Genomic DNA, 227,185 nt, shown 5'->3' on the forward strand with positions numbered 1-227,185 from the left:
GCGGGTCCTTGTCTTCGGGGCTGTATTGCTTGGCGTCGGTCTCGATCTCCTTGATGATGCGACGGCGCATCATGGTGTCGGACTTCAGCAGCACGTCGAGGTCGGCCTGCTCTTCGCGCAGGTCCTTGAGTTCCTTCTCGATCCGGATGGCTTCGAGCCTGGCCAGCTGACGCAGGCGGATTTCGAGGATGTCCTCGGCCTGGCGATCGCTCAGTCCAAAACGCTCCATCAGCGCAGGCTTCGGCTCGTCGCTTTCGCGGATGATGCGGATCACCTCGTCGATGTTCAGCAGCACCAGCATCCGGCCTTCGAGGATATGGATGCGGTCTTCCACCTTGCCCAGGCGATAGCGCGTGCGCCGCGTGACGGTGGCGAAGCGGAAGTCGATCCACTCGCGCAGGATGTCGCGCAGGCCCTTCTGGCGCGGACGGCCATCCGTGCCGATCATCACGAGGTTGACCGGCGCGCCCGACTCCAGGCTCGTGTGCGCGAGCAGCGTCTGGATGAATTCCTGCTGCTCGATGTTCTTGCTCTTGGGCTCGAACACGAGCCGCACCGGCGCATCCTTGCCCGATTCGTCGCGCACGGCGTCCAGCACGGCCAGCACCGAGGCCTTGAGCTGCTGCTGTTCCGGGGTCAGCGCCTTCTTGCCGGCCTTGACCTTCGGGTTGGTCAGCTCCTCGATTTCCTCCAGCACCTTCTGCGCCGACGTGGCGGGCGGCAGTTCGGTCACCACGAGCTGCCACTGGCCGCGCGCCATTTCCTCGATAGTCCAGCGCGCGCGCACCTTGAGGCTGCCGCGGCCGCTCTCGTAGATCTGGGCGATATCGGCTGCCGGCGAGATGATCTGCCCGCCGCCGGGATAGTCCGGGCCCGGCATCAGCGCGAGCAGTTCGGCCAGCGTGATGTTCGGGTTGCGGATCATCGCCACCGTGGCGCCGGCCACTTCGCGCAGGTTGTGCGGCGGTACTTCGGTCGCCATGCCCACGGCAATGCCCGACGCGCCGTTGAGCAGCACGAACGGCATGCGCGCGGGCAGCAGCTTCGGCTCTTCCATCGAGCCGTCGTAGTTGGCGATGAAGTCGACCGTACCCTGGTCGATCTCGTCGAGCAGCAGGCGTGAGATCGGGGTGAGGCGCGCTTCGGTGTAACGCATTGCCGCCGCACCGTCGCCGTCGCGCGAGCCGAAGTTGCCCTGGCCGTCAATCAGCGGATAGCGCAGCGAAAAGTCCTGTGCCAGGCGGACCAGCGCGTCATACGCCGACTGGTCACCGTGCGGGTGGTACTTGCCGAGCACGTCGCCGACCACGCGCGCGGACTTGACCGGCTTGGCGTCGGCGCGCAGGCCCATCTCGTGCATGGCGAACAGGATGCGCCGCTGCACGGGCTTCTGGCCATCCGCGACCTCGGGCAACGCGCGGCCCTTGACCACGCTGACGGCGTAGTCGAGATAAGCCCGCTCGGCGTAGCGCGCCAGCGTCAGCGAATCCGCGGGCTCTTCGGGTTGAAACGTGATGTCTTGTTGTTCCATGGATTGGCAAGAAGACGGCGCGCCATGATGTGAAGCCGGCGCGCCGGGTGGCTTGTTATTCGGGTATCTCGGTCAGGGCATGTTGCGCCGTCCGCCGATCACCATCTTTACGCGTGAAGGCCCGCCAACTGCCGCGCTGGTGCGGGTCACGACCGCACCGCCGCCGGGCTTGTAGAGCCGGTAGAACTGCAGCACGGTGCTCACGTATTGCTGCGTCTCCGGGTACGGCGGAATCCGGTTGTTGTAGCGCTGCACCGCGCCCTCGCCCGCGTTGTAGGCGGCCAGTACCAGTTCGATGTTGTCGGGGAACAGTTCCATCAGCCAGCGCAGATAGCGCACGCCGGCAGAGATATTGGTACGCGGATCGGCCAGTTTTTCCTCGACGCTGCGGCGCGCATCGCCGCTCACGCCGAAACGCGCGCCGGTATCGGGAATCACCTGCATCAGCCCGATGGCGCCCTTGGGCGATACGGCCGATGGATTGAAGCCGGACTCCACGGCCATCACGGCCTTGACCAGCGCCGGGTCGACATCCTGCTTGTCCGCGATCTGCCGGATCATCGGCTCGACCTTGGCGATATTCGGGTGGTTGACGACGTAGCGGTACAGCTTGTGCTGCTCAAGGTCGCTCTTTGGCGCGGCGCTCGACTCGCGCGAAGTATCGAAGCTGCCGCCTTCCCGCATGAAAAGCTTGTAGCGCTCGTCGAGCTTGCGGTCTGCAAAGTGAGCAATGCCATCGGCATCGACGAAGCCGTAGAGTTCGGCATGCGCCGCCGGCGCGCAGGCGAGACCAGCCACCATCAGCGCGGCTGCGGCCGCCTGTTGCCATGGTTTGCGGGTCGGTCTCGTTCTCATCTTGCGTTGCGGCTTGCGGGCGAGGACGTCGAAGCGCGCATTATCCCCCAATGTCGGACGGCGTACAGACTGGCGCTCAGATGTCCGCCTCGACTTCGTTGCCCTTCTCCTCGAGCCAGCTGCGGCGCTGGGCGGCTTCGCCCTTGCCCATGAGCATGTTCATCATCTCGACGGTCTGCGGCAGGTCGTATTCGCCGAGCGCCACGGGCAGCAGGCGGCGCGTATCCGGGTTCATGGTGGTTTCCCAGAGCTGTTCGGCGCTCATTTCGCCAAGGCCCTTGAAACGGGAAATCTGCCAGCTGCCTTCCTTGACGCCGTCCTTGATCAGCTTGTCCTGGATGGCTTCGAGCTCACCTTCGTCGAGCGCATACAGCTTCTGCGCGGGCTTCTTGCCGCGCGCAGGTGCGTCGACGCGGAACAGCGGCGGGCGCGCCACGCAGACATTGCCAGCCTCGATCAGCTTCGGGAAGTGGCGGAAGAACAGCGTCAGCAGCAGCACCTGGATGTGCGCGCCATCCACGTCCGCGTCCGACAGGATGCAGATCTTGCCGTAGCGCAGGTTGGACAGGTCGGGCTCATCGTTCGCGCCGTGCGGGTCCACGCCGATCGCCACGGCGATGTCGTGCACCTCGTTGTTGGCGAACAGGCGGTCGCGCTCGGTCTCCCAGGTGTTGAGCACCTTGCCGCGCAGCGGCAGGATGGCCTGGAATTCCTTGTCGCGGCCCATCTTGGCCGAGCCGCCGGCCGAGTCGCCCTCGACCAGGAACAGTTCGTTGCGCGTGACGTCGGTCGATTCGCAGTCGGTCAGCTTGCCCGGCAGCACGGCGACGCCGGAGCCCTTCTTCTTCTCGACCTTCTGCGCGGCGCGCGTGCGTGCCTGCGCCTGGCGGATCACGAGTTCGGCCAGCTTCTTGCCGTACTCAACGTGATGGTTCAGCCACAGTTCCAGCGCCGGACGACTGAACGTCGACACCAGTCGCACCGCGTCGCGGCTGTTCAGGCGCTCCTTGATCTGGCCCTGGAATTGCGGGTCCAGCACCTTGGCCGACAGCACGAACGAGGCGCGCGCGAACACGTCCTCACTCATCAGCTTGACGCCCTTGGGCTGCAGCGCGTGCATCTCGATAAAGCTTTTGACTGCCTGGAACAGGCCTTCGCGCAGGCCGGACTCGTGCGTGCCGCCGGCCGGGGTCGGGATCAGGTTGACGTAGGACTCCCGCACGGGCGCGCCCTCTTCGGTCCAGGCCACCACCCAGGAAGCGCCTTCGCCGTCGGCGAAGCCTTCTTCGCCGGGGTTTGCGTCCGGATCGGCGAAGTGCTCGCCTTCGAACATCGGGATCACAAGCTCAGCGCCGCTGCCTTGCGCCAGCGCCTCGACCAGATAGCCCTTCAGACCCTGGTCGTACTGCCACGTCTGGGTTTCGCCAGACTTCTCGATCACCAGCGTGACCTTCACGCCCGGCAGCAGCACCGCCTTGCTGCGCAGCAGGCGTTGCAGTTCGGCCTGCGGAATCGCGGCCGAATCGAAATACTTGGCGTCCGGCCACACCTGGACGCGCGTGCCGTTCTTCTTCTCGCCGCGCTCGAGCTTGCGCGAGGTCAGCGGCGCGGTCACGTCGCCGCCCGAGAAGGTCAGCGTGGACATCATGCCGTCGCGCCAGACCGACACATCAAGCTGCGTCGACAGCGCATTGGTCACCGACACGCCCACGCCGTGCAGGCCGCCCGAAAACGCGTACGCTCCGCCCTTGCCCTTGTCGAACTTGCCGCCCGCGTGCAGCCGCGTGAAGACGATCTCGACTACCGGCACGCCCTCTTCCGGGTGGATGCCGACCGGGATACCGCGGCCGTCGTCCTCCACGCTGACGCTGCCGTCGCGGTGCAGCGTGACCAGGATCTCGGAACCGAAGCCGCCCAGCGCCTCGTCGGACGCGTTGTCGATCACCTCCTGCACGATATGCAGGGGGTTGTCGGTGCGGGTGTACATGCCGGGACGCTGCTTGACCGGCTCCAGGCCCTTCAGGACCCGGATGGAAGATTCGCTGTACTGACTGGTTTTGCTCGCCATGGAGTCGCTACGAAAGTGGAGATCCCGGCCACTGCGGCGCGCATTCGTGGCTGCGCCGGGGTGCCGGGCACTGCATTGTAATGGAAGCCCGGACCGGCAATCGTGGCAAAAAGGCAGCGGCGTCAGCGCCCTTCCTTGCGGGCCGTCCGGAGCGCCTCCGGATTACCATGCCGCCCGTCCGGACTTGCGGGCAGCACCCGACGCCTTCCGGCGAGCCGGAGTAAACTCGCGCAAACCCGCTCCGGCTCCCCTATGCCGCGCCCGGGCAACACAACAAGAACACGACAGCGGCACTCCTCCGCCCGCAGCGAGCCCGATATGCAGAACCGACAACTCTCCCTGACCACCGTGCTTGTGTGCGGCGGCCTGCTCGTCACCCTTTCCATGGGTATCCGGCATGGCTTCGGCCTGTTCAACCTTCCAATCACCCAGGCCCACGGCTGGAACCGCGAGACCTTCGCCTTCGCGCTGGCGCTGCAAAACCTGATGTGGGGCGCGAGCCAGCCGTTTGCGGGTGCGCTTGCCGACAAGTTCGGCGCGCTGCGCATCATGCTTATTGGCGTGGTGCTGTACGTCGGCGGCCTCGTAGTCATGGCGCTGTCGACGAGCGGCACGGCCTTTGCGACCGGTGCGGGCGTCATGATCGGTATTGCGCAGTCGGGCACCACGTACAGCATCGTCTACGGCGTGATCGGACGCATTGCCAGCCCCGACAAGCGCGTCTGGGCCATGGGCATTGCCGCCGCGGCGGGCTCGTTCGGGCAATTCCTGATGATCCCGGCCGAGCAGACGCTGATCTCGGGCATGGGCTGGCAGAACGCGCTGTTCGTAATGGCGCTGATGGCCTGCGTCATGCTGCCGTTGGCGTTCACGCTGCGGGAACCGAAGATGACTGCGCACGACGGCGGGCATCACCAGACCATTGGCCAGGCTGTGCGCGAGGCGTTCGGCAACCGCAATTTCCAACTGCTGACGTTGGGCTACTTCGTGTGCGGCTTCCAGGTCGTGTTCATCGGCGTGCACCTGGCGCCGTACCTGAAGGACAAGGGCCTGACCGATCCGAAGATCGCCACCGTGGCGCTCGCGCTGATCGGCCTGTTCAATGTGTTCGGCACCTACACCGCCGGCGCCATGGGGCAACGCATGCCCAAGCGCTACCTGCTGTCGGCGATCTACCTGACACGCTCGGTGGTGATCGCGGGCTACCTGCTGCTGCCGCTGACGGCCGCCAGCACCTGGGTGTTCGCGGCGATGATCGGTTTCCTGTGGCTGTCGACCGTGCCCCTGACCAACGGCATCATCGCCCAGGTGTTCGGCGTGAAATACCTGTCGATGCTGTCGGGCGTGGTGTTCTTCTCGCACCAGATCGGCAGCTTCCTGGGCGCGTGGCTAGGCGGCTATCTGTATGACCGCACGGGCGGCTACACCACGGTGTGGATGATCGCGATGGCACTGGGCGTGATGGCAGCGCTGGTCAACCTGCCGATCCGCGAGCAGGCGGTCGCGCGACCGCAGCCGGCCGCGGCATGACGACCATTGCCCGCCAACGCCTGCTGCGCGCCGCCGGCCTGCTTGGGCTGGCGGCAGCGCTGGTGCTTGGGTTTATCGGGTATCTGCGGCCGTCGTTTATGGTGGACCTGACGAATATGGTGCTGGCGTGGTGTGGTTAGCCCGCCTCGCCCTTCGTCTTCGCCTCCAGCACTTCCCAGCGCTCCAGCGCCTCCAGCAGTTCCATCTCGATCTCGTCGTGCCGGGTCGCCAGTTCGGCGGCCTTGGCCGCATCGCTGACATAGAGCGAACCGTCCTCAAGCTGCGCGGCGATCGTCTTCTGTTCCGTTTCCAGCGAAGCGATCCGCTCCGGCAGCCCGTCCAGTTCACGCTGTTCCTTGTATGACAGCTTGACGGTACGGTTGGCGCCGCGCGCGTCGCGCGAATCCTTGGTCTTGGCAGCCTCGGCCGCCTTCTGCTCGGTCTTTCGCGCCGCCTGCAGCGCCGCGCTGCGCTCGGACTGCGCAACCCAGTCGGAATAGCCGCCGACCGATTCGCGCCACAAGCCGTCGCCTTCGGCGGCAATCGTCGAGGTCACCACGTTGTCGAGGAACGCCCGGTCGTGCGAGACCAGGAACACGGTGCCGCTGTAGTCCTGCAGCAGCTCTTCGAGCAGTTCCAGCGTGTCGATGTCGAGGTCGTTGGTCGGCTCGTCCAGCACCAGCACATTGGCCGGGCGCGCGAACAGGCGTGCCAGCAGCAGTCGGTTGCGCTCGCCGCCGGACAGCGACTTGACCGGCGAGCGCGCGCGCTCGGGCGCGAACAGGAAATCGCCGAGATAGCTCATCACGTGCTTGCGCTGGCCGTTGACCTCGACCCAGTCGCTGCCCGGGCTGATGGTGTCGGCCAGCGATTTCTCGAGGTCGAGCTGCGTGCGCATCTGGTCGAAGTACGCGACCTGCAGGTTGCTGCCATTGCGCACGGTGCCGCTGTCGGGCGCCAGTTCGCCGAGGATCAGGCGCAGCAGCGTGGTCTTGCCGGCGCCGTTGGGGCCGATCAGGCCGACCTTGTCGCCGCGCATGATGGTGCCGGTAAAGTCGCGCACCACGACCTTGTCGCCGTAGGATTTGTTCACGTCGATCAGCTCGGCCACGATCTTGCCGGAGCGGTCGGCCTGGGACACCTCCAGCTTGACGTTGCCCTGTGCCTCACGCCGCGCCGCGCGCTCGGAGCGCATCGCCACGAGCCGCTGGATACGCGCCACGCTGCGCGTGCGGCGTGCCTCGACGCCCTTGCGGATCCACACTTCTTCCTGCGCGAGCAGCTTGTCGAACTTGGCCTGCTCCACCTGCTCGGCGGCCAGCAGTTCTTCCTTGCGGGCCTGGTAGGCCGCAAAGTTGCCCGGGAAAGACAGCAGGCGGCCGCGGTCGAGTTCAACGATACGGGTCGCCACGCGGTCCAGGAACGCGCGGTCGTGGGTGATCAGCAGCACGCTGCCGCGGAAACCGAGCAACAGGTCTTCGAGCCAGCGGATCGCTTCCACGTCGAGGTGGTTGGTCGGCTCGTCCAGCAGCAGGATGTCCGGTTCCGCGACCAGACCCTGAGCAAGCGCCACGCGCTTCTGCAAGCCCCCGGACAGCGCATCGACGGGCGTATGCGGATCGAGCCCCAGCCGGGCCAGCGTGGTTTCCACGCGGGTGCGCAGATGCCAGGCGCCGGCGGCATCGAGCTCCGACTGCAGCCGGTGCAGTTCGGCCAGCGCGGCTTCGTCATGGCTGTCGGCCAGCCGCTCGGCGGCGGCCTCGTAACGCATCAGCAGGTCATGCGCCTGGCCCATGCCCTGCGACACGGCATCGAACACGGTGATGCCCGGATCGAATTGCGGCTCTTGCGGCACGTAGGCCGAGGTCACGCCCGACTGGCGCGCAATCAGGCCGTCATCCGGCGCCGCCAGCCCCGCCACGATCTTCAGCAGCGAGGATTTGCCCGAGCCGTTGCGGCCAATCAGGCCGACACGCTCGCCGGCTTCCAGCGAAAAATCGGTGTGGTCGAGCAAGGCCACGTGCCCGAAAGCAAGCTGGGCATCGTTAATGGAAAACAGGGCCATGGGAGGAATGGGGCAGCGGAATTGCGGAATTGCGGAATCGGAATGGGTCGCCGGCGCCTGCGTGCACGGCGGCGACAAGGCGAAGCAGGCCGCATTGTAGACCACAGGTATGGGCAGCCGCTCCGCCGAGAGCGCGATGTACCGCCGACGCAAAAGAAAGGGCCCGCATAGCGGGCCCAAGAGTCTCTCCTCGGTGCCCTGCTCGCAAGGCACCGAGAAAGCATAACAACGGCATGCCGGTCACTCCAGTTCGGAAATATCCGTAAGGGAAAGCCCCCGTCAACTGGCCTACTGGCGCTCCGTTGCATGCGTCGCACGCCTTCACTTCAGAGAATTTGTCTGCAACCGGGCGCACATGGAACAATAGTCCGCGCAGCAGTACTGCTTCAGGGCGACAAGCCTGCCGGCAGAGCGCCTGCACGGGGTACAGCGCGATAACGACATATCAGAGCCGCAAGGAACCAGACTTAGCGGCCGCCTTTGCTTTTCGTTCCATTTGACGGGGGTTTCCATGATCGAAACGGGTCTGCCGCGCCGGGTTTCATGCCCGAACGCTGTGCTTGTCTTGTCCTCCCTTTCCTGCGCTGCCATGCTGGCCACCGGCGCAGCTTCCGCCGGCGCTGCCACCGCGCCGGTCCTGAATCACATCCAGCAAACCGGCGTTATCCGCATTGCGCACCGCGAAAGCTCGGTACCGTTCTCGTTCGTGGCCGACGGCAAGCCGGTCGGCTATGCCGTCGACCTGTGCCTGAAGATCGCCGATGCGGTACGCACCTCGCTGCACCTGCCCGGCCTGCGCGTCGAGTGGGTCCCGGTCACGCCGGCCAACCGCATTCCCGCTATCGTCGAGGGCAAGGCGGACCTGGAATGCGGCTCGACCACCAACAACCGGGAACGGCGCGAGCAGGTGGCCTTCACAATCCCGCACTACATTGCCGGCAGCCGCATGATCGTGAAGACCGATTCCGGCATCAGCAAGTGGGCGGATCTGCGCGGCAAGACGGTCGTCTCCACGTCAGGCACCACGCCGCTGGCCATGCTGCGCAAGATGGACGAAGGCAAGGTCATGCAGTGGCGGCTGGTCGAGGCCAAGGATCACGCCCAGGCCTTTGCCATGGTGGAAGCCGGCAAGGCCGATGCCTTCGTGATGGACGACGTGCTGCTGTACGGCCTGCGCGCGAACGCCAGCCGACCGGGCGATTTCAAGGTCACCGGCGAAATGCTGACCATCGAGCCGTACGCCATCATGCTTTCCAAAAGCGACCCGGAGTTCAAGAAGCTCGTCGACAAGACGCTGATCGCCGCAGTCTACGACCAGGAAACGCCGAGGCTCTACAAGAAGTGGTTCCAGGCACCGATTCCGCCGCACGGCATCACGCTCGACATTCCGATGAGCTACCTGCTGCGCGATTCCTTCAAGTTCCCGAGCGACAAAGTGGCGGACTGAGGCTGCGGATTCGGCAGCGAAGCAGCCAGGGACAACGGGCGGCAGCACTCATGCGAAGATGTCGGCCGTGCCGCTCAGGTCTCCTTCCCGTCTCCTTCCTGCCTCATGCCTGCCACCTCCCTGAAGCTGTCCGATCTTTCCGTTTCCGCGCTCGTCGCGGGCCTGATTGCCACGCTGACCGGCTACACCAGCTCTCTCGTGCTGATGATCCAGGCCGGGCAGGCTGCGCACCTGAGCAGTGCGCAGATCTCGTCCTGGCTGTGGGCGCTGTCGATCGGCATGGGCGTGACCACGATCGGCCTGTCGCTGACCATGCGCGTGCCCGTGGTGGTGGCATGGTCCACGCCCGGCGCCGCACTGCTGATCGCGAGCCTGCCGGGCGTGCCCTATGCGGAAGCGATCGGTGCCTTCCTGATGGCGGCGCTGCTGATGACCGCCGCCGGGCTGACCGGCTGGTTCGACAAGCTGATGCGGGCGCTGCCGGCGAGCATTGCATCGGCGCTGCTTGCCGGCATCCTGTTCCGGATCAGCGTGGATGTGTTCGTACAGGCGCAGGACCAGACGCTGCTGATGCTGGCGATGTTCGCCGCCTATCTCGCTGGCCGGCGCTGGTGGCCACGCTACGCGGTGCCCGGTGTGCTGCTGGTTGGCGTGGCACTGGCCGGCACGCTGGGCCAGTTGCACTTTGAAGGATTCCACCTGGCGGTGGCGGTACCGGTCTGGACTACGCCGGCATTCTCGTTCCAGGCCTTTGTCAGCATCGCCATTCCGTTGTTCATCGTGGCGCTGGCCTCGCAGAACATTCCCGGCCTGGCGGTACTGCGCGCGGACGGCTACCACGTGCCGGCATCGCCGCTGATTACCGTCACGGGCTTCGCCTCGGCCGTGCTGGCGCCGTTCGGCTCGCACGGCATCAACCTGGCCGCCATCACGGCCGCCATCTGCACCGGGCCGCAGGCCGACGCCGACCCGGCACGGCGCTACACCGCTGCCGTGGTCTGCGGCGTGGGATATCTGTTGGCCGGCATCCTCGCGGCCAGCATTGCCGCGCTGTTCGCGGCCTTCCCCAAAGCCGTGGTGGTGGCGCTGGCTGCGTTCGCGCTGCTCGGATCGATCGCCAATGGACTGACCGTGGCCATGCAGACGCCGGACGAGCGTGAAGCCGCGCTGATCACTTTCATGATCACCGCGTCCGGCATGACGCTGGCCGGCGTGGGCTCGGCCTTCTGGGGCGTGGTGGGCGGCATGCTGACGCTGCTGGTGCTGCGCCGCAAGGCCGCCTGACGACCCCTGACCGGTCAGCGGCTAATGGACTAGAGCAGCAGGAAGCCGATATCGCGAGACCGGACCTCTTCGAGCGCTACGCCCTTGCGGCGCTGGAACAGCACGTGCTGGAGCACGCGGTCGCGGTGCTCGCAGAATGTGGCGGTGTCGAAGCGCAGCGCCGCGGTGCCGTAGTGCTCAGCCAGCAGCTTGTAGACGCGATGGCGCACCAGCAGCATCTCGTTCTCGGTCTGCAGCCGGCCCATCTCGGCCGCATGCTCCTCCTCGAGCTGGCGCATGCTGACCACCACGCGCGCGTGCATGCCCCGGTAGCGGTCGGCTTCCGCGTGGGCCTTGCGCAATTCTTCGCGCAGCGCCCGGACTTCCTGCATCAGCTTGAGATTGCTTTGCACGCCGCGGTGGATGCGGCTCGCCTCCTCCAGCGCGTAATCCGCCGCCGCGATCGTGTTTTGCCAGACGCCCGATTCGTCAGCCTCCGCGGCTGCCATGCGTGTGGCGGGCCAGACGGTAGCTCCGTCAATGCCTTGATTGCTCATACTGCTCCCCCAAAAGCCGGAAAGAAAAACGCCCGCCGCCGTACGTTATTGTGGATTGCCGGCCTGGTCGGGTACTGCCGAAACTGCCTTGGCAGTGGGCCAATGTATCGCACACCGCACACTATCATTCAAGACTGCCACGCCACTTTGCACAACCACCGCAAGGGAGGGCATAACGTTTCACCAAAGCGCCGCTTACGCTACATTGCCGCCTGCCGTCTGTCCTTCCACCCCTTCGCCATCGCGTTTCGCCTATGAACGGATACCTGCTCCTTGCCCTGGCCATCGTTGCCGAGGTCATCGCCACCAGCAGCCTCAAGGCCGCCGAGAACTTCACGCGCCTGGTGCCCAGCATCCTCGTGGTAGCGGGCTATGCCTGCGCCTTCTATCTGCTCATGCTGGTCATGAAGACCGTACCAGTGGGCGTCGCTTATGCCATCTGGAGCGGCGCGGGCATCGTCCTGGTCACGCTGATCGCCATGGTGTTGTACCGCCAGGTACCCGACCTCGCCGCCTGCGCCGGCATTGGCCTGATCATCGCCGGTGTGGCGGTGATCCAGCTATTCTCGAAAACCAGCGGGCATTGACAACGGTGCGGCCTAGAATGGATGTGGTTCCTGCCACGGGAGACCGCCATGCTTACCGCCCTGCTCCTCGCCGCAATCATCGTCGCGCTGTACATCCTGGCTGTTCGCGCCGAGTTTTTCCATAAATCGCCGTTCTATCCGGAGCATGAACATCCGGTGCAGTACTGGTGGAACCGGTTGGTGCATCACAAGAAATAGCTGGCGAATCTGACGCGGTGGCAAACAGCCATCGCGTCGAGCGGTGCCGCACGGCTTGTACAGGCAACCGCCGATCGGGACCTTTCCGCAGCCGCTTGTCGCCGGGCGCGCTGCGTCTGGCGCTTGCGCGCCTCCACCCCTTCCTCTTTCCCCCAAAACGCCTCCGGCGGGAGGATTTTGATATACTCCGGCCCGTCTTCAGGATTACCGCTGCCCCGCGGAACGACGGTCCTGACAGCTCTGTCCCTCGCCGTAGTTCAATGGATAGAACGAGCGCCTCCTAAGCGCTAGATACAGGTTCGATTCCTGTCGGCGGGACCATCTACTTCCATCTTCCCGCCCCCGATTCAGTGCATCACCGCCGCCGGCACTCGCCTGTTACCGGTGACCGCCCCTGCGAAGCGAGTCGCGCGCGACGCGGCTCATGGCGCCCGGCCCTGACGCCGGCATGGCGGCCTCTGGCTGCGGCGACGGCGGGCTGGCCGTTGCGGTGGCTCTGGCGGCCGCTATAGACGGCGCAATCTGCTCTGACGATCAGTCCGGACATGGCTGGCTCCTTCGTGTTCTGAATGGAAAACGTTTCAGGCGGTCCGCAGGCTGACCTGCAGGAAACTGGCGCAGAGCCGTAGCATCGTCTGCAGCGCGGCGCGCGGATGGCGCAGGCAGGCTTCCACCTGCTCGCTGCGGCTTTCGCCGGACAGGCACCATGAGCAGAAGTGCTCGCAGTTGTTGGAGAACAGGCAGTAGCGGTTCTCGCCCAGACGCGACCGCGCACGCGACACCGCATCGAGGCCGACAAAGCGGGCACACGGTTCCAGGCGGATGGCGACGGCACGGCCCGCGGCAAATGCCGCCAGGCTGATTTCCTCGACCGGCCCGGTCTGCAGCGCGCGGGCGAAGCCGGCATAGTGGATCACGCGGCCGTGGCCGGCATAGATGCCGTGATGCACATAGCCCTGGCGTCCCGTCACCAAATGGGCGCCCAGCGGCAAGTCGGCGTCATGGCTCGCGCCGTCGCGGCGTTCGTCTTGTTGTGCGGGCTGGTGTGGCATGGCTGTCTCGGGTGTCTGGTGGCGGCAGTCATTGCTGCGTGGTTGCCAGACCTCTGCATGCGCCATGCCAGGACATCGATTTCCCTGCCAGGACCAGCGTTTACGGGAAAGCGGCGCTGTCGGATCTGGGGAAACTGTTGCCGAATGACCAACGTCATCACCGACATTCTGTTGGTTAGCCACCACCATTGCGCCGTTCCACCGTCGCTCGGATCGACACCCATGAGCCGGCGCCAACTTGCAGATAACACCCGCCACTGCGAACTTCCCGGGTCGACGCGTCCCTGACGAGCGGCAGGACCACGGTGATCAACTTTTACGAGACGAAGAACAACTTCTATGCTGGTCAGATGAACAACGCGTTCCAGACATGGAATCCGGAAACGACCCGATTTCACGCGGAAGGAGGGTATCTTGACTGGCGTGACGCAATTCCGCTGGGCTTCGGCAGCCTGCACCGACGTTGGGCGCGTACGCGAGCGCAATGAGGACGCTTGCCTGGATCTGCCGGACCTCGGGATCTGGGTCGTGGCCGATGGCATGGGGGGCCATGCCGTCGGCGATTTCGCGAGCCAGGCCGTCACGCAAGCGCTGGCGGCGCTTCCGCCCCGGTCAACGCTGGAAGAACGGCTCGCCGACGTCGGCGCCGCGCTGCAGGACGTCAACCGCGCGCTGATTGCCGAAGCCGCACGCCTGCAGGTACGGTGCGTAGGCACCACCGTCGTGGCGCTGGCCAACGGCGACCGCCGTTGCGGCTACCTGTGGGCCGGCGACAGCCGTCTCTACCGGCTGCGCGCCGGGCACTTGCAGCGCCTGACCCGAGACCACAGCCAGGTGGAACGGCTGCTGGCACGCGGCCTCATCACCGCCGAAGAAGCGCGACATCATCCAGCGCACAACACCATCACTCGTGCCGTTGGCGCAGCCGATACGTTATTGCCCGAGCAACTGTTCGTCGATGTCGCCGACGGCGACGTGTTCCTGCTTTGCAGCGATGGGCTGAGCAACGAGGTCGAGGACGACACCATCGCATCCGTGCTTGCCGCAGGGGGCGACCTGAACGCCATTGCACAGACACTGGTAAAGACAGCGCTGGACCACGGCGGGCACGACAACGTCACCGTGGTGGTGGTGCGGGCAGAAGACCCGTATGGGTCAGATATGACGCTGGTAAATCCGGAAGTCGAGGGGTAAAACCACACCAAAGGCAGCTACCTCTATCCCGCCTCCGCCTCCAACCTCGGCAACTGCGGCAAATCCGTCGCCACCTCCGCGATCATCCTCCGCATCCACATCACATCCGGGGCCGCATGGCACCGCTCATGCCAGAGCTGGTAGAACCGCATGCGCGGGAACGTCACCGGAGACGGCACCATCCGGATCGGCAAATACTGCGCATAGTGCGCAGCAAACTGGCGGCCGGTGGTGAACACCATATCGGTTTTCATCAGCACATACGGCACCAGCCCAAAGTACGGCAGCGTCACCTGGATATTGCGCTTGTACCCCTGCTCGGCGAGCGCCTGATCGATCATGCTGCGTTGCATCGAAGCATAGGGCGCAGGTGCCAGATGAGGCATCTCCAGGTAGTGCTTCAGCGTCAGGCCTTTGCGCGCCAGCGGATGCTGGGCACCGAGCATGCAAACCACCTCGTCATCAAATAACGGCGAGATATGCAGATGCTCGGGCGGCGACAGCCAGTTGCCAATGACGATGTCGAGCTGCCCCTGCTCCAGGTCCTCCAGAAAGTCGCTCGACGACGTCATAGGATGTACGAACAGCTTGGCGCCGGGCGCCAGCCGGCGCACGCGCTCGACGATGTTTGGCAGGAAGAAGGCATCCAGGTAATCCGGGGCGCCAAGGTGAAACGTCCGCGTGGTCGTGGCCGGATCGAACTGCTGCGGAGGACGCGCGATACGGTCCATCGCCGCCAGGCTCTGCTCGGCCAGCTCCAGCAATTCCCGCCCCCGTTCGGTTGGCACCATGCCGCTTTTGCCCCGCACCAAGATGGCGTCGCCGGTGATCTCGCGCAGGCGCTTTAGCGTATTGCTGATGGCCGGCTGCGACTGGCCCAGGCGCACAGCCGTGCGCGTCACGCTCTGCTCGGTCAGCAGGGTGTGGAGCACCCGCAGCAAATAGGTATCGAGATGGTCGCGTCCGTGCATGGCAATAGGGGCCCTGCCGGCGTGCGGCCGGGAGGCTGGCGTGGGGGAAGGGAACGGCGCATAGTGTATGTCACGCAACCCGCCATTGGTCAATCCGCCGTGATAAGGGGACAGCGGAACCCCATGGACGGGCATTCTGATGGGGCATATCACCTGGGCCGAATATTGCATGAAACGCGCCGGTGCTATGTTTCCGCCATCACAGAACGAGATGAAGACCATGGAGACGCAAACCATCCGCTTTTTCCACCGCGGCCAGGTCAGGGAAGTATCCGACGCCCCCGTTACCAGGACCGTGCTGCAGTACCTGCGAGAGGACGCGCGCTGCACCGGCACCAAGGAAGGCTGCGCTGAAGGCGACTGCGGCGCCTGCACCGTCGTGATCGGCGAGCTGCAGGACGGCGGCGATGTCGAATTCAAGGCCGTCAATGCCTGTATCCAGTTCCTGCCCACGCTCGACGGCAAGGCGCTGATCACCGTCGAGGATCTGCGCCAGGCCGACGGCGCCCTGCACCCAGTGCAGGAAGCCTTGGTCGAGTGCCACGGTTCGCAATGCGGCTTCTGCACGCCCGGCTTCGTCATGTCGCTGTGGGCGCTGTACCAGCAGCACACCCCGGGCGGCGAAGCGCCGACGCGCCAGACCATCTGCGACGCGCTGACCGGCAACCTGTGCCGCTGCACTGGCTACCGCCCGATCATCGACGCCGGCGAGCGCATGATGGCCCTGCCTGCGCCGCACGCGAGCAAGCTCAACCCGAAGCAGATCGCCGACACGCTGCGCAATCTCAAGCGCGGCGAGACCTTCCGCTACAGCGCGAAGGGCCAGAACTTCTTCGCGCCACGCACCGCGGCCGAGTTCGGCGCAATCAAGGCGGCCGAGCCCGGCATCCGCATCCTTGCCGGCAGCACGGACGTGGGCCTGTGGGTCACCAAGCAGTTCCGCGAACTCGGCAACCTGCTCTATATCGGCCAGGTCGAAGACCTTCAATCGATCGAAGAGCGCGACGGCATGATCGAGATCGGCGCCGGCGTGACGCTCGAGAAGGCCTACGCTGCGCTGACCGCCGCGCACCCCGAACTCGAAGAGATGTGGAAGCGCTTCGCCTCGCTGCCGATCCGCAATGCGGGCACGCTTGGCGGCAATATCGCCAACGGCTCGCCGATCGGCGATTCGATGCCGGCGCTGATCGCGCTCGGCGCCGAAGTGGTACTCCAGCTCGGCGCGACGCGCCGTACGCTGCCGCTCGAAGACCTGTACCTTGCGTACCAGAAGACGGCCATGGTGGAAGGCGAGTTCGTCGCAGCGCTGCGCGTACCCGTCAAGGGCCCGCAGCACTTCAGGACCTACAAGCTGTCCAAACGCTTTGACGAGGATATTTCGGCCGTGTGCGCGGCATTCGCGATCACAGTGGAGAACGACGTGATCACGCAGGCACGCGTCGCGTTCGGCGGCATGGCCGCCACACCGAAGCGCGGCGCGGCCACCGAAGCTGCATTGATCGGCCAGCCGTGGAACGAAGCCACCGTGCGCGCCGGCATGGCCGCGCTGTCGCAGGATTACACACCGCTGTCCGATATGCGTTCGACCGCCTCGTACCGCACCCGCGGGGCGGCCAACCTGCTGTACCGCTTCTGGCTGGAGACGCGCGCCGATGCGCTGCCCGCATCCGCTGTCAACGTCCGCGCGCCTGGCGCTGGCGCCACTGCAACCGTCACGGCCTGAGGAGAGATCGGCATGAACAAGCAAACCGAACCGTTCCTGCTCGACGCCAGCGTGGCCGACGAGGCCGTGCCCCAGGTCGGCATCTCGCGTCCGCATGAATCGGCGCACCTGCACGTGGCAGGCACCGCCACCTATACCGACGATATTCCCGAGCTCGCCGGCACGCTGCACGCGGCGCTCGGCATGAGCAGCCGCGCCCATGCGCGCATCAAATCCATCTCGCTCGACAAGGTGCGCACCGCGCCCGGCGTGGTGGACGTGCTGACCGTGGATGACATTCCCGGCGTCAACGACTGCGGCCCGATCATCCACGACGACCCGATCCTGGTGCGCGACGTGGTGCAGTTTATCGGCCAGCCGATCTTCGTGGTGGTTGCCACGTCGCATGACGCGGCACGCCGCGCTGCCCGCCTGGGCGTGATTGAATACGAAGACCTGCCACCGGTACTCTCGCCGGAGGCCGCGCACGAGGCCGGCAGCTACGTGCTGCCGCCGATGCACCTGACCCGGGGCGAGCCGCAACAGCATCTGGCAGCCGCCGCGCACCGCGATGCGGGCAAGATCCGCCTCGGCGGACAGGAGCAGTTCTATCTGGAAGGCCAGATCGCCTACGCCGCGCCGCGCGAAAACGACGGCATGCACGTGTGGTGCTCGACCCAGCACCCGACCGAGATGCAGCACGCCGTGGCCCATATGCTCGGCTGGCACGCGCACCAGGTGCTGGTGGAATGCCGCCGCATGGGCGGCGGCTTCGGCGGCAAGGAATCGCAGTCGGCCATGTTCGCGTGCTGCGCATCGCTGGCGGCATGGAAGCTCATGTGCCCGGTCAAGCTGCGTCCGGACCGCGACGACGACATGATGATCACCGGCAAGCGCCACGACTTCGTGTTCGATTTCGACGTCGGTCATGACACTGATGGCCGCATCGAAGGCGTGCAGATCGAGATGGTGTCGCGCGCCGGCTTCTCGGCCGACCTGTCGGGCCCGGTGATGACGCGCGCGATCTGCCACTTCGACAATGCCTACTGGCTGCCGAACGTGCAGATCGACGGCTACTGCGGCAAGACGAATACGCAGAGCAATACCGCATTCCGCGGCTTCGGCGGCCCGCAGGGCGCGTTCGCGATCGAGTACATCCTCGACAACGTGGCACGCAATGTCGGCAAGGATTCGCTCGATGTGCGCCGCGCCAACTTCTATGGCAAGACCGAGCGCAACGTCACGCCGTATGGCCAGACCGTGGAAGACAATGTCATCCACGAACTGATCGACGAACTCGTGGCCACCAGCGAATACCGTGGGCGCCGCGAGGCCACGCGTGCGTTCAATGCGACGAGCCCAATCCTCAAGAAGGGCATCGCGATCACGCCGGTGAAGTTCGGCATCTCGTTCAACGTGGCGCACTACAACCAGGCCGGCGCGCTCGTGCACGTGTACAACGACGGCTCGGTGCTGGTGAATCACGGCGGCACCGAAATGGGCCAGGGCCTGAACACCAAGGTTGCGATGGTGGTGGCGCACGAGCTCGGTATCCGCATGGAACGCGTACGCGTGACCGCAACGGATACCAGCAAGGTGGCCAACACCTCGGCGACTGCGGCATCGACCGGCGCTGACCTGAACGGCAAGGCCGCGCAGGACGCCGCGCGCCAGATTCGCGAGCGCCTGGCCGAGTTTGCCGCGCGCAAGGCCGGCGTGACGCCTGACAGCGTGCGCTTCAACGACGATCTCGTGATCGCCGGCGAGCTGCGCGTGCCATTCGGCGAACTGGCCCGCGAAGCGTACCTGGCACGCGTGCAGCTCTGGTCGGACGGCTTCTACACGACGCCGAAGCTGCATTGGGACCAGAAGAAGCTGCAGGGCCGCCCGTTCTACTACTTTGCCTACGGTGCGGCGTGCTCCGAGGTGCTGGTCGACACGCTGACCGGCGAATGGAAGCTGCTGCGCGCCGACGCGCTGCACGATGCAGGCAAGTCGCTGAACCCGGCCATCGATATCGGCCAGGTCGAAGGCGCCTTCATCCAGGGCATGGGCTGGCTGACGACCGAGGAACTGTGGTGGAACAAGGACGGCAAGCTGATGACGCATGCGCCGTCCACCTACAAGATCCCGACGATCAACGACTGCCCTGAAGACTTCAACGTGCGCCTGTTCCAGAACCGGAACGTGGAAGACAGCATCCACCGCTCCAAGGCTGTGGGCGAACCGCCGCTGCTGCTGCCGTTCTCGGTGTTCTTCGCGATCCGCGACGCGATCGCGGCCGTGGCTGACTACCAGGTCAACCCGCCGCTGCGCGCGCCGGCTACCAGCGAAGCCATCCTGGACGCGGTGGAAGCAGTACGCGCGACATGCGCGGCGAGCGCGGTCGGCGAAACCGCCGCACAGCCGGCCTGACGCGCGCGCCTGCCGGGCCTGCCGGACTTTCCCCCCTGTTCCGCTCTTGGCGGATCAGGGGCCGGCCGCCCGCGCAGGTGCGCGCCACCCCCGGCGCAAACAGCAAGACAGACAACGAGACCGGCAACAGCCGGCCTAACTGACCAAAGGCCCGACATGCAGGATGCACCGCTCAAACCCTTCCGCTTCGCCGACGCCGCGCGCATGGTGCGCACGGGCGTGCCGGTGGCGATGGTCACCATCGTCGAAGTCAAGGGCTCCGCGCCACGCGAGGCAGGTATCCGCATGCTGGTCAGCGCCAACGATCTGGTCGGCACCATTGGCGGCGGGCATCTCGAATGGCGCGGCATGGATATCGCGCGCGCCATGCTGAACGAGGGCAAGGAACAGCGCCGCATCGAGCGCATTCCATTGGGCCCGGCGCTGGGACAGTGCTGCGGCGGCGTGGTGCAACTGGCGTTTGAAGTGCTCGGGCCGGACGATCTGCACTGGCTGGATGCCGTGGAGGCCGCTTTTGCCGCGGGCAAGTCGCTGGAACGCACGGTGCCGGTTCGCGGTGCCGTCACCGCGACGGAAAGCCGTGCGGTGATCGCGTCGGTCACGCTGGAAGCGGATGGCGCCTGGACCGACACGCTGGTTCCCGACGACATGCATGTGGTGCTGTTCGGCGCGGGCCACGTCGGCCATGCGCTGGTCAAGGTGCTGGCCAATCTGCCCTGCCGTGTGCACTGGGTCGACGAACGCGACACGCTGTTCCCGGCCGGACTGCCCGATAACGTCGAGCCCGAGGCCAGCGATACGCCGGAAGCCGTGGTAGCGCAGGCGCCCGCAGGCAGCTATTTTCTCGTCATGACGCACAGCCACGCGCTCGACCAGACCTTGTGCGAGGAGATCTTCCGGCGCACGGACTTTGCGTATTTCGGCCTGATCGGCTCCAAGACCAAGCGCGCGCGCTTCGAACACCGGCTGGCGGACCACGGCGTCGACCCGGCCCGGTTTCCGGAAATGACTTGCCCGATGGGGGTATCAGGGATCACAGACAAGGCACCGGCTATGATTGCGGTAGCCATCGTCGCCCAGTTGCTGCAGGTCCGCGACCAGCGCCTCGCCGCGCTGCACGCGAGCCACGGGGAGACGGTGCATCCGTAACCACAAGACCGAGGCCCCACATGACCATCGATGCCGCGCTGGCGGACAAGATCCGCCGTACTCCCAAGGCAGAACTGCACGTGCATATCGAAGGCACGCTCGAACCCGAGCTGATCTTCCGGCTGGCCCAGCGCAACCACGTGAACCTGCCCTACCCCAGCGTCGAGGCTCTGCGCGCGGCCTATGCGTTCACCGACCTGCAGTCGTTCCTGGACATCTACTACGCCGGTGCCAGTGTGCTGCTGACCGAAGAGGATTTCTTCGACATGACCATGGACTACGTCAAGCGCGCCGTCGCCGACAATGTCCGCCATGCCGAGATCTTCTTCGATCCGCAGACCCATACGGCTCGCGGCGTGCCAATCGGCACCGTGATCGACGGCATTTCCGATGCACTGGCCCAGGCGCGCACCGAATATGATTTCTCGAGCAGCCTGATCCTCTGCTTCCTGCGCCATTTGTCGGAAGAAGACGCGTTCGCCACGCTGGAAGCCGCGCTGCCGTACCGGGACCGCTTTGTCGGCGTCGGGCTGGATTCGTCGGAGAAGGGCAACCCGCCCGAAAAGTTTGCACGCGTATTCACTCGTGCCCGCGAACTCGGCCTGCACCTGGTGGCCCATGCCGGCGAGGAAGGCCCCGCCCAGTACGTCACCGATGCGCTGGACATCCTCAAGGTCGAACGTATCGATCACGGCGTACGTTCGATCGACGATGCCGCGCTGATCGAGCGCCTGGCGCGCGAACGCGTGGCGCTGACCGTGTGCCCGCTTTCGAACCAGAAGCTCAAGGTGCATCCGGACCTGAGCGAGCATCCGCTCAAGCGCATGCTCGATGCCGGCGTTGCGATCACGCTGCATTCGGACGACCCGGCCTACTTCGGCGGCTACATGAACGCCAACTGGGAAGCCACGTTCGCAGCGCTGCCGCTCGACGCCGCCGATGCGCACAAGCTGGCGCGCAATAGTTTTGAAGCGGCCTTCCTGCCCCCGATGCAGAAGGCCGAGTTCCTGGCGGAGGTCGACCACTTCTGGTCGGCCACGCCGACGTCCCCGCCTGCCACGGCCCCCGCGGCCTGAGCGGCACATACCAATGGCCTGGCCCAGCGCGTGCGCGCCGGCCTGGCCCGAGAGACAGACCATGACGACCACTCCTCCGACTCCGTCCATTACTCGCGCGATCCGCGGCCGCGTGCTGCATTTCCTGCACGACCCGCAGTTCCATGAGGACGCCTATCAGTATTGGGAGGATGGTCTGCTGCTCGTCACCGCTGGCCGCATCGTCGCGGCCGGCGACTACACGTCGCTCGCGTCGCGCATTCCGGCCGATGCCGAGGTGATCGACCACCGCGGCAAGCTGATCGTGCCGGGCTTTATCGACACGCACGTGCACTACCCGCAGACCGACATCATCGCGTCGCCGTCGCCGGGCCTGCTGCACTGGCTGGACACCTACACCTTCCCCGAGGAACGTCGCTTCGCCGAGCCTGAATACGCGCGCGCGGTCGCCGGCTTCTTCACCGACGAACTGCTGCGCAACGGCACCACCAGCGCGGTGGTCTGGAGCACGGTGCACAAGGCTTCAGCCGACGCACTGTTTGCCGAGAGCGAACAGCGCAACCTGCGCATGATCACCGGCAAGGTGATGATGGACCGCAACTGTCCCGAGTTCCTGCGCGATACCGCTGAAACCGGCGCGCGCGATTCCGCCGACCTGCTGTCGCGCTGGCATAACAAGGGCCGCCTCGCCTACGCCATCACGCCGCGCTTCGCGCCGACGTCGACCGAAGCGCAGCTCGCCGCCTGCGGCGAACTGGCCAAGGCCTATCCGGACGCGTTCATCCAGACCCACGTCGCAGAGAACCGCGACGAAGTGAAATGGGTGGCCGAACTGTTCCCGGACGCGCGGAGCTACCTGGACGTCTACGACCGCTACGGCCTGCTGCGCCCCGGCGCGTTCTACGGCCATGCGATCTACCTGGACCAGGACGACCGCCGCCGCCTGGCCGACAGCGGCGCCGCCGTCGCGCACTGCCCGACGTCGAACCTGTTCCTCGGCAGCGGCTTCTACGACTTCCACCAGTCGGACGCCAACCGCCTGAATGTGACGCTGGCGACCGACGTCGGCGGCGGCACCTCGTTCTCGATGTTCCGCACCATGAACGCCGCGCACAAGGTCGCGCGCATGGGCGGCTACCACCTGACCGCGCTGCGCATGTTTTACCTGGCCACGCGCGCGGCCGCCGAAGCGCTGGGCTGGTCCAACCGCATCGGCAGCTTCAGCGAGGGCTGCGAGGCCGACTTCATCGTGCTGGATCCGCAGGCCACGCCGCTGATCGCGCGTCGCAGCGGCCGCTCGGAGACGCTCGAAGAGCAATTGTTCGCATTCGCCATGCTCGGCGATGACCGGGTCATCGACAGTGTCTATGTGATGGGCGAGGCGGTACAGGTACCGATCGTGTGACGCCCTCCATACCTGTGCCCGCCACTCGTGCGGCCGGGATCGGTTAATACCCGGGAGCGCTCCGGCGCGGCTTGACGGTGGTCAAGACTCGTAACGGCAAAGCCCTCTAACCTTTGCGGTTCCGTTGCAGGCCTTGCGAGGCCGACCCGCAACGCCAGCAACCTGAAGGTTTCCATGACCACCACCGCTGCCACGCATCCCGAGGTACCGCTGCACGCACCGGCGCCTGCCAACCAGCCGTTTCCCGAACCGATTTCCCCAGACCAGCCGCTGCCATCCCGCAAGATCATCCGCGGCTGGCTGATTCCGCTAGGCCAGCGCAGCACGCCGCGCGCGCTGGCGCTGTTCGCCTTCGACTACCTGCTGTTCGCGGCCACGCTGGCGGGCGTCGTGCTGGCCCCGCACTGGGCCGCCAAGGTGGGCCTCGGCGTAGTGGCGGGCCTGATCATCGCGCGCCTGTTCATCATCGGCCACGACGCCTGCCACCAGAGCCTGACGCCGCGCCGCGGCCTGAACAAATGGCTGGGCCGGCTGACGTTCCTGCCGTCGCTGACGCCCTACAGCCTGTGGGAAGTCGGCCACAACGTGGTCCACCACGGCTACACCAACCTGAAGGGCTTCGACTTCGTCTGGGCGCCGTATTCGCTCGAAGAGTTCCAGGCGCTGCCGCGCTGGCGCCGCGTGATGGAGCGCATCTACCGCACCGGCTTCGGTCCAGGCCTGTACTACCTGGTCGAGATCTGGTGGTGCAAGCTGTTCTTCCCGAACAAGCGCCAGATGGCCACGCGCCGTCCGATCTTCATGGCCGATTGCACGCTGGTGGCCACGTTCGGCGCCGCGTGGATCGGTGCGCTGATCTGGGCCGCTTTTGCCACCGGGCAATCGGCATGGATGATGGTCGGCGCCGGCTTCGTGCTGCCTTTCCTGGTCTGGAACGTGACCGTCGGCTTCGTGCTGTACGTGCACCACACCCACACCAGCGTGGCGTGGTACGACACCAAGTCGATGTGGGCCAAGGCCCAGCCGTTCGTCTCGACGACCGTGCACCTGCGTTTCCGCCATGGCATCGGCGCCGCGCTGCATCACATCATGGAACACACCGCACACCACGTGGACATGAGCGTGCCGCTGTACCGCCTGAAGCGCGCGCAGGCGCTGCTCGAACATGCGCTGCCGGGCCGCATCATCATCGAGAATTTCTCGTGGCGCTGGTACTTCGACACCGCACGCCGTTGCAAGCTGTACGACTTCAAGGCCCTGTGCTGGACCGACTTCCGCGGTCGCCAGACCAGCGAACAATCGCCCGTCCCGGCCTGACACGGCACATTTTCCCGGGCGGTGGACGCTCCCCGCCCGCGCCGCTATAATCGCGGCTTCCATTGGGGAGTAGCCGCCCTGCTCTCACCGCGCCGCGCAATGCGGCAACCGGCAGACAGGGGCGTACGTCAACAGACTTGACCGCTTGCGGTTATGGCGTGCGCAGCTCCGGACCCGGCTGGCCATCAGGCCTAGCCCGATCCAAGGCCTGGCGAGACCGATGACCATACCTTTCTGGCCGGGCCGGGAAAGGTGTGCGTCATTGGCATCTCGCGATGCATGCGGCCCGGGTTACTCACACAACAACATGGAAGCCTTCCTCGTCTCCACAGGCATCGTCGCGCTCGCTGAAATGGGCGACAAGACGCAGTTGCTCTCGCTCGTCCTGGCCGCGCGCTATCGCAAGCCTCTGCCCATCATCCTTGGCATCCTGATCGCCACGATCGTCAACCACGGCTTTGCCGGTGCGCTCGGCGGCTGGATCACCCATGTGCTCGGCGAATCGCTGCTGCGCTGGATCCTGGGCCTGGGCTTTATCGCCATGGCCGCGTGGATGCTGATTCCCGACAAGTTCGACGACGCCGAAGAAGCCAAGCCTGTCAAGGGCGCGCTCGGCATCCTGGCCACCACCATCGTCGCGTTCTTCTTTGCCGAGATGGGCGACAAGACGCAGATCGCCACGGTGGCGCTTGCTGCACGCTTCAACGGCGCCGTGCTAGCCGTCGTGGCAGGCACGACCTTCGGCATGATGCTGGCCAATGCCCCGGCCGTGCTGCTCGGCGACAAGTTCGCCAACAAGATGCCGATCGCGCTGGTGCACAAGATTGCCGCCGGCATTTTCCTGGTGCTCGGCGTACTGGCGCTGCTCAATATCGGCGGCTGACGGCTGCCCCCATCCGGCAATCCGGGACGCGAGACCCGGGTTGCCGACGACAACCGCGCGATCACCGGCCTGGCCGGCTGCACGCTGCGCCGGGTGTGGGATAATCGCGAGTTCTGCCCAGGGCGCAGCTCAAGAGGTTGTTCGCACGGGCGCATGAGGGGCCCCTATTCCCGTGGCCCCGCATCCTTTCCGCGATACTGATTTCACAACCCCACAATGCCCGCATACCGTTCCAAGACCTCCACCGCCGGCCGCAACATGGCTGGGGCCCGCTCGCTGTGGCGCGCCACCGGCATGAAAGACGACGATTTCAACAAGCCGATCATCGCGGTGGTGAACTCGTTCACCCAGTTCGTGCCCGGCCACGTCCACCTGAAGGACCTGGGCCAGCTCGTCGCGCGCGAGATCGAAGCCGCTGGCGGCGTGGCCAAGGAATTCAACACGATTGCGGTCGATGACGGCATCGCCATGGGCCACGACGGCATGCTGTATTCGCTGCCGAGCCGCGACATCATCGCCGACTCGGTCGAGTACATGGTCAACGCGCACTGCGCCGACGCCATGGTGTGCATCTCGAACTGCGACAAGATCACCCCGGGCATGCTGATGGCCGCGATGCGCCTGAACATCCCCGTGATCTTCGTGTCGGGCGGCCCGATGGAAGCCGGCAAGACCCGTCTGGCCAACCCGGTCACCAAGGCCGTCGAATTCAAGAAGCTCGACCTGGTTGACGCCATGGTGATCGCGGCCGACCCGACCTATTCCGACGCCGACGTGGCCGAAGTCGAGCGCTCCGCCTGCCCGACCTGCGGTTCGTGCTCGGGCATGTTCACGGCCAACTCGATGAACTGCCTGACCGAGGCCCTGGGCCTGTCGCTGCCCGGCAATGGCACCGTGGTTGCCACGCACGCAGACCGCGAGCAGCTGTTCAAGCGCGCGGGCAGCCGTATCGTCGAACTGGCCCGCCAGTACTACGAGCAGGAAGACGCGCGCGTGCTGCCGCGTTCGGTCGGCTTCAAGGCGTTCGAGAACGCGATGACGCTGGACATCGCCATGGGCGGTTCCACGAATACCATCCTGCACCTGCTGGCAATCGCGCAGGAAGCGGGCATCGATTTCTCCATGAATGACATCGACCGCCTGTCGCGCGTCGTGCCACAGCTGTGCAAGGTGGCGCCCAACACCAACAAGTACCACATCGAAGACGTGCACCGCGCGGGCGGCATCATGGCCATCCTGGGCGAGCTCGAGCGTGCCGGCAAGCTGCATACCGACGTGCCGACCGTACATGCCCCGTCGCTCGGCGACGCGCTGAATCAGTGGGACATCGTCCGCACGAAGGACGAGGCCGTCCGTCATTTCTACATGGCTGGCCCGGCCGGCATCCCGACGCAGGTGGCGTTCAGCCAGAACACGCGCTGGCCGAGCCTAGACCTGGACCGCGCCGAGGGCTGCATCCGCTCGTACGAGCACGCCTTCTCCAAGGAAGGTGGCCTGGCAGTGCTGCGCGGCAATATCGCGCTGGACGGCTGCGTGGTGAAGACTGCCGGCGTGGACGAAAGCATCCTGGTGTTCGAGGGCTCGGCACACGTTACCGAGTCGCAGGACGAGGCTGTCGAGAACGTTCTTAACGACAAGGTCAAGGCCGGCGACGTCGTGATCGTGCGCTACGAAGGTCCCAAGGGCGGCCCCGGCATGCAGGAAATGCTCTACCCGACGAGCTACATCAAGTCGAAGGGCCTGGGCAAGGCTTGCGCGCTACTCACGGATGGCCGCTTCTCGGGCGGCACGTCCGGGCTGTCGATCGGCCACTGCTCGCCGGAAGCAGCCGCCGGCGGCGCCATCGGCCTCGTGCGCGACGGCGACAAGATCCGCATCGACATTCCGAACCGGACGATCGATGTGCTCGTGTCGGACGAAGAACTGGCGCGCCGCCGCGAAGAGCAAAACGCCAAGGGCTGGAAGCCGGCGAAGGCACGTCCGCGTAAAGTGTCGGCCGCACTGAAGGCGTATGCCAAGCTCGTCATGTCGGCGGACAAGGGCGCAGTGCGCGATCTGTCGTTGCTGGACGATTGATATCGCGGCGGGCTTCGTGCCCGGCTGCGAACAAAGGCCGCTCTTCGGAGCGGCTTTTTTTTGTTTGTTGAGCCCGCGAGAACTTAAAAAAAACGGAGCCGAAGCCCCGTCCAAACCCTCGCCGGCCCGGTACAAACGACTGCCAACTGCACAGCCTCCGGACCGTCGATCACCGATGCTCGGTTTTCACGGACCGGCTCGCCAGCGAGCGGGTCCGAGTACTACAACATTCAGTTAGTCGTCTTGGCGCCGCCTTCAAACCACTGGCCCAACAAGGCACGTTCATCGTCCGTGATCTGCGTGACGTTACCCAGCGGCATAGCCTTCTGCTGCACGGCCTGCTGGTAGATCAGCTGGGCGTGGGACTTGATGTCGTCCGCAGTGTCCAGCTTGATGCCCTTGGCAGCCGTCGGCATCATCTTCGGTTGCGCAGCGTGGCACTGCACGCAACGGGCGTTCACCACTTCCTGCACCTTGGCGAAGCTGACGGCGGCGGAGGCCTCGCCTTCGGCCTTGGCGACCGTGGGGCGCGGCTGCGGTGCGATCAGCACGGCGACCACACCCAGCGCGGTGACGCCGGCTGCCGGCCACAGCACATTGATCTTGCCCTTGTGCTTCAGGATGAAGAACTGGCGGATCAGCACGCCGGCTAGCATGATCAGGATCAGCACCAGCCAGTTGTTCTTGGCGGCGTAGGTCATGCTGTAGTGGTTCGACAGCATGGCGAACAGCACCGGCAGCGTGAAGTAGGTGTTGTGAACGCTGCGCTGCTTGCCGCGCTTGCCGTGGATCGGGTCCACCGGCTGGCCGGCCTTCAGGGCGGCCACGACCTTGCGCTGGCCCGGGATGATCCACACCAGCACGTTGGCGCTCATGATCGTCGCCACCATCGCGCCGGTCAGCAGGAATGCCGCGCGGCCCGAGAAGATGTGGCAGGCAACGAACGCCGCGGCCATGATGTAGACCGCCACCAGAATGCCGACGAGACGGTCGTTCTTGCCGAACAGGCGGCAGATGCTGTCATAGACGATCCAGCCGATCAGCAGGTACGAAACCGCGAAGCCGACTGCCGCGCCGGGCGACATATCGAACACATTCTTGTCGATCAGGAACGTGCTGGCGTTGAACAGGTACAGCACCACGAGCAGCGCGAAGCCGCTCATCCAGGTCGAATACGACTCCCAGTAGAACCAGTGCAGGTTCTCGGGAAGTGACTTCGGCGCGGTCAGGTACTTCTGCGGGTTGTAGAAGCCGCCGCCGTGCACCGCCCACAACTCGCCATCCACGCCCTTGTCCTTCAGGTCGGGGGCGATGGGCTTGGTCAGGCTGTTGTCCAGCCAGACGAAATAGAACGAGGAACCGATCCATGCAATGGCGGTGATGACGTGCACCCACCGCAACAGCATATTGGCCCAGTCGAGGATATAGCCTTCCATGTCTTGTCTCCTGTTTCCCTAGACCACGAATTCAGCTGCCGCGGTAGGTCGAGTACGACCAGGGCGAAACCAGGAGCGGCACGTGGTAGTGCGCGTCGGTGTTTGCAATGCCGAAACGCAGCGGCACGACGTCGAGGAAGGCCGGTTCCGGCAGCTTCACGCCTTGCGCGCGGAAGTAGTCGCCGGCGGCGAATTCCAGCTCGTACACGCCGGCAACCAGGTCGGCGCCTTCCAGCAGGGGTTGGTCGCAGCGGCCGTCGTGGTTGGTGACCACGGTTTTCAGCGTTTCGCGGCGATTGTCGACAATTTTATGGAGAGTAATCGACATGCCCTGGCCCGGGGTGCCGGCAGCGGTGTCGAGAACGTGGGTGGTCAAGCGTCCCATCGTATTTGTCCTTTTGCGATTGGGTTGTGAGGGGCGCCGCTGCCTTCACTAGCACCATATCTGGGAATGGTGCCCGCTCGGTACGTCATGTAACGCATCCCGGCGCTGGGTTGGTGCGTGGCGACAATGCGCCTGCACCCACCCGGTTGACAACTGGGGGATAACCCTTAGTTGTCGAAAACCTGATTCGGTTTTGTTGACAATATTGAAGGCGTAACCAAATAATTGTCAACAATTTTTAGATCACCGCTTGCTGATAGCCCGCATTTCCGGCGCGACAGACGGTGGTCCCGCAGGGGCCGCAGCCCGCTGTTTCCGTCCTACCGCTTGGTGCCAAGATGTCCAAGAGCCTGAAGCTGATTGCCGGTGTCGCCGATGCCGCGCTGACCGAACAGAAGTCCGACAAAAGCGAGCGCCCCGCTCGCAAGGGCTCGGTCGAAGATCGCATGTATCACGAGATCTATGACGCGATCATGGAGCACCGGCTGCCCCCGCGCACCAAGCTCACCGAGCATTCGCTTTGCGAAATCTATGCCACCGCGCGGCACACGGTACGCAAGGTGCTGTCGCACCTGGCTGCCGACGGCATGGTGGACCTGGAACCGAATCGCGGCGCGTTCATTGCCAGCCCGTCCACCGATGAGGCGCACGACATGTTCGAACTGCGCCAGATGCTGGAACGCGCGGTGCTCGACAAGCTCGCCGCCATGCCTGACGTCAAGACCGTGATCGCCCCGCTGCGCAAGATGGTGGCCAGCGAACGCAAGGCCTTTCTCACGCATGACCGACCCACGTGGATCCGCCTCTCGGCCGAATTCCACACCGCGCTGGCCGAGTTGTCCGGCAACGCGCTGCTCGTGAACATGATGCGCCGGCTGGTCTCGCGCACGACGCTGATGATCGCCAGCGTGGAAGCCCCCGGCAACAACGCGTGCTCGTTCGACGAACACGAGGAAATCCTCGACGCCCTCGAACAGGGCGACGCCGCACTGGCGCAGTCGCGCATGGCGCACCATCTTGGCGCGTGCGCCGACCGCGTACAGCCCGACGATCCGGGCGCCTTCGATCTTCGCAGCGTGCTGGGCCGCTCCACCTAGCACGGTGTTCCCGCCGGCATCACACCGAACGAGGCCTGGCTGCACTGCCCATGACAGCGTCCTGAAGGATGCGGCGGCGGTGCTGTCCCAAAAGGAGGCCACGGATGCCAGTGTTCCCATCAAACCAAAGGAGAGGAGACGCACCAATGACTTCCGCAAGCACCACGGTCCCCACGGACCTGACTAACGAGCGTCTGCCTTCCGGGCGTCTGCTCGCGCTCGGGCTGCAGCACGTGCTGGTGATGTATGCCGGCACCGTGGCGGTCCCCCTGATCGTCGGTGGCGCCCTGAAGCTGCCCAAGGACCAGCTGGCTTTCCTGATCAACGCCGACCTGTTCGCCGCGGGCCTCGCCACGCTGATCCAGGCCTTCGGCTTCTGGAAGTTCGGCATCCGCATGCCCGTGATGATGGGCGTGACCTTTGCCTCGGTGGCGCCGATGATCGCCATCGGCACCGACCCGAACGTCGGCCTGCTCGGCATCTACGGCGCGGTGATCGCGTCAGGAGTGTTCGGCATCCTGGTTGCACCGATGATGGGCCGCATGCTCGGGCTGTTTCCGCCCGTGGTGACGGGCACGGTGATCACGCTGATCGGCGTGTCGCTGATGCGCGTGGGCATCAACTGGGCAGCCGGCGGCCAGCCCACCACCCGCGCCGTGATCGACGGCGTGGTGAAGGAAGTGCCCAATCTCGCCTACGGTGACCTGGCCAACCTTGGCATCGCCGGGCTCACGCTCGCGGTCATCCTGCTGCTGACCAAGTATGGCCGCGGCCTGGTGGCCAACTGCGCGGTGCTGCTCGGCATCATCGCCGGCACGTTCGTGGCCATGGCCATGGGCAAGGTGTCGTTCGAAGGCCTGAATGAAGCGAGCTTCGTCGCCGTCATCACCCCGCTGCACTTCGGCATCCCGACCTTTGAACTCAGCGCGATCCTGTCGATGTGCATCGTCATGCTGATCACGCTGGTGGAATCCACCGGCATGTTCCTGGCCCTGTCGGACATCACCGGCAAGAAGCTGAGCAATGAAGACCTGACCCGTGGCCTGCGCGCGGACGGCCTGGGCACGGTAATCGGCGGTCTGTTCAACACCTTCCCCTACACCTCGTTCTCGCAGAACGTGGGCCTGGTGACCGTGACCGGCGTGCGCTCGCGCTACGTGGCGGCAGCCGGCGGCATCATCCTGATCGCGTTCGGCCTGTTCCCGAAGATGGCCCACGTGGTCGCCTCGGTGCCGCAGTTTGTGCTCGGCGGTGCCGGCATCGTGATGTTCGGCATGGTCGCCGCCACGGGCATCCGCATCCTCGGCAGCTGCGATTTCAACCGCAACCGCCACAACCTGTTCATCGTCGCCATCTCGATCGGCTTCGGCATGATCCCGACGCTGGCGCCGACGTTCTTCCAATACCTGCCGAAGTGGACGGTCCCGTTCACCCACAGCGGGATCGTGCTCGGCACCATCGTGGCCGTGGCGCTGAACCTCTTCTACAACGGCATCCAGTCGCGCGAAGAGGCCATGCGCAACGCCGCCGCGAACACGCACGGCACGGAGTAACCGCGGTTCCCGGCAGCCTCCTCGCAAGACGGCGCTGCCGGTGCCCTGAAGCAGAAACGAACCATGACAGACAAGAACTATCCACGCGATCTCATCGGCTACGGTGCCCGGCCGCCGCACGCACGCTGGCCCGGCGGCGCGCGCGTTGCACTGCAGTTCGTCCTCAACTACGAAGAAGGCGGCGAGAACTGCGTCCTGCATGGCGATGCCGCGTCCGAGCAGTTCCTCTCCGAAATCGTCGGCGCGGCGGCTTATCCCGACCGCCACATGAGCATGGAGGGCATCTACGAATACGGCTCGCGCGCGGGCGTCTGGCGCATCCTGCGCGAGTTCGAGAAGCGCGGCCTGCCGCTGACCATCTTCGGCGTGTCGATGGCGCTGCAGCGCCATCCGGAACTCACGCGCGCGTTTGTCGAGCTGGGCCATGAGATTGCCTGCCACGGCTGGCGCTGGATCCACTACCAGAACATCGACGAAGCCACCGAGCGCGAGCACATGCGCATCGGCATGGACATCATCAAGGAGTTGACCGGCTCGATGCCGCTCGGCTGGTACACGGGCCGCGACAGTCCCAACACGCGCCGCCTTGTGGTCGAGCACGGCGGCTTGCTGTACGACTCGGACTACTACGGCGATGACCTGCCCTTCTGGACCGAGGTCGAAGTCACCGGCGGCGGGAAGAAGCCCCACCTGGTGGTGCCTTACACGCTTGATTCCAACGACATGCGCTTTGCCACGCCGCAAGGCTTCAACACGGGCGAGCAGTTCTTCCAGTACCTGAAGGACGCGTTCGACGTGCTGTACGAAGAAGGCGACCCCAGCGGCCTGGACCAGCCCAAGATGCTGTCGATCGGCATGCATTGCCGCCTGCTCGGCCGGCCGGGGCGCTTCCGTGCGCTGCAGCGCTTCCTCGACTACGTGCAGGGCCACGACAAGGTATGGATCAGCCGCCGCGTCGATATCGCCCGCCACTGGATCGAGACCCATCCCTACACTCCGCGCAACAAAGCATGAGCCAGACCTACACCATCGCCCAACTCAACGCCATGCCCACTGCCGAATTCGTGCAGGTGCTGGGTGGCCTGTATGAACACTCGCCGTGGTTCGCGGAAACTGCCGCGGCAAAGCGCCCGTTCGCGAACGTGGCGGAACTGGCTGACGCGCTGCGTGCCGCAGTCGATGCGGCCGGTACCGAAGCGCAGGTCAAGCTCGTGCGCGCTCACCCGGAGCTTGCCGGCAAGGCCGCCGTGCGCGGCGAACTGACCGCCGAATCCACGCGCGAGCAGAGCGGAGCGGGGCTGAACCTGTGCACGCCTGAAGAGTTCGACCGACTGCAGTCGCTCAATGCCGACTACAACCAGAAGTTCGGCTTCCCGTTCATCCTGGCCGTACGTGGCTACGACCGCGCCGGCATCATCAACGAGTTCGCACGCCGCATCGACAACACCCCGGAGACGGAGTTGCAAACTTGCATCAACCAGATCCATCGCATTGCACAGTTCCGGCTTGACGACTTAGTATCCGGCTGAGCCAAAAAAGCGGCACCTGTATAACAAAAACGCTGTACCCGATGCTACCGGCACCCCGGCCCACAATCGATCAGAATGCGGGCCCGTCAACCGAGCCCTGACCAGGTGGCACGAACAGAAGCGCAAAGAACAGAACAAGAACCCGACAGGGACCCAGTACACAACGTTCCAAGCAGGATCAAACCACGGAGGTCTAAAAATGCAGAAGCAGTACAAGCCGGCACTGAAGCTGGCAGCCGTAGCAGCTACCCTTCTTTCCGGCGCGGCCATGGCACAGTCGAGCGTGACGCTCTACGGCCAGGCCGATATGTTTGTTGGCGGCTTCAAGGACGTGGGCGGTGCGGACCGCGCATGGGTGGCCAACTCGGGCGGCATGCAGACGTCGTACTGGGGCATCAAGGGCACGGAAGACCTGGGCAGCGGCAACAAGGCCATCTTCGACCTGAACGGCTTCTTCCGCACCGACAGCGGCAGCATGGGCCGCTTCAACGGCGACTCGATGTTCAGCCGCAACGCCTATGTCGGCCTGCAGAACGACAAGTACGGTACCGTCAAGCTGGGCCGCAACACCACGCCCTACTTCATCTCGACCATCCTGTTCAACCCGCTGGTCGACTCGTACGTGTTCTCGCCGACCATCTTCCACACCTACCTGGTGTCGGCAGTGCCGGGCAAGCTCAATGACCCGGGCATCATCGGCGATTCGGGCTGGAACAACTCGGTGCTGTACAGCACGCCGAACTTCGGCGGCCTCACCGCGAACGTGATCTATTCCTTCGGGGAGCAGCCGGGCAAGACCAGCGAGAACAAGTGGGGCGGCAACCTGATGTATTTCAACGGCCCGTTCGCAGCAACGCTGGCCTACCAGCAGGTCAAGTTCAACATCCAGCCTGTCGGCGACCTCGGCGTGCCGACCGGCTTCGATCGCCAGGACGCCGTCCAGGGCGGCATCACGTACGACTTCCAGGTCGTCAAGCTGTTCGCGCAAGCGCAGTACATCAAGACCCGCATCAACGGCGCCGGCAACGGCGGCGACCTGAAGCACACCAACGGCCAGATTGGCGCGTCGGTTCCGGTTGGTGCAGGCAACGTGCTGGTCTCGTACTCGTATGACAAGACCAAGAACGACGTGACCGACTTCAAGCGCAACACGGCCGCCATCGCCTACGACTACAACCTGTCCAAGCGTACCGACGTCTACGCCGCGTACTACTACGACAAGCGCAACGACGCCGAGCACGGTGATACGTTTGGCGTCGGTATGCGTCACAAGTTCTGACGCACTGTAACTGTAGATCGCGGGAATACCGCATGCAGCCCTGAGCCCGCCCCTTGGCGGGCTTTTTTGTTGCCGCGCCGGGATCACATCTGGCACGGTCTTGCCGCCCGTATGTTGCGGCGCCGCATAATCTGCCACGCCACCTGCGGATCGGCGGACATCAATCCATAGGCTGATTCAATTGGAACACGGCCGGCACGGTGCCTAGATTGGTTCTCCGGACTACGAAAACCACAGCGAGACAGGTGACTCATGCGGCGAAATGCGAAGACCCGTTCCGAACTGATGGCCATCCTGAACCAGTGCCTGGATAACAACCCCGAGTGTGGGGAATGTGAGCTTCACGCGGTGCGAATGCATCAGCCGGACCATACCGGCTGCAACTGGAGCGCTGAAGTGAATTTCCCGCAGGAGTATGTCGAGCACCTGGATACTCAGCTTGCGGCCGCCCGGTCGATCATCGTGGTCATGCGCGAGCAGTACAACGTGCTGCAATAACAACCGGGTGTGGCGCACCTTTGATGCGCCACAGCAAGAAAATAAGGCCGGGTCATTGACCCGGCCTTTTTCATGCCTGTGTGACGCCGCGCTTACTGCTGCACGCTGGCGTTGGCGTTGGCCTCAGCCACCGCGACTGCCGTCATATTGACGATACGGCGCGTCGTGGCCTGCGGGTTCAGGATGTGCACCGGCTTGGCCGCGCCGAGCAGGATCGGGCCCACCGTCACGCCCTGCCCGCCCGTCATCTTGAGCAGGTTGAACGCGATATTGGCAGCGTCCAGCGTCGGCATCACCAGCAGGTTCGCGCTGCCGGCCAGCTTGGTCGACGGCAGGAAGTGGCGCCGCACGTCCTCGTCGAGCGCGGCGTCGCCCTGCATCTCGCCTTCCACCTCGAGATGCGGCGCCACCTTGGCCAGGATCTCGGCCGCTTCGCGCATCTTGCGCGCAGACGGACGCGTCGACGAGCCGAACATCGAGTGCGACATCAGCGCGACCTTCGGGTGCAGGCCGAAGCGGCGGATTTCCTCAGCGGCAAGCTGCGTGATCGCGGCCAGCTCTTCGGCGTTCGGATCGTCGTTGACGAAGGCATCCGTGATGAACAGCGTGTGCTTCTCGAGCATCAGCGCGTTCAGCGCAGCGAAGACCTTCGCACCGGGTGCCAGGCCGATGACGTCGCTCACGTGTTCGAGGTGCGCCTCGAAGCGGCCCACCGTGCCACACAGCAGCGCGTCGGCATCGCCCATATGCATGAGCATGGTGCCGATCAGCGTGTTGGAGCGGCGCAGCGCCACCTTGGCCATGTCGGGCGTCACGCCGTCGCGGCCGCGCAGCGCGTGGTAGGCCTCGTGGTAGGCGCGGTAGCGCGGATCGTCTTCCGGGTTGATCAGCTCGAAATCGACGCCGGCCTTGAGACGCAGGCCGGCCTTTTCGATGCGCATCTGGATCACGTGCGGACGGCCGATCAGGATCGGACGTGCGAGGCCTTCATCGACCACGCTCTGCACCGCGCGCAGCACGCGCTCTTCTTCGCCTTCGGCATAGGCGACGCGCTTGGGCGAAGCCTTGGCGGCCGAGAACACCGGCTTCATGATCATGCCGGTGTGGTAGACGTAGGTCGACAGCTGCTGGCGATAGGCGTCCAGGTCCTGAATCGGACGCGTTGCCACGCCCGATTCTTCGGCAGCCTTGGCCACGGCCGGCGCGATCTTTTCGATCAGGCGCTGGTCGAACGGCGTCGGGATGATGTAGTCGGGGCCGAACTTCAGTTCACGGCCACCGTAGGCAGCGGCGACGGCGTCGTTGAGCTCGGCTTCGGCCAGCTCGGCGATCGCCTTCACGCAGGCCAGCTTCATCGCTTCCGTGATCTTCGTCGCGCCGCAGTCGAGCGCGCCGCGGAAGATGTACGGGAAGCACAGCACGTTGTTGACCTGGTTCGGGTAGTCCGAACGGCCCGTGGCGATGATGCAGTCCGGACGCGCGGCCTTGGCCACTTCCGGGCGGATTTCCGGTTCGGGGTTAGCCAGCGCCAGGATGATCGGCTTGTCGGCCATGGTCTTGACCATGTCGCCGGTCAGCACGCCGGCGGTCGAGCAGCCCAGGAAAACGTCTGCGCCGTTGACGATGTCGGCCAGCGTACGGGCCGAGGTGTCCTGCGCGTAGCGGGCCTTGTTGGCTTCCATGTTGGCGTCGCGGCCGACATAGATCACGCCCTTCGAGTCCACCACCGAGACGTTTTCGCGCTTCACGCCCAGGCTCACCATGGTATCCAGGCAAGCGATGGCCGCAGCGCCGGCACCCGACACCGCCAGCTTGACCTTGGCGATGTCCTTGCCGACGACCTTCAGGCCGTTCAGCAGTGCCGCGGCCGAGATAATGGCAGTGCCGTGCTGGTCGTCATGGAAGACGGGGATATTCATGCGCTCGCGCAGCTTCTGCTCGATGTAGAAGCATTCTGGCGCCTTGATGTCTTCGAGGTTCACGCCGCCGAGCGTGGGTTCCAGCGCGGCGACGATTTCCACGATCTTGTCCGGGTCGCGCGCGTCGAGCTCGATGTCGAACACGTCGATGCCGGCGAACTTCTTGAACAGGCAGCCCTTGCCTTCCATCACCGGCTTACCGGCCAGCGGACCAATGTCGCCCAGGCCCAGCACCGCGGTACCGTTGGTGATCACGGCCACCAGGTTGGCGCGAGAGGTGTATTCGGCAGCCGTCGACGGATCCTTGGCAATTTCCTCGCAGGCATAGGCCACGCCCGGCGAGTACGCCAGCGACAGATCGCGCTGGTTGGACAGCGCCTTCGTGGCGGTTACCTGGATCTTCCCCTTGGTGGGACTGCGGTGGTATTCCAGCGCAGCGAGGCGCAATTGCGCTTCAGGACTGTTCGGGGCGTGTTGCGGTGCGTCACCGCTGGTCTTGCTGCTCATTGGCTCGTCCGGAAAATGGCCTTCTTGCCGGGGCCCGAGCGCATCCCGCCAACGACGCAGCAGGCACGACGGCCGGCAGCGAGGGGCAGCATCCTGACGGGCTCCGGTGGTTGTGGGCCGGAAAATCGAGCGCCTATTCTAGCCCACGGTTACGGCACAGAACCCACCCGTTTCAACGGTTAAGTCGCGTTTTCGGCCGAATATCGCAGCAAAACAGCTTTTACCAATGCGTATGCAATGGCACGCGAATGTATATGCTCCGCAGACGTTACTTTGCGGCCGGTTTTGCCTCCGCCGGCGCCGCTGGCGCGGTGCCCTGATCGACGGGCAAGGTAACGCGCCGGGGCCGGCCGCTCTCGGCCGGAAACTCGGTGAAGGCGCTGCGGATCAGGTAGGGCATCATCGCTGCCGGGTTGCCGTCCTCGGTCTGGTTCTGCGCGCTGACCTGATAGACACGCTGCCCGGTTGCCGCATCCTTGAAATAGACACGCAGACTGGCAAAGGTCACCGGCACGTCGCGCACGACGGTCTGCGGCGGCCAGTAGCCGGGCCAACCCCAAGGCCCCCAGGGCCGGTAGAAGCCGTACGGCCCCCAGTACGGTCCCCACGGGCCGTACCAGGGATCCGGGTAGACGGTTTCGGCCACGCGCACCATGCCGGGCGCCGCGTTGTACTCCATGCTGACCCGGTAGCGCGCCTGCTTCTCGGGTACCTGCTCGAAGCCGACCCGGGCCAGCGCGTCGGCCAGCCACAGTTCATAGGTCTGGCGATCCAGCTGCGCGGCCTGCTCGGGCGTGTGCTCGAAGCTGTAAGTGCGCGGCGCCTCGTTCTGCCAGCCCGGCTGCCGGAATGCGGTGACGTCCGTCACTACGGTGCTTGCGCAGCCAGTCAGCAGCATGGCGCCCGCCAGCGCCACCCACGCGGCCAGCCTGCGCCACATCCCGTTCCCGTCATTGCGGTGGCCGCCTGTGCCACGGCCCGCCCATTGCCACATATAGATGCCTCTCTTGTTGTTGATCTGACGTGTCTCTGAGACCACGCGGCCGGGCCGGAATTCCCTGCCAGCCGGGCTGGCGACCCCTTGGCTACAATGAATACTTCAGCGCCGTGCCGCGGCACGACCCGCACGACCCTTTTCCACGGTCTTCCGAAGACAGGACTCCCCATGCTGCGCACCGATACGCCCGTTACCGTCTATCGCAAGGACTATACCCCGCCGGCTTTCACCATCGACCACGTCGAACTGGTGCTGGACCTGGACCCGCAACGCACTGTCGTGACCAGCACGCTGCGCTTCGCGCGCCATGCGTCCGCGGCCGCCGACGCACCGCTGGTGCTGGTCGGCGAGGATCTCGAACTGGTCGGCGTAAGCGTCGATGGCAAACCCGTTGCCAACGCCAGGCAGGAGGCGGGCACCCTGACGCTGCCTGGCCTGCCCGCACAGGGCACGCTGGAAATCACCGCGGCCTGCCAGCCGGCGGCCAATACCTCGCTGTCGGGGCTTTACGTTTCCAACGGCAACTTCTTCACGCAGTGCGAGGCCGAGGGCTTCCGCCGCATCACCTATTTCCTCGACCGCCCGGACGTGATGGCTACCTACCGCGTCACGCTGCGCGCCGACCGCGCGGCCTGCCCGGTGCTGCTGTCGAACGGCAACCTCGTCAGCGAAAGCGAGCTGCCTGGCGGCCGCCATGAAGCGGTATGGGAAGACCCGTTCCGCAAGCCGTCGTACCTGTTCGCGCTCGTGGCAGGCAAGCTCGAGTGCATCGAGGAACGCATCCAGTCCGCGTCCGGCAAGGACAAGCTGCTGCAGGTCTGGGTCGAAGCGCGCGACCTCGACAAGACCCGCTACGCGATGGATTCGTTGATCCACGCAATCCGCTGGGACGAGCGGCGCTTCGGGCTGGAACTGGACCTGGATCGCTTCATGATCGTCGCCGTCAGCGACTTCAATATGGGCGCGATGGAGAACAAGGGCCTGAACATCTTCAACACGAAGTACGTACTGGCCAATGCGCAGACCGCGACCGATGTCGACTTCGCCAATATCGAAGCCGTGGTCGGCCACGAGTATTTCCACAACTGGACCGGCAACCGCGTGACCTGCCGCGACTGGTTCCAGCTTTCGCTCAAGGAAGGCCTGACCGTCTTCCGCGACCAGGAATTCTCGGCCGACATGATGGGCTCGGAATCGGGCCGCGCGGTCAAGCGCATCGAGGACGTGCGCGTGCTGCGGCAGGTGCAGTTCCCCGAAGATGCCGGCCCCATGGCGCACCCGGTACGCCCGGACAGCTATGAAGAGATCAACAACTTCTACACCGTCACGGTGTACGAGAAAGGCGCCGAAGTCGTTCGCATGTACCAGACCCTGCTCGGCCGCGACGGCTTCCGCAAGGGCATGGACCTGTATTTCAAGCGGCACGACGGGCAGGCGGTGGCCTGCGACGATTTCCGTGCCGCGATGGCGGATGCCAATGGCCGCGACCTCACGCAGTTTGGGCTCTGGTACAGCCAGGCCGGCACGCCCGTGGTCACCGCGCGCACGGCGTGGAACGCGGATGATGGCAGCCTCACGCTGACGCTGTCGCAGCGTTGCCCCAAGGTCGGTATCGAGACGCGCGCCGGCACGCCCGAGAAGCAGCCGTTCCACATCCCGTTTGCAATCGGCCTGCTCGGCGCCGACGGCCACGACTTGCCGCTGCAACTCGAAGGTGAAGCGGCTGCCGATGGCACGACGCGCGTGCTGGACTTCACGCAGGCCGAGCAGACTTTCCGCTTCGTCAACCTGCCGCGCGGTACTGCGGCCCCGCTGCCCTCGCTGCTGCGCAATTTCTCGGCCCCGGTGATCGTCGATGCCGAGTACACCGACGCACAACTCACGTTCCTTCTGGCCCACGACAGCGATGCGTTCAACCGCTGGGAAGCCGGCCAGCGCCTGGCCACGCGCGCACTGCTGCAACTCGTGGCCGATGTGCAGGCGGGGCGCGACCTGAAGCTCGACCACGCACTAATTAGCGCCATGCGCACGGTGCTCAATGACGATCGCCTCAGCCCGGCGTTCCGCGAACAGGCATTGGTGTTGCCGGCCGAAGCTTATCTGGCCGAACGCATGGGCGTAGCCGATCCGGCCGCCATTCATCAGGCGCGCCAGTTCATGCGCGCGGGCCTGGCGCATGCGCTGCAGGCCGACTGGCTCGCGGCCTACGAATCGAACGCCACGCCGGGCGCCTACAGCCCCGATGCCGACTCCGCTTCGCGCCGCGCGCTGCGCAACCTCGCGCTGGGCTACCTCGTCGAGAGCGGCAGCGATGCGATGCTGCAGCTCGCCGGCGAGCAGTACCAGAAGGCCGACAACATGACCGACCGCTTTGCCGCGCTGTCGGCACTGGTCAACAGCTTCGCCCCGGGCCGCGAGGCCGCGCTCGCCGATTTCTACGAACGCTTCGAGGACGACGCTCTCGTCATCGACAAGTGGTTCTCGCTGCAGGGCATGCAGCGTGGCGAGGTTGGCCCGCACGCCGGCAAGCGCACCATCGACACCGTGCGCGCGCTGATGGAGCACCCCGCCTTCAACCTGCGCAACCCGAACCGCGCGCGTTCGCTGATTTTCAGCTTCTGCTCGGGCAACCCCGCGCAGTTCCACGCCGCCGATGGATCGGGCTACCGCTTCTGGGCCGACCAGGTGCTGGCGCTCGACGCAATCAACCCGCAGGTCGCGGCACGTCTCGCACGCGTGATGGACCGCTGGCAGAAGTACGAGCCGGCCCTGCGCGACCGCATGCGCGCGGAACTGGAACGGGTCTCGGCATCGGCTTCGCTGTCGCGCGACGTGCGCGAGATCATCGGCAAGGCGCTGGCCGCCTGACGCCAGGGCAGCCGGCGCCCGCGCGGCGCCGGCCCTCGCGGCACATGTAGAATTGCGGCCATCCAAGGAGAACCATCATGACTCGCATCAGCCTGACCCGCTATCTGGTCGAGGAGCAGCGCAAGCACAACACGATCCAGCCCGAACTGCGGCTGCTGATCGAAGTGGTGGCGCGCGCCTGCAAGGCCATTTCCAACTCTGTCAACAAGGGCGCACTGGCCGGCGTGCTCGGCTCGGCCGGCACCGGCAATGTGCAGGGCGAAACCCAGCAGAAGCTGGACGTGATCGCCAACGAAGTGCTGCTCGACGCCAACGAATGGGGCGGCCACCTCGCCGCCATGGCTTCGGAAGAAATGGAATCGTTCTACGAGATTCCCAACCGCTATCCGAAGGGCGAATACCTGCTGATGTTCGACCCGCTCGATGGTTCGTCCAACATCGACGTCAATGTCTCGATCGGCACGATCTTCTCCGTGCTGCACATGCCCAAGCCCGGCCAGACCGTGACCGAGGCTGACTTCCTGCAGCCTGGCACGCACCAGGTCGCCGCCGGCTACGCCGTGTACGGCCCGCAGACCACGCTGGTACTGACCGTCGGCAACGGCGTGCACGTCTTCACGCTGGACCGCGAGGCGGGCAGCTTCGTGCTGACCCAGTCCGATGTGCAGATTCCCGAAGACACCAAGGAATTCGCCATCAACATGTCCAACATGCGCCACTGGGCCCCGCCCGTGCGCAAGTACATCGACGAATGCCTGGCAGGCGACGAAGGCCCGCGCGGCAAGAACTTCAACATGCGCTGGATCGCCTCGATGGTCGCCGACGTGCACCGCATCCTCACGCGCGGCGGCATCTTCATGTACCCGTGGGACAAGCGCGAGCCAGAAAAGGCCGGCAAGCTGCGCCTGATGTATGAGGCCAACCCGATGGCGATGCTGATCGAACAGGCCGGCGGCGCGGCCACCAACGGGCACATCCGCATTCTGGACGTGCAACCGGAAAAGCTGCACCAGCGCGTGTCGGTGATCCTGGGGTCGAAGAATGAGGTGGAGCGGGTTACGCGCTATCACCATGAGGCGGCTGGCCAGCAGGGCTGAGGCCCACAGGCCGTTCCGGTCCGCAAGGACGATCGGCCTGGCAAAAAAATGATTGCAGCGCCGTAATAGCGCTGCTATGATTGCGGGCTGTTCCAGTTCACCGGAACTTGTTGCCGAAGTAGCTCAGTCGGTAGAGCAGCTCATTCGTAATGAGAAGGTCGGGGGTTCGATTCCTCTCTTCGGCACCAAAAGAATCAAGCACTTAGCCCAGCCAGCCCGGTTGGGCTTTGTTGTTTCTGGGTGTCATGTAGCTGCCTGCGGTGCCCATGGGCACGAATGGAGAGCGCACAGTGAAATTCCTGAGAATCGCGGCGGCACTCGCCTGCCTGGCGTCAGCCGCTTGCACCACCACGGCCCCCCATTACTCCGGCCGCCAGATGTCAACGTATGACATGGCGACGGAGTACACGGTGGAATATGTGCCCGATGGCTTCACGCTCAGGGTCGACTACCGATACCTGCAATTCACGATGCTGCCCGGTACCGCCGCGGCCGAGTGCAAGGCAGTTGCCATCAATGTGGCCAACAGTCTGGCCGACAGAAGGCAGCGGCAGATCGAGCCAATCGATGAGCCACGCATCAAGCTGAACACCAGCAGGAACTGGTTCGGCAAGGTAACCACCTGCACCGCGACCGCGCCGGTCGTCTGGAAGCACTGAATTGCCGGCTGCGCGGAAGCACTATGCGTGCGACCGAAGCGGAACAGCCCCACCTCTTTGATATAGCGATTCGCGCCGGATGCAACGGTTACGAATGATTACAGGATTCACCCCTGTTTCTTCGCGCTGAACGGCTACAGTTACCGCCGTTCAGAGTCGAGACAGAGATGAAACACCTTGCAATCATCGCAGTACTAGCCGGTGGACTGAGCACCGCTGCCACCAGCGCCCAGGCGCGCGTGAATGTGGATATTGGCATCGGCATCCCCGGCGTCGTCTACGCCGAACCTGCCCCCGTCTATGTAGCGCCCCAACCGGTCTACGTCGCGCCTCAACCGGTTTATGTTGCGCCGCGGCCGGTTGTCGTCGCACCGGCGCCGGTCTATGCGCCCTATTGGCGCGAGCGCGGGCGCGACTACGACGATGATGATGACCGGGGCGGGCGGAAATGGCACGGGCATGGCCACGGGAAGCACGGGCACCACTGGGACGACGACTGATTCGCCGTGATGCCCCCCCCGAAATCACTGCAAAGCTATTGCCGTACTCGACGCGCCCACCAGTAACGGAAGGGATGATCGAGGTCCGGATAGAGCACCGGCCGGTCAAAGCAGCCGGCCCGCTCCATGAGGCAATGGGCGACAACGATTGCGCCCAGGTACAGTAGCAACTCAAGCATGGCAGCCACCCTCGTGACTTCAGTGGCCTGCCTTCATTCTAGTGCGCTGCAGCCCCCTGCCGCCCCCTGAAGGAACCGTCTCCAGCTCCGTTTCAGCGCGCGTTGAACACCGGATGCCGCGCACAGGCCGCGAGCACGATCCGCTCCGACTGTCCGAGATAGTCGTGAAGCGCCGTGGCCGCCTCGTCGAGCTTGCCGGCCTCGAACAGCTGCAGGATGCGACCGTTCATGTCCACATAAGGCGCGTGGAGGAACTCGGGATCTTGCAGCATCCCGAAGGCCAGTCGCAGTTCTGCGAGCAGGCGCGAGAACATCTCATTCAAGCGCTCGCTGTCCGCCAGTTCCACGATGGCCATATGGAATTCCATATTGGCCGACCCTACCCCCATCCAGTCGCCCTGGTCTCGGCATTGCGCCGCCAGTTCCACCGCCTTGCGCAGATGCTTCCCGGCCGGATGCCGCGGATACGCCTGCCGCAACGCCTGGCACTCGATCAGCCGGCGCACGCGGTAGATATCGATGATGGCCGCAATACTGGGAATCGCCACCGAGACACCGCGATTGGGCTCATGCTTGAGCAGCCCTTCCTTGGTCAGCAGCCGGAAGATCTCGCGCAAGGTATTCCGCGAAATCTGCAGGCTGTCGCTCAACGCCGCTTCCGACAAGCGCTGTCCGGGAGAAAACTCGCCATGCACGATCTTCTGGCGAATGTCTTCGGCCACACGTTCGGTCAGGTTCTTCGTGTCAGGACTGGATGTCATTTCGGGTGGAATTCACGTTGGCGGATCAGCCCCTGCGCGGGGCTCCGATCCTCGGCATGTTAGCGCACCTCCATGATCCCACCGCCCCGCTTTGATGAACGGAATGCACCACTTCGGTGACAAAGCGGCCCGCGTTGTCTGGCTAGGTGTATACCACAACAGAAAATCGCTCTCGATTGTTCAACAATATATTCACTCTGGTTGAGCTATATGTGAGTGATATACCAACATGGCACGCAGATTGCTAAACCGGACCACATGACCGCAGCGCTGTTACCCGGCGCCGCAGGCTGACCCGGACATCGTTGAGAAAGTGGGTGCACGACGACGTCCTCCCTACATCCGCCGTCTTCCTGGAAGGAGAACGCAACCATGTGGCTTAAGGAAACAAACCGAGAGGAACGCAGGACGCTCTTCGCCGCCTTCGTCGGCTATGGCGTCGATGCCTTCGACTACATGATCTACACGTTCATGATCCCGACCTTCATCCTGGTCTGGGGCATGACCAAGGCCGAGGCCGGCTACATTGCCACCGGCGCGCTGATCAGTTCCGCGATCGGCGGATGGCTGGCCGGCATCCTGGCCGACAAGTACGGCCGGGTCCGGATCCTCCAGCTCACGGTGCTCTGGTTCAGCCTGTTCACGTTCCTGAGCGGCTTCACCCAGTCGCCCGACCAGCTGTTCATCACGCGCATGCTGCAGGGACTCGGCTTCGGCGGCGAATGGTCCGTCGGTTCCGTCCTGATTGCCGAGATGATCCGCGCTCGCCATCGCGGCAAGGCCGTGGGGCTGGTGCAAAGCAGCTGGGCCGTGGGTTGGGGGATTTCCGCCATCGCCTTCTGGGCGGTCTACGCGCTGATCGATCAGCAACATGCGTGGCGCGTGCTGTTCTGGCTCGGCGCGCTGCCGGCCCTGTTCATCCTCTATATCCGCCGCAACATCAGCGAGCCGGAGGTGTACCGCGAGACCAAGGCCAAGCTCGCCCGCACAGGCGAAAGTAACAGCTTCACGCTGATCTTCAAGCCGGGCGTGCTGGGTGTCACGCTGATGGCAAGCCTGCTGGCTACCGGCATGCAGGGCGCCTACTACTCCGTCACGACCTGGTTGCCGACCTACCTCAAGATGGAGCGCCATCTCTCCGTGCTCAACACCAGCGGCTACCTGATGGTGCTGATCGCGGGGTCGTTCGCGGGCTACCTGACCAGCGCATGGCTGTCCGACCAGCTTGGCCGCAAGCGCTGCTTCATGCTGTTTGCCGTGAGTGCCGCGGTGCTCGTGACCTGCTACACCCAGTTGCCGATTACCGATGGAGCCATGATGGTGCTGGGCTTCCCGCTCGGCTTCTTCCTGTCGGGCATTTTCTCGGGCATGGGGGCCTATCTCACGGAACTGTTTCCCAGCCATATTCGCGGCTCCGGCCAGGGCTTTTGCTACAACTTCGGGCGTGCCGTGGGCGCGGTATTTCCCGCGATGATCGGCCACATGAGCACGTCGATGCCATTGGGCACGGCCATCGGTTACCTGGCCGCCGGCGCCTACACGCTGGTCGTGATTGCCTGCCTGCTGCTGCCGGAAACCCAGGGACGCGATCTGACCAACGACTCGGAGCCGTCGAATCCGCAATTGGCACCGGCCGGCGCCACGCAAGCCGCCGAGCATTGACCCGGGACGGCACGCGATTCGGCTGACCCATGTCTGCCCGCAACACGAAGAACGGATATCACCATGACAAACCACATGCTTGACGAGGTCCGCTCGGCCGCTGTCGCGGCGGCAAGGACCGCGCGCGAGAGTTATCGCGCCGGCAAGATCCAGCCCACGGCAGGCGTCGCGCCCGGCATGACGCAGGCCAACATGATCGCGCTGCCGCGCGACTGGGCGTGGGACTTCCTGCTCTACGCCCAGCGCAATCCCAAGGCGTGCCCGGTGCTCGACGTGATCGAAGCCGGTGCGCATCACACCGTTCTGGCCGAAGGCGCCGACATCCGCACCGACATTCCGCTTTACCGGGTGTGGCGCAATGGCCGGCTCGTGGAAGAGGTCGCCGACGCCACGCCGCTGTGGCAGGAGCACCCCGACCTGGTCACGTTCCTGATCGGCTGCAGCTTCACCTTCGAGACACCGCTGCTGGAAGCGGGCATCGAGGTGCGCCACATCACGGACGGGTCCAACGTGCCGATGTATCGCACCAATCGCCAGTGCCGCCCCGCCGGGCGCCTGCATGGCGAGCTGGTGGTGTCCATGCGGCCCATTGCCGCCAGCCGCATCGCCGATGCCGCCATGATTTCCGGACGCTTTCCGTCGGTGCATGGCGCACCGGTGCACGTGGGCAACCCCGAAGCGCTGGGCATCGCCGACATCCACCGCCCAGACTTTGGCGATGCGGTGCGCATCGAATCCGGCGAGATTCCTGTCTTCTGGGCCTGCGGTGTCACGCCGCAGGCCGCGGTGATGGCTTCGGGTGTTCCGTTCGCCGTGACCCATGCCCCGGGCCATATGTTCGTCACGGACGTGCCCGACAGTACCTATCACGTCTGATCGCTTGCGGAGTCTCAGTTGCGTTTCCTTCCTGTCTCACTGAACGCCGTGCTGGTGGAGCTGGCCGACCTGGACCAAACGCTGGCCCTGCTGGCCTCGCTGCAGCGCGATCCGCTTCCCGGCGTGGAAGAACTGGTCCCCGCCGCGCGCACGATCCTCGTGCGCTTTCGCCCCGCATCCTGTGGCCTGTCACAGCTAGTACACGCCATCTCCACGCGCAATGTGGCATCGCGCGCGCAGCGCGGCAGTACGCTGATCGAAATCCCCGTACGCTACGACGGCGAGGATTTGGCAGAGGTCGCGCAACTGCTGGGCATCACGCAAGAAGAAGTCGTGCGGCGCCACACAGGCAGCGAATACACCGTCGCCTTCACCGGCTTTGCACCGGGCTTTGCGTACCTGTCAGGCGGTCACCCGAGCCTCGATGTGCCGCGCCGCAGTACCCCGCGCACGCGCATTCCGGCCGGCGCGGTGGGCCTGGCCGGCACCTTCAGCGGCGTGTACCCGCAGGCCAGCCCCGGTGGCTGGCAGATCATCGGCGTGACGCCTGTTGCCATGTGGGACCTGGGACGCGAGCAGCCCGCGTTGTTGCAGCCTGGCTACCGCGTGCGCTTCGTCGATATCGCCACGCTGGATGCCACGGCGCAAGCCGCCATCCGGACCGAGACATTGCAAGGCACCGTCCCCGCACCCGCCAGCGACCGCACCCGCGACGCGCTGGCGCCAGGGCAGACCGCTCTGCAGGTCAAAGCGACCGGCCTGATGACCATGTTTCAGGATCTGGGCCGCCACGGCCAGGCAGGCCAGGGGGTCTCGGCCTCCGGCGCCATGGATCAGGCCGCCCTCAAGCTGGCCAACCGGCTCGTGGGCAATCCCAGCGACATTGCTGCGCTCGAGACCGTGGGCGGTGGCCTGCAACTGCAAAGCCTCGGCGAGACCGTGGTTGCCGTGACCGGTGCCGACGCGCCGCTGACGCTGCGCACGGCGGATGGCCGCCAGTGGAATCCGCCTTCCCATCAGGCGCTCGCGCTCGCCGACGGCGACGTACTGAGCATTGGCCAGCCCACCGCCGGGGCGCGCAGCTACGTGGCCGCGCGCGGCGGCTTTGCAGTCGCGCCCGTGCTGGGCAGTTGCGCCACCGACACGCTCGCCGGCGTGGGCCCCTTGCCGTTGGCCGTGGGAAATGTCCTGGGTCTGCACCCCGCATCGGCCGGCATGGTGGTGAGCGAGCCGGCCCTGCCCGCCGCGGATCTGCCCACGCTGGAACAGGAGGTGCTGCTCGATGTGGTCATGGGCCCCCGCACCGACTGGTTCACGCCTGAAGCCGTGGCACGCCTGGCCGCGCAGCGCTGGCAGGTGACGCCCCAATCCAACCGTGTCGGCCTGCGACTGGCCGGCGATACGCCGCTCGACCGCGCCATCGGCGGCGAACTGCCCAGCGAAGGCACGGCCCTGGGCGCGTTGCAGGTGCCACCGAGCGGCCAGCCGGTGCTGTTCCTGGCCGACCACCCGCTCACCGGCGGCTACCCGGTGATTGCCACGGTCGCCCCCTATCACCTCGACCGCGCTGGTCAGATCCCCGTGGGCGCCTGGCTGCGCTTCAACCCGATCCGCGCGTTTGAAGCACTCTCTCCGGCCGCCGCCCAGCGCGAAGCCGGCACCTTCCGAGATCTCCGATGAAAAAAGTCCTGATTGCCAACCGCGGCGAAATCGCCGTCCGCGTCGTCCGCGCCTGTGCCGACTACGGCGTGCAGTCCGTTGCCGTGTACGCCAACGCCGACATCGACGCCCTGCACGCGCGCATGGCCGACGAGGCCTACGGGCTCGATGGCGATCGCCCGGCGGACACTTACCTGAATATCGCCAAGCTGCTGGAGATCGCACGCAAGAGCGGTGCCGATGCCGTGCACCCCGGCTATGGCTTCCTGTCGGAAAGCGAGGCCTTTGCCCAGGCCGTGATCGACGCGGGCCTGCGCTGGATCGGCCCGTCTCCGGCCACCATCGCCAAGCTGGGCGACAAGGTCGAAGCGCGCAAGATTGCGCTGCAGGTCGGCGCGCCGCTGGTGGCCGGCACGCCCGATCCTGTCAAGGATGCCGGTGAGGTACTGGCCTTTGCCGAGCAGCACGGCCTGCCCATCATCATCAAGGCCGCATTCGGTGGCGGCGGTCGGGGCATGAAGATCGCATGGCGCATGGATGAGGTCGAGGAGCTCTATCACTCGGCGGTACGCGAAGCCGTTGCCGCATTCGGCCGGGGTGAATGCTTCGTCGAACAGTTTCTCGATAAGCCCCGCCATATCGAGGCCCAGGTGCTGGCCGACACCCACGGCCATGTCGTGGTGCTCGGCACGCGCGACTGCTCCCTGCAGCGCCGCAACCAGAAGCTCGTGGAAGAAGCCCCTGCGCCGTTCCTGACCGATGCGCAACGCGCGCGTATCCACATCGCCGCCCGCGACATCTGCGCCGCGGCGGGTTACACCAGTGCGGGCACCGTGGAATTCCTGCTTAGCGCGGGAGGCGCGATCTCCTTCCTGGAGGTCAACACCCGCCTGCAGGTGGAGCATCCGGTGACCGAGCAGACCACCGGCATCGATCTCGTCGTCGAGCAGTTGCGCGTGGCAGACGGCCTGCCGCTCACGATCACGGAAACGCCCGCACCGCTGGGCCACTCGATCGAATTCCGCATCAACGCCGAAGATGTCGGCCGTGGCTTTCTGCCGACGCCGGGCCCGGTACAGTGCTTCGAGCCGCCGTCCGGCCCGGGCGTACGCGTGGACGCGGGCGTGCAATCGGGCTCCGTCGTACCGGGCACGTTCGATTCGCTGATGGCCAAGCTCATCGTCACCGGGGCCACGCGCGAACAGGCGCTGACCCGTGCCCGCCGCGCGCTGCGCGAATTCCGGATCGAAGGCGTCGCCTCGGTGCTGCCGTTCCACCGCGCCGTGATCGACAACGCCGACTTCGTGGGCACCCATGGCTTCAACGTGCACACGCGCTGGATCGAATCCGATTTCGCCGAGCCGCTGGCCGCCGCCGTCCGTGCGGAGCCCCAGCCCGACAGCAGCCTGCTTCGCACTGCCATCGAGATCGATGGCCGGCGCGTCATGCTGGGCCTGCCGGCTCAACTGCTGGGCGGACTGGCCAATGCGCAGGCGGCAAGCCCGGCCACTGCGCCGGCCGAGGCCGCCGAAGCCGACGTCAGGGATGTGCCGGCCCCGGTCGCCGGCACCGTGCACGCCTGGAAGGTGGCCGACGGCGACGAGGTCAAGGAAGGGGAGCTAATCGCCGTCATGGAAGCCATGAAGATGGAGATGCAAGTCCACGCGCATCGTGCCGGCCGCATCGTGCTGCGCGCCGCAGCGGGCATCTTCATGGCCGCGGGCGTGCCGATCGCGACGATTGGCTGAGCCACCGCCGATCCGGTGGACTAGCTCGCCAGCACGTTCACCGCATCCTCCAGCGCCTGGGCCTGCTGCTTCAGCCCTGTCGCCGCCGCGGCCGATTCCTCGACCAGGGCCGCGTTCATCTGCGTGATGTGCGCCATCTGTTCCACCGCCGCGCTGGTCTGCTCGATCTCCACGCTCTGCCCGCGGCTGGCGTTGGCGATCGCGGAAATCGTTCGCGTCAGCGCCGACACCGACTGCTCCACGCGGTCCATCTCGCTGCCCGCGCTGATGGCAGCATCGCTGCTGGCCTGCACGACTTCGAGCGAGTTCTCGATCAGCGCCTTGATCTGCTTGGCAGCCGCTTCGGCGCGCTGCGCGAGCGATCGCACCTCACCCGCTACCACGGCAAAGCCACGGCCGTGCTGACCCGCGCGCGCGGCCTCGACCGCAGCGTTCAGCGCGAGCAGGTTAGTCTGGATGGCGATGTCGTCGATCACCGATGTGATCTCCGCGATCCTGCGGGACTGCGTGGTCACCTGCTCCATCAGCGAAGCCGAGCGGCGCACGCCGCCTGCCGCCGCCGACGCGGCGTCTGCAGTACTGCGACCTTCCTGATGCGCACGCTCCGCATCGCTCGCATTCTGCCGCGCGGTTTCGGTGATCTGCGCGAGCGTCGCCGTGGTCTGCTCGATGGCGCTCGCCTGCTGTTCGGTACGCTCCGACAGGTCGGCATTGCCGCTGGCAAGGCCGACTGAAGACTGCCACACGCGTTCGATCGAATTCCGGGTGTCCAGCAGCACGCCCACGAGCCGCGCGTTCATCTGGTTCAGGAAGCGGCCGAGCAGTCGTGTCTGCGCGTCGCCGCATTCGGGGAAGCGGTGCTGCAACTGTCCGGACAACACGGCGAGCGCGCTGCGGTTCAGGCGCATCACGGGCTGCAGGATGTTGAAGGCGAGGTAGCAAGCGGCAGCGCCGCACATCGCCACTGCCGCGCCCGCGAGCGACCACGTAACAACGGGCGGCGCCGTCCAGAGCGTTGCGCTCGCCGCGGCCAGCGCGATCAGGACGACTTGCGCGGCCTGTACCACGAGCAAGCGTGCCACCACAGGCAGCCTCAATACCCGCTGAACGACACCGGCCGCGCCCTTGCGGAAGGCCTCGCCGCCCGACAACCGCCAGCGCGACTGGGCGTCACGCTTCAGGTCGGCATAGAGCGTGGCCGCCGCCGTGACCTGTGCCTTCGTGGGCGCCGTTCTCACCGACAGGTAACCCGATGGCTTGCCGTCCTGGAACACAGGGGTGATATTGGCCAGCACCCAGTAGAAGCCGCCGTCCTTGCGCCGGTTCTTGACCACACCAGTCCACGGCGTCCCGCCTCGGATCGTGGCCCACATATCGGCGAATGCGGCAGCCGGCATGTCGGGGTGGCGGACAATGTTCTGCGGCTGGCCAATGATTTCGGCACGGTCGTAGCCACTGCTGCGAAAGAACGCCTGGTTGGCGTATTCGATATTGCCTTGCGCATCGGTCCTGGTGATGATGACTTCGTCCGATGGCAAGCGGTATTCGTTGTCGGTGACCGGAAGATTCAATCTCATGATGCTGGTTGTCTGTGCTGTTGCAACCTTGACTCCGACTTCGCTGCGGAAGTCGCCCCTGATAGTTCCCGCCCGGCCGGCATTGCCTGGCCGCGGGCGAGTATTCCCGAAGGACTGCCTCAGGACGATAGGTCCGCTTCGAACATCGCCGCGGTTTGACGGTGCGCAAAGGAACGCAACACCTACCCCTTCCGACGGATTGCATTCACGCGCGCATTGACCGGACTGGAACACCGGCACATGGAAAGAAAAAGGCCTCGGAAGCACGAAGCTTCCAAGGCCTTTCTCTGTCTGCGGCAACCAACACCAGCACTGAAGCCAGTGCTGTCTCAGCCGCTATTTCAACGACTGCGCATACGCTTCGAGCTGGGTGATGCAGGTTCCCCATCCGTCAAAGAATCCCATCTCCTCATGCTGGTCGCGCGAAGCCTTGTCCTTGTGCAGGACCCTGGCCACGTAGCGCGTATGTTCGCCCTCGTCGTCCATGGTGATGTAAGCGGTCATCGGCAGCCACGGGTTATCCGCCGGGCGCCACTGCGCAACCAGTGCCGTGGTCCAGACGATGCGCGAGCGCGGCACCACATCGAGGAAGGAACCCGGGTTGTCGCTGATGCCGCCATCGGGGCCGCGCATCAGCGTGTGGAAGGCGCCGCCCGGGACGAGGTCGAAGGCCAGGACTTCAGTCGTCCACGGCTTCGGGCACCACCATTCCTTCAGGTGGCTCGGGTCGGTCCAGGCTTTCCAGACGAGGTCCCGCGGCGCTTTCAGCAAGCGCGAAATTTCGAGGTCGAGATCCTGCTTACTGCTCATTACGAGTCTCCTTGGCATGCAGCGCTTCCACGTAGTCAGCCAGGCGATCGGTGCGCGCTTCCCAGATCGCCCGCTGTTCCGCCATCCAGGTCTCGGCGGCCTGCAACGTTGCCGGTTCCAGCTCGCACATGCGCACGCGGCCCTGCTTGTGCGAGCGCACCAGCCCGCTGCGCTCGAGCACGCTCAGATGCTTGAGGAACGATGGCAACGCCATGGCAAACGGCGCCGCCAGCTCCTTGACCGAGGCGGCGCCCAGTCCGAGCCGTGTGACGACGGCGCGACGCGTGGGGTCTCCCAACGCGAGGAAGACCTGGTCGAGCGGAAAACAGTTAGCCATAAGGCTAACTATATAGGCAAACACATCGACGTCAAGGTCGGCGATGGCCGACAGCGAAAATGCGGGAGTCAGCGAAGATCAGGCAACCGCACGTTGGCCAGGCGGGCAACGCGCAGAAGTACGAAGGCCAGCCCGTGGGCTGGCCTTCCATGATTCAGTGCCACGTGAGTCGGTTCCGTGTAACGCTTCTACAGATTGCTGGTCCGCTTCTGCATTCACTGCCCAACACTAGCCATCGCCTATCCTGCGGCACCCCAGGACACGACTGCAGCTTAGTACAAATTCCGGCAGATGGTATCCATCGGATGCCGCCATGCCGGTCAGGTCACTGCGATGCGGTCATCCACGAGGCGGATGTTGCCGCCAGGCTTGTCTTCCATCACCTTGAGCACCCGGTTGCCAACCTGCAGCGTAACGCCGCCGTGGATACGCCGGCCGGCCTCGATGACCGCGCCAGCGGCGGGGTTCATCTGCGCGCCCAACTCGGCGATCTTCGCGTCGAGATCGAACAGGTCGCTCGATGACTTGAACAGCGTGGCGCGCGCCTTCTCGCGCAGATCGCCCACCGCGCGTTCCGGGTGCTTGGCAAAGAAGGCCACCAGCTGCTTGACCTTGTTCTGCTCTTCCAGCAGGCGCCGGCGCTCCGCCTCCAGCGCGGCGCGCTGGGCATCCGCATAAGGGTTCAGTCCGACCTGCACGATGGTGGCGCTTCCCGCGGGCGCGCCGAGCACGGCCGCACGCACGCCCAGCAGCGCACGGCTGCGCCCGCCGCTGATGCTGCCCATGCCGCTGGTGCCGCCCACGACGATGCGCTCGCCCGCCGCCACATCGCTCTGGCGGATGCCACTTTCCACGGCCACCTCGGTGCCGGCCTCGACAACCGCGTTCTCGATGAAGCGCGCCTGGACGGCGCCCTGGCAGCGCACGCTCGCGCGGCTGATGGTGCCGCTCGGTTCCGCATGCCCGGTTTCGGACTTGCCGATGATGCCGCCCTTGACCACGATGCTGCCGCCGGCCTCGATCGTCGCGGCTTCGATCGTGCCCTCCACGAGCACGTCGCCCGTGACCTTCACCGACATGCCGGTGCGGATATCGCCGGAGACGCGCAGCGTGCCGTCGAACGCCACATTGCCCGAATGCAAGTCCACGGATTCCACCTGCACTACGGGGCTGACGGCGATGCCATGCATGCCCACCACCGGAGCACCGGCAAGGACCGCCACGAGCAGGTTCGGATCGTTGGGATCAGCAGCGGCGCCGGTCAGGCCTTCGGCAAACGGCGTGTCCTCGACAGGATCGGCAGGCAGCGCCTTGCCAAAGACGTCGACGCCGTCATTGCCCGGCTCGGCCGGTATGCGGCGCATCAGCGGCGTGCCGGGGCTGACCAGCATCAGGTTGCCCAGCTCGCGCAGATCCATGGGGGCATCGTCGTCGGACTGTACCGGCTTGCGCGGCTCCAGCAGGTTGACGAAGCGCGCCGGCTGGCCCTGCCTGGGCGCCATGCCCGCGGCAATCTCACGCAGCTCGCAGCTCCGTTCCGCCAACGCGGCTTCGAGCACCAGCGCCTTGATCTGGGCGGTTACGCCGCGTTCGGCGACGGCGCTCCGGATCTCGGCCTCGGTCACCGGGCGGCCACCTTCGGGGCGCATCAGCGTCAGGCGAACGGCCAGGCCGTCGTCGCTGATGTCGAGTTCAAAGGCACCGTCAATCAGCGCGCCGACCGTGGCATCGATTTCGCGATCGGCCTGCTGGCACTGGCTCAGGAATTGCGCGACGGCGCGCTGGTCCAGCCTGGCTTCGCTCCAGCCATGGCTGGCCAGGCATTCGCGGAATGCGGTGTGATCGGGCGGCATCCGCCCCGCTTCGGGCACGTAGCACGCACGCACCTGCTCGCCCGGCTCGCTAAGCTCCAGGCGCAACCCCGACTCGTGACTCATGAGTCCCCCAAACTGTTCTTTTGTGCAGCGGGCCAGTCCTCTGTCGCCGCTGGCAAGGCGCAGCGGCGCAGGCTGGCGTGGACGTGCGCCACCCCCGCTTGTTGTCAATGGATTACCTACGGCAATTCACAATAAAACTTGAGGCAAAACAAACCCGGGACTTGCGGCCCTGCCGTCACCAGATGCGCGGACTGTGCCGGCGTTTTCGGTAAACTGTCGGTCTTCGAGGCGTTTGCCGCCTCCCGCATTCCCCGCAGTCATGCCAAATACCCACGAAATCCGCCCCGGCCAGTCGATCGAGCTGCTCAAGGAACTCCATATCCTGACGCGCGACGGCAAGATGAACCAGGACAGCCGGCGCAAGCTCAAGCAGGTCTACCACCTGTTCCAGTTCATCGAACCGCTGCTGCAGGAGGTCAAGGCCGAGCGCGACGCCGTCACGCTTGTCGACCACGGCGCCGGCAAGTCGTATCTCGGCTTCATCCTGTACGACCTGTTCTTCAAGACCCTGCACGACCAGTCGCACATCTTCGGCATCGAAACGCGTGAGGAACTCGTGCAAAGCTCGAAGGCGCTGGCTGAGCGCCTCGGCTTTCCGGGCATGTCCTTCCTGAACCTGTCCGTGGCGGACTCCATCACCTCGCCGGCGCTGCCCGAGACCGTCGACGTGGTCACGGCGCTGCACGCGTGCAACACAGCGACTGACGATGCGATCCGCTTCGCGCTGGCCAAGCGCGCTCGGCACATCGTGCTGGTGCCGTGCTGCCAGGCCGAGGTAGCAAGCGTGCTGCGCAAGAACAAGGGCCGCCTGCTCGCCGGCAATCCGCTCACCGAAATCTGGCGGCATCCGCTGCATACGCGCGAATTCGGCAGCCAGGTGACCAACGTGCTGCGCTGCCTGCAACTTGAGGCGCACGGCTACCAGGTCAGCGTGACCGAGCTGGTCGGCTGGGAACACTCGATGAAGAACGAGCTGATCATCGCCCAGTTCAAAGACCTGCCGCGCCGCCGCCCTGCCGAGCGGCTCGAAAACGTGCTGGGTACGCTCGGCCTCGAAGAGATGCGCGAGCGGTTCTTCACTGCGCCTGCGTAGGCCGCAGCGTTACTCGTCCGTCTTGCGCGGCGCGGCTGCGTCGTCGTCGCCATCCATCCAGCGCTGCCAGCCTTCATGGCCAAGGCGGCGCACGGTTTCCATATTGCGCTCGTAGATATCGGCCGCGTCGGGGAATGCGTCGGCCGCACGCGCAATGCTGTCCTCGCGCAGCAGATGCAGGATCGGATACGGCGCGCGGTTGGTGTAGTTCTCGATATCGTCCGGCTCCGTGCCGTCGAACTGGTACTGGGGATGGAAGCTCGCAATCTGCAGCGTGCCTTCCAGGCGCAGGCTTTTCAGCAGGCGTTCGGCGAAATAGAGAAAGTCGTTGTAGTCGATGAAATCGGCCAGCGCATCGGGCACGATCAGCAGCGTGGTATCGACCCGCGCCGCGTCGGTCTCGGCCAGCAGCTTCAGTTCGCGTTCCAGGTCGTCGAGCACATCAGGCGCTTCCGTCGCGGTGCTGACCACGTAGCGGACCTGCTCCTTCACATACACGCTCTTGGCAAACGGACAGAGATTGAGCCCGATCACCGCGCGCGCGAGCCAGTGGCGCGTGGCGGCAATGACGGCGTCGGGATGGCTGGCGGAGGACGGCATGGCGGCAAGGCAGGGACAAAGCACCATTTTAGCGCTCGCGCACGCTCTATAATCCGCGGCGTAGTGCGCCCTCCTCTCTATTGCCATGCCGTCCACCGATATCCCGTCCTCCACGCCCACCATCCTTCCGGTCGAAGCCGCCGTGATCGGTGGCGGCCCTGCAGGCCTGATGGCGGCCGAGGTGCTGGCGTCTCGCGGCGTGCGCGTGCATGTGTTCGATGCCATGCCGTCGGTGGGCCGCAAGTTCCTGATGGCCGGCAAGAGCGGCATGAACCTCACGCACGCCGAGCCCGAGCCGGCATTCACCGGGCGTTATGGCGAACGTGCGGATGTCATCGCGCCAATGCTCGCGGATTTCGGCGCGCAAACGCTGCGCGAGTGGGTACACGGGCTCGGCATCGAAACCTTCGTCGGCAGTTCAGGCCGCGTCTTTCCGACCGACATGAAGGCCGCGCCGATGCTGCGCGCGTGGCTGCATCGCCTGCGCGACAGCGGCGTGGAGTTCCATATGCGGCACCGCTGGGTCGGCTGGACGGACGATGCATCGCGCGCGCTGCGCTTCGCCACGCCGCAAGGCGAACAGCACGTGCAGGCGAACGCCGTGATCCTCGCGCTCGGCGGTGCAAGCTGGGCGCGACTCGGTTCGGATGGTGCATGGGTGCCGCTGCTGGCGCAGCATGGCGTCGATATCGCCGCGCTGCGGCCGGCGAACTGCGGTTTCGACGTGGCGTGGAGCGCGATGTTCTCCGAGCGCCATGCCGGCAACCCGGTCAAACCCGTCGCGCTCGCCGTGACCGACGTGAACGGCAACGCGCACTACCGGCAGGGCGAGTTCGTGATCAGCGCCGGTGGCATCGAAGGCAGCCTGGTCTATGCGCTGTCCGCGCCGATCCGTGATTTGATCGAGCGTGATGGTGAAGCGGTGGTTCACCTGGATCTGCTGCCCGACCGGGACGCGCAGCGCGTGCTGGCCGAGGTATCGCATCCGCGTGGCTCGCGCTCGCTGTCGAGCCATTTGCAGAGCCGGCTAGGCATTACGGGCGTGAAGGCCGGGCTGCTGCGCGAGTGCCTGTCGAAGGAAGCAATGCATGACATGGTCACGCTGGCGGCCGCTATCAAGGCTTTGCCGCTGCGCCTGTTGCGTGCGCGGCCCATCGATGAAGTCATCAGCAGCGCAGGCGGCGTTCGCTTTGAAGCGATGAACCCGCACCTGATGCTCAATGCGCTTCCCGGCGTGTTCTGCGCCGGCGAGATGCTGGACTGGGAAGCGCCGACCGGCGGCTATCTGCTCACGGCGTGCTTCGCGAGCGGCCGCACCGCCGGTCAGGGCGCGGCCGACTGGCTGATCAGCGGCCGTTGACGATGGCCAGGGCCACGGCCTCGGCCACTTCGATGCCGTCGATCGCGGCGGAGTAAATGCCGCCTGCATAGCCGGCACCCTCGCCTGCGGGATACAGGCCTTCGACATTCACGCTCTGGTAGTCCGCCTTGCGCTCGATGCGCAGCGGCGACGACGTGCGCGTCTCTACGCCGGTCAGCACCGCGTCGTGCATCGCGAAGCCGGCGATCTTCTTGTCGAGTTCGGGCAGCGCCTCGCGGATCGCTTCGATGACGTAGTCGGGCAGCGAGGTGCTGAGGTCGGTCGGCGTCACGCCCGGCTTGTACGACGGCTCCACCGAACCGAGCGAGGTCGACGGACGGCGCGCGATGAAGTCACCGACGAGCTGGCCCGGTGCGCTGTAGTTGCGGCCGCCAAGCTCGAACGCGCGCTCTTCCCACTTGCGCTGGAACTCGATGCCGGCCAGCGGGCCGCCGGGATAATCGTCCGGCGTAATGCCCACCACGATGCCCGCGTTCGCATTGCGCTCCGCGCGCTTGTACTGGCTCATGCCGTTGGTCACCACGCGGCCCGGTTCCGAAGCTGCCGCGACCACGGTGCCGCCCGGGCACATGCAGAAGCTGTAGACCGCACGGCCGTTGCTGCAGTGATGCACGACCTTGTAGTCGGCCGCTCCAAGCAGCTTGTTGCCGGCAAACTTGCCGAAGCGGCTGCGGTTGATCAGCCCTTGCGGATGCTCGATACGGAAGCCCAGCGAGAACGGCTTGGCTTCCATGAACACGCCGCGGTCATGCAGCACGTGGAAGGTATCGCGCGCGCTGTGGCCGACGGCCAGGATAACGTGCTCGGCCGGCAGGTAATCGCCGGTGGAAAGCTTCAGGCCGTGCAGCTTGCCCTGTTCGATGTCGAAGTCATCGACGCGAGTCTCGAAGCGGACTTCGCCGCCAAGCTCGCGGATCTCCGCGCGCATCTTCTCGACCATGCTGACCAGTCGGAACGTGCCGATGTGCGGGCGCGCCTTGAACAGGATGTCTTCCGGCGCGCCGGCGCGCACGAACTCGTTGAGCACCTTGCGGCCATAGTGCTTCGGATCCTTGATCTGGCTGTACAGCTTGCCGTCCGAGAACGTGCCTGCGCCGCCCTCGCCGAACTGCACGTTCGACTCCGGGTTGAGCACGCTCTTGCGCCACAGGCCAAAGGTGTCCTTGGTGCGCTCGCGCACTTCCTTGCCGCGTTCGAGGATGATCGGGCGGAAGCCCATCTGCGCGAGCAGCAGCCCCGCAAGCAGGCCGCACGGGCCCATGCCGATCACGACCGGACGCGGCGTGTTACCGCCCTGCGGCGCCTGCGCAACGAAGCGGTACGCCATATCGGGCGTGACGCTCCAGTTCGGCTTGCCCGCCATGCGACGGATGGCGGCGGGCTCGTCCTTCACCTCGATGTCGATGATGTAGGTGAACTTGATATCGGCGCGCTTGCGCGCGTCGTGCGCGCGGCGGAACACGGTGTATTGCACAAGCCCATCGCCCTTCACGCCGATCTGGGCCAGCGCGCTGCGCACGGCACGATCGAGATCGTCTTCGGTGTGTTCGAGGGAGAGCTTGAGTTCGGAAAGGCGAAGCATGGAAACCTGCGAGGATGCGACCACAGTGGTGGCCGGAACGACCGCGTCACCCGTGCCACGTGGCATCAGGAGCGGGCCAGAAAAGGGCACCGGCCGTGCAAAGCCGGCCGGTGCGCCATTCTATCGGGTTTCCGCTTCGACAGGGCTGGTGGTGGCCTGCCATTGGCGGCGGTGTAGTCGTGCAAGCAGTCCATTCCACAAGCGCTGCCAGGCGCCCGGCCCGGGTGCATGCAACATCACCTCTGCGGCACCCGATGCGGAAACAATGATCCATCCGCTCTCGCTGACGACGATCACGTCGCCGGCAGTCAGCGAGTGCCTCAGCGCGAAGGCTCCGACAGCGGCCCACTGCGGCGGCAATGTGATCTTGACTCGTCCTTGGGCCACATGGAGGACGGTGCCGCGTGCAGCATGGCGGCGCAGGGCTTGCCCCGGGCCAAGCGTGTAGCGAAGCGGAGGCATAGGATGGGAAGTCGGGGCTGGCATGAGCGGCTCCTGGGCAGGGTTCAGACAGGGTCCAGCGTATCGGCGCCCCCTTCCCCCACACAGCCACAACAGACCCAGCCGCGGACCGGAACAGTGCAGGTTTTTTCTGTCTGTTACGATGCAGATGCCTGCCGTCTGTATCTGTTCACGCGCCCGCCCGCCGGGCGATCATGCGGCATGGACTCCGCCCCGCTCTACCAGCAACTCGCCGACCAGTACCGCCACGCCATTCGCGCCGGCACGCTGGCGCCGGGGCATCGCATGCCGTCCGTGCGTGCGCTCATGTCTACCCATGACGTAAGCCTGTCGACCGCGCTGCAGGCGTGCCGGCTGCTCGAAAGCGACGGCCTGCTCGAAGCCCGGCCTCGCTCGGGCTATTTCGTGCGGACGACTACGCCGCTGCGCCTGGCGCCCATCACCGAACCGGCGCCCACGCTGCCCGATCCGGCGCAGTACATCGGCATGCACCAGCGGATCTCGTCCGTACTCGCGCGCAGCCAGCAGGATCCGTCGACCTTCAGCCTCGGCGGCGCCCGCGGCGCGCCCGCGCTCTATCCGCTTGCCGCACTCCAGCAAGCGGCCGGACGCATCCTGCGGCGCGATCCCACGCTCTTCGGCGAAGCCGCCGCCCCAGGCGGCCACCCAGCATTGCGCGCCGCATTGGCGCGGCTGGCGCTGCGGCACCGCTTCACCCTGTCGCCCGATGAAGTGCTGATCACGCACGGCTGTACCGAGGCCTTGCAACTGGCGCTGCGTGCCGTCGCCGGTCCCGGCGATGTGATCGCCGTGGAATCTCCGACCTATTACGGCCTGCTCCAGATCCTGGAAAGCCTGGGCATGCGCGCGCTGGAGATTCCGTGCAGCGCGCAGACCGGACTCTCGCTGGAAGCGCTGGAACTGGCCGTGCGCACCTACGACAACATCCGCGCCGTGGTCGCCATGCCGAATTTGCAGAACCCGCTAGGCTCGATCATGCCGGACGCGCACAAGAGCCGGCTCGTGCAATGGTGCGAGGACCACGGCGTGCCGCTGATCGAGGACGACTGCCTGTCCGGCACCGCCGACTTCGACACGCCGCTGGCCGCAGCGAAAGCATGGGACCGCACCGGCAACGTGATCTACTGTTCGTCCGTTCACAAGACCCTGGCGCCCGGCGTGCGGCTGGGCTGGATCGCCGGCGGCAAATGGCATGCGCGCGTGGAGATGCTGAAGTTCGCGCTGTCGCGTCCCAACGAAATGCTGTCGCAGGCGGCGGTCGCCGAGTTCATGGCCGCTGGCGGCTATGAGCGGCACCTGCGGCGCTTGCGCGTGGCCCTGCGCCAGCAGCGCGAATGGACAGCGCAGGTGATCGCGGCGAGCTTCCCCACCGGCACCCGGCTGACGCTGCCGCGCGGCGGCTTTCACCTGTGGGTAGAGCTGCCGCCAGGCGTAGCGTCGGAAGCCGTGTTCGAGCACGCACTGCGGGAGGGCGTCTACGTCGCTCCGGGCCTGATGTTCTCCAATTCCCCGCGCTGCGACGGCTTTATCCGCATCAATTGCGGCACGCCGCGTTCCGCACAAGTCGAGCACGCGCTCGCTACCCTGGCTGCAGTGGTTCATCGGCTGGCGGCATAGTCGGTGCGTCGGAATCTCACGAGACCCTGATGCAGGACAAGTCGGTCTGGCGGGCAAGCCGATACCATCGCGTGATCCCCTTCCCGGCTTGACCAGGCCGCGCCATGTACGAACCCGACGCCCCCCACTCCTTGCTTCAGAACGAATTGCGTGCCCTTGCCCCGGTGCTGACCGAGGGCTCCCTGCTCCAAGCCATCGCCCTCCAGTTGCTCGCCGAAAGCGAACAGGCTGCCAGCCGGCAGGTGATCGTCCGCGTCGAGCACGTCCTGGCCGCCTGATTCAGCGGCACTGCCGTGGCCCGCGGCGTCCCCTCCCCTTTTTGCAACACCGCTCCCTTTTTCGTTTGCGCTGCCCTATCCTTGTCCGCTGGCGCGGCTGACGGGGCCGCCGCAGCACCACAGCGATCAACGGGAATACAAGAAGAAGGGAGAATGGCCTTGCGCAGTGCAACCGCCGCGTCGTGCGTCGACGATGACTACCAAACCCTGTTTCAACTCGCGCCGGTCTCGCTCTGGCTGGAAGACTTCAGCGCCGTGCGCCAGCACTTCGAGCGGTTGCGCGCCGAAGGCGTGACGGACTTGCGGGCCTACCTGCGGGCCAATCCGGATGAAGTCGCGCACTGCTCGTCGCTGATCCGCGTGATCGCGGTGAACCGCCGTACGCTCGACCTGTTCCGCGCGGCCGACCTGGCCGACCTGGTCGCCAATCTCGACACCGTGTTCCGCGACGACATGTTCGACCAGCACGTCGAGGAACTCGGCCAGCTTTGGGACGGCGGCAACCGCTTCGCAAGCCAGACCGTGAACTACACGCTCGAAGGCGAGCGCCTCGACATCCGGCTCGAAGCCACCGTCATGCCCGGGCATGAAGCCACGTGGGAACGTGTGCTGCTGTCGATCGAGGACATCACGGCGCGCGTGCGCACCGAACGCGACCTGCGCCGCAGCGAGCAATACGCGCTGGGGCTATTCGAGCATTCGCCGGTGTCGCTGTGGGTGGAGGACTTCAGCGTCGTGAAGATGCTGCTCGACGAAGTGCGCGCGGCCGGCATTACGGACTTTCGCACTTTTCTCAACGTGCATCCGGATTTCGTCTCGCGCTGCATGCAGGAAATCCGCGTGCTCGACGTCAACCAGCAGACGCTGCTGATGTTCGGCGCCGAATCGAAGGAAATCCTGCTCTCGCGGCTGGGCGACGTGTTTCGCGACGACATGCGCATCCACTTTGCCGAGCAACTCATCGACCTGTGGCACGAGAAGCTGTGGCAGCAGCGTGAGGTCATCAACTACGCGCTGGACGGTCGTTCTGTCGACGTCTTCATGCAATGGTCGGTGTTCCCCGGATGCGAGCAGGAGTGGGACCAGGTGCTGGTGTCGCTGACCGACATCACGGCCCGCAAGAAGGCGGAGGCCTATGTCGAATTCCTGGGCAAGCACGACGTCCTGACCAAGCTGTACAACCGCGCTTTCTACGAAGATGAACTGGCCCGCCTGGGCCGCAAGGGCCCGTGGCCGGTCAGCGTGGTTGCCGTGGACCTGAACGGGCTCAAGACGGTCAACGACCAGTTCGGCCATGGCGATGGCGACGCCCTGCTGCGGCGCACCGGCGAGGTACTCAAGAAGGCCGTGGGCGAACAGGTCTGCGTGGCCCGCATTGGCGGCGACGAGTTCATGGTCCTGCTGCCCGGCCGCGACGAACGCGGCGCGGCGACGGTGGTGGAGCAGATCGAAAAGGTTGTGGAACTGAACAACCAGTTCTACCCGGGAACAGCGCTCAGTTTCTCGATCGGCCATGCCACCTGCCACCAGGGCGAACGCCTGAGCGACACGGTCAAGATCGCCGACAGCCGCATGTACGAGGCCAAGCGCGCCCACTACGAAGGCCTGGGGGATCGCCGGGGGGATTGATCGGCAGCCTCATCGCAAAAGAGCCGGCAAATGCCGGCTCTTTTCGTATCCGCACCGGTCTGCCGGTGCTTACAGGTAGATGATCAGCGCGATGCCCGCGATGATCAGCCCGAACTTCGTCACGTAGTACAGCTTGCGGTTCCACGCCTTGTAGCGGCGCCGATACTGCCCGGCCAGCCAGACGAAACGGAACAGCTTGTTGATCATGCCGGTCTGGTCGTTCTCGTCATTGGGCGAGCTTGCCGCGGTCATGACCTTGCGGCCCAGCCAGTGGTTGATCTTGCTGGCCCAGCCAAAACGCATCGGGCGTTCGATATCGCAGAACAGGATCAGGCGGTTGGCATCGCTCTTGTTCTCGGCCCAGTGCAGGTAGGTCTCGTCGAACACCACGCCCTGCCCGTCGCGCCAGCTATGGCGCTCGCCATCGACTTCGATGAAGCAGCGGTCGTCGTTCGGCGTGGCCAGGCCCAGGTGATAGCGCAGCGAACCGGCGAACGGGTCGCGGTGCGGGTTGAGCTTGCCGCCCGGCGGCAGTTCCGCGAACATCGCGGCCTTCACGCTGGGGATATCGCGCAGCAGCGACACCGTCTTGGGGCACAGCACTTCGGCCGACGGATGCTGGGCTTCGTACCACTTCAGGTAGAAGCGCTTCCAACCGTTCTTGAAGAACGAGTTGAAGCCAGCGTCGTCGTTCTTCTCGGCAGCCTTGATCTTGCGCATCGCGGCCAGGGCCAGGCCCTCGTCACGGATCTCCGGCCAGGCGGCACGGATCCGTTCCAGATCGGGGAAGCGTTCGACCGGAATATACGGCGTGCGCGGCACGCCCGAAAACGCGTACATGAAGCAGTTGACCGGCGCAACGAGCGCCGAATGGTCGAGCAGCTGTCGCCAGATGCGCAGCCGGGCCTTGCCACGGAAATGCACATACAGGATGGCGCCGAGATACCCGGCGACGATTATCCACTTGATCACCCGAAGTTCTCCAAGGAGCCAGGGACCGCGCGCGTAGTCACGCCGCCGGCCGTGGCCAAAACGCGTATTTTAAGCGAAATGGCAGGCCCGCCGCACCGTGATACCGCGGCGCAACATAGCTACCTTGCTGGCAGGCGGCGTGTTAGCCGCGCGACTGGCGCGAAATGCGCTCGATCAGCGCGCGCGCATCGTCGGGCATGCCCTGCAGGGTCAGCAGTCTTGCGTTGAGTACAAGGTTTTCCAGCACCAGCTTCGCGGTGGAGGCCCACATTGTCGCCAACTGCACTTCGGCGGGCATGCCGGAGGCCTCAAGCTCGTTCGAACGCTCGGCAATCAGCCGGCACGCGAGCTGGCGCAGTGCGGCATCATCGAACGGCAGGTTGGCGTAGTCGATGGGGTCTTCCTTTTCCACCTCGACCATCAGTTGCATCAGGATGTCTTCGGTCATCGGCAAGCGCTCCCGGCAATCCACTTCTGATCCACTATGCATCCGCGTCACACGCGGAAATCCGCAGCCATGTCGGCATCGGTGCGCGCCTCGAGCCGGCCGGAACGGCAGGCGGCCACGAAGCGCTCGTAATCCTTCTCGACCTGATCGGCATAGCTGTTGGAGTAGCCTACCATCACTTCGGCCATGCGGTCGCTGGTGCCGAGATAGCCGCTGATTTCCGCGGCCAGGCCGCCTGCCTTGGCGTGCGCGCGTGCCAACACCCAGCCGCACAGCGCGCCGTATCTGCCGAGCGCCTCGACATCCATCAGCTCGATCTGCGGTGACAACTTCATGTCGCGTAGCTGGCGCACATAGAAGTCGCGGCCGAAGGGGCCTTTGGTCCACCCAAGGAAGAGATCGCTCGCGGCCTGCATCAGGCGCTGGCCTTCCACGACGCGGCGGCCATCGTGCGACACCGCAGGGCCCTTAAAATAGCGCGCGACGACGGAGCGCGTCGCTTCCTTGATCTGCAGGAACATCGGTTTGCCATGGCTGTCGATCATCAGCTGGATCATGCAGCGCGTGCCGACGCTGCCCACGCCCACCACCTTGAAGGCCCGGTCATGGAGCGTGAAATGACTGAGCAGGCGCTGGCGGTCAGGGGCCAGCGTGCCGAGATACTCCTTGTAGACTTTCTCCGCGGCTGCCTGGATGTCCTTGGCGGTCATCCAGTCATCGTCCGCATCGAACAGCGTATGGGCACCGCGCACGTGGAAGACGGCCGGCGGCGCATCGAGGATGGTCCATTTATCGCCCACGCGCTCCGCCAGCTTGGGCAGCAGCGCCTCGCTGGTGCGATCCGCTGCGCGCTCCATTCCCCGCCGGATGCGGCGTTGGATATTGGGCGACGTCTCTTCCCCAAGCAGGCGTTCGAAGGTGATGTGGTCGTACCAGGTGTCGAGGATGCCCATCTCGCCATAGCCCTGCATGCGTGCCTGGTAGCTGCGCACGAGCTGGTAGACGAGGTCATCGGCAACCCCCTGCTTGTGGCGCAGATGCCTGGCCGCCACGACGAAGCTGGCGGCCAGGCGCTTGAGATCCCATTCCCACGGCCCGCGGCTGGTTTCGTCGAAATCGTTGAGGTCGAACAGCAAGGCCCGCTCGGGCGTGGCAAAGCCGCCGAAGTTTGCGAGGTGGCAGTCGCCGCAGATCTGGATGTGCAGGCCAGAGTTCGGGGTACCCGCCAGATCGTGCGCCTGCACGATGGCGCTGCCGCGGTAGAACGCGAACGGCGATTCAATCATGCGCCCGTAGCGCAGCGGCACCAGTCGCCGCACCCGGCCTTCGCTGCTGATCTTCAGCAACTCGACCGGATCGCGGTCCACATTGCCGATTTCCGCGTGCGCGCCGCGCGGCAACTTGCGGCGTACGGACTTGCCGTTGTCACGCCGATCGCCGGTATCTACCGTTGTCGCCACAATGCCTCCATGCCGGGGGGCCGGCCATCGCCATTTGTGCAGCATCTGCAACAGAAACTAGTTCACGCCCTGCGGCTTGTCAATTGCATGGAGGATGGGACAACGCGAAGAGAAAGCCACTCGCACGGCCAACGAACGTCCTTCTCAGGGATATCACTCTCTCCACTTCGCGCGGCAGATGGTACTCTGCGCGCTGTTCCCGAGACCGCCAGGCCGGGACATGACGCACTCCGCACTAAGTTGGCGGCGGTGTTGCGTATCAGGAATTTCCGCGCCTTTTGCGAGCGCATCAAAAGATGCACTGAACAAAGCGAGCGAGCTGCAGTCTCATTCGCTTTCCACACGAAGAGTCGCGTCCATGACCAAGCGTTTGTTGTCCGCCATGCGTCAGTACGCATGGTTTACCGGTGTCAAGCACCATGTCGTCCAAGGCGTCGAAGCCCTGGCCGAGTTGCTCAAATCCCCTTCTGCCGCGGCACGCGCCGTTGCCGCCGTGATTTCCGAGACCGAACACGGTGTTCAGGTCTGGGTGTCGTACTTCGGCAAGCCGCTGGATCCGCATACGAACTATGTGCTCTGGCCCGGCCGCGCTCTGCGTCCGGCGCGCCGGCGCGTACAGCCCACGCCGCTCGAGTACATGCAGCGCAGACGGGACGACTGAACGCAGGCCTTCGGGCCTCGGCATCACGCGGACTGGAAGGGGCTCGCCCCTTCACTACAATGACTGTTGTGTTCCCGTCGTAGACAAGGAGCTGACATGCCCGAACCGAAACATGACGAAGCGCTGGTCAATCTCTACCTCGAACGTATTTCGGCGCTGTCGGTCAGCGCGTTCGACGGGGCCGATGTCAGTAATGAGCTCGATGAAGTCATGCGTGAAGCCACGTCACGCAGCGGCGGAGACAGCGGCACGCTGAGCGTGCTCGCAAGCCGGCTGCGCGAGCGCGCCGAAGCCGCCGATCGGGAAGGCCAGCCGCTCGTGCGCGATACCTTCGTACAGGCGGCAAGGCTGATTCCATTGAAGTAGAAGAAAAGCAGATTCGCTCGTTCTGTGCGCATGCGACAAGGCGAATGGCATCAGCTCTTGCTATGCAAGCAAGGACGGGATTTACGCGAATTGCTTTTGGGAAATTTGGCCGATCGGCCTGAGGACCCAGACACCCTGAAGGGTGTTGGTTGCGGGGGCAGGACTTGAACCTGCGACCTTCGGGTTATGAGCCCGACGAGCTGCCAACTGCTCCACCCCGCGTCTGAAGAATGAGATTATGCAGGGTTCGCACGCAGTTGGCAAGCTCTTTCTTGCCTACGCGGGAATTTCTCATACAAGGCATACGTAAGCGCCTTCGCGACCGATCCACGCATCATGCGATGCGCCGCTGCTTGCCTTCAGCTTCTGCTTCAGCAAGCACGGTTTCGATGTACTGGTTCACCTGGTCAAGCGCTTCAAGCTTCGTGTCGAAAGGATGATTGGGAAACGGATTGTGCCGTGGTGCCAGTGCCTCGCCGTCCAGCCTGCGGATAATCTCCACCATGATCGACCACTTGCCTTTCGGCAAGGCGATCACTTCATAGACGATCTTGTAGCCTTCAAATTCCGGCATGACGTGTACTCCTTTACTGCGTGGCGGACCGGACATCGCCCGCCTCCACATCCAGAGTAGGAGTGCACCCCGAAGACAAAAATGATCTGCATCAATAGCCGACGATCAAGGTAGATCACGGCATGATATAAGCCATTGCCAGCATCGGAATAATACAAAGATGCGCCGGACGGTGCGCATGGATTGCGCACAAGCAACACGTGCGAGCAAGCGTTACCTCGCGGAGCCGATGATCCGATCGACAAGCGCATAGCCCGCACTGAATGCGGCAACCTCCGCCGCATGGCGCGTCGCGAAGTGCTGCGTGCCGCTGACAAGCAGCTCCATGTCGCCAGCATCGGCGGGGTCCGCGCCCTCCTGGCCCACGCGAACCTCATATCCCCAGTACGTCGATGATGACCCCACACTGACCACACCATCATCGCTTTCATGCTGCTGCGTCACGAGGACGTACACATCCATGTCGCGATACGCCTCCACACGCCATTCGGTCTGGGCCATGCCGGTCTCCTTTCGCGATGCTACGCCCTGATGTTCGAGCCTATGCGCACACGTGACAGATCGCAAGACTAGCCCCTCCACGCGCACGACAAGCGCGTGGACTGCATCGATGCCAAAGATGTGGCGCGAGATGCGCGGCGAGCAAAGCAGGCCGCGAGAGCGCGATAATGAAGAGAAACCGATGGGAACGCGGAAATGGAAAAAGGGCTTCCGTTTCCGGAAGCCCTTTTCTTTCTGCATAGGTGGCGCGGCTGGCAGGATTCGAACCCACGACCCCTTGGTTCGTAGCCAAGTACTCTATCCAACTGAGCTACAGCCGCACTCGAGAAATGAGATTATATCTGAGTTTTGATTTTTGTGAACCCCCTGCGGCACATTTTTTCGTTTTTTCTCGCAATCGTGGCCTGCCCGCGCGGTTTTCTATAATGGCTGACCGAAGATGTGATCCCGACCATGAACAAGGCATTTGTCAAAGAGTCGTCCGGTGACGACGAAGACGATCTTCCCGAAGGCGCGGCGCCGCTGCCTGCCGGCACCAAGAACTACATCACCGCCGACGGCTACAACCGCCTGCGCAATGAGCTGATGCACCTGATCGATGTCGATCGCCCCGATGTCGTGCAGATCGTGTCGTGGGCCGCCTCCAACGGCGATCGCTCAGAGAACGGCGACTATCTCTACGGCAAGAAGCGCCTGCGCGAGATCGACCGCCGCATTCGCTTCCTGACGCGCAGACTGGACAAGGCCGAAGTGGTCGACCCATCGCTGCAAGGCGACAACGATCAGATTTTCTTCGGCGCGACCGTCACGTACGCGAACCAGTCCGGCGAAGAAACGACCATCACGATCGTCGGCATGGATGAAGTGGATCTCGACACGAACCACGTGAGCTGGATCTCGCCAATCGCCAAGGCGCTGATCAAGGCGCGTGAAGGCGATACCGTGGCGCTACGCACCCCGGCCGGCGTTGAACAGATCGATATCCTGGATGTCAGCTATCCGCCGCGCAAGGCGGGCTGACCACGCAACGGCGGCGCTCAGCCGTCGTTGCGGTCGCGGAAGATGCGGATTACGTCCGGGTTCCGCCGCAGGGCACGCATCACGTTAGCCAGGTGCAGGCGGTTCTGTACCTGGATGATGAACTGCATGTAGGTCGCCTCCTGATGGCCGGCGTCCTGCTGCTCCATCGACACGTGCGCGACGTTTGCATCCGCCGAGGTCAGATCCGCGGCCACGCGGGCCACGATGCCCTTGACATTACGCACCATCACCTTGATCGACACGTCGAATGCGCGCGCGGTCTTCTTCGCCCACATGACGTCGATCCAGTGCTCCGGATCCTTGCTGTGCAGGCGCTTGGCCACCTTGCAGTCCTGCACGTGGATCTGCAGGCCTTCGCCCTTGCCCAGGTAGCCGACAATCGGATCGCCGGGAATCGGGCGGCAGCATGCCGGGAACAGGATCGACATGCCCTCGTCGCCCGTGATCGGCACGGCCGGCGCTTCTTCGCCCGAGAATGTCTGCACGGCGGCCAGAAGCGCGCTGTCGACATCGCCTGACAATTCCTGCAGCAGGATCTCCATGCGCTTGGCCACCACGGCCGGCACGCGGCGGCCGAGCGCCAGGTCGGCAAAGATGTCTTCGCGGTGCTTGTTGCCGGTCCACTGGATCATGCGATCCCACACGGTCTGCGGCACGGCCTTCAGTTCGATGCCGAGCTGGCGCGCCGACTGCTCCAGCAGCCGCTCGCCAAGCTGGATCGCTTCGTCGAGTTTCGTGGTCTTCAGGTAGTGGCGGATCGCCGCGCGTGCCTTGCCGGTGCGCACGAACGACAGCCACGACGGGTTCGGCTTCGAGTACGGCGCCGTCACCACTTCGACGATGTCGCCGCTCTTGAGCTCCGTGCGCAGCGGCAGCAGCTCGTTGTTGATCTTCACCGCGACGCACTGGTTGCCCAGGTCGCTGTGCACCGCATAGGCAAAATCCAGCGCCGTGGCGCCGCGCGGCAACGCGCGGATATGGCCCTTGGGCGTGAATACGTAGACCGCGTCCGGGAACAGGTCGATCTTGACGTGTTCGAGGAATTCCTGTGAATCGCCGGTCTGGCTCTGGATATCGAGCAGCGACTGCAGCCACTGGTGCGCCTGCTGCTGGATATCGTTGGCATGGTCTGCCTGTGTCTTGTACATCCAGTGCGCGGCCACGCCGGCCTCGGCGATCTGGTGCATCTCGCGCGTGCGGATCTGGAACTCCACCGGCGTGCCGAACGGACCCACCAGCGTCGTATGCAGCGACTGGTAGCCGTTGATCTTCGGAATCGCGATATAGTCCTTGAACTTGCCGGGCATCGGCTTGTACAGGCTGTGCAGCGCGCCCATCGCCATGTAGCAGTGCATCTGCGTTTCCACGACCACGCGGAAACCGTACACGTCGAGCACTTGCGAGAACGACAGCTGCTTGTCGTGCATCTTGCGGTAGATGCTGTAGAGCGTCTTCTCGCGGCCGGAGAGCTCGGCGACGATGCCCGCATCGGCCAGCGCCTTCTGCGCGGCCTCGAGAATGCGCTTGACCACCTCGCGGCGGTTGCCACGCGCGGCCTTCACGGCCTTCTCGAGCGTCGCGTAGCGGAACGGCGAGCCGACCTTGAACGACAGTTCCTGCAGCTCGCGGTAAATCGTATTGAGACCGAGCCTGTGCGCGATCGGCGCATAGATCTCCATGGTCTCCAGCGCAATACGGCGGCGTTTTTCCGGCGGCACGAAGTCGAGCGTGCGCATGTTGTGCGTACGGTCGGCCAGCTTCACCAGGATCACGCGCACGTCGCGCGCCATCGCGAGCAGCATCTTGCGGAAGCTCTCCGCCTGCGCCTGCTCGCGGCTCTGGAATTCGAGCTTGTCCAGCTTGGTCAGGCCATCGACCAGTTCAGCAACCTTGGGACCGAATTTCTCGGCCAGCTCGCTCTTGGTGATGCCCTGGTCTTCCATCACGTCATGCAGCAGCGCCGCCATGATGGATTGCACATCGAGCCGCCAGTCCGCGCACAACTCGGCCACCGCCACCGGATGGGTGATGTACGGCTCGCCGCTCTGTCGGTACTGGCCCAGGTGGGCCTCGTCGGAAAACTGGAAGGCCTCGCGCACGCGGGCCTGGTCGGGTGCCTTCAGATAGGCCAGTTTCTCCATCAGCCGCGTGATGGAGATGACCTGCTGGCGCGGCGGCACCGCGGGCTGTGACGTCGGCCCGAAGAAATGCCGGTATGACTGTGCCAGCACAGCATCGATAAACAGGCTATCGGCTGCCAGTGCCGCCGGCGCCTCCTCCACGGCCGTCAGCTCGTCGTGCATGGCCGATGCGGCCATGCGTGCCTTGCCCTGCGCAATCGGCGGCACGACGGCACGTTCCCCGACAACATCGTTGCCGAGCGGGTCAGGAAGATTGGGAGCGCCGGTGCGCGCGTTCACGGATGCCTGGCCGGAAGGAGAGCGCTTACGCGCGGACGCCGCTCCGGCATCGCTGCCCGTCTCGCCGCGCGCTGGCGCGCCGGGGGAGTCGGTTGACGAGGATGGCTGTGACGAAGGCATGGGGACGGCCCCTGGAATCCGGTTGCTGGATGCGTATGCACACGATGCAAGGACGAACCACAGGCCGCCCGGGGAATCAGGTCGGGACCTTCTTGAGCATCTCGATGCCGACCTGGCCCGAGGCGATTTCGCGCAGGGCAACCACAGTGGGCTTGTCCTTCGCTTCCACCTTCGGGGTGTGGCCCTGCACCAGCTGGCGCGCACGGTACGTGGCTGCCAGGGCGAGCTCAAAGCGGTTCGGGATGTGTTTCAGACAATCTTCGACGGTAATACGCGCCATATCAAATCCACCTTGGGACAAAACCTGTTGGGTTGCTATTTTACAGCACCGCGCGCGAATCGCCCGGCAGGGCCCCCGCGCGCACTGGCGCTCAGTGAATGCCAAGCTCGATGAAGAGCTCGGTATGGCGCGCTTTTTGCGACGAAAAGCGCAGGCGCGTGGCACGCACCACGTTGCGCAGTTCCTCGAGCGCGTTGTCGAAGACCTCGTTGATGATGACGTAGTCCGATTCGGACGCATGCGACATCTCGCTGCCAGCCGCCAGCAGGCGCCGCACGATCACGTTGGGCTCGTCCTGGCCACGCTTCTTCAGGCGGTCTTCCAGCGCAGTCAGCGACGGCGGCAGGATGAAGATCTCGACCGCGTTCGAGAACCGCTGGTGCACCTGTTGCGCGCCCTGCCAGTCGATCTCGAGCAGCACGTCATTGCCCTGCGCCATCTGCTCCTCGATCCACACGCGCGACGTCGCGTAGTAATTGCCGTGGACCTCGGCCCACTCGAGGAACTCGCCGCGGTCGCGCGCAGCGCGGAAGGAGTCCACTGTGCAGAAGTGATACTCGCGCCCATCCTGTTCGCCGGGGCGCGGCGCACGCGTGGTATGGGAGATCGACAGGCGGATCGCCGCGTCCTGCGCGAGCAGCGCGTTGACCAGCGTCGACTTGCCGGCTCCGGAAGGTGCCACCACCATGAACAGGTTGCCGGGGTAGACGGTATCGATGGCGGTGTGAGGCGTATCGCTCATGTGAATTCTTTGGTTCTTCAGGCGCCGTAGCGCCGGGTGAAACGGATGCGTTGAACGGGGCGTTACTCGAGGTTCTGGACCTGCTCGCGCATCTGCTCGATCAGCAGCTTCAGTTCCATCGAGGCATCGGCCAGTTCCTTGGCGGCGGCCTTGGAACCAAGCGTGTTGGCCTCGCGGTTAAGCTCCTGCATCATGAAGTCGAGGCGCTTGCCGACCTGGCCGCCCTTCTTCAGGATATGCCGGGTTTCGTTCAGGTGTGCCTGCAGGCGCGACAGCTCTTCGGCAATGTCGATCCGAATGCCATAGACCGTGGCTTCCTGGCGAATGCGCTCGGCGATCTCGTCGCGGCTCATCGACGGCATGCCGGTCGGCGCTGCAAGGTTGAATGCTTCCTGCAGGCGCTCCGTCAGCTTTTCCTGATGGTGCGCGATCAGCTGCGGGATGGTCGGCGTGAGCCGTTCGACGATGCCGAGCATGGTGTCGATGCGTTCCATCAGCGTGGCCTTGAGCGCATCGCCTTCGCGGCGGCGCGCCTCGCGCAGCTGGTCCAGCGCTTCGCGCGCGGCGCCCGTCACGGCTTCGCGCAGCGAATCCTGCGACAGCTCCGGCTCGACCAGCACGCCCGGCCAGCGCAGGATCTCGCCCATGCGCAGCGTGCCAGCCGTCGGGAAGGTGTTCGCGACCGTCGATTCCAGCGCGCGGATCTGGCCGAGCAGGCCTTCATTGAGCGCAAGCGTGGCACCGCCGGTGTCGGTGCGCTGCAGGTTGATGCGGCACTCCAGCTTGCCGCGCGACAACTCGGCCATGAGCATCTCGCGCAGCGCTGGCTCGAACGCACGGCACTCTTCAGGGGCACGGAACAACAGGTCGAGGAAACGCGAATTGACAGTCCGGAATTCCACCGAAACGGAAGCCGTCCTGCCGCTGGGCTCACCCTGCGCGTTTGTCAGCGGCGCCTGGCGGGTAGCCAGGCCATAACCTGTCATGCTGTGGATCATTGAATGTTCTCGCGAAATGGCGCGGGCCGGGGGTAGGCTGGCCCGCCGCAAAGGCGTCTTGTATCCGCCGAAAAGGGGCAACAATGCCCGCTATTGTGTTCTTTACAAGTGACCGATTAGCCGTGACAATCCCGAGGCATATCCGGTCCGATTCCTATGACAGAGCCCAAGGGCGCTACACAACCCAAGAGTGCACCGCTGCCCGTCGGCACGCTGTTGTCCAACTATCGTATTGTAAAGAAGTTGGCCAGCGGGGGGTTCAGTTTCGTCTACCTGGCCACCGACGAGACCGGCGCCCCCGTCGCCATCAAGGAATACCTGCCATCGTCGCTGGCACGTCGCAGCCCCGGCGAACTGATCCCGGTAGTGCCCGAAGAAAACGCCGCGTCGTTCCGCCTGGGCCTGAAGTACTTCTTCGAAGAAGGCCGCTCGCTGGCCCGCATCTCGCACCCGAGCGTGGTGCGCGTCGTGAACTTCTTCCGCGAGAATTCCACCGTCTACATGGTCATGAACTATGAGATGGGCAAGACGCTGCAGGAACATATCCTGGCCGCGCGCCAGCAAGGCCGCGCCAAGGTCCTGCGCGAGCATTTCATCCGCAAGGTCTTCCATGACCTGATGAGCGGTCTGCGCGAAGTCCATATCCACAAGCTGCTGCACCTGGATATCAAGCCCGGCAACATCTACCTGCGCGAAGACGAGTCGCCGATCCTGCTCGATTTCGGCGCCGCGCGGCAGACGCTCACCATGGAAGCGAAGCGCTTCCAGCCGATGTACACGCCCGGTTTTGCCGCGCCCGAACTCTACGGCAAGCATAATGAGCTTGGTCCGTGGACGGACGTCTACAGCCTCGGCGCAACGCTCTACGCATGCATGGCGGGCATGCCGCCACAGGAAGCCAACCAGCGCGAGAAGGACGACCGCATGGGCGATGCTATCGCGCGCCTGCGCAGCAGTTATACCAATGGCCTGGTCGACCTGGTCGAATGGTGCCTGCGACTGGTTCCTTCGGAACGGCCGCAGAGTGTGTTCCGTCTGCAGAAGGAACTGCGCGAGCAGACCAATGCGCTTGGCGAACAAGCGGCTCAGGCAGCGCCGACGGCCCCGCTGGAGCGGCCCGAGCGTACCGGCCCGTCCAGCCGTTTCCTGACCTTGCTGCGCCGACGCGACGATACGGTGGCGCCGCCCCCGCGACAGCCCGCCAAGACAAGCGGCGATTGAGTCACCCCACTTCACGGCGTTAGCGTACTTCCGCCCCAAACCCATCCGAACAGCCAGACAGCCAACATGCGATTCTCCGTCTATCAGGAAAGCAGGAAAGGCGGCCGCCGCATCAACCAGGACCGCATGGGCTACTGCTTTACGCGTGACGCCCTGCTGATGGTGCTGGCAGATGGCCTCGGCGGCCACGCGCTCGGCGAAGTCGCCGCGCAGCAGGCGCTGCAGACCCTGGCGCGGCAGTTCCAGACCCAGGCCCGCCCGACGATCCGCAATCCGGCGGATTTCCTGCAAGACACCATCATGCTCGCGCACCGCGAGATCCACCGCTACGCGGAAGCCCACCGGCTTTCCGATGTGCCCCGGACGACGGTCGTTTGCTGCCTGGTGCAGCAAGGCCACATCCACTGGGCCCATGCCGGCGATTCCCGCTATTACCTGGTCCGCAAAGGACGGCTGCTGACGCGCACGCGCGATCACTCGAAGATCGAAAACCTGCTGCAGCAGGAACGCGTATTGCCGATGGAGGTCGCCAACCACCCGGAGCGCAACAAGCTCTACAACTGCCTGGGCTCGCCGAACTTGCCGCTGATCGACATCGGCGGCCCGTTGCGGCTAGAACCGGGCGATGTTGCACTGCTGGGCTCCGACGGCTTGTGGGGACCGCTCGACGAGCCGGAGATCGTCGACAGGCTCACGCGGCTGTCGGTCGTCCAGGCCGTGCCCGAACTGATTTCGCGCGCCCTCGAAAAGGCTGGCGAAGGCGCCGACAACACCACCGGCATCGCCATGATGTGGGAACTGGACGCGAGCGTCACGGGTGACGAATCCGTCATGACCGACACGCTGCCGCTGAACGCTTTCACGACCTCCATCCTGGAGCGTCCCGGCGCGGAGAACGACCTGCTCTCCGAGGAAGAAATCGAGCGCTCGATCGCCGAGATCCGTGCGGCCATCGACAAGACCAGCAACCTGATGCGCTGAACGCAAACCCCGGGACGGCGGGCACGTGAGGCCCGCCGGCGTTAGAATCGCGGTCTCTACCCGATTCGAGCGAACCATTCCCATGCGACCCAGCGGACGCGCAGCCGATGCGCTGCGTTCTATCAGCCTGACCCGTCACTACACCCGCCACGCCGAGGGCTCCGTGCTGTGCGCCTTTGGCGACACCAAGGTTCTGTGCACCGCCAGCGTGCTGGCCAAGGTGCCGCCACACAAGAAGGGCAGCGGCGAAGGCTGGGTCACGGCCGAGTACGGCATGCTGCCCCGCGCCACGCATACGCGCTCGGACCGCGAAGCCGCGCGCGGCAAGCAGACCGGCCGCACCCAGGAAATCCAGCGCCTGATCGGCCGCGCCATGCGCTCGGTGTTCGACCTTGCCGCGCTGGGCGAATATACGCTGCACCTCGATTGCGACGTGCTGCAGGCCGACGGCGGCACCCGCACCGCTGCCATCACCGGCGCGTTCGTGGCCGCGCACGATGCCATCTCGACCATGCTGCGCGATGGCCTGATCGCCGCCAGCCCCATCCGCGATTTCGTCGCCGCCGTCTCGGTCGGCATGGTCGACGGCGTGCCGCTGCTGGACCTCGACTACGCCGAAGACAGCAACTGCGATACCGACATGAACGTCGTCATGACCGGCAGCGGCGGTTTTGTCGAGGTGCAGGGCACGGCCGAAGGCGCCGCCTTCAGCCGCGCCGATCTGGACGCCATGACGCGCCTGGCCGAAGACGGCATCGCGCAACTGGTCCGCCACCAGCGCCAGGCGCTGGGCCTGGCCTGAAGGACGGAAGTCGCCATGCAACGCCTGGTTCTGGCCTCCAACAATGCCGGCAAGCTGCGCGAATTCGGCGCGCTGCTGGCCCCGCTCGGCTTTGACGTAGTGCCGCAGGGTGAACTCGGCGTCCCGGAAGCCGAAGAGCCCTTCGCCACCTTCGTCGAGAACGCACTGGCCAAGGCCCGGCACGCGAGCCTGCTGGCAGGCATGCCGGCACTTGCGGACGACTCCGGCATCTGCGTGCAGGCACTGGACGGTGCGCCCGGCGTCTACTCCGCGCGCTACGCGCAGATGGCCGGCAAGTCCAAGTCCGACCAGGCCAACAATCTGCACCTGATCTCGCAGCTCGCCGGCAAGCTGAACCGCCGCGCGCACTACTACTGCGTGCTGGTGTTCGTGCGCCATGCCGCCGATCCGTGCCCGATCATCGCCGAAGGCCTATGGCATGGCGAAGTCGTCGATGCGCCGCGCGGTGCGGGCGGCTTCGGCTACGACCCGCACTTCATGTTGCCGGACCTCGGCAAGACCGCAGCAGAGCTGCCGGCCGAAGAAAAGAACGCTGTCAGCCATCGCGCGCTCGCGCTGCGTTCGCTGGTAGCGCGCCTGCAGGCCGAAGGCCGCGGCAAGGCCACGCGATGATCCCGATCGTACCGGCCGGCGCCGCGCCGGCCACCACGCCCGACAACACGCAGCTCTGGCTCAAGCCCGGTCAGATCGCACTACCGGGCTCGCCGCCACTGTCGCTCTATGTGCATGTGCCATGGTGCGTGCGCAAGTGCCCGTACTGCGATTTCAATTCGCATGCCGTGCCGGGCAAGGACGGCAGCCACGACATTCCGGAAGACGCTTACCTCGACGCGTTACGTGCGGACCTGGAGCAGTCGCTGCCGCTGGTCTGGGGCCGTCCGGTCCATACCGTGTTTATCGGCGGCGGCACACCGAGTCTGCTGTCTGCAGCTGGCATGGACCGGCTGCTGTCGGATATCCGGGCATTGCTGCCGCTCGATGCCGATGCCGAGATCACGATGGAGGCCAACCCCGGCACCTTCGAAGCCGAGCGTTTCGCGAGCTATCGCGCGAGCGGTGTGAACCGGCTTTCCATCGGCATCCAGAGTTTCAACGACAGCCACCTGCAGGCGCTCGGCCGTATCCATGGCGAACGCGAGGCACGAGCGGCCATCGATATCGCGCAACGCAGCTTCGACAACGTCAACCTTGACCTGATGTACGCGCTGCCCGGCCAGACGCTGGAACAGTGCCGCAGCGACCTGGAAAGCGCGTTGTCGTATGGCACCACACACCTGTCGCTCTACCACCTGACGCTCGAGCCAAACACGCTGTTCGCGAAGTTCCCGCCCGCGCTGCCAGACGATGACCTCGCCTACGAGATGCAGGACCTGATCGAGGCCCGCACCACAGAAGCCGGCTACCGGCACTACGAGACCTCGGCCTATGCACGCGCGCATCGCGAGGCGCGGCACAACCTGAACTACTGGCGCTTCGGCGACTACCTTGGGATCGGCGCCGGCGCGCACGGCAAGTTGTCGTTCCCCAACCGCATCCTGCGCCAGATGCGGCACAAGCACCCTGCCACCTACATGGCGCAGGCGATGGCCGGCAATGCGGTGCAGGAAGCGCGCGAAGTCGGCGCGGACGAACTGCCGTTCGAGTTCATGCTTAACGCACTGCGCCTCACTGATGGCGTGCCGGCCTCCAGCTTCCACGACATGACCGGCCTGCCGCTGCATGCGATCAGCCGGCAGCTCGCGGCGGCGGAGAAGAAGGGATTGCTCGATGCCGATCCGACGGTGATCCGCCCTACCGAACTCGGCCGGCGCTTCCTCAACGACTTGCAGGAGATGTTCCTGAAGGACTGAAGCGTCAAGACAGGGGCACGAAAGCACGAAGGCCACGGCATTGCCGTGGCCTTCGTTGCTTTGTGGACCCGATCCAGGATCAGTACGGCACCGCCATGTCGTTCGCCACGCGGGCGCGCATGCCGACCTGCAGGTTGCCCAGGTTGCTCTGCGTCACCGTAGCAACACGGCCATCATCAAGACGAACATTGACGCGGTATGCGGTCTGCGTATTGCTGCCGGCACGCTTCTCGATCTGGTTGCCGGCCACCGCGCCGACCACGGCACCGCCGATCGTTGCCGCAGTCTGTCCGCGCCCGCCACCGACCTGATGGCCAAGCAGGCCACCGGCTGCGCCACCGATTACGGTGCCCAGCAGGCCCGAACTGTTCTGGGTGTTGGTAATCGGCTCAATCGACTCCACACGGCCGTAATAGACGGAACCTGACGGTGCCTGCGTGGTGTAGCCTCCGTTGCTCGCCGGCGGCGGAGGGGGGGCGTTGTAGCCGGTGTTGTTATAGCCTGTGTTGTAGCCCGTGTCGTAGCCGTTGTTGTAAGGGGCCGCGCAACCGGCCAGGCCGATCGCGGCCAGCCCCGCCACGATCGCGATCCGATTCTTCGACTTGCTTTGCATCTGGGGTTCTCCTCTGTTGCCAGGTGAAGCCGGGAATGCGGCACTTGATGCGAACGAGCGCAATTCCCGGCACACCGGTATGAGCCATGCCACGGCGGTAAGGTTCCGCCGTGTCGGACAGCCACCGACAACAGGATCAGCAGATTTGCCCAACGATGCGCACGGCCTTGTATAATGCGCGGCCGTACTGGTCCTTGCGCCAGCGGCATGTCGCGCAATCCGCGCTACAATGCCGGCACTCCAAGGAAGCGTGGCCGAGTGGTTTAAGGCAGCAGTCTTGAAAACTGCCGATGGGGTGACCCATCCGTGAGTTCGAATCTCACCGCTTCCGCCAGTTTCTTTCTCCTGCGTCGTTGTATCGGCTGGACAGCCTGGCGTGCCAATCCTGCACGCGGACCAGACAACGACTGCCCCCTGCCTCAACCCCACTCCATCCACCATGAAGAAAGCAGGTCGGGTCAAGTCATGGCATGCCGATAAGGGCTATGGCTTTATCGACATCCACGCGGACATGAAAGACGTCTTTTTCCATGTTTCGGCACTGCAAACGCGCGCCGTTGCGCCGAAGCCGGGCGACCGCGTGAGCTTCGAACTGGCTAAGGGCAAGGATGGCCGAATGCAGGCTCTGAATGTAGCGATAGCCGGCGCACCGAAATCTCGGGCACCGTCCAGCGCAAGCTGGCGGCCGGCATTGGTGGGGCTGTTGGCCCTGGCGATCATGGTGGGAGGCGCGCTTGCCGGTTACCTGCCCCGGCCTGCCGCGATTGCCAGCGCGCTAGCCAGCGCCGTCGCATTTCTCGCCTACGCCACAGACAAGGCGCGAGCGAGCCGTAGCGCCTGGCGCATACCTGAGGCTCATCTACACCTGCTTGCGCTGTGCGGCGGCTGGCCGGGCGCCCTTGCCGCCCAGCATCTTCTGCGGCACAAAAATCGGAAGCAGGAATTCCAGATCGTTTTTTGGGCGACGGTCGCCCTGCATATTGGCGCGCTGGCCCTTTGGAGAACCACCGTATCGACGTAGCCAGGCGCGCCGTGCCATGGGCCCGCAGGTCAGCGAATCTGCCTGCGAGCCACATACGCGTGTCCAATGCCCCTACTCCGCATTGTGCTCCGCGGCCTGGAGAACGCTTCTCGCATGCAGGCTGCCGCCTGTTCGACCATTGGCGAGCTCAGGCGTGATGGCTTGCGGCGGCGTCACGAATCTTCCGGCTTCCTGTTTGAAGCGCGCGGCAATATGCCGTGACACATGGGGAACGGCGTATCGCGCGCCGTAGATAAAGCGCAACGCAGGACCAAAGCTCATCGCGGCGGCGGGTCCAAGCACATACAGGTCACGCACGCTGGTTTCGAAGTTCGATGTCAGGCTTGGCGAGCCATCGATGAGCGACAGCGAGCTCAGGATTTCCGATGACATGAACGGGTGCCTGGCCATGTCGACCTTGAAGCCAGTCGCAAGCACGACATGATCGGCGCTGAGGGCAGAAGTGCGATTTGCGGAATCGACCTCGATCACGATCCGGCCGTTCCTGACCTCAGCGCTCCTCACTTCTGTCTGCGTCGAGATCTCGAGCTTGCCTTCGACGCGATTGCGCAGCCACCATGCCCCGGACGGACCCCACGATGTCTCGAGAATCCTCTGTCGCTGCGCGAGACTGAGCTTATGGAATGTCGCGGGATACTCGGACAACAGGTAGGACATCGCGAGCAGCCAGGGCCTGTTCGAATCCCATCCACGCCCGAGGCCGACACGGGCTCTGAGCACGCGTGAGACCAACCCGCTGGACGTCCGCGGCTCCCGGCTCCAGTTGACGGCGTCCCCGCGCACGAGCAACCTCACTCGCGCACCGACTTCGCTCATCAGCGCAGCCAGTCCGATCGCCGACTGCCCGCCACCGACGATAATGATCTCCTTGCCTTTCGACCACATCAGATCGCCAAAATCACCGGAATGCAGTACGTAGGGCTTGGGCACCGTACGCAGCGCGGAAGGTGCCTGACCGAACGATTTCAGGCCCAGCGAAAGCACCACACGCCGCGCCACGAGCGTGCTTCCATCGCTGAGGCCCAGCCGGAAGTACCCATCCTTGCGGCACAGGTCCGCCACTTCCACGGGGCGGATATGCCCGACCAGTTCCGACTGGAACCACTGGCCGTAATCCACGAACGTTTCCACCGGCAGATGCAGGCCCACCGGCTTGTATTCCATACGATTGTGCCGGCAGTAGTCTTCGACCGTATAGCCAGCCCACGGCGCGTAGAGGTTCGACGCAAAAGCCTCGGAGCGCAGCAGCATCCCGGGCGGCGTGAAGTTCTTCCAGGCATGCATGGGATGCCCCAGGATCTGATGGGGCACCCCAGCCTCTGTCAGATAGGTCGAAGTCGACAACCCGTAGGGCCCTGCCCCGACAATGACAGTATCTGTGGACGAGATCATTATTGCTCTTCCCGATAAATTTGCCCGGCACGACGCAACCAGGTGGCCGCAGTCTGAAACCGGCGCGTCGTACAGTCCGTACGGACCCGCACACTGGCTCTTCTGCTTTCGGTGGATTGGCCCACCCCAAGGGACAGGCAAGCGGCGTCTGGAATTAATTGGTACGACGCAACGAAGCATGGCCGGCACTTCGAAATGTTCGCGTGACCACATTGGGCGCTTCCAAGGGATACCGCATCTTGGTTAGATAGACGGTGGCGAAATTCGGGCTCAGTCAGCGGACGACCGCAATTTCCGCTATCTCTACGCTCCGGACGAATCGATCATGAAGCGCCTGTTCGACATATTTTTCTCGGCCACTGCCCTGCTGACGCTGGCCATCCCGCTGCTGATCCTGGCATTCGCGGTACGCTGGAAACTGGGACAACCCGTGCTGTTCCGACCAACACGTGTGGGGCTCGGAAACAAGCCAATCAAGGTTGTGAAATTCCGCACCATGACCGACGATCGCGGCCCCGATGGCGAACTCTTGCCGGACGAGGCGAGGCTCACGCCGTTCGGACGTTTCCTGCGCCGCTCCAGTCTTGATGAATTGCCGCAGTTCTGGTGCGTGCTGATCGGAGACATGAGCGTGATTGGGCCCCGCCCATTGCCTCCGAAGTACCTGCCGTTTTATTCGCCAGAGCAGGCACGCCGCCACCTTGTCAAACCCGGAGTTTCCGGCTGGGCCCAGATCAACGGGCGCAATTCACTGAGTTGGGAGGAAAAATTTCGCCTTGACACTTGGTACGTCGATCACAGCTGTCTCTGGCTGGACTTGAAGATCATCTGGCTGACGATCGGCACCGTCATTCAACGACAGGGAATCAACGCTGCTGGCGATGCCACCGTTCCTGACTTCACTGGCAGCCATGCGCCGCAATCGGCAACGGGTGAAGCTGCGCTGGCACAGAACGAAGACCTCCAGAGCCATTCCATGCTCTGACAATCGCCGCCATTCAGCAAATGACGTAGAGGCAACACAGGTTCCTTGTCTGGGTGGACCACCCAACATATCGCACTACTTTTTTACAAGCCGTTCTGGTTAGATGACTCCTGTCTTTGTTGGGTGTGCAGAATGCTTGCAATCTGAGTTAACCGCAGAAAGATGTGCAGCATTCAAAGCAAAAGTAACTGCCGCAAGCCGCTCGACGAGAGCATCGAAAAGAAGTACAGCTGAGCCTGACCAAAAGGGACAGGATCATGTGATCTTAATGGCGCTGAGGTAATCATGAATGTGCTGCTGACATGCGTAGGTAGAAGGCGCTATCTGGTGGATTACTTCAAGTCCGAGCTGAATGGCGCCGGCATGGTGTTTGGCGTGGACAACCAACGCAGCGCCCCTGCGGCGAACGTGTGTGACGCGTTTCTCGTCGCGCCGGACATTTATGCGGAGAGCTACATCGATTTCCTCGTCGATGTCTGCCGCAATCATCGGATTTCCGCCCTGCTGTCGCTGAACGATCTTGAGCTGCCACTGATCGCTCGACATGCCCAGCGCCTGCGCGAAATCGGCACAGTCCCGATTGTCTCGTCACCGGAGGTCGTCCATCTTTGCGCCGACAAGTTCGTGACGTCGCAATTCGCGGAGTCGATTGGCATAGCCACCCCACGCAGCTACGCAACACTCCAAAGCGCCGAGGAGGCACTCGACACGGGCGAGGTCTCGTTTCCCCTCGTGGTCAAGCCACGATGGGGCAGTGCCAGTTTCGGCATCTTCTTTGTCGAAAACCGCGACGAACTCCGGTTTGCTCACGCTTACTGCGCTCGCATCTGGAAGCAGTCCAAATTCACGCGGATGGGGGAGGCTGATGCGCTCGTGCTGGTCCAGGAAATGATCGTGGGCCAGGAGTATGGACTCGACATCTTCAACGATCTGGAGGGTCAGCCCCTCGGACTGGCAGCGCGATTGAAACTGTCGATGCGGGCGGGCGAAACCGACCGTGCCATTACCGTCGAAAACGGACCGTTCAGCGACATGGCGGCCCGGATCAGCCGAGCCCTGCGCCATATCGGCAACGTCGACTGCGATGTCATTGAGCGCGATGGGCGACTCTACCTGCTCGAGATGAACCCGAGGTTCGGCGGCGGCTACCCTTTTAGCCATATCGCAGGAGCAAACCTGATACGCGTCTTGCTGAGTTGCCTGCGCGGCGATTACAACGGAGAAGAAGTCCGCTACCAGAGCGGCCTCGAGTTCGCGAAATGCGATATCCTGGCCAGCGTGGAGCCGCCGGTGCTGCAACGGCCGCAAGCCGCCGAATCGGTGACCTGCGAAGGTCAGGGATACGCCTGAAACACCCTGGCCCTTCCGTCTCCCATCACCAGCAGGACGTCGTACGGCGTCCTGCGCCCGCCATACTCGGGCCCGTCCATGCCGGGCGACCCCAACGGCATGCCGGGCACGGCCAGTCCGACAGCCGTCGGCCGCTCGCGCAACAGGCGACGGATCTCGCGTGCCGGCACGTGGCCCTCAAGCGCATAGCCTTCGACCACCGCCGTATGGCATGAGGCGTAGCGGTCGGGCATGCCCGCCTTACTGCGTGCGGCGGTAAGGTCGTCCACTTCGTACGTCGTGACATCGAAACCGTTCGACTGCAGATGCGCGACCCAGTCCTTGCAGCAGCCGCACGTCGGACTCTTCCAGACTTTAACGGTAGTTGCCGACTGGGGCGAAGCGGCCCACGCGGCGGCGGGCAACAGCGCCAGGGCAGCAAGAATGGTTCTGCGTCGGGAATCGGCACCAACAGATTCAGTGGTCATGGATGGAAATGGATAGCGGGTTCAGAAAATCGGCAGCTAGATCAGGGCAAGGGGGACAGCGTGCCGAGCCATGCCACAAGGAACAGCACAAGCATGGCACAACCAGACTCGAACCGCAGGCTTCGGCGCAATGCAGCCAGGGCGGTCCTGTTATCGCCGGTGCGCACGTCGTGCGCGAGCCGCGGGCCCAGGCGGTAGCGATTGACGGCTGCCAGCGCCAGCATGGCACCGAACAGCGCGAGCTTGGCCAGCAGCAACGCGCCGTAGCGCGTGGTCAGCAGGCCGGACAATGTCGGGCCTGCGATCATGACGTAGTTGACAGTCCCTGTCAGCACCAGCGCAACCACGATGCCGGTACCGATGTGCGCAAAGCCGTTCGCGGCCCGGCTCAGTTCGGCAACGCCGTCGTCCGTCGCCGTGCAGTCCGGCGATGACATCCGTACGAAGGTGACCAGCGCACCGACCCACGCGCCCGCCGCCAGCAGATGGATGATGTCGGCGCTCAAATGGACGGTGTGCCGAGTGCCTTCGTCCATGACGCCATGTCCACCCCAAGCCAGCGTGGACAGTGCGATCGCGGCAGCCAGCAACTGAATGACCCTGCCCCGCCGAAGGCACGGGGCCAAGGTGGCAAGCAGGCACGCCAGCAGTGCGAACACCCTCACTTGCCACGCAACGCCAAAGCCGGTCTCGGTCGCGATCATCCAGACAGTATCGCTGTCGATCGCCCCGTATGACTCCACACCGGTCATCGTTTTCACAGCGAGCACCAGACTGGCGACCGACAGCACAATGCCCGCCCCCGCCGCCCCTGCGGCAACCCGACCGCAATGCCAGCCGGGACGCCCCTCGACGCGCAACCACAACTTCGCGGCAAGCGGTACACCGAACAACAGCATCATGTCCGCATAGAGCGCAAAGCGCACGGCGATGGTTGCCCAGTCGGCCTCCATGCGATCACTTGACGGTAAAGGAGAGCTTGCCGGTGATCGGATGCGTATCGGCCGATACCGCGCGCCAGTCCACGCGATAGGTGCCCGGCACAAGCGGGTTGGCCGGCGTGATCACCATCGTCTTCGGGTCGTCGCCGGCAGATACCCGCGTCGTCACGTTCATCGGCGCATGGTCGGCCATGCCAGGCATCCCCGTCATGACGAGCTTCGCCCCCGAGACACGCGCTACCAGGGTCTCCGAGAAATGCAGTTCGATGCGCGCCGGCGCCGCGATCTCGGCGTTCTCTGAAGGCGTGGAGGCAAGCAATTGCGGATGGGCGAGAGCCTGCCCGGCAGCGAGCAGCGCCGACGCGGCGAGCAGCGCAGCTGCTGTGGTACGAATGGGGGTCATAGGGGTACCTTGATGGGGGATTGGATGGACTGCTTTCGCATGGTTCAGAACCAGAGCCGCACACCAGCCACGAAACGCGTCTCGCCACTGCGGCCTCCGGATGCCCTGACCATGTCGGACGTGTTGCCGAACGTCTGGTACCGCTCGACGCCGATATACGGCGCGAACTGCCGGTTGATCTCATAGCGCAGGCGCAGGCCAACGGCACCGTTGGACAGGCCGCTGCCCGTGCCGGTCTCGGGATCGTTCTTGCCATAGAGATTGGCCTCGATGCGCGGCTGCAGGATCAGGCGTTGCGTGATCAGCAGTTCGTACTCTGCCGACAGGCGCAGCGCAGTGCGGCCGCTGTCGCCCACGTAGGCCGTGGCATCGACTTCGAACCAGTAGGGCGCCAAGCCTTGCACGCCGAATGCGAGCCAGTTTCGCGCCGGGCGTCCGCTGCCCACATCATTGCGCCAGCCGAGTTGTGTGTCCCAGTACGGGGCGATAGCGTGGCCCCACAGCAGTTCGGTACGCGCATCGTGCACCTTGCCGCCAGCGGCTTCGCCCTCGGTCTTGATGACGAGCCGGTTGTAGGTGCCACCGAACCACGCCTGTGCTTCCCAATTCGCAGCGTTCGCGCCGTTTGCATGCGCCCATTCCAGCCGGTCGACCAGAACCGCGGCGAACGTATGCTCGTCGGCCATGTGGAGGTGGCGTGCGGAACCCACTGCATACTGGCCGACTCCGAGCTGATAGCCATCGGCGTACGCGTGCGGGTCGCGCGCATCGGGTGGCGCGCTGCCGCCCTGCATCTTCATGTCGCCATGGTCCATGACCGGCGCTGCATTGGACTGCGGCATGGCAGCGGCAGGTGCCGGCCCCTCTTCCATGCCCTGCATGCCGTCATCTTCTGCAGCCGGCGAAACAGTTGCGGCGTCGGACGATTGGTGGCCGTGATGTCCGGCATGCGGGTCCTGCGCCCAGGCCGATCCGATTCCTGCCGTAGCGAGGATCGCCGCAAGCAGGTTCCTTGCGTACGCATGCGAGGCCGAAAAGCGTGCAGCGGTTCTTGTCATCACGACACCACCACTTCGCGGAACATGCCCGCATCCATATGGAGCATCAGGTGACAATGCCAGGCCCAGCGCCCAAGAGCATCCGCCGTGACCAGGAAGCTGATGCGCTGCGCCGGCTGCACCGGGATCGTGTGACGGCGTGCCTGGAACGTACCGTCCGGTGCTTCAAGATCGCTCCACATGCCGTGCATGTGCATCGGGTGGGTCATCATCGTGTCGTTGTGGAGAATGACGCGCAGCCGCTCGCCATGGCGGAAATGCACGGGCGTCGACTTGCCGAACTCGACGCCATCGAACGACCACGTATAGCGCTCCATATTGCCGGTGAGATGCAGTTCGATCTCTCGCCCCGGCCCGCGCGGATCCGGCGGGCCACCGAGCGTGTGCATGTCCGCCAGCGTCAGCACGCGCCTGCCATTGTTGCGCAGGCCGATGCCGGGGTCGTCGAGATTCGTGCGCGGCGTGTCCACGCGCATGTCGGTACTGGCGCCGTATTCCGTGCGTGCGTGGCGCACGGCCTTGCCGGGGACCTTGAGGGGGTTGTCTGCTGCCGCGCCGTGCGTCGCATGCTGGCTGTGGTCCATCGCGTGCTGGCTGTGATCCATGGCCATGCCGCCATGGTCTGCGCCATGCATGCCGGCCATGTCACCCATCATGTCGCCCATCGTCAGCCACTCGGCCTTGTCCAGCGCCGGCACCGGTGCCGGCAAGCCGTCGCGCACGCTCAGCGTGCCCCTGGCATAGCCGGTGCGATCCATCGACTGCGAGAAGATCGTGTAGGCGTCGTCGCGCGGTTCGACCACGACGTCGCAAGTTTCGCCGGGTCCGAAGCGGAATTCATCGACCGTGACCGGCTCGATGTTGATGCCATCGACCTGCACCACCCGAAGCTTCAGGCCCGGAATGCGCACGTCGAAGAAGGTATTGCCGGCGCCGTTGATGAAGCGCAGCCGCACGCGCTCGCCGGGCCGGAACAGCCCCGTCCAGTTGCCCGCCGGTGTGAGGCCATTGGTCAGGTACGTGAGCGTTGCACCCGACATGTCCGCGAGATCGGTCGGGTTCATGCGCATCTGGTTCCACATGCGGCGCTTGTCGAGCGCGGCCTTCAGGCCGTCGTTCGACACGTCGCGGAAGAAATCGACAGCGGTGGGCTGGTTGTAGTTGTAGTAATCGCTCTGGACCTTCAGCTTCGACAGCACGCGCATCGGGTCTTCGTCGGTCCAGTCGGACAACAACACGGTGTAGTCGCGGTCGGCGCGCACAGGATCTTCCCCGGCGGGGTCGACGATGATGCCGCCGTACAGCCCGATCATCTCCTGGAAGCCGGAATGCGAGTGGTACCAGTAGCTGCCGCTTTGCGCGACCTTGAAGCGGTAGGTGAAGGTCTCGCCGGGCGCGATGCCGCCAAAGCTGATGCCGGGCACGCCGTCCATCTGGTACGGCAGGATGATGCCGTGCCAGTGGATCGACGTGTGTTCGCGCAGGCGGTTGGTCACGCGGATGGTGACCGTATCGCCCTCGCGCCAGCGCAGTGTCGGTCCCGGCAACATGCCGTTGATGGTCGTGGCCAGGGCAGGCTTGCCCGTGAAGTTGACCATCGATTCGGCGACCACAAGGTCGAATTCGGTGCCACGCAGCACGGGCGCCGTGCCGAATGCCGTCGCCGCCGGCTGCGCGTGTGCGCTCCCCTGCCACACCGGCAAACCGGCCAGCACGCCACCGGCCGCCAGCCCTTGCACGAAGCGGCGCCGGGACAGGTTGGGCAGCAGCAAGCCGGTCGTGGGATCGCGTCGCATCGAAAGTCAGTCCTTGAAGAGTCGATCGCCGCACATGACGACGGCAGGCAAAGCATACGGAATGCCGGCGAACTTGCACATGACCCCGAAATTACAATCCGGTAATCTTGACGTCATCTTGATGTTCATTGCCCTGCGCTACAGTCGCCGCTCGCCTGCGGCGCGGGCCGGCAACAAGGAAAGTGCAGATGAAACTGCTAGTAGTGGAAGACGAGGCCAAGACCGGCGAATACCTGCGGCAGGGCCTGACAGAGGCCGGCTTCGTGGTGGACCTGGCCGCGAATGGACTCGATGGCCACCATCTGGCCATGAGCGAGGCCTACGATCTGATCATCCTCGACGTGATGCTGCCGGACGTGGACGGCTGGCGCATCGTGCAGACGCTGCGCGCGGCCGGCAACCGCGTGCCGGTGCTGTTCCTGACTGCGCGCGACAGCGTGGCGGACCGCGTCAAGGGGCTCGAGCTGGGCGCGGACGACTACCTGGTCAAGCCATTCGCGTTCGCCGAACTGCTTGCGCGCGTACGCACGTTGCTACGCCGTGGCAGCGTGCAGGCGAGCGTGGATCGCGTACAGGTCGGCGACCTGGTACTGGATCTGGCGCGCCGGCGTGCGTCGCGCGGCGGGCGCCGCATCGTGCTGACGAGCAAGGAGTTCTCGCTGCTCGAGCTGCTCGTGCGCCGGCGCGGCGAAGTACTGCCGCGCTCGCTGATTGCGTCGCAAGTCTGGGACATGAACTTCGACAGCGACAGTAATGTGATCGACGTCGCCATCCGCCGCCTGCGCGCGAAGATCGACGACGACTTCGACACCAAGCTAATCCAGACGGTGCGCGGCATGGGCTACGTGCTGGAAGGTCCCGAGGACACGGTGTGATGCGCCGGTTCTCGCTGACCACGCGCCTGACCGCGCTGTTCTGCCTGTCGTCGGCCGGCGTGCTGCTGGGCCTCGGCATCCTGATCGCGACGGCCATGGACCAGCACTTTGCGGAAGAGGACTTCGCGAGCCTTGGCGACAACGTGCGGCTGATCGAGCGGATCGCCACCGAGAACGCGGCAGCGTCCGTGTCCGAACGGCTGGCCGTGGCACTCGAGCATCATCCCGGATTCATCGCGCATGTCAGCGCGGCCGACGGAACGCTACTGTATGCGAGCAACGGTTTTGATTTCCGCACGGTGCTGGGCACCGCTTCGGTACTGCCGGCCGGGCGCGAAAGCTTTGACTGGGAACAGGACGGCAAGTCGTATCGAGGCATGCGCGCCACCGTGCAGGCAACAGGCGACAAGCAGGTGCCGCTGACCATCGTGGTCGGCATGGACACGGAAATCCACGCGCATTTCATGCGAGCGTTCCGCCGCTCGCTGACCTTCTACGTCACGCTGGCCGCATTGGCCAGCGGCCTGCTCGGCTGGTGGGCGGCACGTCGCGGGCTGGCGCCGTTGCGCACCATGGCCAGCCGCGCGCGTGCCGTGACCGCACACAAGCTGGACGCGCGCATGCCTGTGGACGCAGTGCCGGTAGAAATGGCAGACCTGGCAGGTACGCTGAACGCGATGCTCGAGCGCCTGCAGAGCGATTTCCAACGGCTGTCCGATTTCTCTTCCGACATCGCGCACGAGTTGCGCACCCCGCTCACCAACCTGATGACGCAGACGCACGTGGTGCTCTCGCAGCCGCGCGCTGCCGAAAAGTACCGCGACGTGCTGGCGTCCAACGCCGAGGAGCTGCAACGCCTTTCACGCATGGTGTCGGACATGCTGTACCTGGCCCAGATGGAACACGGCCTGACACTGCCCAGCGCCGAGCCGATCGACGTCGCGGTCGAGGTCCATGCCTTGTTCGAATTCTATGATGCGCTGGCCGAAGACAAGGCGGTGCGCCTGCAATTGCTCGGCGAAGGGCATATCGTCGGCGACCGCCTGATGCTGCGCCGCGCGCTCAGCAACCTGCTGTCCAACGCGCTGCGCTATACGCCGCCCGGTGGCGTTATCGTGATCGAGATCGGCGGCAGCGCGGATACCATTACGGTCTCGGTAGAGAATGATGGTCAGGACATCCGCCCGGATTTGCTGCCCGTGATCTTCGACCGCTTCTCGCGCGGCGATAAATCGCGGGTGCGGCCGGAGTCGGACAGCGTGGGGCTTGGGCTGTCGATCACGCGCGCGATCATGTCCGCACATGGCGGCACCATCGCCGTGCAGTCCGCGAGCGGCAAGACGCGCTTTACGCTCGCGTTCCGACGACAGGCGGCGCCTGCTGCAGCGACGGCCTGAGACGCGTCATTCGCTGCCGGTCAGCAGGCGATACGCCTCGTCTTCGGTAATCCTCAAGCGGTATTTGGTGGACAGCATCCGGGCCATCGAATGCGCGGTGCCGGGCGGGCAGTGCCGGAGCTGCTCGCGATAAGCCTCGACTTCGTAGCGCAGGCGCCAGCGCCGGCTCAGAAGATAGAGCACGCCCATCAGCCCCCAGCTGCGCCAGAACTGGCGCACGTGCATCTTCTCATGCTCGATCAGCGCGTGGCTCGCGCCGGGCCGCAGCAGGATCAGCGGCCCGGGCGTGAAGCCATCAAACCCGCGTGGCACGAGCCAGCGGGTTTCGATCATCAGGCACAGGGGTGAGCGGCAATAGCGCACTTTGCGGACCATGGCCCGAGCATAGCGCGAATCGGGCTGACGCTCACGCCGCGGCGCGCAGTGCCTCCTGCGGCCGCTGGATGGTGGTCGCACCGCCGCGCGAGCGGCCAGAACTCAGATAGCCCGCGATCGAATCCTGCGTCACTTCGCCCAGATAGGCGCCATCGGCGTCGACCACTGGCAGCCAACTCGTGTTGTGCTGGTACATGCGCGACAGCAGGATGCGCAGATGCTCGTCCGACGTGGCGGTCGCGGGGAATTCGCGCACCACATCGCTGCAGCGGCCCTTGCCCGCCCGGGCATCGCGCCGCGTGACATAGCCCAGCGTGCGCTGCGAGTCGTCGACCACCGGCAGGTGGCGCACGTCGGCATCGTCCATCACGCCGAGTGCATCGGACAGGGCCATGTCGGGATCGCAGCTCGGCGGCATGGTGGCCGCATCGCCGGCGTTCACCAGCAGCAGGCGCTTGAGCGTGTTGTCGTGGCCGACAAAGGCCTGCACGAACTCGTCGGCCGGCTGCGCAAGCAGCGCATCGGGATGATCGAACTGCACGAGCTTGCCGCCCCGGAACACCGCGATCTTATCGGCCAGCTTGATGGCCTCGTCGATATCGTGCGAGACCATGATCACGGTCTTGCCGAGCTGGCGCTGCATCTGCAGGAATTCGTTCTGGATGCTTTCGCGATTGATCGGGTCGACCGCGCCGAACGGTTCGTCCATCAGCAGCACGGGCGCGTCGGCCGCGAGCGCGCGGATCACGCCGATACGCTGCTGCTGCCCGCCGGACAGTTCGCGCGGATAGCGCGACAGCATGCGGTCGGGGTCGAGCTGCACCATCGACATCAGCTCGCGCGCGCGTTCACGGCACTGTTTCTTGTTCCAGCCGAGCATGCGCGGCACGACCATGATGTTCTCTTCGATAGTCATGTTCGGGAACAGGCCGATCTGCTGGATCACGTAGCCGATCTTGCGGCGCAACGCCACGCCGTCGATGCCGATAGTGTCCTCGCCGTCGATGCGCACGGTGCCCGAGGTCGGCTCGATCAGCCGGTTGATCATCTTCAGCGTGGTGGTCTTGCCGCAGCCGGACGGCCCCAGGAACACGCAGATTTCCCCGCGTGGCACTGTCAGCGAGACAGCATCCACTGCCCGCACTTCAGTGCCGTCTTTCTGGGGGAAGGCCTTGGTGAGTCGGTCGAGTTCGATCATAGTCGGATTCCTTTTGGCGTCAGCACCTTCTGCAACCATTGCAGGAAGGCATCCGCCACGATGGCGAGCACGCTGACCAGGATCGCGCCCACGGCCAGCTTGCTCATATTGCTCTGGCTGATCGCTTGCAGGATCAGCACCCCAAGGCCACCCGCGCCGATGATGGCGGCAATGGTGGCCACGCCGATGTTCATCACTACCGCGGTACGTACGCCCCCCAGGATCACGGGCACGGCCAGCGGCAGGTCCACGCGGCGCATGCGCTGCCACGTGGTCATGCCGATGCCCCGCCCGGCTTCCTGGATGCCGGGGTCGATATTGACCAGCGCCGTGTAGGTGTTGCGCATGATCGGCAGCAGCGAATACAGGAACACCGCGGTCACGGCGGGCAGATAGCCCAGCGCATGCCCGAAGCGCGCGAAGATCGGGATCATCAGCCCGAACAGCGCGATCGACGGCAGCGTCAGCACGATCGTCGCCAGCGTCAGCAGTGGCGTGGCCAGCCAGCGGAAGCGCGTGATCGCAATGCCCAGCGGCACACCGATCAGGATCGCCATGCCCACGGCCGAGCCGACGAGCGCCAGATGCTCGGCAGTGAGCTTCAGCAGCGTCGGCCAGCTATGTTGGAGGTAGGTCAGCAAGTCCATGCGTGCCTCCTCAGATCAGGCCATGGCTGCGCAGGAAGTCTGCGGCCACCTTATCCACCGGCTGCTGGCCGATGTCCACCTGGTAGTTCATCTCGGTCATCGATGCGTTGTCCAGCTTCGCCGACAGCGCATCGAGCAGCGTGGCGAGTTCGGGATGCTTGTCCAGCACGGCCTTGCGCACCACGGGCACCGCGCTGTAGTCGGGGAAGAAGTGCAGATCGTCTTCGAGCAGCACGAGTTCGAAACCCTTCACGCGGCCATCGGTTGTGTACACCAGGCCCATATCGACCTGGTTGTTCTTGAGCGCCGTATAGACCAGGCCAGGATCAAGCTGGATCACGTCGCGGCGCTTGAACGGCAGCTTGTACTGGGCCTTGAGCGGCTCCAGCCCGTCAGGGCGCGCCGCGAATTCCATGTCGACGGCAAACGGATGCTGCGCGTCCTCGCCGGCCTTGCGCATCTTCTCGGCATAGGCCGACAGCGTGGTGACGCCGCTGGCCTGCGCGCGCTGCTTCGGCATGGCCAGCGCATAGGTATTATTGATGCGCGACGGCTCCAGCCAGACCAGGCCGCGTGCGGCGTCCAGCGTCTTCACACGCGCGTAGCTTGCCTTTGCGTCGAGCTTTTCCTCGACCTTGTTGAAGACGATCAGCGCCGTGCCGGTGTAGTCCCACACCACGTCGAGCTGGCCGTTCTCCATCGCCTGGCGCATCAGCGTGCTGCCCAGGCCCGAGGTCAGCTCGGTGCCGAGGCCCTTGGCGCGCAGGTACTGCGACGTCATCGACGACAGGATCAGCTGCTCGGTAAAGTTCTTGCCGCCCACGCGCACCGGCGCGGCATTCGCTGCTGGCGCCTGCGCACGGGCCGGCGCGGAACTCAGCAGCACGGCGGCCACGATGGTGCCCAAGAGCATGAAGGCCCAGAAGGCACGGCCTTCGCGGTCTCGTTTCGATTGCATTGGTTTTCCTCTCGGCCGCCGCTCAGCGCGCCAGTCCGCGCCGGCGCAGGTACAGGCTGCCGGCGCCGGCAAACAGCGCGTCGAGCGCCAGCGCCAGCAGCGCGGTCGCGGCGGCGCCCAGCAGCAGCAGCGGCTGGTTATTCAGGTAGATGCCCGGGAAGATCAGTTCGCCGAGGCTGTTGGCGCCGATCAGGAACGACAGCGGCACCGTGCCTACGTTGATCACCAGGCTGATGCGGATGCCGGCCAGCATCACCGGCAGCGCGTTCGGCAGCTCCACGCGCAGAAGCCGCTGGAACGGCGTCATGCCGATGCCGCGCGCGGCTTCGAGCAGCGTCGGCGAAACATTGCGAAGACCCTCGTAGGTGTTGCGCACGATCGGCAGCAGCGATGCGAGCCACAGCGCCAGGATCGCGGGCCGCTCGCCGATGCCCAGCACCGCGAGCGCCAGCGCGAGTACCGCCAGCGACGGCACCGTGTTGCCGACGTTGAAGATCTGCATCAGGCGGTCGGCCCAGCGGCGCATGCGCGGCCGGCTCAGCGCGATGCCGGCCGGAATGCCGGTGGCGAGCGCAAGCGCCATCGAAAACAGGACCAGCCGCATGTGGTCGGCCACGTCGTAGAGCAGGCGGTCCTGATGTTGCCGGATGACGTCCACGCCGATCCAGGCGGCCAGTCCGCCCAATGCCAGCACGGTCAGGCATCCCCAGGCGGCGACCCGTACGGATTGCTTTGACATATTCCCTCTCGTTCCGTCTGAAAAGCGCGCAAAACAGCACTTTCCGATCACGGAAAACAAAATGGGCTAGGCGGCCGTGAAGTGGGGAGCCGCCGTCCCGGTTCAGATTGCATTGCCGCCATGACCGGCACGATTGCCAGCGGACGGGCTTTTGGACCTCCACGCCAGAGGCGGGAAGACCGATTGACGGGATGCCACGGCACTGTGTCCGGGCGCTCCCTGTAGCGGCGCACCCGGTTCGGTCTGGGACCGGTGAGCGAGTGGCCAGGGCGGCGCAAAAAAGTGAACAAATGGGCGCGCCGCCGAATTCATGAACCGTTGCCTGACAAGGCCTGGCGGGATCGCCCGGCGAATCAATCCACAGCAACGGATGACAAAGAGAGCGCTATTATACTCATCTTCATCGATCTTGTCATTTTCGCCTATCTTGCTGCTTTTTCGGGGGCTTTTTGCCGCAGCTTGGGCGAGCCCGGAGCAGACCGAAAGACTCGCCTGAGGGCCGCCCATGATCATCACCATCGGCGTCTTGAATCCGGACAGATTGCACTGATGGATAGAACAATCTGTTCTCCACCCACCCTCTACTCTTTCCCCACCAAACCTCTACATTGTCGGAGTACCTGAACACGACGTGGCCCGATGACGGCAGCTCCAATGCCGCCACAATGGCCCCGCGAACCGGAGAAAGAATGATGGAAACCCGCACCGCTCTGCCCACCGTTCCGGCCACCGCGCAGGAAACCGTGCAGCGTTCGCGCACGGTGGATCGCGTCGTGCGCGGCATCGCTACCTCGGACGGCGCCGGCGTCAAGCTGACGCGCGTGCTGACCCAGAACCTGCAACGCCGGCTGGACCCGTTCCTGATGCTCGACGCCTTCGGCACCGACAGCAAGGACGACTACATCGGCGGCTTCCCCGATCACCCGCACCGCGGCTTCGAGACCATCACCTATATGCTGGCAGGCCGCATGCGCCATCGCGACAGCGCCGGCAACGAAGGCCTGCTGCAGAACGGCGGCGCGCAGTGGATGGTGGCTGGCGCGGGCGTCGTGCACTCGGAAATGCCCGAGCAGGAAGACGGCCGCATGGAAGGCTTCCAGCTGTGGCTGAACCTGCCGGCCGCCGACAAGATGACGGCGCCGTGGTATCGCGACATGCCCGCCGATGCCATTCCGACGGTGGCGCTGGATAACGGCGGCACGGTGCGCGTGCTGGCCGGCGCCTCGCACGGCGTGGCTGGCGCGGTCACGCGCCCGGTGACGGAACCGATCTACCTCGACGTGCATTTGCCGGCGGGCCAGCAGTTCCGGCAGGCATTGCCGGCGGGGCATAACGCCTTCGTCTATGTGTACCGCGGCGAGTTGTCGATCGGTGAAGGCAGCGAAAAGGCGGTGGTCGACGCACAACGCATGGGCGTGCTCGACAACGCGGACAACGCAGACGGCGTCATCGTCAATGCCGAGTCCGAGGTGCGCTTCCTGCTGATCGCCGGACAGCCGCTGGGCGAGCCGATCGCGCAGTACGGCCCGTTCGTGATGAACACGCAGGAGCAGATCTACCAGACGCTGGCGGATTTCCGCGATGGTCGGTTTGCGACGATTGCGGCGTCCACGGGAGGCTGAAGGCGAGGCTTAGCCGGGAACCCGCTGCCACACCGGACCGCCGTCCTCCGAAAGGAGGGCGGCGGTTTTTCTTTTGCCTCCCCCGGCATGCGACTTGCAACTACCCGCCAACCGTTGCGCGGCTTGGACAAACGCCGCAAACCGGCCGCCACAAAGCCGCACACTTATATAATTCGTAACCAATATCCGGCATCAAGAAATCATGATGAATGCTGCAATGCGTCGCGGCGATGCTGCGCCACGCACTGCCGCTGACTGCCTGCCTTCCACGTTGCTGCCATAACAACCCGAGCCGCCTCAGTGACATCACAACTCCCCCCCAGGCTGGCGCTAGCCCATATCAGCAAGCGCTATCCCGGCGTCATCGCGAACGATGACATCAGCCTTACCGTCGCCCCCGGCGAGATCCACGCCGTGCTTGGCGAGAACGGCGCCGGCAAATCCACGCTGATGAAGATCATCTTTGGCGCAGTCCGTCCGGACGCCGGCGAGATGCACTTCAACGGCGCCCCTGTCACGATCAACAGTCCGCACGACGCCCGCAACCTGGGCATTGCGATGGTGTTCCAGCATTTCTCGCTGTTCGACACGCTGACCGTGACCGAGAACATCGCGCTGGGCCTTCCCGGCGGACACAAAGGCGCAGGCAGCAGCATGAAGCAGCTCGCCGAACGCATCCGCGCGACCGCCGAGCGCTACGGCCTGCCGCTGGAGCCGAACCGCCATGTCCACACGCTGTCGGTGGGCGAGCGGCAGCGCGTGGAAATCGTGCGCGCGCTGCTGGCCAACCCGCAATTGCTGATCCTGGACGAGCCGACTTCGGTGCTGACGCCGCAGGCCGTGGAAACGCTGTTCGTCACGCTGCGCCAGCTCGCGGCCGAAGGCACCAGCATCCTCTACATCAGCCACAAGCTCGACGAGATCCGCGCGCTCTGCCATCACGCCACCGTGATGCGGATGGGCAAGGTCACCGGCGTGTGCGATCCGCGCCAGGAAAGCGCGGCCTCGCTGTCGCGCCTGATGATCGGTGGCGAGCCGCCGCGCGAAGCGCGCGTGGCCACGCAGCGCGGCGAGGTGCGTCTGGGCGTGGAAGCCCTGTCGCTGCCGCGCGCGCATGCGTTTGCGACCGAGCTGCAGCAGATTTCACTCGACGTGCATGCCGGCGAGATCGTCGGCATTGCCGGCGTGTCGGGCAATGGCCAGCAGGAACTGCTGGCCGCGCTGTCCGGCGAGGACATGCGCGTGGACCGCACCGCAGTCCACATCGCGGGCAAGCCGGTCGGCCGGCTCGATGCACGCCAGCGCCGACGCGCCGGCCTCGCCTTCGTGCCGGAAGAGCGGCTCGGGCGCGGTGCGGTGCCAGGCATGAGCCTGGCCTCGAACACGCTGCTGTCGCACCAGACGCCGCCGTATGTGCGCAACGGCATGATCTCGCCGAAGGCGGCGGCTGGTCTGGCCGCCGCGGTCATCGGCCGCTTTCGCGTAAAAGCGAGCGGGCCCGAAGCGCTGGCCCGCAGCCTGTCGGGTGGCAACCTGCAGAAATTCATCGTCGGCCGCGAGATCGAAAGCGGCCCGAAGGTGCTGATCGTTGCCCAACCGACATGGGGCGTGGATGTCGGCGCCGCCGCGCAGATCCACAACGAGATCCTCGCGCTCAAGGCCTCGGGCTGCGCAATCCTGGTGGTATCGGAAGAACTCGACGAGCTGTTCGCGATTTGCGACCGGTTGTACGTCATCGCCAAGGGCCACCTGTCGCCGTCCATTCCGACCGAGACCGCCACGCGCGAACAAATCGGGCTGTGGATGAGCGGCCTGTGGGAAGGCGGCCCCGCGCAGTCGCGCGACGCCTACGTAGCGGAGGTGAACCATGGCTGAACTGCGCTCGCTCCTACCCCTCTCCCCCATCACGCTCGCGCCGCGCGGCTTGCCGTCGCGGACCATGGCTTATGCCTCGCCAGTAATCGCGCTCGCGCTTACGCTGCTGTTCGGTGCGCTGCTGTTCATTGCACTCGGCAAGGATCCGATGGCTGCGCTCAAGGTCTTCCTGGCCGATCCGCTGCGGGACAAGCGCGCCATCGGCGAAGTCCTGCTAAAGACGGTGCCGCTGGTGCTGTGCGCGCTGGGCCTGTCGGTCTGCTACCGGGCCAACGTCTGGAACATCGGTGCGGATGGACAACTGATCCTCGGCGGCATCTTCGCTGGGGCGACGGTGCTGTACTTCGACGTGCCTGGCCAGACGCTGAACGGTACGGTCGTGCTGATGCTGGCATCGCTCGCCGGCGTGATCGGCGGCATGTTCTGGGCCGCGATCACGGCGCTGCTCAAGGACCGCTTCAACGCGAACGAGATCCTGGTCTCGCTGATGCTCACATATATCGCGCAGCAGCTGATGCTGTGGGTCGTCAACGGGCCGCTGAAGGATCCCAACGGCATGAACTTCCCGCAGTCGAAGGTGTTCTCGTCCGAATACCTGCTGCCCAACCTGATGTCGGGTTCGCGCCTGCATGCGGGCTTTGCCGTGATGCTGGTGCTGGTCGTCGTGATGACGGTCTTCATCTTCCGCAGCTTTGCTGGCTACCGGCTGCAGGTCGGCGGCACGGCACCGGCTGCGGCGCGCTATGCGGGCTTCTCATCGCGCAGCGCGCTGTGGAGCGCGCTGCTGATTTCGGGCGCTACGGCGGGACTCGCTGGCGCGTTTGAAGTCACCGGTCCGATCGGCCAGTTGCTGCCGTCGATTTCACCGGGCTATGGCTTCACCGCGATCATCGTCGCATTCGTCGGCCGGCTGCATCCGGTCGGCACCGTGCTCGGCGGCATCATGATGTCGCTGTTCTATATCGGCGGCGAGATGGCGCAGTCGCGCCTCGGCTTGCCGTCGGCCATCGGCTGGGTGTTCCAGGGCATGCTGCTGTTCTTCCTGCTCGCCTGCGACACCCTAATCGAAAACCGCCTGCGCTGGCGCGCCACGGCAGCCTGAGCGGAGCAACGTAAAACATGGAACAACTCGCTCCCCTGATCGCCACCGCGATCAACGCCGGCACACCGCTGTTGCTGGCCGCGCTGGGCCTGCTTATCAACGAACGCTCCGGCGTGCTCAATCTCGGCGCCGAAGGCATGATGCTGGTCGCCGCCGTGGCCGGATTCATGGTCGGCTACCAGACGCAGCAGCCGCTGCTCGGCTTTCTTGCCGGCGCCGTGGCCGGCATGCTGATGGCCACGCTGTTCTCGTGGCTCGCGCTCGTGCTCGCGACCAATCAGGTGGCCACGGGCCTCGCGCTGTCGATCTTCGGCACGGGCCTGTCGGCCTTCATGGGCCAGCGCTTCGTCGGCTTTGCGATGCCGGCTCAGGCCAAATCGGTCCCGTTCCTTGCCGACATTCCGTTCATCGGTCCCGCATTCTTCCAGCACCACTGGATGGTGTATTTCAGCCTGCTGCTGTGCTTTGCGATCATGTGGTTCCTGTTCCGCACGCGCGCCGGCCTGACGCTGCGCGCAATCGGCGAATCGCCAGAATCCGCGCATGCGCTCGGCTATCCGGTGCGCACCATCCGCTTCGGCGCACTGCTGTTCGGCGGCGCATGCTGCGGCCTGGCAGGCGCGTACCTGTCGCTGGTGTACACGCCGATGTGGGTCGAGAACCTCGTCGCCGGCCGCGGCTGGATCGCGCTTGCGCTGACCACGTTCGCCACCTGGCGACCGGGCCGCGTACTCGTGGGCGCGTGGCTGTTCGGCGGCGTGACCATTCTGCAGTTCTACCTGCAGGGCATCGGCGTGTCGGTGCCGTCGCAGTTCCTGTCGATGCTGCCGTATGCGGCCACCATCGTCGTGCTGGCGCTGATCTCGCGCAACCCGGCCTGGATCCGGCTCAACATGCCTGCGTCGCTGGGCAAGCCGTTCCGTCCGGGCAATGCCTGATGCCGCTGCCGCACACCCATTTCAACGAGCCATCGAACGCAGTCAATATTCATCACAAGGAGAAATCATGATCGTCACGCGCAGGAAGACCCTGGCGGCCCTGGCCGCCACCGCGCTGCTGGCCCTGGCCGGCTGCGGCAAGAAGGAAGCCGAGAAGCCGGCCGAGACGGCCGCCCCGGCCTCCGCGCCCGCCGCTGAACAGAAGGCCGAACCGCTCAAGGTCGCCTTCGTCTACATCGGCCCGGTCGGCGATGCGGGCTGGACATACGCGCACGACGCCGGCCGCAAGGCCGTGGAAGAGAAGTTCGGCGACAAGGTCAAGACCACCTTCGTCGAAAACGTACCCGAGTCCGCCGCTGACGCCGAGCGCGTGTTCCGCGACCTGGCCAGCCAGGGCAACAAGCTGATCTTCGGCACCACCTTCGGCTACATGGAATCGATGCTGAAAGTCGCCAAGGAATTCCCGGACGTGAAGTTCGAACACGCCACCGGCTTCAAGACCGCCGACAACCTGGCCCAGTACGATGTGCGCACCTATGAAGGCGCCTACCTCGCCGGCGTCGTCGCCGGCAAGATGAGCAAGACGGGCAAGATGGGCGTGGTGGCTTCGGTACCGATTCCCGAAGTGATCCGCAACATCGACTCGTTCACGCTGGGCGCGCGCAGCGTCAACCCAAAGGCCACCGTGAAGGTGGTCTGGGTGAACAAGTGGTTCGATCCGGGCAAGGAGCGTGAAGCCGCCACCACGCTGATCGGCCAGGGCGTGGACATGCTGATGCAGAACACCGACTCCGCCGCCGTGGTGCAGACTGCGCAGGAGAAGGGCGTCTACGCATTCGGCTGGGACAGCAACATGAGCAAGTTCGGCGAGAAGGCTCACCTTGCCGCATCGGAGATCCAGTGGGGCGTCTACTACAACAAGGTCGTGGACGACGTGCTGAAGAACCAGTGGAAGAGCAACACCACGTGGTGGGGCCTGAAGGAAGGCATGATCGACCTGAAGGACTTCAACACGGTCGTGCCTGACGACGTGAAGGCACTGGTCGAAGAGCGCAAGAAGGGCATCGTCGACGGTTCCGCGCCGATCTGGAAGGGTCCGATCAAGGACAATACCGGCAAGGAGCAGATCGCCAAGGACCAGACCGCCGACGACAACTTCCTGCACGGCGTGAAGTTCTACGTCGAAGGCGTGGAAGGTAAGATTCCGGGCTGATTTTCCAGTCCGTTTCCGGCATGCCGTGCTAGCGTGCCGGCCCGCCCCGGCCCTGCCGGGGCGCACCCCTCGTCTCTTTCCCCGCCCCCGTTTTCCTGCGGAACTTGAAGCCGATCGGATCGGCCCAAGCTATCTGTGCATGCGCCGATGGCTGGCGCCTGCAATGTGAAGGAGGCCTCTCATGTGGAAGCGTTTTTCGGCCCTGTGGACGTTGGTGCGTCGCGATGGTCGGCTGTTCTGGTATGCGCTGCGGCATCCGGATGCGCCGGCGTGGCTGAAGCCGGCGGCGTTTGGGTTGCTGTTCTATGCGATCTCGCCCATCGACCTGATTCCGGACTTCATTGCCGGACTAGGCATCGTCGATGATGTCGTGTTGATCCCGCTCGCGGTCCACCTGATCCTCAAGCGCCTGCCCCCGCATATCCTCCGGCAGGCCGAGGCGCGCGCGACTGCCACCACCGTCCACTCGCGCTGAGCGCCTGGACGGAAAAGCCCCCGGACGGCATGCCGTCCGGGGGCTTTCTCATGCAGTGCGTGATGCTTCAGCGCGGCAGCAGAATGGTCGATCCGGTCGTCTTGCGCGATTCGAGATCACGGTGCGCCTGCGCCACATCCGCCAGCGCATACCGCTGCCGCACATCGATCTTCACCTTGCCACTGCTGACCACATCAAACAGATCCGCAACCATCGGCTCCAGCAATTCACGATGTACCACATACGTCATCAACGTTGGCCGCGTCAGCCGCAGTGAACCCTTGTTGCCAAGCACCGAGATATCAAACGGGGGCACCGGTCCGGAAGCACTCCCGAAGCTCACCATCGTCCCACGCGGCGCCAGGCAATCCAGCGAGCCACGGAAGGTGTCCGCGCCGATCGAGTCATACACGGCCGGCACGCCCTTGCCGCCAGTGATTTCCTTTACCCGATCCACGAACGATTCACGCGTGTAGACGACGGTATGCGTGCAGCCATGCGCGCGCGCCAGCTCCGCCTTCTCGTCGCTGCCGACCGTGCCGATCACCGTGACGCCAAGCGCCTTCAGCCATTGGCAAGCGATCAGCCCGACGCCGCCGGCCGCGGCATGCAGCAGCACCGTGTCGCCAGCCTGAACGCGATAGCTGTCGCGAATCAGGTACTGCACGGTCAGACCCTGCAGCATCATCGCCGCGCCCTGCTCGAACGAGATCGATTCGGGCAGGCGCACCACGATATCGGCCGGCATCACACGCACCTGCGAATAGGCGCCGTTCGGGCGGCCAGCGTAGGCCACGCGGTCGCCCACGCTCAGGTGTGCCACGCCCTCGCCCACCGCTTCGACCACGCCCGCGCCTTCCATGCCCAGCCCACCAGGCAGCGGCTGCTTGTAGAGGCCGGTGCGGAAATAGACGTCGATAAAGTTCAGGCCCACCGCTTCATGACGCACACGAACTTCGCCCGGGCCGGGCTCGCCCACTTCCACATCGACCCACTGCATCACTTCCGGTCCGCCGGTCTGTTCGATCCGGATGGCTTTGGTCATTGGCATGTCTTCTGTCTCGATATGGGCTTCGTTCAGGGCTGCGCTTCGACGCGGCTCAGCTCGGCGATCAGCAGGTCGGCCGTGGCCACGTTGGTCGCGCACGGCACGTTGTGCACGTCGCAGGCGCGCACCAGCGCATTGATGTCCGGTTCGTGCGGCTGCGGCGTCATCGGATCGCGCAGGAAGATTACGGCACGCACGCGCCCTTCCGCGAGTTGCGCGCCGATCTGCAGGTCGCCGCCCCACGGCCCCGACAGCATGCGGGTCACATCGAGCTTGACTTCATCGATCAGCCGGCCGCCGGTGGTGCCGGTCGCGAGCAGTTCGCACTGCGAAAGGAATTCGCGGTGACGCGTGGCAAAGGCAACGATGTCGTCTTTCTTGTGGTCGTGTGCAATCAGGGCGATACGTGGGCGGGTCATCAAGAATCCTTGTTGCGGTAAGCGACTGCGGGTGGAGTGCGGCCAGTACCGGGGCCGCGCCGGGTTCAGAACGTGCCGGGGTAGGCGCCGCCGTCGAGCAGGATGTTCTGCGCCGTGATGTACGCGGCCTGTCGGCTGCACAGGAACGCACACGTTGCACCGAACTCGGCCGGGTCGCCGAAGCGCCGCGACGGGTTCAGCGCGGCGCGGCGTTGCGCGACTTCATCCACGGTCAGGTTCGCCTTCTGGGCGGCGCCTTCCATGGTCTTGAACAGGCGGTCGGTATTGAACGGCCCCGGCAGCAGGTTGTTGACGGTCACGCCGTGCTGCGCCACTTCGCGCGCCAGGCCGGCGATGAAGCCGGTCAGGCCCGAGCGCGCGCCGTTGGACAGGCCCAGCACATCGATCGGCGCCTTCACCGCGCCGCTCGTGATGTTGATGATGCGGCCCCACTTGCGCGCGATCATGCCGTCGACGGTGGCCTTGATCAGTTCGATCGGGGTCAGCATGTTGGCGTCGAGCGCGGCCAGCCACGCTTCGCGGTCCCAGTCGCGGAAATTGCCCGGTGGCGGGCCGCCGGCGTTGTTAACGAGGATATCGAGGTCGCCAAGCTTGGCCACGGCGTCCAGCGCGGCCTTGCGGCCTTCCGGCTTGGTGATGTCCGTGGCCACGGCGACCACGCGGCGGCCATGGCGTGCACGCAGGCCCGCGGCGGCCTTTTCCAGCGCCTCGGCGCCGCGCGCCACGATCACGACATCAACGCCTTCGGCCGCCAGCGCGTCCGCGCAGGCGAAACCAAGGCCCTTGCTCGCGCCACACACCAGTGCATGCTTGCCACGCAGTCCCAGATCCATTTCTCGCTCTCCTTGTTGGCTTGTTTGCTTGTATAGCTTTCAGGTTCGCTGTCGTCGCGCGGCTTGGTGCGTTATCACGCTTTGCGCGCCGACAGCAGGTACATTCCGCCCAATACCAGTGCACTGCCCGCGAGCTGCACGCCGCTGACCGGTTCGTCGAGCAGCCAGAACGCGAGGAACAGCGTCGACACCGGGCCGACCATGCCGGCCTGCGAGGCCATCGGCGCGCCGATGCGGGCCACGGCCACCATCGTCATCGACACGGGCAGCACGGTGCAGAACACCGCGTTGACGAGTGACAGCCACATCACTGGCGCCGGCTGCGCGAGTTCGGCCACGGGGCGCCCGAGCGCCAGGTACTGCAGTACGCAGCATGCCGTGGACACGCACATTGCGTAGGCCACCAGCCGCAGCGAGCCAATGCGCTGCACCAGCTCGCCGCTCAGGATCAGGTAGATACCATACGTCAAGGCGCTGCCCAGCACCAGCGCGCCACCAAGCCACACCCTGGCGCCGCTGACATCGAGATCATGCGCAAACACCAGCACAATGCCCGCATAGGCCAGCAGCAGCGATATCCATTGGCGCGCGGCGATCGGACGCCGGAACAGCAGCGCCGTGGCCAGCAGCACGAACGACGGCGTCAGGAACAGGATCAGCCGTTCAAGCCCTGCGGTGATGTACTGCAAGCCCAGGAAATCCATGAAGCTCGACAGGTAATAACCGATGAAGCCGAGGAACACCACACGCGCACGGTCCGCCCACGACAGCGCGGGCAGGCGCCGCGACTGCCACCAGCCGATCGCCATGAACAGCGGCACGGCGAACAGCATGCGCAGCGTGATCACCATGACGGCATCGACGTTGTAGCGGTACATCAGCTTGGCGACGATGGCCTTGGCGGAAAACAGCATGGCGCCAATGGCCGCGATGGCCAGGCCCGAACGCTGCGACGACGGCAGCGCGGCGGGCATGGCAAGGGATTTCTGTGAAGCTGGCACGGGGAAATACGAGGGGACAAAGCGGCCGCCGCAGCCGTGGCCGGCCGGGTCGGCAAAGACGACCAGACGATTGTATGCGAAAAGAGGCATTGGCATCGGCCTACCACCGGGTATGCCTCCGCGCGGGCGCATTTGCCTACAATGGGCGCTTCCGCGCGCGGCCGGCAAGCGGCCACGCGCGGGCAGAACAACACAACCCGTACGAGGAGATTCCCGCACCATGCCGCAACGCCCTGCCCTTCGCCGCCGCCGCACTACGCTGATCGCCCTGTCGCTCGGTGCCGCCGCGGCCGCCACGCTCGGCACCCTGCCGCTGGCTGCCAGCGCGGCCGACGCGTTTCCGTCCAAGCCGATCCGCTTTGTCGTCCCGTACGCGGCCGGCGGCACCACGGATCTCGTGGCACGCACCGTCGGCCAGCGCGTCGCGGAAAAACTGGGCCAGCCCGTGGTCATCGAGAACCGGCCAGGCGCCGGTGGCAACATCGGCATGGAAGCCGTGGCCAAGGCCCCGGCCGATGGCTACACCATTGGCTTCGGTGCGATCTCGACCAACGCGTTGAATCCGCATATCTACAAGCACGTCCCGTTCGACCCGCGCAAGGACTTCACGGCCATCAGCCTGCTCGGCACGTCGACGATCGTGCTGGAAGTGAGCGCGTCGCTGCCGGTCAAGACTGTGCCCGAGCTGATCGCCTACGCCAAGGCGCATCCGGGTCTCACGTACGCGACCGCCGGCACCGGCACGTCGATGCACCTGGCCGGCGCGATGTTCTCGCAGATGACGCAGACGGGCCTCACGCACGTGCCGTACAAGGGCAGCAGTCCGGCGATCAACGACATGCTGGGCGGCCATATCGGCGTGATGTTCGACAACTTGCCCGCTTCGTTGCCGCATATCCAGGCAGGCAAGCTGCGCGCGCTGGCCGTCGCTGGCAAGAGCCGTTCGCCGTCGCTGCCTGACGTGCCCACGCTAGCGGAAGCCGGCCTGTCCGGCTATGCGGTGGAACCGTGGTTCGGCGTCTATGGTCCGGCCAACCTGCCCGCGTCCGTGGTGCAGGCACTCAACGCCGCCTTCGTCGAAGCGCTGGGCCGCGCCGACGTGCGCGAAAAACTCACGCAGGCCGGCTTCAACCCGAAGGGCTCGAGCGCCGTGGAACTCCAGACCCTGACGCTGCAGGAGTACGACCGCTTCGGCAAGGTGGCGAAATCCGCTGCCATCACGGTCGAATAAGCAGGTTCGCCGGTATACTCGGGGGCACACTTTCCATCGCAGTACGATCGACGTGCCCTCCTCTTCCGACCAGCCTGCCGGCAGCGACACCGGCTACGACTTCACCGAACAGGTGGGCCATCTGCTGCGCCGCGCGTATCAGCGCCACGTGGCCATCTTCCAGCAGACCATTCCCGATTCGCAGCTTACGGCTGCGCAATTCGTCGTGCTGTGCGCGGTCAGGGACCGGCAACCGTGTTCACTGAATGAAGTGGTACGCGCCACGGCGATCGACCAGGCGACGGTGCGCGGCATCATCGAGCGGCTGAAGGCACGCAAGCTGATCTCGGTGTCGCACGATCCGAATGACCGGCGCAAGGTGGTGGTGACGGTGACGGACGATGGCCTCGCATTGATCGACGAGACGGTGCCGTTTGCGAAGCAGATCTCGGAGCAGACGTTTGGTGCCCTGAATCCGGCGGAGCGGGTGGCGGTGACTTATCTGCTGCGCAAGATGAGCGAGATTGATGAGGGGAACGGTGGTAGTTGAGCAGCCCCGCTAGTAGTGCCGCCGGTTTGCTCCCCTCTCCCGCCAGCGGGAAGGGAGCAAGACAGCGGATTGCTAGGGGCGTCGGCCTTGTAGCGCCGCCAACACCGTCTCCGGCACAAACGGCGGCCGTCTCAGCCGAACACCCGTCGCATCAAACAGCGCATTCGCAATCGCCGGCGCTCCCGGCAATGATGCCGATTCGCCCGCTCCCATCGGCGGCTCTGACTGCCTCGGCATCAGCAGCACCTCGATCGGTGGAATCTCCGGAAAGGTCAGCAACGGATAGCCGCCCCATTCGCGACTGGCCACACCGTCGCCATCAAAGCGCACCTGCTCCTTGAGCACGCGGCTCAGCGTCTGCAAGACGTTGCCGTGGATCTGGTGACGTACGCCGTCCGGGTTGACCATCATACCGGTGTCCTGACCCACGAAGATCTTCCTGACGACGATCTGTCCACTGGCGACATCGACCGACAGATCGAGAATCCACGCAGCCCATGCCGCGCCGAAGCCTGGGAAACGGCTGTGGATATATCGCGCATACGCGACGCCGCGGCCGTGCAGTTTTCCGTTCGCATCGGGCACGCCGCGCGAACCGTTCGCACCGCGTTGCCAGCCCGCGGCCTCTGCCACGGCACGCAGCAGGTCAGCCGCGCGATTGTCGGGGAGATGTCGCAAGCGGAAATCCACCGGGTCCACACCCGCTTCTGCCGCCAGTTCATCGATCATGGATTCATGCGCGAACGTATTCGGCAGCGCCGATACGCCACGCAACCACGATGCGCGCACGATCGCCGGGGTGTCGTCGCAGCGGATGCGGCGGCCGGAGTAGGCATACGGCGGTACCGCGGTGCGATCGCCCATCTCAAGCATGCGCGGCGCATTCGGCAACTGTCCGGTGAGCAGCAGCGCGAGCGTCGGTGCATCGTTGGACGGATAGCGGCTGACGAAGTCGTAGCCAAGCAGTTCACCATTGCTGCCGAGCGTGGCGCTGACATCCATGAGCTGCGCCGCGCCCTTGGGCTCCCACAGGTGTTCCTGCTCGCGCGATAGCTGCACGCGTACGGGACGGCCGACCGCGCGCGACAGCAGCACGGCGTCGGCGCAAACGTCGTCGGCACAGTTGCGACCGTAGCAGCCGGCGGCTTCCATGCGGACGATCTCGATGCTGCCCTCGCCCAGTCCGGACAAGCGCGCCAGATCGATACGCAGTACATGCGGATTCTGCGTGCCGGACCACACGGTCAGGCCATCTTCGCGCCAGTGGGCTACGGCGCATGACGGCCCGATCGAGCCATGCATCTGGTAAGGCCAGGTGTAGTGGCGTTCGAGCGTGGTGCCAGCGTCGGGTGCGGGCATCTCGCCATCATCGAGCAGTTCACGGCGCGTGGCGGGGTTGGCGCGCAGCGCGGGCTCGGGATCGTCGAGCGCAGGCAACGGGGGCACCGGCTTCCAATGCACGCGCAGGCGGCGCGCGGCCATCACCGCATATTCCTCGCGCTCGGCTACCACGCCGATGAAGTCGCCCTGCACCACGATGTCCACCAGCCCCGGTACATCGCGCACGGAATTGCGATCGACGTCGAGCAAGCTCGTGCCGACGAAATCGCCGCTGTCGCGGCCGGCGTACGGCGGGCGCACCACGCGGCCGTGCAGCATGCCGGGCACGCGCACGTCATGCACGAAGGTCAGCACGCCGCGCGCCTTGTCGGGGATATCCACACGGCCTGCGCCGCGGCCGACGATACGGTACGACTCGACAGGCTTGGTCTGTACATCATCCGCGAGTGGCAGCTCGACGTGCTCGTCGGCCACCAACGCACCGTAGCCGATACCGTGCTGCGTCCCCTTCACGCGGAACACACCGTCGTCGGCTTCGAGCGCATCCGCTGCTACGCCGAGCTGGTTCGCCGCGCGCGCCTGCAGCCACGCGCGAGCCTGGGCCGCTGCACGCCGCAATGGAATTGCCGAAATCTGGATCGATGCGCTCGCGATCGTCGGACCCTGGTTGGGCGTCGCGTCGGTATGGCCGAGCACCATGCGCACGCGCGCGAGCGGCACGTCGAGTTCTTCTGCGACGATCTGCGCGAGTGCGGTACGGATGCCAGTGCCCAGATCCACGTGGCCATTGAAAGCCAGCACTTCGCCGGTGTCACGTACGGCGACGAAGATATCGGGCAGCGCCGGCACATAGTCGGAAGCCGCACCGGGCTGGCCCGCCGCCGGTCGCGCCGCGGCCTGCGGCGCACGCGTGATCAGCAGCACGCCACGCGCCTGCAGCAGCGCCAGGCGCTGCACGCGCGGGGTGGGGGCCTCCGCCTCGCGAACGGTATCGAGGATGGTCGAAGTCATGGGTCGATTATTTTTGCCGCTTTGCGTGGGGCGGCACCCGCTATGCCACCGTTATACTGCCTTCCAACAGACATCATGATGCCAAGCCATCCAACATGACCATCAAGACCGCAACCCAGCGCGCGGCAGTCGGAACGCGCGCCCGGCAGGCGCAGGACAGCCGTGACCGGATCCTGAAGGCGGCCATCAAGGTCTTTGCGCAGCGCGGTTACGACGGCGGACGCATCGAACGCATTTCCTCGCTCGCCAAGACCTACGACCGGATGATCTATTACTACTTCGGCAGCAAGGAAAAGCTGTTCGTCGAAGTGCTCGAGACCATCTACCTGCAGCTCAACGAAGCCGAGCAGAAACTCGAAGGCGAACTCGACGCTGCCGATCCGGTGCGCGCCCTGTCGCAACTGATCGACTTCATCTGGCACTACTACCTGGAGCATCCGGAGTTCGTCGCGATCCTGACCAGCGAGAACATCAGCCAGGGCAAGCACGCGCGCAAGTCGGTGCGGTTGCGCGAGATCTCCAGCTACGCGTTGTCCGTGCTCGACGGCATTCTGTCGCGCGGCAAGGCGGCGGGACTGTTCCGGCCCGACGCCGGCGCGCGAGACGTCTACATGGTCATCGCCTCGCTCGGCTACTTCTACAACTCGAACCATCATACGCTCAGCGCCTTCCTGGGCGAGCCGATGATGGGCGCGCCCGCGCTCGCGCATTGGCGCGATGTGATCCAGCAGACAGTGCTGCGCGCGGTGGCAGTGCCGGGCGCCGTTCCCGACGCCCCGCCCGCGCCGCCTGCCGGCAAATCGGCGAAGGCCAGGCGCGCCGCCGCAGGCTGAGCGTCGCATCAGGCGCACGGCCGCGGGTCGCAACGCGACTCAGGCTGCCGCGCTCACGCCGGCCGGCGCCGCCTTGGCGATCTGCGCGAGCGCTTCATCCCGGGTCAGCACGGTGGCGTACTTCTGCCCCATGTCGAACAGGTTCGCCGCATGCGGCCCGAGCGCGCGGTCGCCCACGCAGTCCGACACCACCAGCGGACGAAAGCCGAGCGACATCGCGTCGACCACGCTCGCGCGCACACATCCGCTGGTCACGCAACCGGCGACCAGCAGCGTCTGCACGCCACGCTGCGTGAGCCACGCCGCCAACGACGTGCCGAAGAACGCCGAGGGCACGGTCTTGCGCACTACATACTCGCCCGCAGCGGGTGCCAGCTCCGGCACGATGGCGCTGTTGTGGCTGTCTTCCTTCAGCGTCAGCATGCCGGGCACCTTCAGCGTGAAGATGTTGTGGTCCGCATCGTCATCGGCAAACACGATCCGGCTGTGCGCGACCGGCCAGCCCTCCTGGCGCGCCGCGCGCAGCAGTGGCTGCGTATTGCGGATCGCCTCCGGAATATTGCCGCCGCCGAACACCGCCGGATCGGCAAAGCCGTTGACGAAATCGATGATCAGCAGCCCGTATGGCGGGCGCAGTTCCATGGCGGTGCCGAAGCCTTGCCGCTGGTAGGTCTGGACTTCGTCATGCATGGCGTGCTTCCTTGAACAGTGTGTTGACCGTGGCGTGGTGGCCGTCCGTCACCTTGCCGCGAACCACCACCGGCTCGCCGTCGAGCGTGACGGTGCAGTGGCGTACGGGAATATCGATATGGCAGGCCGTGGTACGGCTTCCACCGGCTTCGTTGTTGGGGCCGAACGAGCACAGGAAGTTGCCCTCGTACGCACGCGCATCCATGCCGATGGTGGCTTCGCGGTCGTACATGGCCAGCGCCGACCAGCTCGCGCGCGGCTGCAGGCCCCAGCCGATATGCGACATCGCATAGGCTTCCGGATCGTTGAACGACGCCATGTAGTTGGCCAGCAGCTCGGCATCGAGCCCGCCTTCGATGGCCCTCACGTAACCGGCCTCGAGCGTGATGCGGATCGGCTGCTGGATATACGACTTCATCGGCAGCAGGATGTCGCCACGATCCAGCACGATAGTGCCGTGGGTGCCGCCCTCGTTCGGCCACGTCAGCACGAAGCCGCTCGGCCAGTGGTCCCAGCGGCCGGGCTCGTCGACGAAGCCATATTCGCTGATCGCCGGGAATTCCCCAAGGCTGCAGCGCAGGTCCATGCCCGCGTGGGACACGATATGCATTTCCCGCGCGCGCGAAAGCCGCGCCGTTGCCGCCTTTACGCGCTTGCGGTCGGCTTCCGTCGGGACCATGCGCGCGAGCACCTCAGGCGGCTCCACCGCGAGCAGGATCTTCGTGCCACTGCTCAGGATGTCATGCTGCTCGGGCGAGAACAGCAGCGTCATCAGGTCGAGCACAAGATCGCTCGCCTTGAGCGCGGCGATCGCGGCCGGGTTACCGGTCAGCGGCGTGGTGCCGAGATAGGCCAGCGCATCGCGGCTCAGCGCCTTCTCGCCATTGACGGGCGGCAGGTCGAGCCGGTTGACGATGGCACCCATCGACGCCGCCGCCACCATGGCGGTGCGCAGCGTCTGCGGATGCGTGGCGGCACCGGTCAGCACCGTGACGGTCTGGCCGGCTTCGAGCTTCGACAGCGTGAGCACCTGCTTCCACGCCTGGGTCAGGTCGTAATCGCTTACGGGCATGTTCGCTCCTCCGATCGCGGATATCAGGCCGCAGGCAACGCGGCGCCGAGGAAATCGCCGAAGGCACGGTAGAAGCCGGCCTCGTCGTCCCACGGGATCATGTGGCCCGCATCTGGCACGTGACTCACCAGTACGCCGGGCACGAGCTTGCGGATTTCCTCGACGTCTTCGGCACGGATTACGTCGCCACGCCCGGCAGTCATCAGGAGCGTGGGTACCCTCACGTGCGGCAGGTCCGCGTGGATGTCGTCTTCGTGAAAGCCATTGAAGCTGGCGAGGATGGCGCGCTCGTCGCACGTGTGCAGCCATTCGGCGCGCAGGCGCAACTGATCTTCGGTCCACGTCGGGCAGAAGCGGCGCATGCCTTCGGCGTCGATGCCTGCGCGGGCAAGGCAGATCGAATCGATGTACCACGGCAGTTGCGCGGGATAGGCGCGTCGGCCGGGGCCGGAGACAGGCGGATCGACCATCACCAGACGCGTGAGTCCCGCCGGGTGCTGGCGCGCGGCGCGCACGCCGATGCGACCGCCCATCGAGTGACCGACGATGGCGTAGCGCTGCAGCCCCAATGCTTGCGCGAACGCGATCACGTCAGCGGCTTGTGCATCGAGGCTGTAGTCGAGCGTGTCGCTGGCCTCAGACAACCCACGGCCGCGTACATCCAGCACATAGGTATCGAAGCGCTGGCCGAACTGCTCGCCGACGAAGCCCCACGTAATAGCCGGGCTCGTGATGCCCGGCACGATGATCACGGCATCGCGCGATGCCCGTTCGCCATCGTTGCCGCCATAGCGCAGGTAATGCTGGCGGATGCCGTTGGCATTGACATTGCCGCCGTAGAGGAAGGTGCTCATGGCGCAGGCCTCAGTAGGCGCCGGACAGCAGCGCACCGGCGCCCGGCACGACCGGCTCGAGGTCCAGCGCGCGAAGCATGGCGTAGGTCGTGGCAATGGCCGCGGTGATCACCGGCTTGCCGGTCATCGCCTCCACCTTCGCCACAGCCGGCAGCGAAGGCATCTGCACGCACGCCGACAGCACGATGGCATCGACATCGGCAATGTTCATCTGCGCGACGATGCCGGGCAGCTTCGCCGGATCATGGCGACCGACTTCCAGGTTGTCCGGAATCTCGAGCGCGCGGTAGTCGACGACTTCATAACCCTCATTGCGGATGTAGTCGACGACCAGTTCGGTCAGCGGCTTCATGTACGGCGCGACAACAGCGATACGCTTCGCACCGATCACCTTCAGTGCATCGACCAGCGCGCCAGCACTGGTAATCACCGGCGCATCACCGCCGTTCTCAGTCGTGTGCGCTTTCAGGCGCTGCTCGGACGTGCGGTGGTAGCCGTGGCCCATCGCCATGATCGCAACCAGGCAGGCATAGCCGAGCACGTCGACGCGCGCATCGGAAAGCTCGACGGCGCAGCGATCGGATTCGGCATCCATCGCGGCCAGTTCTTCCTTGACCACCTTCTTCATGCGCATGCGGCTCGAATGGAAGGTGAACCGTTCGGGGCGGATCTGCTGCCGCGCGGTCAGCATGGCCGGGATCTCGGTTTCCATCGTGGTGTTGGAGCTCGGCACGATCTGGCCGATTCGGAAAACTTTCTGCACTGTCGACTCCGTCATCTGAGTGTCTGGGGAACGCCTGTCTACCCGCCGCTCCCGGCATTGATTGCGCCGGACGTCCGCGGTTGCGATTGATTGTAGTGTACACACTCTATATCCGCAAACAGATTCTGCGCGTGGCCAAGAGCACTCATTCAGTGCACGCTGAACATATAAATCCCCATATTCGCGCATGATTTAGCCGTCTCAGAGCATCATGCTATTTCCATCACATCAACCTAAGGGTTTTCCATAGGTTCAAGAAAATCTATCTTTACCTCGCATTTTTGAGTGTGTACACTCGTTTTCAACAACTGGCCGAGAACGGCCCTCACACTCATCGACCCATGTGTCATTGCCAGGAGAAAGAACGTGCAAGGCAAAACGCGAATCGCAATCATCGGCGCCGGACTCGGAGGGACGGCCGCCGCCGCCCTGATGCAGCGGGCAGGCTTCCAGGTCAGGCTCTATGAACAGGCGCCGGCGTTTTCGCGTCTGGGTGCGGGCATCCACGTGGGGCCGAACGTCATGAAGATCATGCGGCGCATCGGCATCGAGGACGCGCTCAATGACATGGGCTGCCACCCGGACTTCTGGTACAGCCGCGACTGGGACAGCGGTGAGGTGGTCGCGCAGATTCCGCTGGGCGACTACGCACTGAAGCACTACGGCGCGAGCTACCTGACCGTGCACCGCGGCGACTTCCACAAGCTGCTTACCGATGCCGTGGCGCCGGGCACGCTGTTCTTCAACAAGAAGCTCGAAAGCGTGACCGACCACGGCGATGTCGTGCAGCTGCGCTTCACCGACGGCACGGTCGATGAGGCCGATATCGTGATCGGCGCGGACGGCGTGAACTCGCGCATCCGCGAAACGCTGCTCGGCGCGGAACCGCCCAAGTACACGGGCTACGTGGCGCATCGTGCGGTGTTCCCGATCTCGCGCGTCAAGGGCTTTACGCATGACCGCTGCACCAAGTGGTGGTCGGATGACCGCCACATGATGGTGTACTTCGACACCAGCAAGCTCGACGAGATCTACTACGTGACCGGCGTGCCGGAGCCCGAGTGGGACATGAGCAAGAGCTGGGTGTCCAGCAGCATCGAGGAAATGCGCGCGGCGTTCGACGGCTGGCATACGGGCGTGCAGTCGCTGATCGAAGGCACCGTCGAAGTGACCAAGTGGCCGCTGCTGGAGCGCGATCCGCTGCCGCTGTGGAGCCGCGGCCGCCTGGTGCTGCTCGGCGACGCCTGCCACCCGATGAAGCCGCACATGGCGCAAGGCGCCGCGATGGCGATCGAGGACGCGGCCATGCTGACCCGCTGCTTTACCGAGGCCGGCACGGACGACTTCGCCGCCGCGTTCGCGCTGTACGAAGCCAACCGCTCGGAACGCGCCAGCAAGGTCCAGCTGGTCTCGCACAACAACACGTGGCTGCGCACCAACGAGAATCCCGACTGGTGTTTCGGCTACGATGTGTACAACGTGCCGCTGGTCTCGGCCGGACGCACGCCGCTGTCGGCGGCGGCATGATGTCCGCCTGAAACCGAACTGCCTGCATGGCGGCCTTGCCGCCGTGCGGGTCCGAAGCGCCGCAGCCCCTCGCCATGAAGGGGCGCGACGCAGCGATGCGTGATGTTCAAAACCGCCCCCTGCCCCCGATGAACGCGCCCCGCCCGCTGACGCTCCATGTCAACCACGCCGAGCACACGCTCTGCGTGGCGCCAGACACGCCGCTGCTCTATATCCTGCGCAACGACCTGGCCTGCAATGGCCCGAAGTATGGCTGCGGACTGGGGCAGTGCGGCGCGTGCACGGTACTGGTGGACGGCACCGCCGCGCGATCGTGCGTGCTGCCGGTGAAGGCGGTGGTGGGCCACGCCGTGACCACGCTGGAGGGTCTCGGCACAGCCGCACAAGCCGACCCCGTGCAGCAGGCATTCATTGACGAGCAGGCCGCGCAGTGCGGCTATTGCCTCAACGGCATGATCATGACCGCCAAGGCGCTGCTGGCCGACAACCCCGACCCGAGCGAAGCGGAGATCCTCGAGGCGCTGCGCTTTAACCTGTGCCGCTGCGGCACACACGTGGAAATCGTGCGTGCGGTGCAGCGCGCCGCCGTGCTGCAGCGCGAGCATGCGCAAGGAGCACAACGGTGACCGACGCGCTGGCGCCCCGCATGACTGCCGCCACGCCTGCGATGACGGACAGTCGGCCACCCTTTGCGCAATGCCTGGCCGCACATGTGTTGCGACCGCCCGGACTGCGCTGGGCCGGTGGCCAGCCGCTGGTAGCGCGGCTGCTCGAAGCGAACCGCGACGCTGCAGCCGGCATGCCGGGCGTGCGTGCCGTGGTCATACGCAACAATTTCGCCGCCGCAGTAGCGGATTCGGCAGAACAAGCTGCACAGGGGATCGCTGCATTGCAGGCGCGTTGGGCGGCGCCGCCTGCGGCGGAAAACTCCCCCGTTCGTCGAGAGACGCTGGCGCAGCGGGGCAATGCATCCGCCGCGCTCGAACAATCGCACGCCCGGCAAGCGCAGCACTATCAATGGCCGTTGGCGGGCATGCAGGCGACCACTGCAACGTGCACGGCGATCGCCGACTGGCGAGACGGCGCGCTGCGCGTCTGGCTGCCGAGCACTCGCCCGGGCGGGTTGCGTGCCGAACTGGCCGCGCTGCTTGGCATCACTGAACAACAGATCACGCTGGTGTGCTGGCAAGATGCGGACGACACCGCCGACGCCGGCTTGCTTGCGCATCACGCTGCCGCCGACGCCGCGCTGCTCGCGCATGCCACAGGCGCTTGCGTTCGCCGGACCATCACCGCTGACGACGTTGGCCTGGCCGACGCCATGCTCCACTGGCAGATCGACAGCGCGCGCGGCGGCGCCAACATCGACGCCTACGCCGCAACGCTGGGCGGCACCATTGCCCCGTCCGTGCCGCTCGCGCTGTGGCTGACCCGCACGGCCGCGCCGGTGGCCGATGTAGCCGCCGACACCGAAGCCGCAGATCACGTGCTTCCGCCCTATCGCATTCCCAATATCGACATTGGCGCTGCCGGGCCCTATGCAGCCGGCGCGTCGCTCGCGGACGCCCGCGCGCAAGTGTTCGCCCGGGAATCGCATCTCGATGAGATTGCCGCCAGCGCCAGCACCGATCCGGTAGCGCTGCGACTCGGACACCTCGACGACGCGCGGGGCGCGGCGCTTGTCCGCGAAGTCGCGGATCGCGCGGGATGGGTACCGTCGGCGCCGGGAGCCAGGACATCGCGCGGCGGCAATGTGCGCCGTGGGCGCGGCTTCGCCTATGCGCAAACGGCCGAAAGCGATACTGCGCAAAGCTGGTCTGCCTGGGTTGCGGAAGTCGAGGTCGACGGTAACACTGGCGAACTCGCCGTGACGCGCGTGACCGTGGGACACGACAGTGAAGCAGCCGTGCCCGCACGCTCGACGCCTGTATCGCCGGCGCTGGAAGCCATGGTCGCGCAAACCGCGCGGCAACTGACAGCGCAATCGCCGGACTTCGATGCATGGCCTGCCGAGTTGCCCGAAACATCGGACAGCGCACTGCCGGCCGTGACCGGCATCAACGTGCCGGAGATCCGCGTGGCCGGGACGCTGGCTATGGGCAACACGTTGGCTGCCGGTCCCGCCGCCACGCTGCCTGCTGCGGCGGCAGTCGCCAACGCCATCTACGATGCCACCGGCGTGCGCCTGCGCGAACCGCCTTTCAGCGCAGACCGGATCCGGCGGGCGCTGGACGCGCAACAACCCGAGAAGCGGCGCAGCAAACGTGGCTGGTTCGCCGCAGCGGCTGCCGCGGCGGCTGGCTTGTGCGCTACGGTACTGCCGTGGCGCGCGCCGATCGCGCCCGTGACGCCACAGGAACCGGGCTTCTACTCTGCCGCCACACTGGAACGTGGCCGACTGGTTGCTGCGGCAGGCGATTGCGCGGTTTGCCATACGGCACCAGGCGGCGTCAAAAACGCAGGTGGTCTGGCTCTGGAAACACCGTTCGGCACGGTCTACAGCACCAACATCACGCCCGATGTCGAAACCGGCATCGGCAACTGGTCGTTCGCGGCATTCGAGCGCGCAATGCGCGAAGGCATACACCGCGATGGCCGCCGCCTGTATCCCGCGTTCCCGTACACCGCGTTCGCGAAGATCAGCGATGCCGACATGCAGTCGCTGTATGCCTACCTGATGTCGTCCGAGCCGGTGAAGGCCGACGTGCCGCGCACCGAACTGGCCTTCCCGTTCAATATTCGTCCGCTGCTGGCGGGTTGGAACCTGCTGTTCCATCGCAACGAGCAGTTTCAACCCGATGCTGCGCGGTCGGCGCAATGGAACCGCGGCGCCTACCTGGCCGAAGGCCTCGGCCATTGCAGCGCGTGCCATTCGCCACGCAACCCGCTTGGCGGTGAAAAAGGCGGCCGACACTATCTGACCGGCGGCACGGCCGAAGGCTGGGAAGCGCCTGCGTTGACCGCGCTGTCGCGCGCGCCGGTGCCGTGGACCGAAGATGCACTGTTCACCTATCTGCGCGGCGGCTACGCCGTGCATCATGGCGCCGCTGCGGGGCCGATGGCACCCGTGGTCGAAGAACTCGCACTGCTGCCCGAATCCGATGTGCGGGCCATTGCGCACTACGTTGCATCGTTCAGCGCGCCGCCGCCGGCACCCGCCGAGATTACCGCGCAGGCCATGCAATACGAACAGCACAGCGCAGAGGCAGCCACTACGCTTGGCGGTCCCGCTGCGCGCCTTTACCAGAGCGCCTGCGCGGTGTGCCACCAGTCCGACCAGGGCATGCGGCAGTTTGGCGTGAAGCCTTCGCTGGCACTCAACACGAACCTGCACAGCGACCGGCCCGACAACGTGATCCAGGTGCTGCTGCAAGGCATGCCGGCACCGCCGAACAGCACGCTCGGCGCCATGCCGTCCTACTCGGACAGCCTGGATGACCAGCAAATCGTGGCGCTCACGAAATACCTGCGCGCGCGCTTTGCCCCCGACAAACCCGCGTGGCAGGACGTGGAAGCCACCGTCGCGCGCCTGCGCGCAGCGCCTGCTCACTGAGTTAGCCGAGACCTTCCTGCGCACGTTACGTCGCGCGGGAAAACCCCAAGGAGAAAACCGCAGATCGGCCTTGCCGGCCCTTTTCATGTAGCTTACGCTGAACGATCATGTAGTGCGCACTACATGAGTGCGACAGCAGCGTGCGGCGGTGCATTCGGGCACAAGAACGGAGCCACCGTGAACCGCGCGCGATGATGAATACAAGACCAGAAATCCACCCAGGGTAGACAAACAGGAGCGACGATGACGTATTCGTACCAAGCCCGCAGGGTGCGAGGACTCCCGGCATAGTTCTCGCTTCGCCAGATTCAAGTAGCCCCCACGCTTCGCAGCAAACCGGCGAAACTGCATCCCGCAGTCAATGCACCACGCATCCGTAGCCGCGGTCCGGCCCTGCTTCGACAGACGTGCGCTTCCGAGTTCAGGAATTAGCCTTTACAGACAGGTAGACAACATGTCGTCATCCATTTCATCCATGCCATCCACGCCCATCGCCGAAGCTGCGATAAGCTCTGCCCCACAGCCAAGCACGAGGGCAGCGATGTCTCCAACCATCACCATCGAGCAGGGCATCCGCGCGGCCGGCGTCGGCCGGTTCCAGTACCGGCTGTTCGTGATCTTCGGCCTCGTGTGGCTTGCCGACGCAATGCAGGTGCTGTCGATCGGCTTCACGGCGCCGTCCATCGCCAAGACGTTCGGCATTCCCGTGCCGACGGCACTGCAATCCGGCACGATGTTCTTTGTCGGGATGCTGATCGGCGCATTCGTGTTCGGCCGCCTGGCGGACCGGATCGGCCGCCGCCCCGTGCTGATGATGGCCGTGGTCATCGACGCCATCTGCGGCGTGGCCTCGTCGTTCGCACCTGATTTCCAGTGGCTGCTGGTGCTGCGTTTCCTGACCGGCATCGGCGTCGGCGGCACACTGCCCGTCGATTACACGATGATGGCCGAGTTCCTGCCGTGCGACCGTCGTGGCCGCTGGCTGGTGCTGCTGGAATCGTTCTGGGCGATCGGCACGATCCTGCTTGCCGTGCTGGCACTGATCGCTGTTTCGCGCGGCGATGCGGCCTGGCGCCTGATCTTTCTCGTCACCGGCATCCCGGCACTCGTCGGCGTGGTGTGCCGCTTCTTCGTACCGGAGTCTCCGCTCTACCTGAACAAGTCGGGACGTTCCGCAGAGGCGCGCGCGGTGCTGCAGCGCGTGGCCACCGCCAATCGCGTTTCAGTGGAAATCGGCGCGCTGGAGCCCCAGCAGATGGAGCGCAAGTCGGTGCTGGCGCTGTTCGCGAGCGGCTTCCGTCGCCGCAGCATCAGCCTGCTGGTGGCCTGGGCGCTGATCTCGATCGCCTACTACGGCGTCTTCGTCTACCTGCCGGTGAAGCTGGCGGGCCAGGGCTTCGGCTTCATGCGCGGCCAGGTCTTCCTGATCCTGCTCGCGCTGGTACAACTGCCGGGCTTCGCGCTGGCTGCGCATGGTGTCGAACGCTGGGGCCGCAAGCCGACGCTGATCGGCTTCCTGCTGCTCAGCGCCGCTGGTTGCATGCTGTACAGCCTGGGCCAGTCCCCGGCGCTTGTCGTCGGCTCCACGTTGCTGATGAGCTTTTCGCTGCTCGGCACCTGGGGCGCGCTCTACGCCTTCACGCCAGAGGTGTATCCGACCGACCTGCGCGCGAGCGGCATGGGCACCGCAGGCGCCATGGCACGTTTCGGCGGCCTGTTCGCACCGGCCATCGTCGCGCCGGTCATGGCCACGCAGTTCACGCTTGCGCTGGTGCTGCTGTCCACGTGCCTGGCCGTGGCAGCACTCGCGATCTACATGGTCGATATCGAGTCGAAGGATCGCGCGCTCGATTGACGCACGGCGCGGCGGTCGGCTTCCATTACAATCCCGCTACAACGGCGCGGCGCCCCGGTCCACAAGATCGGGGCCGCCCGCTTCCCCCTCCTGCCGCCGAGCCATCGCCGCCGCCATGAAACAAGATCCGCGTTTCCCCAGCCTGTACATCCTCGACCACCCGCTGATCCAGCACAAGCTCTCGCATATGCGCGACAAGGACACGTCCACGCGCACCTTCCGCGAATTGCTGCGCGAGATCACGCTGCTGATGGGCTACGAGATCACGCGCCACCTGCCGCTCACCACGCGGCATATCGAGACGCCGCTGGTGCCGCTGGAAGCGCCGGTGATCGCAGGCAAGAAGCTCACGATCGTGCCAGTGCTGCGCGCGGGCGTAGGCATGAGCGATGGTCTGGTCGAACTGATCCCGTCGGCACGCATCGGCCATATCGGCGTGTATCGTGACGAGCAGCACCGCCCGGTGGAATACCTGGTGCGCCTGCCCGACGTGGAAGACCGCAGCTTTATCCTGTGCGATCCGATGGTGGCCACCGGTTACTCGGCCGCACATGCCGTGGACGTGCTAAAGCGCCGCGGCGTGAAGGACGAAGCCATCACTTTCGTCGCACTGGTCGCTGCGCCCGAAGGCGTGGAGGTATTCCACAAGGCGCATCCGAACGTGAAGCTGTACGTGGCGTCGCTCGACAGCCACCTGGACGACCACGCGTACATCGTGCCGGGCCTCGGCGACGCGGGCGACCGGCTGTTCGGTACCAAGAACTGATATTGCGGCGGGCCGGAAAGGCCCGCCTGATTTTTTTCCCATGCCGGCGTGGCTTGATCCTACTCAATAGCCCACCCGGTGCGGCTTCCTACACTCGACGTGATACGGCTATCGCCGCAAAACGTCACCATCTCAAAGGGAGACCCGCATGGAAGCCTTCAAGATCCTGTTCACGACCGGTACCGGGCTGATGAGCCTCGGGGTGATCGTCTTCATCATTGGCATGGCGTGGTTCTTCGCGCGGATGTTCAGCCGCAAGATGCGCGAAGACGCGGCAGCAGCGAAGGCCGCCGCGGGAAACCGGCCTGCGTCGCAGGCCGGCTCGCACTGAACGGGCTTACTTCTTCTTGCCGCCGCCCAGCAGGCTGCCCAGCACGCCACGGATCAGTTCGCGGCCGACCTGAGAACCGACGGTGCGTGCGGCGGACTTGGCCATCGACTCGAGGATGGAATCGCCACGGCCGGTCTTGCCCGTGCCCTTGGTCAGCGAGCCGAAGATCTCGCCGGCGGTACCAAGCCAGCCGCCCTCTTCGGCCGGCGCGCCGCCTGTCGGCTTTTGCACGGAAGTGCCGCCGTTGCCACCACCGTTTGCCGCCGACGCCACACCGCCGCGCAGTTTCTCGTAGGCCGATTCCCGGTCGATCGCCTTTTCATACGTACCTGCCACCAGCGACGTCGCGATCAGTTGCTTGCGCTCGTCCTCCGTGATGGGGCCGATGCGGCTGCCCGGCGCCAGCACCCATGCGCGCTCGGTCACGCCCGGCGTGCCCTTGGCGTCGAGCAGCGACACCAACGCCTCGCCCACACCCAGTTCGCCGATCACCGTTTCGAGGTTGAGCTTCGGATTGGCGCGCATGGTCGTGGCCGCGACCTTGACCGCCTTCTGGTCGCGCGGCGTGAACGCGCGCAGCGCATGCTGCACCCGGTTGCCGAGCTGGCCCAGCACGGTGTCCGGAATATCGACGGGGTTCTGCGTGACGAAGTACACGCCGACGCCCTTGGAGCGGATCAGCCTCACCACCTGCTCGATCTTGTCGAGCAGCGCCTTGGGCGCGTCGTTGAACAGCAGATGCGCCTCGTCGAAGAAGAAGACCAGCTTGGGCTTGTCGAGGTCGCCGGCCTCTGGCAGCTTCTCGAACAGCTCCGACAGCAGCCACAGCAGGAACGTGGCATAGAGCTTGGGCGAGTTCATCAGCTTGTCGGCCGCCAGGATGTTGACCACGCCCTGGCCCTTCTCGGTCTGGATGAAGTCTTCCAGGTTGAGCATGGGCTCGCCAAAGAACACGTCCGCGCCCTGCGACTCCAGCGCGACCAGCCCGCGCTGGATGGCACCGATGGAAGCCGCCGAGATATTGCCGTACTCGGTCGTGAATTGGGCCGCGTTGTCGCCCACATACTGAAGCATCGCGCGCAGGTCCTTGGCGTCGAGCAGCAGCAGGCCGTTCGCGTCGGCAATGCGGAACACCAGGTTCAGCACGCCCTGCTGCGTGTCGTTGAGTTCCAGCATGCGCGACAGCAGCAGTGGGCCCATGTGCGAGATCGTCGCCCGGACCGGGTGCCCCTTCTGGCCGAATACGTCCCACAACGTGGTAGGGCAACCGCCCCAGGCCGGTTCGGGCAGATTCAGCTCTGCGAGCCGCGCCTTGAGTTTGTCGCTGGGCTGTCCCGGCTGAGAAATGCCGGTCAGATCACCTTTGACGTCAGCCATGAAGACTGGCACGCCGAGCCGGGAGAACCCCTGCGCGAGCGTCTGCAGCGTCACGGTCTTGCCGGTGCCGGTGGCGCCGGTGATCAGGCCATGCCGGTTGCCCATTTGTGGCAGCAAGGCCAGTTCAAGCTCGGCATTTTTGGCGATCAGGATAGGTTCGGCCATGGTGTCTCGGAACGGGAAGCGTGGCAGGCGGCCACAGGCGCGGCGCGAACAGGGCCGCGTGATAAAATCATGGGCTGATTATAGCCAGCAGCCGGGCCTATCCGTCACCCGGCGCGCCCGTTCGTTGCCGTGTACACCGGCGCGCGCAAGCTGCAGCCTTCCCGCATAACTTCACGTTTTCCGCTTCGGAGAGAATCATGGCCGGTCACTCGAAATGGGCCAATATCAAGCACAAGAAAGCCGCCGCTGACGCCAAGCGCGGCAAGATCTGGACCCGCCTGATCAAGGAAATCACCGTTGCCGCCAAGCTTGGCGGCGGTGACCCCGACTCCAACCCGCGCCTGCGCCTGTCCATGGACAAGGCAATGGACGCCAATATGCCCAAGGACAACATCCAGCGCGCGATCCAGCGCGGGGTGGGTGGCCTGGAAGGCGTGAACTACGAGGAAATCCGCTACGAGGGCTACGGCCTCAGCGGCGCCGCGATCATCGTCGACTGCCTGACCGACAACCGCACCCGCACCGTCGCCGAAGTACGCCATGCATTCTCGAAGCATGGCGGCAACATGGGCACCGAAGGCTCGGTGGCGTTCATGTTCACGCATTGCGGCCAGTTCCTGTTCGCGCCGGGAACGCCCGAAGACAAGCTGATGGATGCCGCGCTCGAAGCCGGCGCCGACGACGTTGTCACTAATGAAGACGGCTCGATCGAAGTCACTTGCCCGCCGAACGACTTTTCCGCGGTCAAGGCGGCACTGGAAGCGGCCGGCTTCAAGGCCGAAGTGGCCGACGTGGTGATGAAGCCGCAGAACGAAGTCGATTTCACGGGTGACGACGCAGTGAAGATGCAGAAGCTGCTGGACGCCCTCGAAAACCTCGATGACGTGCAGGAAGTCTTCACCAACGCGGTCATTGAAGAATAACTAGACTGAATTAGCCCCGGGCGGCAGCACACTCACGCTGCCGCCCTTTTGCATGCGTTTCTTTTCTGGCAGTGGATCATGAAAGTATTGGTTGTCGGCTCGGGTGGACGTGAACACGCGCTGGCCTGGAAATTGGCCCAATCCCCCAAGCTACAGGTGGTGTACGTGGCACCGGGCAACGGCGGGACCGCGCTCGACAAGCGCCTGCAGAATGTTCCGCTGACGGATCCGGAAGTGCTGGCCGCGTTTGCCGAGCGCGAAGGCGTGGCCTTTACCGTGGTCGGCCCCGAAGCGCCGCTGGCTGCGGGCATCGTGGACGTGTTCCGCGGCAAGGGCCTGCGCATCTTTGGCCCGACCAAAGCTGCCGCGCAGCTCGAGTCGTCGAAGGATTTCGCCAAGGCCTTCATGCATCGTCACGGCATTCCGACGGCGGCCTACCAGACCTTCTCCGATGCCGCCCAGGCGCACGCCTATATCGACGCGCAGGGCGCGCCGATCGTGATCAAGGCTGACGGCCTGGCCGCCGGCAAGGGTGTGGTCGTCGCCATGAGCCTGGAAGAAGCGCACTCGGCGGTCGACATGATGCTGGCCGACAACAAGCTCGGCGACGCTGGCGCGCGCGTGGTGGTCGAGGAATTCCTCGAAGGCGAGGAAGCGAGCTTCATCGTGCTGGTCGACGGCAAGAACGTGCTGGCGCTGGCCACCAGCCAGGACCACAAGCGCCTGCTGGACGCCGACGCCGGCCCCAACACCGGCGGCATGGGCGCCTACTCGCCCGCGCCGGTGGTCACGCCGGCCCTGCATGCGCGCGCGCTGCGCGAGATCATCATGCCGACCGTGCGCGGCATGGAGAAGGACGGCATTCCGTACACGGGCTTCCTGTACGCAGGCCTGATGATCGACAAGGACGGCAACCTGAAGACGCTGGAATTCAACTGCCGCATGGGCGATCCGGAAACCCAGCCGATCATGGCTCGCCTGAAGACCGACCTGGTCGACGTGATGGACGCCGCCGTGTCGGGCAAGCTTGACGAAGTCGAGCTGGACTGGGACCGCCGCACCGCGCTGGGCGTCGTGATGGCCGCTTACGGCTATCCGGATGCGCCGCGCAAGGGCGATGCTATTACCGGCATCCCAGCCGAAACCGACGACAGCGTGACCTTCCACGCCGGCACCACGCTCAAGGACGGCACGCTGCTGACCACGGGCGGACGCGTGCTGTGCGTGGTCGGCCTGGCCGATACCGTCAAGGCTGCGCAACGCGCCGCCTACGCCGCCGTGGAGCAGATCCGCTTCGATGGCATGCAATACCGTACCGACATCGGCTACCGCGCCATCAAGCGCTGACCGCCGATATGGCGCCGCCATGGGGCCGGGCGGCTCCGGGCGGCCGGTCACGTTCCGACGGCACGCGCGGGCCAGAGGCTCGCCAGCCGTTACAATCGTGACACCCTCATGACGGCCGGGCTGGCCAACTGCCAGCCCGGCCGCCCTTGCATCCGGGGCTCGCGCCCCTACACGCCATGATCGATTCCCAGGCAGTCCGTGCCTATCTGCTCGGTCTGCAAGACCGCATCACCGACGCCGTCGCTGCCATCGACGGACAGCCGTTCCTGACCGACGCCTGGGAAAAGCCGCCCACCGAGCGCCTGCGCGGCAGCGGCCGCACCCGCATCCTGGAAGGCGGCGCCGTAATGGAGCGTGCCGGCGTGGGCTTTTCGCACGTCATGGGCGACACCCTGCCCCCGTCGGCCAGCGCCAGCCGGCCCGAACTGGCGGGCCGCAGCTTCGAAGCCATGGGCGTGTCGCTGGTCTTCCATCCGCGCAACCCGTACGTGCCCACGGTGCATATGAACGTGCGCTGCTTCATCGCGGTCAAGCCCGATGCCGATCCCGTCTGGTGGTTCGGCGGCGGCATGGACCTGACGCCGTACTATGGCAATGCCGGCGACTGCACGCATTTCCACCGCACCTGCAAGCAGTCGCTCGCACCGTTCGGCGATGACTTGTACCCGCGCTTCAAGCAGTGGTGCGACGAGTACTTCTTCCTCAAGCACCGCGGCGAGGCGCGCGGTATCGGCGGCATTTTCTTCGACGACTTTTCGGCGCTGGGTTTCGACCGTAGCTTCGAGATGATGCGCAGCGTGGGCGATGCCTTCCTGGACGCCTACCTTCCCATCTTGCAGGGCCGCAAGGACACGCCGTTCGGGGCGCGCGAACGCGACTTCCAGGCGTACCGCCGCGGCCGCTATGTGGAATTCAACCTCGTATTCGACCGCGGCACGCTGTTCGGACTGCAGTCCGGCGGCCGCGCCGAATCGATCCTGATGTCGATGCCGCCGCAGGTGTCATGGCGCTATGACTGGAAGCCGGAGCCCGGCAGCGCGGAAAGCGCGCTGTACACCGACTTCCTGCCTGCGCGCGACTGGGCCTGACGGCAACCGTATGGCACATACCGACCAAGACGCCGTGCCGGCCGTAGCCGACAAAGACGCCCGCCCCTACCGCCTGGGTATCCTCGGCGGCACTTTCGACCCTCCTCATATTGGCCACCTGGCACTCGCCACGTTGTGCATCGACCATCTCGGCCTTGATGAACTCGTGTGGATCCCGACCGGCCAGTCCTGGCAGAAAAGCGCCGACGTCACGCCCGCCGCGGACCGGTTCGCCATGACCGAGCTCGCGGCCGCCGCACTGACCGGCACGGCCGCGAAGATCCGCGTGAGCCGCATGGAAGTGGATCGCGAGGGGCCCAGCTACACCATCGACACGGTACGGCAACTGCGCGACGAATACGGCCCCGAAGCCTCGCTGTGCTGGCTGATGGGCGCCGACCAGCTGCTGCGCCTGCATACCTGGCACGGCTGGCAGGAATTGTTCGCCCACGTGCACCTGTGCACGGCCACGCGCCCGCGTTTCGACCTGTCGGAGCTCGAAGGCCCGGTGCTGGAAGCGCTGGCAACGCGCCAGGGGGACACGCAACTGATACAATGCACGCCCTCCGGCCGGATGTGGATCGACCAGACCCTAGCCGTCGACCTGTCCTCCACGCACCTGCGCCAGCGCCTTGCCGCCGGCCAGCCTGCGGATGACCAACTGCCAGCCGGCGTGGCACACTACATTGCGAGCCACGGGCTCTACCGCCCCGCCTCAGGCCAGTCCTGACCTGGCCGCTCCCCAACGATTTCAGCTGAACAAGAACGCACCATGGATATTCGCAAACTGCAACGCGCCATCGTCGACGGCCTCGAGGATGTCAAAGCGCAGGACATCAAGGTGTACGACACCACCCACCTGACCGAGCTGTTCGATCGGGTGGTGATTGCCAGCGGGACATCCAACCGTCAGACCAAGGCGCTGGCAGCGTCGGTGCGTGACACGGTGAAGGAAGCCGGCGGCCATATCGTTGCGGTGGAAGGCCTGGAAACCGGCGAATGGGTGCTCGTGGACTGTGGCGACGCCGTCGTGCACATCCTGCAGCCGCAACTGCGCCTGTACTACAACCTCGAAGAGATCTGGGGCGACAAGCCGGTGCGCATGAAGCTGGCCGCCGCCAAGGGCCTCCCCAGGGCCAGCGAGCCGATGGACGACGACGAGGACGAAGCGCCGGCCCCGCGCGCACGCCGCGCGAGCAACCTGCGCCCGGCTCTGGCCCGCCTGCCCGAAGGCATGAAGGAACCCTCGCCGCCGATGGGCCACGAGGACACCGATCCGGACGCCATCGCCACCATCCGCAAGCCGGCCCGCAAGACCACGGCGACCAAGACCACCGCCACCAAGACGGCTACGAAGACTGCCGCTACGCGTGCCTCCGCCCCCCGCAAGACGGCTGCAGGCACTACCACGGCACGCAAGACCACCACGCGTACCGCGGCGGCCAAGAACACCGCTGCCAAGCCGGCCGCCCGCAAGCGCACCACGCGCTCGGCCTGAGCCTGATCCGATAGCTCGCGCGGCCATGGCCGCGCTGCAACGCACCCATGCAACTGGTCATCGTGGCAGTCGGCCACAAGATGCCTGGCTGGATCGAAACCGGCTTCAACGAGTATGCCAAGCGCATGCCACCGGAACTGCGCATCGAACTGCGCGAGGTCAAGCCCGAAACCCGCTCGTCGTCCAACAACGCCGCCACCGTGATGCAGCGCGAAGCCGCACGCATTGACGCGGTGCTCGGCTCGCTGTCGCGACAGTGCCGCATCGTCGCGCTCGACGAGCGCGGCCGCGACTTCACCACGGTGCAGCTCGCGGGGCAGCTCACCGACTGGCAGCGCGAAGGCGGCGACGTGGCATTCCTGATTGGCGGGGCGGATGGCCTCGATCCGGCACTGAAAGCCAGGGCCCAGACGCTGCTGCGCCTGTCCAGCCTGACGCTGCCGCACGGCATGGTGCGCGTGCTGTTGGCCGAGCAGCTCTACCGCGCCTGGTCCGTCACCCAAAACCATCCCTACCATCGGGCCTGATCCGGTCAGGCCCGGCGCCGGCAGTACAATGCGGGCCTTGAGCAGCCGCCCTGGCTTCCTCGCGCCCCAAATCTTACTCGCCCGCCGTGATGCACGATTACCTTTACCTCGCCTCCCAGAGCCCGCGTCGCCGCGAACTGCTGACGCAGCTCGGCGTGCGCTACGAACTGCTGCTCGCCGACGATGAAGAAGATGCGGAGGCATTGGAAGTCGTGCAGCCCGGCGAAACGCCCGACGACTACGTCCAGCGCGTCTGCGCACTAAAGGCCGAGGCCGCGCTGCGCCGCCGCGAAAGGCGCGCGCTGCCCGACGCGCCAATTCTCACGTCCGACACCACGGTCTGCCTCGGCGGCGAGATCCTGGGCAAGCCAGGCGACGGTGCTGATGCCTCAGCTATGCTGAAGGCGCTGTCGGGCTCCACGCACCGCGTGCTGACCGCCGTGACCGTGGTCTCGACGCTCGGCATGCATCACGCGCTGTCGATCTCACGCGTCACATTCCGAGCGATGACCGCGGCCGAGATCGAGCGGTACGTCGACAGCGGCGAACCGCTCGGCAAGGCAGGCGCGTACGGCATCCAGGGCCGCGCTGCCGAGTTCGTCGAGCGGATTGAAGGCAGCTATTCAGGTATCATGGGACTGCCCCTGTTTGAGACGGCTGCGTTACTCAGACAGGCCCGCCTGCGGTTCTGAACGGCACGTCCCGAGGCCGGCCAGCCGGGGCACACAATACATCGCCGGTACACCGGCAACGCGTTTCATCTGCCATGACTGAAGACATCCTCGTCAACATCACGCCCCAAGAGACGCGCGTTGCCATCGTGCAGCAGGCCGCTGTCCAGGAATTGCATGTCGAACGCACGCTGACGCGCGGGCTAGTCGGGAACATCTACCTGGGCAAAGTCGTGCGCGTGCTGCCCGGCATGCAGTCCGCGTTCATCGACATTGGCCTCGAACGGGCCGCGTTCCTGCACGTCGCCGACATCTGGCATCCGCGCGATCCCGACAAGAACGGCACCCAGCTCGCCATCGAAAAGACCCTGTTCGAAGGCCAGGCGCTGATGGTGCAGGTCATCAAGGATCCGATCGGCACCAAGGGCGCGCGCCTGTCCACGCAGGTCAGCATCGCCGGGCGCACGCTCGTCTATCTGCCGCAGGATCCGCATATCGGCATTTCGCAGCGCATTGAAGGCGAGGTCGACCGCGAGGCGCTGCGCAGCCGCGTGCAGGGCCTGGTGCCGGCGGACGAGCGCGGTGGCTTCATCGTGCGCACGATCGCCGAGGAAGCGAGCGACGAAGAACTCGGCAACGACATCGCCTACCTGCGCAAGATCTGGGCGACGATCCGCCAGAACGCGACCACGCAGCCCGCGCCTAGTCTGCTCTATCAGGACCTGGACCTGGCCCAGCGCGTGCTGCGCGACTTCATCAACGACGCCACCGGCGTGATTCAGATCGACTCGCGCGAGAACTACCAGCGGCTCGTGGAATTCGCGCAGGAATACACGCCGGCCGTGCTGGCGCGGCTGTCGCACTACACCGGCGAGCGGCCGATCTTCGACCTGTTCAATATCGACGCCGAGATCGAGAAAGCGCTGTCGCGGCGAGTCGATCTGAAGTCGGGCGGGTACCTGATGATCGACCAGACCGAGGCGATGACGACGATCGACGTCAACACCGGCGGCTACGTCGGTGCGCGCAACTTCGACGACACGATCTTCAAGACCAACCTCGAAGCCGCGCACACCATCGCACGCCAGCTGCGGCTGCGCAACCTCGGCGGCATCATCATCATCGACTTCATCGACATGGAGAATGTCGAGCACCGCGAAGCGGTGCTGTCGGAACTCAAGCGCGCGCTGTCGCGCGACCGCACGCGCATCACGGTCAATAACTTCTCGCAGCTCGGCCTGGTCGAGATGACACGCAAGCGCACGCGCGAGTCCCTCGCGCACGTGCTGTGCGAGCAATGTCCGGTGTGCCAGGGCAAGGGCCAGGTCAAGACGCCGCGCACGGTGTGCTACGACATCCTGCGCGAGATCATGCGCGAATCGCGCCAGTTCAATCCGCGCGAGTTCCGCATTCTGGCGTCGCAGGAAGTCATCGACCTGTTCCTCGAAGAGGAAAGCCAGCACCTTGCGATGCTAGGGGACTTCATCGGCAAGCCGATTTCGCTGCAGGTGGAATCTACGTTCCATCAGGAGCAGTACGACATCATCCTGATGTAGCCCTCTGCCCCTCCGCGCGCTCCTTCAGTCCGCTACGACCACCGGCACACGCGGCGCTACCGCGCACATCAGCTCATACCCGATCGTCCCCGCCGCCGCGGCAACATCGTCGATCGGAACATGCCGCCCCCAGAGTTCGACCGGCGAGCCAACGTTGGCTTCAGGACACTCGCTGAGATCGACGGCCAGCATGTCCATCGATACGCGCCCGACCGTGCGCGTGAGCCGGTCGCCCACACGAACGGGCGCAAAGTGATCCGCATGCGACGAACTTGTACGCGGATAACCGTCGGCATAGCCGCACGCGACAATGCCGATGCGCTGGCGGCGCGTCGCCACGTAGTGCGATCCATAGCCGACCGATTGGCCGGGCAGCAGGTCCTGCACGCCGAGTATGCGACTCGTGAGCGTCTGAGCGGCCTGCAGTCCGGTGCCGCTCAGGTCTGCCGCGCAGCCCGATGGCGCGGCGCCGTATAGCATGATCCCGGCGCGCACCCAATCGGCGTGGCAATCCGCGTGCCGCATGGTGGTCGCCGAATTGGCAATGGATATCTGACCGGGCAGACCACGTGTAACGGCACGGAATATCGCCGCCTGTTCGGCGACCCCCTTCTGCGTATCAGCGTCCGAGAAGTGGCTCATGTGGGTCACCGACTTCACTGCCGCGACATCGCGCAGGCGGCGCCAGGCCGCGCCGTAACTCTCGGGACTAAAGCCAAGTCGATTCATGCCTGAATTCAGCTTCAGGCAGATATCGATCGACCGTGGCGGCAGCCGGCCATCGCGCGACGCGATCTCTAGCATCCGCAGCTGCTCCTCGCCATGCACCGCCGTGGTCAGGCGCAAAGAAGCGAGTAACGCGATGTCGCTTTCGTCGAAGAAGCCCTCGAGCAGCAGGATCGGTCCGGTCCAGCCGAGTTCGCGCAATTGCACCGCCTCATGCAGATCCAGTAAGGCGAAACCGTCCGCGGACGCGAGGGCCGGGTAGACTCGGGCGATGCCGTGCCCATAGGCATTGGCCTTGACGACGGCCCAGACTTTCGAGGCGGGAGCGAGACGCCGCGCAACGGCCAGATTGTTTGCGAGCGCAGCGCGGTGAATAGTGACGGAGATGGGGCGTGGCATGTCTTTGTCGGGATAGCCGGAAAAGCGCCGCGAAGCGCGCAGTAGCCAGATCACCGGACAATTGACTGACAATTCATCCGGATCCGGCAACAGTGACTATCGTATCGGCCACCTTAAAGGCTTTGTTACTGAAATTCCGCCAGTTTTCAGTAACCTCTGCCAAGCCTTACGATGTCTGGCGATGCGCCAAGGCCACGAACTCCGCATGACCCGAGGGTTAGTATTTCCACCTATGCGCGCAACGGCTCCGCCGCCCCACACGTTTTTGGCGATCCGCTATAACTCAGTAAACGCCATCCGATCCGCAAGCCCCCCGGTCCGGCAGTTCGCATGCCGCAGGCGTTCCGTAGTGAGGTACCCGCATGAAAGCCGCGAACCTGGCCCCCTGTTTGATGGCCATGCTCCTGTGCACTGCCTGCGAGCAGTTGCCGATCGCCCGTAAGGCCCCCCCGCCACCGCCGCCAGCATCAACTGCAGCAAAGCCCGCCGAACAGCCCCGCCCCACACCGATCGCCGCGCACGATATCAGCCTCGCCGGCACATGCCGGCGGACCGAGGATGATGGCTTCCGCGAAGACGCCGTGATGCGTGTGGTCTCGAATGACGTGAAGAGCCTGAAGTGGAAGCTGTGGGTATCGAAGCGCGGTACGTGCCAGTTCGACCTGGCGGACTTCAAGCAAGTCCAGAAGACGCCGCACATCGTGCTGGAAGCGACCGACGGCACGCAATGCAAACTGCTGATCTGGCAGGACCCGCGACGCGTGACGCTAGCGCACGCCAATTGCCAGCAGCGCTGCACGCCGGGCATCTATGAGCAGGCGTGGCCGGTCCTGTTCAATCCGAGGAACGGAGACTGCGCCGAGATCCGCTGATTGCGCACCTCGGCGGGAAAGGACGCACTTACTTGCTCTTGGGCACGCGGCCCATCAGGAAGAACTCGTCGTTCGGGCGCATGCCGATGGTATTGGCCATCCGGTTCGACAAGCCGAAGAAAGCCGTGATGGCGGCGATGTCCCACGCATCTTCGTCGGTGAAGCCGTGCTCGCGCAGCGCCTCGAAATCCGCCTCGTTGACCTCGTGCGAGGCCTTGCAGACCTTGAGTGCGAAATCGAGCATGGCGCGCTGGCGCGGCGGGATATCGGCTTTCAGGTAGTTCACCGCGACCTGGTCGGCGACCAGCGGCTTCTTTTCGTAGATGCGCAGGATCGCGCCATGCGCGACCACGCAATACAGGCACTGATTGGCCGCCGATGTGGCGACCACGATCATCTCGCGTTCACCCTTGGTCAGGCCACCATCCTTGAGCATCAGCGCGTCGTGATACGCAAAGAACGCACGGAACTCGTCAGGACGATGAGCCAGCGTCAGGAAGACGTTGGGCACGAAGCCGGCCTTGTCCTGGACTTCCAGGATGCGCTGCCGGATGTCGTCGGGCAGCGCCGCCAGTTCGGGAACAGGGTAACGGCTGATGGGATGGGCCGGGCGGGTCATGGCTGTCTCACTCACGTCGTTGTTGTCGCCCCATTGTAACGAAGGCGCAACGCGCGAGCCGGGCAGCCGCCCGGCCAGAAGAATCAGTGCGTGGCGAACTGGATCCGGTGCAGCCCGGCGTACAGACCGTTGGCGGCCAGCAGCTCTTCGTGGGTGCCATGCTCCGCCACGCGGCCATGGTCGAGCACGACGATACGGTCGGCGTTCTCGATCGTCGACAGGCGGTGCGCGATCACCAGCGTCGTGCGGCCAACCATCAGTGCTTCAAGGGCGGCCTGCACCTGGCGTTCGGATTCCGAATCGAGCGCCGAAGTCGCCTCATCAAGGATCAGGATCGGCGCATCCTTGTAGATCGCGCGCGCAATGGCCAGGCGCTGGCGCTGGCCGCCCGAAAGCTTCATGCCGTTGTCGCCGATATTCGTGTTGACGCCTTCGGGCAGGTTCTTCACCACATCGGTCAGATAGGCAGCCTGCAGCGCACGCTCCACGCGCGCCATGTCGATCTCTTCTTCCGAACGGGCGCCGTAGGCCACGTTGGCGGCAACGGTGTCGTTGAACAACACCACGTCCTGGCTCACGAAGGCGATCTGATTGCGCAGTTCGCGCAGCGCGATATCGCCGATAGCATGGCCGTCCAGCAGGATGCGGCCGTCGGTCGGATCGAAGAAGCGCGGCACCAGGTTGACCAGCGTGGTCTTGCCGCTGCCCGACGGACCGACCAGCGCCACGACCTCGCCGGCGGGTACCCGGATATCGACGCCCTCCAGCGCCGGCCGCGTGCCTTCGCCATAGCGGAAGCCCACGCGCTCGAACACGAGGTCGCCCTTGGCGCGTTCGAGGCGCACGCCGCCGTCCTGCGGCTCGACCGGCTCGTCGATCAGCCGGAAGATCAGCTCGGCCGCGGTCAGGCCACGCGTGAGCGGCTGGTTGATGTCGGTCAGGTGCTTGAGCGGCGAGATCAGCAGCAGCATGGCCATCACGAAGCCGGTGAAGCCGCCGATCGTCGTCTGGTTGCCCTGCGCCTGGATCATGGCGATGGTGATGATGACCGACAGCGCGAGCGCGGCCAGGAATGCCGTCACAGGCTGGTTCAGGCCACCGGCAACCGCCATGCGCATCGAGTAGTTCTTGAGGCGGTCCGCCATGTTGCGGAAGCGGTTCATCTCGTAGGCTTCGCCGCCGTGCAGCTTCACGACCTTGTAGCCACCGGCTGCCTCTTCGACGACGTATGCGGCGCTGTTGGTCAGCGTCTGGTGATCGCGATTGAGGCGGCGCAGCCGCCGGTTGATCTTCGACATCAGGTAGCCGATCACGGGCAGGATCACCGACACGATCAGCGTCAGGCGCCAGTTCGTGTAGAACAGGTAGATCAGCAGGGCGACGACGGTCAGCGAATCCCGCACCAGCGTGATGAATACGCTCGTCAGGATCGACAGCACCTGGTTGACTTCGAAGATCACGGCGTTGATCAGCGACGCCGCGGTATTGCGGTGATAGAAGTGCGCCGGCGCATGCAGCATGCGGTCGAACATCTGCATGCGCATCTTCAGCAGCACGCGGTTCGAAATCAGGCTCAGCAGGTAACCCGACGCGAACTGCGCCACGCCGCGGATCAGCGCCACGCCAGTCAGGATCGCCGGGACATGCCACAGCTTGCCGGCGTACTCGCCGCCAAAGCCCTTGTCGAGCAGGTCGTTGACGACCTTCGGGATCACGCCTTCGCTGGCCGCGACCACGGCCATGGCCAGGATGGCGGCAATGAAGATGCGCAGTTCGGGCCGCAGATAGCCCATCAGGCGCTTGCCCACCTTTACGTCGTGTCCGGCCGATTGTTCGGACTTAGCTGGATTACTCACTACCGCCCTTAATGTGAAAGATGCGACGCGCACCCGGGGGCGGGTGGCACGAGAATCGCCAATGGGTTACCGGAATAGGCTGTCCCGCATGGCGGAAGCGCCACAATGGGGCGCAAAAAACGCAGCCATTGTAACCGCATTCGCCACCGCACTCTCCGGCGCGGCAGGCGTGCCGGAATGCGTAGAAAGCACCGTGGCGCCGTACGTTGGCGCCACGTTCGGCCTCAATACATCAGCTCGACGGCGTCGTTGCCGAGCCACTGCCGCAGTTCGCCGAGCAGCGCCTCGTCCGGCTCCACGCGCCAGTTCGGGCCGAGATGGATTTCGCACGCGGCGCTCGGGTTGCGGTAGCGCACCAGCAGGCCAAGGCCTGCTGGCCCAGCGTCGCGCGGCTTGGCACGGTACTGCGTAAGCACGGTACGCAGGCGGTCCATGGTCGAATCTTCCGGCGCGAGCGCAATGCTCAGCGCACTGGCATACGCGCTGCGCGCCATTGCCAGGTCCATCACTGACTCCGCCGTGAAGCGCACGCCGCCGGTGAAGGTATCGTGCCGTGCGTTGCCCGTCGCGATCAGCAACTCGTCCTCGCGGAACATATGCCGGTTGGCATCGAACAGTTCGTTGAAGACAGTCATCTCGACCACGCCGGTGCCATCGTCGAGCTGCACGATGATCATCTTGCCGCGCTGCGTCATCTGCGTGCGCACGCCGGCGATTACGCCCGCGATGGTCTTGCCGCGCACGTCGCGGCCGAAACCGCCGCCATTGCCCTGCACTTCCTTCTCGAGCCCGGCCAGCGTGCTTTTCACGAACCGGCGCACTTCATCGCGGCACGCGTCGAACAGGTGGCCCGAGAAGTAGTAGCCGAGCGCCTGCTTTTCTTCCTGCAGCGTGCGCTTCGGGGTCCAGGCCGGTTCGTCGATCAGTTCGGGGCGGTGGGCTTCGCCGGCGTCGTCCATCAGGTCGAACAACGACACCTGGTTGGCCGACTCTGCCTTCTGGTCCGCCGCTTCCATGGCGATCGACACCGACGCCAGCAGTTGCGCACGGTTGTTGTTCAGGCTGTCGAACGCGCCGGCGCGGATCAGCGCCTCGATCGTGCGGCGGTTCACCTGGCGGCGATCGACACGCTCGCAGAAATCGAACAGGTCCTTGAACGGCCGTTCTTCGCGTGCGCGCAGAATGTCCTCAATCGCGCCCTGGCCCGAGCCCTTGATGCCGCCGAGACCGTAGCGGATGGTCTTCGCATCGGTCGGCGCAAAGCGGTATTCGCTCGCGTTGACGTCCGGCGGCAGCACCGCGATCTTGTTGAGCTTGCAGTCCTCGTAGAGGATCTTGACCTTGTCGGTGTCGTCCATGGCGAGCGACATGTTGGCTGCCATGAATTCGGCCGGGTGATGGGCCTTGAGCCACGCGGTGTAGTACGCGAGCAGCGCGTACGCGGCCGCGTGCGACTTGTTGAAGCCGTAGCCCGCGAACTTCTCCATCAGGTCGAAAATGTCGTCGGCCTGCTCGGCATTGAGCCCGTTCTTGTCGGCGCCTTCGCGGAACATCACGCGATGCTGCGCCATTTCCTCGGGCTTCTTCTTGCCCATGGCGCGGCGCAACAGGTCGGCGCCACCGAGCGAGTAACCGCCGATGATCTGCGCCATCTGCATCACCTGCTCCTGGTAGACCATGATGCCGTAGGTCTCTTTCAGGACAGGTTCGACGCGCGGATCCGGGTACTCGACCTTTTCGCGGCCGTGCTTGCGCGCGCAGAAGCTCGGGATCAGGTCCATCGGGCCCGGGCGGTAGAGCGCCACCAGCGCGATGATGTCCTCGAAGCGGTCAGGCTTGGCGTCCTTCAGCATGCCCTGCATGCCGCGACTTTCCAGCTGGAACACGGCGACCGTGTTGGCCGTCTTCAGGATGTCGAACGCAGGGCCGTCGTCGAGCGGGATATGGCTGCAGTTCCAGTCAGCCTTGCTCGGGTCCAGCCGGCGGATATAGCGCTCGGCCCAGTCGAGGATGGTCAGCGTGGTCAGGCCCAAGAAGTCGAACTTGACCAGGCCGGCGGCTTCCACGTCGTCCTTGTCATACTGGCTGACGACGCCGCTCATGCCGTCGTTCTGACCGCCCTGCGTGTACAGCGGGCAGAAGTCGGTCAGGCGGCCCGGCGCGATCAGCACGCCGCCGGCGTGCATGCCGACGTTACGCGTCATGCCTTCGACGCGCTGCGCCAGCTCCAGCAGCTGGCGCACCTCTTCCTCGTTGTTCTCGCGCTCGGTCAGCAGCGGCTCTTCCTTCTTGGCCTCTTCGATCGTGACGAGCTTGCCGGGCTTGAACGGGATCAGCTTGGCGATGCCGTCGACGAAGCCATAGCCGAGGTCAAGCACGCGGCCCACGTCGCGCACCGCGGCCTTGGCCGCCATCGTGCCGAACGTGGCGATCTGCGACACCGCGTCCTTGCCGTACTTCTCTTTCACGTACGTGATCACGCGATCGCGTCCGTGCTGGCAGAAGTCGATATCGAAGTCGGGCATCGAGACCCGTTCCGGGTTCAGGAAACGCTCGAACAGCAGCGCGTACTTGAGCGGATCGAGATCGGTAATGCCGAGCGCATAGGCCACCAGCGAACCGGCACCCGAGCCCCGGCCCGGACCGACCGGCACGCCGTTGTTCTTGGCCCAGTTGATAAAGTCCGCCACGATCAGGAAGTAGCCCGGAAAGCCCATCTTGATGATGGTGCCGGTCTCGAATTCCAGCCGTGCGTAATATTCGGGCCGCTTCGCCTCGCGCTCCGCCTCATTGGGAAACAGCACCGACAAGCGCTTCTCGAGACCATCCTTGGCCATGAAGACCAGGTAGTCGTCGAGCGACATGCCGTCCGGCGTCGGGAACAGCGGCAGGCGCGGCTTGCCAAGTTCCAGCGTCAGGTTGCAGCGGCGCGCGATCTCGACGGCGTTCTGCAGCGCGGACGGAATGTCGGCGAACAGCGCGCACATCTCGTCCTGCGTTTTGAAATACTGGTCCGTGGTGAAACGGCGCGTGCGGCGCGGGTTCGCCAGCAGTTCGCCTTCGGCGATGCACACGCGCGCTTCATGCGCGGTGAAGTCGTCCGGTGTCATGAACTGCACCGGGTGCGTGGCCACCACTGGCAGCTGCATCTCGGCCGCCAGGTGCACGGCCTGTTGCACGTAGGCGTCCGTGCCGGGATGGCCGGCGCGCTGCAGTTCAATGTAGAAGCGCTGCGGGAACACGGCCGCCCAGTGCGCGGCGGCGCGGCGGGCCGCGTCGACGTTGCCGTTGGCGAGCGCCATGCCGACGTCGCCGCCCATCGCACCGGACAGCGCAATCAGCCCCGTTGCCAGCGGCTGTCCGCCCTCGCCTGGCTCCTCGAACCAGCCAGGCTCGATCTCGGCACGGCCGCGATGCTGGTTCGTCAGCCACGCGCGCGACAAGAGCGTGCAAAGGTTCAGGTAGCCGACGCGGTCCTGCACGAGCAGCAGCAGCCGCGCGGGCTTGTCGCGGTCGTCTTCGTTGGCGAGCCAGACGTCGGCGCCGACCACGGGCTTGACGCCGCCGCCACGCGCTTCCTTGTAGAAGCGGATCAGGCCGAAGGCGTTGGCGAGGTCGGTCAGGGCGAGCGCGCCCATGCCATCGGACGCCGCAGCCTTGACGGCATCATCCAGGCGGACAATGCCGTCGACGACGGAATACTCGGAATGGACGCGGAGGTGTACGAAACGGGGGGCAGACATGCGCGACATTGTAGCGGCTCGACATGGTGGCGGCCCGGTTATCGCACATCGCTGACGCACCGCGATAGCTGACGAGCGTGGTGGGAAATGCGGGCCGGCTGCAGCCCGACGCGCTATAATTTCGCCTTTCCAATCAGGCAGTTATCACGCGCTTGCGCGCGTGTCGGCAGCGCGGCCCTTCTCATGCAGATCGTCAACATCTCCGCTTACAAGTTCGTCTCACTCAACGACATCGAGACGTTGCGGCCGGAAATGCGCTCGCGCTGCGAGGATCTCGAGCTGAAGGGCACCATCCTGCTCGCGCCGGAAGGTATCAACATGTTCCTGGCCGGCCCGCGCGAATCCATCGACGGTTTCATGGCATGGCTGCACGCCGATACGCGCTTCGCAGATATCGCGCCGAAGGAAAGCCTGTCGGACAACCAGCCCTTCAAGCGCATGCTGGTGCGCGCGAAGAAGGAAATCATCACGATGAAGCGCCCGCTGATCCGTCCCGAGGAAGGGCGCGCGCCGTCGGTGCGGCCGGTGGATCTCAAGCGCTGGCTCGACCAGGGACACGACGATGAAGGTCGCCCCGTGGTGATGCTCGATACGCGTAACGATTTCGAAGTGGCGGTCGGGACGTTCGACAACGTGGTCGAGTACAACCTCACGAAGTTCAGCGAATTTCCCGACGTGATCGAAGCCCGCAAGGCGGAATTCGAGGGCAAGACCGTGGTGTCGTTCTGCACGGGCGGCATCCGCTGCGAGAAGGCCGCGATCCACATGCAGGAAGTCGGCATCGGCCACGTCTACCAGCTTGAAGGCGGCATCCTCAAGTATTTCGAGGAAGTCGGCGGCGATCATTACCGCGGCGATTGCTTTGTTTTCGACTATCGCACGGCACTCAATCCGAACCTCGAACCCGCCGGCCCGAAGCAGTGCTTCGCCTGCCGCGCCGTGGTGACGGCCGAAGAGCAGCAAAGCCCGCACTACGTGGTCGGCAAGAGCTGCCCGCATTGCGTCGGGCGGCACGATCAGGCAGCGGCCTGATTACCCGAGGGTTATGCGGCGAGCAGGTGGTAGAGGTTACGCAGCATGCCCGCCGTCGCACCCCAGATAAAGCGATGGCCACCACCTTCGCGCGGGAACGGCATCGCGTAGAACATCCGTTCGCCATCGACCCAGCGGAACAGCCGCCGCTCATGGTGCGAAGGATTCATCAGGAAGGCCAGCGGCACTTCAAAAACATCGGCCACCTCTGAGGCATCCGGCCGCAGCGTGAAACCATCGCGTACGAGTCCTACTACCGGACTGACATGAAAGCCGGTGCCTGTGATGTAGTCCGGCAACGCGCCCAGCACTTCCACGTAGTCCCGCGCCAGGCCTACCTCCTCCTCGGTTTCCCGCAAGGCCGTATCGATTCGGTTCACGTCATAGCTTTCCTGGCGACCGCCCGGGAAGCTGATCTGTCCTGCGTGCGCGCTCAGGTTGGCATTGCGTTCGGTGAGCAGTATGGTCAGGCCATCGCGGCGCTCGACGATCGGCACCAGCACCGCGGCATCGCGCAAGCCGCGGCTGCGGTCGTAGACGCGTGATTCGTCGGTAAGTTCGGGTGCCCAGGCGGGCGGCACCTGCAGCCGGTGGCGGATGAATTCCGACTGCAGACGCGGCGCGCTCAGGGCTGGGCGTTGCGTGTCGGTATCGACGACCGGGAGAGATTCGGGATCAAAGGCGGGGCGCATAACAGGCTCAAGTATGACAGATGCCCGCATTCCGGCAGCGCAGCAATCCTGCACAGTTGCCAAAACGCAAAAAGGGCACCTTGCGGTGCCCTTCCTGAGGAAACATCCGGCCGGTAGAACCGGCCGGCATATCCGGCTTACTGAGCAGCCTTGGCTGCCTTCGAAACCAGCTTTTCCTTGATACGTGCGGACTTGCCCGAGCGCTCGCGCAGGTAGTACAGCTTCGCACGACGCACGTCGCCGCGACGCTTTACTTCGATGCCGGCGATCAGCGGCGAGTACAGCTGGAACGTACGTTCCACGCCTTCACCCGACGAGATCTTGCGCACGATGAAGGACGAATTCAGGCCACGGTTACGCTTGGCGATCACCACGCCTTCGTAAGCCTGCACGCGCTTGCGGTTGCCTTCCACCACGTTCACGTTGACGATCACGGTGTCGCCAGGTGCGAATGCGGGGATGGTCTTGTTCGCGGTCAGACGCGCGATCTCTTCCTTCTCGATCTGCTCGATGATGTTCATCGTTTTTTCTCCGTAACCATCGTGCCAGCGTTGTATGCCCCAGGCATTGCCCGGGCCCCGGCAGAGGATGGGGTTTTACCTGGCGGGAGACATCTCCCGCCCTTCTTTCACCAACCATTCCGACAAGAATTTCTCGTCGGCACGTGTCAGCAAACCTTGCTTGCGAGCCGCTTCGATCAGATCGGGGCGCTTTCTCGCAGTATTGGCCAACGCCTGCTGGCGCCGCCACTTTTCAATCTCGGCATGATGGCCACCGAGCAGGATCTCGGGTACCCGCACACCCTCGTACTCTTCGGGCCGCGTGTAATGCGGACAATCAAGCAACCCGTTGACGAAACTGTCTTGCACTGCCGACTGCGCATCGCCCAGCACACCGGGCAAGTGGCGCACTACTGCATCGATCAGCGCCATGGCCGGCAATTCGCCGCCGGACAGCACGAAATCGCCAAGGCTGATTTCCTCATGCACGCGACGGTCGATCAGGCGCTGGTCGATGGCCTCATAGCGGCCACATAACAGCACCAGACCCGGCCGCTGCGCGAGCGACATGACCTTCTCGTGCGTCAGCGTCGCGCCCTGTGGCGACATCAGCACCACATGCGGCGTATCTACGCCGGCCTGCGACTGCGCCGCCGAAGCGGCATCGATCGCATCGTCCAGTGGCCTGGGCAGCATGACCATGCCGGGACCACCACCATACGGACGATCATCGATCGTGCGGTAGTTGTCCGTGGTGAAATCGCGTGGATTCCACGTGCGCAGGGCATACCGCTGCTGCTTGGCTGCCCGGCTGGTGATACCCCAGTCGGTCAGCGCGCGAAACATTTCGGGAAACAGCGTGATTACATCGAACTGCATCCGCCCTCCCCGTCCGAACTGCCGGCTTCGGCAATTCAGTAGTCGAGCCCCCAGTCCACCACGATGCGCTTGCCCGCGGTGTCGACCGTGCGCAGGAACGCATCGACAAACGGAACCAGCCGTTCACCGGCCTTGCCGTCGGGCAATGCGTAAGCCACCTGCAGGATCTGGTGAGCCCCGTTATCGATCAGACCGGACACCTCGCCAAGCAACTCGCCTTGCTCGTTGCTGACGGCGCAGCCGATCAGGTCTACCCAGTAAAACTCATTCTCTTCCGGCGCGGGAAAGTCCGCACGCCGGATCCACACGCGACGGCCCTTGAGCGCCTCGGCCAGATTGCGGTCCGATACGCCGGTCGCCTGCGCAACCACAGTTCCACTGTGCTCGCGCGATTGCGCAACCCGGACGCAGACCGCCTGCGCGCGAGATGCTTCCGCGGTGGCGACAAGGCCAGCCTGCGGCGGCGTGAGCAGCCACCACCGGCGCGCATGCAGCAATGCGGATGCATCGTTGGCATGCGGCTCGACCTTGATCCAGCCACGGATGCCGTAGGCAGCACCGACATAGCCCACCTCCACCAGATCATCTGGCAGCGGATCGGCATACAAGAGCGTCGCCGGCAGCTTGGTCGCCTTCGGCGACTCGCCTTGGGGCCGGTTCAATGGCCTCGGCGCAGCGGCGCCCTGCTTTCGTTCAGTCACGTGTGCAATGAAAACGCGCCCCACCAGGGAGCGCGTAACAGACTGCTATCAGGCAGCGGCCTTGGCGGCGTTCTGCTTGACCAGGCGAGCAACGGTCGGCGACAGTTGTGCGCCGACGCCTTGCCAGTAGGCCAGACGGTCAGCCACAACGCGCAGACCTTCTTCGCCTTCCGAAGCCAGCGGGTTGTAGAAGCCAACGCGCTCGATGAAGCGGCCATCGCGACGGTTGCGCGAATCGGTGGCGACGATGTTGAAGAACGGGCGCTTCTTGCTGCCGCCGCGAGCCAGACGGATGACGACCATGAGATGATTCCTCAGAAAACTTGGTGTTCGAACACGAAACGCAAGAGTATAGCCCAATTACCGTGGTCAAACAAACACTTAGGTGGTTGACGCGATGTTCGGGCGCGCGCATCGTGGCGAAATCGGCGACTGGGGGCACTCCATGGGAATCGTCCGGCACTTGATCGAACGCACTGCGCGCGTTGCGGCGCTGGTCAGCATGGTTCTTGGGGCCGGCACCGGCGAGAGCCGTGCAGCACTGCCGCTGGAGCAGATCCAGGTGCCCCCTGGCTTCCGCATCGAAGTTGTCAGTGATGCCGTGCCCAATGCTCGCGGCATGGCGATGACACCTTCCGGCACGTTATTCGTCGGCTCCAGTTCCGCAGGTAAAGTTTATGCGTTACCGGCTGCGCTCGACGGCAAGCCGTCGGTACGCGTCGTAGCTACCGGCCTTAGCATGCCGGTCGGCGTGGCATTCCGCGAAGGCAGCCTCTACGCGTCGTCAACCTCCCGCATCGTCCGCCTCGATGACATCGAAGCCCGGCTGGACAACCCTCCTGCACCAGTCGTCGTCACGGACCGGTTCCCCAAAGAAACGGGCCACGGCTGGAAATTCATCGCGTTCGGCCCCGACGGCTTCCTCTATGTACCGGTCGGTGCGCCGTGCAATATCTGCGCGCCGGACGAGAACCGCTACGCCAACATCATGAAGATGAAGCCCGATGGCTCCGACCTGCAGGTGGTGGCCCGCGGCGTGCGCAACTCGGTGGGTTTCGACTGGCATCCCGGGACGCACGAACTGTGGTTCGCCGACAACGGTCGCGACTATCTCGGCGACGACCAGCCCGACGACGAACTGAACCGCGTCACGCAGGCCGGCCAGCATTTCGGCTATCCGTTCTGCCATGCGGGAACCATCCCCGACCCCGAGTTCGGCAAGCGACGCGCATGTTCCGAGTTCGTCCCGCCTGTCGCCAAGCTCGGCGCGCACGTTGCGGCGCTCGGCATGCGCTTCTATACCGGCACGCAGTTTCCGGCCCAGTATCGCAACAACGTCTTCATTGCCGAACACGGCAGCTGGAATCGTAGCGAGCGCGTCGGTTACCGCATCGTGCGTGTGACACTGGATGCCGACGGCAAAGCCGTGCACCAGGATGTCTTTGCACAAGGCTGGCTCCAGCATGGCACGCCATGGGGCCGACCGGTCGATGTACTGGTCGCTCCGGATGGTTCGCTGCTTGTCAGCGACGACCTTGCCGGCGCCGTTTACCGGATACGCTACGCGCCCTGAAACCCGCTGCAGGGCCCGTAAAAACCGGCGAAACAATCCGTTACACCGGTAACGCGATTGGCATAGGCGCGCCGATGCCCCATGCGTACCATGAACCCAACTTTGAAACTACTACGCTGCGCGTCAGGACCCTGGGATTCCGCATGTTCACCCGCTCACTCCTGCGCGACTTGGTGGCTGGCATCCTCGCAGCTGCGGGCTTGATCGGCGCCGTCGCCGCAAGCCATGCACAAGTCACGTTCTGGCCTCGCGTGAATGCCGAGGCCCGCGGCCCGCGTGTCCAAGCCGCAGGAGGCTGGCAGATGGCCAGCGTACGTGCCGAGAGCCGCGACCACGTGCAGGCACAGATCGATCGCATGGAGGCGCGGGCGCGGGCCGATGACCGGCTGAGCGGTCGGCCGAACGGGCCCAGCGGGCCGAACGCCCGCGACGAAAACCGTCCGCGCCAGACCGAACGCACCAGCCAAAGCGACGCCAACCGCAATGACAACCGGCCGACCAGCGTCGGACCGGGCTGGCAGGCACGCGGCCGCGACGGTGGCCGCTGAGCGCTCCGGAACTCGCCCCGTATATCGCTGTCTTTATCTGAGTGCGCTCCCAACGCGCGCACAGGCTGCTGCCCGACGCTGCGCGGATTCCTGCAGCGTACCGCCTTGTGCAGACGGCATACCAAACTGACCTGCCTCTGCCCGGCACCTCCTGCAGGCCGGGATAAACCCGCCGGGCGCAGCCTCCAGAGCAAAAACCCCGCAAACTGCCGAGGCCTGTCATGACCCGCCTGTTGAGCGACCTGGCTGAGCACGCCGGACAACTGTCGCTATCGCTACTTTTCATGCTGTTATTGACGCTGGTCCTGTATGGCGAAACCCATATCAGCGAACACACCAGCAACCTCTTCCATCACCTCTTCTCCTCCGGCTGGCGTTAGCTGGCCTCCGCAGTAAATCTCCTTCGCGCAAGCTGTCGGGACGGCGTCGTACAATGTGTCCCGGCTGGCACCTGCTGCCTGCCGAATCCCATTGATCGTTGCCGGCGCGTACGCAGGCAACCCTTCGCCACGTTGCCCCATGCCTGCAGCCAGCCAAGCGTCCCAAGCATCCCGTTCAACCGCCCTGCCCTCCACGCGGTCCCGATCGAAGCTGCTGACGGTGGCGCTGGCCTTCCTGCTGGGCAGCCTCGGTGCGCACCGGTTCTACCTCGGCGGACTGCGCGACCAGTACGGCTGGCTTCATCTGCTGTCCACGCTGGCCGGCGTGATCGGTGTTGCCTCGATGGTGACCGAGACTGGCTCGCCCGCGTTGAACTGGACCTTCGCCGTGGCCGGCGGCGCGTCGGTGATTAGCGCGTTCCTCGCCGCGATCGTCTTTGGACTGCGGCCCGATGACAAATGGGATGCCCGCTTCAATCCGGGTGGCCCGCCCACGCGTTCGGGCTGGCCCGTGGTGATCCTGGTGATCCTGTCGCTGCTGATCGGCACGGGCCTGCTGATGGCCGGACTGGCCATCAGCTTCCAGACCTTCTTCGAGTCGCAGGTCGAAGCGGCACGCGCGCTGTCCCAGTAGCCATTCCAGCGGCGTCGGGCAGCCATGTACTTCGACCTGCTCGACGTCGCGGTCTTTACGCGCGCGGCGTCGCTGGGCAACCTGTCCGCCGCCGCGCGCGACCTGCAACTGTCCACCTCCACGGCGAGCGCGCGCCTCGCCAGGCTCGAACAAACCCTCGGCACACGCCTGCTGCACCGGACCACGCGCCGGTTGTCGCTGACCGCCGATGGCGAGCGCTTCATCGAACACGCGCAGCAGCTGCTAGCCACCGCCGAGGCCGCCGAACAGTCGGTCGGCAAAGGGGCGCGGGCACCGCACGGGTTGCTGCGCGTCACCGCGCCAGCTTCGTTCGGGCGGCAGCATGTGTCGCCGGCCATTCCAGCTTTTCTCGAAACGTATCCTGAGATACGGCTCGACCTCCGCCTCAGCGATCAGGTCGTGCCGCTTGTCGACGCAGGCATCGACGTGGCGTTGCGCATGGGCGCTTTGCCAGACTCCTCGCTCGTGGCCCGCGCGCTTGCGCCAAGCCGCCGGGTGATCTGTGCGGCGCCCTCTTACCTCGCCGCGCACGGCATCCCAAAGCATCCCGATGACCTGCGCACGCACAATTGCCTCATTCTCGGCGACCAGTCCGCCTGGCGCTTCGACACGCCGCTCGGGGAAACCGCGGTCACCGTGCATGGCAACCTGCGCGTGGACAACGGCGAAGTCATCCGCGATGCACTGGTGGCAGGCATGGGCATCGCGCTCAAGTCGACCTGGGATGTGGGCGCCCTGCTGCGAAGCGGACAACTCGTGACCGTGCTCGACGAGTATCCGGTCCTGCCGGCCGTTTCCATCTGGGCGGTCTATCCGAGCCGCCATCTTGTTCCCGCCAAGACACGAGCCTTCGTCGACTTCTTTGCGGCACGCTTCGGCAATCCGCCCTACTGGGACCGGGACCGCGCCTGAGACGCCACGCCACACGGCGCTGGCGCTTCTGGCAATGTCCAGTGCGATCCCCTTCCAACTTGTCCGCGCGCAAACCCCGCCGATGTCAGGTTCCGCTTCCGTGCAAATCGCCCATACTGGAAGCACCCCGCTGGCTTCTGGCGGTAACCAGCCCGGCCGGCCATGACACCGACTGTGCAAAGGAGCAAGACTGACATGCCTACGTATGAAGAAGGACGCCTGGCGGCCATCGCCGTCAGGCTGGCGCTGTCTTCGGGCCTGCCCGCGGCCCGCGCGAGGGCCGCGCTGGAGTTGGCAAGCAGCATGATCGGCGACCAGGAAGCGGCCGCGAGCAGTCAGAACAAGGTGCCTTGCGCGTCGTCGTCCGCGACGGTCGTCCAGCTGGGCGGCACGCGGAAACGCGACGTATCGAGTTCGAACCGGTTGTAACGGTATCCCAGCCGGTCTGCCGCCTTATAGAAGCGCTGGCGCATCAGGTCGGCCCACACCCCAGTCCCGCGCATGCGTGTGGCAAAGCTCGCGTCATAGGCCTTGCCCGCGCGCATGTCGCGCACACGGTTCATCACCCGCTCTGCACGGTCCGGAAAATGGGCCTGCAACCACTCCTCGAAGAGCGGGTGAACTTCCCAGGGCAGTCGCAGCACGATGTAATTCGCATACACCGCGCCGGCTTCGCGCGCGGCTTCGAGCACGCGCTCCAGATCAGGTTCGGTGATGAACGGGATCACCGGTGCAATGCTCACGCCGACCGGGATGCCCGCCTCCGTCAACGTCCGGATGGTGCGCAGCCGACGCGATGGCGTCGCCGCGCGTGGCTCAAGCGTACGGGCGATACCGGCATCGAGTGTGGTGATCGTCGCCGCGGCCACGGCCAGCCCTTTGGACGCCATCGGCGCGAGCAGGTCGATGTCGCGCTCGATCAGCGACGATTTCGTTATCAGGGCAACAGGATGGTTGCACTCGCTCAAGACTTCAAGGATCCCACGCGTCACCCGATACTCGCGCTCGATAGGCTGGTACGCGTCGGTATTGACGCCCAGTGCAATCGTCTCACACCGGTAGGAGGGCCGCATCAGCGCTTCCCGCAGCCGTTCGGCGGCGTTGGTCTTGGCGTACAGCCGGGTCTCGAAATCGAGTCCCGGCGAGAGGTCGAGGTAGGCATGCGTGGGCCGCGCAAAGCAGTAAATGCACCCGTGTTCGCAACCGCGATATGGATTCAGCGAAACGTCGAACGGGATATCCGGCGACGCGTTGCGCGTAAGAATTGACCGTGCGCGCTCGATCGTGACTTCGGTGCGCAGCGGCGGGGGCGTCTCCGCGTCGGCCGGTACGATTGGAATGACTGGCCTGGTAGCTTCAACGGGATCACCGGTTTCGGCACCCTCGTCGTAGCTGGCCGCGCACCAGCCATCATCGAACGGCTCGCGCTGATCGCGTTCATATCGGCCCTGGATATTGCTGACCGCGCCGCGCCCCTTGCGTGCCACGGGCGCACGAGTGCCTTCCGCGATGCCAACGTCATCGGCATCGCGTTCGCGTCGACTCTCACGGCGGGTATCGGGGGCGGAATCCGGCGGGGAACGTCTCATCGTCAGGCTGACTGGGCCTTCTCCTCCACGGAAATGGCCAGCGTCTCCTTGATCTCTTCCATCACCACATAGCTCTTCGACTGCGCCGCACCGGGCAACTGCAGCAGGATGTCGCCGAGCAGCCGCCGGTATTCGCCGATCTCCCGGATGCGCGCCTTGATCAGGTAGTCGAAATCGCCCGACACCAGGTGGCACTCGAGCACTTCGGGAATCCGCAGCACTTCGCGGCGGAACTGCTCGAACATATTGCCCGACTTGTTCCCCAGCGAGATCTCGACAAACACCAGCAGCGCGCTGCCCAGCAGAGTCGGATTGAGCCGTGCGTAGTAGCCCATGATGACACCATCGCGCTCCATGCGCTTGACGCGCTCGATGCATGGCGTGATGGTCAGCCCGACTGCCTCGGCCAGGTCCTTCATCGACATCCGGCCGTCAGCCTGCAGCAGCGCGAGGATCTTGCGGTCGAGCCGGTCAAGGGCGCGGACGGGCTGGCGACTCGTTCTCATGACTTATTCCTGTTTTCCCGAGAAATTCAATAACTATGACTGGATTAGTTTCAATAGTATAGAGACAAATCCTTCAATACCCTGACATCCTGGTTAGGAGCCCCCGAAACATGCGCGTTCTCGTACTTGGTAGTGGCGTTATCGGCGTCACCAGTGCGTGGTATCTGGCCAAAGCCGGTCACGAAGTGACCGTTGTCGATCGCGAGGCGGGGCCCGCGCTTGGCACCAGCTTTGCCAATGCCGGGCAGATCTCGCCCGGCTATGCGTCGCCATGGGCGGCTCCTGGCGTGCCTCTGAAGGCGATCAAGTGGATGTTCCAGGAACATGCCCCACTGTCGATCCGCCCGGACGGGACCCTGTTCCAGTTGCAGTGGATGTGGCAAATGCTGCAGAACTGCAGCGCCGAGCGCTACGCGGTCAACAAGGAGCGCATGGTCCGTCTGGCCGAATACAGCCGCGACTGCATCCGGGCGCTGCGCGCCGACACCGGCATTGCGTATGAAGGCCGCCAGCACGGGACGCTGCAAGTTTTCCGCACGCAGGACCAGCTTGATGGCGCCGCCAAGGACATCGCGGTGCTTGAAGAAGCCGGCGTGCCCTACCAGTTGCTTTCGCGCGAAGAACTCGCCGCGAGCGAACCGGCGCTGGCCGCCGTCAGCCACAAGCTGACCGGAGGCCTGCGCCTGCCCAACGATGAAACCGGCGACTGCCAGCTGTTTACCCGACAGCTGGCAGCCATGGCCGAGGCGCTGGGCGTGAAATTCCAGTACAACCGTTCGATCAACAGCCTCATGACCCAGGGCGACGCCGTAACCGGCGCCGTGGTGGACGGCGAGCCGATCGCGGCCGACCTCGTCGTGGTAGCACTCGGCAGCTGGTCGACGCAGCTCGTCAAGCCGTTCCTGCATGGCATGTCGAACCTGCCGGTCTATCCGCTCAAAGGCTTCTCAATCACGGTGCCGATGACTGACGCCGCGCGCAGCCCGGTGTCGACCGTGCTCGACGAAACCTACAAGGTGGCGATCACGCGTTTCGAGGACCGCATTCGCGTCGGCGGCATGGCGCAGATCGTTGGCTACGACCGCTCGCTCGATCCGGCCAAGCGCCGCACGCTCGAGCACGTCGTGACCGACCTGTTCCCGGGCGCCGGCGACGTCAGCGAGGCCACCTTCTGGACCGGCCTGCGCCCAATGACGCCGGACGGCACACCGATCGTCGGCCCGACTCAGGTGCGCGGCCTGTGGCTGAACACGGGTCACGGCACCCTTGGCTGGACCATGGCGTGCGGCTCGGGCAAGTTGCTGTCCGACCTGGTATCGGGCCGCTCGCCCGCGATCCGCGCCGATGACCTGTCAGTCGGGCGCTACCTGAAGCCGCAGCGCATGCAGGGCGCCCCGCGTCCCGCTACGGCTTGACCTTCGGCGCAGCGCGCCACACCAGCAAAAAGGGCGACCCGACGGGCCGCCCTTTTTATTTGCAGAGAACCGCCGGATCAGAACTGATCGGGCGAGACAGCATTCACCGGCGCGGCACCCGCGACGATGGCATCGCGCAGCGCGGACGCCTGCGACAGGATGTGCTCCGCAAAGAAGTGCGCCGTCGCGATCTTGGCATCATGGAAGCCAGGATCTTCAGCGCGCTTTGCATCGGCCGCCAGCATCGCGCGGCCCAACTGCCAGCCCGAGAACACGATGCCGCACAGCTTCAGGTATGGCACGCTGCCGGCGAACACTGCGTTCGGGTCTGACTTGGCATTGGCAACCACGAACTCGACAACCGCTTCCAGCGCAGCACGGCCCTTGGCCAGTTGCGCCTGAACGGCCGTGAACGCGGCACCGCCATGCTTGCCGAGCGCCGCTTCGGTTTCGGCAATGCTGGCGCAGAAGGCACGCGCGACGGCACCGCCATCACGCACCGTCTTGCGGCCGACGAGGTCATTGGCCTGGATGGCCGTCGTGCCTTCGTAGATCGGTAGGATGCGTGCGTCGCGGTAGTGCTGGGCCGCCCCGGTTTCCTCGATGAAGCCCATGCCGCCATGCACCTGCACGCCCAGGCTCGTCACATCGATCGAAAGCTCCGTGCTCCAGCCTTTCACGATTGGCACCAGGAACTCGTAGAGCGCCTGGTTCTTCGTGCGCACGGCTTCGTCCGCATGGTTGTGCGCGGCATCGCAGGTAGCGGCCGCCACGTAGGCCACCGAGCGCGCGCCTTCGATCAGGCCGCGCATCGTCATCAGCATCCGCTTGACGTCGGGATGATGGATGATCGTCACCGCTTCGCGCGCCGAGCCGTCGACCGGGCGGCTTTGCACGCGTTCGCGCGCATAGGCCACGGCCTGCTGGTAAGCACGTTCGGAGACCGCGATGCCCTGCATGCCGACCGCGAAACGCGCCGAGTTCATCATGATGAACATGTACTCGAGGCCGCGGTTCTCTTCACCCACCAGCGTACCGATGGCACCGCCGTGGTCGCCAAACTGTAGCACCGCGGTCGGGCTGGCCTTGATGCCCAGCTTGTGCTCGATCGACACGCAATGCGCGTCGTTGCGCGCGCCGAGCGAGCCGTCTGCATTGACCATGAACTTCGGCACGATGAACAGCGAGATGCCCTTCACGCCTTCGGGCGCATTCGGCGTACGCGCCAGCACGAGGTGGACGATGTTGTCCGCCATGTCGTGCTCGCCATAGGTGATGAAGATCTTGGTGCCGAATACCTTGTACGTACCGTCGCCCTGCGGTTCGGCACGCGTGCGCACCGCGGCCAGGTCCGAACCGGCCTGCGGCTCGGTCAGGTTCATGGTGCCGGTCCACTCGCCGGAAATCAGCTTGGGCAGGAAGGTAGCCTTCTGCTCGTCAGAGCCGGCGGTCAGCAGGGCCTCGATGGCGCCGTCCGTCAGCAACGGGCACAGCGCGAACGACAAATTCGCGCTGTTGAGCATTTCGTTGCAGGCCGTGGCGATCAGCTTGGGCAGCCCCTGCCCCTCGAATTCCTGCGGATGCAGCACGCCTTGCCAGCCGCCTTCGCCGAACTGGCGGAATGCGTCCTTGAAACCAGGCGTTGTGGTGACCATGCCATCTTTCCAGCTGCTGGGGTCCAGGTCGCCCGCACGGTTCAGCGGTGCCACCACCTGCTCATTGAACTTGGCCGCCTCTTCCAGCACGGCCTGCGCCGTCTCCGGCGTGGCTTCCTCAAAGCCAGGCAACTGGCTCACGGCGTCCAGTCCGGCCAGCTCGTTCATCACGAACAGCATGTCCTTGAGCGGTGCGCGGTAGGTCATCGATGTCTCCAATCGTGTATAAAAAAGCCGTTCGCGGGACACGCCCGGAACGGCTTATGCAGCATCTCTGCAGGGCCGGCCACAAGGGCCGGCGATAGATCAGCCCAGTGCCGCAACCAGCTCCGGCACCACGGTGTTCAGGTCACCAACCAGGCCGTAGTCAGCCACCGAGAAGATCGGGGCTTCAGCGTCCTTGTTGATGGCGACGATCACCTTGGAGTCCTTCATGCCGGCCAGGTGCTGGATCGCGCCCGAGATACCGACGGCGATGTACAGTTGCGGCGCGACGATCTTGCCGGTCTGGCCGACCTGGTAGTCGTTCGGCACGAAGCCGGCGTCCACGGCAGCGCGCGAAGCGCCCAGCGCGGCACCCAGCTTGTCGGCCAGGGGCGTCAGCACCTTGGTGTAGTTCTCGCCTGAACCCACGCCACGGCCACCGGAGACGATGATCTTGGCGGCGGTCAGTTCCGGACGGTCGCTCTTGGCCACTTCGCGCGAAACGAATTGCGACACGCCTGCGTCGGCCACGGCCGGCAGGTTCTCGACAGCAGCCGAACCGCCTTCGGCGGCAGCAGCGTCAAACGCGGTGCCGCGCACGGTGATGACCTTGATCTTGTCCGACGACTTCACGGTCGCGATCGCGTTACCGGCGTAGATCGGGCGCTCGAACGTATCCGGAGCGTCGACCTTCGAGATTTCCGAGATCTGGGCCACGTCCAGCTTGGCGGCCACGCGCGGCAGGATGTTCTTGCCGTACGGGGTAGCCGGAGCCAGGATGTGGCTGTAGTCGTTGGCGATCGCCAGGGCTTGCTCGGCGATGTTTTCGGCCAGGCCGTCGCCGAAGTAGGCGGCGTCGGCCAGCAGCACCTTCGACACGCCGGCGATCTTCGCGGCGGCGGCGGCAGCGGCAGCGGCGTTGGCGCCAGCCACCAGCACGTGGACATCGCCGCCGCATTGGGCAGCTGCCGTCACGGTGTTCAGCGTGGCGGCCTTGATCGATTGATTGTCGTGTTCAGCAATGACGAGTGCAGTCATGTTCTATCTCCCCCGCGCTCAGATAACCTTGGCTTCGTTCTTCAGCTTCTGCACCAGCGTCGCAACGTCCGGCACCATCACACCTGCGCTGCGCTTGGCAGGCTCGACCACCTTCACGGTCGACAGGCGCGGCTTGACGTCCACGCCGAGGTCTTCCGGCTTGACGGTATCGAGCTGCTTCTTCTTGGCCTTCATGATGTTCGGCAGCGTGACGTAGCGCGGCTCGTTCAAGCGCAGGTCGGTCGTCACCACGGCCGGCAGCTTCAGCGACAGGGTTTCCAGGCCACCGTCGACTTCACGGGTCACCGATGCCTTGCCATCAGCCACGACCACCTTCGAGGCGAAGGTTGCCTGCGGCAGGCCTGCCAGCGCGGCCACCATCTGGCCGGTCTGGTTCGAGTCGTCATCGATGGCCTGCTTGCCCAGGATCACCAGTTGCGGCTGTTCCTTGTCGATCAGCGCCTTGAGCAGCTTGGCCACGGCCAGCGGCTGCAGGTCTTCGTTCGACTCCACCAGGATGCCACGGTCGGCACCGATGGCCATGGCCGTGCGCAGGGTTTCCTGGCATTGGGCCACGCCGCACGACACGGCGATGACTTCGGTCACAACACCTGCTTCCTTCAGGCGGACGGCCTCTTCGACGGCGATTTCGTCGAAGGGGTTCATGCTCATCTTGACGTTGGCCAGATCCACGCCGGTGCCGTCGGCCTTGACACGCACCTTCACGTTGTAATCCACCACCCGCTTGACTGCGACGAGTACTTTCATGCGCTCACTCCACTGATAGCTGATAGTCAGAAATTTGTCCGCTCATCATTATAACCACCGGGTTGGCGGCCTATATATTTTTCGAACGATCGTACTATTTTATAGGCAAAAAGTTGCCGGGCATAGCCCGGCTGGCTCTTGCATCCTCGTGATTGTGCCGCGACACGGGCGGCACGTACATCGTCGAATTGGATGAGATCCCCGGCTCACCAGGCCGTAATCACCGATTCCCTGAAGGTAGAAGTGATGTACTGTTTGATTTCCGGCGACTGATAGGCCTTCACGAGCTTGGCAACCCAAGGCTTGTTCTTGTCTGCCTCGCGGATGGCGATGAGGTTCGCGTACGGCCCCTTCGGCCCTTCGATGGCGATTGCATCACGTGTGGGCGACAGGCCAGCCGACTCGGCGTAGTTGCCGTTGATGGCGGCGGCGTCCAGGTCATCGAGCGACCGCGGCAGTTGCGCGGCGTCCAGCTCGACGATGCGGATCTTCTTCGGGTTCTCGACGATATCCAGCGGCGTTGCCTTCAGGCCGGCATTCGGCTTGAGCTTGATCACGCCCTTGCTTTGCAGCAGCAGCAGGCCGCGGCCACCGTTGGTCGGGTCGTTCGGCACGCCGACACGCGCGCCGGCCTTGAGCTGGTCGAGCGACTTGATCTTCTTCGAGTACACGCCCATCGGGAACGTGACCGTAAAGGCCACGTGCGTGAACTTGTAGCCGCGATCCTTGATCTGCGCTTCGAGGTATGGCAAGTGCTGGTAGCTGTTGGCGTCCAGGTCGCCGGCGGCCAGCGCGGCGTTGGGCTGGATGTAGTCGCTGAACTCGACCACCTGGATGTTCAGCCCGTCCTTGGCCGCGACCTTCTTCACCTGTTCCATGATCTGGGCGTGCGGGCCGCCAGTCACGCCAACCTTGATCGGCTTATCCTGGGCCACCGCACCGGTAGCCAGCGTGGCGCCGAGCGCGGCACCAAGAATCCATTGCAGCAGGTTGCGACGTTGCATGTCTTGCCTTCTTTCTTGAGTAGCGGCGTGGCGCCTTGCGGCGCGTCGCCTGAATCGTTGAGGGATCAGCGGTGGCTGATGCGGCGGACCAGCCAGTCGCCGAAGCTCTGCACAGCCTGCACGAAGATGATCAGGATCACCACCACCGCGACCATCACCTCTGTGATGTAGCGCTGGTAACCATAGCGGATGCCCAGGTCGCCCAAGCCGCCACCGCCAATCGCGCCCGCCATGGCCGAATAGCCGACCAGGCTCACGAAGGTAATGGTCAGGCCGGCCACGATGCCGGGCATTGCTTCGGGCAGCAGCACCTTCCAGACGATCTGGCCGGTCGTTGCGCCCATCGACTGGGCCGCTTCGACGAGCCCTTTGTCGACTTCGCGCAGCGCGCTTTCCACGAGCCGCGCGATGAACGGGACCGCCGCAATGGTCAGCGGCACGATCGCCGCCGTGGTGCCGATCGACGAGCCGACGATGAATCGCGTGAACGGAATCACCACCACCAGCAGGATGATGAAAGGCACCGAGCGCACCGCGTTCACCACGACGCCGATGGTGCGATTGAACAGCGGGTGCGACAGCACGCCACCGCGATTGGTCAGGTGCAGCAGCACGCCGAGCGGCACGCCCAGCAGCGAGCCGACCACGCCGGAGATCACCACCATCAGCAGCGTCTCGTTGAAGGACGTCAGGAACAGGTCAAACATTTCAGACCACATGTTCGATCTCCTCTACCACCACGCCCTGTTGCTGCAGGTATTCCATTGCCGCCTTCACGTCGGCCAGCTCGCCGGTGGCCATGATGGCCAGCGAGCCGAAGGCCTGCCCCTGGATCTCGTCGATATGGCCGTGCAGGATATTGAAATCGAGCCCATAGCGGCGGATCGCCTGGGCCAGCACCGGCTGGTCCACGCCTTCGCCGGTAAAGGCAAGACGGTAGACATGATCGCGCCCGTTGCCGAGCCGGCTTTCCACGCGCTTGAGCACGCTTTCGGGCAACTCCTGCGCGATCACGTCGCCGATCATGGCGCGCGTGACTTCATGCTGCGGGCGCAGGAAAACGTCGATCACGCGGCCCTCTTCCACCACGCGTCCGGCTTCCAGCACGGCAACGCGGTCGCAGACCTGTTTGATCACCTCCATCTGGTGCGTGATCATCACGATGGTCAGGCCGAGTTCGCGGTTGATCTGCTTGAGCAGGTCCAGGATCGAGCGCGTGGTTTCCGGGTCGAGCGCGGACGTCGCTTCATCGGATAGCAGCACCTTGGGCTTGCTTGCCAGCGCGCGCGCAATGCCCACGCGCTGCTTCTGGCCGCCGGAGATCTGCGAGGGGTAGCGGTCCTTCAGCACGGACAGCCCCACCAGGTCCAGCAGCGGCAGCACCGTGGCCTCGATTTCCGATTTCGTCTTGCCCGCCAGTTCCAGCGGCAGCGCCACATTGTCAAACACGGTGCGCGACGACAGCAGGTTGAAGTGCTGGAAGATCATGCCGATGTCACGGCGTGCCAGGCGCAGGGCGCCGTTGTCCAGCGCGGTCAGGTCCTGGCCGCCGACGATCACGCGGCCGCTCGTCGGACGGTTGAGCAGGTTGATGGCGCGCACCAGCGTGCTCTTGCCGGCGCCGCTGCGGCCGATGATGCCGAAGACCTCGCCCGCCCCAATGGACAGGCTGACGTCCCGCAAAGCATGCACTTCACCCGACCCGCCGGGGAAACGCTGCGAGAGTCCTTGCAGTTCGATCATGAAAAGTGACCAAAAGAAAACGGCAACAGGCGAGAAAGGTCTCCAGCGCTGTTGCCGCCACGTTATGTTTTATGAAGCGAGCATTTTAAGCGATCCGCTTCATGCAATAAACGAATTTTTTCCGATGGCTTTATGCACTCAAGGCATATAGCTGCGGCTCATAGGCCTCATGAGGCACGCCAACTCGGCGCCCGCTTGTCGATGAAGGCCTGGACGCCCTCCAGCGCAGACTCATCCATCATGTTGCAGGCCATAGTCTGTCCAGCGAGCTGGTAGGCCGCCTCGATGCCCATTTCGAGTTGCTTGTAGAACAGACCCTTTCCTGCCGCCACGGCCGCCGCCGGCTTGGCGCAGATGCTGGCCGCCAGCCGTGCCACTTCTTCATCGAGCTGGGCCAGCGGCGCGATCCGGTTGACCAGCCCCCGCGCGCAGGCCGTAGCAGCATCGATCATGTCGCCGGTCAGCAGCATCTCCATGGCCTGCTTGCGCGAGAGGTTGCGTGACAGGGCAACGCCGGGCGTCGAACAGAACAGCCCCAGATTGACACCCGATACGGCAAAGCGCGCATCGTCCGCAGCCACGGCGAGGTCGCACATGGCCACCAGCTGACAGCCTGCCGCCGTCGCAATGCCATGTACGCGCGCGATGACCGGCTGCGGCATCTTCTGGATGGCCATCATCACCCGGGTGCAGCGGTCGAACAGGCGCCGGTAGTAGTCATGCGATGGCGAGGCGCGCATCTCGCGCAAATCGTGCCCGGCGCAGAAGGCCTTGCCGGCGCCGCCCAGTACCACCACGCGTACCGACTCGTCCGCGGCCAGGCGGGCGAAGGCGGCAGCCAGTTCGTCCAGCAGGTCTTCGGACAACGCGTTGAACGCTTCCGGGCGGTTCATGGTCAGGCGCGCCACGCCCGCGGCATCGCGCGACTCGGTCAGCAGGGGTGCGCTCGTGCGCGGATCGGTGTCGGCCATGCGGGCTTGCTCCTTATCGTTCCAGCAGCACTTTCAGGTGTGCCAGCACGCTGCGGCCCAGCGCGCTGAGGTTGTAGCCGCCCTCGAGACAGCTGACGATGCGGCCGTTCGCATGCGCGCGGGCCACATCGACGAGCTGCCCCGTGATCCACGCATAGTCCTGCTCGACCAGGCCCATCTGACCCAGGTCGTCCTCGCGGTGGGCGTCAAAGCCGGCCGAGATGAACAGCATCTGCGGGCGGAACTCGTTCAGCCGCGGCAGCCAGATGGTGTCGACCACCTCGCGCACCGCGAGCCCGTTGGTATAGGCAGGCAGCGGGATATTCGCCATGTTCGTGGCGATATGCTCGGTGCCGCTGTAGGGATAGAACGGGTGCTGGAAGAAGCTGCACATCAGCACGCGATCGTCGCCCCGGAACGCTGCCTCGGTGCCGTTGCCGTGATGGACGTCGAAGTCGACGACGGCCACGCGCTCCAGCCCGTGCGCTGCCAGCGCATGGCGGGCCGCGACGGCCACGTTGTTGAAGAAGCAGAAGCCCATGGCGCGGTCGGGCTCGGCATGGTGTCCGGGCGGACGCACGCAGCAGAACGCGTTTTCCACCTCGCCCGCCATGACGGCATCGGTAGCCGCCACGGCCGCCCCCGCTGCCAGCTTCGCGGCTGCCAGCGTGTGCGAATTCATCGATGTGTCGGGATCGATCGGGTAGTAGCCGCTGGCGGGGCTCGCGCGCTCCAGCGAATCGACATAAGCGGCCCCGTGTACGCGTTCGATCTGCTCGCGGGTCGCGGGCGCCGCTTCACGGCGCTCCAGCAGGCCGTCCATGCCGTGGGAAATCAGGTGATCCTCGATCGCCTGCAGGCGTTCCGGGCACTCGGGATGGAAATGGCCCATCTCGTGCAAAAGGAACTCCGGATGCGTGTAATAGCCCGTCGGCATGTCTTATCTTCGTTGTTTTGTCTCCAAACGTTACGTTAGCACAGGACAAGCCCCCCAGCGGACCGCCAGGGCCCGTGGCGGCGCCATATCCGCGGCAATTGAGCGGCAGACAGGCGGCAGTTCGGCGTCGGAGCGTGCAGTGCCATCCGCTATACTCGCTGCGACTTGCTAAGGACACCATGACCGACACCCAGCGTTCATTGCGCCGCCCGTTGCTGGGCGCTGCGTTATCCGCTGCCGCACTGGGACTCTGCGGCCTCTCCCCAAGCCTCCTCGCCGCCGGCAAGCGCCGCGTGAGCGTGCGGGAAGAAGAAATCGAGCCCGGGCGCTATCGCGACAATGCACAGACCCGCGCCTTTATCGACGACATGGTGACTCGCCACGGCTTCGACCGCGGCACGCTGGAAGGCTGGTTCGGGCAAGCGGTCTATTCCGCCACCGTGGTGCGGCTGGTCATGCCGCCAGCCACGCCAGGGCGCAAAAGCTGGCGTGCCTACCGTTCGCGCTTTATCGAACCGATCCGCATCAACGCGGGCATGCGCTTCTGGCAGGAAAACCGCGACACGCTGCGGCGCGCCGAAGCCGAGTTCGGCGTGCCGGCTTCGGTCATTGTCGGCATCATCGGCGTGGAAACCATCTACGGGCGCGACATGGGCACGTTCCGCGTCATCGACTCGCTCTCGACGCTGGCTTTCGACTATCCGTCCACGCCTAACCGCGACGCCCGGGCGACGCTGTTCCGCAACCAGCTGGCGGATTACCTGATCTGGTGCCGCGACACGCGTACCGACGTCTTTTCGGTGCTGGGCTCCTTTGCCGGTGCGATCGGCATCCCGCAGTTCATGCCGACCAGCCTGCGCGAGTATGCGATCGACTATGACGGCAACGGCCGCATCGATCTGCGTAACAGCCCCACCGACGCCATCGGCAGCGTCGGCCGCTTTCTGCAGTTGCACGGCTGGGAAGCCAACCGGCCCGTGGTCTGGCGCCTGGCCAACGATGAAGGCAGCCGCGGCATTGCGGCGGCGGCGGCCGACGGCGAGCCGTGGCCGACACGGACGCTGAACCAGCTTACCCGCGCGGGATTGCGTCTCGATGAGCCCGTCGACCTCGCGCGCGAAGGCGAAACCGGCGTCCTGGTGGTCGACCTGCCCACCCCCGATCAGCCCACCGAGTACATGATCGGCCTGCGCAACTTCTATGTGCTGACCCGCTACAACCGCAGCTTCTTCTACGCGCTCTCGGTGTACCAACTGGGCGAAGCCGTCAAGGCTGCAATGGGCTGACGCCCAGGCCTGTCGCCGGATACGCTACCGCCTGCCAGCACTCGCCGGCAGGCGGCATCACCGCGCCCGGCAATTGTGCGCCAAAAGCCACTGCAGTTTTCGGGCCAGTCCTTGCCCTCCCTTACAATAACGGCCTGACGACGCCACGTGACTTCCCGCGAGCCATTCGTGACACAACCCCAGACACTGATTCCCGCAGACTTGCTGAAGCGGTCGAAAAAGATACTGTTCATCGCTCACCTCGCGCTGGGCGATTTCACTTATCTGCAAAACTTCTTCAAGGCATTCGCGCAGGCTAACCCGCACCTGGAAATCCACCTGTGGGTGGACGAAGTGCGCCGCACCGGCGATGCCAAAGCCTGGGAACACCTGCGCAAGTACTCGCTCTACGACTGGCTGGCCGCCTGCCCGTTTTTCAGCAAGGTCTATACGCGCACTTATAGCCCGGAACTCTACGAGGCATCGATCCGCGAGGCGCAGCAGGAGCACTATCCGATCGTGGTGTCGCTAGCGACGCTGCGGCCGCCGCAGTACGCAAACCTTGCACGCACCATCAGTCCGGACGGATTCGTGGTGGGCATGACGCGCCCTGTCCGCTTCTATCAGCCACACCACCTGCTTGCCTACCGCAAGCTCGACGCCTCGATTCCGCCGTACAAGGTCGACCGGGCCTCGCCGCAGCACATCAGTGACGTGTATGCGCACTGGTTCCGCCAGATCAGCGGACTGGAAGTCAGCCCGGCGGAGCGCTTTCCCTTTGTCGATATTCCCGCGCAATGGCAACAGTATGCGCAGGACACGCTTGCCGCCTGGGGCTTTTCGCCTCGCGAAGGCAAGCTGGTGTTCATTAACCCGTACGCCAAGACGAAGAAGCGCTGCTGGACGCTGGAACAGGTCGCCGCGCTGATCCAGGCCATGCAGCAGCATCCGCGGTGGCGCGACAGCTGCTTCATCGTCAATGCGGTGCCGCAGGAACTGGCGCATGCGCGCGAGGTCATCAGCAGCTACAGCCTGGCGCGCACCGAGCTGTTCAGTGCCGAAGACAACTTCTTCCAGCTGCCTGCAATCCTGGCGCAATGCGATCTGATCATCTCGGTGGAAACGGCCGTGATGCACCTGGCGAACGCCGTGCATGTGCCCGTGATTGCACTGATGCGCCAGAAGAATCCTGAGTGGGTGCCGATCGACAGGCAGAACAGCACGGTGATCACCGCAGCGAATCGCCGGGACTGGGTCAATGCCATTCCCGTCGAACAAGTCATGAAGACCATCCAATGAACCTGCCCGCATCCGACAACAACACCATGGCTCCGATGACAGGCAGCAACGGCAAGCCGTCGTTCCATATCGCGTTCTGCGTCGACGACAATTATTTCCGTGCGATGGGCGCGACGATCGCATCGATCATCGACAATAACCCGGGACAGCATTTCACCTTCCATGTGCTGACGTTCTCCGCGCTGGAAGAAAATCAGCGCCGCCTGAAGCAGCTCGAAGAGATGTACCCGGTCAGCACCCAGCTGCACTTGCTGGATCTGGCATCCTTCACGCAGTTCTCGCATTTCCTCGGGCACTCGCACTACTCGCTGTCGATCTTTACTCGACTGGTCATTCCCGAGGTGCTGCAAGGGCAGACCGACCGCGTGCTGTACCTCGATGCCGATATCCTGTGCGTCAACCGCCTCGACGAACTGGTCGACATGGATATCAGCAACGAGATCGCGGTCGTCGTGCCGGATGCGCCCGTTACACTGCGCCGGCGTGTTGCCGCACTTGGCCTGGCCCATGCCGAGTATTTCAATGGCGGCGTGCTGTTCATCAATATCGACAAGTGGCTGGCCGAAAACATCACGCCTCAAACCCTGGAAGCGCTACTTGATACCAGCACGGACATGCGTTTCAACGACCAGGACGCGCTCAACAAGGTGCTCAACGGTCGCGCGAAATACATCTCGCCGCGCTGGAATTACCTGTATGACCTGATCCACGACCTGAACGTCAACCGCTTTGCCATGCGTCCGGTCGGCAAGGCGGTCTTTATCCATTTTGCGGGCTCGGTCAAACCCTGGGCCGACTGGAGCGGCCATGAGGCCCGCGGACTGTTCCGCAAATATCTGGCCTTGTCACCGTGGCGTGACATGCCGCTGGATCCGGAACCGAGAAATACCAAGGAAATGCGCATGCATTCGCGTTTCATGTTCCGCCAGCACAAGCCGGTGGAGAGCCTGAAATGGTATTTGCGGTATTTGCGCAAGCGGGCGCAACGGTAATGCCTGAGTGGCATGCCCCCACCCTGCTCTGACATTGAAGATAAATGGCAATCCGAAGCAACCACATACTGGTCAGCCGCACCGACAACATCGGCGACATAGTACTGACCTTGCCGATGGTCGCTCGACTGAGGCAACTGAATCCGAAAGCGAAGATCAGCTTCCTGTGCCGCGCCTATGCGGCGCCGCTGGTCCGCTTCTGCACGGATATCGATGAAGTCATCGAACTGGAAAACATTGCCGATGACCCGGCCGGCTTTCTCAGGAAATCCGGCATCGATACCGTGATCCTGGCACAGCCCGATCGAACGCTGGCGCAGGCCGCGTTCCGGGCAAGAGTCCGCCACCGGATCGGCAACGCGCGCCAGAAGATTTACCTGATGTTGTATTGCAACCGCAGGGTGCGTTTCAGCAAGCGGACCACGGAAGACCATGAGGCGCAGATCAACTTTCGCTTCCTGAGCCCGTATGGCAGCCGTGACATTCCGACGCGGGAGCAAATCCCGGACCTGTATCACTTCGATATTCCCGAAGACAAGGCCATTTCGGAAATGCAGGCCCCGTATGCGTTCAATCTGGTCCTTCACACCAAGTCGAACGGCCACGGCCGCGAATGGCCGATCGAACACTACGCTGCGTTGGCGGAGTTACTGTTGGCCAGGCGCGATGTGCATCTGTGGCTGTCGGGCAGTGCAAAAGAAGGGGAATGGCTGAAAGCCAACGGCGGCGCGTTGCTGGCCAAGCCGAACGTCACGAGCCTGTGCGGCACGCAGACGCTGGGCCAGTTGACCACCTTCATCCACCAGGCGGATGGCCTGATCGCCAGTGGCACCGGGCCTCTGCATTTGTCGGCCGCGATTGGCCAGCGCACGTTGGGGCTGTTCCCGCCGACGCGTCCGATGCATCCGGGCAGATGGGCGGCGCTGGGAAAACGGGCTCAGAATCTCGTCAGGGACAAGAGCTGCAGGGATTGCGAAAAGCTCGAAACGATCAGCTGCGACTGCATGGTTCAGCTCAGCCCCCAATCCGTGCTGGAAATTGTCGAGGGCTGGATCCGCGACAAGTCCGCGGCATAAGGAATACACCAGTACCCTGCAACGGGATTATCCGTCACAGGGTACTTAGATTTCCGACTTCGGAGGAAACTCAGGCGGGAAATACGCCCGTGGACAGGTATCGATCTCCCCTGTCGCAGACCACGAAAACGATCGTCGCGTTTTCCACCTCTTCAGCAACTCGCAAGGCCACGCACAGCGCGCCCGCCGCCGAGATACCGCTAAAGATGCCCTCCTCGCTTGCCATGCGCCGCGCCATGTGTTCCGCATCGGCCTGGCTCACGGGCTCGGTACGGTCCACGTATTTCGCATCATAGATCTTCGGCAGATAAGCCTCCGGCCACTTGCGAATGCCTGGAATCCGCGAGCCTTCCGCCGGCTGCGCGCCGACGATCTCAATGGCCGGGTTCTGCTCTTTCAGGTATCGCGAAACGCCGGTGATTGTGCCGGTCGTTCCCATGGCCGATACGAAATGCGTAATCCGCCCTTCCGTATCGCGCCAGATTTCCGGGCCGGTGGTTTCGTAGTGGGCCAGCGGATTATCCGGATTCCCGAACTGGTCCAGGATGACGCCCTTGCCCTCACGCTCCATCGAATCGGCGAGGTCGCGCGCGTACTCCATGCCGCCCTTCACCGGAGTCAGGATGATCTCGGCCCCATAGGCGGCCATGCTCTGGCGGCGTTCCAGGCTCAGATCTTCCGGCATGATCAGCACCATCTTGTAGCCGCGGATGGCCGCGGCCATGGCGAGCGCGATGCCGGTATTTCCGGACGTGGCTTCGATCAGCGTGTCGCCGGGCTTGATGCGGCCGCGCGCCTCAGCACGGGCGATCATCGACACGGCCGGGCGATCCTTGACTGACCCTGCCGGGTTGTTACCCTCGAGCTTGCCCAGGATGACGTTGCCGCGTGCGTCGTTGGCGGCACCGGGAATGCGCTGCAGTCTGACCAGCGGGGTATTGCCGATGGTGTCTTCGATTGTCTTGTAGGCCATGGTGCGGGGTCGAAAATGTCTCGCACATTGTAATCCAGGCCCCTGACCCGCGCCGGCAGCGGCCCGTTGGGCCCACTGCCAGTGTGGATGCCCCGGCTTAAGCCTCCTTGTTGCCTTCGCCGAGCAGGTGGTAAAGCAGGATGCAACCGAACGTCGCGGTGCCAATGCCGCCCAGCGTCATGCCACCGAGCCTGAGCGTCAGGTCACCGGCCGCTACCGTCAGCGTCGCGCCCACTGTAATGAGGTTGCGCGAGCTGGAAAAGTCGACGTGATTCTGAACCCAGATACGGCCTGCCGTGGCAGCAATCAAGCCGAACACCACGATGGTCAAGCCGCCTATCACAGGGCCCGGAATGGTCAGGATCAGCGCACCGAACTTCGGCGAGAACCCGAGCAGGATGGCAACCGCAGCGGCCACGACGAAGATCAGCGTCGAATAGATCTTGGTCACGGCCATCACGCCCATGTTCTCGGCATAGGTGGTAACGCCGGTGCCGCCGCCACTGGCGGACAGCATGGTCGCCACACCGTCGCCAATAAACGCACGGCCGATGTACGGATCGAGATTGCGGCCCGTCATCACGCCAATGGCCTTGATGTGACCGAGGTTCTCTGCGACCAGCACGATGGCCACCGGTGCGATCAGCAGCATGGCGCTGAATTCGAATACCGGCGAAGTGAACGCCGGCAGGCCGAACCAGTTCGCGGCGGCCACGCCAGCGAAATCGATTGGCTTGCCCAGGCCCATCAGGTTCGTGCCGACGAAATAAATCAGGTAGCCGAACAGGCCGCCGATCAGCACTGGAAGGCGACCGATCATGCCAGGCGCGCGCACTGCCACCAGTCCGACCGCCAGCACGGTCAGCAAGCCGACCCACGTATCGAACGACGATCCGCTCACGGCCTTTACCGCCACCGGCGCGAGGTTCAGTCCGATGGCTGCGACGATCGCGCCCGTGACCACAGGCGGCATCAGCTTTTCCACCCAGCTATAGCCGACTGCCTGAACGACGAGGCCGATCACCGTGTACAACGCGCCTGCGGCGATGATGCCGCCCAGCGCGACCGGGATATTGGTATTGGGTCCGCTGCCCGCATAGCCGGTGGCCGCGATCACGACGGCGATGAACGCGAAGCTGGAGCCCAGATAGCTGGGCACGCGGCCGCGCACGCACAGGAAAAAGATAAGCGTGCCGATGCCAGAGAAAAGGATGGCGATGTTCGGGTTGAATCCCATCAGGATCGGCGCGATAGCCGTGGAACCGAACATCGCCACCACGTGCTGGATGCCGGCAAGTACCGTCTGCCCGGTGGGCAGGCGCTCGTCCGGACCGATGACCCCTTCCGTCTTCAGTCGCCACTTCGGCAGGAACCCTGTGTCCTCGCCATTGGTCATTGTTATGCTCCCTGTTGTTCTGCCGGGCTCTCCCTGGCCCATTGGGAAGGGCGAGGCCTGGCCTGGTTATACAGATCGCGCGGCCGGAGAAACCACCTGGCCCGCGCTGGCTGCCGCATGATACTCCGCCGCTCCCGGCAAGCGAAGAACAGTGCGCCTGACTAGCACGAGCCATACCAACGGCACAACATCGAATCTGACACAAGGAACAAGGTGGCGAAGGACCACGGCACCCGGGCACCCCCTTTGCGCCGGGTGCCATGCGTGATCAGCGCTTCGCGGAGCGCTGGGCGGCCGCTGCGCCGGCAGGGGCCGCTGCCGCCGGCGCAGCCTTGGCGCCGATCGTCAGCCCACCCTCCTGCATGCGGGCGACCGACTTGGCTCCCACGCCGCTGACGCGTTCGGCAAGATCGGCCGCACTTTTGTAGGGCCCGTGCTTGGTGCGTTCGTCGATGATGTTCTTTGCAGTTGCAGGCCCGATGCCTTTCACCGAGGTAAGCGCGGTTGCGTCGGCCGTATTGACATCCACTGCTGCCATCGCGGCACCGGTGAGCGCCATCCAGATTGCAGCGGCCAGGCAGCCGCGCTTGAACAATGCCTTGAACATTTGTGAGTTCCCCTTCCGTTTGCGTTGCCTTGCCGGAATTGGCAAGGTGCGCTCAGGATAGGACCCGCCGCATGCGCCAGCGCATGCGGCAACAAACGTTCACGTGGATTGCACGGAGATGTTTCCGAGCATCGAAGCGCCGCCGGGCGCGCTCACTGGCCGCGTTCGAGCAGCCACTGGCAATAGCGTGCCACGCCTTCCTCCATCGCAACGAAAGGAGCGGTGTAGCCAGCTTCGCGAAGGCGCGAACTGTCCGATTGGGTGAAGCTCTGGTAGCGCCCGCGCAGTGCATCGGGGAATCGCAAGTATTCCAGCAGCCCTTCCTGCACGAGCTCCTCAAGGGCCAACGGCGGCTTGTCCTCCGCCGCGCGCAGGGTGTTGACGACAACACAGGCGACATCGTTGAATGAGCGCGCATGGCCGGAACCGACGTTGAAGATGCCCGATCGGCGCGGATGATCGAGAAAGAACAGGTTCACCTTGACCACATCGTCGATGGAAACGAAATCGTGGCTCTGGCAGCCCGGCCCATGGCCGCCGTGCTCGCCGAACAGCTTGACGGTGCCTTCGGCACGGAATTGCTCGAACTGCTGGCACACGATCGAGGCCATGCGGGCCTTGTGCGCCTCACCCGGGCCATACACGTTGAAATAGCGCAGCCCGACAACCTGAGACAGCGCGCCATCGAGCCTGTTGCGCACGGCCTGGTCGAACAGGAACTTGGAGTAGCCGTAGACGCTCAGCGGCCGCTCGTACTCGCGCGCTTCGCGAAACGAGTGCGACTCGCCGTAGACCGCCGCAGACGAGGCATAGATGAACTGGGTGTCCTGCGCGAGGCAGAGCTCCATAAGCGTCTTGCTGTAGCGATAGTTGTTCTCCATCAGGTAGCGCCCGTCCTGCTCCATCGTGTCGGTGCAGGCCCCAAGATGGAAAACAGCGCGTACCCGGCCGAACTCGCCCCGCTCGAACCGGGACAGGAAATCGTCCTTATCGAGGTAGTCGCGGATTTCACAGTCCACCAGATTGTGGAACTTGTCCGCGCGGTGCAGATTGTCGACCGCGACGATGTGGTTCTCGCCGCGCGCGTTCAATCCCTTGACGAGGTTGCTGCCGATGAATCCTGCAGCGCCGGTGACGATGATGGTCATGATCGGTCCGACAGAGAGTTCAACAGGGCGCGCCGGAAGACACAGGCGATCAGCCGGCAGCGCCGAACAGTTCCGGGTAGCTAACGACGGCAGTACCCAGCTTGCCCACGACAATGCCGCCAGCGCGGTTGGCGAACTGCACCGCCTGCTTCAGCGACACGCCGGCCGCCAGCATGGTCGCCAGCGTGGCGATCACGGTATCGCCGGCACCTGATACATCATAGACTTCCCGCGCCTGTGCCGAGACGTGCAGTACCTCAGCCTCCGTGTAAAGAGTCATACCCTCTTCCGAACGGGTGAGCAGCAGCGCTTCGAGCTGCAAGTCACGCCGCAGGTTCTGGGCGCGCGCGGTGAGGTCCTGTTCGCTTTTCCAGGCGCCCACGACGCGCCGGATCTCGGCGCGGTTGGGAGTGATCAGCGTGGCACCACGGTAGCGCGAATAGTCGTCGCCCTTCGGATCGACGAGCACCATCCGCCCGGCCGCGCGGCCGGCCTCGACCATGCGGCCCACGTGGGTCAGCCCGCCCTTGCCATAGTCCGACAGCACCAGTACCTCGTACTGCTTCACGAGTTCCTGGAAACCTTCGAGCACCGACAGCAAGACCTCATGCGTCGGCGGGTTCTCGAAATCCACGCGCAGCAACTGCTGCTGGTGCGCGAGCACGCGCAGCTTGATCGTCGTGTTGACGCTGGCGTCGCGGTGCAGGTACGGCTGGACTTTGCACGCCGACAGCAACGATTCGATGGTGCGGCCGGGCTCATCGTCACCGACGACGCCGAGCATGCCGACCTGCGCACCGAGCGCGGCCGAGTTGCGCGCCACGTTGGCGGCGCCGCCCAGGCGCTCATCGCTGCGCTTGATCTGGACGACCGGTACCGGCGCCTCCGGCGAAATGCGCTCGACGTCGCCGAACCAATAGCGGTCCAGCATCATGTCGCCGACCACCAGGATGCGCGCCTGGCCGATCTGATCCTGCGAAATTTGATTCATACCCATGATTCCTCCGGCAAGCCTGTCCGTCTTCGGACAGGCGCGCTGCTGATGCGTTCAGCGCTTCGCGGCCGATCGCCCGATCGCGTGGTATTCGATGCCGGCCTGCGCCATGGCTTCCGGCTCGTACAGGTTACGTCCATCGAAGATCACCGGCGTCTTCAGGCGCCGCTTGATCTGCTCGAAATCCGGGCTGCGGAAGACCTTCCATTCCGTCACGATCACCAGCGCGTCGGCACCATCGAGGGTCTCCATCTGGGCAGCGTGGAAACTGAGCCGGTCGATACCACCCGGAATGTCGGCGAGATCCGTTTCCAGCACGCGCCTCGCCTCTTCCATGGACACCGGATCGTGCATGCGCAGCGTTGCCCCGCGCGAGACCAGTTCGCGCGCGAGCACGCGGGACGGCGCTTCGCGCATATCGTCGGTGTTCGGCTTGAACGCCAGCCCCCAGATGGCAAAGGTGTGGCCGCTCAGGTCATCGCCAAACCGGCGCAGCACCTTGTCGCCGAGCACCTGCTTCTGAGCACCGTTCACGGCTTCGACAGCCTCCAGCACGCGCATCGGCTTGCCGTGGTCCGACGCCGTGCGCATCAGCGCCTGCACATCCTTCGGGAAGCAAGAACCGCCATAGCCTGCACCCGCATACAAAAAACTGTAGCCGATACGCGGATCCGAGCCGATGCCCATGCGAACGAGTTCGATGTCGGCACCAACCTCGTCGGCCAGATTGGCCAGTTCGTTCATGAATGAAATACGCGTGGCCAGCATGGAGTTGGCGGCGTACTTGGTGAATTCCGCCGAGCGCACATCCATGTAGAAGGTGCGTTCGTGGTTGCGGTTGAATGGCGCATAGAGCTGCCGCATGGTGGCCTGCGCGTGGCGCCCGGCAGCGTCGGCGCTGCAGCCGAGCACGATGCGATCCGGACGCATGAAGTCTTCGACCGCAGCGCCTTCCTTGAGGAATTCCGGGTTCGACACCACGGAATACTGCAGGTCCTCCAGGCCGCGCGCGGCAAGCTCCTCGCGAATCACAGCGGCTACGCGGTCGCCCGTGCCGACCGGCACCGTGGACTTGTCGACGACGACCTTGAAGCCGGTCATATGGCGGCCGATATTGCGCGCCGCCGCAAGCACATACTTCAGATCCGCCGAGCCGTCTTCATCGGGCGGGGTGCCAACGGCGATGAACTGCACATCGGCGTGCTCGACGCTCGCCGCCACATCGGTCGAGAACGTCAGCCGCCCGGCCGCGCGATTGCGCTGGATGATTTCCTGAAGCCCCGGCTCGTAGATCGGCACACCGCCGGCGTTGAGCAAGGCAATCTTCTTTTCGTCGACGTCGAGGCAGAACACATCGTTGCCGAGTTCGGCCAGGCACGCGCCGGTAACGAGGCCAACATAGCCACTGCCAATAATGGTGACTTTCATAGCATTTACATGAAATTAGTTCGCGTGGCGGCCTGGTCAGCCGAGCGCTTCGGATCGCCGGGGCGCATAGGTCTCCCAGCGGTTGCAGCCGGGACATTGCCAGTAGAAAAGCCGCGCACGGAAGCCGCATTCGCGGCAGGTGTAGCGGGCCAGGTTGCGCGTACGCAATTGCAGCAGGTCGCGGATCGCCGTGACCTCCTTTGTCTTGTCGCCCTCAACGGTCTCGCCGGTATCGGCTTCGCTGCCATTGCCGGCCATTGCGCCGGCTGGCGCCATACTGGCGGCCTGCGCCTCGAAGTACCGGGTCAGGGCCAGCAGCGTCGGCTGGCGGCGCAGTTGCTCGCGCATCAGCCGGGTCGCCGCTTCCGGCCCGTTCTGGTCGAGTTCCGTCTTGAACGCAACGTCGAGCAGTTCAGCCGCAAGACTGCCCTTCAGCAGACCGCGCAGCCAATCCAGTGCGACGCCTTGTTCGCCGAGGCCGGCATAGGCTTTCACCACGCGCTCTGCGACCAGCGGCAGGAAGGACGCATCCTGTCGCTCGATGCCGAGCCAGTGGCCCAACGCGGCGCGCGCATTACCGGCAGCCGCCGCCACATCGCCAAGCAGGATCGGCGCGCGCACATTGGCGGGATTTTCCTGGACCGCCTGGTTCAGCCACTTGACGGCGTCTTCAGGACGCTTGCGTTGCAGCGCATCCTGCGCCAGTTCGCAGCAGAACTGGGCAATTTGCAGGCGGTAGTCCTTATTCTCGAGCGCCTGCAGCTCGCGCGCGGCATCGATGGCCTTCTGCCATTCTTTCTCCACTTCATAGAGTTCAAGCAGCACCCGCTTGGCTGACGCCGCGTACGGGCCAGACATCAGCCGGCGCAACGACTCTTCGGCGCGATCCAGCAGGCCCGCACGCAAGAAGTCCTGCCCCAGTTCATACAGCGCGTGCTCACGCTCTGGCTCGGGCAGATCCGGACGTGTGGCGAGGTTCTGGTGCACACGGATGGCGCGCTCGGTTTCGCCACGGCGACGGAACAGCGCGCCAAGCGCAAAGTGCAGTTCGGTGGTCTCCGGATCGAGCCGCGCGACCTCGATGAAGGCGTCGATGGCCTGGTCCGGCTGCTCATTGAGCAGGAAATTGAGGCCCTTGAAATACGAGCGCGGCAAGGCACCCTGCTCGCTGATGAGCTGGCGCACATCGAAGCGTGCCGCCATCCATCCAAGGCCAAAGACAAGTGGCAGCGCAAGCAGCCACCAGGTTTCAAACATCATGGATCAGACTTTCGGGCCAATTACGTTGTAAGGAGCACTTTTGCCTTCACGTGCGGCATTATCGGAGGCCGCTTGACGGCCGGCATCACCGAGCGCACGGCGCAGCCGCGCGACCTCCATGCGCTGGCGCATCAGGCCTGGTGCCACCGCTGCCAGTGCCGCGACGGCGCCGAGGACAAACGCCACGAACAGGATCAGGATCAGCGGGGCGCGCCAGACAGCATCAAAGAAAAGCTGTAGCGAAGCGTCCGCGGTATTGCGCAGCGCGAGCACGAACAGCAGCGCAAACAGGACGATGCGAATAATCCAGGCGACGAGTTTCATGCGGTATAAGCAGGCGTGGCGTTGCGGGAGCGCACAGGCGCATCGCTGGAGTGCGGCAGACCCCGGCATTGTAGCGGAATCACTTCCAGCAAATGAAAACGGCACGTTCCCGATGGGATGCCCAAAATGAAAAAGCGCCCCGCAATGGAGCGCTTTTTTATTTGCGACAACACAGTGCCGGCAGACGGATCGCGTCAGGAGCGGGCCAGGTTCAGCCCGCCACCTTCATGCAGCACCGCCGGGCTGCCCGGCGCGGCGCCCTGAGGGCCCTTGCCGGACGGCGTACCGGTCAGGTGTCCGTTACCCGAACCGCCCGAAGACGGCGTGAGGTTCCGGTCTACCCGTTCGCGCAACTCCTTGCCCGCCTTGAAGTGCGGCACCCGTTTCTCGGGCACGAGCACTCGCTCGCCGGACTTGGGGTTGCGCCCAACGCGCGGCGGACGCCGATTCAGACCAAAACTGCCGAATCCGCGGATCTCGATGCGATGGCCATCGGCCAGCGCATCGGACATCGCGTCGAGTATCGTTTTCACCGAGATGTCCGCATCCCGCAGCAGCAACTGCGGAAAGCGGGCAGCCAGTTTTTCGACGAGCTCCGACTTGGTCATGGGCGTTCGCGCGGGCGTCAGGGCCTGCGATTACTGGTTGTCCTGGCCGAGCTTGGCCTTCAGCAGGGCGCCCAGGTTGGTCGTACCAGCGGTGCTGGTGTCGGCCTGGAACTTCTGCATGGCTTCCTGCTGCTCGACGTTGTCCTTGGCCTTGATCGACAGGTTGATGTTGCGCGACTTGCGGTCGACGTTCACCACCAGAGCGGTGATCTGCTCGCCTTCCTTCAGCACGTTGCGGGCGTCTTCCACGCGGTCAGCGGAGATTTCCGATGCGCGCAGGTAGCCTTCCACGTCGTCAGCCAGCTGAACCACGGCACCCTTCGGATCGACAGCCTTGATGGTGCCGGTCACGAGCGAGCCCTTGTCGTTGGCCGAGATGAAGTTGTTGAACGGATCGCCCGACAGCTGCTTGATGCCCAGCGAGATGCGTTCCTTGTCGACGTCGATGCCCAGGACAACGGCTTCCACTTCGTCGCCCTTCTTGTACTTGCGCACAGCCTCTTCGCCGGTCTCTTGCCACGACAGGTCGGACAGGTGCACCAGGCCGTCGATGCCGCCCGGCAGACCGATGAACACGCCGAAGTCGGTGATCGACTTGATCTGGCCGCTCAGCTTGTCGCCCTTCTTGTGGTTGCGCGAGAAATCGTCCCACGGATTGGCCTTGCACTGCTTCATGCCCAGGCTGATACGACGCTTGTCTTCGTCGATATCCAGGACCATGACTTCCACTTCGTCGCCCAGCTGGACAACCTTCGACGGAGCCACGTTCTTGTTGGTCCAGTCCATTTCGGACACGTGCACCAGGCCTTCGATACCGGCTTCGATCTCGACGAACGCGCCGTAGTCGGTCAGGTTGGTCACCTTGCCGAACAGGCGGGTGCCTTGCGGGTAGCGGCGCGAGATGCCCACCCACGGATCTTCGCCCAGCTGCTTCACGCCCAGCGAAACGCGGTTCTTCTCTTGGTCGAACTTGAGGATCTTGGCGGTGATTTCCTGGCCAACCGACAGCACTTCGCTCGGATGACGCACGCGACGCCATGCCAGATCGGTGATGTGCAGCAGGCCGTCGATGCCACCCAGGTCCACGAACGCGCCGTAGTCGGTGATGTTCTTGACGATACCGTTGACGATGGCGCCTTCCTTCAGGGTTTCCATCAGCTTCTGGCGCTCTTCGCCCAGCGTGGCTTCGACCACGGCACGGCGCGACAGCACAACGTTGTTGCGCTTGCGGTCCAGCTTGATGACCTTGAATTCCAGGGTCTTGCCTTCGTACGGGGTGGTGTCCTTGATCGGACGCACGTCAACCAGCGAACCCGGCAGGAACGCGCGGATGCCGTTGACCATGACCGTCAGGCCGCCCTTGACCTTGCCGGTCACGGTACCCGAGATGATTTCGCCGTCTTCCAGCGCCTTCTCGAGGTTCAGCCACGATGCCAGGCGCTTGGCCTTGTCGCGGGAAAGGATGGTGTCGCCATAGCCGTTCTCGAGTGCGTCGATGGCCACGGAGACGTAGTCGCCGGCCTGCACTTCGAGTTCGCCCTGGTCGTTCAGGAACTCCTCCACCGGCACGAAAGCCTCGGACTTGAGGCCAGCGTTGACAACCACGAAGTTGTGGTCGATGCGCACGACTTCAGCGGAGATCACTTCGCCAGCCTTCATATTGGAGCGGGCGATCGATTCCTCGAACAGTGCGGCAAAGGATTCGTTAGTTTGCAGGTCGGACATAAACGTAAGTAGCAATCCGCGGTACACCGGCCGGCGCGAGGATCGCGCGCAGTCTGCCATGTGCAGCGGGGTCAGGTTGAACACTGCCGGCTTCGCCCCTGTGGTTACGGAGCCGACACCTGGTACGGGAAGCGTCCATCGCTTGGGTACGCGCTGACAATGTCAGGCTTTGCGCACAGCGGCGAACCACTCCAGCACCTGCGCCACTGCCTGATCCACCGTCATGTCGGAGGTGTCGAGCAGTTTCGCATCCTCGGCGGGACGCAGCGGCGCGGCAGCACGGTTTCGATCCCGTGCATCGCGCGCCTCAAGGTCACGCAAAAGGTCTTCGATATTAGCAGAAATTCCCTTATCAATCAATTGTTTATAGCGCCTGCGAGCGCGCGCTTCAACACTTGCGGTCAGGAATACCTTGAGCTGGGCATCAGGGAAGATCACCGTCCCCATGTCGCGCCCGTCCGCGACCAGGCCGGGCAGCTTGCGGAAGTCGCGCTGCAGCTTGGTCAGCGCGTCGCGCACCGGCTGGTGCACGGCGATGGCGGAGGCCCGATTGCCGATGGCTTCGGCCCGGATCGCCAGGCTGACTTCCTCGCCGGACAGCCAGACGCGGTCGGGACCGAACTTGACATCGAGACGGGACGCGGTTTTTGCAAGGCCATCGACATCTTCGATATCCACGCCGATGCGGTCGCTGGCGAGCGCCACCAGGCGGTACAGCGCCCCGCTGTCGAGCAGATGATAGCCAACCGCGTCAGCTACCTTGTGCGCGACAGTGCCTTTGCCCGAGGCGGTTGGACCGTCAATGGTGATGACGTGAACGATAGTCATTGCTGATGATGCCGACAGAAAACTTCGATTGGAAATTCAATTGCGAATCATTATCATTTGATTCACCGCACTCCGGTGCCGCATTTCTGCCCTTCCCGCTACATCTCTTCGTTCGCGAGGCAATCTACCATGGCCAAGACCCTGACGTTCGGCATCCTGCACCTCGGCATCGCCTTCAGCGTGACGTACGCGCTGACCGGCAGCCTCGCCGTGAGCGGCGCGATCACGTTTATCGAGCCCGCCATCAATACTGTGGCGCACTACTTCTTCGACCGCTACTGGGACCGGCGGGAAAAGCGGGAGCACCGGCACGAACCGGTGCAGGCTGGCACCCCGGCGCTTAGCGCGTAACGCCGCCGAACACCGCGAAGTAGTCCGGGAACGTCTTCGCCACGCAGCCCGGGTCATTGATCCGGACCGGCAGCGGGCCGAATGCAGCCAGCGAGAAACACATCGCCATGCGATGGTCATCGTAGGTGCCAATGCCGTCGGCCGGCGTCTGCCACTGCGCGGGCGGCGTTACCTTCAGGTAGTCGGCCCCCTCTTCCACCGTCGCGCCGAGCTTGCGCAGTTCGGTCGCCATGGCCGAGATGCGATCGGTTTCCTTGACGCGCCAGCTCGCGATATTCGTGAGCGTGGTCGTGCCCTCGGCGAACAGCGCCGCCACCGCGAGCGTCATCGCGGCATCGGGAATATGGTTGCAGTCCAGTTCGATGCCATGCAGGCGGCCATCGTCGCGCTCGGTGCCGCGCACTTCGATCCAGTTGTCGCCGGCCATGACATTGGCGCCCATCCGGTTGAGCGCCTCGGCAAAACGCACGTCGCCCTGAATGCTGCTCATGCCGACGCCTTCCACGCGCACCGGGCCGCCGCCGATCGCGCCGGCCGCCAGGAAATAGGAGGCCGACGAGGCATCGCCTTCCACGTAGATCTCGCCCGGCGAGCGGTACACCGCGCCGGCCGGGACGATAAAGCGCTCCCAGCCCTGCCGCTCCACGTTGATGCCGAAGCGCGCAAGCAGGTTGAGCGTGATCTCGATATAGGGCTTCGAGATCAGTTCGCCGACCACTTCGATCTCGATCTTGCCGTTTGCCGCCTGCGCCATCGGCAGCGTCATGAGCAGCGCGGTCAGGAACTGGCTCGACACATCGCCGCGCACGCGGATCGGCGCATCGATGCGGATCTGCGCGGGACGGATATGCAAGGGCGGAAACCCTTCATTGGCGAGATAGCCGATGTCCGCGCCCACCTGGCGCAGGCCATCCACGAGATCGCCAATCGGCCGTTCGTGCATGCGCGGCACACCGGACAGCTTGTAGTCGCCGCCCTGCAGCGCGAGCGCGGCCGTCAGCGGACGGATCGCCGTGCCGGCATTTCCCATGAACAACTCGGCCGCCTTGACCGGGAAATTGCCGCCCGAACCGGTCACGATGTAGTCGCTGCCTTCCTGGCGCCACGCGACGCCGAGGGTCTTCAGCGCCTGCAGCATGACGCGGGTGTCGTCGGAATCGAGCAGGTCGCGCACGCGCGTCTCGCCGCCGGCCAGCGCAGCGAGTAGCAGCACGCGGTTCGAAATGCTTTTCGAGCCCGGCAAACGGACAGTGCCCGCGGCGCGGGTAAGAGGGCCAAGCGTCAGGTGTTCCATGGTATTCACGCTAGGCACGGCTCGTGGCCGCGCCAGTTCAGGGTTCAGTATTCGCCGCGGCTGCCCGGTCGGCGCCCCATTGCAGGCGAGTCTTGCTCGCGCGCGCAAAGATGCGTTCCAGCGCCGCGCCGTCGCCCTTCTCGATCTGCGTCTTCAGATGCGTCAGCACCGACTGGTAGGTGTTCAGCTCGCGCAGCAGCGCCTCGCGGTTGGCCACGCAGATATCACGCCACATCTCCGGCGACGACGCGGCAATGCGCGTGAAATCGCGGAAGCCGCCGCCAGCAAACGCCAGCTTGAGCGCTGCGTCTTCCGCATTGCCGACCTGCGCCACCAGCGCATACGACAGCACGTGCGGCAGGTGGCTGACCGAAGCGAACACCGCGTCGTGCTGCACGGCGGACATGACGTGGCATTCGGCCCCCGCGCTTTCCCACATCGCGCGCACGGCAGCGACATCGGCACGCGAATTCTCCTGCAACGGGCATAGCACGGTCTTCTTGCCGACATATAGATCCGCCAGCGCGGCCTCGACGCCATTGAGTTCGCGCCCCGCAATCGGATGTGCCGGAACAAACTGCGCGACCTTGTCGCCCAGCGCAGTCTTGGCCGCCATGATGACGTCGGACTTGGTGCTGCCCGCATCAGTCACGATCGTGCCCGGCTGCAGGTGCGGCTCCAGCGCATGCAGCAACGCAAAATTCTGCGCGACCGGCGCGCACAGCACGACCAGGCTGGCGTCGCGCGCCGCCTCTTCCAGCGAAGCGGCCTCGTCGATGACACCCAGATCAAGCGCCTTTTGCAGCGACGCGGGCGAGCGACCCACGCCGACCACTGTCCCAACGACGCCCGCGCGCTTGAGCGCAAGCGCAAGCGAACCGCCAATCAGGCCGACACCGACAATCACAACACGGGAAAAATGCAGAGCGCTCACAATCTCAGCCCTCGGGGGCGGGCAATACGGGAAATTCGAAAAAGGAAATGCATGGCCGTTGCGCGCGGTTACTTCAGCGCGCGCTCCAGCGCCGCGATGAAGGCGGCGTTTTCGTCGGGCAAGCCGATCGTGACACGCAGCCAGCGCGGCATGCCGTAGTTGCCCACGGGCCGCACGATCACGCCCTGCCTCAGCAGCGCCACGTTGACGCGCGCACCGGCGTCATCGTCATCGCCGACGCGCACCAGCACGAAGTTGCCGGACGATGCGACAAACTCGAGCCCGAGGCGCGAAAACGCCTCAACGAGCTGGGCCTTGCCCGCCCGGTTGAGTTCGGCGCTGCGCTGCAGGAATGCCGTGTCGCCAAGCGCAGCCACGGCCGCCGCCTGGGCGACGCTATTGACATTGAACGGCTGCCGGATGCGGTTCAGCAGATCGGTCAGTTCCGGCTGCGCCACGGCATAGCCGATGCGCAGGCCCGCCAGCCCGTAGGCCTTCGAGAACGTGCGCGACACCAGCAGGTTCGGATAGCGGCGAACCCATGCCACCGAATCATATTGCTGGTCGTCATCGAGATATTCGTTGTACGCCTCGTCCAGTACCACGACTACCTCGGCCGGCACCTTGGCCAGGAACGTTTCCAGCGCCGCCGCGGGCACGAACGTGCCGGTCGGGTTGTTCGGGTTGGCGATGAACACCAGACGCGTGTCGGACGTGATCGCCGCCGCCATGGCGTCGAGATCATGGCCATAATCACGCGCCTTCACCACGATTGCGCGCGCGCCGATCTCCTGCGTCGCGAGCGCGTAGACCGCGAACGAATACTCGGCGTACACGATCGACTGCCCCGACGTGACCAGCGCATGCGCGGCCAGTTCGAGGATGTCGTTGCTGCCGTTGCCGAGCGTAAGCCAGTCCTGCGGCACACCGAGCTTTGTCGAAAGCGCAGCTTTCAGTTCGAAGCCGTTCGAATCGGGGTAACGACCCAGTTCGGCAATGGCCGCGGCCGCCGCGTGTTTCGCGGACTCCGGCATGCCCAGCGGGTTCTCGTTCGACGCGAGCTTCACGATGCCGGCCTCGTCGAGGCCGAACTCGCGCGCCACCTCTGAAATCGGCTTGCCCGCGATGTAAGGCGAAATCGCCCTGACGTAATCCGGGCCGAACGGTACCTTGCCGCCTTGCTTGCCTTGCTCTGCCATCTTGTCTCCTTGCCTCGTATCTGCGCGTGCTTACTTGCTCGACGGGTACGACCCGAGCACCTTCAGGTACGCTGCGTTGCGCCGCAGCGTCTCGATCGCGCGCGCCACGGCCGGCTCGTGCTGGTGGCCTTCCACATCGACGTAGAAGTAGTACTCCCATGCACCACTGCGCGCGGGGCGCGATTCGAAGCGGCACATCGACACACCGTTCTCCGCCAGCGGCGCGAGCAACTGGTAGACCGCGCCGGCCTTGTTGGGCACCGACAGGATCATCGAAGTCTGGTCGCTGCCCGACGGCTCAGTCTCGTACCGGCCAATCACGGCAAAGCGCGTGCGGTTGTGCGGATCGTCCTGGATATGCGGCCGGATGATATGGAGGTGATAGCGATTAGCAGCCGATTCGCCGGCAATGGCCGCGACCGTGGGATCTTCGCTCGCCATGCGCGCCGCCTCGGCATTGCTCGATACGGCCTGCCGCTCGAGGTGCGGATAGTTCGCCGTCAGCCAGTGCTGGCACTGCGCGAGCGCCTGCGCATGCGCGCGCACGACCTTCACGCCGTTCATGTCCGGCGAAGCGGCCATCAGGTTGTGGTGCACCTTCAGCGCGATTTCGCCGCTGATCTTCAGCGAGGTCTGCAGGAACAGGTCCAGCGTGCGCGACACGGCGCCCTCGGTGGAGTTTTCCACCGGAACCACGCCGTACTCGACGGTCCCCGCCTCAACGGCGCGGAATACTTCGTCGATGCTCGGGCACGGCACGCCGCTCACTTCATGGCCGAAGTGCGCGTACAAAGCCTGTTCCGAGAACGTACCGGCCGGGCCGAGGAAGGCGATCTCAAGCGGCTTTTCCAGGCCACGGCATGCCGACATGACCTCGCGCCAGATCGACGCCACGCTCTCGCCGAGCAGCGGACCCGGATTGGCGGCCTGCACCTTGCGAATGACCTGCAGTTCGCGCTCGGGGCGGAACACCGGCGCGCCGTACTTCTTCTTTACCTCGCCGACATCGAGCGCAAGCTGCGCGCGCCGGTTCAGCATGGCCAGCAGTTCACGGTCGACGGTATCGATCTGCTCGCGCAACGGGGCCAGTTCGGCACCGAGGGCACGTTCCGCCGCGCTCGGGGAAGCACCGCTCTGCTGCGTCTCCTCGCGCGCGGTGTTGTTGTCTTCGCTTGTCATTTGCAGGAACCGGTTGGGCCGCTCCGCAGGGAGGGCCTGAGAATAAAACAATACCGCGCGCCGTTCGCGCGCGGCTGTCCGCCGCAGCGCCGTCAGGCAGCGTTGCGCTCGAACTCACGCATGAAATCGATCAGCGCATACACGCCCTCGATCGGCATGGCGTTGTAGATGCTGGCGCGCATGCCGCCCACGGACTTGTGGCCCTTGAGTTGCAGCAGGCCATGGGCGCGGGCCTGCTGCAGGAATGCCTCGTTGCGGGTCTCGTCAGCGAGGAAGAACGGCACGTTCATGCGCGAACGGCAGTTCGGGTCGATCTCATTGCGATAGAAATCGCTCTGGTCAAGGAAGTCGTACAGTGCCTTCGCCTTGGCGATATTGCGTTGCTCGATCGCCGGCACTCCGCCTTGGCGCTTGAGCCACTTGAAGACCAGCCCCGCGATGTAGATGGCGTACGTCGGCGGCGTGTTGTACATCGAGTCATGCTCGGCGACGATACGCCAGTTAAACGCCGACGGGCATAGCGGATGAGCATGGCCCAGCAGGTCTTCTCGCACGATCACGATCGTCACGCCAGCGGGCCCGATATTCTTCTGTGCACCGCCATACATCACCTGCACGCGCGACCAGTCCACTGGGCGCGACAGGATGTGGCTCGATGCGTCGGCCACCACGACGCGGCCCTTGTCCTGCCCGATATCCGGAACCTCGTGGAACTCCACGCCGCCGATCGTCTCGTTGGTGCAGAGATGCACGTAGGCAGCGTCATCGGACAGCTTCCAGCCGGCCACGTCGGGGATATCGTGAAACTTCCGGTCGGCGCTCGATGCTGCGATGTTTACCTCGCCGTAGCGTCGCGTTTCCTGCTCGGTCTTGACAGACCACGAGCCGGTCACCACGAAGTCTGCCTTGGGGCGATCGGCATTGCGCAGCCGCATCAGGTTCAGCGGCACGATCGCGTTCTCGCCGATGGCGCCGCCCTGCAGGAACAGAATGCGGAAGTTCTTTGGAATCTTGAGCAGTTCACGCAGATCCGCGGTCGTTTCGGCAAGAATGCCTTCGAACTCGCGGCTGCGGTGGCTCATCTCCATGACCGACACGCCCGTCCCATGCCATGACAGCATCTCTTCTGCGGCCTGTTGCAGCACTTCGGCGGGCAGCGTGGCGGGTCCCGGGGAGAAGTTGAAGACGCGTTCGGCCAATGCACGCTGCATGCCGGCGAGGGCGGGAGTCTGTGGATCGTTCATGAACTGGAAAAGAAAAATGGCTGCCGGGGATACCCCAAGCAGCCATTATCCCTCAAACCCGCATCCCGTTGGGCGATGCGGGCGGGCGCAGGACCTGCACCCTGTCGCCGGAAGTTACTTCGCGGCGGCCGCGATTTCCTTCTCGGCGGCGTCGCGCATCGACTTGCCGACCTGCGGACCGTACTTCTGCATCATCGAACCCCAGATCTCCTGGGTCGCCTTGCCCTGGTTAGCCATGAACTTCTGGCCGGTCGGCGACTTCAGGAACGTGGTCAGGTCCTTGAGTTCCTGCGTGCTGTAGTACTTGCCGAAGGCGTCGTAGTGAGCCTGGATCGCATCCTTCCGGAAGCCATCGGTATTGAACGCCGTACCGGCGCCATCCACCATGCGCTGTACCGCGCCGTTCTTCTTCAGCTTCTCGACAGCGGCCTGCTTCTGCTTGTCGTTCAGCGTCTTGTTCTCTACCAGTACCTGCTCCAGCACCAGCGGGGCTTCCTGCTTGGCGCCTTGCTGCCAGTTTTCTGCCTGGCCCTTCACGGCCTGGTCAGCCTGCATGACGGAAAGCAGTTCCTTGATGGCAGCCGTCTTGTCCGCGTCCTGTGCGTGCGCATGCTGCGCCATCATGAACGTCGGAACGAAAGCAGCCAGAACAGCGATACGTCGATAGGTTTTGAGCATTGTGACTCCCTGGTAAATATGTCCGTTTTAGTCCGGACCGCCATCTGGCGAGTTCCGGCCGGTGTCCTATTGTTGCAACAACTTACGAATTGGCATCGGCATCGGCGGCACCATCCGCCTCTTCCGCCTCTTCCGAGCCCGCACCGTTGTCGGCATCGGTTTCCACGATGCGCTGCAGGCCCGAGAGCTTAGTGCCTTCGTCAACATTGATCAGCGTGACGCCCTGCGTCGCGCGGCCCATCTCGCGGATTTCGGCCACGCGCGTGCGGATCAGCACGCCGCCTGTGGTGATCAGCATGATCTCGTCATCGGGCGAAACCAGTGCAGCAGCCACCACACGGCCGTTGCGCTCGCTCGTCTGGATCGCAATCATGCCCTTGGTCCCACGACCGTGTCGAGTGTACTCGGCGATCGGCGTACGCTTGCCGTAGCCGTTCTCGGTCGCGGTCAGCACGCTGCCCGGCGAGCCGGCTTCGGTTTGCTCCGCCGTCTCTGCCGGCGCTACGAGCATGGCGATGACGGTTTGCGACTCGTCGAGATTCATGCCGCGTACGCCACGTGCCTGGCGGCCCATCGGGCGCACATCGTTCTCATCGAAACGCACGGCTTTGCCGGCATCCGAGAACAGCATCACATCGTGCTGCCCGTCCGTCACGGCGGCGCCGATCAGATAGTCGCCCTCGTCGAGGTCGACGGCGATGATGCCGGCCTTGCGAGGGTTCGAGAATTCCGTCAGCGCCGTCTTCTTGACCGTGCCGCGCGCGGTGGCCATGAAGATGAAGTGCTCGGCGTCGAACTGGCGGACCGGCAGGATGACGTTGATCTTCTCGCCGTCCGACAGCGGGAACATGTTGACGATTGGGCGGCCGCGCGAGTTGCGCGAGCCCTGCGGCACTTCATAGACCTTGAGCCAGTACAGGCGACCTCGGTTCGAGAAGCACAGGATGTAGTCGTGGGTGTTGGCCACAAACAGCGTGTCGATCCAGTCGTCTTCCTTGGTCGCCGTCGCCAGCTTGCCGCGTCCGCCGCGCTTCTGGGCACGGTATTCGGAAATCGGCTGGCTCTTCATATAGCCACTGTGGGACAGCGTGACCACCATGTCCTGCGGCGTGATCAGGTCCTCGGTGTCGAGCTCGGTGGCGTTCAGCTCGATCTGCGAGCGGCGCTCGTCGCCGAATTCCGCGCGGATAGCGGTCAGTTCGTCGGAAATGATGGTGGTAATACGCTCGGGCCGTGCCAGGATATCGAGCAAATCCGCGATGATCGCCATCACATCGCGATATTCCTGGACGATCTTGTCCTGTTCCAGACCGGTGAGGCGTTGCAGGCGCATCTGCAGGATTTCCTGCGCCTGGGAATCCGACAGGCGGTACAGGCCATCGCCCTGCATGCCGAACATCGCTGGCAACCCATCCGGGCGGTACGACGCACGGCCACCAGGGGTGTCGGCTTCGGCACGTGCGAGCATTTCGCGCACAAGCCCGGAATCCCACGACTTCGCCATCAGTTCCTGCTTGGCGATAGGTGGCGTAGGCGCCGCCTTGATGATCGCGATGAACTCGTCGATGTTGGCGAGCGCCACGGCCAGGCCTTCCAGCACATGGCCACGCTCGCGCGCCTTGCGCAGCTCGAATACCGTACGGCGCGTCACAACTTCCCGGCGGTGCTGCAGGAAGTACTCGAGCATCTGCTTCAGGTTCAGCAGGCGCGGCTGGCGGTCGACCAGCGCCACCATGTTCATGCCGAACGTGTCCTGGAGCTGGGTGTTCTTATATAGGTTGTTGAGGACGACCTCGGGAACCTCGTTGCGCTTGAGTTCGATCACCACGCGCATGCCGGACTTGTCCGACTCGTCGCGGATGTCCGAGATGCCCTCGACCTTCTTCTCGGTGACCAGCTCGGCAATGCGCTCGAGCAGCGTGCGCTTGTTCACCTGGTACGGCAGCTCGTCGACGATGATGGCCTGGCGCTGGCCGCGGTCGATGTCCTCGAAGTGCGTGCGCGCGCGCATGACAACGCGTCCACGTCCGGTCCGATAGCCTTCGCGCACGCCCTGAATACCGTAGATAATGCCGGCGGTCGGGAAATCGGGCGCGGGAATCAATTCAATCAGCTCATCCACCGTTGCCTGCGGATTGCGCAGCAGGTGAAGACAGCCATCGACGATTTCATTAAGGTTATGCGGCGGGATATTGGTGGCCATGCCGACCGCAATACCCGACGAACCATTGATAAGCAGATTCGGAATTCGCGCAGGGAGAATAGCGGGCTCTTTTTCCGAACCGTCATAGTTCGGATCGAAATCGACAGTTTCCTTGTCGATGTCGTGGAGCATCTCGTGGGCGATTTTCGAAAGTCGGATTTCGGTATAACGCATTGCTGCCGCGTTATCGCCGTCCACCGAACCGAAATTCCCCTGCCCGTCGACGAGCATGTAGCGCAGCGAGAAATTCTGCGCCATGCGGACGATCGTATCGTATACAGCAGTGTCGCCGTGCGGATGGTACTTACCAATCACATCACCGACGATACGGGCTGATTTCTTGTACGCCCGGTTCCAGTCGTTGTTGAGCTCATGCATCGCATAGAGCACGCGCCTGTGAACCGGCTTCAGGCCATCCCGCACATCGGGAAGCGCCCGCCCTACGATCACGCTCATTGCGTAATCCAGATACGAGCGGCGCATTTCCTCTTCAAGGGAGACCGGAAGGGTTTCTTTTGCGAATGGATCCATTGCGGCGTGGTTTATGCGGCGGGTTTAAGCGAAAGGAGGGCCGTGTTTTCCGCTCAATGCGCGAGGGCATCCGGCGGCGGGCCAACATGGCATTCTACCATGCGCGCGGACCCGCCTCCGACCCCCTGCGCCAGCCCGACAAACCCGCCCGCGCGCCTCTCGGCCAAACCCGCAAAGCCTGATGCCACAAGGCTTTGCGGGTAGTTCAAGACCCATGTTGCACAAACACCACAGGCCCAAAAGGGGTTGATTGAATCGAATATATTTACTTCTTAGGAAACGAGCCTTGTGGCACAATTCCCCAGCGAAGAGCCAGACATTGTTCGAAGTGGAGCATACACCACATCGAGAATGTTATACTCCGAAGAATGTATGACTTGTTTTCGTCCATTTGCTCGCAGTAACCCTGCGGTGATCTCATCCTGAGAGGAGAAATATGAAAAAATTTGCCAAGCTCGCGCTCGTTGCAGCTACCGCAGTAATGGCTGCATCCGCTCAAGCCCAGTCCGTCCCCTATGAAAAGAAGGCCGTGAATGACAACTGGGGCAACGGTACGAGCGAGTACGTGTGGAAGAATGGCACGAACGAGCTCTGCTGGCGCGACAGCTCCTGGACCCCGGCTACCGCCAACGCCCTGTGCGACGGCGCGCTGGCCCCGGCCGCTGCTCCGGCACCGGCACCGGCACCGGTGGCTCCGCCGGTCGTCTCCAGCGAGAAGGTCACTTTCGCAGCTGACACCCTGTTCGACTTCGACAAGGCTGTCCTGAAGCCGGAAGGCAAGGCCAAGCTGGACGATCTGGTCTCGAAGCTGCAAGGCATCACCCTGGAAGTCATCATCGCCGTTGGCCACACCGACTCGTTCGGTTCGGACAAGTACAACGATCGCCTGTCGATCCGTCGTGCTGAGTCGGTCAAGGCTTACCTGGTGAGCAAGGGCGTTGAAGCCAACCGCGTCTACACCGAAGGCAAGGGCAAGCGCCAGCTGAAGGTCGATCCGAAGTCGTGCAAGGGCAACCGCACCGCCCAGATCGCCTGCCAGCAGCCGAACCGCCGCGTGGAAGTCGAAGTGGTCGGCACCCGCAGCGCACGTTAATCGGATTCTTTCCGATGCAGGAAAGCCCAGCGCAAGCTGGGCTTTTTTTTTTGGTACAGTGGCCAGACACCCTCCTATCTGCCGGCTCAGGCACTTCGTCCGTACCGGCACTGCAAACCATGACGTCGCCTTCGCAAGTCCTGCCGGCCTCCGCTGGCAAACCCACCGGCCCCAATGCCGACCCCAAGGAAATCGACAAGTTCAGCGAACTGGCCCACCACTGGTGGGACCCGAACAGCGAGTTCAAGCCGCTGCACGACCTGAATCCGCTGAGGCTCGGTTGGATTGACGGCATTGCCGGACTGGCCGGTAAGAAAGTTGTGGATATCGGCTGCGGTGGCGGCATCCTGTCCGAGAGTATGGCGCGCCTTGGCGCAAATGTGCGTGGAATTGACCTCTCGACGAAGGCGCTTCGGGTGGCCGACCTGCACAGCCTCGAGTCCGGCGTTGCCGTCAACTACGAGGAGATCGCCGCGGAAGCGCTGGCGGCGCGCGAACCGGGCAGCGTGGATGTCGTAACTTGCATGGAAATGCTTGAACATGTGCCCGATCCCGAGTCGATCGTCCAGGCGTGCGCGACGCTAGTCCGCCCGGGCGGCCATGTCTTCGTCTCGACGATCAACCGCAACCTTAAGGCGTATCTGATGGCCGTCGTGGGCGCCGAGTACATCCTTCAAATGCTGCCGCGTGGCACGCACGACTACGAGAAATTCATCACGCCATCGGAAATGGCGCGATTTGCCCGCAATGCCGGACTAGATCTCGTGGAAATGCGCGGCATGACCTATAACCCGCTGTCGCAGATTTATTCACTGAGCCGTGATACGGACGTCAATTACATGATGGCGTTTCGCCGGGTTGCAGAATGATGACTGGAATCGACGCCGTGTTTTTCGATCTCGACGGGACGCTCGCCGACACCGCTCCGGATCTTGCCGCAGCTGCCAACCGGCTGGTCGTCGAGCATGGTGGCTCGCCTGTTGCCTATGAAAAGCTGCGCCCCGTGGCGTCGCATGGCGCGCGCGGCCTGCTGGGCGCTGCATTCGGCAAGCACCCGGACGATCCGGACTTCCCTGCGCTGCGCGACCTGTTTCTCGACTACTACGAAGCCGATATCGCCGTGCATACTCGGCTGTTCGACGGCATGCCGCAGGTACTCGATGCGCTGGAAGGTGCAGGCATCCGCTGGGGCATTGTGACCAACAAGATCGCCAGATTCACCGTGCCGCTCGTGACCGCGATCGGGCTGGCGCCGCGCGCGTCAGCCGTGGTCAGCGGGGATACGACGCCCCATGCCAAGCCACATCCGGCTCCGCTGCTCCGTGCCGCAGAACTCAGTGGCGTATCGCCTAAGCGTTGCGTGTATGTGGGCGATGACTTGCGCGATATCCAGGCGGGCAAGGCAGCGGGCATGCTCACGGTCACGGCCGCGTACGGGTACTGCGGCGAAGGCGAACCGCCGGAGACCTGGGGCGCCGACTACCTCGTGCGCCACCCTGCCGAGTTGATTCCGCTGCTCATGCCGGACTGATCGCCCTCTGCAAGCAAAAACGGAACCCGGCGCGGCAACTTGCGTCCAACCCGGGTACAATCCGTCTTCTCATCACTGGGGCCGACCTGGTTTCGACGTGGGTTGCGAAGCAGTGGAGGGCATACCGAGGACCCGTCACCTCGTTAATCAATGGGAATGCAATAACTGCTAACGACGAACGTTACGCACTGGCAGCCTAAGGGCCGCCGTCCTCGCACTGGCTCGCTGACGGGCTAGGGTTCGCAAGAACCAGCGAGGTCATTTACGTCAGATAAGCCCCGTCGGTGTCACGACTGCGGGGACGAAAACCAAGTGACTCGCCGTCGTAGAGCGTGTTCGTCCGCGATGCGGCGGTTAAATCAAATGACAGAACTAAGTATGTAGAACTCTCTGTGGAGGGCTTGCGGACGCGGGTTCGATTCCCGCCGGCTCCACCAGTATTTCCGAATACCCAGCCTGCACAGGCTGGGTTTTTTCTTGCCTCCGCTATTCTCCGCATGCGTTGGCCGCTCGTCCGGCAACTACAATACCGTCCTGCAGCCTGCCCCGTCGCCTAGCCATGTCCGACTATCCCCGCTTCACCATCAACCGCGCCCTGGTCGCGATCGTTCCCGAGCAGCCGTTTCTGGACTGGATTCAGGCTGTAGATCCGGAGCCCGTGCCGAACCTGACACTCGAGCACATTCGGGAGGACCAGAGCGTTTTCCTGCTGCCCGAGGAAATTGCGGACACCACCGACAACGCCCGGCATTGGGTGGAGAAGCGCTGGCGCGGTTTCTTCGAATTCATGCTCGCCGAGTGGTTCGACGAGTCACTGTGGCCCGAGACGCTGTCGCTGCAGATGTTCCGCGAATGGTTCAGCGTGCACTATCACTCGTCGGTCTTCGACATGGTCCCCGACATCCCGCTGATGCATGACGACATGGACGAAGACGACGACGGCGAGGAACTGCTGCACTGAGGCAGCAGCCCCGTCCCAACGCAACCGGTCAGAGGAAGCGGTCCAGAATCTTGCGGCTGGCCCGGTCCAGCGCCATCAGGTCGCGGATCAGGTAGTGGATGCCGTGGCTGTCTGAAATCAGCAGCGTGGTGCCCGCCAGGCGGCGGATATCTTCCTCGCCGCGCAGCACCAGCGTGGTCTGGCCGCGGTCGGTCTGAACGGTCCACTCGCTCGGCGTGGCGAACGTCGACACGCCGACGATGCGTTGGATTTCCGGCATGAACTCGCGCGCAGCCAGTTCTTCTTCCACCATGGCGCGTTGCGGCGCGGGCAGCCGATCGAGCCGCGGAATCCAGGCCAGTTCATGGCCATCGGTGCTCATCATGCCGATGCCATCATCGGGCGCGCCGATCGGGAATGCACGCACGGGAACCACGCCCTCATGCGCCGTGCCATCGCCAAGTGTCAGCACCAGGCGGCCGAAGCCATTGCGGGTCAGCGTGAATTCCGTGTCGGGCATGTCAGCCGCTTGTAGATTGGCATCATTGAGCATTGGCAGCCTCCGCTTCCCTCGCAAGCACCTCGCTTTCGCTCTCGGTGTCGTCGTCCTCGGTATCCACATTGCGCGCCTGCGCCTGGTATAGCTTGTAGTAGGCGCCCTCTTTCGCCAGCAGTTCGTCGTGACCGCCGACTTCGACGATCTTGCCGCGGTCCATCACCACGAGGCGATCGGCCTTGCGCAGCGTCGAAAGCCGGTGCGCGATCGCGATAGTGGTCCGTCCCTGCACGAGATTGTCGAGCGCCTTCTGGATTTCCTTCTCCGTCTGCGTGTCGACCGACGACGTGGCCTCGTCCATGATCAGGATGCGCGGATTGATCAGCAGCGCGCGCGCGATCGAAATACGCTGGCGCTCGCCGCCGGACAGCGCCTGTCCGCGTTCGCCGACCAGCGAGTCATAGCCGTGCGGCAGGCGCAGGATGAACTCATGCGCGTGCGCGGCGCGCGCGGCCGCGACGATTTCCTCGCGTGTGGCATCGGGCTTGCCGTAAGCAATATTCTCGGCGATCGTGCCGAAGAACAGGAACGGCTCCTGCAGCACCAGGCCGATATGGCGACGGTATTCCGACACCGGCAGCGAGCGGATGTCGATGCCGTCGACACGGATCGCGCCTTCGGACACGTCATAGAAGCGGCAGATCAGGTTGACGAGCGTGCTCTTGCCCGAGCCGCTGTGACCCACCAGGCCAATCATCTCGCCCGGCGCGATCGACAGATCCAGCCCGCGAATCACCGCGCGGTTACCGTAGCGGAAACCGAGGTCGCGCATTTCGATGGCGCCCTCTACCTTGTCCAGCTTTGCCGGCCGCACGGGCTCAGGCACGCTTGATACGTGGTCGAGAATATCGAAGATCCGCTTCGCGCCGGCCGCGGCCTTCTGCGTGACCGAGACGATGCGGCTCATCGAATCGAGCCGCGTATAAAAGCGGCTGATGTACGTGAGGAAGGCCACCAGCACACCGACCGTAATGGCGCTGTGCGACACCTGCCAGATGCCGAACACCCACACCACGAGCAGGCCGATTTCCGTGAGCAGCGTGACGGTCGGCGTGAACAGCGACCACACCGCATTCACGCGATCGTTGATGGCAAGGTTGTGCTTGTTGGCTTCGCGGAAGCGCGCGACTTCTCGCTTTTCCTGCGCAAACGCCTTGACCACGCGGATGCCGGGAATCGTGTCGGCCAGCACATTGGTGATCTCCGACCAGATCCGGTCGATCTTCTCGAAGCCATGGCGCAGCTTGTCGCGCACAAGGTGGATCATCCAGGCGATGAACGGTAGCGGCACCAGCGTCACGAGCGCGAGCCACGGGTTGATCGACACCAGGATCAACGCGGTCATCACGATCATCAGCACGTCGGTCGCGAAGTCGAGCAGGTGCAGCGACAGGAAGACGCAGATGCGGTCACTTTCCGAGCCAATGCGCGCCATCAGGTCGCCCGTACGCTTGCCGCCGAAATACTCGAGTGACAGCTTCAGCAGATGCTCGTAAGTGGTAGTGCGAAGATCCGCGCCGATGCGTTCCGACACGCGCGCCAGCAGGTAGGTGCGCGCCCAGCCCAGGCTCCATGCCACCAGCGCCGCACCGAGCAGCCCGGCGAGGTACAGGCGCACCAGGTCGTAGTTGATCGGCACGCCGTTCTGAAACGGGATCAGCACCTTGTCCATCAGCGGCATGGTCAGGTAAGGCGGTACCAGCGTGGCCGCGGTGGACAGCAGCGTCAGCATGAAGCCAGTGAGCAATTCCCAGCGGTACGGGCGTGCAAAACGCCACAGGCGCAGAAGTGCCCATGTCGACGACGGGGTTTCCAGCTCGCGGCTGCACTGCGGGCATTCTTCCTCGCCCGGTGGCAACGGTGCCTTGCACGTGGGGCACAGCACTTCGCCGTCATCCTCGGGGACCATGGAAGGGGCCGTATCGCGGCGTGCTTCGAACTGATCCACCAGCCGCAGCGCGGCGGGATTGTAACCAAGCGTGTAGCGCCAGCTGCCGAGCCGGCCCGCGGCATCGCACAGTTCGAGGGTGCCAACGCCGGCGTGGTCGGTATGGGTCAGGCGCAGGCCCGGCTCGATGGCCCATTCCCGCACACTTTTTTCACCGGGAGCGCGGGCCAGGAGCCGCCGGTCCGTCACAACCAGCCACCCTTGGGTAAAATGCAGCCTCGCGTCGAGGTCGAGTTCCAGTCCAGCCAGAACGGTCTCGCCGGGACGAAGCGTCGCGCCGGCTTCGGCACGCCACGGCTCATCCGGGGCGAGGCTTTGAGAGACAGGCAGGGAAGACTGGGTCATTGTCGGCGCGCCTTGCAGCGTCCAGCGGAAACGGACATAACTTGAAACAATTTAGAATGGCCGCACTCTGGCGGCCGGCGATTTTGCCCGCAAGTATACATAACGCCAACCAGCGGGTGCTCCTGATGCATTGCACAATCGGATGTCAGCTAAAGAAGTCAACCTGACGTATGCTGTAACGTTATTGAAAGGTTAGGCTTCCATTTCTCGGGCGGTCCCGCCCATTGCCTCAAGCTAAATCAATGAAAAAGAAGGACATTGAGATTTTCGATGTCATGTCGCTGCGCGGCCCGAATATGTGGACATATCGGCCCGTGCTGGAGGCGTGGGTCGATATCGGGGAGCTGGAGGACTTTCCCTCCAACACGATTCCGGGGTTCTATGAACGGCTGTCGACGTGGCTGCCCTCGCTAGTCGAGCATCGCTGCAGCATCGGCGAACGCGGCGGCTTCCTGCAGCGCCTCAAGGAAGGCACGTGGCCGGGTCATATCCTGGAACACGTGACGCTTGAGCTGCAGAACCTGGCTGGCATGCCCGGCGGCTTCGGCAAGGCGCGCGAGACCCCCATCCGCGGCGTCTACAAGGTGATCGTGCGCGCCTGGCATGAGGAAGTCACGCGCGCCGCGCTGTTCGCGGCCCGCGACCTGGTCATGGCCGCCATCGAGGACCGTCCGTTCGACGTGCCCGCCGCTGTGGACAACCTGCGCCGCCTGGTCGACGAGCACTGCCTCGGCCCGAGCACGGCCTGCATCGTCGATGCCGCGGACGACCGCGACATCCCGTCGATCCGCCTGTCCGACGGCAACCTCGTGCAGCTTGGCTACGGCGCGCGCTCGCGCCGTATCTGGACGGCCGAGACCGATCGCACCAGCGCCATCGCCGAAAGCATCTCGCGCGACAAGGACCTGACCAAGAGCCTGCTGGAATCGTGCGGCGTGCCGGTGCCGGAAGGCCGCATGGTCGAGTCGCCCGAAGACGCGTGGGAAGCCGCCGAGGACATCGGGGTGCCGGTGGTGGTCAAGCCGTACGACGGCAACCACGGCCGCGGCGTCTTCACCAACCTGATGACGCGCGAGGAAGTCGAGACCGCCTATGCGGTAGCCATCGAGGAAGGCAGCGGGGTCATCGTCGAGCGTTTTGTGCCCGGCAACGAACACCGCCTGCTGGTAGTGGGCGGCCGCGTGGTCGCCGCCGCGATGGGCGAGACTGCGAGCGTGGTGGGCGACGGCAAGTCGACCATCGAGGAACTGATCGAACTGCAAATCAACTCGGATCCGCGCCGTGGCAGCACCGAAGATCATCCGCTGAACCGCGTCCGCCTGGACTCGGCAGCGCGCCTGGAACTCAAGCGCCAGAACATGGATGGCGAGTCGGTACCTCCGGCAGGCAAGACCGTGCTGATCCAGCGCACCGGCAATGTGGCGTTCGACGTGACCGACCGCGTACACCCCAGCGTGGCCGCTCATGCGGCGCTGGCTGCGCGCGTGGTCGGCCTGGACATCGCCGGCGTGGATCTGGTGGCCGAAGACATTTCGCGCCCGCTGACCGACCAGCGCGGGGCCATCGTCGAAGTCAACGCCGGCCCCGGCCTGCTCATGCACCTCAAGCCGGCCGAAGGCAGGCCGCGCCCGGTGGGCCGCGCCATCGTCGATCACCTGTTCCCCGAGGCCGACGACACGTATCCCGGCCGCATCCCCGTGGTCGGCATTACCGGCACCAACGGCAAGACCGTGGTGGCCAAGCTGGTCGCGCGCCTGCTGCAACTGTCGGGCAAGCACACCGGCCTGGCGTGCAGCGACGGCCTGTTCCTGGATCGTCGGCTGGTCCAGGGCGGCGACCGCGCCAACTGGGACGCCGGCCATCGCATCCTGATGAACCGTGCGGTCGAAGCCGCCGTGTTCGAGAACGACAGCGGCGCCATCCTGTCCGAAGGTCTCGTCTATGACCGCTGCCAGGTTGGCGTGGTCACGAACTTCGACACGCCCGACCACATGGGCGATTACTACGTCGAAGACGAAGACCGCATGTACAACGTGCTGCGCACGCAGATCGACGTGGTCCTCAAGAACGGCGCCGCCGTGCTCAACGCGCGCGACGAGCGCGTGGTCGAAATGGCCGAGCTGTCCGACGGCGACGTGATCTTCTTCGGCCTGTCGGCAGATCTGCCGGCCATCGTCGCGCATCGCGCCAAGGGCAAGCGCGCGGTATTCGTGCGCGACGGCAAGGTCGTGCTGGCCACCGGCAACAGTGAAACGCCGCTGACCGATGTCGCCGCGATTCCGGTGACTTATGCCGGCCGCGTGTCGTTCCAGGTCGAGAACGTGCTGGCGGCCGTCGCTACAGGCTGGGCGCTGGGCATCTCCAATGACCTGATCCGCGCCGGCATCGTGACGTTCGACGTCGGCCAGGTCGATGTACCGGGGCGCTTCACGCAGTTCGAGCGCAATGGCGCCACGGTGATCGTGGACGATGCGCACAACGCCCCTGCCCTGGAAGCCTTGGCCACGGCTCTGGACCGCTTCCCGGCGGAACGCCGCATGATCGTCTACGGTGCCGGCGTACAACGCCGCGACGAAGACATGGTCCGCCAGGGCAAGGTCATTGGCGCTACCTTCGACCGCGTGTTCCTGTGCGAGGACCGCAGCGTCAAGGGCGCGCTGCCCGATGCCGAGGCGCGCGCCCTGCTCAAGCAGGGGCTGTACGAAGGCCGCCGCGTCACCAAGATCATCGACGAAGGCACGCGCCAGGACGCCATCGAAACCGCGCTCGGCCAACTGGTGGCCGGCGACCTGCTGGTTCTGCAGTGCGACGAAGGCGCCACCGCCGCCACCGTCGACCGCGTGCACCAGTGGATGGGTCAGCCCCCGCGCCGCGCCTGACGGCCCAAGAAGAACGGATACCAGAATCTATGGAAGTCTCTCGCATCCGGGCCCTGCGCGGCCCGAACCTGTGGTGCCGCCACACCGCCGTCGAGGCGATCGTGGCCTGTCCGGAGCCGTCGGACATGGTCGCTACCCTGCCCGGCTTTGAAGACCGCCTGCGCGCGCGCTTTCCCGATATCGGCCCGCTGCATCCGGACGAGGACGCCGGCGAGCTGTCGCTCGCGCACGTGCTCGAAGCCGCCACGCTGCGCCTGCAGGCCGCGGCCGGCTGCCCGGTCACGTTCAGCCGCACGGCGCAGACGGTCGAGCCCGGCACCTACCAGGTGATCGTGCAATACAGCGAGGAAGAAGTCGGCCGCCTGGCGTTCGACCTGGCCCAGGCGCTGTGCCTGGCCGCGCGCGATGACGCGCCCTTCGACCTTGATGACGCGTTGCACCGCCTGCGCGAACTCGATGAAGACGTGCGCCTCGGCCCCAGCACGGGCTCGATCGTCTACGCAGCCGTCGCGCGGGGTATTCCCTACCGCCGCCTGACCCAAGGTTCGATGGTGCAGTTTGGTTGGGGCAGCAAGCAGCGCCGCATCCAGGCCGCCGAAACCAGCGCCACCAGCGCTGTCGCCGAATCCATCGCGCAGGACAAGGAACTGACCAAGAGCCTGTTGCACGCGGCCGGCGTACCCGTGCCGCTGGGCCGTTCGGTGCGCAGCGCCGAGCAAGCCTGGGAAGCCGCGCAGGAAATCGACGCACCTGTCGTGGTGAAGCCGCGCGACGGCAACCAAGGCAAGGGCGTGGCCGTGCGCATCCGCACGCGCGAGGAAGTGATGACGGCGTACGAAGTCGCGTCCGACATCAGCTCCGACGTGATCGTCGAACGCTACATCCCGGGCCACGATTTCCGCCTGCTGGTAGTCGGCAAGCACCTCGTCGCCGCCGCGCGCCGCGATCCGCCGCAAGTGATCGGCGATGGCACGCATACGGTGCGCCAGCTCGTCGAGGAAGTGAACCGCGACCCGCGCCGCGGCGAGGGCCATGCGACGTCGCTGACCAAGATCCGTTTTGACGACATCGCGCTCGCCACGCTGGCCAAGCAAGGCTTGACCGCGGAGTCTGTGCCGCCCAAGGGCACGCGTGTAGTCCTGCGCAACAACGCGAACCTGTCGACCGGCGGCAGCGCCACCGACGTGACCGACGACGTCCATCCGGACATCGCCGCGCGCGCCGTCGCCGCTGCACAGATGGTCGGCCTCGACATCGCCGGCGTGGACGCCGTGTGCGAGACCATGCTGAAGCCGTTCGAGGAACAGGCCGGCGGCATCGTCGAAGTCAATGCCGCGCCAGGCCTGCGCATGCACCTGCAGCCGTCATACGGCAAGGGCCGCGCAGTCGGCGAAGCGATCGTATCGACCATGTTTGCCGATGGCGACGATGGCCGCATTCCTGTGGTCGCGGTATCGGGCACCAACGGCAAGACCACCACGGTCCGCCTGATCACGCACATCATGGCCACGAGCGGCCTGCGCATGGGCATGACCGGCACCGACGGCGTGTACATCCGTGGCGAGCGCATCGACACCGGCGACTGCAGCGGCCCGCGCAGCGCGCGCAACGTGCTGCTGCACCCTGACGTCGACGCGGCCGTGTTCGAAACCGCGCGCGGCGGCCTGCTGCGCGAAGGCCTGGCCTTCGACCGCTGCGACGTTGCCGTGGTGACCAACGTCGGTGAAGGCGACCACCTGGGCCTGTCCTTCATCAGCACGGTGGAAGACCTGGCCGTGCTCAAGAGCGTGATCGTGCAGAACGTGGCGCCTCACGGCATGGCCGTGCTCAACGCCGCGGATCCGATGGTGGTGCGCATGGCTGATGCCTGCCCGGGCCTGGTGACCTTCTTCGCGCACGACCCGGGCCAGCCGGCCATGGCTACGCACCGTGCCCAGGGCAAGCGCGTGGTGTTCGTCGACGGCGATCACATCGTGGCGTCGGAAGGCGACAACGAAATGCGCATCCCGCTGGCCGAGATCCCGCTCACGCGCAATGGCACGATCGGCTTCCAGGTCGAGAACGCCATGTCGTCGATCGGCGCGGCGTGGGCGCTCGGCATCGACTGGAACGTCATCCGCCGCGGCCTGGCTACCTTCGTCAACGACGCGCAGACGGCCCCGGGACGCTTCAACGTGTTCGACTACCGTGGCGCGACGCTGATTGCTGACTACGGCCACAACCCGGATGCCATCCAGGCGCTGTGCAATGCCGTGCAGACCATGCCGGCCAAACGCCGGCTGGTGGTGATCAGCGGCGCGGGCGACCGCCGCGACGAGGATATCCGCAAGCAGACGCAGATCCTCGGCGGCGTGTTCGACGAGGTCATCCTGTACCAGGACCAGTGCCAGCGCGGCCGCGCCGATGGCGAGGTGCTGGCGCTGCTGCGCGAGGGCCTGCAAGGTGCCACGCGTACCAGTGCGGTCGAGGAGATTCGCGGTGAGTTCGTCGCCATCGACACGGGTCTGTCGCATTTGCAGCCGGGTGACCTGTGCCTGATCCTGGTGGATCAGGTCGATGAAGCACTCGCGCATATCGCCGGGCGCGTCGCGCAGGGTTAAGCGCGGATATCCCGGAGGTACGATGGGCCAGCCCACCGGGCTGGCCCTTCTTGTTTGCTGCGCCTCAGTTCAGTGGCGGCCCGGCAACGACAGCCTGCGCTCCAGCACATGCTGCAGTCCCGACAGCCCGGTGCTGAGCACCCAGTAGATCGCCGCCACCGCAAGATAAAGCGGCAACGGCTGATAAGTCGCCGCAATGACCTCCTGCGCCGTGCGCAACAGCTCCGTCACGGTAATGACCGACACCAGCGAGGTGTCCTTGATCAGGCTGATCAGGCTGTTGGAAAGACTCGGCACCGCAAGACGCAGGGCCTGCGGGCCGACCACGTAACGCAGTGTCTGGCCGGGCGTCAGCCCAAGGCTATAGGCCGCGAGCCACTGCCCGCGCGCAATGCCGAGAATCGCCCCGCGCATGCTCTCGGACAAATATGCGCCCACATTGAGGCTCAGCGTCAGTACGCCCGCAGGCGTCGGCTCCAGCGCGACGCCGATACCGGGCAAGCCGTAGTAGACGACAAAGATCTGCACCAGCAGCGGCGTGCCGCGCATGATGCTGACGTACGTGCGTGCGATGCCCTTCAGCACGGGGTTGTGGCTGATGCCCATGAGCGCCACGACCATGCCCAGCACCAGCCCGAAGGCCATCGACCACAGCGCGAACTTGATGGTCAGTAGCGTGCCCTGCAGCAGCACGGGCATGGAATCGGAGATGAGCTGGAGCGCGGACATAGGAAGGTCGCCGGAAAAAGCACGCATCATACGGATTGCCCGCATGCGCGCAAACCCCGCGCAGCCTGTGGCCGGGCGGGGTGTCGTATGACAGGTTGCGGTTTTACTTGCCGGGCTTGGTCACGTCCGACCCGAACCACTTCACCGACAGCTTGGTCAGCGTGCCGTCCTTGCGCAGGTCATCGAGCGCATGGTCGATGGCCTGGGCGAACTTCGGGTTGTCCTTGCGGAACGGGATGGCCACTTCGGCATTCGCGCCCGCCACCACCGCGCCCGGGCGCAGCGGCAGGTTGGCGGTCTTGATCAGGTAGTTGACCATGAGCCGGTCGTTGAGTGCGGCGTCGACCCGCTGCGCGGCCAGGTCGCGCAGGTACTCTGGCGCACCGGGATAGGTCTTGACGTCGATGCCTGGCACCGACTTGGCCAGTTCGTTGTAGTTGCTACCCAGGCTCACGCCGAGCTTGTGGCCCTTGAGCGCTTCCAGCGAATTGAACTCGCGCTTGTCATCCTTGCGCTGGATAAGCTGCGCGGCCGAGTAGACATAAGGCGTCGAGAAGTCCAGCACCTGCTTGCGCTGCGGCGTCACCGAAACCTGGTTGACGATCACGTCGAACTTGTCCGCCTGCAGGCCGGCAATGATGCCGCTCCATTCCGTGGTCACGAACTCCGGTTTCACGCCGAGCTTCGCGGCGACGGCACGTGCCACATCCACGTCGAATCCATCGAGCTCGTTCTTCGGGTTGCGGAAGCCGAACGGCGGATAGGTGCCCTCCAGGCCAATCTTCAGGACACCGGCCTGCTTGACCGTATCGAGCAGGTCCGCGGCGCTGGCCGCGGTGGCGCTCAGGCCGGCGGCGCCGGCGATCAGCGAGGCAGCCAGCAGGGATTTGAGCCAGCCATGACGAATCGATCGCATATGTTCTCCAGTGGGATGCGGACTGACGGGCGCCTTTTGTAAAGGTGCCCGTCGCTTGTGCTGCTATGAGCCTATATCGGCCTCAACACTACCGCAAACGCTATCGATATCGAAATAACGATTCGTCATGGCTATATGGCTTTGACCCCTGCCACTGGACCTCTGGAACGCCTTGCCGCTCATGTTGATGCCCCGCGGCGGGAACGGCGATACGAACCACAGTTGTATAGCCCGCTACTGCAAGGATTCCGCCGCGCAACTACGCGTGCGCGGCGATGAAATCATCGCCATTGACGGCAGGCTTGCGTCCGGCAAGGCGGTCGGCAAGCAGCCCTGCGCTGCCCATAGCAAGCGTAAAGCCAAGCGCGCCATGCCCGAGATTGAGCCACAGGCCGCGCAGGCGTGATGGCCCGACCATCGGCAAGCCATCGGGCGTCGCGGGCCGCAGCCCTGCCCACGGCTGCAACTGCGCGAGCGGGATGTCGGGCACGATACCCTCAAACACCGTGCGCGTCTGCGCCACCAGCGTGCCAATGCGCTCGGGATCGATCCGCGCGCCACCACGCACGAGATCGGCCATGCCCGCGACGCGCAGCGTATTGCCGATGCGTGCATAGACGATCTTGTTGGCGAAATCCGTGATGCTGATGTGCGGAGCCGGCCCACTGTTCGACAGCGGCACGGTAATGCTGTAGCCCTTCAACGGCCAAAGCATCGGCCGCACGCCCAGTGGGCGCAGCAGCGGCACGCTGCCGATGCCACCCGCCACCACCACCGCATCGGCGGGCACTACGCCGGCTACCGTCTGCACGCCCGTGACGCGGTCCCCTTGTTGCACCAGGCCGTGCACGACATTGCCGAACCGCATCGACACGCCCGGCTGATGCTGCAGCAACCGTGCCAGCGACAGGCAGAAGCGATGGCAGTCGCCCACCTCCTCGCTCGGTGTGTAGATCGCGCCGGCGATCTCGTCGCGGATACCTGCCAGCGCGGGTTCCAGCGCCACGCACGCGTCCCGGTCGAGTGCCTGCTGTTCGCACCCGAGACTGGCTTGATAATCGAGCAAGCGGCGCGCCGATTCAAACGCCGCGCCATCGCGGTGCACAATCAGTTTGCCGCGCCGCGCAAAATCGAAATCGCTCGCCGTCCCGGCCTTCGCGCCTTCGCTGGCGACGAACGCCTCCATCAGGTCGCGCGAGTAAAATGCCAGGCGCAGCAGCTTGCGCGTGGTGGCCTCGCTGGTGCCGGCATTGCAAGCGCGCATGAATGCCGCCAGCCAGAGCCACTGCGCGGGATCGGCTACGGGCCGGAAGCGCATCGGCGAATCGCGCCGCAGAAGCCAGCCTGGCACCTTGCCCATCACGCCCGGTCCGGCCAGCGGCGCCACGTAGCTGTAGCTAAGCTGCCCGCCGTTGGCGAAGCTGGTTTCCTCGCCAGGGCCGTCATGGCGTTCGAGCACCGTCACCTCGTGGCCATCCTGCGCCAGGCGCCACGCACTGGTCATGCCGACCACGCCGGCGCCTACGATCACTACCCGCATTGCCATCCTTGTCGCTTGCTGTTCATTCAATGGCGTCAGCGTAGTCGAGTGCACGCGGCTTGCCCAATGCCAATACGTGCCAGAATATGTCTTTAGGCTATGGGCTGCACTTTCCCAGCGTCCCGACCATGCGTTTGCGCCAGATCGAAGTGTTTCGCGCCATCATGCTGACCGGCACCGTCAGCGAGGCGGCGCGCCTGCTGCACGTCTCGCAGCCGGTGGTCACGCGCGTGCTGCAGCATGCCGAAGCCTCGCTCGGCTTCCGGCTGTTCGAGCGCGTGCGCGGCCGCTTGCAGGCCACGCCGGAAGCCAACGCACTGTATGGCGATGTCGAAAGGCTATATGGCGAGATCGACCGCGTGCGGCGAGTCTCGGAAAGCCTGCGCCACAAGGGCGCCGGGCGCCTGCGGGTCGCTGCCACGCCGAGCCTCGCGGAGCCGCTGCTGGTGCCTGCGGTGCGCGGCTTTTGCGCGCGCTATCCCGACACACAGGTGCAGGTGCTGACCCACCATACCGACGAGATCGTCGATGCGCTGCTCGCGAACCAGATCGATCTCGGCTTCGCCTTTTCGCCGCCGCGGCACGAAGCGATCACATGCGAACCGGTGGCCGCAGGCCACATGCTGCTGGCGGTACCGCGACAGCAGCCGCTGCCCGCAGGCGGACGCCGCCATGTGGTGCCGATGCACAAACTGATGGAGCGGCCTTTCATCGGCTACGACGACAATAGCTCGCTGGGCCTGCTGGTGCGCCAGACCCTGGCCCGGCATGCGCTGGAACCACATTCGACGCTCGAAGTGCAGACGTATTCGCTCGCGTTGTCGCTGGTGGAAGCCGGACTGGGCATGGCTTTGCTTGACCAGTTCACGGCATTGAGTGCCAGCACGGCGCGCGTGTCGCTGCACGCCGTGCAGCCTGCCCTGCCGTTCGAGATCCAGCTGCTGCGCGCGAGCCACCGCGCCGCGTCGAGTCTCGTCGACGACATGCGCGACGAGTTTGCGCAGGCCGCCGCGGCACTAGTCGCGACCTTGCCGGACCGGCTCGAAGCGCCCGTTGCCAGCTTTGACGCCACCGCCACTACTGCCACCAGAGGACGGGATTGATTGACAGCCTCGCGCGGCCTGCACCATCATCAAGGCGCCCGAACGGTGCCCTCAACCAGCCATGTTCGTACTGACCCTGCTCCTCCTGATCCTGATCAGCGCCTTCTTCTCGATTTCCGAGATCGCGCTGACCGCCGCCCGCCGCACCAAGCTGCAGGTTCTGTCCGAACGCGGCGACCGCCGTGCCACCAAGGTGCTGCTGCTGAAGGAAGAGCCCGGCAACTTCTTCACGATCGTGCAGATCGGCGTGAACAGCGTGGCGATCCTGGCCGGTATCCTCGGGGAAAAGCATGTCTCCGATCTGGTGTTCGGAGCGTTATCGCAGTACATGGATACCGGCATCGCGCAGCGCATCGCCAATATCGGCTCGTTCCTGATCGTCACGCTGCTTTTTATCCAGTTTGCCGATCTGATCCCCAAGCGCATCGCGATGACGTTCCCCGAGGCCTGCGCGCTCGCGGTGATCGATCCGATCCTGACGCTGCTGCGCGTGCTCAAGCCACTGGTCTACGTGTTCAATGCCGCCGCCGATGCCACGCTGCGGCTGTTCGGCCTGCCGACCAAGACCGTCGAGCAGATCACCACCGAAGACATCGCCGCGATGGTCGATGCCGGCGCGGAGGCCGGCGTGCTGCTCAAGCATGAAATCCACCTGATCGAGAATGTGTTCGAACTCGATTCAAAGAGCGTCACGGCGATCATGACGCCGCGCGATGACGTGGTCTACCTGAGCCTGGACGAGGGCGCCGACAGCGTGCGGCGCAAGCTCGTCAACCAGCCGCATGCGCAATATCCGGTTTGCGGCCACGATCTCGACGACGTGCAGGGCTACATCGACTCCAAGGACATCCTGCAGTTGCTGCTGGCCGACGAAACGGCAACGGTGATCGGCAATATCGGCAAGCACCACGACAAGAACGTGCTGGTGATTCCGGACACCCTGACGCTTTCCGAAGCGCTCACACGCTTTCGCGAAATGCACGAGAACTTTGCCGTGGTGATGAACGAGTACGGCCTGGTAGTCGGCATCGTCACGCTGGACGACATTGTCGGCGCGCTGATGGGCGACATCCTTTACTCGAGCGAGGATGAACAGATCGTGCGGCGCGACGATAGCTCCTGGCTGGTGGACGGCCTGACACCGCTGATCGACCTGAAGAAGGCGCTGGAGATCGACGCGCTGCCGGGCGAGGACTACGTCGATACGGTGGCAGGCCTGGTGATCTACGCGCTCAAGCGCATCCCGAAGAAATCGGAGTCGATCACCGTGGGAGGCTTCCGCTTCGAAGTGCTGGACATCGACCATCACAAGATCGATCAGCTCCTGGTGTCGCGCCTGACGGCCGGGACGACGGCGACGCTGGGACAGCCGGCGCCCGAAGCGGGTCGCTGAGCGCGCCCGCCTGGCGATACTGCTCGAGCCTGTCGGGCAGGCGATACGCTACGAGATAGCCCGCTGCCACGATGACCGCGGTCGCCGCCACAGCGCCGAGCTGCCATGCCGGCAGACGCGCCGGCACATGCAGCATGATGTAGGCTGTGCCCACCAGCGCAATCCACGCGAGCCCAAGCACGAAGCCGGCGGCCACGTCCGAGAGCCAGTGCATGCCCAGGTACAGGCGCGACAGGCCGATCGCCGCCACCGCCACGGCGGTCAGCGCGAGCACCGGCGCACGCACGCGCCAGGGCTGGCGCAGGCAGATCAGGAAAGCGAGGAAGCCATAGGTCACCATGCTGCTGCTGGCGTGGCCGCTGGGGAACGAGTAGGACTCCAGCCCGCTGTAGATGCTTGCCGGACGGTGGCGCTGCAAGCCGAACTTGAGCGCAATCACGCAGGCGCGCGCGCCGAGCAAGGCAATCGCCCAGTACGCCGCGGCCGCCCATGCGCGCCGCCACGCCAGCCACGCAAAGACGGCGACACCGACCGCAACCGAGACCCGCGCGCCGCCAAGCTCGGTGATCGCGATCATGGCTACGTCAAGCCAGCCCTGCCGCACCGCGCGCAATTGGTCGAATACTGCGTGGTCCAGGGCGACCAGTCCCCGGTCTTCGGCAATCCCGTCGACCAGCCAAAGCAGCGCGCTGCCGCAGGCCAGAAGGCTCGCGCCTGCGGCAGCGACAAGCAGCAGCTCGGCCGCGTCGCGCTCGAGCATGCGCAGCGTCATGGCCCGCAGGCGCGATGAGCGCCCGCCACGGCCGGCAGTGCGATTCGACAATGCCTCCACGCTCGCGGCCCGCCACACATCAAGCCATCTCACCAGCGGCCGGATGATGCCGAGCAACAGCGGAATCAGCCAGAACAGCATCAAGGCCGCCAGCGCGAACAGCGCCAGCAAGCCGAGCGCATGGGCGGGCATCAGCAATTGCTGCGCATCCATGACGACTCCTGCTTCGTAGCCGTTTTCAGTCGGCGGCAACGCGCGCAATGTTGGCGCGCGCCGTGGCTTCGCAATCGGCGAAGGCGTCAGTTACGAACAGCCGTGGGCGCTGCGCGAGCGTGGACAGGAAGGCGGCACGGCGCTCCCGGAACGCCTGCATCAGCGGCTCGCCCGAAAGTCCGGTGTGCGCCGCCAGCAAGGCGCGGTTCTCTTCGAAGACGGCGAGGCTGTAGGCGTCGAAGTCCGCCGCAGGCACGGCGAGCCGGTACAGATCGAGATCGAGTACGAGCGCTGCATCCGCGACCGTGGCTGCATGGGTATGCGTATCCAGCACGATCTGCGCGGCGAGTTGAACGATGCCGGCGTCGACACCGGGTGCCATCGTCGCGATCAGCGCGGCCGAAGCGGCTTCGTTATGTTCGCAACCGGGGATATACACGGCGTCATGGAACAACACCGCCAGCGCTTGGGCAGCGTTCAGCGCCACGCCGCGGATACGGGCTTGCTCGAACATCTCGAGCACGTGTCGGCGGTCGTGGTAGTGCCGGTACGGCGCGTCGTACAGCGCGAGCACATCGAGCACCGCCTTGCGCGGCAGGAAATCGAGGCAAGCCAGCGCGGCCGGCCAGTCAGGCGCAAAGCGTGGCACCGTACCGTTCGACGTTGCTACCGGCTCGCTGAAGACATCGGCGGTACGCACCCACAGCAGCGAACGGTCGCGCATCGCTTCATACACGACAACGGGCGACAAGTCGGCTTCGAACCGGCCAAGGCCAACCACGGCATAGGCGCCGCCTTTGTAGTGCCGGTATGGCATGCCGGGAACGAGGTCGGGATCGCGGGGCAGTTCGGCGGGCGTGGATGTCATCGGCTGAGACCTCGGTGGTCCGGCCAGCATCAGGGCCGGTGAACGCGCGCCGGATCACAGCAAATCCGGCGCACAAAAAACAAAACCGACGCCTGCTTGCGCAGGAGTCGGTCTGAGTTTTACTACAGTCTTCTTGTCTGCCGGTGGTCGAAACAGTCGGCAGCTTCTTGTTGGCGGAGAGGGTGGGATTCGAACCCACGGTACCGTCGCCGGTACGCCTGATTTCGAGTCAGGTACATTCGACCACTCTGCCACCTCTCCGGTAACTTGGTCGCGTGCAGCGAAACCAAGATTATAGACAGGTTCCTGCAGCCCGCGCAAGAGCCTGGCATGCAGTTTTTTACAGCTCCGGTTCCAGACGCGTGGTGCCGCCCATGTACGGCTGCAGTGCGGTCGGCACGGTGACGGAGCCGTCGGCGTTCTGGTAGTTCTCGAGGATGGCCACCAGCGTACGACCCACGGCCAGGCCCGAGCCATTCAGTGTATGGACCAGCTCCGGCTTGCCCTGCCCCACGCGGTAGCGTGCCTGCATGCGGCGCGCCTGGAAGTCGCCCATGTTCGAGCACGAGCTGATTTCGCGGTACGTGTTCTGCGCCGGGATCCACACTTCGAGGTCATAGGTCTTGGTGCTGCCAAAGCCCATGTCACCGGTGCACAGCACGATGGTGCGGAACGGTAGTTCGAGCTTCTTCAGGATCGCCTCGGCGTGGCCGGTCAGCTGTTCCAGCGCGTCGAACGACTGCTCGGCCGGCACGACGTGCACAAGCTCGACCTTGTCGAACTGGTGCTGGCGGATCATGCCGCGCGTGTCTTTGCCGTACGAACCCGCTTCGGAGCGGAAGCACGGCGTATGCGCGACGAAGCGCAGCGGCAGCTTTTCGCCCGCGACGATGGCATCGCGCACGATGTTGGTCAGCGGCACCTCGGCGGTCGGGATCAGGTAGAAGTTCTCGGTACGCTCGCCATCCTCGCCGCCCACCTTGCGCGGCACCTTGAACAGGTCTTCCTCGAACTTCGGCAGCTGACCAGTGCCGCGCATCGACGCGGCGTTGACAATGTACGGCACGTACATCTCGGTGTAGCCGTGTTCCAGCGTGTGGGTATCCAGCATCAGCTGCACCAGCGCGCGGTGCATGCGCGCCATGCCGCCACGCAACATGGAGAAGCGCGAACCGGTGACCTTGGCCGCGGTATCGAAGTCGAGGCCGAGCTTGTCGCCGACGTCCACGTGGTCACGGACTTCGAAATCAAACTTGCGCGGCTCGCCGACGCGGCGCACTTCGACGTTCTGGGTTTCGTCCTTGCCGAGCGGCACGCTTTCGTGCGGCAGGTTCGGGATCGACAGCATCAGTTCGGAAAGCTGGGCCTGGATTTCTTCGAGGCGCGCAGCCGAGTCCTTCAGCGTATCGCCGATGCCACCGACTTCCGCCATCACAGCCGAGGCGTCTTCGCCCTTGCCCTTGAGCATGCCGATCTGCTTGGACAGGCTGTTGCGGCGGGACTGCAGTTCCTCGGTCTGGGTCTGCAGTTGCTTGCGCTCGCTTTCGAGCGCCTGGAAAGCCGCTACGTCGAGTTGGAAGCCGCGCGTGGCAAGGCGTTGCGCCACGGCGTCGATGTCTTTGCGGAACAGCTGGATGTCGAGCATGTTGCGGTGTGGGAAGTGCGGGGCCGGCGACATGCCAGCGGACTCGCCATTTTACTTCACCCGGCCCGGCTGCCGTACCCGATCAGCACGGACGAGCCGCCTTATTCCGCCGGTTTGCCCTTGGCCTTGTGCTCGCGGTGCCAGGCCGCGTCGAGTTCGCGCAGGTGGCGCAGCTTCTCGGCGATCTTGCCTTCCAGGCCGCGCGGTACTGGCTGGTACCAGTCCTGCGCCTTGAGGTCGTCCGGGAAATAGTGCTCGCCGGCTGCATAGGCCTCGGGCTCGTCATGCGCGTAGCGGTAGGCGTGGCCGTAGCCGAGTTCCTTCATCAGCCGCGTGGGCGCGTTGCGCAGATGCACCGGCACCGCGCGCGACTTGTCCTTGGACACGAACGCGCGTGCCGCGTTGTACGCGTTGTAGCCGGCGTTCGACTTGGGCGCCACGGCCAGGTAGATCAGTGCCTGTCCTAACGCCAGCTCGCCTTCGGGCGAACCGAGGCGCTCATAGGTCTCGGCGGCGTCCAGTGTGATCCGGGCGGCGCGCGGATCGGCCAGCCCGATGTCCTCCCACGCCATGCGCACGATACGCCGTGCGAGGTAGCGTGGATCCGCGCCGCCGTCGATCATGCGGCAGAACCAGTACAGCGCGGCGTCGGGGTCGGAGCCGCGCACCGACTTGTGCAGCGCGCTGATCTGATCGTAGAACGCATCCCCGCCCTTGTCGAAGCGGCGCAGGTTCTCGGACAGCGCGCTGCCCAGCAGAGCGGTATCGATCTCGGTCGCGCCTGCATTGCGTGCCGCGCGGACTACTATCTCGATATTGTTCAGCAGCTTGCGGCCATCGCCATCGGCGGACGCCACGATCAGCTTGAGCGCCTCTTCCTGCCACGTGATACCGCCCAGCTCTTCGCTCGCGCGTTGCGCGAGCTGCGTGAGTTCGGCATCGTCGAGACTTTTCAGCACGTACACGGCCGCGCGCGACAGCAATGCGCCGTTGACCTCGAACGACGGATTCTCGGTGGTCGCACCGATGAACGTGAACAGCCCGCTTTCCACGTGCGGCAGGAACGCGTCCTGCTGGCTCTTGTTGAAGCGGTGGACTTCATCGACGAACACGAGCGTGCGGCGGCCATGCGCGCGAAACTGCTCGGCGCGCTCCACCGCCTCACGGATATCCTTCACACCGGACAGCACGGCCGACAGCGCGATGAACTCGGCGTCGAACGCATCGGCCATCAGCCGCGCGAGCGTGGTCTTGCCCACGCCGGGCGGGCCCCACAGGATCATCGAGTGCGGCTCGCCGGACTCGAACGCCACGCGCAGCGGCTTGCCCGCTCCGAGCAGGTGCTGCTGGCCGATCACCTCGTCGATATTGCGTGGACGCAGGCGCTCAGCAAGCGGTTGCCGGGAACGGTCGGGAGAATCGGAAAACAACGTGTCCGCCACGGTATTCAGGCCTCGAAAATCGCCAGCTGCAAGGCATCGGCGTGGTTGGCGCCAGCGGCGCCGGGGAACGTGAGAGTGTAGACCATTGTTCCGCCGCGCCGCGCGCAGACGCGGACAAGGCTCTTGCGGGGGGGCTGCTGACGCCCATGGGCCGCAGGATTCTGCGTGTTCTGATTTCCCTCAAGGTTCGCCCAGCGACGGCCGATATCCGGGCTTGGCCCGGCTCAGGATTCTTGCGGAATCCCGTCCGGGGACAACAGACAAGGCGGCGGGCGAGGCAGGCCGGATGTCGCTTCCCGCCACGCGGCTAACAAGATTGCCCGGGGAATTATGCTGAAATATCACTTTCTGGTGTTCAAGATGAACCGGCTTGTCGGCAAGGGCAAGCTCAGCAGCGTGGAGGAGGTTTCCCTGGCGGGCCAGCTGGCCGAAATGATCGACTCGCCGGACGCCGCGCAGCGCGTGCTCGCCGACCTGGCCGACCATGCCAATCCGCAGATCCGGCGCATCACGCTCAATGCCATCCGCCGCTCGCACCAGGTGAGCGCGCCCGCCCTGCCCGCCGTACTGCTGCGCAGGATGGCGGACACCGAAGCACTGATCCGGCATGACGCCGTCTGGATCGTGCAGGACAACAAGATGGATGGCCCCGAACTGCGCGCCGCGCTGCGCCGCCTGGCCGGCAAGGTGCGGTTGCCGTGGGATGCGGAGCGGGCCCGCGCCAATCCGTCCGACGCGACTCTGATGGCCCAGGTGCGCGCCCGCGTCGCGCTCGACAAGCTGCTCGAAAAGAGCGCCGCCGAGCGCAATGCTGCGCTCGCCGCGGGGTTGCTGAATATCGGAAACGGCCAGCCCTATGCCGAAGGCACGGTGGGCCACAAGGGCGTGATGCAACGCGCGCTTCGGCGCAAGCAAGCTGGCCGAAGGCTCGACAGCAGCGTGAAACTCACTTTCCGGAAGGTCGAGCCGACCGAGGTAACCGGCAACAAGCGATTCCTTCTCTGAAACCTAGCCGCGGCGCACCCACGCAACCTTGCCGGACGTGACGCCAAGCGTGCGGCGTTGCGGGTTGTAGTCCATGGTGCCCGGATACTGCTGGCCGTCGCGCTCGCCAAGACGCCAGGCGCAGCCTTGCAGCAGCACGATGGCCTCGGCCTCGGTCTTGCCGACCAGGATGTCGTCGCCCAGCTTGTCGGCCTGACAGCCTTCGGACGTGCCGCGCGCACCTTGCGGGCCAGTCGGGCTCTGCGTGGGACTTTGGATAGGGCTTGGGGACGAACCCTGCGCGGGACTGCCGGATGCGGCAGGTGGCGCGGGAGGCGCTGCACAGCCGACGCCCAGTGCGCCAAGGGTGGCTGCAAAGGCAAGCGTGTGCAGTGCACGGCGACGAAGCAGGGAGAACATGTTCTTTTTCCTTGATCCGATGATCGCTGGCCGTCGCGATCTGTTTGTTTCGCGAGACCACAATTCTGCGACAGGGCCCGTCGCGCGGGCATTCAGTTTCTTGGCAGGCCGATCTGAATCTTTTGGCAAACGCCAGCCTGCGCCGAAATCCCGGCAGTACCATGGCACGCGCGACCGCGCCATACCGGCCGGCCGCCGAGCGCTTTTCCCACAGAACGGAGGCTGCCTGCCATGGCCATCACCACCCGGGTTCGAAAGAAGAAGCAATACCGCAAAGCGGTACTCAGGCTGCGCGCCGCCATCAAGCGCGGCGATGAGGAAGCCATCCGCATCCGCCGCGAGCAGCTCAAGGCGCTGCCGGTGCCGCGCCAGCGCTACTTGCATGCACCCAGCGCAGCGACGTAATCAGCCCTTGGCGCGATCGACCAGCGTCTTCATGGCATCGGCGGGCAGCGGACCATGACAAGTCCGCTCGCCGCCAGCTTCGCTGGTGACGAGCCAGACCCGCCCTGGCGAACTGGCGGGATGCAGCACCCACGCCGGGCCGCGCGCGCTGCTGCTCGGTGGCAAATCTTCGAGCACGCCGGTGCTGGCCGACTGAAGCATGACGGCGCACTCGTTCGCCGGCACGCGCGTCGCCGACAGGAACGCCGCGTTGCCAAGCACTTCGGGCAAGGCCGTGTCGGACGCCCGCAGGAAAGAATCGACATCGAACTTGCCGCTGGCCGTCGTTGCGCACGCGGACAAGCCAAGCGCGACCGCCATGCATACGGCAGCCACCGCGACACGGCGCGCGTCGCTGGACACCACGGGTTTCAGTGCGGACATGGCGCCTCTCATTGCTTCATCACATCGGCGCCCTTGGGCACCGTGAACCGGAATGCATTCGCGGGCAGTTGCGGATTCTTCTGCATGGCCGAGAACGTCAGCAGCGTGGTGTTGCCGAACGCGTCGCGCAACTCCATCGCCTCCAGATTGCCGCCCTTGAAGCCAATACCGATCCGCTCGAACTGCGTGTCCTTCGACTTCGGCGTCAGCTCCAGCCACTCGACGCCGTCACGCGTCGGGCCGTTCTTGACCGTGAAATTCTTCTCGAGGTCATTGCTGCCGAACAGGATGGCTGCCGGACTCGAGCCCAATGCGCCGTCGAGCTTGCGCTCGGTGACCTGGTTCAGGTCCTTGTCGTAGATGTAGAGCGTCTGCCCGTCTGCCTGCAACAACTGCTCATAGGGCTTGGCATAGCGCCACGTGAACTTGCCCGGGCGCGAGAACACAAAGCTGCCGCTCGACGTGCCGGTGACCTTGAGGCTGTCGCCCTGCCCCTTGACCTGGCGCTGCGTGAATTCGCCCTTGGCGCTCTTCACGCCGGTCACGAAGCTTTGCAACTGGTCAGTGGCGGCGGCGAGCGCCGTGGGCATGTGCGCAGCAAATACGGCGAGCGCTGCACAGGCCGACACGAGAATGCGTTTTCGCATGTATCAGATCCTTGCTGATGGAAAAGGCGCCGCGCCGCCGCGTGCCAATTGGATCAGGCGGCGGCGCAACCTGTCAGGTTAGAGCGTGCGGCCGGCGCCGGATTCCGCACTGCGCCGGTTACCGGGTAACCACATGTTACCGATGCGGCGCTCAGTCATCTTCCCTTGCGGCGCCCGGGGCCGCAAGGATGTCCCGGTTGCCGTTGCCCGACATGGCCGACACCAGTCCGGCCTTCTCCATATCCTCGAGCAGCCGCGCCGCACGGTTGTAGCCGATGCGCAGGTGGCGCTGCACCAGCGAGATCGACGCGCGGCGGTTCTTCAGCACGACTTCCACTGCCTGGTCGTACAGCGGATCCGCTTCGCCACCGCCGCCGCCAATGCCGGCACCGCCGCCAAGGCCATCGGTGCCAGTCTCGCCTTCAGCCAGGCCGCCTTCGAGGATGCCTTCGATGTAGTTGGCCTCGCCGCCTTCCTTGAGCTTTTCCACCACGCGGTGCACTTCGTCGTCGGAGACAAAGGCGCCGTGCACGCGCACTGGCAGGCCCGTTCCCGGGGCGAGATAGAGCATGTCGCCCATGCCGAGCAGCGCTTCCGCGCCCTGCTGGTCAAGGATGGTGCGCGAATCGATCTTGCTGCTGACCTGGAACGCAATGCGGGTCGGCACGTTGGCCTTGATCAGGCCGGTGATCACGTCTACGGACGGACGCTGCGTGGCCAGCACCAGGTGCAGGCCGGCGGCACGCGCCTTCTGAGCGATACGCGCGATCAGTTCCTCGACCTTCTTGCCCACGACCATCATCAGGTCGGCGAGCTCGTCGATGACGATGACGATGGTCGGCAGCCTGTCGAGCGGCTCCGGCGCGTCCGGCGTGAGGCTGAACGGGTTCGGGATCTTCTCTTCCTTCGCCGCGGCTTCGTCGATCTTCTTGTTGTAGCCGGCCAGGTTGCGTACGCCCAGCTTGCTCATCAGCTTGTAGCGCCGCTCCATTTCGCCGACGGCCCAGTTCAGCGCGTTGCCCGCCTGGCGCATGTCGGTCACGACCGGGCACAACAGGTGCGGAATGCCTTCGTAGACGCTCATTTCGAGCATCTTCGGATCGATCAGGATCAGGCGCACGCTCTCGGGCTTGGCCTTGTAGAGCAGCGACAGGATCATCGCATTGATGCCCACCGACTTGCCCGAGCCCGTCGTGCCGGCCACCATGCAGTGCGGCATCTTGGCAAGGTCGGCCACCATCGGCTTGCCGGCGATGTCCTTGCCCAACGCCATGGTCAGGCTGGAAGCGCTCTCGTTGTAGACCTGCGAGCCGAGGATTTCCGACAGGCGCACGGTCTGGCGCTTCGGGTTCGGCAACTCCAGCCCCATGTAGTTCTTGCCCGGGATGGTCTCCACCACGCGGATCGACACCAGCGACAGCGAACGCGCGAGGTCGCGCGCGAGGTTCACCACCTGGCTGCCCTTCACGCCGGTTGCCGGCTCGATCTCGTAGCGCGTAATGACCGGGCCCGGGTAGGCCGCCACCACCTTGACCTCGACGCCGAAGTCCTTGAGCTTCTTCTCGATCAGGCGCGAAGTGAATTCCAGTGTCTCGGCGCTGACGGTTTCCTGGTGCGGCGGGATCGGGTCCAGCAGCGCCAGCGGCGGTAGGTCCGAATCCTGGATATCGGCGAACAGTGGCTGCTGCTTCTCGCGCTCCACGCGCTCGTGCTTGGGCACCGCCTGCGGCCGCACGATCTGCACGGGCGCCGCTTCCTCGATACGCACGCGCTGCACTTCCACGGTTTCGGTGCGCTCGACCTTGGCGGCCTTGCCGATGATGCGGTCCTGCTTGCTCTCGCGCCGGGCCTTGAAGCCCAGGAACAGGGTCTCGACAAAGCCGCCGATATGCTCGGCTACCGACAGCCACGAGAAATGGAAGAACAGCGACAGGCCGATGGCCAGCATCAGCAGCAGCAGCAGCGTGGCACCGGTAAAGCCCAGCGCGGTCTGCATCCAGCCGCCAATCAGGTCGCCGAGCACGCCGCCCGGCGCACGCGGCAGCGCGGCTCGCAGCGGGTACATGCGGATGGCTTCCAGGCCCATGCTGGAAAACAGCGTCAGCACGAAGCCGATCCAGCTCACCGTCACGCCCTGGCGGTGGTCCTCACGCTCGGGCAGTTCCGCGGTCAGTGTGCGCCAGCCCCGCCAGCAGCGGCGCACCAGCAGAACGGCCCACCAGTAGGCCGAGAAACCGAAGATGAAGAACAGTACGTCGGAGACCCAGGCGCCGACGCGGCCGCCAAGGTTATGGATGTCCGCGACCTGGTTGGCGTGGGACCAGCCGGGGTCGGTCTTGCTGTAGCTGGCCAGCACGCAGAGGAAGCCCAGCGTGACGGCGAGCAGCAGGAACCAGCGCACCTCGCCAAGCAGTTTGCCGATGCGCGAAGGCAGCGCCGACGGGTCCGTCCGGGTTGTGGTGGTTGCTCTCGCCATGCCTTGATCTGGTTCACTTGCAGGTGATGGTGGCGGCCATTTTAACGTGGCGCGGCGCTATCGCCGCCATTGGAATTTGCAACAGTGGGCAAATCGCGCTCCTCTTATAATGTCGGTTTCGAGCAATGCCGGTGCGCAGCAAGACGCACCGCCACAGGAACGCATCATGGCAAAACACGCAAAAGTGCTGATTCTCGGATCCGGTCCCGCCGGCTACACCGCCGCTGTCTACGCAGCCCGCGCCAACCTGGAACCGGTGCTGATCACCGGCCTGGCGCAAGGCGGCCAGCTGATGACCACCACGGATGTCGAGAACTGGCCGGGCGACGCCAAGGGCGTGCAGGGTCCGGAACTGATGCAGCGCCTGCTGGCCCATGCAGAAGAATTCAAGACGGAAATCATCTTCGATCACATCCACACGGCCAAGCTCGTCGATGAAAGCGGCAATCCGGCCCGCCCGTTCCGCCTGATCGGCGATGCCGGCGAGTACACCTGTGATGCCCTGATCATCGCCACCGGCGCGTCGGCGCAGTACCTGGGCCTGCCGTCCGAAGAATCGTTCATGGGCCGCGGCGTGTCGGCCTGCGCCACCTGCGACGGCTTCTTCTACAAGAACCAGGAAGTCGCCGTGGTCGGCGGCGGCAATACCGCTGTGGAAGAAGCACTGTACCTGTCCCATATCGCCAGCAAGGTCACCGTGATCCACCGCCGGGACAGCTTCCGCGCCGAGCCGATCCTGGTCGACCGCCTGCTGCAGCGCGAGAAGGAAGGCCGTGTCGAGATCCGTTACGACAGCGTGCTCGACGAAGTGCTTGGCGACGACTCCGGCGTGACCGGCCTGCGCATCCGCGGTGCGAAGTCGGGCGAGACCCAGGACCTCAAGCTGGCCGGCGTGTTCATCGCGATCGGCCACAAGCCCAATACCGACCTGTTTGTCGGCCAGCTCGCCATGGAAAATGGCTACCTGGTGACGAAGTCGGGCCTGTCCGGCGACGCCACCGCTACCAGCGTCCCGGGCGTGTTCGCCGCCGGCGACGTGCAGGACCACGTCTACCGCCAGGCCATCACCAGCGCCGGCACAGGCTGCATGGCCGCACTGGACGCCCAGCGCTACATTGAAGCGCTGAAGTAAGCCCTCCGCGGCCCGGCCGACCGGCCGGGCCCGCCCCTCCCGATATAATTGGCGCCGAGCCCCCGGAGAATTTTCCATGACGCACGGCGCCAAACCCGACCGTCCGACCAAGCGCTACGGCCTGAACGATCTGGCCGCCCTGCGCAACGACCTCAAGGCCGAGACCGAGCGCCGCGAAGCCGAACGGCTCGCGGCCAAGCAGGCGGCGCAACGCGCGCGAGAAGAAGCCGATGTCTTTCGCAGCAGCGTCGGCCAGGTCAGCCAGTTGCGCGAACGCAACCACGCTACGCTCTCAAACCCTCGCCCTGCCCCGGTTCCCGTGCAGACGCAGTTGAACGACAAGGCCGTGCTCGAAGCATCGCTGTCCGACGAATACGATGTCGACATGCTGCTCGAAACGGATGAGACGCTGTCCTTCCGCCGGCCCGGCATAGGCATGGACGTCATCCGCAAGCTGCGCCGCGGCGAATGGGTGCCGCAGGACAAGGTCGACCTGCACGGCCTGCGCACCGAAGAAGCGCGCGAAGCGCTGTCGGAATTCCTGCGCCGCTCGGTGCGCAACGGCGTGCGCTGCGTGCGCGTGATCCACGGCAAGGGTATCGGTTCGCCCGACAAGCTCCCCGTGCTCAAAGGCAAGGTCCGCAGCTGGCTGGTGCAGAAAGACGAAGTCATCGCCTTCGTCCAGGCGCGCGAAGCGCAGGGCGGCGCCGGTGCGCTGATGGTCCTGTTGCGCCAGCCGCGCACCTGATGCACCTGCCGCTCGAATTGCTGATGGGGCGCCTGCCCTTGATCCTCCATGTGATGGAGGTGATCGGCATGCTGTCTTTCGCTGTATCAGGCGTGGTCGACGCGCGCAAGCAGCGCCTCGATGTGGTCGGCACCTTCGTGGTCGCGTTCGCCACCGCCTTTGGCGGCGGCACCGTGCGCGACGTACTGCTGGACCGCCGGCCGTTCTACTGGGTCGAGCACGAAGGCTATGTCCTGCTGATCTTCGCGATGTCGATCGGCGCGTCCTTCGTGCTGCGCGTGGTCAGCCGCGTGGCCTCGGAGCGCACCATGATCGTGGCGGATGCGATCGGCCTGGGATTGTTCTCGGTGACGGGCGCCTCGCTGGCGCTGGTGGCGCAGATGACCCCGACCGTGGCGGTCATGATGGGCATCATCTCGGCGGTATTCGGCGGGGTGGTGCGGGACGTGCTGTGCAATGAAGTCCCGATGATCCTGCGTGACCGCTCACCCTACGCAACGTGCTCGTTCGTGGGCTGCTGGGTCTACATGGGGCTGACCTGGCTGCAGGTGGACCAGGAAGCCGCGTTGCTCACCGGTGCGCTGAGCATCATCGCCATGCGGCTGGTGTCGGTGAGCTACGGCTGGAAACTGCCGAGCTGACGCCTGTCGGCGCCGCCCGGCGCAAGCATCAGACCGCGGCTTCGTCCTGCTCGCCGGTGCGGATGCGGATCACGCGCTCGATCTCCGTGACGAAGATCTTGCCGTCGCCGATCTTGCCGGTGTGCGCGGCCTTGACGACGGCGTCCAGCACCGTGTCGAGCTGGTTCTCGGCGACCACGACCTCGATCTTGATCTTCGGCAGGAAGTCGACCACATACTCGGCGCCGCGGTACAGCTCGGTATGCCCCTTCTGGCGGCCAAATCCCTTCACTTCGGTCACCGTCAGCCCCGTCACGCCGACATCCGCGAGCGATTCGCGCACTTCGTCGAGTTTGAACGGTTTGATGATGGCGGTAATCTGCTTCATGACTGGCCCCTGGTTATAGTCGTTTGGGTAACGCGCCACCGGCGCGCAGCGAGCGCAGACGGCGTGGATTTTTTTCATTTTAACAGCCAATTGACGTGGTCTATCGTCGGCGCGAGCCGTTCAATGCGCACCCACAGCGCGCTGGCGCGCGCATCGACGGGCTGCCTTGCACGCCACATGACTGTGGATAACCTTGTGGGCAACGACCGGGGAAAACTGTGGAAGGCCTGTGGAGGGGTTGTGGACGGGCTGTGGATCGCTTGTGCATAAGGCCAGCGATACTGGACGCTATACGGTCGAGCGAAAGCGCCGACGGTAGTCGGCCGGCGACACGCCCAGGCGTCGCAGGAATGCCCGGCGCAGGCTGTTGGGATCGTTAAAGCCGGTCACCGCCGCGACGCGCTTGAGCGGATTGCGCGTTTCCTCAAGCTGGCGGCGCGCCGCGTCAATGCGCGCGCCCTCGACAAAGTCCGCCGGCGTGACCTGGCATTCCTGCTTGAAGATTCGCGCGAAGTTGCGCGTGCTCATGCCGGCCCGCTCGGCCAGGCTCTCTACGGACAGGCGTTCCGCCAGGTTTTCCAGCACCCAGTTCTGCACATCGCGAATGGCACTCTTCTCGGCGCCCTGCGCCGCCAGGTGCGCGCTGAACTGCGACTGGCCGCCGGGGCGCTTCAGGAACATCACGAATTCCCGCGCCACCTTCAGCGCTACCGTGCGGCCGAAGTCCTCCTCGACCATCGCCAGCGCCAGGTCCAGCCCCGCTGTGACGCCGGCCGAGGTGTAGAGATTGCCGTCCTTCACGTAGATCTGGTCCGGCTGCACCCTGACCTGAGGAAACTGCCGCGACAGCCGTTCGGTCGAGTTCCAGTGCGTGGTGGCGTTGCGGCCGTCCAGCAAGCCCGCGTGTGCCAGAAGCATGGCGCCCGAGCATACGGACCCCAGCCGGCGGACCGTGCGCGCATAGCGGGTCAGCCAGTTTCCGATGGCGCTGTCTTTCTCGACCTGGCTGACCAGCGGGCTGCCGGCGATCAACAAAGTGTCGATATCCGGGCTGCTGGTTTCCAGCGTCGTGTCTGGCGTGATGGTCATGCCATTGGACGCACGCAGCACGCCGGGGACCGCCGACACGATCTCGAACACATAGGCACCCGGCTCCCCTGCCTGGCGCGCCCCTTCGTGAAAGACGTCGATAGGGCCGGCCAGATCCAGCATCTGGACTCCGGGAAACGCAAGCACGGCAATCTTCATGACTTCACGACCGTATGACTATGAGGCGGAGGAAACGGATTCCGCCAGTTTAGTCAGTTTCGGCCAACTAGTCTGACGGGATCCATCAGCCAGGTGACCCTGGCACCTCCCAATTTCCTGCTGCTCATCATACGTCCTAATACCTCGATTGGAGACGAGCGCAGTCTAGGGCGTCATTTGCGCGGCGAAAACGCGGTTGACCGAGAGCGATCACGGATTGGCAGAAATTGACGTATCTAGCTTCTTTCAGCCTTCGCAAGCTTTTCCCATAATGCATTCCACGACAGCCCCATAGCAGGGACGAAACGCAGTCCGGGGTTGTTCCATCGCCGACGCAACGCGCTCGGCACTCGATACAGGCAGACGAAAGCACGATGACTATTGCAGCCAATCCCGCCGCCGCGGCGCCTACCCAGCGCAGTTCGGTCCAGCATCTCCCGGTCAACCTGTTCGGCGCCGTCATGGGCCTCTCAGGGCTCTCGCTGGCATGGCGCGCCGCGAGCAATGTGTTCGGGACCAGCCCCGCCATTGCCGATGCCGTCGGCGTGGTGGCGGTCCTCACGTTCCTTGCACTGGCGGCGGGCTACCTCGCCAAGTGGCGCCTGTACCCGGCAGCCGTCAAGGCCGAGTTCAACCATCCGATTGCAGGCAATTTCTTTGGCACCATCACCATTGCCATCCTGCTGCTGTCGTCCGTCGTCGGCGTCTACAGCGAAGCGCTGGGTCAGGTGGTGTGGACCATCGGCGCCGCCCTGACCATTGCCCTGACCTATGTGATTGCCAGCCGCCTCTTCCTCGGCAAGGGCGACCCGACCCACGTGACGCCTGCGTGGCTCATTCCGGGTGTGGCAACGCTCGATATCGCCGTGGCCGGGGGCACCATGCCGATGGCCTGGGCGCCGGAGCTCAACCTGTTCGCCGTCGCTGTCGGCACGGTGATGGCGCTGGTGTTCTTCACGATGATCTTTGCCCGCCTGGTCCACCACGATCCACTGCCCGCCGGCATGGTGCCTTCGCTGATCATCCTGATCGCGCCTTTCGAAGTCGGCTTCCTGGCCTATGTCAACGTGACCCAGCACGTCGACATGTTCGCCGCCCTGCTGTTCTACTTCGGCCTGTTCCTGTTCGTGGTGCTCGCGGCCAAGGTGTTCCGGCGCTCGGTGCCGTTCGCCGCGTCGTGGTGGGCCATCAGCTTCCCGATGGCTGCGCTGTCCAATGCCGCGCTGAAGTATGCGCACCATGCGGAGACCGGCGTGCTGCGCATCGTCGCCGCGGTCATCCTTGCGCTGCTGACCGTCGCCATCGCCGTCCTGTTCGTCCGCACGCTGTATCGGCTGTCCACGCACCGCCTGCTGGTCGGTTGACGGCGCCCTTCCTCTCAACCCAACGCCTTTACCACGATGTCCTGGATCTTGCTGGCCTGTGCCGGCCTGCTGGAAGTTGCTTTCGCCTTTGGCATGAAGTGGTCCGCCGGCTTCAGCCGGCTGTGGCCGAGCCTCTTTGCCGCGCTCACCGGACTCAGCAGCATCGTGCTGCTGACGATGGCCCTGCGCGCCTTGCCGGTGGGCACGGCCTACGCGGTCTGGACCGGCATCGGCGCCGCCGGCACGGCGCTGCTGGGCATGGCATTGCTTGGCGAGCCGGCATCACCGGCCCGCATTGGCTGCGTGGCTCTCATCTTGTGCGGCGTGATCGGGCTGAAGCTGGTTTCAGCCGATCCGTCCTGACACAGCGGCAAAGGCCCGCGACAACACAGAACCCATGCCACTGATCGAAACCGCTGAACGCGTACTGTTCCTGGGCCTGCTTCGCAGCCACGGGCACGCCGACGCAGACTTCCGCCTGACCGGCCGCGAACGGCAGCACACGGACCCCAGCGACATCTATGGATATGCCGTGGTCGACTGCCTCGCCAGCGGCAGGCAACTGGCCTACCCGCTTGATGAAACGGCCGACTGGCTCATGGCTTTTTGCAAAGATCTGGCGACCGGCGGCTTTGCGTCACCGCCGTCGGCCTAGTCTGTCCAATCGCTCAGTCAGGCACCTTCTCCAGATCCTTCAGCCACACCACCGATTCGGAGTCGCTCGGCGCACGCCAGTCGCCCCGTGGCGACAGCGACCCGCCCGAACCCACCTTCGGCGCATTCGGAATGCAGGACCGCTTGAACTGGCTGGTACGGAAGAAGCGATCAAGGAATATCCCCAGATTGCGCTTGATGTCCGGAAGACCGTACTGGTTGCGCACCACATGCGGCCCGTTCGGCCAGATGCCGCGTTCGCGATCGCCCCACGCGTGCAGTGACAGAAACGCGATCTTGGACGGCGCAAAGCCGAACCGCAACGTGTAGTAGAGATTGAAGTCCTGCAGCTCGTACGGGCCGATCGTGCTTTCGGTCTTCTGCTCCGGCCCGTGGTTCGAATCGCCAGGCACCAGTTCCGGGCTGATATCCGTGTCGAGCACATGGATCAGCACCTCCGAGCCGCTGTCGCCGACCTGCCCGGTCTCGGCCACCCAGCGCACCAGGTGCGAGATCAGCGTCTTCGGCACGCTCGCATTCACGTTGTAGTGCGACATATGGTCGCCCACGCCGTAGGTGCACCAGCCCAGCGCGAGTTCGCTGAGGTCGCCCGTGCCGATCACAATGGCGCCGTTGTGATTGGCCAGCCGGAACAGGTGGTTGGTGCGCTCGCCGGCCTGCACGTTCTCGAAGGTCACGTCATAGACCTTCTCGCCGCGCGCATACGGATGGTCCAGGTCCTTCAGCATCGCGAGGCAACTCGGCCGGATATCAATCTCGCGCGCGGTGCAGCCGACCAGCTCCATCAGTTGGCGCGCCTGGCGCAACGTGCGGTCGCTGGTCGCAAAGCCCGGCATGGTGTAGGCCAGGATGTTCGAGCGCGGCAACCCCAGGCGGTCCATCGCCTTCGCGCACACCAGCAGCGCATGTGTGGAATCGAGCCCGCCCGACACGCCGATCACCACCTTGGAAATTTTGCTGGCCGACAGCCGCTGCACCAGCGCCTGCACCTGGATGTTGTAGACCTCGTGGCAGCGCTCGTCGCGCTGGCGTGGATCGGCCGGCACGTACGGGAAGCGCGCCACCTTGCGTTCGAGCGGCAGCGCCTTGTCGCGCGACACCTCGAGCGGGAAGCGGACCACGCGGAATTTGTCGACCTCGGCCTTGTGCCGGCGCACCGAGTGGCCGAACGTCACCTGATGCATGCGTTCTCGGGACAGGCGTTCCACGTCCACATCCGCAAATAACACGTGCGAGGTATCGGCGAAGCGCTCCGACTCGGCCAGCAGCTCGCCGTTCTCGCAAATCAGCGCCTGCCCGTCCCAGGCGAGATCGGTCGACGACTCGCCCTTGCCAGCCGAGGTGTAGAGGTAGGCGGCCAGGCAACGCGCCGATTGCTGTGACACCAGCTGGTGCCGGTAGCCTGACTTGCCGATCACGATGTTTGATGCCGACAGGTTGACCAGCACCGTCGCACCGGCCAGTGCCGCAAACGACGACGGCGGAATCGGCACCCATACGTCTTCGCAGATCTCCGCATGGAAGCGGAAGAACGGAATGTCCTCGATCTCGAACAGCAGCCCGGCGCCGAACGGCACATCCTGGCCGTGCAGGCGGATGGAATCGGTGGCGGCGTTGTCGGCTTCGCTGAACTGGCGCGCCTCGTAGAACTCCCAGTAGTTCGGCAGGTAGGACTTCGGCACCACGCCGAGCACACGGCCTCGGGCCACCACCACGGCGCAGTTGAACAACTGGTGCTCGACCCGCAGCGGCATGCCGACGATCATCGCGGCGGAAAGCTTGCGCGACGCCTCGACAATCGTGCCCAGCGCCGCTTCGCAGGCATCGAGCAGCGCACGCTGATGGAACAGGTCGTCGCACGTATAAGCAGAGAGGCCGAGTTCCGGAAAGGCGACCAGCACGGCGCCCTGCTTTGCGGCCTGCGTGGCCAGTGCGATCGTTTCGGCGGCATTGAAGGCCGGATCGGCCACACGGCAGACCGGCACGCCCACGGCCACGCGCGCAAAGCCGTGGGAATACAGGTTGAAAAACGGATTCTTCATATCGGGCCTTGTTTGCCGGCGTCTGCATCGCACGCGCTTGCAGCCGGCGGCATCGGGGGATTCCTGCGGCCGCTGCTGTGACGGCCATACGTCATTCTACGACGCGGTGCCCGGCATCGTCCGCGGCGGGAGCGGCCACCTACGGTTTCCGGTAGACTCGCCCCGATTGTCGGAAACGGGGAATCAGGCGCAATGCAGTCGGAATCTTGCAACCGGGGCGGTGTGCCCGACACGCTGCAGGGGGCGGAATCGCCAGAAGCTGGCGGCGTGCAGGACTACAGGACGGAGATCGTTTCGGATCTGGCCGAAATCGACGCCGACACCTGGGATGCCCTGGTCGCCAGCGACCCGGACGCCACCCCGTTCCTGCGCCATGCGTTCCTGCATGCGCTCCACGCAAGTGGCAGTGCGTGTGCCGATACTGGCTGGAGCGCGCGCTACCTGACGCTGTGGGCACCGGCCGCCAATGGACAGCGTGAAAGGCTGGCGGGCGCGATGCCGCTGTACGCTAAATCGCACTCGTACGGCGAGTATGTGTTCGACTGGGCCTGGGCCGACGCCTATGCGCGCAACGGTCTGGAGTACTACCCGAAATGGCTGTCGGCGATCCCGTTCACGCCTGTGCGCGGCGCGCGCCTGCTGGCCGAGAACACCGACGCGCGACGCCTGCTGCTGCAGCTTGCGCTGGCACTGGCCGCGGAAAGCGGCCTGTCGTCGCTGCACATCCTGTTCCCCAACGACGCCGAGGCGGACCTGATGGACGAGGCCGGCATGATGATGCGTCACGGCGTGCAGTTTCACTGGACCAATGCGGGGTATGGCAGCTTCGACGATTTCCTGGCCACGCTGTCGCAGAAGAAGCGCAAGAACATCCGCGCCGAGCGGCGCCACGTGGCGGAGGCCGGCATCACGTTCCGCCACCTGCAAGGCGCGCAGATCGATGACGAGGCCTGGCACTTCTTCAATCGCTGCTACCGCCAGACCTACCGAGAACACCACTCCACGCCGTACCTGAACCTGGACTTCTTCCAGCGCATTGGTGCTTCCATGCCGCAGCACCTGCTGCTGGTGATTGCCGAACGCGCGGGTCAGCCGATCGCCAGTTCGCTGGTGGTCTATGACGATACGCCGGGCGTCAGCACGCTGTACGGGCGCTACTGGGGCGCGCTGGAGTATCACCCGTGCCTGCACTTCGAGACCGCCTACTACCAGCCGCTCGAATTCTGCATCCGCCACGGCATCGGCACGTTCGAAGGCGGCGCGCAGGGCGAGCACAAGATGGCCCGCGGTTTCCTGCCCGTGCCGACGCGGTCCGCGCACTGGCTCGCGCATCCGGCGTTTGCCGATGCCGTCGAGCGCTTCCTCGTGCGGGAGCGCGAGGGCATCGATGCCTACCTCGATGAACTGAACGAACGGTCGCCGTTCGCCCAGCGCGACTGACGTTCGCTCAGCGCCGCCACATGCGGCGCAAGGTGTTATCGCCGAGCATGTAGTGGTGGAACAGCGCCGCCATGGCGTGCAGGCCGATCACCAGGTAGAACGCGTTGCCCAGCGTTTCATGGATTTCCTCCAGTTGGTCCTTCAAGGCGTCGTCGGGGCCGACCCATGCCGGAATCTGAAGGCCGAGCCCCGGCAGCGTGAGTACGTGGCCACCGGCGTTGAGCGTGAGCAGGCCAAGGATCGGCTGCGCGAAAATGAACAGGTACAGCACCCAGTGCATCGCCTCGCCTGCAAGGTGCATCCATCGCGACCCCGGCTCGGCCGGCGGCGCCCCGCGTACCAGGCGCCACAGCAGGCGCGGCACGGCAAGGACCAGGACCAGCAGGCCGGTCCATTCATGTGCCGCCATGGCCAGCGACCGCGCCGGGCTGCCCTTGCCGGCAAACCCTTTCAGCTCGATCGCCGCGTACGCCGCGGCAATCAGCAGGAATACAGCCCAGTGGAAAAAGATCGCGAGGCCGTCGTAGCGGCGCACGGTTCCGGGAAACTCCGTGGCACCGGACACGCCCTGAAGGCGGTTCATAGGGACTCCTGTGGTTTGGGGGACTACCGACAGCGTACCCCGACAAGCGGGGCTGCGGCTTGTCGATCGTCACGTTTTCCGCAATAAAAAACCCCGCCGGAGCGGGGTTCGTTCAGCAGCCGTTCAGCATTGCGCGCGAATGACGCATAAACTGCCAGACCGATGTCGACCGTGAGGCAATTACTTCTTGTAGTTCGCCACGCCGTCGGTGATTTCCTTGTGGGCTTCCTCGATGCCGGCCCAGCCTTCGACCTTGACCCACTTGCCGGCTTCCAGTGCCTTGTAGTTCTCAAAGAAGTGCTTGATCTGGTCCAGCGTGTTCTGCGGCACGTCCGACAGGCCCTTCATGAAGGCGGTGGCCGGCGACAGCTTGTCCACCGGCACGGCGACCAGCTTGGCATCCACGCCCGACTCGTCCGTCATCTTCAGCATGCCGAGTGCACGGCAGCGCACGACAGCGCCAGCGAGGATCGGGAACGGGGTGATCACCAGCACATCCACCGGGTCGCCGTCGCCCGACAGCGTTTGAGGAATGAAGCCGTAGTTGGCCGGATAGCGCATGCCGGTGCCGATAAAACGGTCCACGAACAGCAGGCCGGTTTCCTTGTCGGCCTCGTACTTCACCGGATCGCTCTGGGCGGAGATCTCGATGATCACGTTGAAATCGTTGGGAAGGTCCTTGCCCGGGGAGACGAGATTGAAGCTCATGCGATTCTCCAGATGCCTGCGGTGTGTTTATGGATGGGCGGCATTATAGCGGCTCCCCCCTGACCCGAGGCTGACAAAGCCCGTGCCTTGCACGCCGTCCGCGCTGCGCGATAATGGCGCATTCTTCAGCCAACGCTGAATTCCGAGCCACGCCTCCGACTGAACGAAAATCCCTCGGAGACCCCGGAGACCCTTCATGCATGCCCAGCATTTCGTCGCCAACCGCCTGATCGCACCGGACAACGGCCTGCGCATCAAGGTTTTCGACCCGTCCAATGGCGAACCCTTTGCCGAGATCGCGCGCGGCAACGCCACCGATATCAATGTCGCCGTGCACGCCGCACGGCAAGCCGCCGACGGCGCATGGGGCGCGATGGCCCCGGCCGAGCGCGTGCGGCTGCTCAACCGCGTGGCGCTCACGCTGGTCGCCCACGAAGAAGAGCTGACCGCGCTCGAAGCGCGCGATACCGGCAAGCCGGTGCGCCAGGCCAGGGCCGATGCGCGCGCGGTCGCGCGCTATTTCGAGTTCTACGCTGGCGCGGTTGACAAGCTGCACGGCCAGACCATTCCGTACAACCCCGGCTACACGGTGTTCACGCTGCGCGAGCCGCACGGCGTCACCGGCCACATCATTCCCTGGAACTATCCGCTGCAGATCTTCGGCCGCAGCGTCGGCGCGGCGCTGGCCGCCGGCAATGCCTGCGTGGTCAAGCCAGCGGAAGATGCCTGCCTGTCGCTGCTGCGCGTGGCCGAACTGGCCGCCGAGGCCGGGCTGCCCGAAGGCGCGCTCAATATCGTCACCGGCTACGGCCATGAGGCCGGCGCCGCGCTCGCGCGCCACCCCGGCATCAACCACATCTCGTTCACCGGTTCGCCGCAGACCGGCAAGCTGGTATCACAACTCGCCGCCGAGAATCATGTGCCGGTCACGCTCGAACTCGGCGGCAAGTCGCCACAGATTGTGTTTGCCGACGCCGATGTGGATGCGCTGGTGCCGGTGATCGTCAACGGCATCGTGCAGAACGCCGGCCAGACCTGCTCGGCCGGCAGCCGCGTGCTGGTGGAACGGCCGCTCTACAATGCTCTGCTGGACCGGATCGCATCGGTGTTCGAATCGCTGCGCGTCGGCCCGTCCGAACTGGACCTGGAATGCGGCCCGCTGATCAGCCGCAAGCAGCAGCAACGCGTGTGGGACTTCGTTTCCGATGCGCAGCACGCCGGCATCTCCGTGATGGCGCAGGGGCAGATCGTCGCGGAAGCGCCGGAGTCCGGCTACTACCAGGTGCCGATGCTGTTCCGCGACGTGCCGCCCGCACACCGGCTGGCGCAGGAAGAAGTGTTCGGCCCGCTGCTGGCCGCCATGCCGTTCGATTCCGAAGCGGAAGCCGTGGCGCTCGCCAACGGCACGCCTTACGGCCTCGTCGCGGGGTTGTGGACGCGCGACGGAGGACGGCAGCTACGCCTGGCCCGCAAGCTGCGCGCCGGTCAGGTCTTTATCAACAACTACGGTGCCGGCGGCGGCGTGGAGCTGCCCTTCGGCGGCACCGGCCAATCCGGCTACGGCCGCGAAAAAGGTTTCGAGGCCCTGTACGGCTTTACCACCCTGAAAACCATTGCCATTCAACATGGGTAACATCAATTTCCTGTCGGTCGCCTTCGCCATCTTCTTTTTCTGGATGGCCTGGCATGTGAAGAACAAGCGCGCCACCAATCCGTCCGGCATGCCGCGGCTGCAGGTCTTCAAGCGCAAATGGGGCGATACCGTGGGCGACCGCGTGCACTGGTGCCTGTACGTGGCATTGCCGTTCCTGCTGGCGGTGATGATGGTGGCGAACGCGCTACGGGGACGCGGACCGTTCGCACACTGAACCGGCAGACACCCCGCACAACACGATAACCCAGAGGAGACATGCGATGAGACTGGCAGACAAGGTAGCGGTGGTGACAGGTGGCGGCTCCGGCTTTGGCGAAGGCATCGCGCACACGTTCGCGCGCGAAGGTGCGCGCGTGATGGTGGCCGACTTGCGTGAAGACGCCGCCGAGCGTGTGGCCGCCGCCATCCGCGATGCCGGTGGCCAGGCCCGCGCCGTGTGCACCGATGTCGCGCGCGAAGCGGATACGGAGGCCATGCGCGACGCCACGCTAAGCGCGTTCGGCGACGTGCATATCGTCATCAACAACGCCGGCACCACGCATCGCAACAAGCCGATCCTCGACATCACCGAGGAGGAATTCGATCGGGTCTACGCCGTCAACGTCAAAAGCATCTTCTGGTCAGCGCGCGCGTTCATCCCGCATTTCCGCCAGCGCGGCGGCGGCGTGTTCGTCAATATCGCGTCGACCGCGGGCATCCGGCCGCGTCCGGGACTGGTCTGGTACAACGGCAGCAAGGGCGCCGTCATCACCGCGAGCAAGGCCATGGCGGCAGAGCTCGGCAAGGACAATATCCGCGTCAACTGCGTCAACCCGGTGATTGGCGCGACCGGCCTGCTCGAAGAATTCATGGGCATGCCGGACACGCCGGAAAACCGCGCCAAGTTCCTCGCCACGATCCCGATGGGCCGCATGTCGACGCCGCCGGATGTCGCCAATGCCTGCCTGTACCTGGCCTCCGATGAAGCCGCGTTCATCACCGGCACCTGCATCGAAGTGGACGGCGGCCGCTGCGTCTAGCCAATACCGTTTTTGTGTAGCTGTATCTGCATCACCGAAGCGTCGTAACAACGTCATAGAAGCGTCGTAGAAGCGCAACCATTCTGAGGAGACAGCATGACAACGACTGCAGTGAATCCCGGCGTTGGCGACGCCGCGTTTGAAGACGCCACTTACCGCAAGGTGAGCTGGCGCCTGGTGCCTTTCCTGCTGCTGTGCTACGTGGTGGCCTACCTGGACCGCGTCAACGTGGGCTTTGCCAAGCTGCAGATGCTCAGCGACCTGAAGTTCAGCGAGACCATCTACGGCCTCGGCGCGGGGATCTTCTTCATCGGCTACTTCCTGTTCGAAGTGCCGAGCAACGTGATCCTGCACAAGGTCGGCGCCCGCATCTGGATCGCGCGCATCATGATCACGTGGGGCGTCATTTCGGGGGCGATGATGTTCGTCACCACGCCGACGATGTTCTACGTGCTGCGCTTCCTGCTCGGCATTGCGGAGGCCGGCTTCTTCCCCGGCATCATCCTGTACCTGACCTACTGGTATCCGGCCAACCGGCGCGGGCGCACCACCACGTTCTTCATGACCGCCATCGCGCTGTCGGGCGTGATCGGCGGCCCGCTGTCGGGCTGGGTGATGCAATCGTTCGACGGCCACAACGG

The 227,185-nt window shown here is 64.8% G+C and carries 208 protein-coding genes, 6 tRNA genes, 1 other RNA gene, 1 pseudogene and 1 riboswitch (2 of these 217 running past the window's edge); of the genes and pseudogenes, 108 read left to right on the forward strand and 108 right to left on the reverse strand.

Annotated elements, in window-relative coordinates:
* The 3 genes from parC to K2O51_RS25245 all read right to left on the reverse strand — a co-directional run.
* On the reverse strand, positions 1 to 1,531 hold the 5' portion of the coding sequence (gene parC / locus K2O51_RS25235; RefSeq protein ID WP_011298507.1) for a DNA topoisomerase IV subunit A. The gene continues 812 nt to the left of window position 1, outside the view; the window shows 1,531 of its 2,343 coding nt (coding positions 1-1,531); it begins with the start codon at positions 1,529 to 1,531; its stop codon lies off the left edge, out of view.
* Positions 1,532 to 1,603: 72 nt separating this feature from the next.
* Positions 1,604 to 2,386, reverse strand: a complete 783-nt coding sequence (locus K2O51_RS25240; protein ID WP_011298508.1) for a lytic transglycosylase domain-containing protein — start codon at positions 2,384 to 2,386, stop codon at positions 1,604 to 1,606.
* A gap of 76 nt (positions 2,387 to 2,462) precedes the next feature.
* Positions 2,463 to 4,454: a DNA topoisomerase IV subunit B gene (locus K2O51_RS25245; protein ID WP_011298509.1), complete on the reverse strand. Its 1,992-nt coding sequence runs from the start codon at positions 4,452 to 4,454 to the stop codon at positions 2,463 to 2,465.
* Between the two features lie 318 nt (positions 4,455 to 4,772).
* Here K2O51_RS25245 and K2O51_RS25250 point away from each other — a divergent pair, with 318 nt between their 5' ends.
* Together K2O51_RS25250 and K2O51_RS25255 are read left to right on the forward strand one after the other, a co-directional pair.
* A complete protein-coding gene (locus K2O51_RS25250) occupies positions 4,773 to 5,984 on the forward strand; it encodes an MFS transporter (protein WP_041679665.1) in 1,212 nt (403 codons plus the stop codon).
* Entirely contained in the window at positions 5,981 to 6,124 is a 144-nt protein-coding gene (locus K2O51_RS25255) for a hypothetical protein (RefSeq protein WP_166487011.1), read from the forward strand. The genes K2O51_RS25250 and K2O51_RS25255 overlap by 4 nt, the downstream gene beginning before the upstream one ends.
* Here the strand turns inward: K2O51_RS25255 and K2O51_RS25260 are convergent.
* On the reverse strand, positions 6,121 to 8,049 hold the full coding sequence (locus K2O51_RS25260; protein WP_011298511.1) for an ATP-binding cassette domain-containing protein: 1,929 nt from the start codon (positions 8,047 to 8,049) through the stop codon (positions 6,121 to 6,123). The genes K2O51_RS25255 and K2O51_RS25260 overlap by 4 nt on opposite strands.
* 511 nt (positions 8,050 to 8,560) lie before the next feature.
* Here K2O51_RS25260 and K2O51_RS25265 point away from each other — a divergent pair.
* A complete protein-coding gene (locus K2O51_RS25265) occupies positions 8,561 to 9,496 on the forward strand; it encodes an amino acid ABC transporter substrate-binding protein (RefSeq protein ID WP_011298512.1) in 936 nt (311 codons plus the stop codon).
* A gap of 105 nt (positions 9,497 to 9,601) precedes the next feature.
* Positions 9,602 to 10,780: a benzoate/H(+) symporter BenE family transporter gene (locus K2O51_RS25270; protein WP_220630919.1), complete on the forward strand. Its 1,179-nt coding sequence runs from the start codon at positions 9,602 to 9,604 to the stop codon at positions 10,778 to 10,780.
* 29 nt (positions 10,781 to 10,809) lie between these two features.
* On the opposite strand, the gene K2O51_RS25275 is transcribed toward K2O51_RS25270, so the two are convergent.
* A complete protein-coding gene (locus K2O51_RS25275; RefSeq protein ID WP_220630920.1) occupies positions 10,810 to 11,316 on the reverse strand; it encodes a hypothetical protein in 507 nt (168 codons plus the stop codon).
* A gap of 254 nt (positions 11,317 to 11,570) precedes the next feature.
* Here K2O51_RS25275 and K2O51_RS25280 point away from each other — a divergent pair, with 254 nt between their 5' ends.
* From K2O51_RS25280 to K2O51_RS25290, 3 genes are all read left to right on the forward strand, one after another.
* Complete coding sequence (locus K2O51_RS25280) at positions 11,571 to 11,903, forward strand: DMT family transporter (RefSeq protein WP_011298515.1); 333 nt, start codon at positions 11,571 to 11,573, stop codon at positions 11,901 to 11,903.
* A 48-nt stretch (positions 11,904 to 11,951) separates the two neighbouring features.
* Entirely contained in the window at positions 11,952 to 12,101 is a 150-nt protein-coding gene (locus K2O51_RS25285) for a hypothetical protein (RefSeq protein ID WP_166487012.1), read from the forward strand.
* 246 nt (positions 12,102 to 12,347) lie between these two features.
* Positions 12,348 to 12,422: transfer RNA gene (locus K2O51_RS25290), tRNA-Arg, on the forward strand.
* A 260-nt stretch (positions 12,423 to 12,682) separates the two neighbouring features.
* On the opposite strand, the gene K2O51_RS25295 is transcribed toward K2O51_RS25290, so the two are convergent.
* Positions 12,683 to 13,153: a lecithin retinol acyltransferase family protein gene (locus K2O51_RS25295; RefSeq protein ID WP_220630921.1), complete on the reverse strand. Its 471-nt coding sequence runs from the start codon at positions 13,151 to 13,153 to the stop codon at positions 12,683 to 12,685.
* A 414-nt stretch (positions 13,154 to 13,567) separates the two neighbouring features.
* Between K2O51_RS25295 and K2O51_RS25300 the strand changes: the two genes are divergently transcribed.
* Positions 13,568 to 14,347, forward strand: coding sequence for a PP2C family protein-serine/threonine phosphatase (locus K2O51_RS25300; protein WP_011298574.1), 780 nt, complete (start codon positions 13,568 to 13,570; stop codon positions 14,345 to 14,347).
* Between the two features lie 23 nt (positions 14,348 to 14,370).
* Here the strand turns inward: K2O51_RS25300 and K2O51_RS25305 are convergent, their stop codons facing one another.
* The gene (locus K2O51_RS25305) at positions 14,371 to 15,318 is read right to left on the reverse strand and encodes a LysR substrate-binding domain-containing protein (RefSeq protein ID WP_041679673.1); all 948 of its coding nucleotides are present in this window, start codon (positions 15,316 to 15,318) and stop codon (positions 14,371 to 14,373) included.
* Positions 15,319 to 15,538: 220 nt separating this feature from the next.
* Between K2O51_RS25305 and xdhA the strand changes: the two genes are divergently transcribed.
* The 8 genes from xdhA to ilvD all read left to right on the forward strand — a co-directional run bounded on the left by xdhA (position 15,539) and on the right by ilvD (position 27,320).
* Positions 15,539 to 17,041 (forward strand): xanthine dehydrogenase small subunit, encoded by a 1,503-nt coding sequence (xdhA, locus tag K2O51_RS25310; RefSeq protein ID WP_011298576.1) that lies wholly within the window; start codon positions 15,539 to 15,541, stop codon positions 17,039 to 17,041.
* 12 nt (positions 17,042 to 17,053) lie between these two features.
* The gene (xdhB, locus tag K2O51_RS25315) at positions 17,054 to 19,435 is read left to right on the forward strand and encodes a xanthine dehydrogenase molybdopterin binding subunit (RefSeq protein WP_011298577.1); all 2,382 of its coding nucleotides are present in this window, start codon (positions 17,054 to 17,056) and stop codon (positions 19,433 to 19,435) included.
* Between the two features lie 156 nt (positions 19,436 to 19,591).
* On the forward strand, positions 19,592 to 20,584 hold the full coding sequence (gene xdhC / locus K2O51_RS25320; protein WP_011298578.1) for a xanthine dehydrogenase accessory protein XdhC: 993 nt from the start codon (positions 19,592 to 19,594) through the stop codon (positions 20,582 to 20,584).
* Positions 20,585 to 20,604: 20 nt separating this feature from the next.
* Positions 20,605 to 21,660 (forward strand): adenosine deaminase, encoded by a 1,056-nt coding sequence (locus K2O51_RS25325; protein ID WP_011298579.1) that lies wholly within the window; start codon positions 20,605 to 20,607, stop codon positions 21,658 to 21,660.
* 61 nt (positions 21,661 to 21,721) lie between these two features.
* Positions 21,722 to 23,044, forward strand: coding sequence for a guanine deaminase (gene guaD / locus K2O51_RS25330; RefSeq protein ID WP_220630922.1), 1,323 nt, complete (start codon positions 21,722 to 21,724; stop codon positions 23,042 to 23,044).
* A 174-nt stretch (positions 23,045 to 23,218) separates the two neighbouring features.
* Positions 23,219 to 24,361: a fatty acid desaturase gene (locus K2O51_RS25335; protein WP_011298581.1), complete on the forward strand. Its 1,143-nt coding sequence runs from the start codon at positions 23,219 to 23,221 to the stop codon at positions 24,359 to 24,361.
* A 44-nt stretch (positions 24,362 to 24,405) separates the two neighbouring features.
* Positions 24,406 to 24,638, forward strand: a riboswitch (yybP-ykoY riboswitch).
* Between the two features lie 30 nt (positions 24,639 to 24,668).
* On the forward strand, positions 24,669 to 25,244 hold the full coding sequence (locus tag K2O51_RS25340) for a TMEM165/GDT1 family protein (RefSeq protein ID WP_220630923.1): 576 nt from the start codon (positions 24,669 to 24,671) through the stop codon (positions 25,242 to 25,244).
* Between the two features lie 216 nt (positions 25,245 to 25,460).
* Positions 25,461 to 27,320: a dihydroxy-acid dehydratase gene (gene ilvD, locus K2O51_RS25345; RefSeq protein ID WP_220630924.1), complete on the forward strand. Its 1,860-nt coding sequence runs from the start codon at positions 25,461 to 25,463 to the stop codon at positions 27,318 to 27,320.
* A gap of 230 nt (positions 27,321 to 27,550) precedes the next feature.
* Here ilvD and K2O51_RS25350 read toward each other — a convergent pair whose 3' ends face one another.
* Positions 27,551 to 28,756, reverse strand: a complete 1,206-nt coding sequence (locus K2O51_RS25350) for a urate hydroxylase PuuD (RefSeq protein WP_011298584.1) — start codon at positions 28,754 to 28,756, stop codon at positions 27,551 to 27,553.
* 31 nt (positions 28,757 to 28,787) lie between these two features.
* Entirely contained in the window at positions 28,788 to 29,141 is a 354-nt protein-coding gene (gene uraH / locus K2O51_RS25355) for a hydroxyisourate hydrolase (RefSeq protein WP_220630925.1), read from the reverse strand.
* Between the two features lie 338 nt (positions 29,142 to 29,479).
* Between uraH and K2O51_RS25360 the strand changes: the two genes are divergently transcribed.
* From K2O51_RS25360 to K2O51_RS25385, 6 genes are all read left to right on the forward strand, one after another.
* On the forward strand, positions 29,480 to 30,238 hold the full coding sequence (locus K2O51_RS25360) for a GntR family transcriptional regulator (RefSeq protein ID WP_011298586.1): 759 nt from the start codon (positions 29,480 to 29,482) through the stop codon (positions 30,236 to 30,238).
* 146 nt (positions 30,239 to 30,384) lie between these two features.
* Positions 30,385 to 31,791: a nucleobase:cation symporter-2 family protein gene (locus K2O51_RS25365; RefSeq protein ID WP_041679675.1), complete on the forward strand. Its 1,407-nt coding sequence runs from the start codon at positions 30,385 to 30,387 to the stop codon at positions 31,789 to 31,791.
* Positions 31,792 to 31,854: 63 nt separating this feature from the next.
* Positions 31,855 to 32,805 (forward strand): allantoinase PuuE, encoded by a 951-nt coding sequence (gene puuE / locus K2O51_RS25370; RefSeq protein ID WP_011298588.1) that lies wholly within the window; start codon positions 31,855 to 31,857, stop codon positions 32,803 to 32,805.
* Complete coding sequence (uraD, locus tag K2O51_RS25375; RefSeq protein WP_011298589.1) at positions 32,802 to 33,320, forward strand: 2-oxo-4-hydroxy-4-carboxy-5-ureidoimidazoline decarboxylase; 519 nt, start codon at positions 32,802 to 32,804, stop codon at positions 33,318 to 33,320. Before puuE ends, uraD begins: the two co-directional genes overlap by 4 nt.
* 199 nt (positions 33,321 to 33,519) lie before the next feature.
* The gene (locus K2O51_RS25380) at positions 33,520 to 34,599 is read left to right on the forward strand and encodes a porin (protein WP_011298590.1); all 1,080 of its coding nucleotides are present in this window, start codon (positions 33,520 to 33,522) and stop codon (positions 34,597 to 34,599) included.
* Between the two features lie 252 nt (positions 34,600 to 34,851).
* Complete coding sequence (locus K2O51_RS25385; protein WP_011298591.1) at positions 34,852 to 35,097, forward strand: hypothetical protein; 246 nt, start codon at positions 34,852 to 34,854, stop codon at positions 35,095 to 35,097.
* 92 nt (positions 35,098 to 35,189) lie between these two features.
* Here the strand turns inward: K2O51_RS25385 and K2O51_RS25390 are convergent, their stop codons facing one another.
* Together K2O51_RS25390 and K2O51_RS25395 are read right to left on the reverse strand one after the other, a co-directional pair.
* Positions 35,190 to 37,523, reverse strand: coding sequence for an NADP-dependent malic enzyme (locus tag K2O51_RS25390; protein WP_011298592.1), 2,334 nt, complete (start codon positions 37,521 to 37,523; stop codon positions 35,190 to 35,192).
* Positions 37,524 to 37,791: 268 nt separating this feature from the next.
* A complete protein-coding gene (locus tag K2O51_RS25395; protein ID WP_220630926.1) occupies positions 37,792 to 38,463 on the reverse strand; it encodes a DUF4136 domain-containing protein in 672 nt (223 codons plus the stop codon).
* A 225-nt stretch (positions 38,464 to 38,688) separates the two neighbouring features.
* Here K2O51_RS25395 and pepN point away from each other — a divergent pair, with 225 nt between their 5' ends.
* The 5 genes from pepN (at position 38,689) to K2O51_RS25420 (ending at position 43,644) form a co-directional block, all read left to right on the forward strand.
* Positions 38,689 to 41,388, forward strand: coding sequence for an aminopeptidase N (pepN, locus tag K2O51_RS25400; protein WP_011298594.1), 2,700 nt, complete (start codon positions 38,689 to 38,691; stop codon positions 41,386 to 41,388).
* 77 nt (positions 41,389 to 41,465) lie between these two features.
* Positions 41,466 to 42,485, forward strand: a complete 1,020-nt coding sequence (locus K2O51_RS25405) for a class 1 fructose-bisphosphatase (protein WP_011298595.1) — start codon at positions 41,466 to 41,468, stop codon at positions 42,483 to 42,485.
* A 112-nt stretch (positions 42,486 to 42,597) separates the two neighbouring features.
* Positions 42,598 to 42,673: transfer RNA gene (locus K2O51_RS25410), tRNA-Thr, on the forward strand.
* A gap of 102 nt (positions 42,674 to 42,775) precedes the next feature.
* Positions 42,776 to 43,144 (forward strand): hypothetical protein, encoded by a 369-nt coding sequence (locus K2O51_RS25415; RefSeq protein WP_011298596.1) that lies wholly within the window; start codon positions 42,776 to 42,778, stop codon positions 43,142 to 43,144.
* A 167-nt stretch (positions 43,145 to 43,311) separates the two neighbouring features.
* Complete coding sequence (locus K2O51_RS25420; RefSeq protein ID WP_011298597.1) at positions 43,312 to 43,644, forward strand: hypothetical protein; 333 nt, start codon at positions 43,312 to 43,314, stop codon at positions 43,642 to 43,644.
* A 271-nt stretch (positions 43,645 to 43,915) separates the two neighbouring features.
* Here the strand turns inward: K2O51_RS25420 and K2O51_RS25425 are convergent, their stop codons facing one another.
* Positions 43,916 to 44,584 (reverse strand): GntR family transcriptional regulator, encoded by a 669-nt coding sequence (locus tag K2O51_RS25425; protein WP_011298598.1) that lies wholly within the window; start codon positions 44,582 to 44,584, stop codon positions 43,916 to 43,918.
* 372 nt (positions 44,585 to 44,956) lie between these two features.
* Here K2O51_RS25425 and K2O51_RS25430 point away from each other — a divergent pair, with 372 nt between their 5' ends.
* From K2O51_RS25430 to K2O51_RS25445, 4 genes are all read left to right on the forward strand, one after another.
* Positions 44,957 to 46,246 carry an MFS transporter gene (locus tag K2O51_RS25430; RefSeq protein ID WP_220630927.1) on the forward strand — a complete coding sequence of 430 codons (1,290 nt, stop codon included), beginning with the start codon at positions 44,957 to 44,959 and terminating at the stop codon, positions 46,244 to 46,246.
* A 63-nt stretch (positions 46,247 to 46,309) separates the two neighbouring features.
* Positions 46,310 to 47,122, forward strand: a complete 813-nt coding sequence (locus tag K2O51_RS25435) for a putative hydro-lyase (protein WP_140949849.1) — start codon at positions 46,310 to 46,312, stop codon at positions 47,120 to 47,122.
* Between the two features lie 18 nt (positions 47,123 to 47,140).
* Positions 47,141 to 48,802, forward strand: a complete 1,662-nt coding sequence (gene pxpB / locus K2O51_RS25440) for a 5-oxoprolinase subunit PxpB (protein WP_220630928.1) — start codon at positions 47,141 to 47,143, stop codon at positions 48,800 to 48,802.
* Positions 48,799 to 50,529, forward strand: a complete 1,731-nt coding sequence (locus tag K2O51_RS25445) for an acetyl/propionyl/methylcrotonyl-CoA carboxylase subunit alpha (protein ID WP_220630929.1) — start codon at positions 48,799 to 48,801, stop codon at positions 50,527 to 50,529. Before pxpB ends, K2O51_RS25445 begins: the two co-directional genes overlap by 4 nt.
* A 20-nt stretch (positions 50,530 to 50,549) precedes the next feature.
* On the opposite strand, the gene K2O51_RS25450 is transcribed toward K2O51_RS25445, so the two are convergent.
* The 4 genes from K2O51_RS25450 to K2O51_RS25465 form a co-directional block, all read right to left on the reverse strand.
* A complete protein-coding gene (locus K2O51_RS25450; protein ID WP_220630930.1) occupies positions 50,550 to 52,106 on the reverse strand; it encodes a methyl-accepting chemotaxis protein in 1,557 nt (518 codons plus the stop codon).
* A 336-nt stretch (positions 52,107 to 52,442) separates the two neighbouring features.
* Positions 52,443 to 52,916, reverse strand: coding sequence for an SRPBCC family protein (locus K2O51_RS25455; protein WP_011298604.1), 474 nt, complete (start codon positions 52,914 to 52,916; stop codon positions 52,443 to 52,445).
* Entirely contained in the window at positions 52,906 to 53,253 is a 348-nt protein-coding gene (locus K2O51_RS25460; protein ID WP_011298605.1) for an ArsR/SmtB family transcription factor, read from the reverse strand. The genes K2O51_RS25455 and K2O51_RS25460 overlap by 11 nt, the downstream gene beginning before the upstream one ends.
* Before the next feature lie 320 nt (positions 53,254 to 53,573).
* A complete protein-coding gene (locus K2O51_RS25465; protein ID WP_140949854.1) occupies positions 53,574 to 55,190 on the reverse strand; it encodes a flagellar assembly protein A in 1,617 nt (538 codons plus the stop codon).
* Positions 55,191 to 55,449: 259 nt separating this feature from the next.
* On the opposite strand from K2O51_RS25465, the gene K2O51_RS25470 reads away from it, so the two are divergent.
* Positions 55,450 to 56,283 carry a class I SAM-dependent methyltransferase gene (locus tag K2O51_RS25470; RefSeq protein WP_140949856.1) on the forward strand — a complete coding sequence of 278 codons (834 nt, stop codon included), beginning with the start codon at positions 55,450 to 55,452 and terminating at the stop codon, positions 56,281 to 56,283.
* A 9-nt stretch (positions 56,284 to 56,292) separates the two neighbouring features.
* Here K2O51_RS25470 and K2O51_RS25475 read toward each other — a convergent pair whose 3' ends face one another.
* The gene (locus K2O51_RS25475; RefSeq protein WP_011298608.1) at positions 56,293 to 56,883 is read right to left on the reverse strand and encodes a DUF1415 domain-containing protein; all 591 of its coding nucleotides are present in this window, start codon (positions 56,881 to 56,883) and stop codon (positions 56,293 to 56,295) included.
* 85 nt (positions 56,884 to 56,968) lie between these two features.
* Between K2O51_RS25475 and K2O51_RS25480 the strand changes: the two genes are divergently transcribed.
* Positions 56,969 to 58,243 (forward strand): TIGR03862 family flavoprotein, encoded by a 1,275-nt coding sequence (locus K2O51_RS25480; RefSeq protein WP_140949858.1) that lies wholly within the window; start codon positions 56,969 to 56,971, stop codon positions 58,241 to 58,243.
* Here K2O51_RS25480 and K2O51_RS25485 read toward each other — a convergent pair.
* Entirely contained in the window at positions 58,230 to 59,846 is a 1,617-nt protein-coding gene (locus K2O51_RS25485; RefSeq protein WP_220630931.1) for an NAD(P)/FAD-dependent oxidoreductase, read from the reverse strand. The two genes, K2O51_RS25480 and K2O51_RS25485, sit on opposite strands and share 14 nt — an antisense overlap.
* A gap of 120 nt (positions 59,847 to 59,966) precedes the next feature.
* Positions 59,967 to 60,332 (reverse strand): hypothetical protein, encoded by a 366-nt coding sequence (locus K2O51_RS25490; protein WP_140949861.1) that lies wholly within the window; start codon positions 60,330 to 60,332, stop codon positions 59,967 to 59,969.
* A 177-nt stretch (positions 60,333 to 60,509) separates the two neighbouring features.
* Here K2O51_RS25490 and K2O51_RS25495 point away from each other — a divergent pair, with 177 nt between their 5' ends.
* The 3 genes from K2O51_RS25495 (at position 60,510) to K2O51_RS25505 (ending at position 63,853) form a co-directional block, all read left to right on the forward strand.
* Positions 60,510 to 61,946: an aminotransferase-like domain-containing protein gene (locus K2O51_RS25495; protein WP_011298611.1), complete on the forward strand. Its 1,437-nt coding sequence runs from the start codon at positions 60,510 to 60,512 to the stop codon at positions 61,944 to 61,946.
* A gap of 104 nt (positions 61,947 to 62,050) precedes the next feature.
* Positions 62,051 to 62,224, forward strand: coding sequence for a hypothetical protein (locus K2O51_RS25500; RefSeq protein WP_166487015.1), 174 nt, complete (start codon positions 62,051 to 62,053; stop codon positions 62,222 to 62,224).
* Between the two features lie 153 nt (positions 62,225 to 62,377).
* Entirely contained in the window at positions 62,378 to 63,853 is a 1,476-nt protein-coding gene (locus tag K2O51_RS25505) for a sensor domain-containing diguanylate cyclase (RefSeq protein ID WP_041679678.1), read from the forward strand.
* Between the two features lie 69 nt (positions 63,854 to 63,922).
* Here the strand turns inward: K2O51_RS25505 and lpxO are convergent, their stop codons facing one another.
* From lpxO to K2O51_RS25520, 3 genes are all read right to left on the reverse strand, one after another.
* The gene (gene lpxO / locus K2O51_RS25510; protein WP_011298614.1) at positions 63,923 to 64,825 is read right to left on the reverse strand and encodes a lipid A hydroxylase LpxO; all 903 of its coding nucleotides are present in this window, start codon (positions 64,823 to 64,825) and stop codon (positions 63,923 to 63,925) included.
* A gap of 142 nt (positions 64,826 to 64,967) precedes the next feature.
* Positions 64,968 to 65,273 carry a hypothetical protein gene (locus K2O51_RS25515; RefSeq protein ID WP_011298615.1) on the reverse strand — a complete coding sequence of 102 codons (306 nt, stop codon included), beginning with the start codon at positions 65,271 to 65,273 and terminating at the stop codon, positions 64,968 to 64,970.
* 47 nt (positions 65,274 to 65,320) lie between these two features.
* A complete protein-coding gene (locus tag K2O51_RS25520) occupies positions 65,321 to 66,733 on the reverse strand; it encodes a DUF2252 domain-containing protein (protein ID WP_011298616.1) in 1,413 nt (470 codons plus the stop codon).
* A gap of 358 nt (positions 66,734 to 67,091) precedes the next feature.
* Here K2O51_RS25520 and K2O51_RS25525 point away from each other — a divergent pair, with 358 nt between their 5' ends.
* Positions 67,092 to 67,394, forward strand: coding sequence for a hypothetical protein (locus tag K2O51_RS25525; RefSeq protein ID WP_140949862.1), 303 nt, complete (start codon positions 67,092 to 67,094; stop codon positions 67,392 to 67,394).
* 96 nt (positions 67,395 to 67,490) lie between these two features.
* Entirely contained in the window at positions 67,491 to 67,760 is a 270-nt protein-coding gene (locus K2O51_RS25530) for a hypothetical protein (protein ID WP_011298618.1), read from the forward strand.
* Positions 67,761 to 67,906: 146 nt separating this feature from the next.
* Here K2O51_RS25530 and K2O51_RS25535 read toward each other — a convergent pair.
* The 4 genes from K2O51_RS25535 to K2O51_RS25550 all read right to left on the reverse strand — a co-directional run bounded on the left by K2O51_RS25535 (position 67,907) and on the right by K2O51_RS25550 (position 69,155).
* A tRNA-Met gene (locus tag K2O51_RS25535) sits at positions 67,907 to 67,982 on the reverse strand.
* Between the two features lie 112 nt (positions 67,983 to 68,094).
* A complete protein-coding gene (locus tag K2O51_RS25540; protein ID WP_011298619.1) occupies positions 68,095 to 68,334 on the reverse strand; it encodes a hypothetical protein in 240 nt (79 codons plus the stop codon).
* A 213-nt stretch (positions 68,335 to 68,547) separates the two neighbouring features.
* Positions 68,548 to 68,835: a hypothetical protein gene (locus tag K2O51_RS25545; protein WP_011298620.1), complete on the reverse strand. Its 288-nt coding sequence runs from the start codon at positions 68,833 to 68,835 to the stop codon at positions 68,548 to 68,550.
* Positions 68,836 to 69,078: 243 nt separating this feature from the next.
* Positions 69,079 to 69,155 (reverse strand) — tRNA-Arg (locus K2O51_RS25550).
* Between the two features lie 133 nt (positions 69,156 to 69,288).
* Between K2O51_RS25550 and greB the strand changes: the two genes are divergently transcribed.
* Positions 69,289 to 69,855: a transcription elongation factor GreB gene (greB, locus tag K2O51_RS25555; protein WP_140949864.1), complete on the forward strand. Its 567-nt coding sequence runs from the start codon at positions 69,289 to 69,291 to the stop codon at positions 69,853 to 69,855.
* Between the two features lie 17 nt (positions 69,856 to 69,872).
* Here the strand turns inward: greB and K2O51_RS25560 are convergent, their stop codons facing one another.
* From K2O51_RS25560 to K2O51_RS25575, 4 genes are all read right to left on the reverse strand, one after another.
* On the reverse strand, positions 69,873 to 72,296 hold the full coding sequence (locus K2O51_RS25560) for a RelA/SpoT family protein (RefSeq protein ID WP_011298622.1): 2,424 nt from the start codon (positions 72,294 to 72,296) through the stop codon (positions 69,873 to 69,875).
* 196 nt (positions 72,297 to 72,492) lie between these two features.
* Positions 72,493 to 72,696, reverse strand: a complete 204-nt coding sequence (rpoZ, locus tag K2O51_RS25565) for a DNA-directed RNA polymerase subunit omega (protein WP_006578656.1) — start codon at positions 72,694 to 72,696, stop codon at positions 72,493 to 72,495.
* Positions 72,697 to 72,787: 91 nt separating this feature from the next.
* The gene (gene gmk, locus K2O51_RS25570; RefSeq protein ID WP_011298623.1) at positions 72,788 to 73,438 is read right to left on the reverse strand and encodes a guanylate kinase; all 651 of its coding nucleotides are present in this window, start codon (positions 73,436 to 73,438) and stop codon (positions 72,788 to 72,790) included.
* A gap of 62 nt (positions 73,439 to 73,500) precedes the next feature.
* Entirely contained in the window at positions 73,501 to 74,436 is a 936-nt protein-coding gene (locus K2O51_RS25575; RefSeq protein ID WP_011298624.1) for a YicC/YloC family endoribonuclease, read from the reverse strand.
* 156 nt (positions 74,437 to 74,592) lie between these two features.
* On the opposite strand from K2O51_RS25575, the gene K2O51_RS25580 reads away from it, so the two are divergent.
* The 5 genes from K2O51_RS25580 (at position 74,593) to hemW (ending at position 79,311) form a co-directional block, all read left to right on the forward strand.
* On the forward strand, positions 74,593 to 75,657 hold the full coding sequence (locus K2O51_RS25580) for a serine/threonine protein kinase (RefSeq protein ID WP_011298625.1): 1,065 nt from the start codon (positions 74,593 to 74,595) through the stop codon (positions 75,655 to 75,657).
* 66 nt (positions 75,658 to 75,723) lie between these two features.
* The gene (locus tag K2O51_RS25585) at positions 75,724 to 76,638 is read left to right on the forward strand and encodes a PP2C family protein-serine/threonine phosphatase (RefSeq protein ID WP_011298626.1); all 915 of its coding nucleotides are present in this window, start codon (positions 75,724 to 75,726) and stop codon (positions 76,636 to 76,638) included.
* Positions 76,639 to 76,720: 82 nt separating this feature from the next.
* A complete protein-coding gene (gene rph, locus K2O51_RS25590; protein WP_011298627.1) occupies positions 76,721 to 77,440 on the forward strand; it encodes a ribonuclease PH in 720 nt (239 codons plus the stop codon).
* Between the two features lie 15 nt (positions 77,441 to 77,455).
* Positions 77,456 to 78,073, forward strand: coding sequence for an RdgB/HAM1 family non-canonical purine NTP pyrophosphatase (gene rdgB, locus K2O51_RS25595; protein WP_011298628.1), 618 nt, complete (start codon positions 77,456 to 77,458; stop codon positions 78,071 to 78,073).
* On the forward strand, positions 78,070 to 79,311 hold the full coding sequence (hemW, locus tag K2O51_RS25600; protein WP_011298629.1) for a radical SAM family heme chaperone HemW: 1,242 nt from the start codon (positions 78,070 to 78,072) through the stop codon (positions 79,309 to 79,311). The genes rdgB and hemW overlap by 4 nt, the downstream gene beginning before the upstream one ends.
* A 79-nt stretch (positions 79,312 to 79,390) precedes the next feature.
* Here hemW and K2O51_RS25605 read toward each other — a convergent pair whose 3' ends face one another.
* Positions 79,391 to 79,924, reverse strand: coding sequence for an outer membrane lipoprotein (locus K2O51_RS25605; RefSeq protein WP_140949872.1), 534 nt, complete (start codon positions 79,922 to 79,924; stop codon positions 79,391 to 79,393).
* 244 nt (positions 79,925 to 80,168) lie between these two features.
* Between K2O51_RS25605 and K2O51_RS25610 the strand changes: the two genes are divergently transcribed.
* Together K2O51_RS25610 and K2O51_RS25615 are read left to right on the forward strand one after the other, a co-directional pair.
* A tRNA-Ser gene (locus K2O51_RS25610) sits at positions 80,169 to 80,258 on the forward strand.
* Positions 80,259 to 80,363: 105 nt separating this feature from the next.
* The gene (locus K2O51_RS25615) at positions 80,364 to 80,945 is read left to right on the forward strand and encodes a DUF1294 domain-containing protein (RefSeq protein WP_140952352.1); all 582 of its coding nucleotides are present in this window, start codon (positions 80,364 to 80,366) and stop codon (positions 80,943 to 80,945) included.
* 72 nt (positions 80,946 to 81,017) lie between these two features.
* On the opposite strand, the gene K2O51_RS25620 is transcribed toward K2O51_RS25615, so the two are convergent.
* Positions 81,018 to 82,358: an NAD(P)-binding domain-containing protein gene (locus K2O51_RS25620; protein WP_220631682.1), complete on the reverse strand. Its 1,341-nt coding sequence runs from the start codon at positions 82,356 to 82,358 to the stop codon at positions 81,018 to 81,020.
* A gap of 325 nt (positions 82,359 to 82,683) precedes the next feature.
* On the opposite strand from K2O51_RS25620, the gene K2O51_RS25625 reads away from it, so the two are divergent.
* Both K2O51_RS25625 and K2O51_RS25630 read left to right on the forward strand, forming a co-directional pair.
* On the forward strand, positions 82,684 to 83,343 hold the full coding sequence (locus K2O51_RS25625; protein ID WP_140952349.1) for a sugar transferase: 660 nt from the start codon (positions 82,684 to 82,686) through the stop codon (positions 83,341 to 83,343).
* Positions 83,344 to 83,628: 285 nt separating this feature from the next.
* Positions 83,629 to 84,693 (forward strand): ATP-grasp domain-containing protein, encoded by a 1,065-nt coding sequence (locus K2O51_RS25630; protein ID WP_011298633.1) that lies wholly within the window; start codon positions 83,629 to 83,631, stop codon positions 84,691 to 84,693.
* On the opposite strand, the gene K2O51_RS25635 is transcribed toward K2O51_RS25630, so the two are convergent.
* The 5 genes from K2O51_RS25635 to K2O51_RS25655 are packed head-to-tail and all read right to left on the reverse strand — an operon-like array spanning position 84,678 to position 89,358.
* Positions 84,678 to 85,160, reverse strand: a complete 483-nt coding sequence (locus K2O51_RS25635; RefSeq protein WP_011298634.1) for a DUF411 domain-containing protein — start codon at positions 85,158 to 85,160, stop codon at positions 84,678 to 84,680. The genes K2O51_RS25630 and K2O51_RS25635 overlap by 16 nt on opposite strands.
* Before the next feature lie 41 nt (positions 85,161 to 85,201).
* Positions 85,202 to 86,113, reverse strand: a complete 912-nt coding sequence (gene copD / locus K2O51_RS25640; RefSeq protein ID WP_220630932.1) for a copper homeostasis membrane protein CopD — start codon at positions 86,111 to 86,113, stop codon at positions 85,202 to 85,204.
* 4 nt (positions 86,114 to 86,117) lie between these two features.
* The gene (copC, locus tag K2O51_RS25645) at positions 86,118 to 86,504 is read right to left on the reverse strand and encodes a copper homeostasis periplasmic binding protein CopC (RefSeq protein ID WP_011298636.1); all 387 of its coding nucleotides are present in this window, start codon (positions 86,502 to 86,504) and stop codon (positions 86,118 to 86,120) included.
* 44 nt (positions 86,505 to 86,548) lie between these two features.
* Positions 86,549 to 87,562, reverse strand: a complete 1,014-nt coding sequence (locus K2O51_RS25650; protein ID WP_220630933.1) for a copper resistance protein B — start codon at positions 87,560 to 87,562, stop codon at positions 86,549 to 86,551.
* Positions 87,562 to 89,358 carry a copper resistance system multicopper oxidase gene (locus K2O51_RS25655; RefSeq protein ID WP_220630934.1) on the reverse strand — a complete coding sequence of 599 codons (1,797 nt, stop codon included), beginning with the start codon at positions 89,356 to 89,358 and terminating at the stop codon, positions 87,562 to 87,564. The genes K2O51_RS25650 and K2O51_RS25655 overlap by 1 nt, the downstream gene beginning before the upstream one ends.
* Positions 89,359 to 89,546: 188 nt before the next feature.
* Here K2O51_RS25655 and K2O51_RS25660 point away from each other — a divergent pair, with 188 nt between their 5' ends.
* Both K2O51_RS25660 and K2O51_RS25665 read left to right on the forward strand, forming a co-directional pair.
* Positions 89,547 to 90,233, forward strand: a complete 687-nt coding sequence (locus tag K2O51_RS25660; protein ID WP_011298639.1) for a heavy metal response regulator transcription factor — start codon at positions 89,547 to 89,549, stop codon at positions 90,231 to 90,233.
* On the forward strand, positions 90,233 to 91,630 hold the full coding sequence (locus K2O51_RS25665; protein ID WP_425332988.1) for a heavy metal sensor histidine kinase: 1,398 nt from the start codon (positions 90,233 to 90,235) through the stop codon (positions 91,628 to 91,630). Before K2O51_RS25660 ends, K2O51_RS25665 begins: the two co-directional genes overlap by 1 nt.
* A 6-nt stretch (positions 91,631 to 91,636) precedes the next feature.
* On the opposite strand, the gene K2O51_RS25670 is transcribed toward K2O51_RS25665, so the two are convergent.
* Genes K2O51_RS25670 through K2O51_RS25690 form a run of 5 tightly spaced genes read right to left on the reverse strand, consistent with a single transcriptional unit; the run spans position 91,637 to position 95,547 of the window.
* The gene (locus K2O51_RS25670; protein WP_011298641.1) at positions 91,637 to 92,005 is read right to left on the reverse strand and encodes a hypothetical protein; all 369 of its coding nucleotides are present in this window, start codon (positions 92,003 to 92,005) and stop codon (positions 91,637 to 91,639) included.
* Between the two features lie 31 nt (positions 92,006 to 92,036).
* Positions 92,037 to 93,203 carry an osmoprotectant ABC transporter ATP-binding protein OsmV gene (locus K2O51_RS25675; protein ID WP_011298642.1) on the reverse strand — a complete coding sequence of 389 codons (1,167 nt, stop codon included), beginning with the start codon at positions 93,201 to 93,203 and terminating at the stop codon, positions 92,037 to 92,039.
* A complete protein-coding gene (locus K2O51_RS25680; RefSeq protein WP_220630936.1) occupies positions 93,200 to 93,850 on the reverse strand; it encodes an ABC transporter permease in 651 nt (216 codons plus the stop codon). Before K2O51_RS25680 ends, K2O51_RS25675 begins: the two co-directional genes overlap by 4 nt.
* A 10-nt stretch (positions 93,851 to 93,860) precedes the next feature.
* Positions 93,861 to 94,808 (reverse strand): glycine betaine ABC transporter substrate-binding protein, encoded by a 948-nt coding sequence (locus K2O51_RS25685; protein ID WP_011298644.1) that lies wholly within the window; start codon positions 94,806 to 94,808, stop codon positions 93,861 to 93,863.
* Between the two features lie 22 nt (positions 94,809 to 94,830).
* Positions 94,831 to 95,547 carry an ABC transporter permease gene (locus K2O51_RS25690; RefSeq protein ID WP_220630937.1) on the reverse strand — a complete coding sequence of 239 codons (717 nt, stop codon included), beginning with the start codon at positions 95,545 to 95,547 and terminating at the stop codon, positions 94,831 to 94,833.
* A 692-nt stretch (positions 95,548 to 96,239) separates the two neighbouring features.
* Between K2O51_RS25690 and K2O51_RS25695 the strand changes: the two genes are divergently transcribed.
* The 6 genes from K2O51_RS25695 to K2O51_RS25720 all read left to right on the forward strand — a co-directional run bounded on the left by K2O51_RS25695 (position 96,240) and on the right by K2O51_RS25720 (position 102,772).
* Positions 96,240 to 97,169 carry a pirin family protein gene (locus tag K2O51_RS25695; protein WP_041680021.1) on the forward strand — a complete coding sequence of 310 codons (930 nt, stop codon included), beginning with the start codon at positions 96,240 to 96,242 and terminating at the stop codon, positions 97,167 to 97,169.
* 300 nt (positions 97,170 to 97,469) lie between these two features.
* Positions 97,470 to 99,044, forward strand: a complete 1,575-nt coding sequence (locus tag K2O51_RS25700; protein ID WP_011298647.1) for an ABC transporter ATP-binding protein — start codon at positions 97,470 to 97,472, stop codon at positions 99,042 to 99,044.
* Positions 99,037 to 100,146 (forward strand): ABC transporter permease, encoded by a 1,110-nt coding sequence (locus tag K2O51_RS25705; protein WP_011298648.1) that lies wholly within the window; start codon positions 99,037 to 99,039, stop codon positions 100,144 to 100,146. Before K2O51_RS25700 ends, K2O51_RS25705 begins: the two co-directional genes overlap by 8 nt.
* Before the next feature lie 17 nt (positions 100,147 to 100,163).
* Positions 100,164 to 101,084: an ABC transporter permease gene (locus K2O51_RS25710; RefSeq protein ID WP_011298649.1), complete on the forward strand. Its 921-nt coding sequence runs from the start codon at positions 100,164 to 100,166 to the stop codon at positions 101,082 to 101,084.
* Between the two features lie 67 nt (positions 101,085 to 101,151).
* Entirely contained in the window at positions 101,152 to 102,297 is a 1,146-nt protein-coding gene (locus tag K2O51_RS25715) for a BMP family ABC transporter substrate-binding protein (RefSeq protein ID WP_011298650.1), read from the forward strand.
* 181 nt (positions 102,298 to 102,478) lie between these two features.
* The gene (locus tag K2O51_RS25720; protein ID WP_220630938.1) at positions 102,479 to 102,772 is read left to right on the forward strand and encodes a YkvA family protein; all 294 of its coding nucleotides are present in this window, start codon (positions 102,479 to 102,481) and stop codon (positions 102,770 to 102,772) included.
* Positions 102,773 to 102,839: 67 nt separating this feature from the next.
* Here K2O51_RS25720 and K2O51_RS25725 read toward each other — a convergent pair whose 3' ends face one another.
* The 4 genes from K2O51_RS25725 to K2O51_RS25740 form a co-directional block, all read right to left on the reverse strand.
* The gene (locus K2O51_RS25725) at positions 102,840 to 103,817 is read right to left on the reverse strand and encodes a quinone oxidoreductase family protein (RefSeq protein WP_041679680.1); all 978 of its coding nucleotides are present in this window, start codon (positions 103,815 to 103,817) and stop codon (positions 102,840 to 102,842) included.
* Between the two features lie 32 nt (positions 103,818 to 103,849).
* Positions 103,850 to 104,242: a methylglyoxal synthase gene (locus K2O51_RS25730; protein ID WP_011298653.1), complete on the reverse strand. Its 393-nt coding sequence runs from the start codon at positions 104,240 to 104,242 to the stop codon at positions 103,850 to 103,852.
* Positions 104,243 to 104,304: 62 nt separating this feature from the next.
* Positions 104,305 to 105,093, reverse strand: a complete 789-nt coding sequence (locus tag K2O51_RS25735; RefSeq protein WP_011298654.1) for an SDR family oxidoreductase — start codon at positions 105,091 to 105,093, stop codon at positions 104,305 to 104,307.
* Between the two features lie 74 nt (positions 105,094 to 105,167).
* Complete coding sequence (locus K2O51_RS25740) at positions 105,168 to 106,067, reverse strand: DMT family transporter (protein WP_011298655.1); 900 nt, start codon at positions 106,065 to 106,067, stop codon at positions 105,168 to 105,170.
* A gap of 247 nt (positions 106,068 to 106,314) precedes the next feature.
* Between K2O51_RS25740 and K2O51_RS25745 the strand changes: the two genes are divergently transcribed.
* Both K2O51_RS25745 and K2O51_RS25750 read left to right on the forward strand, forming a co-directional pair.
* A complete protein-coding gene (locus K2O51_RS25745; protein WP_140952323.1) occupies positions 106,315 to 107,325 on the forward strand; it encodes a Bug family tripartite tricarboxylate transporter substrate binding protein in 1,011 nt (336 codons plus the stop codon).
* A 52-nt stretch (positions 107,326 to 107,377) separates the two neighbouring features.
* Positions 107,378 to 107,854 carry a MarR family winged helix-turn-helix transcriptional regulator gene (locus K2O51_RS25750; RefSeq protein ID WP_011298657.1) on the forward strand — a complete coding sequence of 159 codons (477 nt, stop codon included), beginning with the start codon at positions 107,378 to 107,380 and terminating at the stop codon, positions 107,852 to 107,854.
* 72 nt (positions 107,855 to 107,926) lie between these two features.
* On the opposite strand, the gene K2O51_RS25755 is transcribed toward K2O51_RS25750, so the two are convergent.
* Entirely contained in the window at positions 107,927 to 110,206 is a 2,280-nt protein-coding gene (locus K2O51_RS25755; protein WP_220630939.1) for a xanthine dehydrogenase family protein molybdopterin-binding subunit, read from the reverse strand.
* A gap of 95 nt (positions 110,207 to 110,301) precedes the next feature.
* Here K2O51_RS25755 and K2O51_RS25760 point away from each other — a divergent pair, with 95 nt between their 5' ends.
* Positions 110,302 to 111,039, forward strand: coding sequence for a TetR/AcrR family transcriptional regulator (locus K2O51_RS25760; RefSeq protein WP_220630940.1), 738 nt, complete (start codon positions 110,302 to 110,304; stop codon positions 111,037 to 111,039).
* A 39-nt stretch (positions 111,040 to 111,078) separates the two neighbouring features.
* Here K2O51_RS25760 and K2O51_RS25765 read toward each other — a convergent pair whose 3' ends face one another.
* Genes K2O51_RS25765 through K2O51_RS25780 form a run of 4 tightly spaced genes read right to left on the reverse strand, consistent with a single transcriptional unit; the run spans position 111,079 to position 114,418 of the window.
* Positions 111,079 to 111,729 carry an N-carbamoylsarcosine amidohydrolase gene (locus tag K2O51_RS25765; RefSeq protein ID WP_011298660.1) on the reverse strand — a complete coding sequence of 217 codons (651 nt, stop codon included), beginning with the start codon at positions 111,727 to 111,729 and terminating at the stop codon, positions 111,079 to 111,081.
* On the reverse strand, positions 111,722 to 112,801 hold the full coding sequence (locus K2O51_RS25770; protein WP_220630941.1) for a 2,5-dihydroxypyridine 5,6-dioxygenase NicX family protein: 1,080 nt from the start codon (positions 112,799 to 112,801) through the stop codon (positions 111,722 to 111,724). The genes K2O51_RS25765 and K2O51_RS25770 overlap by 8 nt, the downstream gene beginning before the upstream one ends.
* A gap of 23 nt (positions 112,802 to 112,824) precedes the next feature.
* Complete coding sequence (locus K2O51_RS25775) at positions 112,825 to 113,655, reverse strand: alpha/beta fold hydrolase (RefSeq protein ID WP_220630942.1); 831 nt, start codon at positions 113,653 to 113,655, stop codon at positions 112,825 to 112,827.
* A 10-nt stretch (positions 113,656 to 113,665) separates the two neighbouring features.
* Positions 113,666 to 114,418 carry a maleate cis-trans isomerase family protein gene (locus tag K2O51_RS25780; protein ID WP_011298663.1) on the reverse strand — a complete coding sequence of 251 codons (753 nt, stop codon included), beginning with the start codon at positions 114,416 to 114,418 and terminating at the stop codon, positions 113,666 to 113,668.
* A gap of 366 nt (positions 114,419 to 114,784) precedes the next feature.
* Here K2O51_RS25780 and K2O51_RS25785 point away from each other — a divergent pair, with 366 nt between their 5' ends.
* The 6 genes from K2O51_RS25785 (at position 114,785) to K2O51_RS25810 (ending at position 122,450) form a co-directional block, all read left to right on the forward strand.
* Positions 114,785 to 115,945: an FAD-dependent oxidoreductase gene (locus tag K2O51_RS25785; RefSeq protein ID WP_011298664.1), complete on the forward strand. Its 1,161-nt coding sequence runs from the start codon at positions 114,785 to 114,787 to the stop codon at positions 115,943 to 115,945.
* 128 nt (positions 115,946 to 116,073) lie between these two features.
* Positions 116,074 to 116,571, forward strand: coding sequence for a (2Fe-2S)-binding protein (locus K2O51_RS25790; protein WP_041680023.1), 498 nt, complete (start codon positions 116,074 to 116,076; stop codon positions 116,569 to 116,571).
* A 20-nt stretch (positions 116,572 to 116,591) separates the two neighbouring features.
* Entirely contained in the window at positions 116,592 to 119,498 is a 2,907-nt protein-coding gene (locus K2O51_RS25795) for a c-type cytochrome (RefSeq protein WP_220631683.1), read from the forward strand.
* A gap of 541 nt (positions 119,499 to 120,039) precedes the next feature.
* Complete coding sequence (locus K2O51_RS25800; RefSeq protein WP_220630943.1) at positions 120,040 to 121,353, forward strand: MFS transporter; 1,314 nt, start codon at positions 120,040 to 120,042, stop codon at positions 121,351 to 121,353.
* Positions 121,354 to 121,468: 115 nt separating this feature from the next.
* Positions 121,469 to 122,119, forward strand: a complete 651-nt coding sequence (gene upp / locus K2O51_RS25805) for a uracil phosphoribosyltransferase (protein ID WP_011298668.1) — start codon at positions 121,469 to 121,471, stop codon at positions 122,117 to 122,119.
* 148 nt (positions 122,120 to 122,267) lie between these two features.
* Complete coding sequence (locus tag K2O51_RS25810; RefSeq protein ID WP_011298669.1) at positions 122,268 to 122,450, forward strand: DUF3149 domain-containing protein; 183 nt, start codon at positions 122,268 to 122,270, stop codon at positions 122,448 to 122,450.
* 6 nt (positions 122,451 to 122,456) lie between these two features.
* Here K2O51_RS25810 and K2O51_RS25815 read toward each other — a convergent pair whose 3' ends face one another.
* Positions 122,457 to 123,992, reverse strand: a complete 1,536-nt coding sequence (locus K2O51_RS25815) for a helicase HerA-like C-terminal domain-containing protein (RefSeq protein WP_140949066.1) — start codon at positions 123,990 to 123,992, stop codon at positions 122,457 to 122,459.
* Positions 123,993 to 124,189: 197 nt separating this feature from the next.
* Here K2O51_RS25815 and K2O51_RS25820 point away from each other — a divergent pair, with 197 nt between their 5' ends.
* The 8 genes from K2O51_RS25820 (at position 124,190) to rng (ending at position 131,602) form a co-directional block, all read left to right on the forward strand.
* Complete coding sequence (locus tag K2O51_RS25820; protein WP_011298671.1) at positions 124,190 to 124,915, forward strand: YebC/PmpR family DNA-binding transcriptional regulator; 726 nt, start codon at positions 124,190 to 124,192, stop codon at positions 124,913 to 124,915.
* 78 nt (positions 124,916 to 124,993) lie between these two features.
* On the forward strand, positions 124,994 to 126,262 hold the full coding sequence (gene purD, locus K2O51_RS25825) for a phosphoribosylamine--glycine ligase (protein WP_140949065.1): 1,269 nt from the start codon (positions 124,994 to 124,996) through the stop codon (positions 126,260 to 126,262).
* Positions 126,263 to 126,438: 176 nt separating this feature from the next.
* Positions 126,439 to 127,350 (forward strand): oxygen-dependent coproporphyrinogen oxidase, encoded by a 912-nt coding sequence (gene hemF, locus K2O51_RS25830; RefSeq protein WP_011298673.1) that lies wholly within the window; start codon positions 126,439 to 126,441, stop codon positions 127,348 to 127,350.
* A 10-nt stretch (positions 127,351 to 127,360) separates the two neighbouring features.
* A complete protein-coding gene (locus K2O51_RS25835) occupies positions 127,361 to 128,080 on the forward strand; it encodes a nicotinate-nucleotide adenylyltransferase (protein ID WP_011298674.1) in 720 nt (239 codons plus the stop codon).
* A 42-nt stretch (positions 128,081 to 128,122) separates the two neighbouring features.
* Positions 128,123 to 128,848: a ribosome silencing factor gene (rsfS, locus tag K2O51_RS25840; RefSeq protein ID WP_220630944.1), complete on the forward strand. Its 726-nt coding sequence runs from the start codon at positions 128,123 to 128,125 to the stop codon at positions 128,846 to 128,848.
* A 47-nt stretch (positions 128,849 to 128,895) separates the two neighbouring features.
* Positions 128,896 to 129,375, forward strand: a complete 480-nt coding sequence (gene rlmH / locus K2O51_RS25845) for a 23S rRNA (pseudouridine(1915)-N(3))-methyltransferase RlmH (protein WP_011298676.1) — start codon at positions 128,896 to 128,898, stop codon at positions 129,373 to 129,375.
* Between the two features lie 89 nt (positions 129,376 to 129,464).
* Positions 129,465 to 130,067, forward strand: a complete 603-nt coding sequence (locus K2O51_RS25850; RefSeq protein ID WP_011298677.1) for a Maf family protein — start codon at positions 129,465 to 129,467, stop codon at positions 130,065 to 130,067.
* Positions 130,068 to 130,141: 74 nt separating this feature from the next.
* Positions 130,142 to 131,602, forward strand: a complete 1,461-nt coding sequence (gene rng, locus K2O51_RS25855) for a ribonuclease G (protein ID WP_011298678.1) — start codon at positions 130,142 to 130,144, stop codon at positions 131,600 to 131,602.
* A 24-nt stretch (positions 131,603 to 131,626) separates the two neighbouring features.
* Here the strand turns inward: rng and alr are convergent, their stop codons facing one another.
* A complete protein-coding gene (alr, locus tag K2O51_RS25860; protein ID WP_011298679.1) occupies positions 131,627 to 132,727 on the reverse strand; it encodes an alanine racemase in 1,101 nt (366 codons plus the stop codon).
* A 362-nt stretch (positions 132,728 to 133,089) separates the two neighbouring features.
* Here alr and K2O51_RS25865 point away from each other — a divergent pair, with 362 nt between their 5' ends.
* Positions 133,090 to 133,599, forward strand: a complete 510-nt coding sequence (locus K2O51_RS25865) for a hypothetical protein (protein ID WP_140949062.1) — start codon at positions 133,090 to 133,092, stop codon at positions 133,597 to 133,599.
* A gap of 28 nt (positions 133,600 to 133,627) precedes the next feature.
* On the opposite strand, the gene K2O51_RS25870 is transcribed toward K2O51_RS25865, so the two are convergent.
* From K2O51_RS25870 to dnaE, 3 genes are all read right to left on the reverse strand, one after another.
* Positions 133,628 to 134,218 carry a peroxidase-related enzyme gene (locus K2O51_RS25870; protein ID WP_011298681.1) on the reverse strand — a complete coding sequence of 197 codons (591 nt, stop codon included), beginning with the start codon at positions 134,216 to 134,218 and terminating at the stop codon, positions 133,628 to 133,630.
* Between the two features lie 83 nt (positions 134,219 to 134,301).
* Positions 134,302 to 136,011: a lipid A export permease/ATP-binding protein MsbA gene (gene msbA, locus K2O51_RS25875; protein ID WP_245001963.1), complete on the reverse strand. Its 1,710-nt coding sequence runs from the start codon at positions 136,009 to 136,011 to the stop codon at positions 134,302 to 134,304.
* A gap of 287 nt (positions 136,012 to 136,298) precedes the next feature.
* Positions 136,299 to 139,817 (reverse strand): DNA polymerase III subunit alpha, encoded by a 3,519-nt coding sequence (dnaE, locus tag K2O51_RS25880; RefSeq protein WP_041680025.1) that lies wholly within the window; start codon positions 139,815 to 139,817, stop codon positions 136,299 to 136,301.
* A 183-nt stretch (positions 139,818 to 140,000) separates the two neighbouring features.
* Between dnaE and K2O51_RS25885 the strand changes: the two genes are divergently transcribed.
* Positions 140,001 to 140,849 (forward strand): sulfurtransferase, encoded by an 849-nt coding sequence (locus K2O51_RS25885; RefSeq protein ID WP_011298684.1) that lies wholly within the window; start codon positions 140,001 to 140,003, stop codon positions 140,847 to 140,849.
* An 11-nt stretch (positions 140,850 to 140,860) separates the two neighbouring features.
* Here the strand turns inward: K2O51_RS25885 and K2O51_RS25890 are convergent, their stop codons facing one another.
* The 5 genes from K2O51_RS25890 to rpsP form a co-directional block, all read right to left on the reverse strand.
* Positions 140,861 to 141,541: a CoA pyrophosphatase gene (locus K2O51_RS25890; RefSeq protein ID WP_011298685.1), complete on the reverse strand. Its 681-nt coding sequence runs from the start codon at positions 141,539 to 141,541 to the stop codon at positions 140,861 to 140,863.
* A 137-nt stretch (positions 141,542 to 141,678) separates the two neighbouring features.
* Entirely contained in the window at positions 141,679 to 142,062 is a 384-nt protein-coding gene (gene rplS, locus K2O51_RS25895; RefSeq protein ID WP_011298686.1) for a 50S ribosomal protein L19, read from the reverse strand.
* A gap of 75 nt (positions 142,063 to 142,137) precedes the next feature.
* On the reverse strand, positions 142,138 to 142,920 hold the full coding sequence (gene trmD / locus K2O51_RS25900) for a tRNA (guanosine(37)-N1)-methyltransferase TrmD (RefSeq protein WP_011298687.1): 783 nt from the start codon (positions 142,918 to 142,920) through the stop codon (positions 142,138 to 142,140).
* 35 nt (positions 142,921 to 142,955) lie between these two features.
* A complete protein-coding gene (gene rimM / locus K2O51_RS25905; RefSeq protein ID WP_011298688.1) occupies positions 142,956 to 143,621 on the reverse strand; it encodes a ribosome maturation factor RimM in 666 nt (221 codons plus the stop codon).
* A 48-nt stretch (positions 143,622 to 143,669) separates the two neighbouring features.
* On the reverse strand, positions 143,670 to 143,924 hold the full coding sequence (gene rpsP / locus K2O51_RS25910) for a 30S ribosomal protein S16 (RefSeq protein WP_011298689.1): 255 nt from the start codon (positions 143,922 to 143,924) through the stop codon (positions 143,670 to 143,672).
* Between the two features lie 142 nt (positions 143,925 to 144,066).
* Here rpsP and K2O51_RS25915 point away from each other — a divergent pair, with 142 nt between their 5' ends.
* The 5 genes from K2O51_RS25915 to K2O51_RS25935 all read left to right on the forward strand — a co-directional run bounded on the left by K2O51_RS25915 (position 144,067) and on the right by K2O51_RS25935 (position 147,689).
* Positions 144,067 to 145,194 (forward strand): PQQ-dependent sugar dehydrogenase, encoded by a 1,128-nt coding sequence (locus K2O51_RS25915; protein ID WP_220630946.1) that lies wholly within the window; start codon positions 144,067 to 144,069, stop codon positions 145,192 to 145,194.
* A gap of 143 nt (positions 145,195 to 145,337) precedes the next feature.
* Entirely contained in the window at positions 145,338 to 145,742 is a 405-nt protein-coding gene (locus tag K2O51_RS25920; protein ID WP_011298691.1) for a hypothetical protein, read from the forward strand.
* Between the two features lie 221 nt (positions 145,743 to 145,963).
* Complete coding sequence (locus K2O51_RS25925) at positions 145,964 to 146,122, forward strand: hypothetical protein (RefSeq protein ID WP_220630947.1); 159 nt, start codon at positions 145,964 to 145,966, stop codon at positions 146,120 to 146,122.
* 139 nt (positions 146,123 to 146,261) lie between these two features.
* The gene (locus K2O51_RS25930; protein ID WP_011298692.1) at positions 146,262 to 146,756 is read left to right on the forward strand and encodes a TM2 domain-containing protein; all 495 of its coding nucleotides are present in this window, start codon (positions 146,262 to 146,264) and stop codon (positions 146,754 to 146,756) included.
* A 24-nt stretch (positions 146,757 to 146,780) separates the two neighbouring features.
* Complete coding sequence (locus K2O51_RS25935) at positions 146,781 to 147,689, forward strand: LysR family transcriptional regulator (RefSeq protein ID WP_011298693.1); 909 nt, start codon at positions 146,781 to 146,783, stop codon at positions 147,687 to 147,689.
* Positions 147,690 to 148,024: 335 nt separating this feature from the next.
* Here K2O51_RS25935 and K2O51_RS25940 read toward each other — a convergent pair whose 3' ends face one another.
* Together K2O51_RS25940 and K2O51_RS25945 are read right to left on the reverse strand one after the other, a co-directional pair.
* Entirely contained in the window at positions 148,025 to 149,278 is a 1,254-nt protein-coding gene (locus K2O51_RS25940; RefSeq protein WP_011298694.1) for a PA0069 family radical SAM protein, read from the reverse strand.
* A 2-nt stretch (positions 149,279 to 149,280) separates the two neighbouring features.
* The gene (locus K2O51_RS25945; RefSeq protein WP_011298695.1) at positions 149,281 to 149,784 is read right to left on the reverse strand and encodes an Lrp/AsnC ligand binding domain-containing protein; all 504 of its coding nucleotides are present in this window, start codon (positions 149,782 to 149,784) and stop codon (positions 149,281 to 149,283) included.
* Positions 149,785 to 149,894: 110 nt separating this feature from the next.
* Here K2O51_RS25945 and K2O51_RS25950 point away from each other — a divergent pair, with 110 nt between their 5' ends.
* Positions 149,895 to 151,199 (forward strand): D-amino acid dehydrogenase, encoded by a 1,305-nt coding sequence (locus K2O51_RS25950; protein ID WP_011298696.1) that lies wholly within the window; start codon positions 149,895 to 149,897, stop codon positions 151,197 to 151,199.
* Positions 151,200 to 151,276: 77 nt separating this feature from the next.
* Here K2O51_RS25950 and K2O51_RS25955 read toward each other — a convergent pair whose 3' ends face one another.
* The 8 genes from K2O51_RS25955 to K2O51_RS25990 all read right to left on the reverse strand — a co-directional run bounded on the left by K2O51_RS25955 (position 151,277) and on the right by K2O51_RS25990 (position 159,519).
* Positions 151,277 to 153,061, reverse strand: a complete 1,785-nt coding sequence (locus K2O51_RS25955; protein WP_220630948.1) for an acyl-CoA dehydrogenase — start codon at positions 153,059 to 153,061, stop codon at positions 151,277 to 151,279.
* Between the two features lie 99 nt (positions 153,062 to 153,160).
* On the reverse strand, positions 153,161 to 154,096 hold the full coding sequence (locus tag K2O51_RS25960; RefSeq protein ID WP_011298698.1) for an electron transfer flavoprotein subunit alpha/FixB family protein: 936 nt from the start codon (positions 154,094 to 154,096) through the stop codon (positions 153,161 to 153,163).
* An 18-nt stretch (positions 154,097 to 154,114) separates the two neighbouring features.
* Positions 154,115 to 154,864, reverse strand: coding sequence for an electron transfer flavoprotein subunit beta/FixA family protein (locus K2O51_RS25965; protein WP_011298699.1), 750 nt, complete (start codon positions 154,862 to 154,864; stop codon positions 154,115 to 154,117).
* Between the two features lie 206 nt (positions 154,865 to 155,070).
* A complete protein-coding gene (locus K2O51_RS25970) occupies positions 155,071 to 155,868 on the reverse strand; it encodes a MetQ/NlpA family ABC transporter substrate-binding protein (protein WP_220630949.1) in 798 nt (265 codons plus the stop codon).
* 65 nt (positions 155,869 to 155,933) lie between these two features.
* The gene (locus tag K2O51_RS25975; RefSeq protein ID WP_011298701.1) at positions 155,934 to 156,587 is read right to left on the reverse strand and encodes a methionine ABC transporter permease; all 654 of its coding nucleotides are present in this window, start codon (positions 156,585 to 156,587) and stop codon (positions 155,934 to 155,936) included.
* The gene (locus K2O51_RS25980; protein WP_011298702.1) at positions 156,577 to 157,611 is read right to left on the reverse strand and encodes a methionine ABC transporter ATP-binding protein; all 1,035 of its coding nucleotides are present in this window, start codon (positions 157,609 to 157,611) and stop codon (positions 156,577 to 156,579) included. The genes K2O51_RS25975 and K2O51_RS25980 overlap by 11 nt, the downstream gene beginning before the upstream one ends.
* Positions 157,612 to 157,778: 167 nt before the next feature.
* Complete coding sequence (locus K2O51_RS25985) at positions 157,779 to 158,582, reverse strand: enoyl-CoA hydratase (protein WP_011298703.1); 804 nt, start codon at positions 158,580 to 158,582, stop codon at positions 157,779 to 157,781.
* Positions 158,583 to 158,595: 13 nt separating this feature from the next.
* Entirely contained in the window at positions 158,596 to 159,519 is a 924-nt protein-coding gene (locus K2O51_RS25990; RefSeq protein WP_011298704.1) for a histone deacetylase family protein, read from the reverse strand.
* Between the two features lie 179 nt (positions 159,520 to 159,698).
* Here K2O51_RS25990 and mltB point away from each other — a divergent pair, with 179 nt between their 5' ends.
* The 4 genes from mltB (at position 159,699) to K2O51_RS26010 (ending at position 164,151) form a co-directional block, all read left to right on the forward strand.
* Complete coding sequence (mltB, locus tag K2O51_RS25995) at positions 159,699 to 160,805, forward strand: lytic murein transglycosylase B (RefSeq protein ID WP_140949056.1); 1,107 nt, start codon at positions 159,699 to 159,701, stop codon at positions 160,803 to 160,805.
* Between the two features lie 168 nt (positions 160,806 to 160,973).
* Positions 160,974 to 162,083: a glycosyltransferase family 9 protein gene (locus K2O51_RS26000; RefSeq protein WP_181184363.1), complete on the forward strand. Its 1,110-nt coding sequence runs from the start codon at positions 160,974 to 160,976 to the stop codon at positions 162,081 to 162,083.
* Complete coding sequence (locus K2O51_RS26005) at positions 162,080 to 163,075, forward strand: glycosyltransferase family 8 protein (protein WP_011298707.1); 996 nt, start codon at positions 162,080 to 162,082, stop codon at positions 163,073 to 163,075. Before K2O51_RS26000 ends, K2O51_RS26005 begins: the two co-directional genes overlap by 4 nt.
* A gap of 44 nt (positions 163,076 to 163,119) precedes the next feature.
* Complete coding sequence (locus K2O51_RS26010; protein ID WP_140949054.1) at positions 163,120 to 164,151, forward strand: glycosyltransferase family 9 protein; 1,032 nt, start codon at positions 163,120 to 163,122, stop codon at positions 164,149 to 164,151.
* A 70-nt stretch (positions 164,152 to 164,221) separates the two neighbouring features.
* Here the strand turns inward: K2O51_RS26010 and cysM are convergent, their stop codons facing one another.
* The 11 genes from cysM to cmk form a co-directional block, all read right to left on the reverse strand.
* Positions 164,222 to 165,124 carry a cysteine synthase CysM gene (cysM, locus tag K2O51_RS26015; RefSeq protein WP_220630950.1) on the reverse strand — a complete coding sequence of 301 codons (903 nt, stop codon included), beginning with the start codon at positions 165,122 to 165,124 and terminating at the stop codon, positions 164,222 to 164,224.
* 97 nt (positions 165,125 to 165,221) lie between these two features.
* The gene (locus tag K2O51_RS26020; RefSeq protein WP_011298710.1) at positions 165,222 to 166,520 is read right to left on the reverse strand and encodes a solute carrier family 23 protein; all 1,299 of its coding nucleotides are present in this window, start codon (positions 166,518 to 166,520) and stop codon (positions 165,222 to 165,224) included.
* A 268-nt stretch (positions 166,521 to 166,788) separates the two neighbouring features.
* Positions 166,789 to 167,127: a ComEA family DNA-binding protein gene (locus K2O51_RS26025; protein ID WP_011298711.1), complete on the reverse strand. Its 339-nt coding sequence runs from the start codon at positions 167,125 to 167,127 to the stop codon at positions 166,789 to 166,791.
* Positions 167,128 to 167,279: 152 nt separating this feature from the next.
* Positions 167,280 to 168,275 carry an ADP-glyceromanno-heptose 6-epimerase gene (gene rfaD, locus K2O51_RS26030; protein ID WP_011298712.1) on the reverse strand — a complete coding sequence of 332 codons (996 nt, stop codon included), beginning with the start codon at positions 168,273 to 168,275 and terminating at the stop codon, positions 167,280 to 167,282.
* A 49-nt stretch (positions 168,276 to 168,324) separates the two neighbouring features.
* Positions 168,325 to 169,272 carry a D-glycero-beta-D-manno-heptose-7-phosphate kinase gene (rfaE1, locus tag K2O51_RS26035; RefSeq protein ID WP_011298713.1) on the reverse strand — a complete coding sequence of 316 codons (948 nt, stop codon included), beginning with the start codon at positions 169,270 to 169,272 and terminating at the stop codon, positions 168,325 to 168,327.
* Positions 169,273 to 169,323: 51 nt separating this feature from the next.
* A complete protein-coding gene (locus tag K2O51_RS26040) occupies positions 169,324 to 170,697 on the reverse strand; it encodes a UDP-glucose dehydrogenase family protein (protein ID WP_011298714.1) in 1,374 nt (457 codons plus the stop codon).
* A gap of 36 nt (positions 170,698 to 170,733) precedes the next feature.
* The gene (gene lapB, locus K2O51_RS26045) at positions 170,734 to 171,957 is read right to left on the reverse strand and encodes a lipopolysaccharide assembly protein LapB (RefSeq protein ID WP_011298715.1); all 1,224 of its coding nucleotides are present in this window, start codon (positions 171,955 to 171,957) and stop codon (positions 170,734 to 170,736) included.
* A 3-nt stretch (positions 171,958 to 171,960) separates the two neighbouring features.
* A complete protein-coding gene (locus K2O51_RS26050) occupies positions 171,961 to 172,281 on the reverse strand; it encodes a lipopolysaccharide assembly protein LapA domain-containing protein (protein ID WP_220630951.1) in 321 nt (106 codons plus the stop codon).
* Positions 172,282 to 172,475: 194 nt separating this feature from the next.
* Positions 172,476 to 172,889 (reverse strand): integration host factor subunit beta, encoded by a 414-nt coding sequence (locus tag K2O51_RS26055; RefSeq protein WP_011298717.1) that lies wholly within the window; start codon positions 172,887 to 172,889, stop codon positions 172,476 to 172,478.
* 30 nt (positions 172,890 to 172,919) lie between these two features.
* Positions 172,920 to 174,614 (reverse strand): 30S ribosomal protein S1, encoded by a 1,695-nt coding sequence (rpsA, locus tag K2O51_RS26060; protein ID WP_011298718.1) that lies wholly within the window; start codon positions 174,612 to 174,614, stop codon positions 172,920 to 172,922.
* A 162-nt stretch (positions 174,615 to 174,776) separates the two neighbouring features.
* Positions 174,777 to 175,442, reverse strand: a complete 666-nt coding sequence (gene cmk, locus K2O51_RS26065) for a (d)CMP kinase (RefSeq protein ID WP_011298719.1) — start codon at positions 175,440 to 175,442, stop codon at positions 174,777 to 174,779.
* Positions 175,443 to 175,571: 129 nt separating this feature from the next.
* On the opposite strand from cmk, the gene K2O51_RS26070 reads away from it, so the two are divergent.
* A complete protein-coding gene (locus K2O51_RS26070) occupies positions 175,572 to 175,793 on the forward strand; it encodes a DUF2061 domain-containing protein (RefSeq protein ID WP_011298720.1) in 222 nt (73 codons plus the stop codon).
* On the opposite strand, the gene aroA is transcribed toward K2O51_RS26070, so the two are convergent.
* From aroA to gyrA, 7 genes are all read right to left on the reverse strand, one after another.
* On the reverse strand, positions 175,783 to 177,087 hold the full coding sequence (aroA, locus tag K2O51_RS26075; protein ID WP_140949068.1) for a 3-phosphoshikimate 1-carboxyvinyltransferase: 1,305 nt from the start codon (positions 177,085 to 177,087) through the stop codon (positions 175,783 to 175,785). The two genes, K2O51_RS26070 and aroA, sit on opposite strands and share 11 nt — an antisense overlap.
* Positions 177,088 to 177,124: 37 nt before the next feature.
* Entirely contained in the window at positions 177,125 to 178,021 is an 897-nt protein-coding gene (locus K2O51_RS26080; protein WP_011298722.1) for a prephenate dehydrogenase, read from the reverse strand.
* A gap of 68 nt (positions 178,022 to 178,089) precedes the next feature.
* Positions 178,090 to 179,220 (reverse strand): histidinol-phosphate transaminase, encoded by a 1,131-nt coding sequence (gene hisC, locus K2O51_RS26085; RefSeq protein ID WP_220630952.1) that lies wholly within the window; start codon positions 179,218 to 179,220, stop codon positions 178,090 to 178,092.
* 30 nt (positions 179,221 to 179,250) lie between these two features.
* A complete protein-coding gene (gene pheA / locus K2O51_RS26090; RefSeq protein ID WP_011298724.1) occupies positions 179,251 to 180,399 on the reverse strand; it encodes a prephenate dehydratase in 1,149 nt (382 codons plus the stop codon).
* A gap of 92 nt (positions 180,400 to 180,491) precedes the next feature.
* Complete coding sequence (gene serC, locus K2O51_RS26095; RefSeq protein ID WP_220630953.1) at positions 180,492 to 181,643, reverse strand: 3-phosphoserine/phosphohydroxythreonine transaminase; 1,152 nt, start codon at positions 181,641 to 181,643, stop codon at positions 180,492 to 180,494.
* A 114-nt stretch (positions 181,644 to 181,757) separates the two neighbouring features.
* On the reverse strand, positions 181,758 to 182,321 hold the full coding sequence (locus K2O51_RS26100; protein WP_011298726.1) for a DUF2059 domain-containing protein: 564 nt from the start codon (positions 182,319 to 182,321) through the stop codon (positions 181,758 to 181,760).
* A gap of 82 nt (positions 182,322 to 182,403) precedes the next feature.
* Positions 182,404 to 185,055, reverse strand: coding sequence for a DNA gyrase subunit A (gene gyrA / locus K2O51_RS26105; RefSeq protein ID WP_011298727.1), 2,652 nt, complete (start codon positions 185,053 to 185,055; stop codon positions 182,404 to 182,406).
* Positions 185,056 to 185,491: 436 nt separating this feature from the next.
* Here gyrA and ompA point away from each other — a divergent pair, with 436 nt between their 5' ends.
* From ompA to K2O51_RS26130, 5 genes are all read left to right on the forward strand, one after another.
* Positions 185,492 to 186,148 carry an outer membrane protein OmpA gene (gene ompA, locus K2O51_RS26110; RefSeq protein WP_011298728.1) on the forward strand — a complete coding sequence of 219 codons (657 nt, stop codon included), beginning with the start codon at positions 185,492 to 185,494 and terminating at the stop codon, positions 186,146 to 186,148.
* A gap of 119 nt (positions 186,149 to 186,267) precedes the next feature.
* Positions 186,268 to 187,017, forward strand: coding sequence for a bifunctional 2-polyprenyl-6-hydroxyphenol methylase/3-demethylubiquinol 3-O-methyltransferase UbiG (ubiG, locus tag K2O51_RS26115; protein WP_011298729.1), 750 nt, complete (start codon positions 186,268 to 186,270; stop codon positions 187,015 to 187,017).
* Positions 187,017 to 187,679 (forward strand): phosphoglycolate phosphatase, encoded by a 663-nt coding sequence (gene gph / locus K2O51_RS26120; protein ID WP_182142201.1) that lies wholly within the window; start codon positions 187,017 to 187,019, stop codon positions 187,677 to 187,679. Before ubiG ends, gph begins: the two co-directional genes overlap by 1 nt.
* Before the next feature lie 77 nt (positions 187,680 to 187,756).
* Positions 187,757 to 188,116: a transfer-messenger RNA gene (gene ssrA / locus K2O51_RS26125) on the forward strand.
* Positions 188,117 to 188,238: 122 nt separating this feature from the next.
* Positions 188,239 to 188,640 (forward strand): hypothetical protein, encoded by a 402-nt coding sequence (locus K2O51_RS26130; protein ID WP_011298731.1) that lies wholly within the window; start codon positions 188,239 to 188,241, stop codon positions 188,638 to 188,640.
* Between the two features lie 28 nt (positions 188,641 to 188,668).
* On the opposite strand, the gene K2O51_RS26135 is transcribed toward K2O51_RS26130, so the two are convergent.
* Together K2O51_RS26135 and K2O51_RS26140 are read right to left on the reverse strand one after the other, a co-directional pair.
* Positions 188,669 to 189,139: a cyanophycin metabolism-associated DUF1854 family protein gene (locus tag K2O51_RS26135; protein ID WP_086004448.1), complete on the reverse strand. Its 471-nt coding sequence runs from the start codon at positions 189,137 to 189,139 to the stop codon at positions 188,669 to 188,671.
* A gap of 22 nt (positions 189,140 to 189,161) precedes the next feature.
* Positions 189,162 to 191,468, reverse strand: coding sequence for a cyanophycin metabolism-associated ABC transporter (locus K2O51_RS26140; protein WP_011298733.1), 2,307 nt, complete (start codon positions 191,466 to 191,468; stop codon positions 189,162 to 189,164).
* 242 nt (positions 191,469 to 191,710) lie between these two features.
* Here K2O51_RS26140 and cphA (K2O51_RS26145) point away from each other — a divergent pair, with 242 nt between their 5' ends.
* Positions 191,711 to 194,347 (forward strand): cyanophycin synthetase, encoded by a 2,637-nt coding sequence (cphA, locus tag K2O51_RS26145; protein ID WP_220630954.1) that lies wholly within the window; start codon positions 191,711 to 191,713, stop codon positions 194,345 to 194,347.
* A gap of 29 nt (positions 194,348 to 194,376) precedes the next feature.
* Positions 194,377 to 196,947 (forward strand): cyanophycin synthetase, encoded by a 2,571-nt coding sequence (cphA, locus tag K2O51_RS26150; RefSeq protein ID WP_011298735.1) that lies wholly within the window; start codon positions 194,377 to 194,379, stop codon positions 196,945 to 196,947.
* Between the two features lie 69 nt (positions 196,948 to 197,016).
* Here cphA (K2O51_RS26150) and K2O51_RS26155 read toward each other — a convergent pair whose 3' ends face one another.
* From K2O51_RS26155 to K2O51_RS26165, 3 genes are all read right to left on the reverse strand, one after another.
* Positions 197,017 to 197,676, reverse strand: a complete 660-nt coding sequence (locus K2O51_RS26155; protein ID WP_041679684.1) for an amino acid ABC transporter permease — start codon at positions 197,674 to 197,676, stop codon at positions 197,017 to 197,019.
* 103 nt (positions 197,677 to 197,779) lie between these two features.
* A complete protein-coding gene (locus K2O51_RS26160; RefSeq protein ID WP_220630955.1) occupies positions 197,780 to 198,592 on the reverse strand; it encodes a transporter substrate-binding domain-containing protein in 813 nt (270 codons plus the stop codon).
* A 259-nt stretch (positions 198,593 to 198,851) separates the two neighbouring features.
* Entirely contained in the window at positions 198,852 to 200,132 is a 1,281-nt protein-coding gene (locus K2O51_RS26165; RefSeq protein WP_011298738.1) for a D-amino acid dehydrogenase, read from the reverse strand.
* Between the two features lie 128 nt (positions 200,133 to 200,260).
* On the opposite strand from K2O51_RS26165, the gene K2O51_RS26170 reads away from it, so the two are divergent.
* A complete protein-coding gene (locus tag K2O51_RS26170) occupies positions 200,261 to 201,235 on the forward strand; it encodes a LysR family transcriptional regulator (protein WP_220630956.1) in 975 nt (324 codons plus the stop codon).
* Positions 201,236 to 201,296: 61 nt separating this feature from the next.
* On the forward strand, positions 201,297 to 202,628 hold the full coding sequence (paeA, locus tag K2O51_RS26175) for a polyamine export protein PaeA (protein ID WP_011298740.1): 1,332 nt from the start codon (positions 201,297 to 201,299) through the stop codon (positions 202,626 to 202,628).
* Positions 202,629 to 202,791: 163 nt separating this feature from the next.
* Here paeA and K2O51_RS35685 read toward each other — a convergent pair.
* The 5 genes and pseudogenes from K2O51_RS35685 to K2O51_RS26195 form a co-directional block, all read right to left on the reverse strand.
* Positions 202,792 to 203,613: pseudogene (locus K2O51_RS35685) on the reverse strand (phosphatase PAP2 family protein); the annotation flags it as partial.
* Between the two features lie 25 nt (positions 203,614 to 203,638).
* A complete protein-coding gene (locus K2O51_RS26180; protein ID WP_011298742.1) occupies positions 203,639 to 204,481 on the reverse strand; it encodes a DUF1653 domain-containing protein in 843 nt (280 codons plus the stop codon).
* A 171-nt stretch (positions 204,482 to 204,652) separates the two neighbouring features.
* Positions 204,653 to 204,742 (reverse strand) — tRNA-Ser (locus K2O51_RS26185).
* A gap of 79 nt (positions 204,743 to 204,821) precedes the next feature.
* Positions 204,822 to 206,126, reverse strand: coding sequence for a serine--tRNA ligase (gene serS, locus K2O51_RS26190; RefSeq protein ID WP_140950388.1), 1,305 nt, complete (start codon positions 206,124 to 206,126; stop codon positions 204,822 to 204,824).
* A 101-nt stretch (positions 206,127 to 206,227) separates the two neighbouring features.
* On the reverse strand, positions 206,228 to 207,568 hold the full coding sequence (locus K2O51_RS26195; RefSeq protein ID WP_140950384.1) for a replication-associated recombination protein A: 1,341 nt from the start codon (positions 207,566 to 207,568) through the stop codon (positions 206,228 to 206,230).
* A gap of 330 nt (positions 207,569 to 207,898) precedes the next feature.
* On the opposite strand from K2O51_RS26195, the gene K2O51_RS26200 reads away from it, so the two are divergent.
* On the forward strand, positions 207,899 to 208,573 hold the full coding sequence (locus K2O51_RS26200) for a hypothetical protein (protein WP_041679686.1): 675 nt from the start codon (positions 207,899 to 207,901) through the stop codon (positions 208,571 to 208,573).
* A 3-nt stretch (positions 208,574 to 208,576) separates the two neighbouring features.
* Here the strand turns inward: K2O51_RS26200 and K2O51_RS26205 are convergent, their stop codons facing one another.
* A complete protein-coding gene (locus tag K2O51_RS26205) occupies positions 208,577 to 208,972 on the reverse strand; it encodes a hypothetical protein (RefSeq protein ID WP_140950383.1) in 396 nt (131 codons plus the stop codon).
* Between the two features lie 231 nt (positions 208,973 to 209,203).
* On the opposite strand from K2O51_RS26205, the gene K2O51_RS26210 reads away from it, so the two are divergent.
* A complete protein-coding gene (locus tag K2O51_RS26210) occupies positions 209,204 to 209,377 on the forward strand; it encodes a hypothetical protein (protein ID WP_166487018.1) in 174 nt (57 codons plus the stop codon).
* Here the strand turns inward: K2O51_RS26210 and K2O51_RS26215 are convergent, their stop codons facing one another.
* The 3 genes from K2O51_RS26215 to K2O51_RS26225 all read right to left on the reverse strand — a co-directional run bounded on the left by K2O51_RS26215 (position 209,378) and on the right by K2O51_RS26225 (position 212,923).
* On the reverse strand, positions 209,378 to 209,800 hold the full coding sequence (locus K2O51_RS26215; protein ID WP_041679687.1) for a hypothetical protein: 423 nt from the start codon (positions 209,798 to 209,800) through the stop codon (positions 209,378 to 209,380). It abuts the gene before it with no gap.
* Positions 209,801 to 209,808: 8 nt separating this feature from the next.
* Entirely contained in the window at positions 209,809 to 210,447 is a 639-nt protein-coding gene (gene lolA, locus K2O51_RS26220) for an outer membrane lipoprotein chaperone LolA (RefSeq protein ID WP_011298748.1), read from the reverse strand.
* A 151-nt stretch (positions 210,448 to 210,598) separates the two neighbouring features.
* Positions 210,599 to 212,923 carry a DNA translocase FtsK gene (locus K2O51_RS26225; protein ID WP_011298749.1) on the reverse strand — a complete coding sequence of 775 codons (2,325 nt, stop codon included), beginning with the start codon at positions 212,921 to 212,923 and terminating at the stop codon, positions 210,599 to 210,601.
* A 166-nt stretch (positions 212,924 to 213,089) separates the two neighbouring features.
* On the opposite strand from K2O51_RS26225, the gene trxB reads away from it, so the two are divergent.
* From trxB to K2O51_RS26240, 3 genes are all read left to right on the forward strand, one after another.
* Complete coding sequence (gene trxB, locus K2O51_RS26230) at positions 213,090 to 214,055, forward strand: thioredoxin-disulfide reductase (RefSeq protein ID WP_011298750.1); 966 nt, start codon at positions 213,090 to 213,092, stop codon at positions 214,053 to 214,055.
* Between the two features lie 76 nt (positions 214,056 to 214,131).
* The gene (locus K2O51_RS26235; protein WP_011298751.1) at positions 214,132 to 214,803 is read left to right on the forward strand and encodes a Smr/MutS family protein; all 672 of its coding nucleotides are present in this window, start codon (positions 214,132 to 214,134) and stop codon (positions 214,801 to 214,803) included.
* Positions 214,803 to 215,444, forward strand: a complete 642-nt coding sequence (locus K2O51_RS26240) for a trimeric intracellular cation channel family protein (protein ID WP_011298752.1) — start codon at positions 214,803 to 214,805, stop codon at positions 215,442 to 215,444. The genes K2O51_RS26235 and K2O51_RS26240 overlap by 1 nt, the downstream gene beginning before the upstream one ends.
* A gap of 28 nt (positions 215,445 to 215,472) precedes the next feature.
* Here the strand turns inward: K2O51_RS26240 and glnK are convergent, their stop codons facing one another.
* Complete coding sequence (gene glnK / locus K2O51_RS26245; protein WP_011298753.1) at positions 215,473 to 215,811, reverse strand: P-II family nitrogen regulator; 339 nt, start codon at positions 215,809 to 215,811, stop codon at positions 215,473 to 215,475.
* Positions 215,812 to 216,099: 288 nt separating this feature from the next.
* A complete protein-coding gene (locus tag K2O51_RS26250) occupies positions 216,100 to 217,059 on the reverse strand; it encodes a GlxA family transcriptional regulator (protein WP_140950382.1) in 960 nt (319 codons plus the stop codon).
* 374 nt (positions 217,060 to 217,433) lie between these two features.
* Between K2O51_RS26250 and K2O51_RS26255 the strand changes: the two genes are divergently transcribed.
* The 3 genes from K2O51_RS26255 to K2O51_RS26265 are packed head-to-tail and all read left to right on the forward strand — an operon-like array spanning position 217,434 to position 219,078.
* Positions 217,434 to 218,423, forward strand: coding sequence for an SLAC1 anion channel family protein (locus K2O51_RS26255; protein WP_011298756.1), 990 nt, complete (start codon positions 217,434 to 217,436; stop codon positions 218,421 to 218,423).
* A 36-nt stretch (positions 218,424 to 218,459) separates the two neighbouring features.
* On the forward strand, positions 218,460 to 218,786 hold the full coding sequence (locus tag K2O51_RS26260; protein WP_011298757.1) for a DMT family transporter: 327 nt from the start codon (positions 218,460 to 218,462) through the stop codon (positions 218,784 to 218,786).
* Between the two features lie 34 nt (positions 218,787 to 218,820).
* The gene (locus tag K2O51_RS26265) at positions 218,821 to 219,078 is read left to right on the forward strand and encodes a hypothetical protein (protein WP_140950381.1); all 258 of its coding nucleotides are present in this window, start codon (positions 218,821 to 218,823) and stop codon (positions 219,076 to 219,078) included.
* A 13-nt stretch (positions 219,079 to 219,091) separates the two neighbouring features.
* Here K2O51_RS26265 and K2O51_RS26270 read toward each other — a convergent pair whose 3' ends face one another.
* Positions 219,092 to 221,140 (reverse strand): NAD(+) synthase, encoded by a 2,049-nt coding sequence (locus K2O51_RS26270; protein ID WP_140950380.1) that lies wholly within the window; start codon positions 221,138 to 221,140, stop codon positions 219,092 to 219,094.
* Positions 221,141 to 221,332: 192 nt separating this feature from the next.
* Between K2O51_RS26270 and K2O51_RS26275 the strand changes: the two genes are divergently transcribed.
* Positions 221,333 to 222,580 (forward strand): GNAT family N-acetyltransferase, encoded by a 1,248-nt coding sequence (locus K2O51_RS26275; protein ID WP_011298760.1) that lies wholly within the window; start codon positions 221,333 to 221,335, stop codon positions 222,578 to 222,580.
* Between the two features lie 7 nt (positions 222,581 to 222,587).
* On the opposite strand, the gene K2O51_RS26280 is transcribed toward K2O51_RS26275, so the two are convergent.
* The gene (locus K2O51_RS26280; RefSeq protein ID WP_011298761.1) at positions 222,588 to 223,163 is read right to left on the reverse strand and encodes a cytochrome b; all 576 of its coding nucleotides are present in this window, start codon (positions 223,161 to 223,163) and stop codon (positions 222,588 to 222,590) included.
* Between the two features lie 180 nt (positions 223,164 to 223,343).
* Positions 223,344 to 223,871, reverse strand: a complete 528-nt coding sequence (ppa, locus tag K2O51_RS26285) for an inorganic diphosphatase (RefSeq protein WP_011298762.1) — start codon at positions 223,869 to 223,871, stop codon at positions 223,344 to 223,346.
* 196 nt (positions 223,872 to 224,067) lie between these two features.
* Here ppa and K2O51_RS26290 point away from each other — a divergent pair, with 196 nt between their 5' ends.
* The 4 genes from K2O51_RS26290 to K2O51_RS26305 form a co-directional block, all read left to right on the forward strand.
* On the forward strand, positions 224,068 to 225,504 hold the full coding sequence (locus K2O51_RS26290; protein WP_220630957.1) for an aldehyde dehydrogenase family protein: 1,437 nt from the start codon (positions 224,068 to 224,070) through the stop codon (positions 225,502 to 225,504).
* On the forward strand, positions 225,497 to 225,739 hold the full coding sequence (locus tag K2O51_RS26295) for a hypothetical protein (RefSeq protein ID WP_011298764.1): 243 nt from the start codon (positions 225,497 to 225,499) through the stop codon (positions 225,737 to 225,739). Before K2O51_RS26290 ends, K2O51_RS26295 begins: the two co-directional genes overlap by 8 nt.
* Before the next feature lie 46 nt (positions 225,740 to 225,785).
* On the forward strand, positions 225,786 to 226,544 hold the full coding sequence (locus K2O51_RS26300; RefSeq protein WP_011298765.1) for an SDR family oxidoreductase: 759 nt from the start codon (positions 225,786 to 225,788) through the stop codon (positions 226,542 to 226,544).
* Positions 226,545 to 226,640: 96 nt separating this feature from the next.
* A protein-coding gene (locus tag K2O51_RS26305; protein WP_140950377.1) for an MFS transporter crosses the window boundary here: on the forward strand, positions 226,641 to 227,185 show its 5' portion. The gene runs 766 nt beyond the window's last position; 545 of the gene's 1,311 nt are visible here — the first part of the coding sequence; its start codon is at positions 226,641 to 226,643; its stop codon lies beyond the right edge, outside the window.

The sequence above is a fragment of the Cupriavidus pinatubonensis genome, assembly GCF_019602855.1.
GTDB classification, from domain to species: Bacteria; Pseudomonadota; Gammaproteobacteria; order Burkholderiales; family Burkholderiaceae; genus Cupriavidus; species Cupriavidus pinatubonensis.

Bases quoted from the DNA above. Each gene is read 5' to 3' on its own strand.
- K2O51_RS25240 (WP_011298508.1), bottom strand. From the start codon at position 2,386: ATGAGAACGAGACCGACCCGCAAACCATGGCAACAGGCGGCCGCAGCC.
- K2O51_RS25245 (WP_011298509.1), bottom strand. From the start codon at position 4,454: ATGGCGAGCAAAACCAGTCAGTACAGCGAATCTTCCATCCGGGTCCTG.
- K2O51_RS25250 (WP_041679665.1), top strand. From the start codon at position 4,773: ATGCAGAACCGACAACTCTCCCTGACCACCGTGCTTGTGTGCGGCGGC.
- K2O51_RS25255 (WP_166487011.1), top strand. From the start codon at position 5,981: ATGACGACCATTGCCCGCCAACGCCTGCTGCGCGCCGCCGGCCTGCTT.
- K2O51_RS25260 (WP_011298511.1), bottom strand. From the start codon at position 8,049: ATGGCCCTGTTTTCCATTAACGATGCCCAGCTTGCTTTCGGGCACGTG.
- K2O51_RS25265 (WP_011298512.1), top strand. From the start codon at position 8,561: ATGATCGAAACGGGTCTGCCGCGCCGGGTTTCATGCCCGAACGCTGTG.
- K2O51_RS25270 (WP_220630919.1), top strand. From the start codon at position 9,602: ATGCCTGCCACCTCCCTGAAGCTGTCCGATCTTTCCGTTTCCGCGCTC.
- K2O51_RS25275 (WP_220630920.1), bottom strand. From the start codon at position 11,316: ATGAGCAATCAAGGCATTGACGGAGCTACCGTCTGGCCCGCCACACGC.
- K2O51_RS25280 (WP_011298515.1), top strand. From the start codon at position 11,571: ATGAACGGATACCTGCTCCTTGCCCTGGCCATCGTTGCCGAGGTCATC.
- K2O51_RS25285 (WP_166487012.1), top strand. From the start codon at position 11,952: ATGCTTACCGCCCTGCTCCTCGCCGCAATCATCGTCGCGCTGTACATC.
- K2O51_RS25295 (WP_220630921.1), bottom strand. From the start codon at position 13,153: ATGCCACACCAGCCCGCACAACAAGACGAACGCCGCGACGGCGCGAGC.
- K2O51_RS25305 (WP_041679673.1), bottom strand. From the start codon at position 15,318: ATGCACGGACGCGACCATCTCGATACCTATTTGCTGCGGGTGCTCCAC.
- xdhA (WP_011298576.1), top strand. From the start codon at position 15,539: ATGGAGACGCAAACCATCCGCTTTTTCCACCGCGGCCAGGTCAGGGAA.
- xdhB (WP_011298577.1), top strand. From the start codon at position 17,054: ATGAACAAGCAAACCGAACCGTTCCTGCTCGACGCCAGCGTGGCCGAC.
- xdhC (WP_011298578.1), top strand. From the start codon at position 19,592: ATGCAGGATGCACCGCTCAAACCCTTCCGCTTCGCCGACGCCGCGCGC.
- K2O51_RS25325 (WP_011298579.1), top strand. From the start codon at position 20,605: ATGACCATCGATGCCGCGCTGGCGGACAAGATCCGCCGTACTCCCAAG.
- guaD (WP_220630922.1), top strand. From the start codon at position 21,722: ATGACGACCACTCCTCCGACTCCGTCCATTACTCGCGCGATCCGCGGC.
- K2O51_RS25335 (WP_011298581.1), top strand. From the start codon at position 23,219: ATGACCACCACCGCTGCCACGCATCCCGAGGTACCGCTGCACGCACCG.
- K2O51_RS25340 (WP_220630923.1), top strand. From the start codon at position 24,669: ATGGAAGCCTTCCTCGTCTCCACAGGCATCGTCGCGCTCGCTGAAATG.
- ilvD (WP_220630924.1), top strand. From the start codon at position 25,461: ATGCCCGCATACCGTTCCAAGACCTCCACCGCCGGCCGCAACATGGCT.
- K2O51_RS25350 (WP_011298584.1), bottom strand. From the start codon at position 28,756: ATGGAAGGCTATATCCTCGACTGGGCCAATATGCTGTTGCGGTGGGTG.
- uraH (WP_220630925.1), bottom strand. From the start codon at position 29,141: ATGGGACGCTTGACCACCCACGTTCTCGACACCGCTGCCGGCACCCCG.
- K2O51_RS25360 (WP_011298586.1), top strand. From the start codon at position 29,480: ATGTCCAAGAGCCTGAAGCTGATTGCCGGTGTCGCCGATGCCGCGCTG.
- K2O51_RS25365 (WP_041679675.1), top strand. From the start codon at position 30,385: ATGACTTCCGCAAGCACCACGGTCCCCACGGACCTGACTAACGAGCGT.
- puuE (WP_011298588.1), top strand. From the start codon at position 31,855: ATGACAGACAAGAACTATCCACGCGATCTCATCGGCTACGGTGCCCGG.
- uraD (WP_011298589.1), top strand. From the start codon at position 32,802: ATGAGCCAGACCTACACCATCGCCCAACTCAACGCCATGCCCACTGCC.
- K2O51_RS25380 (WP_011298590.1), top strand. From the start codon at position 33,520: ATGCAGAAGCAGTACAAGCCGGCACTGAAGCTGGCAGCCGTAGCAGCT.
- K2O51_RS25385 (WP_011298591.1), top strand. From the start codon at position 34,852: ATGCGGCGAAATGCGAAGACCCGTTCCGAACTGATGGCCATCCTGAAC.
- K2O51_RS25390 (WP_011298592.1), bottom strand. From the start codon at position 37,523: ATGAGCAGCAAGACCAGCGGTGACGCACCGCAACACGCCCCGAACAGT.
- K2O51_RS25395 (WP_220630926.1), bottom strand. From the start codon at position 38,463: ATGTGGCGCAGGCTGGCCGCGTGGGTGGCGCTGGCGGGCGCCATGCTG.
- pepN (WP_011298594.1), top strand. From the start codon at position 38,689: ATGCTGCGCACCGATACGCCCGTTACCGTCTATCGCAAGGACTATACC.
- K2O51_RS25405 (WP_011298595.1), top strand. From the start codon at position 41,466: ATGACTCGCATCAGCCTGACCCGCTATCTGGTCGAGGAGCAGCGCAAG.
- K2O51_RS25420 (WP_011298597.1), top strand. From the start codon at position 43,312: ATGAAACACCTTGCAATCATCGCAGTACTAGCCGGTGGACTGAGCACC.
- K2O51_RS25425 (WP_011298598.1), bottom strand. From the start codon at position 44,584: ATGACATCCAGTCCTGACACGAAGAACCTGACCGAACGTGTGGCCGAA.
- K2O51_RS25430 (WP_220630927.1), top strand. From the start codon at position 44,957: ATGTGGCTTAAGGAAACAAACCGAGAGGAACGCAGGACGCTCTTCGCC.
- K2O51_RS25435 (WP_140949849.1), top strand. From the start codon at position 46,310: ATGACAAACCACATGCTTGACGAGGTCCGCTCGGCCGCTGTCGCGGCG.
- K2O51_RS25445 (WP_220630929.1), top strand. From the start codon at position 48,799: ATGAAAAAAGTCCTGATTGCCAACCGCGGCGAAATCGCCGTCCGCGTC.
- K2O51_RS25450 (WP_220630930.1), bottom strand. From the start codon at position 52,106: ATGAGATTGAATCTTCCGGTCACCGACAACGAATACCGCTTGCCATCG.
- K2O51_RS25455 (WP_011298604.1), bottom strand. From the start codon at position 52,916: ATGAGCAGTAAGCAGGATCTCGACCTCGAAATTTCGCGCTTGCTGAAA.
- K2O51_RS25460 (WP_011298605.1), bottom strand. From the start codon at position 53,253: ATGGCTAACTGTTTTCCGCTCGACCAGGTCTTCCTCGCGTTGGGAGAC.
- K2O51_RS25465 (WP_140949854.1), bottom strand. From the start codon at position 55,190: ATGAGTCACGAGTCGGGGTTGCGCCTGGAGCTTAGCGAGCCGGGCGAG.
- K2O51_RS25470 (WP_140949856.1), top strand. From the start codon at position 55,450: ATGCCAAATACCCACGAAATCCGCCCCGGCCAGTCGATCGAGCTGCTC.
- K2O51_RS25475 (WP_011298608.1), bottom strand. From the start codon at position 56,883: ATGCCGTCCTCCGCCAGCCATCCCGACGCCGTCATTGCCGCCACGCGC.
- K2O51_RS25480 (WP_140949858.1), top strand. From the start codon at position 56,969: ATGCCGTCCACCGATATCCCGTCCTCCACGCCCACCATCCTTCCGGTC.
- K2O51_RS25485 (WP_220630931.1), bottom strand. From the start codon at position 59,846: ATGCTTCGCCTTTCCGAACTCAAGCTCTCCCTCGAACACACCGAAGAC.
- K2O51_RS25490 (WP_140949861.1), bottom strand. From the start codon at position 60,332: ATGCCAGCCCCGACTTCCCATCCTATGCCTCCGCTTCGCTACACGCTT.
- K2O51_RS25495 (WP_011298611.1), top strand. From the start codon at position 60,510: ATGGACTCCGCCCCGCTCTACCAGCAACTCGCCGACCAGTACCGCCAC.
- K2O51_RS25500 (WP_166487015.1), top strand. From the start codon at position 62,051: ATGTACGAACCCGACGCCCCCCACTCCTTGCTTCAGAACGAATTGCGT.
- K2O51_RS25505 (WP_041679678.1), top strand. From the start codon at position 62,378: ATGGCCTTGCGCAGTGCAACCGCCGCGTCGTGCGTCGACGATGACTAC.
- K2O51_RS25515 (WP_011298615.1), bottom strand. From the start codon at position 65,273: ATGACCGAAGACATCCTGATGCAACTGATGGTCGAGGTGGAAAAGGAA.
- K2O51_RS25525 (WP_140949862.1), top strand. From the start codon at position 67,092: ATGACCAAGCGTTTGTTGTCCGCCATGCGTCAGTACGCATGGTTTACC.
- K2O51_RS25530 (WP_011298618.1), top strand. From the start codon at position 67,491: ATGCCCGAACCGAAACATGACGAAGCGCTGGTCAATCTCTACCTCGAA.
- K2O51_RS25540 (WP_011298619.1), bottom strand. From the start codon at position 68,334: ATGCCGGAATTTGAAGGCTACAAGATCGTCTATGAAGTGATCGCCTTG.
- K2O51_RS25545 (WP_011298620.1), bottom strand. From the start codon at position 68,835: ATGGCCCAGACCGAATGGCGTGTGGAGGCGTATCGCGACATGGATGTG.
- greB (WP_140949864.1), top strand. From the start codon at position 69,289: ATGAACAAGGCATTTGTCAAAGAGTCGTCCGGTGACGACGAAGACGAT.
- rpoZ (WP_006578656.1), bottom strand. From the start codon at position 72,696: ATGGCGCGTATTACCGTCGAAGATTGTCTGAAACACATCCCGAACCGC.
- gmk (WP_011298623.1), bottom strand. From the start codon at position 73,438: ATGAGCGATACGCCTCACACCGCCATCGATACCGTCTACCCCGGCAAC.
- K2O51_RS25575 (WP_011298624.1), bottom strand. From the start codon at position 74,436: ATGATCCACAGCATGACAGGTTATGGCCTGGCTACCCGCCAGGCGCCG.
- K2O51_RS25580 (WP_011298625.1), top strand. From the start codon at position 74,593: ATGACAGAGCCCAAGGGCGCTACACAACCCAAGAGTGCACCGCTGCCC.
- K2O51_RS25585 (WP_011298626.1), top strand. From the start codon at position 75,724: ATGCGATTCTCCGTCTATCAGGAAAGCAGGAAAGGCGGCCGCCGCATC.
- rph (WP_011298627.1), top strand. From the start codon at position 76,721: ATGCGACCCAGCGGACGCGCAGCCGATGCGCTGCGTTCTATCAGCCTG.
- rdgB (WP_011298628.1), top strand. From the start codon at position 77,456: ATGCAACGCCTGGTTCTGGCCTCCAACAATGCCGGCAAGCTGCGCGAA.
- hemW (WP_011298629.1), top strand. From the start codon at position 78,070: ATGATCCCGATCGTACCGGCCGGCGCCGCGCCGGCCACCACGCCCGAC.
- K2O51_RS25605 (WP_140949872.1), bottom strand. From the start codon at position 79,924: ATGCAAAGCAAGTCGAAGAATCGGATCGCGATCGTGGCGGGGCTGGCC.
- K2O51_RS25615 (WP_140952352.1), top strand. From the start codon at position 80,364: ATGAAGAAAGCAGGTCGGGTCAAGTCATGGCATGCCGATAAGGGCTAT.
- K2O51_RS25620 (WP_220631682.1), bottom strand. From the start codon at position 82,358: ATGATCTCGTCCACAGATACTGTCATTGTCGGGGCAGGGCCCTACGGG.
- K2O51_RS25625 (WP_140952349.1), top strand. From the start codon at position 82,684: ATGAAGCGCCTGTTCGACATATTTTTCTCGGCCACTGCCCTGCTGACG.
- K2O51_RS25630 (WP_011298633.1), top strand. From the start codon at position 83,629: ATGAATGTGCTGCTGACATGCGTAGGTAGAAGGCGCTATCTGGTGGAT.
- K2O51_RS25635 (WP_011298634.1), bottom strand. From the start codon at position 85,160: ATGACCACTGAATCTGTTGGTGCCGATTCCCGACGCAGAACCATTCTT.
- copD (WP_220630932.1), bottom strand. From the start codon at position 86,113: ATGGAGGCCGACTGGGCAACCATCGCCGTGCGCTTTGCGCTCTATGCG.
- copC (WP_011298636.1), bottom strand. From the start codon at position 86,504: ATGACCCCCATTCGTACCACAGCAGCTGCGCTGCTCGCCGCGTCGGCG.
- K2O51_RS25650 (WP_220630933.1), bottom strand. From the start codon at position 87,562: ATGACAAGAACCGCTGCACGCTTTTCGGCCTCGCATGCGTACGCAAGG.
- K2O51_RS25655 (WP_220630934.1), bottom strand. From the start codon at position 89,358: ATGCGACGCGATCCCACGACCGGCTTGCTGCTGCCCAACCTGTCCCGG.
- K2O51_RS25660 (WP_011298639.1), top strand. From the start codon at position 89,547: ATGAAACTGCTAGTAGTGGAAGACGAGGCCAAGACCGGCGAATACCTG.
- K2O51_RS25665 (WP_425332988.1), top strand. From the start codon at position 90,233: ATGCGCCGGTTCTCGCTGACCACGCGCCTGACCGCGCTGTTCTGCCTG.
- K2O51_RS25670 (WP_011298641.1), bottom strand. From the start codon at position 92,005: ATGGTCCGCAAAGTGCGCTATTGCCGCTCACCCCTGTGCCTGATGATC.
- K2O51_RS25675 (WP_011298642.1), bottom strand. From the start codon at position 93,203: ATGATCGAACTCGACCGACTCACCAAGGCCTTCCCCCAGAAAGACGGC.
- K2O51_RS25680 (WP_220630936.1), bottom strand. From the start codon at position 93,850: ATGGACTTGCTGACCTACCTCCAACATAGCTGGCCGACGCTGCTGAAG.
- K2O51_RS25685 (WP_011298644.1), bottom strand. From the start codon at position 94,808: ATGCAATCGAAACGAGACCGCGAAGGCCGTGCCTTCTGGGCCTTCATG.
- K2O51_RS25690 (WP_220630937.1), bottom strand. From the start codon at position 95,547: ATGTCAAAGCAATCCGTACGGGTCGCCGCCTGGGGATGCCTGACCGTG.
- K2O51_RS25695 (WP_041680021.1), top strand. From the start codon at position 96,240: ATGGAAACCCGCACCGCTCTGCCCACCGTTCCGGCCACCGCGCAGGAA.
- K2O51_RS25705 (WP_011298648.1), top strand. From the start codon at position 99,037: ATGGCTGAACTGCGCTCGCTCCTACCCCTCTCCCCCATCACGCTCGCG.
- K2O51_RS25710 (WP_011298649.1), top strand. From the start codon at position 100,164: ATGGAACAACTCGCTCCCCTGATCGCCACCGCGATCAACGCCGGCACA.
- K2O51_RS25715 (WP_011298650.1), top strand. From the start codon at position 101,152: ATGATCGTCACGCGCAGGAAGACCCTGGCGGCCCTGGCCGCCACCGCG.
- K2O51_RS25720 (WP_220630938.1), top strand. From the start codon at position 102,479: ATGTGGAAGCGTTTTTCGGCCCTGTGGACGTTGGTGCGTCGCGATGGT.
- K2O51_RS25725 (WP_041679680.1), bottom strand. From the start codon at position 103,817: ATGACCAAAGCCATCCGGATCGAACAGACCGGCGGACCGGAAGTGATG.
- K2O51_RS25735 (WP_011298654.1), bottom strand. From the start codon at position 105,093: ATGGATCTGGGACTGCGTGGCAAGCATGCACTGGTGTGTGGCGCGAGC.
- K2O51_RS25740 (WP_011298655.1), bottom strand. From the start codon at position 106,067: ATGCCCGCCGCGCTGCCGTCGTCGCAGCGTTCGGGCCTGGCCATCGCG.
- K2O51_RS25745 (WP_140952323.1), top strand. From the start codon at position 106,315: ATGCCGCAACGCCCTGCCCTTCGCCGCCGCCGCACTACGCTGATCGCC.
- K2O51_RS25755 (WP_220630939.1), bottom strand. From the start codon at position 110,206: ATGACTTCGACCATCCTCGATACCGTTCGCGAGGCGGAGGCCCCCACC.
- K2O51_RS25760 (WP_220630940.1), top strand. From the start codon at position 110,302: ATGACCATCAAGACCGCAACCCAGCGCGCGGCAGTCGGAACGCGCGCC.
- K2O51_RS25765 (WP_011298660.1), bottom strand. From the start codon at position 111,729: ATGCATGACGAAGTCCAGACCTACCAGCGGCAAGGCTTCGGCACCGCC.
- K2O51_RS25770 (WP_220630941.1), bottom strand. From the start codon at position 112,801: ATGCCCGTAAGCGATTACGACCTGACCCAGGCGTGGAAGCAGGTGCTC.
- K2O51_RS25775 (WP_220630942.1), bottom strand. From the start codon at position 113,655: ATGAGCACCTTCCTCTACGGCGGCAATGTCAATGCCAACGGCATCCGC.
- K2O51_RS25790 (WP_041680023.1), top strand. From the start codon at position 116,074: ATGAACGCGCCCCGCCCGCTGACGCTCCATGTCAACCACGCCGAGCAC.
- K2O51_RS25795 (WP_220631683.1), top strand. From the start codon at position 116,592: ATGACTGCCGCCACGCCTGCGATGACGGACAGTCGGCCACCCTTTGCG.
- K2O51_RS25800 (WP_220630943.1), top strand. From the start codon at position 120,040: ATGTCTCCAACCATCACCATCGAGCAGGGCATCCGCGCGGCCGGCGTC.
- upp (WP_011298668.1), top strand. From the start codon at position 121,469: ATGAAACAAGATCCGCGTTTCCCCAGCCTGTACATCCTCGACCACCCG.
- K2O51_RS25810 (WP_011298669.1), top strand. From the start codon at position 122,268: ATGGAAGCCTTCAAGATCCTGTTCACGACCGGTACCGGGCTGATGAGC.
- K2O51_RS25815 (WP_140949066.1), bottom strand. From the start codon at position 123,992: ATGGCCGAACCTATCCTGATCGCCAAAAATGCCGAGCTTGAACTGGCC.
- K2O51_RS25820 (WP_011298671.1), top strand. From the start codon at position 124,190: ATGGCCGGTCACTCGAAATGGGCCAATATCAAGCACAAGAAAGCCGCC.
- purD (WP_140949065.1), top strand. From the start codon at position 124,994: ATGAAAGTATTGGTTGTCGGCTCGGGTGGACGTGAACACGCGCTGGCC.
- hemF (WP_011298673.1), top strand. From the start codon at position 126,439: ATGATCGATTCCCAGGCAGTCCGTGCCTATCTGCTCGGTCTGCAAGAC.
- K2O51_RS25835 (WP_011298674.1), top strand. From the start codon at position 127,361: ATGGCACATACCGACCAAGACGCCGTGCCGGCCGTAGCCGACAAAGAC.
- rsfS (WP_220630944.1), top strand. From the start codon at position 128,123: ATGGATATTCGCAAACTGCAACGCGCCATCGTCGACGGCCTCGAGGAT.
- rlmH (WP_011298676.1), top strand. From the start codon at position 128,896: ATGCAACTGGTCATCGTGGCAGTCGGCCACAAGATGCCTGGCTGGATC.
- K2O51_RS25850 (WP_011298677.1), top strand. From the start codon at position 129,465: ATGCACGATTACCTTTACCTCGCCTCCCAGAGCCCGCGTCGCCGCGAA.
- rng (WP_011298678.1), top strand. From the start codon at position 130,142: ATGACTGAAGACATCCTCGTCAACATCACGCCCCAAGAGACGCGCGTT.
- alr (WP_011298679.1), bottom strand. From the start codon at position 132,727: ATGCCACGCCCCATCTCCGTCACTATTCACCGCGCTGCGCTCGCAAAC.
- K2O51_RS25865 (WP_140949062.1), top strand. From the start codon at position 133,090: ATGAAAGCCGCGAACCTGGCCCCCTGTTTGATGGCCATGCTCCTGTGC.
- K2O51_RS25870 (WP_011298681.1), bottom strand. From the start codon at position 134,218: ATGACCCGCCCGGCCCATCCCATCAGCCGTTACCCTGTTCCCGAACTG.
- msbA (WP_245001963.1), bottom strand. From the start codon at position 136,011: ATGGGCTATCTGCGGCCCGAACTGCGCATCTTCATTGCCGCCATCCTG.
- dnaE (WP_041680025.1), bottom strand. From the start codon at position 139,817: ATGTCTGCCCCCCGTTTCGTACACCTCCGCGTCCATTCCGAGTATTCC.
- K2O51_RS25885 (WP_011298684.1), top strand. From the start codon at position 140,001: ATGCAGATCGTCAACATCTCCGCTTACAAGTTCGTCTCACTCAACGAC.
- K2O51_RS25890 (WP_011298685.1), bottom strand. From the start codon at position 141,541: ATGCGCCCCGCCTTTGATCCCGAATCTCTCCCGGTCGTCGATACCGAC.
- rplS (WP_011298686.1), bottom strand. From the start codon at position 142,062: ATGAACATCATCGAGCAGATCGAGAAGGAAGAGATCGCGCGTCTGACC.
- trmD (WP_011298687.1), bottom strand. From the start codon at position 142,920: ATGCAGTTCGATGTAATCACGCTGTTTCCCGAAATGTTTCGCGCGCTG.
- rpsP (WP_011298689.1), bottom strand. From the start codon at position 143,924: ATGGTCGTCATCCGTCTGGCTCGCGGCGGCAGCAAGAAGCGCCCGTTC.
- K2O51_RS25915 (WP_220630946.1), top strand. From the start codon at position 144,067: ATGGGAATCGTCCGGCACTTGATCGAACGCACTGCGCGCGTTGCGGCG.
- K2O51_RS25920 (WP_011298691.1), top strand. From the start codon at position 145,338: ATGTTCACCCGCTCACTCCTGCGCGACTTGGTGGCTGGCATCCTCGCA.
- K2O51_RS25925 (WP_220630947.1), top strand. From the start codon at position 145,964: ATGACCCGCCTGTTGAGCGACCTGGCTGAGCACGCCGGACAACTGTCG.
- K2O51_RS25930 (WP_011298692.1), top strand. From the start codon at position 146,262: ATGCCTGCAGCCAGCCAAGCGTCCCAAGCATCCCGTTCAACCGCCCTG.
- K2O51_RS25935 (WP_011298693.1), top strand. From the start codon at position 146,781: ATGTACTTCGACCTGCTCGACGTCGCGGTCTTTACGCGCGCGGCGTCG.
- K2O51_RS25940 (WP_011298694.1), bottom strand. From the start codon at position 149,278: ATGAGACGTTCCCCGCCGGATTCCGCCCCCGATACCCGCCGTGAGAGT.
- K2O51_RS25945 (WP_011298695.1), bottom strand. From the start codon at position 149,784: ATGAGAACGAGTCGCCAGCCCGTCCGCGCCCTTGACCGGCTCGACCGC.
- K2O51_RS25950 (WP_011298696.1), top strand. From the start codon at position 149,895: ATGCGCGTTCTCGTACTTGGTAGTGGCGTTATCGGCGTCACCAGTGCG.
- K2O51_RS25955 (WP_220630948.1), bottom strand. From the start codon at position 153,061: ATGACCTACCGCGCACCGCTCAAGGACATGCTGTTCGTGATGAACGAG.
- K2O51_RS25960 (WP_011298698.1), bottom strand. From the start codon at position 154,096: ATGACTGCACTCGTCATTGCTGAACACGACAATCAATCGATCAAGGCC.
- K2O51_RS25965 (WP_011298699.1), bottom strand. From the start codon at position 154,864: ATGAAAGTACTCGTCGCAGTCAAGCGGGTGGTGGATTACAACGTGAAG.
- K2O51_RS25970 (WP_220630949.1), bottom strand. From the start codon at position 155,868: ATGCAACGTCGCAACCTGCTGCAATGGATTCTTGGTGCCGCGCTCGGC.
- K2O51_RS25975 (WP_011298701.1), bottom strand. From the start codon at position 156,587: ATGTGGTCTGAAATGTTTGACCTGTTCCTGACGTCCTTCAACGAGACG.
- K2O51_RS25980 (WP_011298702.1), bottom strand. From the start codon at position 157,611: ATGATCGAACTGCAAGGACTCTCGCAGCGTTTCCCCGGCGGGTCGGGT.
- K2O51_RS25985 (WP_011298703.1), bottom strand. From the start codon at position 158,582: ATGGCCGACACCGATCCGCGCACGAGCGCACCCCTGCTGACCGAGTCG.
- K2O51_RS25990 (WP_011298704.1), bottom strand. From the start codon at position 159,519: ATGCCGACGGGCTATTACACGCATCCGGAGTTCCTTTTGCACGAGATG.
- mltB (WP_140949056.1), top strand. From the start codon at position 159,699: ATGACCGACACCCAGCGTTCATTGCGCCGCCCGTTGCTGGGCGCTGCG.
- K2O51_RS26005 (WP_011298707.1), top strand. From the start codon at position 162,080: ATGAACCTGCCCGCATCCGACAACAACACCATGGCTCCGATGACAGGC.
- K2O51_RS26010 (WP_140949054.1), top strand. From the start codon at position 163,120: ATGGCAATCCGAAGCAACCACATACTGGTCAGCCGCACCGACAACATC.
- cysM (WP_220630950.1), bottom strand. From the start codon at position 165,124: ATGGCCTACAAGACAATCGAAGACACCATCGGCAATACCCCGCTGGTC.
- K2O51_RS26020 (WP_011298710.1), bottom strand. From the start codon at position 166,520: ATGACCAATGGCGAGGACACAGGGTTCCTGCCGAAGTGGCGACTGAAG.
- K2O51_RS26025 (WP_011298711.1), bottom strand. From the start codon at position 167,127: ATGTTCAAGGCATTGTTCAAGCGCGGCTGCCTGGCCGCTGCAATCTGG.
- rfaD (WP_011298712.1), bottom strand. From the start codon at position 168,275: ATGACCATCATCGTCACCGGCGCTGCAGGATTCATCGGCAGCAACCTC.
- rfaE1 (WP_011298713.1), bottom strand. From the start codon at position 169,272: ATGGGTATGAATCAAATTTCGCAGGATCAGATCGGCCAGGCGCGCATC.
- K2O51_RS26040 (WP_011298714.1), bottom strand. From the start codon at position 170,697: ATGAAAGTCACCATTATTGGCAGTGGCTATGTTGGCCTCGTTACCGGC.
- lapB (WP_011298715.1), bottom strand. From the start codon at position 171,957: ATGATGTTTGAAACCTGGTGGCTGCTTGCGCTGCCACTTGTCTTTGGC.
- K2O51_RS26050 (WP_220630951.1), bottom strand. From the start codon at position 172,281: ATGAAACTCGTCGCCTGGATTATTCGCATCGTCCTGTTTGCGCTGCTG.
- K2O51_RS26055 (WP_011298717.1), bottom strand. From the start codon at position 172,889: ATGACCAAGTCGGAGCTCGTCGAAAAACTGGCTGCCCGCTTTCCGCAG.
- rpsA (WP_011298718.1), bottom strand. From the start codon at position 174,614: ATGTCCGACCTGCAAACTAACGAATCCTTTGCCGCACTGTTCGAGGAA.
- cmk (WP_011298719.1), bottom strand. From the start codon at position 175,442: ATGACTATCGTTCACGTCATCACCATTGACGGTCCAACCGCCTCGGGC.
- K2O51_RS26070 (WP_011298720.1), top strand. From the start codon at position 175,572: ATGGCCAAGACCCTGACGTTCGGCATCCTGCACCTCGGCATCGCCTTC.
- aroA (WP_140949068.1), bottom strand. From the start codon at position 177,087: ATGGAACACCTGACGCTTGGCCCTCTTACCCGCGCCGCGGGCACTGTC.
- hisC (WP_220630952.1), bottom strand. From the start codon at position 179,220: ATGGCAGAGCAAGGCAAGCAAGGCGGCAAGGTACCGTTCGGCCCGGAT.
- pheA (WP_011298724.1), bottom strand. From the start codon at position 180,399: ATGACAAGCGAAGACAACAACACCGCGCGCGAGGAGACGCAGCAGAGC.
- serC (WP_220630953.1), bottom strand. From the start codon at position 181,643: ATGAACGATCCACAGACTCCCGCCCTCGCCGGCATGCAGCGTGCATTG.
- K2O51_RS26100 (WP_011298726.1), bottom strand. From the start codon at position 182,321: ATGCTCAAAACCTATCGACGTATCGCTGTTCTGGCTGCTTTCGTTCCG.
- gyrA (WP_011298727.1), bottom strand. From the start codon at position 185,055: ATGGATCCATTCGCAAAAGAAACCCTTCCGGTCTCCCTTGAAGAGGAA.
- ompA (WP_011298728.1), top strand. From the start codon at position 185,492: ATGAAAAAATTTGCCAAGCTCGCGCTCGTTGCAGCTACCGCAGTAATG.
- ubiG (WP_011298729.1), top strand. From the start codon at position 186,268: ATGACGTCGCCTTCGCAAGTCCTGCCGGCCTCCGCTGGCAAACCCACC.
- gph (WP_182142201.1), top strand. From the start codon at position 187,017: ATGACTGGAATCGACGCCGTGTTTTTCGATCTCGACGGGACGCTCGCC.
- K2O51_RS26130 (WP_011298731.1), top strand. From the start codon at position 188,239: ATGTCCGACTATCCCCGCTTCACCATCAACCGCGCCCTGGTCGCGATC.
- K2O51_RS26135 (WP_086004448.1), bottom strand. From the start codon at position 189,139: ATGCCCGACACGGAATTCACGCTGACCCGCAATGGCTTCGGCCGCCTG.
- K2O51_RS26140 (WP_011298733.1), bottom strand. From the start codon at position 191,468: ATGACCCAGTCTTCCCTGCCTGTCTCTCAAAGCCTCGCCCCGGATGAG.
- cphA (WP_220630954.1), top strand. From the start codon at position 191,711: ATGAAAAAGAAGGACATTGAGATTTTCGATGTCATGTCGCTGCGCGGC.
- cphA (WP_011298735.1), top strand. From the start codon at position 194,377: ATGGAAGTCTCTCGCATCCGGGCCCTGCGCGGCCCGAACCTGTGGTGC.
- K2O51_RS26155 (WP_041679684.1), bottom strand. From the start codon at position 197,676: ATGTCCGCGCTCCAGCTCATCTCCGATTCCATGCCCGTGCTGCTGCAG.
- K2O51_RS26160 (WP_220630955.1), bottom strand. From the start codon at position 198,592: ATGCGATCGATTCGTCATGGCTGGCTCAAATCCCTGCTGGCTGCCTCG.
- K2O51_RS26165 (WP_011298738.1), bottom strand. From the start codon at position 200,132: ATGCGGGTAGTGATCGTAGGCGCCGGCGTGGTCGGCATGACCAGTGCG.
- K2O51_RS26170 (WP_220630956.1), top strand. From the start codon at position 200,261: ATGCGTTTGCGCCAGATCGAAGTGTTTCGCGCCATCATGCTGACCGGC.
- paeA (WP_011298740.1), top strand. From the start codon at position 201,297: ATGTTCGTACTGACCCTGCTCCTCCTGATCCTGATCAGCGCCTTCTTC.
- K2O51_RS26180 (WP_011298742.1), bottom strand. From the start codon at position 204,481: ATGACATCCACGCCCGCCGAACTGCCCCGCGATCCCGACCTCGTTCCC.
- serS (WP_140950388.1), bottom strand. From the start codon at position 206,126: ATGCTCGACATCCAGCTGTTCCGCAAAGACATCGACGCCGTGGCGCAA.
- K2O51_RS26200 (WP_041679686.1), top strand. From the start codon at position 207,899: ATGCTGAAATATCACTTTCTGGTGTTCAAGATGAACCGGCTTGTCGGC.
- K2O51_RS26205 (WP_140950383.1), bottom strand. From the start codon at position 208,972: ATGTTCTCCCTGCTTCGTCGCCGTGCACTGCACACGCTTGCCTTTGCA.
- K2O51_RS26210 (WP_166487018.1), top strand. From the start codon at position 209,204: ATGGCCATCACCACCCGGGTTCGAAAGAAGAAGCAATACCGCAAAGCG.
- K2O51_RS26215 (WP_041679687.1), bottom strand. From the start codon at position 209,800: ATGTCCGCACTGAAACCCGTGGTGTCCAGCGACGCGCGCCGTGTCGCG.
- lolA (WP_011298748.1), bottom strand. From the start codon at position 210,447: ATGCGAAAACGCATTCTCGTGTCGGCCTGTGCAGCGCTCGCCGTATTT.
- K2O51_RS26225 (WP_011298749.1), bottom strand. From the start codon at position 212,923: ATGGCGAGAGCAACCACCACAACCCGGACGGACCCGTCGGCGCTGCCT.
- trxB (WP_011298750.1), top strand. From the start codon at position 213,090: ATGGCAAAACACGCAAAAGTGCTGATTCTCGGATCCGGTCCCGCCGGC.
- K2O51_RS26235 (WP_011298751.1), top strand. From the start codon at position 214,132: ATGACGCACGGCGCCAAACCCGACCGTCCGACCAAGCGCTACGGCCTG.
- K2O51_RS26240 (WP_011298752.1), top strand. From the start codon at position 214,803: ATGCACCTGCCGCTCGAATTGCTGATGGGGCGCCTGCCCTTGATCCTC.
- glnK (WP_011298753.1), bottom strand. From the start codon at position 215,811: ATGAAGCAGATTACCGCCATCATCAAACCGTTCAAACTCGACGAAGTG.
- K2O51_RS26250 (WP_140950382.1), bottom strand. From the start codon at position 217,059: ATGAAGATTGCCGTGCTTGCGTTTCCCGGAGTCCAGATGCTGGATCTG.
- K2O51_RS26255 (WP_011298756.1), top strand. From the start codon at position 217,434: ATGACTATTGCAGCCAATCCCGCCGCCGCGGCGCCTACCCAGCGCAGT.
- K2O51_RS26260 (WP_011298757.1), top strand. From the start codon at position 218,460: ATGTCCTGGATCTTGCTGGCCTGTGCCGGCCTGCTGGAAGTTGCTTTC.
- K2O51_RS26265 (WP_140950381.1), top strand. From the start codon at position 218,821: ATGCCACTGATCGAAACCGCTGAACGCGTACTGTTCCTGGGCCTGCTT.
- K2O51_RS26270 (WP_140950380.1), bottom strand. From the start codon at position 221,140: ATGAAGAATCCGTTTTTCAACCTGTATTCCCACGGCTTTGCGCGCGTG.
- K2O51_RS26275 (WP_011298760.1), top strand. From the start codon at position 221,333: ATGCAGTCGGAATCTTGCAACCGGGGCGGTGTGCCCGACACGCTGCAG.
- K2O51_RS26280 (WP_011298761.1), bottom strand. From the start codon at position 223,163: ATGAACCGCCTTCAGGGCGTGTCCGGTGCCACGGAGTTTCCCGGAACC.
- ppa (WP_011298762.1), bottom strand. From the start codon at position 223,871: ATGAGCTTCAATCTCGTCTCCCCGGGCAAGGACCTTCCCAACGATTTC.
- K2O51_RS26290 (WP_220630957.1), top strand. From the start codon at position 224,068: ATGCATGCCCAGCATTTCGTCGCCAACCGCCTGATCGCACCGGACAAC.
- K2O51_RS26295 (WP_011298764.1), top strand. From the start codon at position 225,497: ATGGGTAACATCAATTTCCTGTCGGTCGCCTTCGCCATCTTCTTTTTC.
- K2O51_RS26300 (WP_011298765.1), top strand. From the start codon at position 225,786: ATGAGACTGGCAGACAAGGTAGCGGTGGTGACAGGTGGCGGCTCCGGC.